Source organism: Bradyrhizobium sp. CCBAU 53421 (assembly GCF_015291625.1).
Taxonomy (GTDB): Bacteria; Pseudomonadota; Alphaproteobacteria; order Rhizobiales; family Xanthobacteraceae; genus Bradyrhizobium.
Window position 1 is genome coordinate 8,929,683 of record NZ_CP030047.1, and the last position, 228,170, is coordinate 9,157,852.

203 protein-coding genes and 1 tRNA gene (2 of these 204 cut by a window edge) are annotated in these 228,170 nt (G+C 65.0%); 94 read left to right on the plus strand and 110 right to left on the minus strand.

Going from position 1 to position 228,170, the window contains the following annotated elements:
* From XH92_RS41340 to XH92_RS41350, 3 genes are all read right to left on the minus strand, one after another.
* Positions 1–437 carry the 5' portion of an ABC transporter ATP-binding protein gene (locus tag XH92_RS41340; protein WP_194457153.1) on the minus strand. The gene continues 337 nt to the left of window position 1, outside the view, so 437 of the gene's 774 nt are visible here — the first part of the coding sequence; its start codon is at positions 435–437; its stop codon lies beyond the left edge, outside the window.
* A gap of 157 nt (positions 438–594) precedes the next feature.
* Positions 595–1,599, minus strand: a complete 1,005-nt coding sequence (locus XH92_RS41345; RefSeq protein ID WP_194457154.1) for an ABC transporter substrate-binding protein — start codon at positions 1,597–1,599, stop codon at positions 595–597.
* 115 nt (positions 1,600–1,714) lie between these two features.
* Positions 1,715–3,076, minus strand: a complete 1,362-nt coding sequence (locus tag XH92_RS41350) for an FAD-dependent oxidoreductase (protein WP_194457155.1) — start codon at positions 3,074–3,076, stop codon at positions 1,715–1,717.
* Positions 3,077–3,204: 128 nt separating this feature from the next.
* Between XH92_RS41350 and XH92_RS41355 the strand changes: the two genes are divergently transcribed.
* Together XH92_RS41355 and XH92_RS41360 are read left to right on the plus strand one after the other, a co-directional pair.
* Positions 3,205–4,089, plus strand: coding sequence for a LysR family transcriptional regulator (locus XH92_RS41355; RefSeq protein WP_194457156.1), 885 nt, complete (start codon positions 3,205–3,207; stop codon positions 4,087–4,089).
* Positions 4,090–4,151: 62 nt separating this feature from the next.
* The gene (locus XH92_RS41360) at positions 4,152–4,415 is read left to right on the plus strand and encodes a hypothetical protein (RefSeq protein ID WP_246788115.1); all 264 of its coding nucleotides are present in this window, start codon (positions 4,152–4,154) and stop codon (positions 4,413–4,415) included.
* A gap of 100 nt (positions 4,416–4,515) precedes the next feature.
* On the opposite strand, the gene XH92_RS41365 is transcribed toward XH92_RS41360, so the two are convergent.
* Positions 4,516–5,313, minus strand: a complete 798-nt coding sequence (locus XH92_RS41365) for an enoyl-CoA hydratase-related protein (RefSeq protein ID WP_194457157.1) — start codon at positions 5,311–5,313, stop codon at positions 4,516–4,518.
* Positions 5,314–5,480: 167 nt separating this feature from the next.
* Between XH92_RS41365 and XH92_RS41370 the strand changes: the two genes are divergently transcribed.
* Positions 5,481–6,455 (plus strand): ketopantoate reductase family protein, encoded by a 975-nt coding sequence (locus XH92_RS41370; protein ID WP_194457158.1) that lies wholly within the window; start codon positions 5,481–5,483, stop codon positions 6,453–6,455.
* A gap of 39 nt (positions 6,456–6,494) precedes the next feature.
* Positions 6,495–7,274 carry an SDR family oxidoreductase gene (locus tag XH92_RS41375; RefSeq protein ID WP_194457159.1) on the plus strand — a complete coding sequence of 260 codons (780 nt, stop codon included), beginning with the start codon at positions 6,495–6,497 and terminating at the stop codon, positions 7,272–7,274.
* A gap of 130 nt (positions 7,275–7,404) precedes the next feature.
* Here the strand turns inward: XH92_RS41375 and XH92_RS41380 are convergent, their stop codons facing one another.
* Entirely contained in the window at positions 7,405–8,139 is a 735-nt protein-coding gene (locus XH92_RS41380; RefSeq protein ID WP_194457160.1) for an aspartate/glutamate racemase family protein, read from the minus strand.
* Between the two features lie 146 nt (positions 8,140–8,285).
* Positions 8,286–8,966 carry an alpha/beta family hydrolase gene (locus tag XH92_RS41385; protein WP_194457161.1) on the minus strand — a complete coding sequence of 227 codons (681 nt, stop codon included), beginning with the start codon at positions 8,964–8,966 and terminating at the stop codon, positions 8,286–8,288.
* A 250-nt stretch (positions 8,967–9,216) separates the two neighbouring features.
* Here XH92_RS41385 and XH92_RS41390 point away from each other — a divergent pair, with 250 nt between their 5' ends.
* Positions 9,217–11,052 carry a di-heme-cytochrome C peroxidase gene (locus XH92_RS41390; RefSeq protein WP_194457162.1) on the plus strand — a complete coding sequence of 612 codons (1,836 nt, stop codon included), beginning with the start codon at positions 9,217–9,219 and terminating at the stop codon, positions 11,050–11,052.
* Between the two features lie 53 nt (positions 11,053–11,105).
* Here XH92_RS41390 and XH92_RS41395 read toward each other — a convergent pair whose 3' ends face one another.
* Entirely contained in the window at positions 11,106–12,650 is a 1,545-nt protein-coding gene (locus tag XH92_RS41395) for an aspartate ammonia-lyase (RefSeq protein ID WP_194457163.1), read from the minus strand.
* Positions 12,651–12,971: 321 nt separating this feature from the next.
* On the opposite strand from XH92_RS41395, the gene XH92_RS41400 reads away from it, so the two are divergent.
* Positions 12,972–13,685: a hypothetical protein gene (locus tag XH92_RS41400; protein WP_194457164.1), complete on the plus strand. Its 714-nt coding sequence runs from the start codon at positions 12,972–12,974 to the stop codon at positions 13,683–13,685.
* Positions 13,686–13,911: 226 nt separating this feature from the next.
* Here XH92_RS41400 and XH92_RS41405 read toward each other — a convergent pair whose 3' ends face one another.
* Together XH92_RS41405 and XH92_RS41410 are read right to left on the minus strand one after the other, a co-directional pair.
* Positions 13,912–14,919 (minus strand): IS5 family transposase, encoded by a 1,008-nt coding sequence (locus XH92_RS41405; protein WP_194455643.1) that lies wholly within the window; start codon positions 14,917–14,919, stop codon positions 13,912–13,914.
* Between the two features lie 201 nt (positions 14,920–15,120).
* Positions 15,121–15,879: a tetratricopeptide repeat protein gene (locus XH92_RS41410; RefSeq protein ID WP_246788116.1), complete on the minus strand. Its 759-nt coding sequence runs from the start codon at positions 15,877–15,879 to the stop codon at positions 15,121–15,123.
* 299 nt (positions 15,880–16,178) lie between these two features.
* Between XH92_RS41410 and XH92_RS41415 the strand changes: the two genes are divergently transcribed.
* On the plus strand, positions 16,179–17,432 hold the full coding sequence (locus tag XH92_RS41415; RefSeq protein WP_194457166.1) for a glycosyltransferase family 87 protein: 1,254 nt from the start codon (positions 16,179–16,181) through the stop codon (positions 17,430–17,432).
* Here XH92_RS41415 and XH92_RS41420 read toward each other — a convergent pair.
* From XH92_RS41420 to XH92_RS41440, 5 genes are all read right to left on the minus strand, one after another.
* Entirely contained in the window at positions 17,413–18,159 is a 747-nt protein-coding gene (locus XH92_RS41420; protein WP_194457167.1) for an SDR family oxidoreductase, read from the minus strand. The genes XH92_RS41415 and XH92_RS41420 overlap by 20 nt on opposite strands.
* Positions 18,159–19,544 carry an FAD-binding oxidoreductase gene (locus XH92_RS41425; protein WP_194457168.1) on the minus strand — a complete coding sequence of 462 codons (1,386 nt, stop codon included), beginning with the start codon at positions 19,542–19,544 and terminating at the stop codon, positions 18,159–18,161. Before XH92_RS41425 ends, XH92_RS41420 begins: the two co-directional genes overlap by 1 nt.
* A 2-nt stretch (positions 19,545–19,546) precedes the next feature.
* Positions 19,547–20,953, minus strand: coding sequence for a UbiA family prenyltransferase (locus XH92_RS41430; protein WP_194457169.1), 1,407 nt, complete (start codon positions 20,951–20,953; stop codon positions 19,547–19,549).
* Positions 20,954–21,120: 167 nt separating this feature from the next.
* Positions 21,121–21,197 (minus strand) — tRNA-Arg (locus XH92_RS41435).
* Positions 21,198–21,309: 112 nt separating this feature from the next.
* Positions 21,310–22,815, minus strand: coding sequence for an NAD(P)/FAD-dependent oxidoreductase (locus tag XH92_RS41440; protein WP_194457170.1), 1,506 nt, complete (start codon positions 22,813–22,815; stop codon positions 21,310–21,312).
* A gap of 85 nt (positions 22,816–22,900) precedes the next feature.
* On the opposite strand from XH92_RS41440, the gene XH92_RS41445 reads away from it, so the two are divergent.
* The 3 genes from XH92_RS41445 to XH92_RS41455 all read left to right on the plus strand — a co-directional run bounded on the left by XH92_RS41445 (position 22,901) and on the right by XH92_RS41455 (position 25,727).
* On the plus strand, positions 22,901–23,539 hold the full coding sequence (locus XH92_RS41445; protein WP_194457171.1) for a TetR/AcrR family transcriptional regulator: 639 nt from the start codon (positions 22,901–22,903) through the stop codon (positions 23,537–23,539).
* Between the two features lie 244 nt (positions 23,540–23,783).
* Positions 23,784–24,854, plus strand: a complete 1,071-nt coding sequence (locus XH92_RS41450) for a helix-turn-helix transcriptional regulator (protein WP_194457172.1) — start codon at positions 23,784–23,786, stop codon at positions 24,852–24,854.
* A 216-nt stretch (positions 24,855–25,070) separates the two neighbouring features.
* Entirely contained in the window at positions 25,071–25,727 is a 657-nt protein-coding gene (locus XH92_RS41455; protein WP_371818115.1) for a hypothetical protein, read from the plus strand.
* Positions 25,728–25,785: 58 nt separating this feature from the next.
* On the opposite strand, the gene XH92_RS41460 is transcribed toward XH92_RS41455, so the two are convergent.
* From XH92_RS41460 to XH92_RS41470, 3 genes are read right to left on the minus strand one after another with little or no spacing between them, the layout of a single operon-like run.
* On the minus strand, positions 25,786–26,208 hold the full coding sequence (locus XH92_RS41460) for a CAP domain-containing protein (RefSeq protein WP_194457174.1): 423 nt from the start codon (positions 26,206–26,208) through the stop codon (positions 25,786–25,788).
* A 22-nt stretch (positions 26,209–26,230) separates the two neighbouring features.
* Positions 26,231–26,437 (minus strand): hypothetical protein, encoded by a 207-nt coding sequence (locus tag XH92_RS41465; protein WP_194457175.1) that lies wholly within the window; start codon positions 26,435–26,437, stop codon positions 26,231–26,233.
* Positions 26,438–26,493: 56 nt separating this feature from the next.
* Entirely contained in the window at positions 26,494–27,501 is a 1,008-nt protein-coding gene (locus tag XH92_RS41470; protein ID WP_194457176.1) for a 2-dehydropantoate 2-reductase, read from the minus strand.
* 150 nt (positions 27,502–27,651) lie between these two features.
* On the opposite strand from XH92_RS41470, the gene XH92_RS41475 reads away from it, so the two are divergent.
* Both XH92_RS41475 and XH92_RS41480 read left to right on the plus strand, forming a co-directional pair.
* Entirely contained in the window at positions 27,652–28,251 is a 600-nt protein-coding gene (locus XH92_RS41475; protein WP_194457177.1) for a YidB family protein, read from the plus strand.
* 36 nt (positions 28,252–28,287) lie between these two features.
* Positions 28,288–28,566 (plus strand): GlsB/YeaQ/YmgE family stress response membrane protein, encoded by a 279-nt coding sequence (locus XH92_RS41480; RefSeq protein WP_021080200.1) that lies wholly within the window; start codon positions 28,288–28,290, stop codon positions 28,564–28,566.
* A gap of 93 nt (positions 28,567–28,659) precedes the next feature.
* Here XH92_RS41480 and XH92_RS41485 read toward each other — a convergent pair whose 3' ends face one another.
* Together XH92_RS41485 and XH92_RS41490 are read right to left on the minus strand one after the other, a co-directional pair.
* Positions 28,660–29,442, minus strand: a complete 783-nt coding sequence (locus XH92_RS41485) for an SDR family NAD(P)-dependent oxidoreductase (protein ID WP_194457178.1) — start codon at positions 29,440–29,442, stop codon at positions 28,660–28,662.
* A gap of 89 nt (positions 29,443–29,531) precedes the next feature.
* Positions 29,532–30,293, minus strand: a complete 762-nt coding sequence (locus XH92_RS41490) for an N-acyl homoserine lactonase family protein (RefSeq protein ID WP_194457179.1) — start codon at positions 30,291–30,293, stop codon at positions 29,532–29,534.
* A gap of 193 nt (positions 30,294–30,486) precedes the next feature.
* Between XH92_RS41490 and XH92_RS41495 the strand changes: the two genes are divergently transcribed.
* From XH92_RS41495 to XH92_RS41525, 7 genes are all read left to right on the plus strand, one after another.
* Positions 30,487–32,115 carry an AMP-binding protein gene (locus tag XH92_RS41495; RefSeq protein WP_246788117.1) on the plus strand — a complete coding sequence of 543 codons (1,629 nt, stop codon included), beginning with the start codon at positions 30,487–30,489 and terminating at the stop codon, positions 32,113–32,115.
* A 15-nt stretch (positions 32,116–32,130) separates the two neighbouring features.
* Positions 32,131–33,345 carry an ABC transporter substrate-binding protein gene (locus tag XH92_RS41500; protein WP_194457180.1) on the plus strand — a complete coding sequence of 405 codons (1,215 nt, stop codon included), beginning with the start codon at positions 32,131–32,133 and terminating at the stop codon, positions 33,343–33,345.
* Positions 33,346–33,389: 44 nt separating this feature from the next.
* A complete protein-coding gene (locus XH92_RS41505; RefSeq protein ID WP_194457181.1) occupies positions 33,390–34,523 on the plus strand; it encodes an NADH:flavin oxidoreductase/NADH oxidase in 1,134 nt (377 codons plus the stop codon).
* Between the two features lie 2 nt (positions 34,524–34,525).
* Complete coding sequence (locus XH92_RS41510) at positions 34,526–35,377, plus strand: IclR family transcriptional regulator (protein WP_194457182.1); 852 nt, start codon at positions 34,526–34,528, stop codon at positions 35,375–35,377.
* 230 nt (positions 35,378–35,607) lie between these two features.
* Complete coding sequence (locus tag XH92_RS41515) at positions 35,608–36,675, plus strand: acyl-CoA dehydrogenase family protein (protein ID WP_194457183.1); 1,068 nt, start codon at positions 35,608–35,610, stop codon at positions 36,673–36,675.
* A 30-nt stretch (positions 36,676–36,705) separates the two neighbouring features.
* Positions 36,706–37,866, plus strand: a complete 1,161-nt coding sequence (locus XH92_RS41520) for an acyl-CoA dehydrogenase family protein (RefSeq protein WP_018269158.1) — start codon at positions 36,706–36,708, stop codon at positions 37,864–37,866.
* A 41-nt stretch (positions 37,867–37,907) separates the two neighbouring features.
* A complete protein-coding gene (locus tag XH92_RS41525) occupies positions 37,908–38,708 on the plus strand; it encodes an enoyl-CoA hydratase/isomerase family protein (RefSeq protein ID WP_024582673.1) in 801 nt (266 codons plus the stop codon).
* 173 nt (positions 38,709–38,881) lie between these two features.
* On the opposite strand, the gene XH92_RS41530 is transcribed toward XH92_RS41525, so the two are convergent.
* The 5 genes from XH92_RS41530 to XH92_RS43790 form a co-directional block, all read right to left on the minus strand.
* On the minus strand, positions 38,882–40,996 hold the full coding sequence (locus XH92_RS41530; protein ID WP_194457184.1) for an acetate--CoA ligase family protein: 2,115 nt from the start codon (positions 40,994–40,996) through the stop codon (positions 38,882–38,884).
* Between the two features lie 276 nt (positions 40,997–41,272).
* Complete coding sequence (locus XH92_RS41535) at positions 41,273–42,028, minus strand: hypothetical protein (protein ID WP_194457185.1); 756 nt, start codon at positions 42,026–42,028, stop codon at positions 41,273–41,275.
* Between the two features lie 15 nt (positions 42,029–42,043).
* Positions 42,044–42,838: an enoyl-CoA hydratase gene (locus tag XH92_RS41540; RefSeq protein WP_194457186.1), complete on the minus strand. Its 795-nt coding sequence runs from the start codon at positions 42,836–42,838 to the stop codon at positions 42,044–42,046.
* A 122-nt stretch (positions 42,839–42,960) separates the two neighbouring features.
* Complete coding sequence (locus tag XH92_RS41545) at positions 42,961–44,166, minus strand: ABC transporter substrate-binding protein (protein ID WP_194457187.1); 1,206 nt, start codon at positions 44,164–44,166, stop codon at positions 42,961–42,963.
* 159 nt (positions 44,167–44,325) lie between these two features.
* Positions 44,326–51,840, minus strand: coding sequence for an Ig-like domain-containing protein (locus XH92_RS43790; protein ID WP_194457188.1), 7,515 nt, complete (start codon positions 51,838–51,840; stop codon positions 44,326–44,328).
* A gap of 434 nt (positions 51,841–52,274) precedes the next feature.
* Here XH92_RS43790 and XH92_RS41555 point away from each other — a divergent pair, with 434 nt between their 5' ends.
* Both XH92_RS41555 and XH92_RS41560 read left to right on the plus strand, forming a co-directional pair.
* Complete coding sequence (locus XH92_RS41555) at positions 52,275–53,069, plus strand: thermonuclease family protein (protein ID WP_246788118.1); 795 nt, start codon at positions 52,275–52,277, stop codon at positions 53,067–53,069.
* A gap of 137 nt (positions 53,070–53,206) precedes the next feature.
* Entirely contained in the window at positions 53,207–54,619 is a 1,413-nt protein-coding gene (locus XH92_RS41560) for a M48 family metalloprotease (RefSeq protein WP_246788637.1), read from the plus strand.
* A 169-nt stretch (positions 54,620–54,788) separates the two neighbouring features.
* Here the strand turns inward: XH92_RS41560 and XH92_RS41565 are convergent, their stop codons facing one another.
* Positions 54,789–55,190, minus strand: a complete 402-nt coding sequence (locus XH92_RS41565; RefSeq protein WP_194457190.1) for a cytochrome c family protein — start codon at positions 55,188–55,190, stop codon at positions 54,789–54,791.
* Positions 55,191–55,417: 227 nt separating this feature from the next.
* Between XH92_RS41565 and XH92_RS41570 the strand changes: the two genes are divergently transcribed.
* Positions 55,418–56,227 (plus strand): transporter, encoded by an 810-nt coding sequence (locus tag XH92_RS41570; RefSeq protein ID WP_194457191.1) that lies wholly within the window; start codon positions 55,418–55,420, stop codon positions 56,225–56,227.
* 143 nt (positions 56,228–56,370) lie between these two features.
* Here the strand turns inward: XH92_RS41570 and XH92_RS41575 are convergent, their stop codons facing one another.
* Positions 56,371–57,663 carry an MFS transporter gene (locus XH92_RS41575; RefSeq protein WP_194457192.1) on the minus strand — a complete coding sequence of 431 codons (1,293 nt, stop codon included), beginning with the start codon at positions 57,661–57,663 and terminating at the stop codon, positions 56,371–56,373.
* 246 nt (positions 57,664–57,909) lie between these two features.
* Here XH92_RS41575 and cyoA point away from each other — a divergent pair, with 246 nt between their 5' ends.
* The 7 genes from cyoA to XH92_RS41610 are packed head-to-tail and all read left to right on the plus strand — an operon-like array spanning position 57,910 to position 64,833.
* The gene (gene cyoA / locus XH92_RS41580; RefSeq protein WP_194457193.1) at positions 57,910–59,076 is read left to right on the plus strand and encodes a ubiquinol oxidase subunit II; all 1,167 of its coding nucleotides are present in this window, start codon (positions 57,910–57,912) and stop codon (positions 59,074–59,076) included.
* A gap of 10 nt (positions 59,077–59,086) precedes the next feature.
* Positions 59,087–61,090, plus strand: coding sequence for a cytochrome o ubiquinol oxidase subunit I (gene cyoB / locus XH92_RS41585; protein ID WP_194457194.1), 2,004 nt, complete (start codon positions 59,087–59,089; stop codon positions 61,088–61,090).
* Positions 61,087–61,722 carry a cytochrome o ubiquinol oxidase subunit III gene (gene cyoC, locus XH92_RS41590; RefSeq protein ID WP_194457195.1) on the plus strand — a complete coding sequence of 212 codons (636 nt, stop codon included), beginning with the start codon at positions 61,087–61,089 and terminating at the stop codon, positions 61,720–61,722. Before cyoB ends, cyoC begins: the two co-directional genes overlap by 4 nt.
* A complete protein-coding gene (cyoD, locus tag XH92_RS41595; protein ID WP_194457196.1) occupies positions 61,719–62,120 on the plus strand; it encodes a cytochrome o ubiquinol oxidase subunit IV in 402 nt (133 codons plus the stop codon). Before cyoC ends, cyoD begins: the two co-directional genes overlap by 4 nt.
* Positions 62,121–62,122: 2 nt before the next feature.
* A complete protein-coding gene (locus tag XH92_RS41600) occupies positions 62,123–62,953 on the plus strand; it encodes an SURF1 family protein (protein WP_246788119.1) in 831 nt (276 codons plus the stop codon).
* Positions 62,954–62,981: 28 nt separating this feature from the next.
* Positions 62,982–64,307: an ATP-binding protein gene (locus XH92_RS41605; protein WP_246788638.1), complete on the plus strand. Its 1,326-nt coding sequence runs from the start codon at positions 62,982–62,984 to the stop codon at positions 64,305–64,307.
* Complete coding sequence (locus tag XH92_RS41610; protein WP_194457198.1) at positions 64,297–64,833, plus strand: response regulator transcription factor; 537 nt, start codon at positions 64,297–64,299, stop codon at positions 64,831–64,833. Before XH92_RS41605 ends, XH92_RS41610 begins: the two co-directional genes overlap by 11 nt.
* 84 nt (positions 64,834–64,917) lie before the next feature.
* Here the strand turns inward: XH92_RS41610 and XH92_RS41615 are convergent, their stop codons facing one another.
* From XH92_RS41615 to XH92_RS41650, 8 genes are all read right to left on the minus strand, one after another.
* Positions 64,918–65,115, minus strand: coding sequence for a hypothetical protein (locus XH92_RS41615; RefSeq protein ID WP_194457199.1), 198 nt, complete (start codon positions 65,113–65,115; stop codon positions 64,918–64,920).
* Between the two features lie 87 nt (positions 65,116–65,202).
* On the minus strand, positions 65,203–65,766 hold the full coding sequence (locus XH92_RS41620; RefSeq protein WP_194457200.1) for a hypothetical protein: 564 nt from the start codon (positions 65,764–65,766) through the stop codon (positions 65,203–65,205).
* Between the two features lie 146 nt (positions 65,767–65,912).
* Positions 65,913–67,163, minus strand: coding sequence for an MFS transporter (locus tag XH92_RS41625; RefSeq protein ID WP_194457201.1), 1,251 nt, complete (start codon positions 67,161–67,163; stop codon positions 65,913–65,915).
* A 183-nt stretch (positions 67,164–67,346) separates the two neighbouring features.
* The gene (locus XH92_RS41630; RefSeq protein WP_194457202.1) at positions 67,347–68,138 is read right to left on the minus strand and encodes a CarD family transcriptional regulator; all 792 of its coding nucleotides are present in this window, start codon (positions 68,136–68,138) and stop codon (positions 67,347–67,349) included.
* Positions 68,139–68,558: 420 nt separating this feature from the next.
* Positions 68,559–68,897 carry a ferredoxin FdxA gene (gene fdxA / locus XH92_RS41635; RefSeq protein ID WP_016844914.1) on the minus strand — a complete coding sequence of 113 codons (339 nt, stop codon included), beginning with the start codon at positions 68,895–68,897 and terminating at the stop codon, positions 68,559–68,561.
* An 84-nt stretch (positions 68,898–68,981) separates the two neighbouring features.
* The gene (locus XH92_RS41640; protein WP_194457203.1) at positions 68,982–69,251 is read right to left on the minus strand and encodes an RNA-binding S4 domain-containing protein; all 270 of its coding nucleotides are present in this window, start codon (positions 69,249–69,251) and stop codon (positions 68,982–68,984) included.
* A gap of 71 nt (positions 69,252–69,322) precedes the next feature.
* Positions 69,323–72,838 carry a helicase-related protein gene (locus XH92_RS41645; RefSeq protein ID WP_194457204.1) on the minus strand — a complete coding sequence of 1,172 codons (3,516 nt, stop codon included), beginning with the start codon at positions 72,836–72,838 and terminating at the stop codon, positions 69,323–69,325.
* A 670-nt stretch (positions 72,839–73,508) separates the two neighbouring features.
* Positions 73,509–74,339, minus strand: a complete 831-nt coding sequence (locus XH92_RS41650) for a DUF3108 domain-containing protein (RefSeq protein WP_194461685.1) — start codon at positions 74,337–74,339, stop codon at positions 73,509–73,511.
* Positions 74,340–74,693: 354 nt separating this feature from the next.
* Here XH92_RS41650 and rpmB point away from each other — a divergent pair, with 354 nt between their 5' ends.
* The 6 genes from rpmB to XH92_RS41680 all read left to right on the plus strand — a co-directional run bounded on the left by rpmB (position 74,694) and on the right by XH92_RS41680 (position 81,683).
* Positions 74,694–75,002, plus strand: coding sequence for a 50S ribosomal protein L28 (gene rpmB / locus XH92_RS41655; protein WP_050423898.1), 309 nt, complete (start codon positions 74,694–74,696; stop codon positions 75,000–75,002).
* A gap of 181 nt (positions 75,003–75,183) precedes the next feature.
* On the plus strand, positions 75,184–77,007 hold the full coding sequence (locus XH92_RS41660; protein ID WP_194457205.1) for a Z1 domain-containing protein: 1,824 nt from the start codon (positions 75,184–75,186) through the stop codon (positions 77,005–77,007).
* Entirely contained in the window at positions 77,000–77,476 is a 477-nt protein-coding gene (locus tag XH92_RS41665; protein ID WP_194457206.1) for a hypothetical protein, read from the plus strand. The genes XH92_RS41660 and XH92_RS41665 overlap by 8 nt, the downstream gene beginning before the upstream one ends.
* A 63-nt stretch (positions 77,477–77,539) precedes the next feature.
* The gene (locus tag XH92_RS41670; RefSeq protein WP_194457207.1) at positions 77,540–78,778 is read left to right on the plus strand and encodes a hypothetical protein; all 1,239 of its coding nucleotides are present in this window, start codon (positions 77,540–77,542) and stop codon (positions 78,776–78,778) included.
* Between the two features lie 1,042 nt (positions 78,779–79,820).
* Positions 79,821–80,048, plus strand: a complete 228-nt coding sequence (locus XH92_RS41675; protein WP_194457208.1) for a hypothetical protein — start codon at positions 79,821–79,823, stop codon at positions 80,046–80,048.
* Between the two features lie 429 nt (positions 80,049–80,477).
* Positions 80,478–81,683, plus strand: a complete 1,206-nt coding sequence (locus XH92_RS41680) for an ABC transporter substrate-binding protein (RefSeq protein WP_194457209.1) — start codon at positions 80,478–80,480, stop codon at positions 81,681–81,683.
* Positions 81,684–82,088: 405 nt separating this feature from the next.
* On the opposite strand, the gene XH92_RS41685 is transcribed toward XH92_RS41680, so the two are convergent.
* From XH92_RS41685 to XH92_RS41695, 3 genes are all read right to left on the minus strand, one after another.
* Positions 82,089–83,051 carry an alpha/beta hydrolase gene (locus XH92_RS41685; protein WP_194457210.1) on the minus strand — a complete coding sequence of 321 codons (963 nt, stop codon included), beginning with the start codon at positions 83,049–83,051 and terminating at the stop codon, positions 82,089–82,091.
* Between the two features lie 75 nt (positions 83,052–83,126).
* A complete protein-coding gene (locus XH92_RS41690) occupies positions 83,127–86,594 on the minus strand; it encodes an acyl-[ACP]--phospholipid O-acyltransferase (RefSeq protein ID WP_194457211.1) in 3,468 nt (1,155 codons plus the stop codon).
* Positions 86,595–86,874: 280 nt separating this feature from the next.
* Entirely contained in the window at positions 86,875–87,135 is a 261-nt protein-coding gene (locus XH92_RS41695; protein WP_194457212.1) for a hypothetical protein, read from the minus strand.
* Positions 87,136–87,187: 52 nt separating this feature from the next.
* Here XH92_RS41695 and XH92_RS41700 point away from each other — a divergent pair, with 52 nt between their 5' ends.
* Positions 87,188–87,814, plus strand: coding sequence for a TetR/AcrR family transcriptional regulator (locus XH92_RS41700; RefSeq protein ID WP_194461686.1), 627 nt, complete (start codon positions 87,188–87,190; stop codon positions 87,812–87,814).
* Here the strand turns inward: XH92_RS41700 and XH92_RS41705 are convergent.
* Positions 87,805–88,800, minus strand: coding sequence for a winged helix-turn-helix domain-containing protein (locus XH92_RS41705; protein WP_194457213.1), 996 nt, complete (start codon positions 88,798–88,800; stop codon positions 87,805–87,807). The genes XH92_RS41700 and XH92_RS41705 overlap by 10 nt on opposite strands.
* 151 nt (positions 88,801–88,951) lie before the next feature.
* On the opposite strand from XH92_RS41705, the gene XH92_RS41710 reads away from it, so the two are divergent.
* Positions 88,952–90,130, plus strand: a complete 1,179-nt coding sequence (locus XH92_RS41710) for an ABC transporter substrate-binding protein (RefSeq protein ID WP_194457214.1) — start codon at positions 88,952–88,954, stop codon at positions 90,128–90,130.
* A gap of 45 nt (positions 90,131–90,175) precedes the next feature.
* Here the strand turns inward: XH92_RS41710 and XH92_RS41715 are convergent, their stop codons facing one another.
* Positions 90,176–90,595 (minus strand): hypothetical protein, encoded by a 420-nt coding sequence (locus XH92_RS41715; RefSeq protein WP_194457215.1) that lies wholly within the window; start codon positions 90,593–90,595, stop codon positions 90,176–90,178.
* A 221-nt stretch (positions 90,596–90,816) separates the two neighbouring features.
* On the opposite strand from XH92_RS41715, the gene XH92_RS41720 reads away from it, so the two are divergent.
* Both XH92_RS41720 and XH92_RS41725 read left to right on the plus strand, forming a co-directional pair.
* Entirely contained in the window at positions 90,817–93,084 is a 2,268-nt protein-coding gene (locus XH92_RS41720; protein WP_194457216.1) for a DUF2235 domain-containing protein, read from the plus strand.
* 211 nt (positions 93,085–93,295) lie between these two features.
* Positions 93,296–94,978 (plus strand): phospholipase D-like domain-containing protein, encoded by a 1,683-nt coding sequence (locus XH92_RS41725; RefSeq protein ID WP_194457217.1) that lies wholly within the window; start codon positions 93,296–93,298, stop codon positions 94,976–94,978.
* Positions 94,979–95,041: 63 nt separating this feature from the next.
* Here the strand turns inward: XH92_RS41725 and XH92_RS41730 are convergent, their stop codons facing one another.
* Together XH92_RS41730 and XH92_RS41735 are read right to left on the minus strand one after the other, a co-directional pair.
* A complete protein-coding gene (locus XH92_RS41730) occupies positions 95,042–96,142 on the minus strand; it encodes an LLM class flavin-dependent oxidoreductase (RefSeq protein ID WP_194457218.1) in 1,101 nt (366 codons plus the stop codon).
* Positions 96,143–96,248: 106 nt separating this feature from the next.
* The gene (locus XH92_RS41735; RefSeq protein ID WP_194457219.1) at positions 96,249–96,887 is read right to left on the minus strand and encodes a TetR/AcrR family transcriptional regulator; all 639 of its coding nucleotides are present in this window, start codon (positions 96,885–96,887) and stop codon (positions 96,249–96,251) included.
* A 53-nt stretch (positions 96,888–96,940) separates the two neighbouring features.
* On the opposite strand from XH92_RS41735, the gene XH92_RS41740 reads away from it, so the two are divergent.
* Positions 96,941–98,452 carry an FAD-dependent oxidoreductase gene (locus tag XH92_RS41740; protein ID WP_246788122.1) on the plus strand — a complete coding sequence of 504 codons (1,512 nt, stop codon included), beginning with the start codon at positions 96,941–96,943 and terminating at the stop codon, positions 98,450–98,452.
* Between the two features lie 21 nt (positions 98,453–98,473).
* Here the strand turns inward: XH92_RS41740 and XH92_RS41745 are convergent, their stop codons facing one another.
* The 5 genes from XH92_RS41745 to cobS form a co-directional block, all read right to left on the minus strand.
* Positions 98,474–99,586 carry an NADH:flavin oxidoreductase/NADH oxidase gene (locus XH92_RS41745; protein ID WP_194457220.1) on the minus strand — a complete coding sequence of 371 codons (1,113 nt, stop codon included), beginning with the start codon at positions 99,584–99,586 and terminating at the stop codon, positions 98,474–98,476.
* Between the two features lie 153 nt (positions 99,587–99,739).
* The gene (locus XH92_RS41750; RefSeq protein ID WP_194457221.1) at positions 99,740–100,960 is read right to left on the minus strand and encodes an esterase-like activity of phytase family protein; all 1,221 of its coding nucleotides are present in this window, start codon (positions 100,958–100,960) and stop codon (positions 99,740–99,742) included.
* A gap of 3 nt (positions 100,961–100,963) precedes the next feature.
* Entirely contained in the window at positions 100,964–102,862 is a 1,899-nt protein-coding gene (gene cobT, locus XH92_RS41755; RefSeq protein ID WP_074131404.1) for a cobaltochelatase subunit CobT, read from the minus strand.
* Positions 102,859–103,269 (minus strand): GNAT family N-acetyltransferase, encoded by a 411-nt coding sequence (locus tag XH92_RS41760; protein WP_194457222.1) that lies wholly within the window; start codon positions 103,267–103,269, stop codon positions 102,859–102,861. Before XH92_RS41760 ends, cobT begins: the two co-directional genes overlap by 4 nt.
* A 3-nt stretch (positions 103,270–103,272) precedes the next feature.
* The gene (gene cobS, locus XH92_RS41765) at positions 103,273–104,271 is read right to left on the minus strand and encodes a cobaltochelatase subunit CobS (RefSeq protein ID WP_194457223.1); all 999 of its coding nucleotides are present in this window, start codon (positions 104,269–104,271) and stop codon (positions 103,273–103,275) included.
* A gap of 292 nt (positions 104,272–104,563) precedes the next feature.
* Between cobS and XH92_RS41770 the strand changes: the two genes are divergently transcribed.
* Positions 104,564–105,226: a DedA family protein gene (locus tag XH92_RS41770; protein ID WP_194457224.1), complete on the plus strand. Its 663-nt coding sequence runs from the start codon at positions 104,564–104,566 to the stop codon at positions 105,224–105,226.
* Positions 105,227–105,229: 3 nt separating this feature from the next.
* Here XH92_RS41770 and XH92_RS41775 read toward each other — a convergent pair whose 3' ends face one another.
* Complete coding sequence (locus tag XH92_RS41775; RefSeq protein ID WP_194457225.1) at positions 105,230–106,453, minus strand: citrate synthase family protein; 1,224 nt, start codon at positions 106,451–106,453, stop codon at positions 105,230–105,232.
* A gap of 75 nt (positions 106,454–106,528) precedes the next feature.
* On the opposite strand from XH92_RS41775, the gene XH92_RS41780 reads away from it, so the two are divergent.
* Positions 106,529–107,623, plus strand: coding sequence for a citrate synthase/methylcitrate synthase (locus XH92_RS41780; protein WP_194457226.1), 1,095 nt, complete (start codon positions 106,529–106,531; stop codon positions 107,621–107,623).
* Positions 107,624–107,849: 226 nt separating this feature from the next.
* On the opposite strand, the gene XH92_RS41785 is transcribed toward XH92_RS41780, so the two are convergent.
* Positions 107,850–108,488, minus strand: coding sequence for a J domain-containing protein (locus XH92_RS41785; RefSeq protein ID WP_194457227.1), 639 nt, complete (start codon positions 108,486–108,488; stop codon positions 107,850–107,852).
* 109 nt (positions 108,489–108,597) lie between these two features.
* Between XH92_RS41785 and XH92_RS41790 the strand changes: the two genes are divergently transcribed.
* The 3 genes from XH92_RS41790 to XH92_RS41800 all read left to right on the plus strand — a co-directional run bounded on the left by XH92_RS41790 (position 108,598) and on the right by XH92_RS41800 (position 109,745).
* Entirely contained in the window at positions 108,598–108,873 is a 276-nt protein-coding gene (locus tag XH92_RS41790) for a BolA family transcriptional regulator (protein ID WP_028338206.1), read from the plus strand.
* 122 nt (positions 108,874–108,995) lie between these two features.
* Positions 108,996–109,445, plus strand: a complete 450-nt coding sequence (locus XH92_RS41795) for a hypothetical protein (RefSeq protein WP_194457228.1) — start codon at positions 108,996–108,998, stop codon at positions 109,443–109,445.
* A 12-nt stretch (positions 109,446–109,457) separates the two neighbouring features.
* Positions 109,458–109,745, plus strand: a complete 288-nt coding sequence (locus XH92_RS41800) for a hypothetical protein (protein ID WP_194457229.1) — start codon at positions 109,458–109,460, stop codon at positions 109,743–109,745.
* Positions 109,746–109,779: 34 nt separating this feature from the next.
* Here the strand turns inward: XH92_RS41800 and XH92_RS41805 are convergent, their stop codons facing one another.
* The 3 genes from XH92_RS41805 to XH92_RS41815 form a co-directional block, all read right to left on the minus strand.
* Positions 109,780–111,084 (minus strand): HlyC/CorC family transporter, encoded by a 1,305-nt coding sequence (locus XH92_RS41805; protein WP_194457230.1) that lies wholly within the window; start codon positions 111,082–111,084, stop codon positions 109,780–109,782.
* A gap of 117 nt (positions 111,085–111,201) precedes the next feature.
* Complete coding sequence (gene aroB, locus XH92_RS41810; RefSeq protein WP_194457231.1) at positions 111,202–112,344, minus strand: 3-dehydroquinate synthase; 1,143 nt, start codon at positions 112,342–112,344, stop codon at positions 111,202–111,204.
* Positions 112,341–112,973, minus strand: coding sequence for a shikimate kinase (locus XH92_RS41815; protein ID WP_194457232.1), 633 nt, complete (start codon positions 112,971–112,973; stop codon positions 112,341–112,343). The genes aroB and XH92_RS41815 overlap by 4 nt, the downstream gene beginning before the upstream one ends.
* Positions 112,974–113,118: 145 nt before the next feature.
* On the opposite strand from XH92_RS41815, the gene XH92_RS41820 reads away from it, so the two are divergent.
* The 5 genes from XH92_RS41820 to XH92_RS41840 all read left to right on the plus strand — a co-directional run bounded on the left by XH92_RS41820 (position 113,119) and on the right by XH92_RS41840 (position 117,959).
* The gene (locus XH92_RS41820; protein WP_194457233.1) at positions 113,119–113,265 is read left to right on the plus strand and encodes a histidine kinase; all 147 of its coding nucleotides are present in this window, start codon (positions 113,119–113,121) and stop codon (positions 113,263–113,265) included.
* A gap of 17 nt (positions 113,266–113,282) precedes the next feature.
* A complete protein-coding gene (gene xerD / locus XH92_RS41825; protein WP_194457234.1) occupies positions 113,283–114,254 on the plus strand; it encodes a site-specific tyrosine recombinase XerD in 972 nt (323 codons plus the stop codon).
* A 192-nt stretch (positions 114,255–114,446) separates the two neighbouring features.
* Entirely contained in the window at positions 114,447–115,409 is a 963-nt protein-coding gene (locus XH92_RS41830; RefSeq protein WP_194457235.1) for an acetyl-CoA carboxylase carboxyltransferase subunit alpha, read from the plus strand.
* Between the two features lie 229 nt (positions 115,410–115,638).
* Positions 115,639–117,132: a murein L,D-transpeptidase family protein gene (locus tag XH92_RS41835; protein ID WP_194457236.1), complete on the plus strand. Its 1,494-nt coding sequence runs from the start codon at positions 115,639–115,641 to the stop codon at positions 117,130–117,132.
* Positions 117,133–117,563: 431 nt separating this feature from the next.
* Complete coding sequence (locus tag XH92_RS41840; RefSeq protein WP_194457237.1) at positions 117,564–117,959, plus strand: nuclear transport factor 2 family protein; 396 nt, start codon at positions 117,564–117,566, stop codon at positions 117,957–117,959.
* A gap of 34 nt (positions 117,960–117,993) precedes the next feature.
* On the opposite strand, the gene XH92_RS41845 is transcribed toward XH92_RS41840, so the two are convergent.
* The gene (locus tag XH92_RS41845; protein WP_194457238.1) at positions 117,994–118,224 is read right to left on the minus strand and encodes a hypothetical protein; all 231 of its coding nucleotides are present in this window, start codon (positions 118,222–118,224) and stop codon (positions 117,994–117,996) included.
* 66 nt (positions 118,225–118,290) lie between these two features.
* The gene (locus XH92_RS41850) at positions 118,291–119,262 is read right to left on the minus strand and encodes a flavodoxin family protein (RefSeq protein WP_371817905.1); all 972 of its coding nucleotides are present in this window, start codon (positions 119,260–119,262) and stop codon (positions 118,291–118,293) included.
* Between XH92_RS41850 and XH92_RS44200 the strand changes: the two genes are divergently transcribed.
* The 3 genes from XH92_RS44200 to XH92_RS41865 are packed head-to-tail and all read left to right on the plus strand — an operon-like array spanning position 119,209 to position 120,991.
* A complete protein-coding gene (locus XH92_RS44200) occupies positions 119,209–120,174 on the plus strand; it encodes a phosphatase PAP2 family protein (protein WP_371817906.1) in 966 nt (321 codons plus the stop codon). The genes XH92_RS41850 and XH92_RS44200 overlap by 54 nt on opposite strands.
* Positions 120,171–120,518, plus strand: coding sequence for a DUF3147 family protein (locus XH92_RS41860; protein WP_194457241.1), 348 nt, complete (start codon positions 120,171–120,173; stop codon positions 120,516–120,518). The genes XH92_RS44200 and XH92_RS41860 overlap by 4 nt, the downstream gene beginning before the upstream one ends.
* Positions 120,515–120,991 (plus strand): DUF3147 family protein, encoded by a 477-nt coding sequence (locus tag XH92_RS41865; RefSeq protein WP_194457242.1) that lies wholly within the window; start codon positions 120,515–120,517, stop codon positions 120,989–120,991. Before XH92_RS41860 ends, XH92_RS41865 begins: the two co-directional genes overlap by 4 nt.
* Before the next feature lie 67 nt (positions 120,992–121,058).
* On the opposite strand, the gene XH92_RS41870 is transcribed toward XH92_RS41865, so the two are convergent.
* The gene (locus tag XH92_RS41870) at positions 121,059–121,337 is read right to left on the minus strand and encodes a metal/formaldehyde-sensitive transcriptional repressor (protein WP_194457243.1); all 279 of its coding nucleotides are present in this window, start codon (positions 121,335–121,337) and stop codon (positions 121,059–121,061) included.
* 60 nt (positions 121,338–121,397) lie between these two features.
* Between XH92_RS41870 and XH92_RS41875 the strand changes: the two genes are divergently transcribed.
* Positions 121,398–122,375, plus strand: coding sequence for a hypothetical protein (locus XH92_RS41875; RefSeq protein ID WP_194457244.1), 978 nt, complete (start codon positions 121,398–121,400; stop codon positions 122,373–122,375).
* A 14-nt stretch (positions 122,376–122,389) separates the two neighbouring features.
* Here XH92_RS41875 and XH92_RS41880 read toward each other — a convergent pair whose 3' ends face one another.
* The 8 genes from XH92_RS41880 to XH92_RS41915 form a co-directional block, all read right to left on the minus strand.
* The gene (locus XH92_RS41880) at positions 122,390–123,091 is read right to left on the minus strand and encodes an ABC transporter ATP-binding protein (protein WP_194457245.1); all 702 of its coding nucleotides are present in this window, start codon (positions 123,089–123,091) and stop codon (positions 122,390–122,392) included.
* Entirely contained in the window at positions 123,084–123,818 is a 735-nt protein-coding gene (locus XH92_RS41885) for an ABC transporter ATP-binding protein (protein WP_194457246.1), read from the minus strand. The genes XH92_RS41880 and XH92_RS41885 overlap by 8 nt, the downstream gene beginning before the upstream one ends.
* Positions 123,805–124,917, minus strand: coding sequence for a branched-chain amino acid ABC transporter permease (locus tag XH92_RS41890; protein ID WP_246788126.1), 1,113 nt, complete (start codon positions 124,915–124,917; stop codon positions 123,805–123,807). The genes XH92_RS41885 and XH92_RS41890 overlap by 14 nt, the downstream gene beginning before the upstream one ends.
* A gap of 7 nt (positions 124,918–124,924) precedes the next feature.
* Entirely contained in the window at positions 124,925–126,145 is a 1,221-nt protein-coding gene (locus tag XH92_RS41895) for a substrate-binding protein (RefSeq protein ID WP_194457248.1), read from the minus strand.
* A 5-nt stretch (positions 126,146–126,150) separates the two neighbouring features.
* On the minus strand, positions 126,151–127,008 hold the full coding sequence (locus tag XH92_RS41900; protein WP_194457249.1) for a branched-chain amino acid ABC transporter permease: 858 nt from the start codon (positions 127,006–127,008) through the stop codon (positions 126,151–126,153).
* 42 nt (positions 127,009–127,050) lie between these two features.
* On the minus strand, positions 127,051–128,565 hold the full coding sequence (locus tag XH92_RS41905; RefSeq protein WP_194457250.1) for an amidase: 1,515 nt from the start codon (positions 128,563–128,565) through the stop codon (positions 127,051–127,053).
* Between the two features lie 298 nt (positions 128,566–128,863).
* On the minus strand, positions 128,864–130,048 hold the full coding sequence (locus XH92_RS41910) for a substrate-binding domain-containing protein (protein ID WP_194457251.1): 1,185 nt from the start codon (positions 130,046–130,048) through the stop codon (positions 128,864–128,866).
* A 126-nt stretch (positions 130,049–130,174) separates the two neighbouring features.
* Positions 130,175–131,356, minus strand: a complete 1,182-nt coding sequence (locus XH92_RS41915) for a substrate-binding domain-containing protein (protein WP_194457252.1) — start codon at positions 131,354–131,356, stop codon at positions 130,175–130,177.
* A gap of 178 nt (positions 131,357–131,534) precedes the next feature.
* Between XH92_RS41915 and XH92_RS41920 the strand changes: the two genes are divergently transcribed.
* From XH92_RS41920 to XH92_RS41935, 4 genes are all read left to right on the plus strand, one after another.
* Positions 131,535–131,978 (plus strand): MarR family winged helix-turn-helix transcriptional regulator, encoded by a 444-nt coding sequence (locus tag XH92_RS41920; protein ID WP_038387042.1) that lies wholly within the window; start codon positions 131,535–131,537, stop codon positions 131,976–131,978.
* Positions 131,979–132,146: 168 nt separating this feature from the next.
* A complete protein-coding gene (locus XH92_RS41925) occupies positions 132,147–132,581 on the plus strand; it encodes a VOC family protein (protein WP_194457253.1) in 435 nt (144 codons plus the stop codon).
* 134 nt (positions 132,582–132,715) lie between these two features.
* Positions 132,716–133,015, plus strand: a complete 300-nt coding sequence (locus XH92_RS41930; RefSeq protein ID WP_246788128.1) for a cupin domain-containing protein — start codon at positions 132,716–132,718, stop codon at positions 133,013–133,015.
* Positions 133,016–133,372: 357 nt separating this feature from the next.
* Positions 133,373–133,840, plus strand: coding sequence for a hypothetical protein (locus XH92_RS41935; protein ID WP_194457254.1), 468 nt, complete (start codon positions 133,373–133,375; stop codon positions 133,838–133,840).
* A 147-nt stretch (positions 133,841–133,987) separates the two neighbouring features.
* Here the strand turns inward: XH92_RS41935 and secA are convergent, their stop codons facing one another.
* On the minus strand, positions 133,988–136,852 hold the full coding sequence (secA, locus tag XH92_RS41940) for a preprotein translocase subunit SecA (protein ID WP_194457255.1): 2,865 nt from the start codon (positions 136,850–136,852) through the stop codon (positions 133,988–133,990).
* Between the two features lie 406 nt (positions 136,853–137,258).
* Between secA and XH92_RS41945 the strand changes: the two genes are divergently transcribed.
* Together XH92_RS41945 and argJ are read left to right on the plus strand one after the other, a co-directional pair.
* A complete protein-coding gene (locus XH92_RS41945; protein ID WP_194457256.1) occupies positions 137,259–138,197 on the plus strand; it encodes a peptidylprolyl isomerase in 939 nt (312 codons plus the stop codon).
* Between the two features lie 210 nt (positions 138,198–138,407).
* Entirely contained in the window at positions 138,408–139,649 is a 1,242-nt protein-coding gene (gene argJ / locus XH92_RS41950) for a bifunctional glutamate N-acetyltransferase/amino-acid acetyltransferase ArgJ (protein WP_194457257.1), read from the plus strand.
* A 174-nt stretch (positions 139,650–139,823) separates the two neighbouring features.
* On the opposite strand, the gene XH92_RS41955 is transcribed toward argJ, so the two are convergent.
* Positions 139,824–141,152 carry a TadE/TadG family type IV pilus assembly protein gene (locus tag XH92_RS41955; RefSeq protein WP_194457258.1) on the minus strand — a complete coding sequence of 443 codons (1,329 nt, stop codon included), beginning with the start codon at positions 141,150–141,152 and terminating at the stop codon, positions 139,824–139,826.
* 230 nt (positions 141,153–141,382) lie between these two features.
* Here XH92_RS41955 and XH92_RS41960 point away from each other — a divergent pair, with 230 nt between their 5' ends.
* The gene (locus XH92_RS41960; RefSeq protein WP_194457259.1) at positions 141,383–141,793 is read left to right on the plus strand and encodes a (deoxy)nucleoside triphosphate pyrophosphohydrolase; all 411 of its coding nucleotides are present in this window, start codon (positions 141,383–141,385) and stop codon (positions 141,791–141,793) included.
* A 495-nt stretch (positions 141,794–142,288) separates the two neighbouring features.
* On the opposite strand, the gene XH92_RS41965 is transcribed toward XH92_RS41960, so the two are convergent.
* A complete protein-coding gene (locus XH92_RS41965) occupies positions 142,289–143,131 on the minus strand; it encodes a methyltransferase domain-containing protein (RefSeq protein ID WP_194457260.1) in 843 nt (280 codons plus the stop codon).
* Positions 143,132–143,257: 126 nt separating this feature from the next.
* Here XH92_RS41965 and XH92_RS41970 point away from each other — a divergent pair, with 126 nt between their 5' ends.
* The 7 genes from XH92_RS41970 to XH92_RS42000 are packed head-to-tail and all read left to right on the plus strand — an operon-like array spanning position 143,258 to position 147,180.
* The gene (locus tag XH92_RS41970; RefSeq protein WP_246788130.1) at positions 143,258–143,848 is read left to right on the plus strand and encodes a macro domain-containing protein; all 591 of its coding nucleotides are present in this window, start codon (positions 143,258–143,260) and stop codon (positions 143,846–143,848) included.
* A gap of 53 nt (positions 143,849–143,901) precedes the next feature.
* A complete protein-coding gene (locus XH92_RS41975; protein WP_194457262.1) occupies positions 143,902–144,711 on the plus strand; it encodes a ComF family protein in 810 nt (269 codons plus the stop codon).
* Positions 144,712–144,740: 29 nt separating this feature from the next.
* Positions 144,741–145,013 carry a glutaredoxin 3 gene (gene grxC, locus XH92_RS41980; protein WP_194457263.1) on the plus strand — a complete coding sequence of 91 codons (273 nt, stop codon included), beginning with the start codon at positions 144,741–144,743 and terminating at the stop codon, positions 145,011–145,013.
* Entirely contained in the window at positions 145,013–145,891 is an 879-nt protein-coding gene (locus XH92_RS41985) for a carbon-nitrogen hydrolase family protein (protein ID WP_194457264.1), read from the plus strand. Before grxC ends, XH92_RS41985 begins: the two co-directional genes overlap by 1 nt.
* Positions 145,888–146,358 carry a DUF1178 family protein gene (locus XH92_RS41990; protein ID WP_194457265.1) on the plus strand — a complete coding sequence of 157 codons (471 nt, stop codon included), beginning with the start codon at positions 145,888–145,890 and terminating at the stop codon, positions 146,356–146,358. Before XH92_RS41985 ends, XH92_RS41990 begins: the two co-directional genes overlap by 4 nt.
* 38 nt (positions 146,359–146,396) lie before the next feature.
* The gene (locus tag XH92_RS41995) at positions 146,397–146,750 is read left to right on the plus strand and encodes a hypothetical protein (protein ID WP_194457266.1); all 354 of its coding nucleotides are present in this window, start codon (positions 146,397–146,399) and stop codon (positions 146,748–146,750) included.
* Entirely contained in the window at positions 146,740–147,180 is a 441-nt protein-coding gene (locus tag XH92_RS42000) for an EamA family transporter (RefSeq protein WP_194457267.1), read from the plus strand. The genes XH92_RS41995 and XH92_RS42000 overlap by 11 nt, the downstream gene beginning before the upstream one ends.
* Positions 147,181–147,194: 14 nt before the next feature.
* Here XH92_RS42000 and XH92_RS42005 read toward each other — a convergent pair whose 3' ends face one another.
* From XH92_RS42005 to XH92_RS42015, 3 genes are all read right to left on the minus strand, one after another.
* Positions 147,195–148,094: a DMT family transporter gene (locus XH92_RS42005; protein ID WP_194461688.1), complete on the minus strand. Its 900-nt coding sequence runs from the start codon at positions 148,092–148,094 to the stop codon at positions 147,195–147,197.
* A 245-nt stretch (positions 148,095–148,339) separates the two neighbouring features.
* The gene (gene ubiG, locus XH92_RS42010) at positions 148,340–149,092 is read right to left on the minus strand and encodes a bifunctional 2-polyprenyl-6-hydroxyphenol methylase/3-demethylubiquinol 3-O-methyltransferase UbiG (RefSeq protein ID WP_194457268.1); all 753 of its coding nucleotides are present in this window, start codon (positions 149,090–149,092) and stop codon (positions 148,340–148,342) included.
* A 14-nt stretch (positions 149,093–149,106) separates the two neighbouring features.
* Complete coding sequence (locus tag XH92_RS42015; protein ID WP_194457269.1) at positions 149,107–149,574, minus strand: PH domain-containing protein; 468 nt, start codon at positions 149,572–149,574, stop codon at positions 149,107–149,109.
* A gap of 210 nt (positions 149,575–149,784) precedes the next feature.
* Here XH92_RS42015 and XH92_RS42020 point away from each other — a divergent pair, with 210 nt between their 5' ends.
* The 3 genes from XH92_RS42020 to prfA all read left to right on the plus strand — a co-directional run bounded on the left by XH92_RS42020 (position 149,785) and on the right by prfA (position 154,945).
* Positions 149,785–151,041, plus strand: a complete 1,257-nt coding sequence (locus XH92_RS42020) for an aspartate kinase (RefSeq protein WP_194457270.1) — start codon at positions 149,785–149,787, stop codon at positions 151,039–151,041.
* A gap of 499 nt (positions 151,042–151,540) precedes the next feature.
* Positions 151,541–153,808, plus strand: coding sequence for a phosphoenolpyruvate--protein phosphotransferase (gene ptsP / locus XH92_RS42025; protein WP_194457271.1), 2,268 nt, complete (start codon positions 151,541–151,543; stop codon positions 153,806–153,808).
* Between the two features lie 57 nt (positions 153,809–153,865).
* Positions 153,866–154,945 (plus strand): peptide chain release factor 1, encoded by a 1,080-nt coding sequence (gene prfA / locus XH92_RS42030; protein ID WP_194457272.1) that lies wholly within the window; start codon positions 153,866–153,868, stop codon positions 154,943–154,945.
* 3 nt (positions 154,946–154,948) lie between these two features.
* Here the strand turns inward: prfA and XH92_RS42035 are convergent, their stop codons facing one another.
* Complete coding sequence (locus tag XH92_RS42035; RefSeq protein WP_246788133.1) at positions 154,949–155,392, minus strand: MarR family winged helix-turn-helix transcriptional regulator; 444 nt, start codon at positions 155,390–155,392, stop codon at positions 154,949–154,951.
* A gap of 167 nt (positions 155,393–155,559) precedes the next feature.
* Here XH92_RS42035 and prmC point away from each other — a divergent pair, with 167 nt between their 5' ends.
* Both prmC and XH92_RS42045 read left to right on the plus strand, forming a co-directional pair.
* Positions 155,560–156,447 (plus strand): peptide chain release factor N(5)-glutamine methyltransferase, encoded by an 888-nt coding sequence (gene prmC, locus XH92_RS42040; protein WP_194457274.1) that lies wholly within the window; start codon positions 155,560–155,562, stop codon positions 156,445–156,447.
* A 514-nt stretch (positions 156,448–156,961) separates the two neighbouring features.
* The gene (locus XH92_RS42045; RefSeq protein WP_194457275.1) at positions 156,962–157,750 is read left to right on the plus strand and encodes a DUF4167 domain-containing protein; all 789 of its coding nucleotides are present in this window, start codon (positions 156,962–156,964) and stop codon (positions 157,748–157,750) included.
* 210 nt (positions 157,751–157,960) lie between these two features.
* Here XH92_RS42045 and XH92_RS42050 read toward each other — a convergent pair whose 3' ends face one another.
* On the minus strand, positions 157,961–158,713 hold the full coding sequence (locus XH92_RS42050; RefSeq protein ID WP_194457276.1) for a class I SAM-dependent methyltransferase: 753 nt from the start codon (positions 158,711–158,713) through the stop codon (positions 157,961–157,963).
* A gap of 183 nt (positions 158,714–158,896) precedes the next feature.
* On the opposite strand from XH92_RS42050, the gene gloB reads away from it, so the two are divergent.
* Entirely contained in the window at positions 158,897–159,664 is a 768-nt protein-coding gene (gloB, locus tag XH92_RS42055) for a hydroxyacylglutathione hydrolase (protein WP_194457277.1), read from the plus strand.
* Positions 159,664–160,098, plus strand: a complete 435-nt coding sequence (locus XH92_RS42060; protein WP_194457278.1) for a cupin domain-containing protein — start codon at positions 159,664–159,666, stop codon at positions 160,096–160,098. The genes gloB and XH92_RS42060 overlap by 1 nt, the downstream gene beginning before the upstream one ends.
* Positions 160,099–160,309: 211 nt before the next feature.
* On the opposite strand, the gene XH92_RS42065 is transcribed toward XH92_RS42060, so the two are convergent.
* On the minus strand, positions 160,310–161,182 hold the full coding sequence (locus tag XH92_RS42065) for a DMT family transporter (RefSeq protein WP_194457279.1): 873 nt from the start codon (positions 161,180–161,182) through the stop codon (positions 160,310–160,312).
* Between the two features lie 200 nt (positions 161,183–161,382).
* Here XH92_RS42065 and XH92_RS43745 point away from each other — a divergent pair, with 200 nt between their 5' ends.
* Complete coding sequence (locus XH92_RS43745) at positions 161,383–161,517, plus strand: hypothetical protein (RefSeq protein WP_256437533.1); 135 nt, start codon at positions 161,383–161,385, stop codon at positions 161,515–161,517.
* Here XH92_RS43745 and phbB read toward each other — a convergent pair.
* Entirely contained in the window at positions 161,514–162,239 is a 726-nt protein-coding gene (gene phbB / locus XH92_RS42070) for an acetoacetyl-CoA reductase (RefSeq protein WP_050425845.1), read from the minus strand. The genes XH92_RS43745 and phbB overlap by 4 nt on opposite strands.
* Before the next feature lie 296 nt (positions 162,240–162,535).
* Positions 162,536–163,714, minus strand: coding sequence for an acetyl-CoA C-acetyltransferase (locus tag XH92_RS42075; RefSeq protein ID WP_050425846.1), 1,179 nt, complete (start codon positions 163,712–163,714; stop codon positions 162,536–162,538).
* A 313-nt stretch (positions 163,715–164,027) separates the two neighbouring features.
* On the opposite strand from XH92_RS42075, the gene phaR reads away from it, so the two are divergent.
* Positions 164,028–164,618, plus strand: a complete 591-nt coding sequence (gene phaR / locus XH92_RS42080; protein WP_194457280.1) for a polyhydroxyalkanoate synthesis repressor PhaR — start codon at positions 164,028–164,030, stop codon at positions 164,616–164,618.
* A gap of 282 nt (positions 164,619–164,900) precedes the next feature.
* Here phaR and XH92_RS42085 read toward each other — a convergent pair whose 3' ends face one another.
* Positions 164,901–167,279, minus strand: a complete 2,379-nt coding sequence (locus tag XH92_RS42085; RefSeq protein WP_194457281.1) for an acetamidase/formamidase family protein — start codon at positions 167,277–167,279, stop codon at positions 164,901–164,903.
* Positions 167,280–167,668: 389 nt separating this feature from the next.
* Here XH92_RS42085 and XH92_RS42090 point away from each other — a divergent pair, with 389 nt between their 5' ends.
* Positions 167,669–169,123 (plus strand): acetamidase/formamidase family protein, encoded by a 1,455-nt coding sequence (locus tag XH92_RS42090; RefSeq protein WP_194457282.1) that lies wholly within the window; start codon positions 167,669–167,671, stop codon positions 169,121–169,123.
* 181 nt (positions 169,124–169,304) lie between these two features.
* On the opposite strand, the gene XH92_RS42095 is transcribed toward XH92_RS42090, so the two are convergent.
* Positions 169,305–170,996: a bifunctional diguanylate cyclase/phosphodiesterase gene (locus XH92_RS42095; RefSeq protein WP_194457283.1), complete on the minus strand. Its 1,692-nt coding sequence runs from the start codon at positions 170,994–170,996 to the stop codon at positions 169,305–169,307.
* Positions 170,997–171,215: 219 nt separating this feature from the next.
* Between XH92_RS42095 and XH92_RS42100 the strand changes: the two genes are divergently transcribed.
* Entirely contained in the window at positions 171,216–171,500 is a 285-nt protein-coding gene (locus tag XH92_RS42100; RefSeq protein WP_194457284.1) for a hypothetical protein, read from the plus strand.
* Positions 171,501–171,516: 16 nt separating this feature from the next.
* On the opposite strand, the gene XH92_RS42105 is transcribed toward XH92_RS42100, so the two are convergent.
* From XH92_RS42105 to mtgA, 4 genes are all read right to left on the minus strand, one after another.
* Entirely contained in the window at positions 171,517–171,987 is a 471-nt protein-coding gene (locus XH92_RS42105) for a nuclear transport factor 2 family protein (protein ID WP_194457285.1), read from the minus strand.
* Positions 171,988–172,006: 19 nt separating this feature from the next.
* Positions 172,007–172,627, minus strand: coding sequence for a hypothetical protein (locus tag XH92_RS42110; RefSeq protein WP_194457286.1), 621 nt, complete (start codon positions 172,625–172,627; stop codon positions 172,007–172,009).
* Between the two features lie 217 nt (positions 172,628–172,844).
* Complete coding sequence (gene rpmF, locus XH92_RS42115) at positions 172,845–173,030, minus strand: 50S ribosomal protein L32 (RefSeq protein WP_021077536.1); 186 nt, start codon at positions 173,028–173,030, stop codon at positions 172,845–172,847.
* 157 nt (positions 173,031–173,187) lie between these two features.
* Positions 173,188–173,859, minus strand: a complete 672-nt coding sequence (mtgA, locus tag XH92_RS42120; RefSeq protein ID WP_194457287.1) for a monofunctional biosynthetic peptidoglycan transglycosylase — start codon at positions 173,857–173,859, stop codon at positions 173,188–173,190.
* 199 nt (positions 173,860–174,058) lie between these two features.
* On the opposite strand from mtgA, the gene XH92_RS42125 reads away from it, so the two are divergent.
* Positions 174,059–174,979, plus strand: a complete 921-nt coding sequence (locus tag XH92_RS42125) for a polyprenyl synthetase family protein (protein WP_194457288.1) — start codon at positions 174,059–174,061, stop codon at positions 174,977–174,979.
* 109 nt (positions 174,980–175,088) lie between these two features.
* A complete protein-coding gene (locus XH92_RS42130; protein ID WP_194457289.1) occupies positions 175,089–175,769 on the plus strand; it encodes a DUF1345 domain-containing protein in 681 nt (226 codons plus the stop codon).
* A 54-nt stretch (positions 175,770–175,823) separates the two neighbouring features.
* Here XH92_RS42130 and XH92_RS42135 read toward each other — a convergent pair whose 3' ends face one another.
* Entirely contained in the window at positions 175,824–180,005 is a 4,182-nt protein-coding gene (locus XH92_RS42135) for an NACHT and WD repeat domain-containing protein (protein ID WP_194457290.1), read from the minus strand.
* Positions 179,998–181,548, minus strand: coding sequence for a toll/interleukin-1 receptor domain-containing protein (locus XH92_RS42140; RefSeq protein WP_194457291.1), 1,551 nt, complete (start codon positions 181,546–181,548; stop codon positions 179,998–180,000). The genes XH92_RS42135 and XH92_RS42140 overlap by 8 nt, the downstream gene beginning before the upstream one ends.
* Before the next feature lie 220 nt (positions 181,549–181,768).
* Between XH92_RS42140 and XH92_RS42145 the strand changes: the two genes are divergently transcribed.
* Positions 181,769–182,599 carry an N-acetylmuramoyl-L-alanine amidase gene (locus XH92_RS42145; protein ID WP_246788135.1) on the plus strand — a complete coding sequence of 277 codons (831 nt, stop codon included), beginning with the start codon at positions 181,769–181,771 and terminating at the stop codon, positions 182,597–182,599.
* 16 nt (positions 182,600–182,615) lie between these two features.
* On the opposite strand, the gene XH92_RS42150 is transcribed toward XH92_RS42145, so the two are convergent.
* The gene (locus XH92_RS42150; RefSeq protein WP_194457292.1) at positions 182,616–184,514 is read right to left on the minus strand and encodes a caspase family protein; all 1,899 of its coding nucleotides are present in this window, start codon (positions 184,512–184,514) and stop codon (positions 182,616–182,618) included.
* 302 nt (positions 184,515–184,816) lie between these two features.
* Between XH92_RS42150 and XH92_RS42155 the strand changes: the two genes are divergently transcribed.
* Positions 184,817–185,233, plus strand: a complete 417-nt coding sequence (locus XH92_RS42155; protein WP_246788137.1) for a hypothetical protein — start codon at positions 184,817–184,819, stop codon at positions 185,231–185,233.
* A 6-nt stretch (positions 185,234–185,239) separates the two neighbouring features.
* Here the strand turns inward: XH92_RS42155 and XH92_RS42160 are convergent, their stop codons facing one another.
* Positions 185,240–185,674 carry a GFA family protein gene (locus XH92_RS42160; RefSeq protein WP_194457293.1) on the minus strand — a complete coding sequence of 145 codons (435 nt, stop codon included), beginning with the start codon at positions 185,672–185,674 and terminating at the stop codon, positions 185,240–185,242.
* A gap of 201 nt (positions 185,675–185,875) precedes the next feature.
* On the opposite strand from XH92_RS42160, the gene XH92_RS42165 reads away from it, so the two are divergent.
* Together XH92_RS42165 and XH92_RS42170 are read left to right on the plus strand one after the other, a co-directional pair.
* A complete protein-coding gene (locus XH92_RS42165; RefSeq protein ID WP_173640076.1) occupies positions 185,876–186,250 on the plus strand; it encodes a nuclear transport factor 2 family protein in 375 nt (124 codons plus the stop codon).
* 109 nt (positions 186,251–186,359) lie between these two features.
* Positions 186,360–187,967 (plus strand): Na+/H+ antiporter, encoded by a 1,608-nt coding sequence (locus tag XH92_RS42170; RefSeq protein ID WP_194457294.1) that lies wholly within the window; start codon positions 186,360–186,362, stop codon positions 187,965–187,967.
* 53 nt (positions 187,968–188,020) lie between these two features.
* Here the strand turns inward: XH92_RS42170 and XH92_RS42175 are convergent, their stop codons facing one another.
* From XH92_RS42175 to ispG, 6 genes are all read right to left on the minus strand, one after another.
* On the minus strand, positions 188,021–189,361 hold the full coding sequence (locus XH92_RS42175) for a Rieske 2Fe-2S domain-containing protein (protein WP_194457295.1): 1,341 nt from the start codon (positions 189,359–189,361) through the stop codon (positions 188,021–188,023).
* A gap of 184 nt (positions 189,362–189,545) precedes the next feature.
* Positions 189,546–190,187, minus strand: coding sequence for a hypothetical protein (locus tag XH92_RS42180; RefSeq protein ID WP_371817907.1), 642 nt, complete (start codon positions 190,185–190,187; stop codon positions 189,546–189,548).
* Positions 190,184–190,807: a hypothetical protein gene (locus XH92_RS42185; RefSeq protein ID WP_194457296.1), complete on the minus strand. Its 624-nt coding sequence runs from the start codon at positions 190,805–190,807 to the stop codon at positions 190,184–190,186. Before XH92_RS42185 ends, XH92_RS42180 begins: the two co-directional genes overlap by 4 nt.
* The gene (locus tag XH92_RS42190; protein WP_194457297.1) at positions 190,804–191,850 is read right to left on the minus strand and encodes a TAXI family TRAP transporter solute-binding subunit; all 1,047 of its coding nucleotides are present in this window, start codon (positions 191,848–191,850) and stop codon (positions 190,804–190,806) included. Before XH92_RS42190 ends, XH92_RS42185 begins: the two co-directional genes overlap by 4 nt.
* Positions 191,851–192,338: 488 nt before the next feature.
* On the minus strand, positions 192,339–193,232 hold the full coding sequence (locus XH92_RS42195) for a TauD/TfdA family dioxygenase (RefSeq protein WP_194457298.1): 894 nt from the start codon (positions 193,230–193,232) through the stop codon (positions 192,339–192,341).
* Between the two features lie 321 nt (positions 193,233–193,553).
* Complete coding sequence (gene ispG / locus XH92_RS42200) at positions 193,554–194,843, minus strand: flavodoxin-dependent (E)-4-hydroxy-3-methylbut-2-enyl-diphosphate synthase (protein ID WP_194457299.1); 1,290 nt, start codon at positions 194,841–194,843, stop codon at positions 193,554–193,556.
* Positions 194,844–195,104: 261 nt separating this feature from the next.
* Here ispG and XH92_RS42205 point away from each other — a divergent pair, with 261 nt between their 5' ends.
* The gene (locus tag XH92_RS42205; RefSeq protein ID WP_194457300.1) at positions 195,105–195,980 is read left to right on the plus strand and encodes a sulfurtransferase; all 876 of its coding nucleotides are present in this window, start codon (positions 195,105–195,107) and stop codon (positions 195,978–195,980) included.
* Positions 195,981–196,189: 209 nt separating this feature from the next.
* On the opposite strand, the gene XH92_RS42210 is transcribed toward XH92_RS42205, so the two are convergent.
* The 3 genes from XH92_RS42210 to XH92_RS42220 form a co-directional block, all read right to left on the minus strand.
* Positions 196,190–196,378, minus strand: coding sequence for a hypothetical protein (locus XH92_RS42210; RefSeq protein ID WP_194457301.1), 189 nt, complete (start codon positions 196,376–196,378; stop codon positions 196,190–196,192).
* A gap of 138 nt (positions 196,379–196,516) precedes the next feature.
* Positions 196,517–197,473 carry a DMT family transporter gene (locus XH92_RS42215; protein WP_194457302.1) on the minus strand — a complete coding sequence of 319 codons (957 nt, stop codon included), beginning with the start codon at positions 197,471–197,473 and terminating at the stop codon, positions 196,517–196,519.
* Between the two features lie 234 nt (positions 197,474–197,707).
* Entirely contained in the window at positions 197,708–198,196 is a 489-nt protein-coding gene (locus tag XH92_RS42220) for a Fur family transcriptional regulator (RefSeq protein WP_026191999.1), read from the minus strand.
* Between the two features lie 177 nt (positions 198,197–198,373).
* Here XH92_RS42220 and XH92_RS42225 point away from each other — a divergent pair, with 177 nt between their 5' ends.
* From XH92_RS42225 to XH92_RS42240, 4 genes are all read left to right on the plus strand, one after another.
* Positions 198,374–198,853 (plus strand): MarR family winged helix-turn-helix transcriptional regulator, encoded by a 480-nt coding sequence (locus XH92_RS42225; protein ID WP_246788139.1) that lies wholly within the window; start codon positions 198,374–198,376, stop codon positions 198,851–198,853.
* The gene (locus tag XH92_RS42230) at positions 198,846–200,018 is read left to right on the plus strand and encodes an HlyD family secretion protein (protein WP_194457304.1); all 1,173 of its coding nucleotides are present in this window, start codon (positions 198,846–198,848) and stop codon (positions 200,016–200,018) included. The genes XH92_RS42225 and XH92_RS42230 overlap by 8 nt, the downstream gene beginning before the upstream one ends.
* A gap of 195 nt (positions 200,019–200,213) precedes the next feature.
* Positions 200,214–201,770, plus strand: coding sequence for an MDR family MFS transporter (locus tag XH92_RS42235; RefSeq protein ID WP_194457305.1), 1,557 nt, complete (start codon positions 200,214–200,216; stop codon positions 201,768–201,770).
* A 293-nt stretch (positions 201,771–202,063) separates the two neighbouring features.
* The gene (locus XH92_RS42240; protein WP_194457306.1) at positions 202,064–203,374 is read left to right on the plus strand and encodes an ABC transporter substrate-binding protein; all 1,311 of its coding nucleotides are present in this window, start codon (positions 202,064–202,066) and stop codon (positions 203,372–203,374) included.
* Positions 203,375–203,561: 187 nt separating this feature from the next.
* On the opposite strand, the gene XH92_RS42245 is transcribed toward XH92_RS42240, so the two are convergent.
* From XH92_RS42245 to XH92_RS42260, 4 genes are all read right to left on the minus strand, one after another.
* Positions 203,562–204,731 carry a Gfo/Idh/MocA family protein gene (locus XH92_RS42245; protein WP_194457307.1) on the minus strand — a complete coding sequence of 390 codons (1,170 nt, stop codon included), beginning with the start codon at positions 204,729–204,731 and terminating at the stop codon, positions 203,562–203,564.
* A gap of 101 nt (positions 204,732–204,832) precedes the next feature.
* The gene (locus XH92_RS42250; protein WP_194457308.1) at positions 204,833–205,366 is read right to left on the minus strand and encodes an ester cyclase; all 534 of its coding nucleotides are present in this window, start codon (positions 205,364–205,366) and stop codon (positions 204,833–204,835) included.
* Entirely contained in the window at positions 205,359–205,748 is a 390-nt protein-coding gene (locus XH92_RS42255; protein WP_194457309.1) for a VOC family protein, read from the minus strand. The genes XH92_RS42250 and XH92_RS42255 overlap by 8 nt, the downstream gene beginning before the upstream one ends.
* Positions 205,749–205,763: 15 nt before the next feature.
* Positions 205,764–206,801, minus strand: a complete 1,038-nt coding sequence (locus XH92_RS42260; protein ID WP_194457310.1) for a polysaccharide deacetylase family protein — start codon at positions 206,799–206,801, stop codon at positions 205,764–205,766.
* Positions 206,802–206,900: 99 nt separating this feature from the next.
* Between XH92_RS42260 and XH92_RS42265 the strand changes: the two genes are divergently transcribed.
* A complete protein-coding gene (locus tag XH92_RS42265; RefSeq protein WP_194457311.1) occupies positions 206,901–207,809 on the plus strand; it encodes a LysR family transcriptional regulator in 909 nt (302 codons plus the stop codon).
* Here XH92_RS42265 and XH92_RS42270 read toward each other — a convergent pair.
* The 6 genes from XH92_RS42270 to pcaF form a co-directional block, all read right to left on the minus strand.
* The gene (locus XH92_RS42270) at positions 207,788–208,642 is read right to left on the minus strand and encodes a shikimate dehydrogenase (protein ID WP_194457312.1); all 855 of its coding nucleotides are present in this window, start codon (positions 208,640–208,642) and stop codon (positions 207,788–207,790) included. The two genes, XH92_RS42265 and XH92_RS42270, sit on opposite strands and share 22 nt — an antisense overlap.
* Before the next feature lie 21 nt (positions 208,643–208,663).
* Entirely contained in the window at positions 208,664–209,128 is a 465-nt protein-coding gene (locus tag XH92_RS42275; RefSeq protein WP_194457313.1) for an SRPBCC domain-containing protein, read from the minus strand.
* Positions 209,129–209,138: 10 nt separating this feature from the next.
* Positions 209,139–209,462: a helix-turn-helix transcriptional regulator gene (locus XH92_RS42280; protein WP_194457314.1), complete on the minus strand. Its 324-nt coding sequence runs from the start codon at positions 209,460–209,462 to the stop codon at positions 209,139–209,141.
* A 157-nt stretch (positions 209,463–209,619) separates the two neighbouring features.
* Positions 209,620–210,219, minus strand: coding sequence for a protocatechuate 3,4-dioxygenase subunit alpha (gene pcaG / locus XH92_RS42285; RefSeq protein ID WP_194457315.1), 600 nt, complete (start codon positions 210,217–210,219; stop codon positions 209,620–209,622).
* Positions 210,220–210,921, minus strand: a complete 702-nt coding sequence (gene pcaH / locus XH92_RS42290; RefSeq protein ID WP_194457316.1) for a protocatechuate 3,4-dioxygenase subunit beta — start codon at positions 210,919–210,921, stop codon at positions 210,220–210,222.
* A gap of 106 nt (positions 210,922–211,027) precedes the next feature.
* Positions 211,028–212,236 carry a 3-oxoadipyl-CoA thiolase gene (gene pcaF, locus XH92_RS42295; protein WP_194457317.1) on the minus strand — a complete coding sequence of 403 codons (1,209 nt, stop codon included), beginning with the start codon at positions 212,234–212,236 and terminating at the stop codon, positions 211,028–211,030.
* 214 nt (positions 212,237–212,450) lie between these two features.
* On the opposite strand from pcaF, the gene mutS reads away from it, so the two are divergent.
* Positions 212,451–215,177, plus strand: coding sequence for a DNA mismatch repair protein MutS (gene mutS, locus XH92_RS42300; protein WP_194457318.1), 2,727 nt, complete (start codon positions 212,451–212,453; stop codon positions 215,175–215,177).
* Positions 215,178–215,441: 264 nt separating this feature from the next.
* Here mutS and XH92_RS42305 read toward each other — a convergent pair whose 3' ends face one another.
* The 5 genes from XH92_RS42305 to XH92_RS42325 form a co-directional block, all read right to left on the minus strand.
* On the minus strand, positions 215,442–216,245 hold the full coding sequence (locus XH92_RS42305) for a hypothetical protein (RefSeq protein ID WP_194457319.1): 804 nt from the start codon (positions 216,243–216,245) through the stop codon (positions 215,442–215,444).
* A gap of 142 nt (positions 216,246–216,387) precedes the next feature.
* Complete coding sequence (locus XH92_RS42310; RefSeq protein WP_194457320.1) at positions 216,388–216,897, minus strand: OsmC family protein; 510 nt, start codon at positions 216,895–216,897, stop codon at positions 216,388–216,390.
* A 58-nt stretch (positions 216,898–216,955) separates the two neighbouring features.
* Positions 216,956–217,741, minus strand: coding sequence for an ABC transporter ATP-binding protein (locus XH92_RS42315; RefSeq protein WP_194457321.1), 786 nt, complete (start codon positions 217,739–217,741; stop codon positions 216,956–216,958).
* The gene (locus XH92_RS42320; protein WP_194457322.1) at positions 217,741–218,577 is read right to left on the minus strand and encodes an ABC transporter permease; all 837 of its coding nucleotides are present in this window, start codon (positions 218,575–218,577) and stop codon (positions 217,741–217,743) included. Before XH92_RS42320 ends, XH92_RS42315 begins: the two co-directional genes overlap by 1 nt.
* A gap of 210 nt (positions 218,578–218,787) precedes the next feature.
* Entirely contained in the window at positions 218,788–219,762 is a 975-nt protein-coding gene (locus XH92_RS42325; RefSeq protein WP_194457323.1) for an aliphatic sulfonate ABC transporter substrate-binding protein, read from the minus strand.
* A 198-nt stretch (positions 219,763–219,960) separates the two neighbouring features.
* On the opposite strand from XH92_RS42325, the gene XH92_RS42330 reads away from it, so the two are divergent.
* Positions 219,961–222,753 carry a [protein-PII] uridylyltransferase gene (locus XH92_RS42330; protein ID WP_194457324.1) on the plus strand — a complete coding sequence of 931 codons (2,793 nt, stop codon included), beginning with the start codon at positions 219,961–219,963 and terminating at the stop codon, positions 222,751–222,753.
* A gap of 214 nt (positions 222,754–222,967) precedes the next feature.
* Here XH92_RS42330 and XH92_RS42335 read toward each other — a convergent pair whose 3' ends face one another.
* The 3 genes from XH92_RS42335 to XH92_RS42345 form a co-directional block, all read right to left on the minus strand.
* Positions 222,968–224,914, minus strand: coding sequence for a glycosyltransferase (locus tag XH92_RS42335; protein ID WP_194457325.1), 1,947 nt, complete (start codon positions 224,912–224,914; stop codon positions 222,968–222,970).
* A complete protein-coding gene (locus tag XH92_RS42340) occupies positions 224,911–226,281 on the minus strand; it encodes an HlyD family efflux transporter periplasmic adaptor subunit (RefSeq protein WP_246788140.1) in 1,371 nt (456 codons plus the stop codon). The genes XH92_RS42335 and XH92_RS42340 overlap by 4 nt, the downstream gene beginning before the upstream one ends.
* Positions 226,282–226,644: 363 nt before the next feature.
* Positions 226,645–226,908 (minus strand): hypothetical protein, encoded by a 264-nt coding sequence (locus XH92_RS42345; RefSeq protein WP_194457326.1) that lies wholly within the window; start codon positions 226,906–226,908, stop codon positions 226,645–226,647.
* Between the two features lie 355 nt (positions 226,909–227,263).
* Between XH92_RS42345 and XH92_RS42350 the strand changes: the two genes are divergently transcribed.
* Positions 227,264–228,170, plus strand: partial view of a PAS domain S-box protein gene (locus XH92_RS42350; RefSeq protein WP_246788142.1) — the 5' portion only. It continues 905 nt past the right edge of the window; the window shows 907 of its 1,812 coding nt (coding positions 1–907); the start codon lies at positions 227,264–227,266; its stop codon lies beyond the right edge, outside the window.

A 228,170-nucleotide genomic window follows, 5' to 3' on the forward strand; every position in this document is an offset into this window, starting at 1 on the left:
ACCGCGAGCGCACGCGCGATGCCGACCCGCTGGCGCATGCCGCCGGACAATTGCTTCGGATAGGCGGCGCGAAAATCCGACAGCCCCGTGCGGCGCAGCGCGTCGTCGATCACGGCGCGGCGCTCGCCTGTGCCGAGGGGCGTGTGCAGCAGCGGAAACGCGACATTCTCCTCGACCGTATTCCACGGCAGCAGGGCAAAATCCTGGAACACGAAGGTCAGCGGATTGAGGCTGCCGGCCGGCGGCGCGCCGCGCAATTCGGCGGCACCCTGGCTCGGCCGCAGCAGGCCGCCGAGGATCGACAGCAGCGTGCTCTTGCCGCAGCCGGACGGACCGACGATCGCGACGATCTCGCCGGCGCGGACCGTGAAGGAGACATCGTCGAGCACGTCGAGCGCGCCGAAACGATGGCTGATATGGTCGGCGATCAGGTCCATGGCGCTCCGCTGCCCACCGTGAGACCGTCATCCTGAGGAGCGCGAAGCGCGTCTCGAAGGATGCGCGGCCCGGATGTAGCGGGGCCGTCGATCCTTCGAGGCTCGCTGCGCTCGCACCTCAGGATGACGGGTCGAAAAATGTGCGCGCGGCTCATCATCAATCCGCCTTCACATAATCCTTGGCGATGATCCCGCTCGCGTCAAAGCCCTTGTCCACGAACCCCTGCCCCTGCAGCCATTTGATCTGGTTGTCGAGATTCTTCACGTCGAGCTTGCCGTCGGGATCGATATAGGCGCAGTTGCCGACCACCTGCTCGATCGGAAGATTGGTGTATTTGGCGATGATCTCGAGCAGCGGTTTTGTTGTCTCGTTGATCGGCGCCACCCCGTCCTTGATCGCGGTCAGGATCACGTCGTGATATTCGTGGTCCGCGCGAGTGAGCGCGGTGAGCAGCCTGGTCACCTTCTGTGCGTTGGCCAGCGTCTTCGGCGAAGCGAAGATGGCCCCGAGCTGCCACGGCGTCTCGTCGCCGACCCAGCCCAAAAGCTTCGCGCCGTTGGCATCGATCAAGGTTCGCGCGGTCGAGACCGGCAGCAGCGCCGCATCGACGGTTTCGCCCTTCAGCGCCGCAGCCGCATTCGACAGCGATTGCAGCGGCACGATCTTCACGTCGGAGAGCTTGAAGCCGTATTTGTCGGCGAGCAGACCGAGCGAATAATGGAAGCTGGAGCCGACCTGGGTCACCGCGACGCGCTTGCCGGCCAGATCCTTCGGCGTCTTGAGGCCGCTCGCATAGGCGTTGTTGCTGGCGAAATAGCCGATCAGGGGATAACCGGCCTTCTCGCGGCTCATGCCGCCGATCACCTTCAGCGTGCCCTTGCCGGCGAGATTGTAGAGGCCTGCGGTGACGGCGGTGACGCCGAAATCGACGTCGCCCGACGCGGTCGCGACCGCGATCGGCTGTGCCGCGTCGAAGAATTTCAGCTCAACGTCGAGGCCGGCGTCCCGAAAATAGCCCTTGTCCTGCGCGATGAACACCGGCGCCGAGGACGACAGCCGCAACACGCCGATCTTCGCTTTCAGGAGCTCATCGGCTCGCGCGATGCCGCTCGCGGCCCACACCAACAGACCCGCGAGTGCGAGCCGCGCCCAACCCTTCATTCCATCCTCCGCTTGAAGCCTTGTCCGTGCCGATCACACCGGAACGGTGACTCCAGATTCCTGTTTTGATGCGTCTTCGTTACGCGAACCGGGATCAACTTCGCTTGAAAACGCGCTAGAGTCCTTCAGGCACGGCCTGATCGCGGCCGATGAACGCGCCCTGCTTGCCAAGCTGTTGTTGCAACTTTTCGACGGAAATGTCGCGCGGAATCGTATTGCCCGACAGCGCCAGCGCCGCCGCGGTTCCCGCCGCCTCGCCCATCACGAAACAGGCACCGGAGACGCGCGCCGCCGATTGCCCTTCATGGGTCATCGAGGCGCAGCGGCCGGCGACCAGGAGATTGTCGACGCCTTCGGGCACCAGCATGCGGTACGGCAATTCGTTGTAGCCACGGCTCTCCGGGATCGGCGGAAATTCGAAGGTCACATCGCCCGGCACGTGCTTTTCCATCGGCCAGCCGTTGACACCGATCGAGTCGGCGAACGAGGCGCAGCCCAGCACGTCCTCGCCCGAGAGCATGTAGCCGCCGATCACGCGCCGCGTCTCGCGGATGCCAAGTTGCGGCGGCAGATCGACGATGTAGGAATTCTCGAAGCCCGGCACCGTGCGCAGGAACTTGAACGCCTCGACCGCCTGGCGGCGGCCCTCGATCTCGCCGCGCGTCATGTCATCGGGATCGATGCCGGAGATGGCGCCGCCATCGCTCCGCCTCACCTGGGTGAAATTCACCCGCCATTCGATCTGCGATTTCTGCGGCCGCACGATCGCGGACTTGCGCGGGAATTTATGCGTGCCGGCAGCCTCGGCCTGCGCCATCAGCGCCGGGATGGTGCGCCACGCATCGCCGGCTTTCGCCGGATCGATGCCGTTGAGGCGGAACATCATCGATGGGTAGAGCATGCCGCCGGCATTGTCGCCGACCTCATGGGGCGCACCAGCCCACACCGCGAGGTCGCCGTCGCCGGAGCAGTCGATGAAGATGCCTGCCCGCACCGCCTGACGCCCGGCCTTGGTCTCGACCATCAGCGCGCGGATGCGCGAACCGTCCATCACGACGCCGGCACCGAGCGCGTGGAACAGGATGTCGACCTTGTGATGCGCCAGGAGATCGTCGGCCGCGATCTTGTAGGCCGCGGTGTCGTAGGCCTGCGCGAGGATCTTGCCGAGGATCAGATGCGGCGCGTTCAGGCCGCCGAGCCGGTCGATCCGCGCCAGGAGATCGGAGGCGATGCCCTGCACCACGCGGTGCATCTCGCCGAAGATGTTGGCGTGCAGCCCGCAGAAATTGGTCACACCCGCCGCGGTGCCCATGCCGCCGAGAAAGCCGTAGCGCTCGATCAGCAAGGTCCGCCGCCCGGCGCGCGCCGCGCCAACGGCTGCCGCGATGCCGGCCGGTCCGCCGCCGAGCACCACCACGTCATATTCGCCATAGAGGGGGACCTGCCGCGCAGGTTCTTCGATCGTGCTCGCTCGCATCATTTCCGCCCTGAACAAAGTTGATTGGACCAACTATGAATTGATGCGGATTGCAGTACAATCCACCAAATTATGTAATCAGCTTTCGCGAATCGAGAAAGGCAAGGGGAAAGAAAAGGGAAGCGCGGATGGATACGCTGGCCAACCTCGAAGCCTTCCTCGCCACCGCCGATGCCGGCGGCTTCTCCGCCGCGGCGCGCAAGCTCAATGTCGCGACGTCGGTCGTCGCCAAGCGCGTCACCCAACTCGAGGAGCGGATCGGCACCGCGCTGTTCCACCGCTCGACCCGCCAATTGCGGCTGACCGAGGCCGGGCAGCAATACGTCCATCGCGCCCGCGGCGTGGTTGCCGATGTTGGCGATCTGCTGTCGCGGATGGGCGAGAAGCAGCGCGACCTCACCGATCATCTGCGCGTCAAGGCGCCGACCTCGCTGACGGTGGCGCGGCTCGCCGATGCCTTCACGGCCTTCCAGAAACAGAACAGGAGCGTGAAGCTCGAGATCGTGATGATCGACCGCCCGGTCGATCCGGTAACCGAAGGTTTCGACATCGCGATCGGCGCCTTCCCGCATTCCTTTGGCGGCGTCGTCGACGAGCCGCTGTGCCGGCTACCGCGGCTGCTATGCGTCTCGCCGGCCTATCTGAAGAAGCACGGCGCGCCAAAACATCCGCGCGACCTGGTCGATCATCGCTGCCTCAGCTTCCTGCCGACCGGACCGGAATGGCCGTTCGAGGGGCCGCGCGGCCGCATCAACGTCCAGGTACGCCCGATCCTCTCGTCGAACGAGGGCCGGGTGCTGACCCAGAGCGCGATCGCCGGCAACGGCATCGCGCTGCTGTCGCACTATCTGGTCGCAGACGCGCTGCGCGACGGCGCGTTGCAGCCGATCCTCGCCGAGTTTCCGATCCCGGAATTGTGGGTGAAGGCCGCCGTTCCGGAACGCCGCGTCAATGCCGCCGCGGTGCAGGCGCTGCTGAAGACATTGAAGAAGTCGCTGGCGCAATCGCTGTGATGCGAGATGGTCTTGCCCCTCCCGAGCGGACCTGAGACAAGGACGGATAAGGATCGCCCGCTTTGAAACTCCTGATCTCAGTGTCGCTTGGTCTCATCATCGCCGCCGGGCCCGCCGCAGCGATCGAGACCTGCCGCTTCATCGAAGCCAAACCGGAGCGCGAGGCGTGCTACCGTCGGCAAGAGCAGGAGCTGGCGGCCAAGCGCAAGCCCGAGCCGACGATCACCCAGTCGAGCGAATCGAAGACGTTCGATCAGCTGCAGCAGATGCGCCGCGACGACGAAGAAGTCTATCGCAGCATGCGCGGCATCTGCCGCGGTTGCTGAGCCGAGCGGCCGGTGAATTTGTAGGGCGGATTAGCGAAGCGTAATCCGCCGATCATCCACCGGGATAAGAGCGGCGGGTTACGCCTTCGGCTAACCCGCCCTACGGATTACCGTCCCACCGGCCCGCGCGCTTCTCGGCAAAGGACGCGAGCCCTTCGGCCGCCTCGGCGCTCTGCCGCTTGACCGAATGGAGATGGACAAGGCGCTTGTAAGCCGCATTGTCGACGGCCATGCCGCCGAATGAACTTTCCATTGCCAGCTTCTTGGTCTCCGCCATCGCATCCGGGGCATTGCCGAGCAGCTGCTCCACGACCTTGGCGCCGGCGCTTTCGAGATCGGCAAGCGGCACCAACTCATGGACGAGGCCGATGCGGCGGGCATCCTCGGCGCCGAAACGCTCGCCGGTCAGTGCGTAGCGCCGCACCTGGCGCACGCCGATCGCGTCGCAGAGCTGCGGGATGATGATCGCAGCCGTCAGGCCCCAGCGTACCTCGGTGATCGAGAACAGCGCATTGTCGGCCGCGATCACGATGTCGCAAGCCGAGATCACGCCGGTGCCACCGCCGAAGCAGCCGCCCTGCACCAGCGCCACGGTCGGGACCGGCAGCGTGTTGAGGCGCTGCACCGCCTCGAAGGTGGCGCGCGACGCCGCCTCGTTCTCCTCCGCTGATTTCGGCCGCACGCCGTTGATCCATTTCAGGTCGGCGCCGGCCTGGAAATGCTTACCGTTGCCGTTCAGCACGACGACGCGCACCAGCTTGGTGGAGAGATCGTCGATCGCGGCCAGCACGCCCGCGATCAGCGCGCCGTCATAGGCGTTGTTGACCTCGGGGCGGTTCAGCGTGACGGTCGCGACCCCGCGCGCATCGAGGCTCCACAGGACTGGGCTGGCCGACATGACGTTGCTCCCTCGCTCGGCATTGCTGTTGCCAGCACTATGGCGAGAGGCGATGGCTTGATCCATCATTTTCGAGCGTACGCGGCCGCGCCGCATGCATGGCGGGTTGCGCAATGCCCCCTGCCTGTGGAAACTGACGCGGCACATTGCAAGGACCAGTTCCACTGATGCGTATTTGCATTTTCGGCGCGGGCGCCGTCGGCAGCCACTTCGCCGTCCGGCTGGCACGCGCCGGCCACGATGTGTCCTGCGTGATGCGCGGGCCGCATCTCGACGCGGTCCGGTCCAACGGCTTGACGCTGAAGGTCGGCGACAGCAGCGTCACCGCTGACGTGAAGGCGTCGGCCGATCCTGCCGAGTTGGGGCCGCAGGACGTCGTCATCAGCACGCTCAAGGCGACCGGGATCGCCGCGCTCGCAAGCGGGCTGTTGCCGCTGCTTGAGCGCGACACGGCGATCGTGTTCGCGCAAAACGGCGTTCCCTGGTGGTACGATCTCGGCCTGCCGCCGCGGCATCCCGCGATTCCCGATCTCGGTTTCCTCGATCCCGGCGGCCGCCTGCGCGCCGCGATCCCGAAGGAACGGATCATCGGCGGCGTGATCTTCTCCTCCAATGAGGTGATCGCGCCTGGCGCCGTGGCGAACCTGTCGCCGGATCGCAACCGCCTCCTGATCGGCGAATGCGACGATCGCCGGAGCGAGCGCACCGCCACTTTGCGCGCAGCGCTGAATGACGCCGCGATCGAATCGCCCGAGGTCAAGGAGATCCGCGAGACGATCTGGTCGAAATTGCTCACCAACATGTCGATGTCGGTGCTCTGCCTGCTGACCGGGCTGACCGCGCGCGGCGTCCGCGACGATCCTGCGATGCAGGACGTGATCCCGCGCCTGCTCGACGAGGCCAATGCGGTGGCGACGCACTACATTCCCGAGGTCAAGCGCGTCACCCGCTCGGGGCCGGCGCCGGACCACAAGCCGTCGATCCTGCAGGACTACGAGCTCGGCCGCGCCATGGAGATCGACGTGCTGGTACGCGCGCCGGCGGCGTTTGCCCGCGCAGCCGGCCTTCCAACCCCGATGCTCGACCTGATGGCCGCGCTCGCGATCCAGAAGGCGCGTGACAAGGGGCTCTATCAGGGCTGACAATCCGAACACGACGACATCAAGCGGGAACATCGAAGCATGCAAGTCAAGGACAAGGTCTGCGTCGTCACCGGCGGCGCGAGCGGGATCGGCGAGGCGGTGGCGCGGGCCTATGCGGAGGCCGGCGCGCGCGGCGTCGTGATCGCCGATCTCAAGACCTCGCGCGACCGGCTCGCCAGCGTCGCCGGCGATATCGACGGGCTCGCGGTCACCGCCGATGTCGGGCTCGAGGAGGACGTCAAGGCGCTGATCGCCGCGGCCGAGGACAAATATGGCCCGGTCGACGTGTTCTTCTCCAATGCCGGGCTGTCGCGCAAGGGACAGGAAACCGCGTCCGATGCCGACTGGGATGTGAGCTGGCGCGTGCATGTGATGAGCCACGTGTTCGCGGCGCGCGCGCTGGTGCCCGGCATGCTCGCGCGCGGCTCCGGCTATCTCATCAACACCGCATCGGCCGCGGGGCTGCTCGCCTCGCTGAACTCGATGCCTTACGGCGTGACCAAGAACGCCGCGGTCGCGCTCGCCGAGCATCTCGCCATCCAGTATGGCGATCGCGGCATCCGCGTCTCCGTGCTCTGCCCGCAATCGGTGCAGACCGGGATGACCACGCCGGGCCCGAGCGCGGCGCGGGTCGACGGCGTGCTGCAGCCGGGCGAAGTGGCGCGGATGGTGATCGAGGCGATGGCCGAGGAGCGCTTCCTGATTCTCTCGCATCCGCAGGTGCAGGAATACATGCAGCGCAAGGCCACCAATCGCGAGCGCTGGCTGTCCGGCATGCGCCGCCTGCGTGACCGGATTTATGGCGGTGCGGCGTCGTAAAACCGTCTCCCCGTCATTGCGAGGAGCTCGTGACAAAATTGCAAGGCAATTTTGCACTGAAGCGACAAAGCAATCCATTTCTCCGTATGCGGCACTATGGATTGCTTCGCTTCGCTCGCAATGACGAGACTTACTCCTTTGAGGCCGGTGCGAATCCGTTGAGCAGTCCGGAATAGGCCTTGGCCGCAGGCGAAGCATAGGCGCCGCGGCGCGACGTCGTCAGCTTGAGGCCGGCGAGCGCTTCCGCCTGCTTCACCGCGGCCGCCACGCCGTCGACGACAGGCACGCCGAACTGCACCGACAGCTCATGTGCAAGGTCGGCCATGCCGGCGCAGCCGAGCACGATGGCCTCAGTGCCCTTCTCCAGCGCCCGCGCGATCTCCGCTTCCAGCTTGGCCTTGGCGCCCGAACCCGGCCTCTCCAAATCGAGCACCGCGACGTCGCAGGCGGTGACCATGGCGCGGTCGGCAAAGCCGTAGCGGCGGACCAGTTCCTCGAGCGGCACGATCGATCGCGGCAGCGTGGTGACGATGCCGATGCGCTTGGCGATCTGTCCGGCCGTGACCAGCGCCGCCTCGCAGATGCCGACCACCGGATAGCGCGCCGCCGACCGCGCGGCATCTAACCCGGTGTCGTCGAAGCAGGCGATGATACCGGCATCGGCGTCGGGCGTCTTCAGCAGCGCCTCGATCAGTCCGGGAACGGCGAACGCCTCGTCATAGAAGCCCTCGATCGAGGCGGGTCCCATCGCCGACGTGACAGCGACGACCTCGGTGCCATCGGCGGCAACCGCCCGGGCCGCGGCGGCGATGGTCGCGGTCATCGACGTGGTGGTGTTGGGATTGACGATCAGGATCTTTGTCATGGTCGGGATTAGTAGCCCGGATGGAGCGAAGCGCAATCCGGGACGGTGTCACAGGCGGAAAACTCTGCTCCGGATTTCGCGGAGCCTGTCATCGGGCGCGCGTTCGCGCGACCCGTTGGCTGCATCCGGACTACAAGACTACAAGGCTAAGAATGCTTCGCCACCCAGGCCGCGAATGCATCCAGCACCTCGGCCATCACCTCGCGGTCGTTGCGGCCGGAGCGCTTCAGGACATGGAAGGAATGGTCGGCCTCCTGCACCAGGTGCAGCGTCGCGCGCGCCCCCAGCCCCTTTGCCACCGGTTCAAGCAGGTCGAGCTCGGCTAGCGCATCGCGCGTGCCCTGCAGGAACAGCAAGGGGATCTTGACGTCGGCGAGGTGCTTGGCCCGATCGCTCGACGGCTTGCCGGCGGGATGCAGGGGAAAGCCGAGGAACACCAGCCCGCGCACGCCTTCGAGCGGCACTTTCGCCTGCGCCTGCGAGGTCATCCGTCCGCCGAAGGATTTGCCGCCGGCGAACAGCGGCAGTTCGCCGCAACGGCGCGCGGCCTCCGCGACCGCGGCACGCACCGTCGCCTGCGCGACGGCGGGCGGGTCGGGTCGCTTGCTGCCCTTCTCCATGTAGGGAAACTGATAGCGCAAGGTCGCGATGCCGCGCTCCGCCAATCCCTCTGATATCACGTCCATCGACGGATGCGTCATGCCGGCGCCGGCGCCATGGGCGAATACATAGGCCGCGCGCGCCTGCGCCGGTTGCAGCAGCAGCGCGGACACCGTGTTGTCGTCCGAGACCGTGATCGTGAGCGGTTGTGCAGCCGGCGCGTTCAAGATGACATCTCGAAGAATTGTTGCTCCGTCATTTCTAGCGGCAGGCCGCCATGCGCGCAAATGCCGCCGAGCAGCGCACGCCGCAAGTGAACTGGCTCACAGCCCTTTGCAACATTTCCGTTGTTAGACCGAGAGCCGCCACTGTAGGATGGCGGATACCGCACCACACGCTTAGCGCGAACTCGTTTTTCGGCGATTTTTAACATCTCAGCCATATGACGCGCGGGTACCGCGAATTGGGGAATGGGGCATGCCTCGCAAGACGATCCTTCTCATCGGCCTGCTGATTGTCGCCGGCATCCTCTACTTCAAGGACGATATCGAGACGGTGGCGAGCGGCTTCCGCGTCAAGGTCGTCGACTATCAGCCGCCGGCAAAGACGATATGGCTTGATCAGAATGTCAGCGCCGAACGGCTGCGCTGGTTCTATCACGCCGACCAAGGCACACGGACTTTCGGCATTCCCCTTGAATGGTTCATGGCGCTGGAGCAGCCGACGGTCTGGCCGCTGTTCACCGCGGCGCCGCGGCTCAGCGAGACCAATTACCTCGGCCGCTTCGGCTTTATTCCCGACACCGTGATTCCGGGTAGCCCCGATGCACTGCCGATCGGCTTTGCGCCGAGCGGCCCGATGGCGGACGCCAACGGCGCGCCGTGGCGCAACCCGCACAGCAAGGCCGACATGAAGGGGGTCGGGCTGACCTGCTCCGCCTGCCACACCGGAAGCTTCAGCTATCGCGGCACCGAAATCGTGATCGACGGCGGGCCGGCCAACACCAATCTGTTCGAGTTCCAGAAGAGCGTCGGCGTCTCGCTGCTGCTGACGCGGTTCTGGCCAGGCCGCTTCGCGCGCTTTGCTGACGAGATCCTCGGCAAGGAGGCCAGCCTCGACGAGCGCATGGCGCTGCGCGGCCAGCTCGACCTCGTGCTGAAGCAATACGCCAACATCAATTCATTGGAGACCAAGGTCGCCGCCAACAGCGTCGAGGAAGGCTATGCACGGCTCGACGCGCTCAACCGGATCGGCAACCAGGTGTTCTCGATCGACCTGAACAATCCGAACAACTACGCCTCGCATTCGGCGCCGGTGCATTTCCCGCGGATCTGGAACGCGCCGTGGTTCAGCTGGGTGCAGTATGACGGCTCGATCATGCAGCCGATGGTGCGCAATGCCGGCGAGGCGCTCGGCGTCAGCGCCGAGCTCAATCTGCTCGACGAGTCCAAGGGCCTGTTCAAATCGAGCGCGCGGGTCGACGTGCTGCACGAGATGGAGCGGATGATCGCCGGCGAGCCGCCCGGGGAGGACAAGGGCTTCGGCGGCCTGGCGTCGCCGAAATGGCCGGAGAACATCCTGGGGCAGATCAACATGGATCTCGCGAAGACGGGCGGCGGGCTCTACAAGAAGCATTGTGAGAGCTGCCACGGCCCGGCGATCGACAGCAAGGCGCTGCCTGCGAGCGAAGCCTTTGCGCTGTTCAAGGACAAGAAGCGCTGGATCAAGAACGATGCCGGCCAGCCGTTGCTCGACGTCGAGATGATTCCGATCAGCCATATCGGCACCGACAGCGCGCAGGCCGAGGGCCTTGCGAGCCGCACGGTCGAGACGCCGGCCAATCTGAATATCAAGGACGGCGGATTCGGGCCCGCGCTCGGCGAACTGGTCGAGAAGACCGTCGACTACTGGTACGATCAGAACAAGATCCCGCCGGAGGATCGCAAGCGCATCAACGGCTATCGGCCGAACGATATCCAGGCGCCGCCTGCCTACAAGGTCCGGCCGCTCAACGGCATCTGGGCGACCCCGCCCTATCTGCACAACGGATCGGTCCCGACCATCTACGCGCTGCTGTCGCCGGTGAAGGATCGTCCCCCGACCTTCTATCTCGGCAACCGCGAGTATGATCCCAAGGATCTCGGCTATGTCTGGAAGGACAAGATCAAGAACGCCTTCATGCTCGATACCAGCAAACGGGGCAACAGCAATTCCGGACACGAGTTCTCGAACGAGAAGCGCCTCGGCGTGATCGGGCCGGAGCTGAAGGAAGACGAGCGCCGCGCCCTGATCGAGTTCATCAAGACGCTGTAGCGCTCGCCAGTGCTCCATCATAACCGTTGAAGGACGGCGTCGCTTCCGCTCGCTCAACTCTCCTTCAACTTGGGCACGGGCTGGCGGCGCGCCGGGCGGGTCATGGCTTCGAGCTCGAGCAGCTGGTTGAGCTGCTCCTCGGTCAGGAGCTTTTCTTCCAGCACGATGTCGGCGACCGAGCGGTTCTCCTTCAGCGCGCGGCGCGCCACGCGCGATGAGGCCTCATAGCCGAGCGCCGGCGCCAGCGCCGTGATCAGGCCGATCGAGCCCTGCACCAGGCTGCGGCACCGCTCGCGGTCGGCCTCGATGCCGTCGACGCAGCGCTTGGTGAGCGTATCGATCGCAGCCGTCAGCATGCGCAGCGAGCTCAACACGCAATAGCCGATGGTCGGCTCGAAGGCATTGAGCTGGAGCTGGCCGCCTTCGGCGCACATCGTCACCGTGAGATCGTGGCCGATCACGAGGAAGGCGACCTGGTTGACCACCTCCGGAATCACCGGGTTGACCTTGCCGGGCATGATCGAGGAACCGGCCTGCACCGCAGGCAGCCGGATCTCGCCGATGCCGGTGCGCGGCCCCGACGACAGCAGGCGGAGGTCGTTGCAGATCTTCGACACCTTCACCGCGACACGCTTCAACACGCCGGAGAACAGCACGAAGGCGCCGAGATCGGAGGTCGCCTCGATCAGGTTCGAGGCCAGCACGATCGGCTGGCCCGACAACCGCGACAGCTCCTCGACCGCAAGCGCTGCATAGCGAGGATCGGCATTGATCCCGGTGCCGATCGCAGTGGCGCCGAGATTGACCTCGCGGAACAGGCTCGAAATCTCGTTCAGCCGGGCGACGTCCTCCTTCACGGTGGCGTGGAAGGCGTCGAACTCCTGACCGAGCGTCATCGGCACGGCATCCTGCAGCTGGGTGCGGCCCATCTTCAGGACATCGGCGAATTCCACCGCCTTGCCCTTGAAGGCATAGGCAAGGTCATCGAGCGCGCGCACCAGCGGCTGGGTGGCGAAGATCACCGCGAGCCGCAACGCGGTCGGATAGGCGTCGTTGGTCGACTGCGCCATGTTGACGTCGTCGTTGGGATGCAGCGTGTGATAGTCGCCGGGCTTCTTGCCCATCAGCTTGAGCGCGACGTTGGCGATCACCTCGTTGGCGTTCATGTTGGTCGAGGTGCCGGCGCCGCCCTGGATCGCGTCGACGACGAAGGACTCGGCATAGACCTTGTCGGTCGCGACCTGGATGCAGGCCTTATCGATCGCATCGGCCTTTTCCGACGAGAGATAGCCGAGGCGCTTGTTGGCGCGGGCGGCCGCTTGCTTCACCAGCGCCAGCGCGCGGACGAATTCCGGGAAATGGCCGACCGGCACGCCGGTGATCGGAAAGTTCACCACCGCGCGCTTGGTGTGGATGCCCCACAGCGCATTGGCCGGCACGTCGTCCTCGCCGAGCAGATCGTGCTCGGTGCGCGACTGCGCCTGCTCGATCGGCACGGTGCGAACGGTCGCGATCGCGAGCTCGCTCACGTTGCCGCTGTCGCCGGAGGGTGGTGCGGCGCCTGCAGTATTGACGGTCTCAACTTTCGATTCGGCCATCGGTCTCTCCGTTACCTCTCGCAAATCTTGTCGTCAGCGACACCGGCCATGATGCGCCCGACACGCATCGAAAGCCAATGCCTATCGGCAAAGTCTTGCACACCAGCGAGTGGAAAGACGCGTCAAAACGGGAGCGGCATGCGCGCCGCACCGGGAATCGACGGCCTGCCTTATCCGTCACGATAACAACAACTTATAGCTCCATTCTGGGCTTTGCCCTGCGACCGATGTGGCTGCTTCCTCCGCCGCGTCATCGCGTGCTAGATCAGCACCAACAGGCGCGAGCGCGCTGCCGACAGTGAACGAACCAAGGGCCAAACCGTGTCCAACAACAATGAAGCGATAGCCATCAAATTCCGCTGCCCGGCGGAGCTCGAAGGCAAGATTCCGCCGCCGGTGCCTGCGTCATTGGGCCTTCCCGGATGGCTCAAGGCGATGCCGACGCAGGCCTTCAATGCGATGAGCAATCGCGAGGAGGATACCGTCAAGCGCTGCCCGCCATTCGTCGATGCGATGACATCGGGTTTCCTGATGCCGCTGATCTGCGACCTCAAGATCGAGAACGGCGAGATGACATGGGACAACGACCTTCCGTCCGGGGGCGTGCTCGAATTCCCGCGCTCGCCGGTCGGATTCCACGACGAGAGCCAGGTGATCGGCTCGCCGCTGTTCGAGCAGGACCGCTTCCTCATCAAGTTCGTCAATCTGTGGACCATCGAGGCGCCGCCGGGCTACTCGCTGTTCTTCACGCATCCGGTCAACCGGTTCGACCTGCCGTTCACCACGCTGACCGGCATGGTCGATTGCGACCTGTTTCACGACAGCTGGATCCACTTCCCGGCACGCTGGCACGACACCAATTTCAGCGGCGTGTTGCCCAAGGGCACGCCGGTCGCGCAATGCTTCCCGGTGAAGCGCGAGAACTGGGTCGCGCAGACCGCTCCGATGACACCGGATGAAACATCGCGCGCGCAGGAACTGTCCAACCGGATGGCCCGCGAGCCCGGCCTCTATCGCCGGCAGTTTCGGACGTAGGGTGGGTGCGCGAGACGGCGGTGCGGCGCGCTTCCCTCCCTTCGTCGTCCCTGCGCAAGCAGGGACGACACCAAGTGTGTGGCGCGCTCCTGAGCAAGCTCGGTGTCATCACCCGCGAAAGCGAGGGCTTTGCGAAAGTCGAACAGCTCGACGGGGCCGGACGGCTGTTGTTTGGGCCGGTTAGCGGCTGGACGGGCCAGCCATGATGGCTGGGTGCCTCGTTTGGTTAGGCGATGTGGGGTGGCGTCCTGGCCCATCGCTGGAGATTGATCGCGGTCGCGGCGAGCTGGAAAGCTGCGGCATTGCGTATCAGGCCCCGATAGCGGGCACGCGCAAGGCCGTAGACGCGCTTGAGCAATGCGAACAACGGTTCGATCGGCGCGCGTCGATGCGAGATGACCGCGTTACGACGCACCGCCCAAGGCCCCAAGCGAAGCCAGCGGTTGTGTCTGCGCATAATGCCGTCGCGAATATCCATCTGCTTCAGCCGCCCACGTCGCGCGATGGTATCGTAGGCTTTGTCAGCGTAGACTGTTGCCTCGTCGCCGCAGATCAGCTCGTCGGCGGGCACGGTGTCGTTGACATTGGCTGGCGTAAAGGCAAGGCGCCGGATGATGCGACTGCCTTGGTCCATCGCCACGTGCATCTTGTAGCCGAAGGCATATTTGCCGTCCTTCCTGGTCCAGGCGGCGTCAGGATCGTGAGGGCTTTTGACCAGCTTGCTGGCGGGGCGCCCGTCCGCATCCGGGGGCAAATCGGGATCCGGTGGTTCGGGCGGATTAACCGCCGAGCGGATCAGCGAAGCGTCAATCAATGTGCCGCGCTTCAAGACGAAGCCGGACTTCTCGATCTGCGCCGTAATCAGGGCAAAAGCGCGCTCCGCCAGCCCGCTCCTGGCCAGCTGTTCGCGGAAACGCCACAGCGTGGAATGATCCGGTACCGGCTCACTCAGCGACAGGCCCAGGAAGCGCCGGAACGACAGGCGGTCCACCAGCGCCTCCTCAAGGCCCGGATCGGACAACCCATACCATTGCTGCAGCAACAGCGCCTTAAACAGCGCCAGCGACGGGTAAGCGGGCGCTCCCATCGACCCGCTACGCAAGCCGCTCAGCAGCGCTTCAATCGCGCTCCAGTCGACCAGTTCCGATACTCGCTGCAAAGGCGCGTTGGCTCGAGCCGCGTCATTCACCAGCCCGTCGGTAAAGCTCAATTGACCAATCTGCCGCTCCGCCATCCGTTCCTCCGGCGAATCCTTCACCAAAGAGAATCATCCCGGCAGACTTCTGCAAAGCCCTCGCGAAAGCGGGTGATCCAGTATTCCAGAGACGGCTGCGCTTGAACCGAGAAGCCGCGGCGTACTGGATCGCCCGGTCGAGCCGGGCGATGACAGATGAGGATGAGGTTACAGCCAGCGACACGACTTGCCCGAGCTTTGCTAGCTCAGAAACTTCGCAGCCGCGCTGGGACGGAAGAAGAAGCGGCCGTGCGATGACATGACCAGCGCGGACGTGGTGCGGCCGAGCATTTGCGGCCGGCCGCGCAACGCCAGACGCAGATTGGCTTCGCCGGCGGCGCGGTCACCCATCTCCAGAAGGCAGGCAGAGAAGCTGGTCCGCGTCAGGGGATCGTCGGGGCGCTGCGCCAGCACCTGACGGTAGAGATCCGCCGCAGCCGCGTACTCGCCATCGAGCAGCAACACGCGCGCCAGCGCGGCCAGGATGTCGGGGTGTCCCGGCGCCACCGTGCGCAGCTTCTCCAGAATCTCCCGCGCCCGGCCGCGCTCATTGCGATGCGGCAGGATCTGGGCGAGCAGCAGCTGCAATTCGAGGCTCGCGGGCGCGAGCGCAAGCGCACTATCGATCACGGCAACCGCCTCGTCGAAGCGGCCGGCCGCGGCCAATTGCCCGGCCAACTCCTGAAATGCGGGAAGGAACGGCGGCCGCCGCGCGGTAGTCCGCCGCAACACATCGATCGCCTCGCTGCGCCGGCCGGCGCCGGCGAGCGCCGCGCCGAGCAGGGTCTCGAGGCCGGCATCCTCGACGCGGCGCGTGGCGCGCTCCAGCGGCGCGATCGCCTCCTCGTTGCGCCTCTGGGCCATCAGCGCCCGTGCCAGGATCGCGGCCGCGCCGACATCGGTCCGGTTTGCCTTCAACACCTCCGCCGCCAGCCGCTCGGCTTCGACGACCTGCCCCATCTGCAACGCGACGACAGCGCGTTGCAAAGTCGGGGACGGGCTGGGCCCGCGATGGGAAGGAGGCGGAGGTTTCGGCATGCGGCCCGTCACGAGATGGTTTTCCCAGCCGTTATCACTGCCGCCGACGGAGCGTCCAGCGAAAGTCGCACCCCTGCACCGAGATACCGCCCGGTTCCAGCGGCGCCCGCACGGGCAGATGTGATGCAGGCGACAGGCGCAGAACCACGCTCTCCTGCCCGATTTTTCGACTGCTTAACCTATTCGACCTAGCCTGAACTGCCGAAACAGGGCCCGGCTTGATGTTCGCAACTACCCTCGAAGCAATTCGGTCGACCACGTCGAAACGGACCGCCTACATCCGCGGCATCCTCGCGCTGCTGGTCATCGCCATCGTCTTCAAGGCGGTGTGGCTTGCTCAGGTGGGGCTCGGGCATGGCCGCGAGCTCGTCGACTTCGCCGCCTTCTACATCACCGCAAAGCTGGTGTGGCTCGGCACCGTGGATCAGGCCTATCAGTTCGCGAAGCTCATCGTCATCCAACGGGAAGCCTCGGGCGGACACGACGGCTTCATGTCGTGGACCTATCCGCCGCAATTCAGCCTGCTGCTGGCGCCGTTCGCGCTGATTCCGGTCGGGATTGCCTATCTGTTGTTCGCCGCCTCCACGCTGGCGCTTTACCTTGCCGTGCTGCGCCGTCTCGCAGGCGATAACTTCGTGCTCGTGCTCATCGTGTTCTTTCCGACGATCGGGATCACGCTGGCATGCGGACAGAACGGCCTGCTGACGGCCGCGCTGATCGGAATGGCCTGCCTGTTCTTTGAAGAGCGGCCGATCCTCGCCGGGGCGGCCCTCGGCCTGATGATCATCAAGCCGCATCTCGCGATCGCGTTGGCGGTCTACGCCGTCCTGCGGCGTTCCTGGATCGTCGTGATCACGGCGGCGGCCGTCGTGCTGATCAGCTCGGCAATCTGCACCGCGGTGTTCGGCGTGGAGATCTGGAGCGCGTTCCTGCAGAGCGTGCGCGATTCGTCGGTGTTCCTGGAGCACGGAAATTACCCGATGCATCGCATGATCTCGATCTATGCCGCGCTGCGCACGGCAGGGCTGTCGGCGTCGGCAGCGTTTGTCGCCCAGGCCGCCGTCGCGGTCCTGGCACTCGCCGTCGTCCTCATCGCCGCCTATCGGACGATGCCGACGCGCGAGCGGCTCGGCCTCGTCGCGATCGTGTCGATCTGCATCAGCCCCTACGCTTACGATTACGACTTTCTGATCTTCAGCGTCGGCCTCGCGCTGTTGTTGCCGGCGCTGCTGGCGAGCGCACGGGAGTGGGAACGAGGCGTCATCTACGCCTTGCCGGTCCCGATCGGAGCGTTTGGCTACCTGCAAGCTATGCAGATGGCGTCCTCCCACAACGGCGAACAGGCGCTCAGCGTGCTCTCGATCGGCGGCTTTGCGATCATTCCGCTGATCGCGCTCATTGTCGGGATCGTGCTGCTGCGCAGTTCAGGGACGGAAGCAGTCGGCGGATCGACGGTCAGATGCGCATCCGCTTGAAGATCGCTTCCGGCAGCGCGCAGATGATGGTCATCACCAGCCAGAACCGCCTCGCCACATAGATGACGTCGCGCGGCCTCGTCACGTCGGCGCGGTAGATGTCCTCAGCAACCCGGTCCGGCTCGACGGTCAGGGGCGCCGGCAGCTTCATGTGCGCCGTCATCTTGGTGCGCACAAATCCGGGCTTCACGGTGACGACGCGGACCTTGCCCGCGAGCGCCAGGCGGTTGCGCAGGCCGGACAGGAATTGCGTGAAGCCGGCCTTGGCCGCGCCATAATAATAGTTCGACGCCCGCCCGCGATCGCCGGCGACCGAGCTGACCCCGACGATCGTGCCCGAGCCGCGCGCCGCAAAGGCTTGCGCGAACTGCTCGAGCAACAGGCTCGGTGCCTCAAAGTTGGTGCGGATGATGGTCGTCGCAAACTCGGGATCGGTCTCGGCCCGCTGCTGATCACCGAGCTCGCCGACAACGCACACGACGGTGTCGGGGAGCACGGGCAGGCCGGCGACGAAACCGGCGAGCTGTCCGGTCTGCAGCACGTCGATTGACTGAACCGTTATCTCGACGCCGCTTCGCGTCCCGATATCGTCGGCATTACGCTGCGCGGCTTCGAGATCGCGGGCGGCGAGCGTCACGCGCCAGCCTTCTTTCGCATAGCGCAGCGCGGTGGCGTGCCCAATATCCGAGCTGCCGCCGATCACCAGAATTGATTTCGTGCCGGTCATCAGATTCCAAGCCGTGCTGAAAGATGCGACGCAAGGCGCGTGGCCGCCCCGGTCTGCTGGCGGATGTCCCGCAAGGCCGCGAGGCCGGGATATCCGGATTCGAATGTCGCGCGGGATTGCCGCGCGTCCTTGGCAAGGTAGAGCCGGCCGCCGGCATCGACCACCAGCGCGTCGAGCTCATCAAGAAACGCGAACAGCGTATCGCTGATCGGAAAGTCCATCGTCAGAGTGTAGCCGCGCAGCGGAAACGACATCGGTCCGCCGCCGTCGCCGAGCTGCTTGAGCACCGCAAGAAACGACGCATCGCCGCGCCGGGATACCCGATCCAGAATGTCGGCAAGCACGCGACGTGCGTGCTTGAGCGGGATCACGCATTGATATTGCACGAAGCCGCGCCGGCCGTAGATCCTGTTCCAATCGGAGATCGCATCGAGCGGGAAGAAGTACGGATGCCAATGGACGAGCCGCTGCTTACCCTGATGCGCAGCACCGCGGCGGAAATACAGCTCGTTGAATGCCCGCATCGACGTGCGATTGAGCAACCATCCGGGAAACAGCTCCGGCACCGACAACCGCGACGCACGAAGGCTGGGAAAGGCCTCGAGGTCGGGCCGCAGCATCTCCATGTCGCGGCGCGTGGCATGCTCGGCCAGATAGACCAGCGAGCGTCCGAGCGCCGCGCCGCGCGCAAGGCAGTCGATCCAGGCCACCGAATAGGTGGAGGACGCGTTGCTTTCCAACTGATCGATCGCCGCGTCGAGATTGCCGGCGACGCGTGTGTCCTGCCGCAGCCAGGCGGTCTCGATCGGGAGCAGTTGCAATGTCGCGTCGAGGATCATGCCGGTCAGGCCCATGCCGCCCAGCGTCGCCGCGAACAGCGCGGCATTTTCCGACCTCGAGCAAGAGACGATCTCGCCGCCCGGCAGCGCGAGGCGGAATGAGCAGACGATCGTGCCGAAGCCGCCGTCGCGATGGTGGTTCTTGCCGTGCACGTCGGCCGCGATCGCGCCTCCGACCGTCACGAATTTGGTGCCGGGCACGACTTTCAGGAAGAAGCCGCGCGGCTCGAACGCGGCAAGAATGTCGGCGATGGTCACGCCGGCTTCGACCGTCAATTGGGCGGTCGCCGCATCGAAGCTTCGCATCCGGTTCAGGCCGCGCGAGGAAATCGTGGCTTGCGTGCCGATCGCCGCATCGCCATAGGCGCGGCCCGCCCCGCGCGCGATGACACCGGACCGCGCCAGCAGTTGACCCCGTGCGTCACCGGGTGTCTGCGGCGCCAGCAATTCGGTCGACAGCTTGGGATAGTTGCCCCAGCCGGAGAGGCGCGTCTCACCCGGATTGGAGGGCGCTGTCGCGCGTTTTGGTAAGGCGGCCGCCGGCATCGCTAGATGGCGGCGAGCATGATGACGCCGATCGCGCCAAGCGCGGCCCAGCTGGCGCGATCGCGGAGCGCGAACATCACGGGATCATCATCGATCAATCCGCGCTGCGCGAACAGCATGACGCGCCCAATCCAGTACATCAGGATCGGACAGCAGACCCAGAGCAGTTGCGGATGGCTGTAAAGCGCGCGAACCGTGTCGGACGAGATGTAGAGCGTGAAGATCACGACGGCGTTGAAGCCTGATGCGGCGGCGAGGATCGCGACCATCGACTTATCTTCGATCCGGTAGCCACGCGCTGCCAGCACGGCGCCGTCCGGTTGGCCGGCGAGCTCGATATGGCGCTTCACCAGCGCCAGCGACATGAAGATGAACAGCGAGAACGCCAGCAGCCATTCCGACATCGGCACGCTGATCGCGACCGCGCCGCCGATCACGCGGACGGTGTAAAGCGTCGCCAGCACGACGACGTCGACGATCGCGATGCGCTTGAGCCACAGCGAATAGGAGGTGGTCAACGCAAAATAGCCGAGCAGGACACCGCCGAACCCGACCGATATGGACAATGCGATCGCGAACGCTGTGACCAGCGCCAGGGCCATCGCGGCGGCAGCTTGCGACGCCGCGATAGCGCCGCTTGCGATCGGACGGCTGCGCTTGGCCGGATGGGCGCGGTCAGCCTCGACGTCGAGAATGTCGTTCAGGATGTAGGCGGCTGACGCACAGAGCGAGAATGCGACCACCGCGAGCAGCGACGTCGCCGCCGATCCCGGCGCAAATTTATGCGCGGTCAGCAGCGGCACCAGCACGAGCGCGTTCTTGGCATATTGATGCACCCGAAGCAGCTTCAGCCAGCTGCGTACACCGGCCGGCGCGGGTGCAGCCGGGGCGGATCGCGCGGGGCGCGCCACGCGTGACGCAAAGCCGGGCAGCGTCACCGCCTCACGGCCGATGTAATCGAAGCCCTGCAGGAGCACGGGCGGCAGGTCTTCGTTCTGTGCCGGCGATCGGGCGTCCGGTGCGGCAGCCCAGGCCGTGAAGACGCCAAGATGCTGGGCAACAGCGCCGACGAACGGCTCGGAACAGGTTTCCGAACAGAGATAGACCGGGCGGCCTTCGCCCAGCACCTGCAAGAGGAAAGTCACCGCCTCGTGGTCGAACCGCGCGCGGGACGGATCGAAGCCCGACGTATCGGCGGGACGCGCAGCCAGTCCGAGGGCAGCGGCAATCGTCGCAGTGACGGCGCGAAAGCGTGCAGTGAGCTCGGCGGCGATTTCCACCGGAAAGGAGTTTCCCGGAACCATCACCTCGTCGACATCGACAACGAGCGGACGGCCTTTCGCACGCAGCGGATCGCGAAGGGCGTCGCTGCCGCCCTCTTCAACCCGATCTGGAACGCTGGCTCGCATGCGCGCGGTCTTCCGGTGGCCCCCTCCCCATTGTCCCGGGCGTTCCCTAATTTCGGGTGAACTGAGGGGGCGCCCGGCAGACCGTGCCGAATCCCATTGCGCAAACGCCGTCGCGGCTTCGATGAGGGGGCGCCCATGGCGCGCATTGAGCGCAGCCGGGCGGAAAATGGCGATCCCGGGAAGACTCGAACTTCCGACCTACGGTTTAGGAAACCGTCGCTCTATCCGGCTGAGCTACGGGACCGCGAACCCGCCGCGAAGCATGCGGGCGTCGCCATCCCATAGCAGAGGAGCCGAGTGATCGCCAGCCCGCGTGCATCGCGCACGCGAAGTTGCGCCGGGTTCGACGCTGCGCGTTACGCCACCTGCCGGGCCGGATTGGCGGCGGCATTCGCAGCGCCGGTCCGGCGCGCCGGCAGAAACTCGATCGCCTCATCCTTCAGCGAGCCGAAGCGCAGCGTCATGATATCGAGCGCATAGTTCTGGTACAGCCGCCACGGCCGGCGCGAGCCCTGTTTGGGGAACCTGGCGGCGGCGCGCTGGATATAGCCCGAGGAGAAATCCACCCAGGGCAGTTCGGTCACGGTCGGATCGTTGCGCCGCGGCGTCACTTGCGCGTAGCCATTCGCCTTCATGTGGTTGAGCATGCGGCAGACGTATTGGCAGGTCAGGTCGCATTTCAGCGTCCAGGATGCGTTGGTATAACCGAAGGCAGCAGCAAGGTTCGGCACGCCCGAATACATCAGCCCCTTGTAGTTCATGGTCTTCGACAGATCGACCGGCGCGCCGTCGACCTTGATCTCGAGCCCGCCGAGCACCTGCAGATCGAGGCCGGTCGCGGTCACCACCACGTCGGCGTCGAGCGCATTGCCGCTCTTGAGCTTGATGCCCCCACGCGTGAAGGTCTCGATCTGGTCGGTGACCACGGACGATCCGCCGTCGCGCAACGATTGAAACAGATCGCCGTTCGGCACCAGGCAGAGCCGCTGATCCCACGGATTGTAGCTCGGCGTGAAATGGGTGGCGACGTCGTAATCGGGGCCGAGCGCATGGCGCACGCCGCCGAGGATCAGCTTCTTGACGCGCTCCGGATCGCGCTTGCAGAGCCGGTAGAAATACATGCCGAACAGCACGTTCTTCCAGCGCGTGAGGCCGTAGGCGAGTTTTGCCGGCAGCCGCGCCCGCAGCCAGTTGGCGACCTTGTCCTCGTCCGGCCGCGCCACGACATAGGTCGGCGAACGCTGCAGCATGGTGACGTGGGCGGCGGTCTTGGCCATTTCCGGCACCAGCGTCACCGCGGTCGCGCCGCTGCCGATCACCACCACCTTCTTGCCGGCGTAGTCGATGTCGTCGGTCCACTTCTGCGGATGGACGACGCGGCCGGCGAAATCGGCGATGCCCGGGAAGTCCGGCGTATAGCCGTGCTCATATTTGTAGTAGCCGCTGCACATGAACAGGAAGTTGCAGGTGAGGCGCTCGACCGTCTTCTCCGGCCCGCGCTCGACCTCGACCGTCCATTGCGAGTCGGCCGACGACCAGTCGGCGCGCACGACGCGGTGGTTGAAGCGGATCTTCTTGTCGATGCCGTACATGCGCGCGGTCTCGCGCACATAATTCAGGATCGACGGGCCGTCGGCGATCGCCTTCGGCTCGGTCCACGGCCGGAACGAATAGCCGAGCGTATACATGTCGGAGTCGGAGCGGATGCCGGGATAGCGGAACAGGTCCCAGGTCCCGCCGATGCAATCGCGGCCTTCGAGGATGGCGTAGCTGCGGTCCGGGCAATTGGTCTGCAGATGGTAACCGGCGCCAATGCCCGACAGCCCGGCACCCACGATCAACACGTCGAAATGAGCAGACATGCCCTGACCCTCCCGCGGCACAATTGACAATCTATGTTGTCAGATAACTTGACATCTGACAATGGCTCATGTCAATACACTTTTCATGGCAAGCAGCCGGAAAGCCCGCCTCTATGGCGGTATGGACGCCGAGGAACGCCGCACCGAGCGGCGGCTGAAGCTGATCGATGCGGCGATCGAGGTCTATGGCGAGGTCGGCTATCGCGGCGCGACGGTGAAGGCGATCTGCGAGGCGGCGGAGCTGACGGAGCGCTATTTCTACGAATCCTTCGTCAACAGCGAAGCGCTGCTGATCGCGGCCTACAACCATGTCGTCGGCCATCTGCACGAGGAGATGACGGCGGCCGCGGCGGCCGCCGGGGACGATGCCGAGATGAGGCTGCGCGCTGTGCTGACGCTGTATTTCACAAGGCTGAAGGAGCATCCGAAGCCCGCGCGGGTCTTCCTGCTCGAGATTTCCGGCATCAGCCCGGCAGTCGATGCCGTCAAGCTCGACGCCCTACGCGTCTTCAGCGACATCCTGGTGCCGCCGACATCAGATCCGAAACACAGTGACAAAGGCGGGACGGCGACGCTGCTGTCGAACGGCATGGTCGGCGCGGTCATCTCGATCGCGCTGCGCTGGGTATCCAGGCAATATCCGCAGCCCGTTGCAGACGTCGTCGCGATCGCCGCCAGCTTCTGCCGCGTGGCGCTGACCGAGGCCGATCACCGGCAGGATTGACGCTTTTTGCAGCAGCGGGGTCTTGGCCGGCCAGCCGGCCCCGCCGATTTTCGATCATGTTTGGCTGGGGTTTGCGGGCCCGCCGCCGGCTGCGCCGTCGATTTCACTTGCATGTCGGGCAGCGCGGGTTTTCTTATGCACGGTACCGGGCGAAAATAGGCGCGACCTGTTTCGCTCTACGAAACAACCGAACTCTGCATAGGGCGGAGCTGAACCTTTGGTCGACGTGCACAGGCTGGACGATGTGACCGCGCGCGTTGGCGACGTGGTTCTCGATCCCGCGACCTGGCCGTCCTTCATGGACGAGGTCTGCGCGGCCATCGGCGCGACCGGAGCTGCGATGCTTCAGAGCGATATCCGCACCGAAGACATTCCGCGCTCGGAATCGATCAGCGACTATTTCACCAAGACCTATTTCCCGCACAATCTTCATCTGACCGACATCCGCGCGGCACGCGGCGTGCCGCTGATGCAGGCCGGGGTCAATGTCATCACCGATGCGGACCTGTTCGAGTCCGAAGCCGAGATGCTGCGCGATCCGCTTTACGCGACGCTCGGCGCATTCGGGCTGAAATGGTTTGCCGCGATCGGCTTCCACGCCGGCCCGGCATTGTGGGCACTGAGCATCCAGCGCTCACCGAAGGAAGGCATGTTCGACGCCGATGAGGTCAAGGCGCTTTCGCGCGTGTCGGCGCGGCTGACCGAAGCCGCGACGCTGTCCACCGTCGTGGGCCGCTCCGCGATCGCGGGCATCACCAGTGCGCTCGACCTGATCCAGGTCGCGGCGATTGCCGTCGGCCGCTTCGGCGCGGTCATGGGTATGAACGCCCACGCGGAAGCCTGCCTCGGCCACGACCTTGCGATCCGCAACAACCGCCTCACCTTGCTCGACCGTCAGGCCAATGCCGATCTGACCAGGCTGATCGATCTGTTGGCCCACAGCTCGGACCTGCACCCGCTCCCGACAGCGCCAATCGTGGTGCGCAGGATCGACAAGCGGCCGATCGTGATCCAGATGCAGCCGGTGCCTCCTGCCGCGCGCTCACCGTTCCTGGGCGCGCGCGCGATCCTGCTGATCCGCGATCTCGAAGGCAACGCCGCCTTCGATCAGGCGCTGCTGGCGGCGACGTTCGAGTTGACGCCGGCGCAGGCGCGCCTTGCCACACGGCTTGCGCGCGGCGATTCGGTCGAGGCGGCAGCACAGGAAGCCGGCATCGCCCTTGCAACCGCGCGCAATCAGCTCAAGACGATCTTCCAGAAGACCGGCACGCACCGGCAGGCGGAACTCGTGGCATTGCTGCATCGGGTCAAGTGAGCGATTCGAGACGAATTGTTCCAATTTCCGGCGCGCCGCTACGACAAGAATTCTTGAAATGTTGCAATTGCATACGGCAGTTATTTGGGCAGGCCAAACGGCTGGTCTGCGACTTAAATGGTCAGGGAAATCGTCGGGTTCCAGGGTGACAAGCGTCACTAAAATGGCGACAATCTGGTTACTCTGTGTCGTTCGGATTTGGTTGCAATGTCCGTGATGCCCTCACGATCATCGACGTTGGCTGTTGCCGGCTTCGTCGCCGCGTTCGCGCTGGTGCCGATGACCGCGCATGCGCAATGGTGGCGCAGCGCGCCGAAGGACTTTGAGGATTGCGCCGACCTCGCCGAGAAGGCGAAGTCCAAGGAAGACAGGACCGCGCAACTCGCCGACTGCAATGCGAAGTTCGCGGGACGCCGCAAGCCCGGCGGCGGCTACACCTATTACGACTTCATGCAGGACCGCAGCTTCGACATCGCCGGCCCCAATCCGACGCCGGACGAGCAGAAGAAGATCGACCAGGAATATACCGGCTATCTCGAGAAGGAGCGCCGTTCGAGTATCGTCGCGGCGTTCAATGCCAAGCAGCTCGAGCGGCAGGAAACACAGCCGGCGCGACCGCCGCAGATCCAGCAGGCGGCGCTGCACAGCGAGCCGACGCGCAGCGAGACTGCGAAAGTCCCCGTGCCAGCCACACGCCCGGTCAAGCCGCGGGTTGCTGCTGCTCCTCTTCCCAGGGTGCGGCCGCAAGCGGCGAATTGCGTGAAGGGTACATTCTCATGCGAATGGCCGCGGCTTTCCGAAGGATTGGACGGCCTGAAGAAGCTGTTCACGCCGGCATCGCCATCGCCGACCAAGCTCGCGAAGCGAAACTGACGGCTCGCTTAATCATTCCGGGGCCCGCGCAGCGAGAACCCGGAATGACACCGCAGGCTCAATCGGTAATCACCATCGCCCAGAACCTGCGGTACGGCGACTTCGGATTGTCGACGTAAGCCACACCCACGCGCTTGGCGCCCGGCATCAAGAGGTTCTCGCGATGCCCCGCCGAGTTCTCCCACTGTTTCAGCATCTCGGCAAAGGCGATGAAGCCGGCGCCGATATTTTCCGCGGCACGCTGCTTCTTCAGCGGGGCGATGCGGGTGAAGAAGCTGCCGCCCGCGGAGTGGCTGACCGATCCGGTCACCGACATCGCCTGCGCCTGCTGCAGCGCCATCGCATTCAGCTTCGCGTCGAGCTTCACCGCAGGCATATGGTTGGCGCGCCGGTAGGCACTGATCGAACCGGCATAGTCGGCGGCGCTTGCGGTCACGGTGACGACGAGCACAAAGGCGAGCGCGAGGAACAGCAGCTTCATCCGAGGTCTTCTCTGCAATGGATCAGTGCGCGCGATCGCGCTTGTGGTGTCGGTGCCTGACCGGCTTGTGCGCTGGCCTCGCCGATTGGCTCGATGCCGCAGCCGCCGCGCGCTGCTCCTGCAAACGCGCGTCATAGCCCGGCGAAGGTGTCACGGTCGGCGGCGCGGCGCGAACCGGGCCGGAGCCAAGCGCAACAAGCGTGAGCAGCATGATGCAGGATCGTGTCATGACCTCACCTCCCTGGTTATCCGAACGACAGGACAAACGATCGTCGGCGCTCATGGTCAACGGCCATCGCGAATCTGTTCGGGCGTCAGCCCCGGCGAGCCCTTGCCGTCGGCCTCCGCCTTCCGGATCAGTTCGATGACCCGGCGCGACAGCGGAGCCGCGAGCCCGCGGCGATCCGCGATCGCGGTGATCACGCCCTGCAGATAGTCGATCTCGGTGCGCCGGCCACGCTGCAGATCTTCCCACATCGAGGAGCGCGCTTCGGGATCGATCTTCATGGTGCGGCCGAGCAGCATGTCGAACAGCGCGTCCGGCAGCCGCAACAATGGCGGCATCCAGCTCGAAGGCAGCGGCGTCGGCGACACCGACACGATCCCTTCGGCGCGAATCGCGGCCAGCCCCTCGACCATCTGGTCGGCGAACAATCGTCGCCAGCCGCGCTGTGCGAGCTGCTGCCGCAGCGGAATGTTGGACAGCGCATTGAGCGCATTGTTGAGGTTGACGATCAGCTTGCCCCACTGCACGCCATCGATATTGGCGGTGCTGCCGACCGCAAGACCCGGCACCGACAGAAGCGCCGCGGTGCCGGCATCATCCTGCGCGATCACGATGTCGCCCGAGGTCGAGCGATGGAAGCGGCCGTCGCCGAGCGCAACCACATTGAACGGCACCATGCCGCCGAGCACCTTGCGGCCCGGCAGGCGGTCGCGCAGCAGCGGCACATTGCCGACGCCATTCTGCAGGCTGATCACCGCGGCGTCGGCAGGTGTGTGGCGCGCGATCAGTTCGGCGATCTCACCAGTATCGGCGCTCTTCACCGTCACCAGCACCGTCTGCACATCGCGCAGGATCGACGGATCGTCGGACAGAATGAGCCGGTCCGCGGATACCATCCGCTCCGAGCCGTCGAAACTGCTGACCCGCAAGCCGTTGCTCGCGATCTCCTGGATCAGCCGCGGCCGCGCCAGCAGCGCGACGCGGCGGCCGGACGCAGCCAGCATGCCGCCGACGAAGCAACCGATGCTTCCGGCGCCCGCAATACCGATCGACCGATCCTTGTTCATCTCGCTAAACGCCCGTTCATCAAAAGCTCGATAGCAGACCTTGGGTTGCCTGCCTATTTCGATGCACCGTCGCGGGTGGCCCCGCCTTGTAACCGTCATGGGCCGAAGCTATGTTTCCCGCTCGGGGCACGGTTGCGGCAGGAGACGATCATGGGTTTACTCGACGTACTCAACGGCATGCAGAACGGCCCCCGCGGTCCGAGCGCGCCAAGCACACCATCCGACAGCTCGAGCAGCGGCGGAATGTCGCCGATGACGATGGCCATCCTGGCGTTGCTCGCCTGGAAAGCGGTCAAGCATTTCACCGGCGGTCAGCCGGGCGCGACTGCTCCCGAGCCCAAGCCCGCACAGGCGCCGCCGCTTCGCGGCAACGTCACCGCTGGTCTGCCCGGCGGAGCCGGCGGCGGACTCGGCGATCTGCTTAAGGGTGGTCTTGGCGGGCTTCTTGCGGGTGGTGCGGCCGGCACCGTGCTGAGCGGCGGCCTCAGCGATCTGCTCAAGCAGTTGCAGGACAAGGGCCACGGCGACGCGGCCAATTCCTGGGTCAGCAACGGACCCAACAAGCAGATCGCGCCCGGCGATCTCGCCAACGCGCTCGGCGCCGACCAGATCGACTCGCTGGCGTCGCAGAGCGGCATGTCGCGCGACCAATTGCTGCAGGGCCTGAGCCAGTATCTGCCCGACGCGATCAATCATCTGACGCCGGACGGCCGGCTGCCGAGCGGCGACGAGCTCCGCGGCAGGCTTTAGCGCCAACGTTGATTCCATCTGAGGAGGACGACAGTCATGGGCGGCATCATCTGGGTCATCATCGTCGGTTTCGTCGCGGGGATCATCGCGCGGTTCCTGTCACCGGGACCGAACAATCCGAGCGGCTTCATTCTCACCACCGTGCTCGGCATCGCCGGCGCGTTTCTCGCGACCTTCATCGGCCAGGCCATCGGCCACTACGGTCCTGAACAAGGCGCCGGCTTCATCACCGCCACGATCGGCGCGCTGGTGGTGCTGTTCATCTGGAACCGGCTGGTCGCCGCACGCGTGATCCCGGATATCGGCAACAAATAGGGCCGGCCGCGGTCCTGACTCAAAATCAAAATGCCCGGGCCTGGCCGGGCATTTTCGTTTTCAGCAACAGCTCGGAGAGCGTGAATGGCTAGCTCACTGAATGAGATGCATGCCGGCGTCCATGCGGACGAATTCTCCGGTCATGTTGCTCGACGCCGGGCTCGCCAGGAAGCAGACGAGATTGGCGATATCCTCGGCAGACGACGCGACTTTCAGCGGCACCCGCGCGATCACGGCATCGCGCACCTGCTTGGCACCATCCTCGCCGCGGCCCTTGGTGAACCAGGGCGTATCGATATAGCCCGGGCACACGGTGTTGACGCGGATCAACGGCGCCAGCGCGCGCGCCAGCGACTGCGTCATGGTGTTGAGCGCGCCCTTGCTGGCGGCATAGGCGACTGACGAACCGCCGCCGGAAATGCCGGCGATCGAGGAGACGTTGACCACCGCAGCGGGACGGCCGGACGCCTTCGCGCCGGCTTCGAGCAGCGCGCGCGCGGCACGGACCATCTGGAACGGGCCGATGGTGTTGACGGCATAGATGCGCTGGAAGTCTTCAGCGGTCAGGCCGTCGAGATCGTAATGCGGCACGTGCTTGGTGGTGCCGGCATTGTTGACGAGCACGTCGAGGCGGCCCCAGCCCTCGGCGGCGGCTGCGATCTTCCTGCAGTCCTCATCGCGCGAGACGTCGCCCTGCACCACCAGCACCTCGGCACCCCGCTTGCGGCAGGCGTCCGCGGTCGCTTCGGCTTCCACCTTGCTGTTGGAGTAGTTGATGATGAGGCGCGCGCCCTCGGTGGCGAGGATTTGCGCGGTGGCGGCGCCGAGGCCCGATGCCGATCCCGTCACGATCGCACACAAACCATCCTTGGACATCTGCATTTTCCTTGTTGTTGTGAGCCAGATGAACTCCGGCGGCGGCATACCATATCGCGCGGAGCAGTATCTGCAACCGCGCCAGGCTCCTAAGTGTATGCGTGTGGGCCCTTCTGCAAACCGGCCCATTGTGCCTCGTCATGACCGCAGATGATCTTGACGCCGGATGCCTCGATTCTCGCGATCTCGTCGAGCGAGTTCAGGAACTGGTCGACATCGAGACTGTTCCGCGGTGAGGTCCGCTGATCGAGATTGGCGCGCACGCTGAGCGAATCGGACGCCAGCAGGTATTCGCCGCTGTTGTCGAGCTTGACCAGCGCACCCGTCGTTCCCTTCGAATGTCCCGGCAGCGGGATCAGCGTCAGTTTGCCGTCGCCGAACACGTCCATCTGGCGGTCGAAGATCTCCATCTTCAGCGGATGATCCCAATCCGCCCTGATGTATCCGCGATCGAACGCGTTATCGGCATTCGCGGCCTCGATCTCGAGTGCATGGACGAAGATCGTCGCCTTCTTGAAGAAGGCGTTGCAGCCGCAATGATCGGTGTGCAGGTGAGAGCAGATCACCACGTCGATATCGTCGGGGCCAAGACCGACGGCCTTCAGGCTGGTCAGCACATGATCGTCCGCCGGCATGATCGGCTGCATGTATTTGGCAAGCGTGCCGAGCCGCCCTTCGGGATCGGTCGCGACATCGGGATGGCATCCGGTGTCGAACAGCACATTGCCCTGCGTGTGCCGCAACAGCACGCAGGCGACCGGCAGATCGATCGTCTCGCCGCGCGCGGCATCCGGCAGATAGGTCCGCCTCGACATCCGCAGACGTCCGCCAGACAGCATATGCATCTTCATCTCGTTACCTCCCGATTTGGTCTCAAACTACATACGAGTTTTTTAGAAACTCATAATCAATTTGACACCACATTACTCACCCTTATAGCTTCCGCGCAACGCCGCGATCGCGGCAACGCGCTCAACGAAGCAGCACGCGCAGACCGGCACCGTCGACGCCGATCTGCGGCCGTCAGGGGAAACATTCGCGACGATGTACACCGTGTTCAACGTGTTCGCTGCGACCGCAGATGCTGCGGCGTTCAAACCCTTCCTCTGCATTCCCGCGCGTCCCGACCGCGCATACTTTCCCGATGGCGTCGAACTGTCCTATGGCGACATTGCGCGGCAGGTCTGCGCATTGCGCGAACAATACCGCGCAGCCGGGTTTGGGCATGGACACCGCGCCTGCCTGTTGCTGGAGAACCGGCCCGATTTTATCGTGCACTGGCTGGCGCTCAACGGCCTTGGCGCTTCGGTCGTTCCGATCAACCCGGCCTATCGCGCAGCGGAGATCGCGTATCTCATTGCGCATGCCGAGCCCGACCTGATCGTCACGCTGCGCGACCAGAAGGAGTTGCAGAAGGCACTGACCGGCGCAGTACCGGTGCTTGAAGTCTCCGGCGACGATCTCGGCACCAGCGTGGACAAAATCCCGCAGGCCCGGCGGCCGCCGCCACGCGCCGGCGAGCCCGGAAGCGAGACCGAGGCCGCACTGTTGTACACGTCAGGCACGACGGCGCGTCCGAAGGGATGCATCCTGACCAATGAATACGTGGTCACGACCGGACGCTGGTACATCAGCCACGGCGGCGAGGCGACGTATCATGCCGGCACGGAGCGCCTCTACAGTCCGCTGCCGCTGTTCCACATGGCCGGCCTGACGCTGACCCCGATCGCGATGATGCTGACCGGCGGCTGCCTGATCCTGCCGGAGCGCTTCAACGCGAAGTCGGCCTGGCGCGACATCGTCGCGAGCCGGGCCAGCGTGCTGCACTATCTCGGCGTGATCGTCGCGGCCCTGCTAGCGCAGCCGGAGACGCCGGACGAGAAGGCCCATGCGCTGCGTTTCTCGATGGGCGTCGGCGCCAATCCCGAACAACGTGCGCGCGCCCGCGAGCGCTTCGGCATTCCCTTCGTCGAGGGTTGGGGCATGACGGAGACCGGACGCAGCCCGTTCAACACGGTCGAGCCGCGCCATCTCGAGACCAACACCATCGGCCGCAGCGTGCCCGGCCTCGAAATGACGATCCTCGATGCCGACGAAAATGCGCTGCCGCCGGGCACGGTCGGCGAACTCTGCGTGCGTCACTCGGAAGCGACCCCGCGGCGCGGCTTCTTCTCCGGCTACCTGAAGGACCCCGAGGCCACCGAGCAGGCCTGGCGCGGCGGCTGGTTTCATACCGGCGACAGCGCCTGGCAGCACGATGACGGCGCGTTCGTGTTCGTCGACCGGCTGAAGCATCTGGTGCGGCGCGCCGGCGAGAACATCTCGGCGGCCGAGATCGAGGCCGTGCTGACAACGGCGCCGCTGGTCAGACAGGCGGCGGTCGTCGCCGTGCGCGATCCGATCCGCGACGAGGAGGTTGCGGCCTTCATCGTGATCAACGACCGCGCGGATGCTTCACGCGAGGTCGCGCAGGACATCTTCCATTTCTGCCGCGAGCGCCTGGCGCCGTTCAAGCTGCCGGCGTGGATCGCCTTCGTCGCCGAGCTGCCGCTGACCTCGACCAACAAGATCCAGAAGCACACGCTGCTCGGCCCGGACAAGGACCCGCAGGCGCATCCCGGCATGATCGACCTGCGGCAAGAAAAGACCAACGCCATAAGGCAATCGAACTAGAGGAAACGAACGACAATGACATCGAGTTACGGATGGATCGCCGCCGGCGCTGCAATCCTCTCAGTCGCCTTCGCCGCGCCATCCCACGCACAGATCTCCGACGACATGGTGAAGATCGGCGTGCTGACCGATCAGGCCGGCCTCTATGCCGACGCGGCGGGCCCCGGTGCGGTCGAAGCGGTGCGGATGGCGATCGCGGATTTCGGCGGCAAGGTGATGGGCAAGCCGATCGCGATGGTCGATGCCGACCACCAGAACAAGGCCGACATCGGCGCCGGCATCGCACGGCGCTGGTATGAGCAGGAGAATGTCGACGTCATCGTCGATTTCGCCAATTCCGCGGTTGCCTTCGCCGTGCTCGAACTCACCAAGCAGAAGAACAAGGCGATGCTGGTGTCGTCGGCCGGCTCCTCCGATCTGACCGGAAAGGGCTGCTCGGCCAATTCGGTGCAGTGGACCTACAACACTTATGCGCTTGCCAACAGCACGGTGCGGGCGCTGGCCAAGGAAGGCGCCAAGAGCTGGTACTTCGTCACGGTCGACTACGCCTTCGGCCACGCGCTGCGCAACGACGCCGCCAAGACCGTGGAGAAGGTCGGCGGCAGCATCGTCGGTGACGTGCGGCATCCGCTCAACAGCATGGATTTCTCGTCCTATCTGCTGCAGGCCCAGGGCTCGAAGGCGGATGTGATCGCCTTCGCCAACACCGGCGGCGACCTCGCCAATTCGATCCGGCAGGCGCAGGAATTCGGGCTGGCGCAAAAGCAGAAGGTCGCGGCCTTCCTGATGCAGACCAGCGACATCCACGCGATCGGCTTGCAAGCCGCGCAGGGGCTGCAGCTCGCGACCGCCTTCTATTGGGATCTCGACGACAAGACCCGCGACTTCGCCGCCCGCTTCATGGCCAGGACCAACAAGCGGCCGACCATGGTCCAGGCCGGCCTCTACTCCGCGGTCATGAACTATCTCAAGGCGGTGGAGAAGTCCGGCACCGACGACGGCCCCAAGGTGATCGCGCAGATGAAGGACATGCCGATCGACGACTTCTTCGCCCGCAACGCGTTCCTGCGCGAGGACGGCCAGCTGATCCACGATATGTATCTGGTGCAGGTGAAATCGCCGGCGGAATCCAAGGGCGCCTGGGACTACGAGAAGCTGGTTCAGGTCATCCCGGGCAAGGAAGCCTTCGCAACGCCCGAGGAGAGCGCCTGCCCGCTGCTGAAGAAATGATTGCCCGCATGAATCCGCAAACCACGAGCAAGGTTGGACACCAAATGACCGAGCTGCCGCTGCTTTTCACCCCGCTGCAACTGCGCGACCTCGAACTGAAGAACCGGATCATGGTCTCGCCGATGGCGACCTATTCGGCGCGCGAGGGGCGCGCCACCGATTGGCATACCGCGCATATCGGCAAGCTCGCCGCCGGCGGCGCCGGTCTCGTGTTCGTCGAGCAGAGCTCGGTAAACACCCAGGGACGCATCACCCATGGCTGTCTCGGCATCTGGGATGATGCGCATATCGCGGACCATGCCGCGCTCGCCGCGCTGATCCACCGCTTCAACGCCAAAGCCGCGATCCAGATCGCACATGGCGGCCGGAAGGGCTCGTCGCAGCGGCCGTGGGAAGGCGGCAATCCGCTCGGCGAAGCCGACGTCGAGGCGCGCGGTGAAGGCCCATGGCAGATCGCGGCCTCCAGCGGCATTCCGTTCGACGACGGCTGGCCGGCGCCGCAGATGATGACGTCAGAGCAGATCGATGCCCTGGTGGACGACTACCGCCAGGCGTTTCGCCGTGCCCGGGCTGCCGGTTACGACGTCATCGAACTGCACTGCGCGCACGGCTATCTGATGCACTCGTTCCTGTCGCCGCTGGCGAACAACCGCAACGACGAGTATGGCGGGTCGCGCGAAAATCGCATGCGCCTGCCGCTGCGGATCGCTGCGATCATGCGCGAGGAATGGCCGGATCATCTGCCGGCCTTCGTCCGCATCTCGTCGGTCGACGGCGTCGACATCGGCTGGGGAATCGAGGACTCGATTGCATTTGCGACCGAGCTGAAGGCGATCGGGATCGACATGGTGGACTGCTCGTCGGGCGGCATGAAATTGCCGCGCGGCAATTCGCTGGTGTCGCGAACCCCGGGTTTCCAGGTGCCGTTCGCCGAGCGTATCCAAAAGGAAGCCGGCATGCCGACGGTCGCGGTCGGATTGATCCGCGAGCCGGACTACGCCGAAGCCATCTTGCGGGACGGCAAGGCGACGCTTATTGCACTTGGCCGCGAACTGCTATGGAATCCGAACTGGCCCGCGCAAACGGCGCTTGCGCTCGGATGCGACCCCGAGTGGACCAGTTGGCCGGAGCAATATGGCTGGTGGCTGAAGCGGCGGGTGGCACAGCAGGGACGATAGCGATGCCGGTGGCGAAGAAGGATGCAGCGAATGCCGGCGCGACCGCTGGTGCGCGGCCTTTCGACCGCCCCGATTTCCCCGGCGACACCTCGCGCGACCTGCCGAAGATGGACAATGCGGTCAAGTCGGCGCGGCGCGTGTTCGACGTGCTCGAATTCTTCGAGGAGCACCAGCGGGCCGCTTCCGCGATCGAGGTCGCGGCCGCCCTGAAATTCCCACAGTCCAGCACCTCGGCGCTGATGCGGACGATGACGGCGTTCGGGTATCTGCATTACGACACCAGCCGCCGCACCTATATCCCGACGCCGCGGATCTCGATGTTGGGGCACTGGCTGAGCCCCGCGCTGTTCACCCGGGGGCGCCTGGTCAATTTGATGAACGAACTCTCCGAGAGGACCGGCGAGACCATCATGCTCGCGGTGCGCAACGGGCTCAGCGCGCAATATGTCCACATCATTCAGGCCAGACTGCCGATGCGGCTGTATGTCAAGGCCGGAACGCTGCGGCCACTGGCGCGATCCGCATCGGGCTACGCGCTGCTGTCGGCCTATCCGGACAAGGAGGTCCGCCGCCTGGTGCGCCTGATCAACGCCAACGAGCCGCGCGCCGATCGGCAGGTCGACATCAAGGCGCTGCTGCTGGAGCTGAAGCAAGTCCGCGCCAAGGGGCATGCGTTCTCGCTCGGCCTGGTCACGCCGGGTGCGGGCGCCGTTGCCATGAACCTGCCGCCGATTGCGGAATCGAACGAGCCGCTGGTGCTGTGCGTCGCCGGACTGAACGATGCGCTGGTCACGCAGGAGACCGAGTTCGCCGACCTGATGCGGAAGGCGATCGAGTTTCATCTGGCGGACTGAATTGATGTCACCGGCCAATCTGCGCCCGCGCGTGGCATACAAACCGAGACAGCGCAAAGTTCACTCGGCGGAATTCATGCGCCATGTCCGGCTTCATGCCATCTGCGCAAGTGGCCCTGCGGGCAGCGCTTGTCACGGCTATGGCTTTTCCGCATCATTGAGCGCAAGACAACATCGCAAGCAGGGCATGGCCGAACGGCCAGCCAGAGCCAATCAACACGAGGAACGCTGTGGCGGAGAGTGAGAACATCGTCGCCGAGACCGCGGAAAAGATTTTCGCCGATCTCGCGGATGCGCAGACCATCAATCACGACAAGCAGGGCGCATGGAAGGCGCCGCTGTGGCAGGCGCTGACCGAAGCCGGCCTGCCGCTCTCCTGGGTGCCCGACGATCTCGGCGGTTCCGGCGCCAGCCTCGCGGAAGGTTTCAGCGTCCTCAACGTCGCCGGGCGGCACGCGATCGCTGTTCCGCTGGCCGAAACAATGCTGGCCGGCTGGCTGCTGACGCAAGGCAAGCTCGCCTCCCCGGAAGGCGAGATGACGGTTGTCCCTGCGAGCCCGAAGGACCGCGTCACGGCTGGCGCCGACGGCTCGCTCTCGGGCCGTGCGCGCGGCGTGCCGTTTGCCAAGGACGCGAAGCATTTCGCGGTGCTGGCGAGCGGCAAGGACGGCATCTCGATCGCGCTGGTCGACGCCGCGAAGTGCCGGATCGAATCCGGCATCGGGCTCGGCGGTGATCACAACGACACCGTCACGCTCGACAAGGTGCAGCCCATCACCACCAAGCCCGCGCCGAAGGGCTTTGACCAGACCACGCTGATGCTGATGGGCGGCGTGGTGCGCAGCCTGCAGATCGCCGGCGCGCTGGAAGCGATGCTCGATATCTCCGTGCGATACTCGAATGAGCGCGTCGCGTTCGAGAAGAAGATCTCGAAATTCCAGGCGGTGCAGCACAACCTCGCGCGTCTCGCCGGCGAAAATGCCGCGGCACTGGCCGCCGCGACCTCCGCGGCCGATACCATCGCGAGCGCCACCTCGCTCGACAATGACGCGGTGTTCCTCGAAGCAGCGGCGGCCAAGATCCGTTGCTCGGAAGCCGCCGAGAAGGGCAGCAGCATCGCCCACCAGGTGCACGGCGCGATCGGCTTCACCATCGAGCACATCCTGCACCGCTATTCGCTGCGCGCATTGGCGTGGCGCGACGATTTCGGCTCGGAGAGCTACTGGGCGGTCGAGCTCGGCAAGCTGGTCGCCGAGCGTGGCGCCGATGAATTGTGGCCGCTGGTGGCTTCGCGCTGAGATCAGGCAGAAAGATCAGGACTGGACATCATGACTGCAGCCCTTCGTTTCGATCCGATCCGCCTGCCGGAAAAGTGCGAGCAGCTCCGCAAGGAGGTGCGCGCCTTCCTCGCCGAGGAAATCGCCGCCGGCACTTTCGATCCCCACGCGCCGAACCGCGAGGACAATGACGCGCCGGAATTCTCCCGCCGCGTCGGCGCCAAGGGTTGGCTCGGCATGACCTGGCCGAAGAAATACGGCGGCCAGGAGCGCTCGTTCCTCGAACGCTATGTCGTGACCGAGGAGATGCGGGTCGCGAACGCGCCGACCCGGCGCTTCTTCGTCGCCGACCGCCAGAGCGGGCCGGTGCTTCTGAAATACGCGCCCGAGCACATCAAGATGGACATCCTGCCGCGCATCTGCCGCGGCGAGGTCTGCTTCGCGATCGGCATGAGCGAGCCGAACTCCGGCTCCGACCTGTTCGCGGCCAAGACCCGCGCGACCAAGACCGACGGCGGCTACCTGATCAACGGCACCAAGATCTGGACCTCGTCGGCGCACATCGCCGACTACATGATCGCGATCTTCCGCACCTCGCCGCCGACCAAGGAGAACCGTCGCCACGGCCTGACCCAGTTCCTGGTCAAGATGAAGCAGCCGGGCATCCAGGTGAATCCGATCGGCCAGATCACCGGCCAGTTCGAGTTCAACGAGGTCGTCTTCACCGACTACTTCGTGCCCGACGATCACGTGCTGGGCGAGGTCGACGGCGCCTGGAAGCAGGCGACATCCGAGCTCGCCTATGAGCGCTCGGGCCCCGAGCGTTTCCTCGAAACCTATTACGTGCTCACCGAGCTGGTGCGCGCCGTCGGCAAGAACCCGGACACCCGCAGCGCCGAGGGTATCGGCCGACTGGTGGCGCAGGTCCACACCATGCGCCGCATGTCGGTGTCGGTGGCGGGCATGCTGCAGGCCGGCAAGGAGCCGGTGGTGGAGGCTTCCATCGTCAAGGACATTGGCACGGTGTGGGAGCAGCAGCTGCCGCATCGCGTTCGCGATCTCGCGGCTTTCGTCGAGGAGACCGCGACCAATCGCGAGACGCTGGAGAAGCAGCTCGATTTCGCCATCAAGACCGCACCCAAGCTGACGATCCAGGGCGGCACCACCGAAGTGCTGCGCGGCATCATCGCCCGCGGCCTTGGTTTGCGCTAACCGCGCAGGCTGGCTTGCGCTAATTCAACGAGGACAGATCAATGACCAAATACACTGATATCGGCGTCGAGACCCACGGCCATGTCGGCCTGATCGAAATCCGAAAACCGCCGCTGAATTTCTTCGACGTCGCGCTGATCAACCAGATCGCCGACGCGCTGGAGGAGTTCGACAACAACATCGAGATCCGCGCCTCGGTGCTGGCAGCCCAAGGCAAGGCGTTCTGCGCCGGCGCCAATTTCGGCGACCCGGCCCGCCAGGAGCAGGAAGAGCGCGCCAAGAGCGATCCGGCCTCCAACCTGCCGATCAACCATCTCTATGTTCAGGCGGTGCGCATCTTCCGCAACAAGAAGCCGATCGTCGCGGCGATCCACGGCGCCGCGATCGGCGGCGGCCTTGGCCTTGCCGTCTCCGCCGACTTCCGCGTCGCCTGCCCTGAGGCGCGCTTCGCGGCGAACTTTACAAAACTCGGCTTCCACCCGGGCTTCGGCCTGACCACCACGCTGCCGGAACTGATCGGCAAGAACAACGCCGAGCTGATGTTCTACACCAGCCGCCGCGTCACCGGCGAAGAGGCCTATCGCTGGGGCCTCGCCAACGTGCTGGTGCCGCAGGACCAGGTGCGGGCGGAAGCGATGAAGCTCGCGCAGGAGATCGCCGAGTGCTCGCCGCTCGGCCTGGTCTCGACCCGCGCCACCATGCGCGCCGGCCTCGCCGACCGCGTGCTCGCCGCGACCAACCATGAGCTGGAAGAGCAGACCAAGCTGCGCGCGACCGAAGACTTCAAGGAAGGCGTCAAGGCCACCGCCGAGCGCCGCGTCGCGAACTTCAAGGGGCGGTGAGGCCTTCCTCTCTCAAAGGCCGTTCTCTCTCAACATGGTCGTCCCTGCGAAAGCAGGGACCCATACGCCGCGGCCAGCGGAAAGAGCACAAGCGGCGTTACCTTGCTCCGCCAACACCATTCGGTGGTTATGGGTCCCTGCTTTCGCAGGGACGACGGTGGGGAGATGGTACGCTAGCCCCTCGGCACCACCAGCGTATCGACGATCGTCACGCCCTGCCCGTCCGGGTGCACCAGCACGGGATTGACCTCGATCTCGGCGATCTCGCCTGCATGCTGCGTCGCCAGCACTGAAATCTGCGAGATCAGCCGCGCGAGTGCCGTAACATCGGCCCTCGGCGCACCGCGAAAACCGTGCAGCAGCGGCGCGGCCGTTAGGGTCTGCAGCATCGTGGTCGCCTCCGCTGGACTCACCGGCGCCGGACGGTAGACCACGTCCTTGAACAGCTCGGTGGTGATGCCGCCGAGCCCCACCATCACCATCGGCCCGAAGGTCGCGTCCAGCATGGTGCCGACGATGATCTCGACGCCTTTCTTCGCCATCGGCCCGACCAGCACGCCCTGGATCGCAGCGTCCGGCCGCTGCCTCTGCACGCTCTCCAGCATGTCGCGATAGGCGGTGAATGCCGCGCCCTTGGCCGCGATGTTGACGCGGACGCCGCCGACCTCGCTCTTGTGCGCGATCGAGGGCGACTGGATCTTCATGACAAGCGGAAAGCCGGCCCGCTCGATCGCGGCATCCAGCCCGTCGCGATCCGTCACCAGCACCTCGTCCGGCAACGCGATGCCGGCGGCGCGCAGCAGCGCCTTGCTGTCATGTTCGGAGAGCGTCTTCGCTGTGAGATGCGCGGAAAGATCGTGCGTCCGCGATGCCGATGCCGCGATCTCCGGCGCAGGCTTGAAGCTCGCATAGTCGGCCAGCCGCCGCATCGCGACGCCGACATGGGTTAGCCCCGAAAGCACCACCACGCCCGACTTCGCCAGCTCCTGCCGCGCGAACCGCGACGGCAGCGTGTAGGAATAGAACAACACCGGCTTGTTCTGCCTTGAGATCACCGGCTTCAGCTCGGCCTCCTTGAACGGCATCCGCGTCTCGCTGGACAGCGACAGCACGACCAGGGTCGCATCGACCTCGTCGGACGCGTCGAACAGCTCGATGCTCTTCTGCAGGCCACCGGAGGAGACGCCCTGCGCGGTGACGTCGACCGGATTGCCCGCCGCGCCATAGGACGGCATCCATTGCTTGATCTGGCGCTGGATATCGGCCGACAACTCCGGCACCCGCAGGCCCTGCATCGAGACGGTGTCGGCGCCCCAGATGCCGGCGCCGCCGGACACCGTCAGCACCGCGACGCGATCGCCCTTCGGCAGTGGATTGGTGGTCAACACGGCAGCAATCGTCACGGCCTCGTCGAGATCGTTGGAGACGATGAAACCGTATTTCGCGAACACCGCATCATAGGCCGCCGACCAGCCCGCCATGCTGGCGGTGTGCGAGGCCGCCGCGCGCTCGCCGGCGCCGGAACGGCCGACTTTGCTGACGATGACGGGCTTCCTGAGCTCGGCCGCGTGCTTCGCCGCCGCGAGGAACTTGTCGACGTCGCGGATGCCCTCGATGAACAGCAGGATCACATCGGTCGAGGGATCCTGCACCATGTAGTCGAGGAACTCTCCGGCGCCGAGATCGCTCTCATTGCCGGCGCTGACGACGTAGCTGAGGGCTATGCCGAGCGCCTTGGCGCGATGATAGATGGCAAAGCCGATGCCGCCGCTCTGCGCCACGATGCCGATCCGCCGCGGGCTCGCGACCAGATCAGGCACGTCCGGCTTGACGTCGACGGTCGGGCTGAAGGTCGCGGCGACCTTCTGCACCTGGCTGTAGAACCCTTCCGCGTTCGGGCCACTGATCCGCATCCCGGTCCGCTTCGCCAGCGCCACGATCGAATCCTGCATCTCAGCGCTGTCGCCGCCCTCCTCGGCGAAGCCCGAGGAGATGATGACGGCGTTCCTGACGCCGGCGGCCGCGCACTGCTCCAGCGCCGGCAGCACCGCACGCGCGGGAATCACGATGACGGCGAGATCGATCGGTGCGCCGATCTCGGCGATCGACTTGAAGCATTTCAAGCCGTCGATCTCGTCATAGTTCGGATTGATCGGATAGAGCGCGCCGGGATAGCCGTTCTTGCGCAGCATCGCCAGCAGCCGCCCGGGGATCTTCTCATGATCGCGCGAGGCGCCGATCAGCGCGATGCTCTCTGGTGCGAAGAAGGAATCGAGCGGATGCGGCATGGGGGCGTTCCGGTTGTTATTGTTGCGCTCGACGATATTGGATCGATGACGCGAGCTCAATCTCTCACCGTCATCCTGAGGAGGCCGCATCGCGGCCGTCTCGAAGGATGAATCGGCCCGGTCGGGGGCGTGCACCCTTCGAGGCTCGCTCCGCTCGCACCTCAGGATGACGGGATTGACACCGCGTAGCCCGGATGGAGCGCAGCCCAATCCGGGATAGTCCATCCGTGGAAAGTGCGGCCCCGGATTTCGCTTCGCTGCATCCGGGCTACGGAATCACGCCGTCAGCTTGAACGTCACGCCGCAGAGCAGGAACTCATCCCCCACTACCGCACAGCCCCTGGCTTTCGCGGCATCCAGCACCCTCGCCTTGTCGGCGACCTTGAACGTCAAGCCGCTCATGATCTCGCTGTCGCCCTTGACGAAGCGGAACGTCGCGTTCGGCAGCTTAACTACAGTGCCGTCGGCGGGAATGCCGACGATCTTCCCCCAATGCGCCGCCAACCCCTCAGGCTCGGGGCTCTGCATCTCGACCTCGGTCAGCGCCAAAGTCGTGTCCTTGCGGATCGACTCCTGCCAGTCCGGGCCGGCGGGTGGATACGGCCCCAGCACATCGTCGCTGCCGTCGGTGTGGTTGAACTCGATGAAGGCGGCGCGGCAGTCGCGCGGGTGCAGTTGCACGCCGTGATACGGCGCGTGCGTGATCACGTTGGCGGTCCGCACACCGATCGCATTGGCCTTTGCGCCGCGCGCGTCGGGATCCTCGCAAGCGAAGATCGCCATGTAGCCGCCGCGGCCGCCGGTCTTCTCGATGAAGCGGCCGGCCGCCGTGCCCGGCCCCGGCTGGAACGGCGCGACGACCTCGAGCAAGATGGTATCGACCGGCAGCAGCGCGTTCTCGAGGCCATATTTGGCGACGTTGCCGTCGCGGTAGCAGACGTCGAGGCCCATGATCGCGGAGATATCCGCGATCACGGGCGCGAGCTGCGGCGCCACCAGGCAGATCTGCCGCAGCCGCATGTACTCGGCCATGTGATAGCTCACGGCTTACTGACCCTGGAAGGTCGGCTTGCGCTTCTCGACGAAGGCCTTGGCCGCTTCCTTGTGGTCGGTGGTCTCGCCGGCACGGGTGTGGTGGATCGCCTCACCGTCGAAGCAGGCCTCCAGCGTCATGGTCTCGGCATTGTTGATGTTGCGCTTGATGTAGCCGAGCGCCACCGACGGGCCCTGCGCCAGCGAGCGCGCCAGCTCCAGCGTCTCGGCCTCGATATCGGCATCGGGCACCACCTTCGAGACCATGCCGAGGTGGTAGGCTTCCTGCGCCGACAGCACCGGCGACATCATGTAGAGCTCGCGCGCTTTGGCGCTGCCGAGCATCTTGGTCAAGAAGTAAGTCCCGCCGTAGTCGCCGGAGAAGCCGACCTTGGCAAAGGCGGTGGTGATCTTGCAGGAGGCGCTGGCGACGCGCAGATCGCAGGACAGCGCGATGGAAAGGCCTGCACCGGCCGCCGCACCGTCGAGCTGCGCTACCACCGGCTTCGGCATCGTGTGCAGGATGCGCGAGACCTCCATGCCGCGGCGCAAATTGGCCATCTTGGCCTCGAACGGCAGCGGCGCGCGGCCTTCCGCCATCGACTTGACGTCGCCACCGACGCAGAAGGTGCCGCCGGCGCCGCGGATCAGCACCGCTCGCACCTCGGTATCGTCCTGCGCGCGCCGCGCCGCCTCGACAAGGCCGCGCGTCATGTCCGGATTGAGCGCATTGCGCCGATCCGGACGGTTCATGGTGATGGTGAGCAGGCCCTGGTCGAGGGATTGGAGAACCATCTGATTGTCGCTCATGGCGTTTTGCCTTTCGTTGTTGTTTTGAATTCGTCATTCCGGGGCGATGCGCAGCATCGAACCCGGAATCTCGAGATCCCGGGTTCGCGCTTCGCGCGCCCCGGGATGACTGCGTGACTTCGTCACTTCTTCACCAGCGGGCAGCGCGATTCCGACAGCGGCTGGAACGCCTGGTCGCCCGGCACGGTCGCGAGCAGTTTGTAGTCGTCCCAGCGGCCTTTCGATTCCGAGGGCTTCTTGACCTCGAACAGGTACATGTCGTGCACCATGCGGCCGTCCTCGCGAATCCGGCCGTTCTTGGCGAACATGTCGTTGATCGGGGTCTCCTTCATCACCTTCATGACGGCGGTCGCGTCCGTGGTGCCGGCGGCCTTCACCGCCTGCAAATAATGCGTCACCGAGGAGTAGACACCGGCCTGGGCCGAGGTCGGCACCCGCTTGGTGCGCTCCATGTAGCGCTTGGTGAAGGCTCGGGTGTCGTCATTGAGATCCCAGTAGAACGCTTCCGCCAGCAGCAGCCCCTGCGCGGTTTCGAGTCCGACGCTGTCGATGTCGGTCACGAAAGCCAGCAGCGGCGAGATCTTCTGACCGCCCTTGGTGATGCCGAACTCGGCGCCCTGCTTGATCGCGTTGATGGTGTCGCCGCCGGCATTGGCGAGCCCGATCACCTTGGCCTTCGAGGCCTGCGCCTGCAGCAGGAAGGAGGAGAAGTCCGAGGTGTTGATCGGATGCCGCACGCTGCCGAGCACCTTGCCGCCCGATTTCACCACGACGTTGCTGGTGTCCTTTTCGAGATCCTGGCCGAACGCATAGTCCGCGGTCAGGAAGAACCAGGTGTCGAGGCCGGATTTCACCGCGGCAAGGCCGGTCACGTTGGCCTGCGCGAAGGTGTCGAACACGTAGTGCACAGTATAGGGGCCGCAGGCCTCGTTGGAGAGGCGGATCGAACCCGGACCGTTGAACATGATGATCTTGCCGCGCGCCTTGGCGATCTCGCCGGCGGCGAGCGCGGTCGCGGACGCCGCGACGTCGAAGATCATCTCGACGCCCTGGTTGTCGATCATGTCGCGGGCGATGTTGGCGGCAAGGTCGGCCTTGTTGAGATGGTCGCCGACCACAATCTCGATCTTGCGGCCCAGCACGGTGCCGCCGAAATCCTCCGCCGCCATCTTGGCCGCGGTTTCGCTGCCCGAGCCGGTGATGTCGGCATAGAGGCTCGACATGTCGAGGATGCCGCCGAGCTTCAGCGGAGGCTTGTCCTGCGCCAGCGACACATTCGCCGAGATCGCAAACACACAGGCCAACACGCCGGCCAAAACCCGTCTCATTCAAATCCTCCCTTGAGATGCGGACCTCGTTCAACAAGGTCCGTGTCGAGGGCCGGATCATGCCGCATGGCCCGCACTGCAGCAAGCCGCAGCGGCAGCAATCTGTTTTCCGCTAAGCGGAATGACACGCTGCGCCGACCATTTCTCCGCGCGATGCGATCAGAGGTGGAAGTCGGGCACGGTCTGATAGGGCGTTCCGGCCGGCAGGCCGAGGAACAAATACTGCATGCCGTATTGTCCGGCGAACGCCGACGCCACGGAGTCCATGATGACGTGCCCGCCCAGATCCAGATGCAGTTCCGGGCGGGTGATCGGCCCAAGCGTGTAGGCCGGCACTGTTGTCTCGTTGATGTGCAACGCATCGAAGGCGGCGGACACGGCCGACAGCGAGGCCGCATTGCCGGCGAGGTCGACGACGCTGGAGCCATTGGCGGCGAAGCCGGTCACCGAGAACGAGGCGGCACGATTGGTCGACGACACGATGTGATCGAACACCAGCTTCGAGGGATCGCCGAGCAGTGCGGTTGCCGCGGCATCGTAGATCGCGCTGCCGCCGTCGTTCAGCGTCAGGAGCGGCGTGCCGCTGATGACGTGCACCGCCTCGTTGAAGCCGACGGTGAGTTGCACCAGCGAGCCCGTCGCCGCGACGCCGCCGGACGGCGTTGCCGCAATCCCGGTGAAATAGGGCGCAGTGGTGTCGAGGGTAAAGGTCAGGCTCGACGACGCGCTGACATTGCCGGCGGCATCGAGCTCCTGCACCGTCACGGTGTGCACGCCGTCCGTGGTGAAGACCGGCGCCACCGTCGAGAAGCTCGCCGCGCCGTCGGCCTTGAAGCGCAGCGTGTCGGCCGGATCGGATTTGGTGTAGTCGATCAGCGGATTGCTGGTGATGTGGTCGGCGCCCGAGAAGCCGGTGTCCTGGTGCAGCGCCAGCCCCGGCGCCGCGGGCGGCTTGGTGTCGCCGGTGAAATTGATGGTGCCGCTTGCTGCGCCGGCATTGCCGGCGATGTCGGTGTAACTCGACGCGGTGACGGACAGATTGGCCGACAGATGATCGGTGACGTCGGCGGTGAAGACCGCAGTGTAGATATCATGGCCTGCGCTGTTGACGCCGACATGGACGAGACTGCCCAGCAGGCCGTCATGGACGGCGATGTCACTAAGTCCGAAGCCCGCGACCGCCTCGGAGAAGGTGAACGTCATCAGCGCCGTGTCGCCGGCGTGCAGCACGGTATGGTCGGCCGCCACCGAGACCGTCGGCGCATGCGTGTCGCCGCCGATCGTGGCGGTGTTGCTGGCCGCGCCGGCATTGCCGGCATCGTCGGTATAGCTTGAGGCCGTGATCCGGATCGATCCCGCCAGCGCATCATTGATATCGGGCGCGAAGGTCGCGGTGTAGACGTCCTGCCCTGACACGTTGAGCCCGACATGGACCAGGTTGCTCAGCACACCGCCGGCGACGACGGTATCGCCGAGCGTGAAGCCTGCGACATGCTCGGAGAATGTGAACGTAACGACCGAATTCTGGCCTGAAAGCAGCGTGCTCGGGCTCGCCGCGACCGACACCGTCGGAGCCTTGGTATCGCCGGTGAAACTGATGGTGTTGCTTGCCGCACCGGCGTTGCCGGCGACGTCGGTGTAGCTCCAGACCGAGACCTGCACCGAGCCGGCCTCGGCGTTGCTCTCGTCCGGCGTGAAGGTTGCGGTGTAGACATCCTGGCCCGATGCGTTGACGCCGACATGGACCAGATGGCCCAGAGCCCCGCCATGCACCGTGACGTCAGCGAGCGCGAAGCTTGCGATCTGTTCGGAGAAGGTGAACGTCACCAGCGCGGTCTGCCCCGCCAGCAGCGCGTTGCGGTCAGCCGCGATCGACACCGTCGGCGCCAGCGTGTCGCCGCCGATCGTGGCGGTGTTGCTCGCCGCACCGGCATTGCCGGCGAGATCGCTGTAGCCGGACGTATTGACCTTCACCGAGCCGGTCTCGGTGTCGCTGACATCGGGCGTGAAGGTCGCGGTGTAGACGTCGTGGCCGGAGCTGTTGAGCCCGACATGCACGAGATTGCTCAGCGCGCCGCCATGGACGGTGGTTGCGGCAAGGGTGAAGCCCGAGACGGCCTCCGAGAAGGTGAAGGTCGCAACCGAGAGGTCGCCGGCCAACACCGCGTCCGGGTTGAGCGTGACGGAGACCGTCGGCGCCAGCGTGTCGCCGGTGAAGGTGACCGTATTGCTGGCCCCGCCGGCATTGCCGGCCGTGTCGTTGTAACTGGACGCGTTGACCTGCACCGAGCCTGCTTCGGCGTTGGTGACATCAGGCGTGAAGGCTGCCGTGTAGATATCCTGGCCGGCGCCGTTGACCCCGACATGGACGAGGCTGCCCAGCGTGCCGCCGGCGACGCTGACATCGCCTAGCGCGAAGCCTGAGACGGCCTCGGAGAAGGTGAAGGTCACGACCGCGGTCTGACCGGCCAGCAGCGTGGCGTGGTCAGCCGAAACCGACACCGTCGGTGCCTTGGCATCGCCGGTAAAGCTGATCGTGTTGCTCGACGCGCCGGCATTGCCGGCGACGTCGGTATAGCTTGATGCGTTGACCTGGACCGAACCCACCTCGGTGTTGGTCACGTCGGGTGTGAAGGTCGCGGTATAGACGTCACGGCCGGAGCCATCGACGCCGACATGGGTGAGGTTGCCCAGCGACCCACCGCTGACGCCGACATCGCCCAGCCCGAAGCCGGCGACGGCTTCCGAGAACGTGAAAGTGACGAGCGCGCTATCGCCGGCGCTCAGCGCGGTATGATCGGCGGTGACCTGCACCGTCGGCGCCTTGGTATCGCCCGTGAAGGTGATCGCGCTGCTCGCCGCGCCGGCATTCCCCGCGGTGTCGGTATAGCTCGATGCGTTGACCTGGACCGAGCCTGCCTCGGTGTTGGTCACGTCGGGCGTGAAGGTCGCCGTGTAGACGTCCTGGTGCGCGGCGTTGAGGCCGACATGGACGAGGTTGCTCAGCGCACCGCCGCTCACGGTCGTATCCGACAGCGCAAAGCCCGCGACCGCCTCGGAGAAGGTGAAGGTGACGGTCGAGGTCTGCCCGGCCAGCAGCGAACTCGGGCTCGCCGCAACCGACACGGTCGGCGCGACCCCGTCGATCACCAGATGCAGATCGGTCGCCGCATGGCTGACGTCAGCATCCTGTCCGCCGGGATCCTTGATCGTGCCGCCGTTGAGCGAGAGGCTCTGCACCTGCAGATCCGGCGTGCTGTCGCCGGCCTGCACTGTGTAGCTGAACACCAGCGCGAGCGAGCCGCTGCCGCTGACATAGGTCGCGGCCTTGCCGTCGTTGAGCAGCAGCTCCGGCGCCCCCGTCACGCTCACCGTGTTGCTGAAATTGACCGTGATGGTGACGACCTTGCCGATGTTCAGCGCCGTGAGGTGACCGGTGGTGTCCGACGTGACCGAGGCGATGCTCGCCTGCGACCTGAGCTCGAGATGCGGCGAGGCCGAGCCGTCAGAGCCGAGGCTCAACGAGCTGGCTGTGGCGCCCGCGCCAAACGTCAGATGCAGCGAGGCGAGCGTCGTCCCGCCGCTGCCCTTTACCACCAGCACGCCGTTCGCATAGGACAACGCGGCCGTTGCGTCATAGGCGATGTTGCCGAAATCGATCGTGTCGCCGCCGGAAAAGCCGGTGACCGCCGTGCCGAACGATGTCCCGGAGAATGCCGCGGCATCGAGCACGAGCTTCTCGGTGCTGCCGTCGGTGAAGGCGATCGCGCCCGTTCCCGCCGCGCCGCTCGACGCGAGCTCGAGGATCGAGCCCTTGATGACGGTGCCGCCCGAATAGGTGTTCTGCGCAGACAGCACCAGCCGGCCACCGCCGGTCACCTCGACATCGCCCGGGCTCGCGCCATCGGAAATGACACCGCTCTGGGTGACGGTCTCGCCGGCCGCGACATTGAAGACCGGATCGCCCGCGACGGTGATGTTGCGGGCGTGCGTGAAGCCATCGGTGAAGCTGATGCCGGTGCCGTCGCCGAGCTTCAGGATGCTGGTGACCGCGCCGAGATTGACGTTGGCCGAGATCGATACCCTCGTGCCGGTGCCGCTGACCGTGGTGTTGCCCGTATAGGTGTTGTTGCCGCCGAGAATGACGGTGCCGCCGCCGCTGATGACGAGGCCGCCGACGCCGGCATTGGCACCGGTGCCGCCATTGCCGCTCTGGTCCGCGATGTCGTTGGCGACAGTCAGCGTCTGGCCGCTGCCAGGCGTGAAGCTGAGATTGTTGTTGCCCTGGATGAAGATGCCGGACCCGATGCCCGAGCCGCTGGCCTGCCCGATGCCATTGGTGCCGCCGCCGACGGCGTTGAAGCCCGAATCGTTTGAAAGCGAACCGCCCTTGATGGTCAGCGAACCGCCCTGCTGAACGAAGACCGTGCCGCCCGCGCCAAGTCCGCCGCCGCCACCCGGCGCGCCGTTGCCGTTGGTGCCGCCATTGCCGCCGCCGAAGCCGCCCATGGCCCCGATGCCGCCGCCGCCGCCGAAGCCACCATTGCCGCCGTAACCGCCGCCGCCGCCGAAGCCGCCATTGCCGCGATAGCCGCCGCCACCGCCGTAACCGCCATTGCCGCCCGCAGCCCCGTTGCCGCCGCCGACACCGCCGCCCGGCCCGTAGGGAGCGCGGGCGCTGTCGCTGATCCAACCCGCCGCGCCGCCGCCGCCGCCATTGGCGCCGCCTGCTCCGCCATACCAGTAAAGCTCGGTCCCACCACCGATCGAGATCAGGTAACCGTCGCTGCCTTTGCCGCCTCCGGCGGCGTTGGGGATGATGCCTGGTGAACCGCTTCTAAAGAGATCGGTGTCGGCGCCCTGCGCGCCAAGGCCGATCCCGCCGCCGCCGCTGCTTCCGCCGCGTCCGCCCATCCCGCCGCCACCGCCGAGGCCGTAGTTGTAGGCCATACTGCCAGTGCCGCCGGCACCGCCGCTGCCGCCGATCGCGGCGCTGTTGTGGAAGGTGACGTTATCGATCGTAGCGCTGCCGTTCGACGAGACGAACAGCGCGCCGCCGAGCCCGGCGCCGCCGCCACCGCCGCCGCGGATCACACTGCCGCCCGCCGCCACCGTGTTCTGGATGGTCAGGTTCTCGAGGTTGACGTTGCCCGCATAGACGAAGAAGCCACGCTGGGCGTTGAGACCGTCGATCGTGTGCGTGCCGCCGTGGCCGTCGCTGCCGTTGATGGTGACGCTGGATCCACCCAGAAGATTGAGTGCGTACAGTTCCGACGTCAGGCCGAAGTTGGCGGTGATGTTGATCGTGTAATTGGCATTCGACGCGGCGTTCTGCCCGCCGGAATCCATCTGCAGGATCGCCGCGTTGAGCTCGGCGACGTTGGAGACGTTGAACACGCGCGTCGAGACGATCTGGACGATCGTTCCGCCGTTGGCATCCTGAGAGAGCTGGAAGCGGGTGCCGCCGTCGAGCCCGGTCACGGTTAGCGTATCGGTCGTGGTGCCGTTCGAGATCGAGAGCGTATTGCCGGACAGGCTGACGGTGTTGAGCGACGGATTCTGGGTGTTGTACGCCAACCCGGTGAGATCGATCTTCTGGCCGGGATTGAAGTTCGAGATGCTGTTGGCGAACGCATTGCCGTTCAGCGCGGCGTTGTCGATCTTCAGCGTGCCGCCGAGGCCCGACGTGAATGAAATGTTGCCGGTACCGGCGGCGCCATAGGTCGTGAGCCAGGCGGTGCCCGAATAGATCGTGGTGCTGCCATAGGTGTTGGCATGGCTGAGCACGAGCGTGCCGCCGCCATCGATGCCGAGATTGCCGCCGCCGCTGATCAAGGCGGTGTCGGTGACGGTCGCGCCGGTCCCGACCACAACAACGGAATTGCCGCCGACCACAATGGCGTCGTCAAAAGTTCCGCCCGATGTGAGCGAGAGATGCCCGCCGCTCAGGTTGAGCGTTCCGGTCAGACCCGCGAGCTGGCCGAGCCCAAGCTGCAAGGTGCCTGCGCCGGACAGGATGAACGTGCCAAAGCCGCTGATCGAGCCAGTGTCGGCGATCGTGCCCGACGAAATATCGAAGGTGCCGCCATTGGCGGTGACCTGAATGTCGTGCGTGAAGGTGTAGCCGCCGGTCGTGGTCAGCATGCCGCCGTTGAGGATCAGCGCGCCGGCTGAGCCGCCGATATTGTTGTCGGCCGTGATCGAGAGCGTGTTGCCACTGTCGATCTGGGTGCCGCCGAGATAGCTGCTGGCACCGGTCAGCGTCAGCGTGCCGCCGCCGGAGACGACCAGCTTTCCGGTCGTGCCGCTGCCGCTGACGCCGCGTTCGTCGGCGATCGAATCGGCGATCGTCAGCGTGGTGACGGTTTGCAGGCCCTGGAAGACCGTGGAAACGGTGTGCGTCGGGGTGACGACCATCGTGCCCTGGATGAAGATATCGCCATAGGCGGAGCCGTTGCCTGCGCCGTTGGCGCCGGTGCCGCCGGTCTCGGTCGCGCCCGACAGCGTGCCGCCGATGACGGTGAGCTTGCCGCCCTGCTGCACGAAGATGTTGCCGCCGGCACCTAACCCGCCGCCACCGCCGCCGGCGAGCGAGCCGCTGCCGGCGCCGAATCCGCCGGTGCCGGGCGTGCCGTTCGAACCGCCGCCGCCACCGCCGAACCCGCCATTGCCGCCGCTGTGCGCGTATCCGGTGCCATTGCCGGAGCCGCCGCCACCGCCGGCGAAGCCACCGTTGCCGCCGCCATAAATGCCGCCGCCGCCACCGCCGCCCATGCCGCCGGCGCCGCCATAACCGATGATGTTGCCCGAGGGACCGCCACCGACCGAATTGGCGCCGCCGATGCCGCCGCCGCCACCACCGACACCGCCACCACCACCGCCACCGCTCGCGCCGCCGCCGGCGTGCGCGCCATAGCCGGTGCCGCCGTAATTGTCGGCGCCCTGGCCACCGCCTGCCGCGCCTTCGATCGTCGCCGGCGTGCCGCCGGCGTTGCTCGCGCCGGTCGAGGGATGCTGGGTGTCGGAGCCGGCCTCGCTGTAACCGTTGCCGCCATTGCCGTGATAGCCGTAGTAGTCCTGACCGCCGAAGCCGCCGCCACCACCGCCGCCGCCATTGCCGCTGCCGCCGTCGGCCCCGATGCCGCCGCCTCCACCGCCACCACCGGCCGGGTCGACCGCGCCGCCATTGCCGCCCTTGGCGGTGTTGTTGCCGAAGTTGACGTTGTTGAGCGTGACGTCCGCGTTCTGACCGACGAACAGACCGCCGCCGAGGCCCGCACCGCCGCCACCGCCGCCGACCCCGCCATTGCCGCCGCTTGCCACCGCATTGATGATGGTGAGGTTCTTGAACGTCACCTTGCCGGCGACGACGACAAAACCTTGATAGCCGCGCGCGTCGATGACGTCGCTGTAGTCCTGGCCGCCGAGCTGGTTGTTGTAGTCGGTGTTGCCGTCGAAGGTCAGCGTCGAGCCGTTCATCAGATTGATGGCCGGCAGATCGTCCAGCAATTGCAGCGTGCGCGCGCCGGACGAGAGCGAGAAGTTGATGACGTAATCGGTGTTGGCCGCGGCGAGTCCGCCGCCGACGCTGATCGCGTTGATTGCACCGTAGAGCTGGAGATAATCGTGGAGGGGATCGGTGGTCGTCAGCGTGAGAACAACTGGGTTCGACACAAGGACCTCGGCAATATGCGTGAGCGACCGCGATCGGTCGCTGTTTCCAAAAATTGCCGAATAGTTATCGTGCGCCGCAACTCATTGGCAACAATAACGAATTCTCACTCCGCGCACGGAGTTGAGATGCTCAAGAGGTAAGGTTGACGCGCGCGAGGGCGCGGATCGCGGGCTCGAACGGCAATCTTCGCGACGACAAGGGACGTGCGAGACGCATTCGTCCCCGCAGCGGCCATGCATCGATGTGAAACGGCGATCTCGCGTCTGCGCGCAATGAGAAGCGCGGCAAGGAAATGATCGGCGATGCGTCGCCGAATCACGGTCGGCGCCGCCGATGCGGCTTCGCTTCGCTGGTGGCTCGGAGGCGATCTTTCCGCCAGACTGTCCGCGGCGACTGCGCTCCGAACGGAGCGCGCCGGAGTGACGAGTGCAGCATGACGCATCCGCGCGATAGAACACGTCAACGCTACCTGCGAGCGGCACTGATGGCAGCATGCGCGCTTGCGATCGTCGCATGTGTCGGACGCGCCGAAGCGGGTGGATGCGATTTCGAGGTTCAGGGCGAGGGGCGCGTCGCAGCCGTGGTCGATGCGCGCAGCTTGCGGCTGGACGACGGCCGTGAGGTCAGGCTCGCCGGCATCGAGGTGGCGGACCGCGCGAAGGCCACGGCGATGTTGTCGGCGCTGCTGGTCGGCCGCGAGGTGACGCTGCGCGGACAGGACGACACGCCGGACCGCTATGGCCGGCAGCCGGCCTACGCATTCCTCGAAGGCGGCGAGAAGCCCGTGCAAAGCGAGCTGCTGCGTCAGGGCTTCGCGCTGGCGTCGTCCGAGACCGCCGACAAGGATTGCGCCGCCGCGCTGATGGCGGCGGAGGCCGAGGCGCGGGCGGCCCGATCGGGAACCTGGGCCGAGTCCGCGGTCATAAAAAACGCCGAAAGTCCGGACGATATTTTGGCCGGGATCGGGCGTTTTACGGTGGTCGAGGGCAGGGTTTTGTCCGTGCGTCAAGCGGGGGCGACGACCTACCTGAATTTCGGCCGAAACTGGACTAGGGACTTTGCTCTGACTATTTCAAGGCGCATAGTCCCTGCGTTCGAGGCGGCCGGGCTTGCGCCCAAGTCTCTGGAAAATCGTAGGATTCGTGTCCGAGGCTGGGTGGAAGCGCGACGTGGGCCGCGAATCGAATTGCTCCGGGTGGGGCAGATTGAACTGCTCGGCGGGAACTAGGGGGCCTTCAGGCCACGGCCCGGCCGATTCGCGGGACAAATTTGTGAGTTTTTGACGTGACTGAGCGCGCAGGACGGCGTGAAAATGGGACTGGCCGCCGCCTTTCGGCTGCGCCGGCGCTCGTCTGCGCGGCCCTGATGCTGTCGGCCTGCGGCAATGTCGGCCGGTTCGAGCAAGCGGCGCCGACCGCGGCGGCGGCGCCGGTGAAGCCGAACCGCGTGGTGCAGCAGACGCCATCGAGCGAGCGCGAGCATGAGCGCATCCTGTCGTCCTATGGCGGCGCCTATGACGACCCGAAGCTCGAGGCCCTGATCAGCAAGACCGTCGAGCGGCTGGTTGCCGCGTCCGAACGGCCCGACCAGGCCTACAAGGTGACGATCCTCAATTCCGGCGCGGTCAACGCCTTTGCGCTGCCGACCGGCCAGCTCTACGTCACGCGCGGTCTGATCGCGCTCGCCAGCGACACCTCCGAGCTCTCCTCGGTGCTGAGCCACGAGATGGCGCATGTGCTGGCCAAGCACGCCGCGATGCGCGAGGACCAGGCGCGCCAGGCGGCGGTGGTGACGCGCGTCGTCACCGACATGAGCACAGATCCCGATCTCACGGCGCTGGCGCTTGCCAAGACCAAGCTGACGATGGCGAGCTTCTCGCGTCAGCAGGAGTTCGAGGCCGACGGCATCGGCGTCGGCATTGCGGCGCGCGCGCATTTCGACCCCTACGGCGCGTCGCGCTTCCTGACCGCGATGGAGCGCAACGCCGCGCTCAAGATCGGCAAGACCGCGCTCGATCCGCGCGCGCAGGATTTCACCTCGTCGCATCCGGCAACGCCGGAGCGCATCAACAACGCACAGACCACCGCGCGGCAATATTCCTCGCCCGAGAACAACGACCGCGACCGCGAGACCTATCTCGCCGCGATCGACAACATCGTCTATGGCGAGGACCCCAGCGAAGGCTTCGTGCGCGGCCGCCGCTTCCTGCATCCCAAGCTCGGCTTCACCTTCACCGCGCCCGACAATTTCACGCTCGACAACACCGCGCAGGCGGTGATCGGCGTGCGCGAGGGCGGCAGCCAGGCGATGCGCTTCGACGTGGTGCGGGTGCCGGCCGAGCAGACTCTCGGCGACTATCTGAATTCCGGCTGGATGGAAGGCGTCGAGCGATCCTCGACCGAGGACCTCAATATCAACGGCTTTCCGGCGGCGTCCGCCACTGCACATGGCGACCAGTGGCAGTTCAAGGTCTACGCGCTGCGCTTCGGCAGCGACGTCTACCGCTTCATCTTCGCCGCCAAGCAGAAATCCACCGAGAGCGAGCGCAACGCGCGCGAGACCGTCAATTCATTCCGCCGCCTGACGCTCGACGAGATCCAGGCCGCGCGCCCGCTGCGCATCAAGGTCATCAACGTGCAGCCCGGCGACACCGTGGAATCGCTGTCGCATCGGATGGCCGGCGTCGATCATCCGGCCGAGCGCTTCCGCGTGCTCAACGGCCTCGACGCCCACGCTCAGGTGAAGCCGCGCGATCGCGTCAAGATCGTGGTGGATTGAGGCGGCGAAGCGCAACTCGCGCCTCACTACCGCTGTCGTCCCGGCGAAGGCCGGGACCCATACCCACAATCATCCATTGATGGAAAAGCTGGGGCCGCAGCGCGCCCCAACAACATAGTCCTGTGGTTGGGTCCCGGCCTTCGCCGGGACGACGTGGAGAGAGAGTGGTTTATTTCGCCTTCTCCTTGAGGAAGGCGATGATGTCGGCGCGGTCCTTCGGATCCTGAACCTCGTAGAACATCTTGGTGCCGGGAACCATCGCGTCCGGACCGGTGAGCCATTTGTCGAGATTAGCCTCGGTCCATACGATCTTCGAGTCCTTCAGCGCCGGCGAATAATTGTAGCCCGCGACCGTCCCGGCGAGGCGGCCTACAACCCCCTTGTGCATCGGACCGACGTCGTTCTTGTCGATCGAGTGGCAATCGCCGCAGCCCTGGTACAGTGTGGCGCCGCGCGCCGGATCACCCGCCGCACGGGCGCTGTTCACGGCGAGCAAGATCGCGATGGCCGCCATCGCGGCAATTTTGGCGTGCCGCGGCGCCAGCACGCCTGCGATCGAACGAATGGTCATTCCCGGGGCTCTCCTGTTTGCCATCACAACAGGAGCAGCCTCGCTGCCATTCTATTCCCGGATATTTCGCCCGCCCGTAATTGCGCTGGACGCCGGCCTCATCGATCGCCGAGAATGGAACTCGGTGTTGAAGTTTTTTGCCGCCCGTGAGGAATTTCCGCGTCGTCAGCCGATCTATGTCCAAGCTGCCACCTCCGCAGCGGCGCCGGGTTTTTGGAGCATCCCCAGTGTTTCACAATCGGTTCGGCGCCGTCGCTCGACTTGCCGAACTCGGGTGCGTGCTTGCTGCGCTCGCACTCGCAGCAGCCACCGCTGCGCGCGCGGACGGTTGTCCCAAGCCGAGCGACGAAATTGCGACCGACCGGCCCGACGTCACCAATTCGAGTATCGTCGTGCCGGTCGGGAGCCTGCAGAACGAAAACGGCGTCAACCTCACCGGCCGCAACAGTGGCCGCAGCATCGACGGCAGCAACAGCCGCTGGCGGCTCGGCATCGCGCCCTGCCTCGAGGTGCTGATCGACCTGCCGAGCTATACCGGCCCGATGAGATCGCCGGGCGTCTCGGGCTTTTCCGACGTCGCGCCCGGCATCAAATGGCAGATCAGCCCGGTGCCCGGGAAGATCGACCTGTCGATCACCGCCGGTGTCGCGCTGCCGACCGGCGCCGCCGCCATCGCCGGGCGCGGCGCGCAGCCCTACATCCAGCTGCCATGGTCATGGGAGCTGCATGACGGCTGGGGCCTCAGCGGCATGTTCACGGAATTCTTCCGTCCCGCCGAGCTGACCGGCCAGCACATGTCGGAAGCGACCTTCGTGATCGAGAAGAAATTGACCGAGCGGATCAGCGTGTTCACCGAATATGTCGGCGACTATCCCGACGGCGCACGGCCGATCCAGCTGATCAATTCCGGCGGCATGTACCATCTAACGCCAACCCAGCAGCTCGACCTTCACGTCGCGTTCGGGCTCAACCGCAACTCGCCGAACTATATCGTCGGCCTGGGGTATTCGTTTCGCGTCGACGGGCTGTTTCGCTAGTCCACCTCCCCTTGAAAAGGGGAGGTCGCTTTGCTCGCCAGAGCAAAGCGGGTGGGGATCTGGTCTCTCCGCATGCAGCGTCACCTGCGGTGGACCCCCATCCCGACCTTCCCCCTTGCAGGGGGAAGGGGAAGAGTGCGTGACTAATTGACTTCCGCTTCGCGCAGGCCGCTCAGCCACAGCGCCAGCAGCGTCCACACCGCGCCGGACAAGAGATACGCACCGGCCGAGATCAGGCCGAAATGGGTCGCCAGCAGCAGCGCGGCGAGCGGCGCGAAGCCGGCGCCGAACAGCCAGGCGAAATCCGAGGTCAGCGCCGAGGCCGTGTAGCGATAGGTTCGCGCGAAGTTCGAGGCGATCGCGCCCGACGACTGGCCGAACGACAGGCCGAGCAGCACGAATCCGAGCACCATGTAGATCGTTTCGCCGAACGCGCCGGCATCGAGCAGCTGCGGAGCAAAGCCGCTATAGACCGCGATCGCGACCGCCGAGCCCAGCAGCAGCGGCTTGCGCCCGACGCGGTCGGCGATCATGCCGGAGGCGATGATCGCGACAACGCCGACCATGGCGCCGATCATCTCGATGATCAGGAAGCGCACCGGGCTTTCCTTGGTGAACAGGAACACCCAGGATAGCGGAAACACCGTGACCATGTGGAACAGCGCAAAGCTCGCCAGCGGCGCGAACGCGCCGAGCAGGATATTGCGGCCCTCCTGCGCGACGGTCTCGCCGACCCGCGCCGGCTCGAGGTCGCGGCTTTCGAACAGCTCGGAATATTCGTCGGTCGCCACCATGCGCAGCCGCGCGAACAGCGCCACCACGTTGATGGCGAAGGCGACGAAGAACGGATAGCGCCAGCCCCAATCGAAGAAATCATCCGCCGAGAGGTTGCCGGCGAAGAAGGCGAACAGCGCGCTTGCCACGATCAGCCCGAGCGGCGCGCCGAGCTGCGGCACCATCGCATACCAGCCGCGGCGATTCGCCGGCGAATTCATCGCGAGCAGCGAGGCGAGGCCGTCCCACGCGCCGCCCCAGGCGATACCCTGAAGGACGCGCGCCGCGGCGAGCAGCCAGATCGCCGCGACGCCGATCGTGTCGTAGCCGGGCAGGAACGCGAGCGCGACCGTGGCGGTGCCGAGCAGGAACAGCGCGATGACGAGCTTGGCGCCCTTGCCGTGGCGGCGGTCGACCGCCATGAAGATGACGGTGCCGAGCGGCCGCGCGGCGAACGCCAGCGCGAAGATGCCGAATGAATAGAGCGTGCCGGTCAGTTCGTTGACGAACGGGAACACCAGCTTCGGGAACACGATCACCGAGGCGATCGCGTAGACGAAGAAGTCGAAGAATTCCGAGGTGCGCCCGATGATGACGCCGATGACGATTTCGCCGGGTTTCGCCTGCCCGTGACCTGACGCGGTCGGGGTGCCGTGTGCCATTGCTGGGGCCTGTGCCATCGCCGGAGAACCGTCCTTTGGAGCATGACCCGGAAAAGTGGAAACCCGTTTTCCGAACAGGTCATGCTCAAACCTGAGATGAGGCCACGGGCAGCCTTTGCCACGCAGTCCACCTCACCTTCTGAGCTTCTATCCCGCACTGCAACATTGGACAAATTGTCCAATGTCAACTTTGCTGCATCGCAGCTACCCCTTGGCGGAACTCATAAAATTCCAGTGGGGTGAGCCGTGCGCGCCTTGAAATTATTGGCCTTATTGCCGTTCGCGGCGCTCCTTGGCGGGTGCGATTTCGTCGTCCTGGCCCCTGCCGGCGACGTCGCCGTCCAGCAGCGCGACCTCGTCGTGATCTCCACCGTCCTGATGCTGATCATCGTGCTTCCGGTGATGGCGCTGACCATCTTCTTCGCCTGGCGCTACCGCCAGTCCAACACAGCGGCGCCCTATGAGCCGGAGTGGGATCACTCCACCCAGCTCGAGCTCGTCATCTGGTCGGCTCCGCTGCTGATCATTATCTGCTTGGGAGCGCTGACCTGGATGGGCACCCATCTGCTCGATCCCTACCGCTCGCTCGGCCGCATCGCCGCCGACAAGCCGATCGAGAGCAAGGACGCCCCGCTCAATGTCGAAGTGGTCGCGCTCGACTGGAAGTGGCTGTTCATCTACCCGGACTACGGCGTCGCCGCCGTCAACGAGCTTGCGGCTCCCGTCGACCGCCCGATCCGCTTCCGCATCACGGCCTCTTCCGTGATGAACTCGTTCTACATCCCCGCGCTGGCCGGCCAGATCTACGCCATGCCCGGCATGGAGACCAAGCTGCACGCGGTCTCCAACAAGGAAGGCACCTATCGCGGCTTCTCCGCCAACTACAGCGGCGCCGGCTTCTCCGGCATGCACTTCGAGTTCAAGAGCTTGTCGAACACCGATTTCGACAAGTGGATCGGCACCGCCAGGGCCGGCGGCAACATGCTCGGCCGCACCGACTATCTGCAGCTCGAGCGTCCGAGCCAGAACGATCCGGTCCGGCTCTATCGCTCGGTCGATCGTGATCTCTACAAGGCGATCCTCAACATGTGCGTCGAGCCCGGCAAGATGTGCATGAGCGAAATGATGGCGATCGACGCCAAGGGCGGCCTCGGCCGCGAAGGCCTCAACAACACCCTGCCGCTGACTTACGACAAATATGCCCGCCGCGGCGCGCCGCTCGGCAACGAGCCGACCTTCGTCGCCGGGATCTGCTCGATGGACGAGATCAAGGACGCGCCGTCGCGCGACGTTCTGGCGCCGCTCGACCTGACGCCGCTGCGCGGCGTCGGGCTGAAACGCCCGCCGTTCTCGCCGGCGCATCCGTCATCGACATCGCTGCTGCTCGGCCAACGTCCGAAATCAGAGTCCTGAGGAGGACCGCATGAATCCCGATCTCGTCAAGATGATCTTCGGCCGTCTCAATCTGGAAGCGCTGCCGTTCCATGAGCCGATCCTGGTCGGCACCTTCGCGGTGGTCGCCACCGGCGGCCTCGCGCTGTTCGCAATCGTCACCTATTTCCGACTTTGGGGCTATCTGTGGCGCGAGTGGTTCACCACCGTCGACCACAAGCGCATCGGCATCATGTACATGATCCTCGGTATCGTGATGCTGCTGCGCGGCTTCGCGGACGCGCTGATGATGCGCCTGCAGCAGGCGATCGCCTTTGGCGGCTCCGACGGCTACCTCCCGGCCCACCACTACGACCAGATCTTCACCGCGCACGGCGTGATTATGATCTTCTTCGTGGCGATGCCGCTGGTCACCGGCCTGATGAACTACGTGGTGCCGCTACAGATCGGTGCCCGCGACGTCTCCTTCCCCTTCCTCAACAATTTCAGCTTCTGGATGACGGTCGGCGGCGCCGTGCTGGTGATGATGTCGCTGTTCGTCGGCGAATTCGCCCGCACCGGCTGGCTCGCCTATCCCCCGCTGTCGAACATCGGCTACAGTCCTGACGTCGGCGTCGACTATTACATATGGGGACTACAGGTCGCCGGCGTCGGCACGACGCTATCGGGCATCAACCTGATCTGCACCATCGTCAAGCTGCGCGCGCCGGGCATGACGATGATGAAGATGCCGGTGTTCACCTGGACCTCGCTCTGCACCAACGTCCTGATCGTCGCCTCCTTCCCGGTGCTGACGGCAGTGCTGGCGCTGCTGTCGCTCGACCGCTACGTCGGCACCAACTTTTTCACGAACGACTTCGGCGGCAACCCGATGATGTACGTGAACCTGATCTGGATCTGGGGCCACCCCGAGGTCTACATCCTGGTGCTGCCCGCGTTCGGCATCTTCTCCGAGGTGACCGCGACGTTCTCCGGCAAGCGGCTGTTCGGCTATACCTCGATGGTCTACGCCACCGTCGTCATCACCATCCTGTCCTACCTGGTCTGGCTGCATCACTTCTTCACGATGGGCTCCGGCGCCAGCGTGAACTCGTTCTTCGGCATCACCACCATGATCATCTCGATCCCGACGGGCGCGAAGATGTTTAACTGGCTGTTCACGATGTATCGCGGCCGCATCCGCTTCGAGCTGCCGATGATGTGGACGGTGGCGTTCATGCTGACCTTCGTGATCGGCGGCATGACCGGCGTGCTGCTCGCGGTACCGCCGGCCGATTTCGTGCTGCATAACAGCCTGTTCCTGATCGCGCACTTCCACAACGTGATCATCGGCGGCGTGCTGTTCGGCCTGTTCGCCGGCATCAACTACTGGTTCCCGAAGGCGTTCGGCTTCAGGCTCGATCCGTTCTGGGGCAAGCTGTCGTTCTGGTTCTGGGTCTCGGGCTTCTACTTCGCCTTCATGCCGCTCTACGTGCTCGGCCTGATGGGCGTGACGAGGCGGCTCCGCGTATTCGACGATCCGACCCTGCAGATCTGGTTCGTCATCGCGGCCTTCGGCGCCTTCCTGATCCTGCTCGGCATCGGTGCGATGCTGGTGCAGTTCGCGGTCAGCATCCTGAGGCGCGAGCAGCTCAAGGACACCACCGGCGATCCCTGGAACGCGCGCACGCTGGAATGGGCGACCTCCTCGCCGCCGCCGGACTACAACTTCGCCTTCACGCCCGTCGTCTACGACAACGACGCCTGGTGGGACATGAAGCGCCGCGGCTACAGGCGCCCGCTGACCGGCTTCAAGCCGATCCACATGCCGTCCAACACCGGCACCGGCATCATCCTCGCGGCCTTCGCGACGGTGATGGGGTTCGGCCTGATCTGGTACATCTGGTGGCTTGCCGCCGTCAGCTTCATTGCGCTGCTCGCGGTCGCGATCGGCCACACCTTCAACTATCACCGCGACTTCCACATCCCGGCGGATGAGGTGGTGCGGACCGAAGACGCGCGGACGCGCGTTCTCGCCGCGGGAGCCCAGACATGAGCGTTGCAACCACCCAAATCTCCATCCAGGACTCCGAACCGGTCTTCCACGTCATCGACGAGCACGCGCATCCGGAAGGCGCCAGCACCATGCTGGGCTTCTGGATCTACCTGATGAGCGACTGTCTCATCTTCGCGATGCTGTTCGCGACCTATGGCGTGCTCGGCGGCAACTACGCCGCCGGTCCGGCGCCGAAGGACCTGTTCGACCTCAAGCTGGTCGCGCTCAACACCACGATGCTGCTGCTCTCCTCGATCACGTATGGCTTTGCCATGCTGACGATGGAGAAATCGAGGATCGGCGCCACGCAGGCCTGGCTCGCCATCACCGGGCTGTTCGGCCTCGCCTTCCTCGGCATCGAGCTCACCGAATTCGCCCACATGATCCATGAAGGCGCGACGCCGCAGCGCAGCGCCTTCCTGTCGTCGTTCTTCACGCTCGTCGGCACCCACGGCCTGCACGTCACCTTCGGCCTGGTCTGGCTGGTGACACTGATGGTGCAGACCGCGCGCTTCGGCCTCACCGAAGCCAATCGGCGCCGGCTGATGTGCCTCTCGATGTTCTGGCACTTCCTCGACGTGGTCTGGATCGGCGTCTTCACCTTCGTCTACCTCCTGGGAATGCTGCGATGACAACAAAAGCGCACGCCGAAGCTCATACTCTCGAAGCCAATGCCGGCCACGGCCATGACGATCACAGCGGCGCGGCACACGGCTCGCTGAAGAGCTATCTGATCGGCTTCGGCCTCTCGGTGATCCTCACCGCGGTGCCGTTCTGGCTGGTGATGACCAGCGCCATCGCCGACAAGGCGGTCACCGCACTGATCGTGCTGGTGTTCGCCGCGGTGCAGATCGTCGTGCACATGGTGTACTTCCTGCACATGAACACGCGGTCCGAGAACGGCTGGACCATGATGGCGATGATCTTCACCGTGATCATGGTGGTGATCGCGCTGACCGGCTCGCTGTGGGTCATGCATCATCTCAACATCAACATGATGCCGATGCACGACATGAGCCAGATGCCGTGACCATGCGCTCTGCCAGACCATCGCTTATGCTGCTCACGCTCGGCATGCTGGGCGTAGTGCTGCTGAGCGCGCTCGGCATCTGGCAGGTCGAACGCCGGACCTGGAAGCTGGCGCTGATCGATCGGGTGGAGCAGCGTATGCACGCGGCGCCGGTCGCGCCGCCGCCCCAATCGTCATGGCCGGCCGTCACGGCCGCGCGCGACGAATACCGCCGCGTCACCGTGCGCGGCACCTTCCTCAATGCCGATGAGACGCTGGTGCAGGCCGTCACGACAGACGGTCCCGGCTTCTGGGTGCTGACCCCGCTGCAAACGGCTGACGGAACCACGGTGCTGGTCAATCGCGGCTTCGTTCCGCCTGACAGACGCGATCCGGCGACACGGCGCGAAGGCGGGCCGCAGGGCGCGGTCAGCGTGACCGGGCTGCTGCGGATCTCGGAGCCCAAGGGCGGCTTCCTGCGCAGCAATGACCCCGCAGCGGGCCGCTGGTATTCCCGCGACGTCGCGGCGATCGCTGTCACGCACGGATTGTCGCAGGCAGCCCCGTTCTTCATCGACGCCGATGCGACACCCAATCCGGGCGGCTATCCGGTCGGCGGGCTCACGATCGTGCGGTTTCCGAACAACCACCTGATTTACGCGCTGACATGGTTCGCGCTGGCCTTTATGCTGGCCGGTGCGCTCCTGCGCGTCATCAGCGGCAGGGGCCGCGCCGGCGCCTCCGAACCAAGGTGGAGTTCAAGGCGCGCCGCCGTGCGCCGCCTGATCGGCGCAGCCCGCAATCTGTCTCGCGACACTGGCCCAGATGCTCGAGCGCACATCGGATCTGCATGACGACAACGCCGCGACCGGTCCGGCCGTAATGCCGTCCGCCGTCAGCGCGGCTGCCGGCATGCCGTTCGATCTCGCAGCGCCCGCCGACATCGCGACCAACCGCAAGAACATGGCCCTGCTGGTCCAGCTGCGCTGGATCGCCGTGATCGGCCAGATCGTCACTATCGGCTTCGTGCAATTCTGGATGGGCGTCGCGCTGCCGCTGTTGCCGATGGCGGCCGTGATCTCCGGGCTGGTCGCCCTCAACCTCGTCAGCCTGCTGTGGCTGCGCTACCGCGCCGACATCAACAACCGCGAGCTGCTGGTTGCGCTGGCGCTCGACGTCGCGGCGCTGACCGTCCTGCTCTATCTCGCCGGCGGCGCCACCAATCCCTTCACGTCGCTCTACCTGCTGCAGGTGACGCTCGGCGCGGTGCTGCTCGATGCGCCCTCGACCTGGTCGCTGGTGGCGCTGGTCTGCGTGAACTTCGCGTGGCTGACCAGCTACTACCGGCCGCTGGAGCTGCCGCAGGGCTTTGCCGAGGCATTCAATCTCTATATCGCCGGCACCTTCATCGGCCTCGTGCTCGACGCCGTGCTGCTCGTGGTGTTCATGACGCGGATCAACCGCAATCTGCGCGACCGCGACCTCCGCCTCGCGGCGCTGCGCCAGCACGCCACCGAGCAGGACCACATCGTCCGGATCGGCCTTTTGGCCTCCGGCGCCGCGCATGAGCTCGGCACGCCGCTCGCCTCGCTCTCGGTGATCCTGGGCGACTGGCGCCGGATGCCGGCGCTCGCCTCCGACCCTGAACTGTCGCAGGACCTCGGCGAGATGGAGATCTCGGTGCAGCGCTGCAAGTCGATCGTGACGGGCATTCTGCTGTCGGCCGGCGAAGCCCGCGGCGAAGGCTCCTCGCCGACCACGGTGGCGGCGTTCCTGACCGCGCTGGTGGAGGAATGGCGGATGACGCGGCCATCGGCCACGCTGTATTTCCGCAACGCATTCGGCACGGATCTGGCGATCGTCTCCGACGTCGCGCTCAAGCAGGCGATCTTCAACGTGCTCGACAATGCCGCCGAGGTCTCGCGCGACTGGATCGAGCTGATGGCCGAGCGCAATGCCGACAGGCTGGTGCTGTCGGTGACGGATCGCGGCCCGGGCTTCTCGCGCGAAATGCTGGCGCATGTCGGCAAGCCGTATCAATCGACCAAGGGCAGTCCCGGCAGCGGCCTCGGCCTGTTCCTGGTCGTCAACGTCGTGCGCAAGCTGGGCGGCGTGGTGACGGCGCGCAACCGGCCGGACATCGGCGCCGCGGTCAAGCTCGAGCTGCCGCTCTCGACGCTCGCGATCGGAGACCATCTTGACGGATGAACGCCAGCTGCTGATCGTCGAGGACGACGCAGGCTTCGCCCGTACGCTGAAGCGCTCGTTCGAGCGCCGCGGCTACGATGTCGCCGTATCGGCCTCGCTCGACGAGGTCCGCGAGCTGCTCGAGCAGCAATCGCCCGGCTATGCCGTCGTCGACCTGAAGCTCGCCGGCGGCGCGTCGGGCCTTGCCTGCGTCGAGGCGCTGCATGCGCATGATCCGGACATGCTGATCGTGGTGCTGACCGGGTTCGCCAGCATCGCGACCGCGGTGGAGGCGATCAAGCTCGGCGCCTGCCATTATCTGGCCAAGCCATCGAACACCGACGACATCGAGGCCGCTTTCCTCAAAGCGCAAGGCAATGCCGCCATCGAGGTCGGTGCGCGGCCGACCTCGATCAAGACGCTGGAATGGGAGCGCATCCACCAGACCTTGATCGAGACCGACTTCAATATCTCCGAAGCCGCCCGCCGCCTCGGCATGCACCGCCGGACATTGGCGCGGAAGCTGGAGAAGCAGCGGGTGAAGTAGTTTCGACTGGCCACTCTTGCAGCCTGGATGCAGCGAAGCGTAATCCGGGCTCGGCCAATCCGCGGATCGAGCGGCCTCCGACGGCTACCGGTGCGCCAGGAAGACCCCCAGCAAGAAGGCGATGGTGAGTGATTGGAGCGGCGCCGCCTTGGTCGCCTCACTCAAATGATGCAGCCACCGATCCTGTCGTGGCAAGGGTTCGAATACGGCGTGCTCAGCCATTTGACGGATCGCTTCCGAGGCCAGCTCTATACGTTGTTCAGGGCTGGCGGTGGAAGCCATGGAGTTTTCGTTAGCCATCAGACGAACGAGCCTTCTCTATCGACACCAACGCGGACTGTTCCTCGACTCCTTCACCGTGTGGTGCGCTCAGTCATTCCCGAAGAAGTTCACAAGCGGACGACGCGGGGCGTCGTCGTCTTCGGACGCCATGATCGGCACTTCGCGGCGTTCTGCCTGCTCCAGGAGCACCGGAGCTTCACGGCGTTGATCGCCTTGCTCGATCCGCCGCTGCTGACGTCTCGCCTGCTCGGACGCAATACGCTTCGCTTTGCGTTCAGCATACCGCTTGCGTCGCTCCCGTTCTTCCGGGGCAGGCTTCCTCGCCTCCACTGCATCCGCTTGCTTCTCGACGGGCCCTTGGACATCCTTGATTGGCTCTGGCCGCACCTGCGACGGCGGAGGCTGCGCCGCGGCTTCTGAAGCCGCGGGCTCCGGTTGGGTCGCAGGTTGCGGTGCCGGCGCGGCTTCTGCCGAGGATGGCAGGACAACGCGTGCTGGTTCCGCGGCTGCCGGCGAAGAGACCCGCGTCTGGGCGCCGGCGGAATCCTTGAGCGCCGAGTTTGCCATGAACAGTCCTCCACCGAACCCGGCACCGAGAATGATGAAGGTTGTTCCGACCCCCGCGAAGAAAATGACTGCCTTTGATGCCATGGTCCACTCTCCTCCAATGGCGAGCGAACGCGCGAAAGTTACCGGCGTTCCGTTTAAGGATAACTCGGCAGTGAGTGCCGTTCGTCCGATCGGCGAGCGGTGCGGATAGCCTGGAACTTCAGCCTGCCCGAGCGAGGGGTTTTGGTCTATCGGGGGATTTCAGTTCGCGGGGAGTTGGTCCCCTGCCACACCCTGAGCGCGCGGCGCGGCAGCAAGAGCGGCGTCGTCAGCAGCAGCAGTCCGCTCAGTGCCACCGCAGCGCGGACGCCGACAATGCCCGCCAGCACGCCCCAGAGCGCCGTCAGCACGGCAATGGTTGCGCTGCTGGTGATCGTCCAGGCCGAGAGCACGCGCGCGGTCCGCTCCATCTCGATCTGGGCGAGACGATAGGCCGCGAACACCGGATTGAAGATGCCGGCACAGGTGACCAGGCCGAACTGAAGCGCAAACACGACGGCGATGCCCGTGGCGCCGTGCGGCATGAGGGCGAGGCCGAGCGACCAGCACGCACGGAGCGTACCGGCCGCAAGCAGCACATTGTGCTGTCCGCAGCGCGCGGCAAGCGAAGGCGCGAGCCGCGCGCCGATCAGGCCGCCAATGCACGGCGCCCCGAATGCGAGCCCGTACTGCCAAGGCGCGAAGCCGAGATCGCGCAGCATCAGCACCGCGAGCAACGGCGCCGTCGCCATGATCAAGCCGTTGACCAGCACGGTGTTGACGAACAGCAGGCGAAGCACGGGATGTGCGAGGATGCTGCGCCATCCCTCGGTCAGCTCGGCGGCGCGAAATGCCTTCGCGTGGCGCCGGGCGGGCGCAGGCTCACCGCCGCCGATCCGGCGGATCGCCAGTGCCGACAGCAGGAAGCTGATCGCATTGGCGATCACGGTCGTGACCGGACCGAACATCCCGATCGCGACACCGCCGAGCGCAGGTCCGATCGCGGCCGCGGTCCACATCGTTCCCTCGAGCCGCCCGTTCGCGGTCACCAGATCGTCCGGCTTGACCAGCGTTTTGAGGCAAGCACCGCTCGCCGAACGAAACGCGATGTCGGCGGCAGCCATGATGATCGACACGATCAGGAGCTGGCCAAGGCTCAGCCAGCCGAGCGCGAAGGTGATGGGGATGCTGATCGTGGCGGCGAAGCGGATCAGATCCATCGCGATCATCACCGGCCGCTTGCGGCGGAATTCGATCCAGGGGCCGAGCGGCAGCGCGACCGCAGCCCCGGCCAGCAGGCCCACGGCCGCAAGCGCCGAGACCGCCTCCGGCCGTGCATGCAGCACCAGGATCGCCAGCAGCGGCAAGGCGTCGAACGCGATCCAGGTGCCGAACGTCGAGACCGCGAATGCGGTCCACAGCCAGTCGTAATCGCGTCCCAGCGACCGTCCTGCAAGCATGCCGCGCCCCCTGCTGGTTCCGCGATCCCGCCGCCAGCGTGGCGCAAGAGGTCATGAGTCGCGGCGATCCGCCAAGCGGCGATTGCGGCAGGGGCGATATGCAAGGTCGCGCGGCGACACTTCGCCCCAAACAAAAAGCCCGGTCTTGCGACCGGGCTTTTGTTTTCAATCCGTCGAACCCTTTCAGGCGGCTTCGTCCTCGACGGCGGTATCGTCGCCATCGCTATCGGCATCCTCACCGTCGGCATCGCCCTCGCCTTCACCCTCGGCTTCCGCCTTGGCGCCGCGGCGGGGGCTCTTGGCGAGCTGGCCTTCGATCTCCTTGATCGCCTCGGTCTCGGTCGAGTGCTGCACGACGGCGATCTCGCGCGACAGGCGGTCGAGCGCCGCTTCATAGAGCTGGCGTTCGGAGTAGGACTGCTCGGGCTGCGATTCCGAACGATAGAGGTCGCGGACCACCTCGGCGATCGCGACGATGTCACCCGAGTTGATCTTCGCTTCGTATTCCTGGGCGCGGCGCGACCACATGGTGCGCTTGACGCGGGCACGGCCCTTCAGCGTCTCCAGCGCCTTCTTGACCAGCGCCGGCTCCGACAGCTTGCGCATGCCGACATTGGCGACCTTCGCCGTCGGGACGCGCAGCGTCATCTTGTCCTTCATGAAATTGATCACGAACAGCTCGAGCTTGGCGCCCGCGATCTCCTGCTCCTCGATCGCCAGGATCTGGCCGACGCCGTGAGCGGGATAGACCACGAATTCGTTGGCCTTGAAGCCCTGGCGCTGGGTCACGACCTTCTTCGGCTCCTCGACGCGCGGCGCGGCTGCAGGCTTGGCGGCAACCTTCGGAGCAGCGGCGGGGACGGCAGCCTTCGGGGCAGCCGGCTTCGGCGCAGCAGCAGTCTTGGGGGCGACCTTCGCAGCAGCGGGCTTCGCAGCTGCCGCTTTCGCGGCAGTCTTGGCAGTCTTTTCTGGCATCACGCTTCTTTTGTTCTTTGAGGACTTTGCAGCCGCCGCCTTCTTGGCTCCCTTCACGGGTGCCTTGGCACGGCCCTTGGTTGCGCTGCGAGCAACGACAGCGGCTTTCTTCGTCGTCTTTGAAGCACTCTTTTTACGCGTTTTCTGTGACACAGCCTGCGCGCGGATACTGCCACGCCCCTGTTCGAGTTTGCGGGAACCTCGAAGCCACAAGGTACGCATGGCAAGGGGTTCTTGGCCTGTAATGTGTCAGATATAGCACATTTTCCGCAAAAATCAATGGTTTACGCCCGATTCCGGGCATAACAGGGCATCCTCAGGTCATATGTCCGTCATTAGGGTTAAATCGGCGGCCGAACGGAGGGCCGCGACGGGCCTGAGCCCGCCCTTATCGGGGTAGTCCCAGCTGATCCGGACGAATCAGTCGCCGCTGCCCGGATTCGGAGAAAAATATTTCTCGAACTTGCCTTCCTTGCCTTCCCACTCCTTGGCGTCCTCGGGCGAGTCCTTCTTCTGGGTGATGTTCGGCCAGCTCTTGGCGTAGTCGCGGTTGACCTCGAGCCACTTCTCCAGCCCCGGCTCGGTGTCCGGCTTGATGGCGTCCGCCGGACATTCCGGCTCGCACACGCCGCAATCGATGCATTCGTCAGGATGGATGACCAGCATATTCTCGCCCTCGTAGAAGCAATCGACGGGGCAGACCTCGACGCAGTCGGTATATTTGCACTTGATGCAGGCTTCAGTGACGACGTAGGTCATCCAAAACTCCGAAACGATCCAGTTTTTCTGGGGTTGGGTAGCGCAGGAATACCTGGCCCGCAAGGAATTGCTGGCCCTAAATAGCTATTCCTTGCCTCCTTGCAAATCCTCGTACAGCACGCGCGCCGAGGCAGCATCGCCGCGCCGCTCGGCAAAGCCGATCACCTTCAGCACGCGGACGCTGCTGTCGAGCGCGACGGTGACGACGTCGCCCGCCTTCACCGCATGGCCCGGCGATTTCTCGCGCGTGCCGTTGATGCGGACATGACCTGATGCGACGAGTTCGGCCGCACTGGTGCGGGCCTTCACCACCCGCGCGTGCCACAGCCATTTGTCGAGGCGCTGTCTGTCCAAAGGACTTCTATGTTTGACGCGTTTTCTTCACGCGAACCGGTGCCCACTTCGCTCGAAAACGCTATGTCCGATTATTCCTTCCGACCGGCGAGCTGCTCTTTCAGGGCCGCAAGCTTGGCGAAAGGCGAATTCGGATCGATCGGACGGTCGCGCTCGCGCGGCGCGCTCGAGGCGTAGGGCCGATGCGACGGGCCGCTCTCGCGCTTGTCGCGGCCGCCCTTGCCGAAATCGCGGCCGCCACGGTCACGATCGCCGCGCTCGCCCTTGCGATCGCCGCCGAACTTGTTGTCGCGGCGACGCTCATTGTCGCGATCGCGACCCTTGCCCTCGAACCGCTCGCGGCGCTGGCCCTTGTCGTCCCTATTGTCGCGGGCCTGCGCGCCATCGGCAGGCGCAGCCGCCGCCTCGGCGGGCGCGCCGGGGCGCGGCGTGCGGAAATCCTGGTGGCGGCGCGTCCGGCGATGATGCTCGCGCTTCTCGCCTTCGCCACCGCCCTCGGCGGCCTGCGCGCCCTCGGCGGGCTTGTTCTGATGCCGGCCGCGGTTGCGGTCGTGGCCGCGATGATGCGGACGGCGCTCGTCGGAGCGGCCGCCGGGACGCCAGACTTCGACCAGTTGCGGCTCGGCCGGCGTCTCCGCGGCGGCGGGAGCGGCCTCGGCGGGTGCAGCATCAGCGCTCGCCGTCTCCGCAGGCGCTTCGGCGCCGGGCTCTGACGGTGTCTCCGCAGTGGCTTCCACGGCCGGCGCGGGCTCGGCGAGTGCTTCAGCAGCAGGGGCTTCAGCGGCGGACGCTTCGGCAACAACGGGCGCGTCGACCGGCGTGGCGCGCTCGGCCACTGCATCCTGATGGGTCTCGATCACCACCGGCGTCGCTTCGCTGGAGACCACCTCGGCAAAGCCGACGTCGGGCAGCAGCGCGGCCGACGGTGCAGGATCGCCCGACACCGGCTGATCTGTCGCAGCCTCCGGCGCATCGGCCGTGGCCTCGGCGGCGGCATCGACCGGCGCGTCGATGGCGGCATCAGACGTCGCCTCGGTCGGCGGCGTCTCGGCGGCAACGGTCTCGGTGCTCTCGACCACGGCCTCCGTGGCCTCAACCGGCGCAGCCTCGACAGCCTTCGGCGGCAGCGGCGGACGGCGGTCCATGCGGTAGCCGAGCGCGCGCAGGATCGAGGCAAAATCCTCGCCGGCCGAGCCGGTCAGCGAGGTCATCGCCTGGGTGACGACAAAGCCGCGGCCGTCGAACGCACCCGCGGGCTTCTCGCCCGGCGAGGTCTCGCGCCAGGCCAGCGCCGGGCGGATCAGGTCGGCGAGCCGCTCGAGAATGTCGACGCGCACCGCGCGCTCGCCGCACTGGCGATAGCCGAGCACGCGATAGGCGTCGCGCGCGAGCTGCTTGTCGACCGGGAACGAGGTGCGGCCGCTGCTCGCCAGATGCTGCACGTTCGACAGCGCAGCCATGTCGACATTGCTCTGCTTCTCGGCCCACAGCAGCGAGGCCAGCGAGCGCGCCGCGGGCTTCAGGAGCTGCGGGAAGTAGATGTGATAGGCGCCGAAGCGCACGCCGTATTTGCGCAGCGCCGCGCGCGAAGGCTGGTCGAGATCCTTCATCTCGGCGGCGATCTTGCTGCGCTCGAGCACGCCGAGCGCCTCGACGAGCTGGAAGGCGATGCCGCGGGCGATGCCCTGGATATCCTCGGCCTTGGACAGCTCGAACAGCGGCCCGAGCAGCTTCTCGATATGCGTCTTGAGCCAGAGATCGAGCCGGGTCTGCACGGCTTCGCGCGAGGCGCCGGTCAGCCGCTCGTCGGAAATGATGCGCAGCCGCGGATGCAGCGCGTCGTCGGCGGCCACGAGCTTGGCCACCGCATCGCCGGTCCAGCGGATGGTGCCGTCGGAGGTCAGCACGAACTGCTCGTCGGGAGCGGCGCCCAGTTTCTCGGCACGCGCATCGATCTCGCGCGCCAGCACCTGCTGGGCGGCGGCTTGCAGCGCCTTGGCGTCGCTGCCGGCCTCGGCCGCATCAGGTGCGAAGGTGAAACCATCGAGCCGGCCGATCACGTGGCCTTCCACGATCACTTCACCGGTCTTGCCAATTTCCGTATTCAAAACTGAGTTCTCCCGCAGGCGGCGCATCAATACACTGGTCCGCCTGTCAACGAAACGCTCCGTGAGCCGTTCATGCAGCGCATCGGATAATTTATTTTCGAGATCGCGCGTGATCCCCTGCCAGTGGTCCGGGTCGTAGAGCCAGTCGGGCCGGTTGGCAACGAAGGTCCAGGTCCGGATCTGCGCGATCCGGCCCGATAGCGTGTCGATATCGCCGTCGGTCCGGTTGGCCTGGTCGACCTGGGCGGCAAACCATGCGTCAGGGATACGCCCCTTTTGCATCAGGAAGCCATACAGCGTGGTCACGAGTTCGGCATGGGCGGCCGGCGACAGCTTCCGGTAGTCCGGAACCTGGCAGGCCTCCCACAGCCGCTCCACCGCCTTAGCCCCATGCGCCCATTCACGCACCTCGGCGTCGCGTGCGACATGTTCGAGCACCCGAAGGTCCTCCGCCACCGGGGCCCGCGTCAGTGCCTCATGATTGGGCGTCAGCGCCAGCGACACCTGCAACGCGCCGAGCGAGGAGAAATCCAGCCTGGCGTTGCGCCATTGCAGCATCTTGACGCTGTCGAAGGTGTGGTTCTGCAGCGCGTTGACGAGCTCCGGCTCGAACGGCGCGCAGCGGCCGGTGGTGCCGAAGGTGCCGTTGCGCGTCGCGCGCCCGGCGCGGCCGGCGATCTGGGCGAATTCGGCCGGCGTCAGCCGGCGGAATTGATAGCCGTCATATTTGCGGTCGGAGGCGAAGGCGACGTGATCGACGTCGAGATTGAGCCCCATGCCGACCGCATCGGTCGCGACGAGGTAATCGACGTCGCCGTTCTGGAACATCGCGACCTGCGCATTGCGCGTGCGGGGCGAGAGCGAGCCCAGCACCACGGCAGCGCCGCCATGCTGGCGGCGGATCAGTTCGGCGATCGCGTAGACCTCATCGGCGGAGAACGCGACGATCGCCGTTCTGCGCGGCTGCCGCGTGATCTTGCGGTCGCCGGCGAATTCGAGCTGCGACAGCCTGGGCCGCGTGACGATCGAGGCGCCCGGCAGCAGCCGCTCGATCATCGGCCGCATCGTCGCAGCGCCCAGCAGCAGCGTCTCGTCGCGGCCGCGGCGATTGAGGATGCGATCGGTGAAGACGTGCCCGCGCTCGAGATCGGCCGCGATCTGGATCTCGTCGACCGCGAGGAACGAGACGTCGAGATCGCGCGGCATCGCCTCCACGGTCGAGACCCAGAAGCGCGGCGCCTTCGGCTTGATCTTCTCTTCGCCGGTGATCAGCGCGACGTTGTCGACGCCGGCGCGGTCGGCGATCTTGTTGTAGACCTCGCGCGCCAGCAGCCGCAGCGGCAGCCCGATCAGGCCCGACGAATGCGCCAGCATGCGCTCGATGGCGAGATGCGTCTTGCCGGTGTTGGTCGGCCCCAGCACCGCAGTGACGCCCGCACCGGGCACGCGGTCATTTCCGAACGAAGTTGAGAAAACCATATTTTGCAGGTGTTTCTTTTATTGAAGGCAAGATCCCTGACCCGTCATCCTGAGGAGCGCGTCAGCGCGTCTCGAAGGATGCACGGCCGAGATATTTCCACGCGCGACGATCTGCCAGTTGGGACAGCAGGGCCGTCGCCCTTCGAGACGGCCGCTCCGCGGCCTCCTCAGGGTGACGGTGAAAGACTGACGCCTCGGGGTTCACTCCTTCACGCATCCTTTCGCAAAATCTGTCTCACAATGCGACGCTTTCCGCGCCACCCTTAAGCTTCGGAACGAGTCTAGAACGAATCGCGGCCGAATCGCTGACTCCATTCCAGACCCGAAACGTTCACCGCAACATCTCGGCGAGTCTTGATGCGGCGGCACTAGATCAAGTTTGAGAGGGCTCCACAAGCATAGGATATGCGGACTGAATTCCTTAAATTCCAGGGGCCGACGAGTCGAATCAGAAGCGGGCAAGAGTCAAATGGATTCTGGTGACGTTTGTTGCATTCCCGAGCGTCCCGCGCAGCGCCTCCGAAGTACCCTCTCCCCCTGTGGGAGAGGGTGGATTCGATGCGGTAGCATCGAAGCCGGGTGAGGGGTCTGTCTCCGCGGATAGAGACCCCTCATCCGGCGTGGACTGCGTCCACGCCACCTTCTCCCACAAGGGGAGAAGGTGGAGAGGCTACTGCGTCTTCGCCACGCGCGGCGGCGCGGCTGTGGTGACGAAGGACGTCGCTTCCAGCATGGCCTGGCCGAGCGGGGTCGGGATCGTCATGCGGAACGGCACCAGCAGGCGGGTGCCCGCGATCGGCACGAACGCGATCTCGATGTTGCGCTGGGCGGCGAGGTATTTGATGACGGGTCGATCCGGGATGTAGCCGGAGATCGGCACGAAATAGAGCGCGCAGACCAGCGCCGGGCCGTGATAGCCGCGCTCGGCCTTGACGATCTCGACCCGCTTGAAGTCGAGCTTGAGGTCGTAACGCATGCGGCCGTCGAACACGCCGGCGCCGGTGCGGCAGACATCCGGGCTCATCAATTCGGCATTGCCGGGCGCGCGCAGGAACGAGCCGGTCATCGGATCGAACACGTTCTTCTTCTGCGCATCGGTCACCGGCAGGCGGTCGGCATCGACCGGCGGCTCCGGCTCGATCGCGGATTCCTTGATGCCGCCATTGGCCAGCACCATCCGGATCGTCTCCGACTTCTTCGAGGTGGTGGTGGTTGCGGTATAGGCGGAGGCGACCAGCGAGCCGTTGACGACACGGCCCTGCGATGCGCCCGAGCCGGTGCCGCCGGAGAACGCCTTCAACAGGCCTGCGGTGCCGCCCTGGGCCGCGGCCGAGAAGGTGTCGTCGCCGATTTCGATGGTCCAGGAGCCCTTGCCGACCGGGATACCGGCGAGCGTCGCCTCATACTGGGCGTCGAGCCGACCCTGGGCGCTGGCGCGCTCGGCGCAGAACAGCAGCAATGCGCCCGCGCACAGGCCGAGGAGCCGGCCGAGCGGGGGCAAAATGGCAATGGCGGTGGTCACTTAACCTACCTGACGGTCCTGCTATCGGCGCTCTGTTCGTCGTCCATTTTGGTCCTTCAATTCGGCCGGACAACACGCGCATCTCTTATGGAACCAAGACTTGCAGCCGAATACGCCCTTTATATGGTTGCCATATCCGCGGTTAAGTGGCTGGAACGGCTTATGAACCGCCATTTCCCGGGACGTCCATGCGGCGATATAATCTTGACGCTCTCCTATTCTGCCCCTATACACCCGCGGTTCCTGGAAAATGGACGCGAATTCAAAACCCCCGCGCGGGCCGTGCGAATGCACGCCTGAGACGAGGCGGGGATGCAATAAGGATTTTGTAAGATGTCCCGGCGCTGCGAACTGACGGCCAAGGGCCCCCAGACGGGCCACAAGGTGAGCCACTCGAACATCAAGACCAAGCGGCGCTTCCTGCCGAACCTGGCCAACGTGACCTTTATCTCGGATGCGCTCGGCCGCAACGTGCGCCTGCGCGTCTCGACCAATGCGCTGAAGAGCGTCGACCACAATGGCGGCCTCGACGCCTACCTGCTCAAGGCCAAGGCCGACGTGCTCTCGCCCCGCGCTCTCGAACTGAAGCGCGCGATCGAGAAGAAGGTCGGCAAGCCGGCGCCGGTGAAGAAGGCGAGCTGAGCGAGACGCGCGAGCGGAATTCGCGTTGAGAGTTTTGAACGGCCGGGTCGGATGACCCGGCCGTTTTTGTTTTGCGACAATTCGACCATCGGAGAAGTAAGCGAACCCTATGCCGCTGACAAACCACCCGCTATGATCGCAGGAACGAGAACACTCAACTGCGATAGAGAAGGGGCGACTGTTGGCGGTCAATGTCGAAGAGCTGAGGGGGATCGCGGCCCAGCGCGAACGTTACCTGGGTCAACTCAATCGCCTAAAGAAACTCAACAAACAGACATCTTGCGTGGAGGCTGCGGTTTCCAGCGCTTGCGAGACTTTGCGTGCGGGCACGAGTTCGTTCGTGATCTACGGCGAGCCACAAAGCGGCAAGACGGAAATGATGATCTGCCTTACCGCAAAATTACTCGACGATGGAAACCGAGTTATCATTCACTTATTGAACGATAGCGTTCAGCTGCTCCAGCAGAATCTCGATAGGTTTCAGCGGTCAAATCTGTCACCAGCCGCTCGTAACTTCTCTGACGTCATTGATCCCGAGTACTCTTTCGCGACGGGTTTCCATGTCATCTTCTGCAAGAAGAATGCTAGCGATCTCGCAAAGCTGAATCAAAAACTAGAACGCGTGCGCGAGAAGGTCGTAATCGACGACGAAGCCGACTTCGCGACACCGAACGCGCTCATCAACAAGGGCGACGTAACGCGGATCAACGCGCTCATCAAGCAGCTGATCAGTCATGACGGAGTTTATATCGGCGTAACAGCCACACCCGCTAGACTTGACTTGAACAACACCTTCGACAACGACAACGAAAGGTGGGTCAACTTCCCCCCGCACGAAGCATACACTGGTCAAGACGTATTCTTCCCGTTGGACACTCCGGTTGGCTTCTCTCTGCAAACACTTCCGGACACCGACGACAGTCCGAAGTACCTTCGAGAAGCTATTTTTCGATTTCTCGTCCGCGTAGCAGCACTGAACTTGTCGACTGGCGTCGATGAGAATTTCTCGATGCTGATTCACACGAGCGGAAAGAAGCTCGATCACCGCTCTGATAAGAAGCCCATTGATGACGTCATGAACGCCTTATCTGACGTCCATTCAAAGAAATTCGAGTCTTACACACGCGAGCTAGACAAGATCGCAGCAAAGCTATACGGCGCCGAACAAGCGAGCAGAATACTCGGCTACATCGTCAAGAACTGCGACCAAACCACCACTATCATCATGAACAGCGAAAGGGACAAGAACGTCGACTTCAAGTCGGCAACTTCGCCGGCCGCCATGTTCACTTTTGTAATCGGCGGAAACATCGTTTCGCGCGGCGTGACTTTTGACAATCTTTTATCAATGTTTTTCACGCGTGATTCGAAGCACAAGATTCAGCAGGATACATACATCCAGCGCGCTCGAATGTTTGGCTCTCGCAAGAAGCATTTGCCGCACTTTGAATTGACCATTCCCGAGCAACTGTACCTCGACTGGCAACGTTGCTTTGTTTTCCACAAACTCGCACTAGAAGCCATTAAGACGAAGAAAGGGTCGCCCGTTTGGCTCGCGGATCAAAGGATCGCAGCCGTGGCGCCCAGCAGCATAGACAAGGCAAATGTCCTTCTCGATAAGGGCGAGATGTCGTTTCCGATCTTTGACTATTCGGCTGGGATAGAGCGAATCATTAAAGAAACAAATGATCCCCTTACTTGCCTAAGACGGCTGCAAGCTGAAATTGGAGACTCACTGCCAGATTATCTTGTTCAGTATGTCCAACGCATCCTTCCGAATGGACCGAGCTCGATAGCAATTCATCAATCGAGCACCATCGAGAATATGAAGGACGCTGACAAAGTAAAGATCGAGCGAACGAAAGGCCTATTCGGACAGGTGCGCCGCGAATTTCCCGATGCGGTACATCACTTCAAGATCTTTTTTAACGACAAGAAGAAGGCTCGAGTCATCTATAAATTCAACGGCAACATCAGCTTTTTGAAGAATGTGAAACATGCTTGACGATTATGAATTTTACCAGGGCGTAGTCCTGAGACAACTTGCGATCGAGAGTGACTATTCGATCTCCTTTCGTCCGTTTATCCGCGAGGGGCGCATCAATGCATTCGTCGTGAATGGAAGAGTTGGCGTCTATGTGAAACATTCGTCGAAGCGGATGTCACCGTGGCGCTTCACCTTTACGATCGATCAAGCGGCCGATCTTCTCGACCTTGAGCACAGGTTTCCCGACTCCTTTGTTGTCTTTGTTTGCGGAACCGATGGACTCGTGACGCTGACATTCGCTGATTTGCACACAATCGTCAGCTTTCAGGAGAGCGAAAATGCTTGGGTGAGCGTAACAAGGCCACCGCGAGCGCAGTACGATTTGGCGGGAAATCGGGGCGAATTGCAGTACAAGGTGTCGCGCGGGATAGGTTTGATTCCCGAGACACTCAAATCTCGTGTGCGCGAGCGCTACGCGGCGATCTAATCCAAACGTCGCGTCTTTCTCTCGTCACTTGGCAACGGCCGCAGGCTCATTTGTGGGGCAGAGGTGAGCAAGACTTTTAAGAAGACCATATACGAAACACTCGGGCGTGAACCTGTTCATCCCTTTCCAGCGAGGATGGCTCCTGGGATTGCTCTCGATATTATCGCAGCCGAGACGAAGCCCATCCGCATTCTTGACCCGATGATGGGCTCCGGTACGGTTCTAGCCGTTGCCCGCGCTAAGGGGCATACCGCAGTGGGTGTAGATATTGACCCCTTGGCCGTCTTGCTTACTCGCGTTTGGACTAGCGAGATCGACGTGGACAAAGTCGAGCGCAAGGCCTCTGAGGTTCTCGTGCGCGCTCGGAACGACTTCAGCAACCGACGTACAGCCGACGCGTATCCGCGTCACGCTGACGACGAGACGCGAAAGTTCATTCGATACTGGTTCGATCCGTATGCGCGTCGTCAGCTGGCGGCTCTAGCGGAAGCTATTCTTAGGGTCCAGGACGACCGTACGAGAGATGTACTTTGGTGCGCCTTCTCGCGTCTTATCATCACGAAACAAGCCGGCGCCTCTCTTGCGATGGATCTTTCGCACAGCCGCCCACACAAGGCTTTCGAAACCGCCCCGGTGAAGCCGTTTGGGAAGTTTCTTAAGGCAACAGTTCACGTCCTAAAGAATTGCATTCGACAAGATCAAGCTCACAACAGTCCCGCGACACAGGCTGCACTTGGCGATGCACGATCATTAGCGATCGCCAGCGGAGCTATCGATCTTGTTCTGACCTCCCCACCCTACCTGAACGCAATCGACTACATGCGCTGCAGCAAGTTTTCGCTAGTTTGGATGGGTTACAATATTGGGGAGCTCACGGACATCCGAGCAGAGAGTGTGGGGAATGAGACGAGCGACAAAGAGGCTCACGAGGATGACGTCATCAAAAATATTATGTCGGGTCTCAAATTGAGCCCCCGCCTATCCCCGAGACATGAGGCTGTACTTGCTCACTACATCGAGGACATGCGCCGAGCCGTTGCAGAGGCGGCCCGTGTTCTAAAGCCGGGTGGCAGAGCCATCTACGTAGTCGGAGAAAATACGGTTCGCGGGACGTTCATTCCAAACGCAAAGATCGTCTCTGCGGTGGCAGAAAGAGCGGGCCTAAAGAATGAAACAAGACGCGTTAGGCTCCTGCCAGCCAACCGTCGCTACCTCCCCCCTCCATCCGTTAGGAAGGGGCAGGAGTCGCTCGATGGGCGCATGCGGCGAGAGGTGATCTTGTCATTTTCTAAACCTGGCTAGGAAAAATTTGCGCTGGTGTAGCCCAAGCGCCTACCCCGACGCGTGCGCCAAAGCTCGAAACTCCCTAACATTTTCAAAGCGACACACCCTATCCAGCCTCCGCAAAGAAAGCATTGCAAGCAGCGCGTCCCGCCTCCTCGGAGAGGGGCGTATCGCCATCGTCACGGACGTTGGGTGCGGGATGCGGTGGACGCGAGAAGCGCGCGACACGAGCGCCCTCATCGCGGACGGTGAGAGCGTGTGGTCCTGACGCCCCAGTGGCTGGTATCCTCTCGCAAGGCGCGAAAGCGCTTTTGCGGAAGCGATGGCAAACAAGCCCGGTCTCGCCGGAGAGAGCACGTATAAACCGTAACCCGACAATGCGCCTCCTCACCCTCTCCTGCTGTCTACCAGGTGGACCGATCCGACCGACGCGCGCGGCGCGATGCCGAGGTGGATTCTTCTTTGCGCCATTGCGCGTGAAGTAAAATCGTCCATCCTGCCGCATGAGTAGAGATGATTTTACGCCCTCGCTAAAGCTTCTGCCTTCGCCATGGCTTCCGCCTTCGCCGAGAGGCTTCGGCGGACAAGTCGGCGCGACGAGCCCTCGCAATGACGGCGCCCACGAACGCTAGCAGCGAGTCCGCTGACAACTGCTGCCAATGATAGCGGTGTCATCGCTCGCCACGGCGCGAATCCGTTGCTGATGCGCTGTTCGTGCGTGAAGAAACGCTTAACGCCCGCGCCTTAACCAACCAAGAAAGCCTATAAATAAAGGCAAAAGTGGCTTGTCGCCTGCCCGTTAATCACAACATCACTGCGCATCATCACGAGCGCATGAGGCGCATGCAAAACGCCACGATCTCTTCCAGATATTAGTGTGCAAACAAGCCGTCCGACACGATTGCGATTCGATGTGGCCAAGCCTGCATCGTCTCGAACACCGTGAGGGACATCACGGCCGGTACAACTGATTGTGAGGCATGTGCGCCGCACTCTTGGGAAGAAGCCCGGCCGTTCTTATGTCACGTCCAAAGAGCGACCCCGATAAAGGAATTGATCAATGCAAGTTCGCGCACTCGATACGCGCGGAAGACTGGTGCCTGCGATTGCAACCGCCGCCGTGGCAGTGCTCGCGACAGCCGCCCTCGTCGTCCTCGAATTCAACCCGCCCCGCAATGTGCAGGCCGCGGCCGAGCCCGGCATGATCACCTCCGCCGCCGCCAACCGCGCCGGCGCCACGGTGCTGCCGACCGATCCGGTCACCACCGGCAGCGTGCGCTACCGTTGAGATCAAGAGTTCTCCCTCGCCCCGCTCTCTTGTCCGCCGAAGCCCGCCTTCGGGCGAAGGCGGATGCGGGGCCGAGACGAGCGAAGCTCGCTCTTAGAGGGTGGGGGTGAGGGGCTGCTTCCACGAGCAGTGAATGGGGTGAGACCTGTACCCCCTCACCCGGATCGCATCTCGCGATGCGATCCGACCTCTCCCCGCAAGCGGGGCGAGGTAAGAAGCGCCCCGCACGCGGGGAGAGATTTTGATAATCATTCCACATCGCGGCAGACCGCCGCACACTCGCTGATTTTGCCAATCTGATATTACCCCCGCCATCGGCCCCGCCGCATTTTCGCATCCCTGCCCCGGCGTCTCGCCACAAGCCTGCCTCCGCCGACCTCACGTAAGCTCGCCCCCGCGAACAACAAAAAACGCACAGGGAGGCTCACGATGATCTGGAAGGCCATTGCGGCAACAGTCGCGCTTGCGCTCGCGACACAGGCGCACGCCGCCGAGAAGAAATATGGCGCGGGTGCCAGCGACACCGAGATCAAGCTCGGACAGACCTCGCCATTCTCCGGCGCGGCGTCGGCCTACAGCGTGATCGCGAAGACGCAGGCTGCCTACTTCCGGATGATCAACGACCAGGGCGGCGTGAACGGGCGCAAGATCAACCTGATCACGCTCGACGACGGCTACTCGCCGCCGAAGACGGTGGAGCAGACCCGCAAGCTGGTCGAGCAGGAGGAGGTTGCCGCGATCCTCAATCCGCTGGGCACGCCGACCGGCCTTGCCGTGCGTAAATATCTCAACGACAAGAAAGTGCCGCAGCTGTTCGTCGGCGCCGGCGCCACGCTATGGGGCGACTATCAGCATTATCCGTGGTCGATCGGCTTCCAGCCGTCGTACCAGGCCGAGACCGCGGTCTACGCGAAATATGTGCTGACCCAGAAGCCGGATGCGAAGATCGCGCTGTTCTACCAGAACGACGACGCCGGCAAGGATTACGGCAACGGCTTCAAGAAGGGCCTGGGGCCGGAGAACACCGCCAAAATGGTGGTGGCGGAGACGACCTATGAATCGACCGATCCGACGGTCGACAGCCAGATCGTGAAGCTGAAGGCCTCCGGCGCCAACGTGCTGTTCATGCACGCGATCCCCAAGCAGGCGGCGCAGGCAATCAAGAAGATCGGCGAGATCGGCTGGAAGCCCGACCTGTTCTTCCTCGCGGCGACTTCGACATCGGTGTCCTCGGTGCTGAAGCCGGCCGGCTTCGAATATTCCAGGGACATCATCTCGTCCTACTCGCTGAAGGATCCGAACGATCCGCAGTGGAAGGCGGACCCGGACGTGATCGCCTGGCAGGACTTCATGAAGAAGTATTTTCCTGACGGCAATCTGCAGGACCAACTGATCGTCTACGGCTATGTGGTGGCGGAGGCGACGGTGCAGGTGCTGAAGCAATGCGGCGACGACCTCACCCACGAGAACATCATGAAGCAGGCCGCCAATCTCGACATCGCGCTGCCGATGTTCCTGCCCGGCATCAAGGTGAAGACCTCGCCGACCGACTACTTCCCGGTGGAGGCGATGCGGCTGCAGAAGTTCAACGGCGAAACCTGGCAGCTGTTCGGCGACACGATCGGGAATGATTGAGGGGCTTCCACCCTCCCCTGGAGGGGGAGGGTCGTTGCGCATGCAGCGAAGCGAAATGCGCAGCGGGGTGGGGTGACGGTATCTCCGCGTCCAACAGTGCTCGAGTGGAGAGATCACCCCACCCCGTCTCACATTCCGCTGCGCTTCATGTGAGCCGACCCTCCCCCTCCAGGGGAGGGTAGGGCAGCAGTTCGTAGGGTGGGCAAGCGCAAGCGTGCCCACCATCGGGGCGATGCGCGTACCCGATTTCGGAATATCGGAAATCTAACCCTGAGTTGCCCGACGCGTCAAGCCGCCTGGTCGAGCGCCGGCCACCACCGCCGGCTACTGTGCATGGGGTTGTTTTCGATATTTTGGCAACGCACCTCCCCCGCAGGGACCCTCCACGGGAGGACAAGGGAGGAGTTACACCCCTTTGTCCAACAACACCTTGAAATCCGCCCGTGCGCGCTGCGCCTCGGCGCGAGCGGCGTCCGAGGCATCGCCGAGGCCGAAGTAGCCGTGAATGAGGCCCTCGCCGGAATGATACGCGACCGGCACGCCGGAGGCCTGCAACGCCCTGGCATAGGCATGGCCCTCGTCGCGCAGCGGGTCGAACCAGGCGGTCGTGACCACCGCCGGCGCGACACCGGCTAGGATCTTCGCGCGCAGCGGCGAGACGCGCCAGTCGGCACCCTCGGCCTTGTCCGCGAGATAATGCCCCGCGAACCACTGCATCGTCGCGCGCGTCAGGAAGTAGCCCTCGGCATTCTCATCGCGCGATGGGAATTTGGCGTTCTCGCCTGTATCGGCATAATTGCCGACCACGTCGGTGACGGGATAGACCAAGAGCTGCCCGGCGAGCTTGATTCCGGCGTCGCGGCAGGCCAGCGCCGTGGTGGCGGCGAGATTGCCGCCGGCGGAATCGCCGGCGACGCCGACGCGGGAGAGGTCGCCGCCGAACTCACTGAGCCGCGCGATCACGTCGCGGATCGCGGCGAACGCATCCTCGAAGGCGCCGGGAAAGCGCGTCTCCGGCGGACGGCGGTAATCGACCGAAATCACCACCGCGCCGGTCTCGATCACGAGGTTGCGGGCCTGGCGGTCATGGGTCTCGAGATCACCGGCGACCCAGCCGCCGCCATGGAAGAAGATCACCGTCGGCGCGCTGCCGCTGCCGCTCCGATAGAGCCGCGCGCCGATCTTGCCCGCCGCGCCCTGCACTTCGATATCGCTGACAACATCGACCGGCGGCGGCGGCACCGCCTTGCGCGCCTCGGCCAGCGCGCGCAGCGAATCGCGGCAGCTCTGCGGCGTCATGGTCGAAGGATCGCGCAGCGGCAGCAGCGGGATGATTTTTTCGATGACGGGGTCGAGGGGAAGAACCATGGCTGTGCTTTCTCGGGAGCAGTTGCCGTCTATCTGACAACATGCTCCCGAAAAGCACAACCATCATGCCGAGACTCATGCAACGTGTTGCTGACGCGTCTCCGGCTCGGCCTCGGTCGCGTCGGTATTCTCATCCGTCTGCGGCGCAGGGGCCGGCGCCGCGGCGGCGAGTTCCTTGGCCAAGGCGGTAGCGCCGACATAGTCGGTCTTGCCGGTGCCGAGCAGCGGCACCTTGTCGACGATTCGGATGTCGGCAGGCACCGCGAGTTCGGAAGCGCCGATGCTCTTGGCCTGGCGCTGCATCGCGGCGCGGTCGGCGTCCTTCTGCGTGGTCAGCAGCACGATGCGTTCGCCCTTGCGCTGATCGGGCAGCGTGACCGCAACCGACGTCGCCTGCGGCCAGATCGCGGCCGCGATCGCCTCCACCGCCGACAACGAGACCATCTCGCCGGCGATCTTGGCGAAGCGCTTGGCGCGGCCCTTGATCGCGATGAAACCCTGCGCGTCGATCGAGACGATGTCGCCGGTGTCGTGCCAGCCCTCGGGCAGCGGCTCCAGCACGCCAGGATTCTCGGCGCGGAGGTAGCCGATCATCACGTTCGGACCCTTCACCGACAGCCGGCCGCCCTCCTCGATGCCGGGGACCGGATCGAGGCGATACTGCATCAGCGGCGAGATGCGGCCGACGGTGCCCTGGCGGTTCGCCATCGGCGTGTTCATCGCCAGCACCGGCGCGGTCTCGGTGACGCCGTAGCCCTCGAGGATGCGGATGCCGTAGCGCTCCATGTAGATCTGACGGGTGCGCTCCTTCACCGCTTCCGCGCCGGCAATCACCAGCCGCAGCGTGCGGAAGTCATAGGCGTGCGCCGAGCGGGCGTAGCCGGTGAGGAAGGTGTCGGTGCCGAACAGGATGGTGGCGCCGGTCTGGTAGATCAGCTCGGGCACGATCCGGTAGTGCAGCGGCGACGGATACATGAAGATCGGGATGCCGCCGAGGAGCGGCATCATCATGCCGCCGGTCAGACCGAACGAGTGGAACACCGGCAGGACGTTGAACACCTTGTCGTTGGCATTGGCATCGACCCGCGCCAGCGCCTGCGCCGCGTTGGCGAGGATGTTGCGATGGGACAGCACGACACCCTTCGGTGTGCCTTCCGAGCCCGAGGTGAACAGCACGACCGCGGGATCGTTGGCCTGGCGCACGACGCGCGGCGCAATGCCGGCGCGGAAGCCCGCGATCTTGTCGGCGAGGCTGATGCCGGCCCTGATATCCTCGAGATAGACGACGCGCGCCTGGCCCGCCATCGCCGCGATCAGCTTGTCGAGCTTGCCCTTCTCGATGAAGGCCTGCGAGGTCAGCACAGTCTTGACCTGCGCTGCCTTCATCGCGGCCAGCACGTTGACTGGACCTGCCGAGAAGTTGAGCATCGCCGGCACGCGGCCGATGGTCTGCAGCGCCATGAACACGACGGCGACGCCGGCCGAGTTCGGCAGCAGCACGCCGACATTCTCGCCCACCGAAGTCCCCTGCTCGAGCTTGTGGCTCAACACCTGCGCGCCGAGGATCAGCTTGCGATAGGTCAGCTTGGTGCCGAGCGCGTCCTCGATGATCGGCTTGCCGGTGTCGCGGTCGCGATAGGCGTGGCCGAGGCCCTCGAACAGCGTCTGGTCGAGCATCGCGTTCTGCACCATGGCGTCGATCATGACGTCCTGCAGCGCGGCGCCGGCGGCGTTGCGGCGCGCCTTGCCCCGCAACGACTGGTCGACCGGCAGCTTCACCGGCGGCAGGATCGAGATCGTCACCTTGGGGAACCAGGAGCGCTTGATCTCGCCGTTCTTGAGATAGCTGAGATGCGAGCGCTGCGCGCCCTCGATGCGGACCGGCACGACGACCGCGTCGGCCTTGTCGGCGATCATCGCGGTACCGTCATAGACCTTCATCAGCGAACCGGAGACCGTGATGCGGCCTTCCGGGAAGATCACGACCGGCTCGCCGGCGGCAACCAGCTTGATCAGGTCGCGCGCGGCCAGCGGCTTGGACGGATCCATCGTGTAGTGCTTGATCATCTTCAGGAACGGCTTGGCCCACCACGCCTTGGCGATGCCGGTATCCACCGCGAAGCTCGCGTCGATCGGCAGCATGGCGTGCAGCAGCGGGCCGTCGACCAGGCTGACATGGTTGGGCGCGATCAGCATCCGGGTGCCTTCAGGCGGCAGGTTCTCCATGCCGCGCACCTCGAGCCGGAACAGCGCGCGGAACAGCAGCGCGCCGAAATCGCGCACGCCCTCCTTGCCCCATTTGGTCAGCACGAACCAGACGGTGCCGAAGCTCGCGATCGCGAGACCGAAGAAGATCCAGGCGATCGGCAGGCCGGCAGCCTGCAGCGCGCCGACGAACACCGCGCCGGCCACCATGAAGCCGGCCTGCAGGATGTTGCCGGCGGCGATGATGCGGGCGCGCTCGGACGGCGCGGTCCAGGCCTGCACGGCGGCAAACGACGGCACCACGAACAGGCCGCCGCCGAACGCGAACAGGAAGAAATCGGCCAGCATGCGGAAGCCGCCGAACGAGGTCGCGAACGCGGCCGCGGTGACGTCCTTGCCGAGCGAGGTGGTGGCGATCGCAAGTGCGAGGTCGAGGCCGATCACGCCCATCACGATGGCGCCGATCGGCACCAGTGCGAGATTCGGGCGGACGTGGCTGAGCTGCGCGGCGAACAGCGAGCCGGCGGCGATGCCGATCGCGAACACGGCGAGGCACAGCGTGACCACGCCCTCGGTGCCGCCGACGCCTTCCTTGATCAGCGCGGGCAGCAGCGACAGCACGATCGCGCCGACCATCCAGAACCAGGACACGATCACCATGCCGTCCCACAGCCTCGGCTCGGCATAGAGCGACTTCAACAGGCGTACCGTCGAGGTCCAGGGATTCCTGGTGATCGGCAGATCTGGCGCGGAGGGCTGCGTCACCGGAATCCGCGACGCAAATCCCCAGGACAGCACCGACAGGCCGACCACGGCCGCACAGATCCAGCCCATGTGGCTGGCGCCCGCAACGAACATGCCACCCGCGATGGTGCCGATCAGGATCGCCATGAAGGTCGCGCCCTCGACCAGCGCGTTGCCGGTCGCGAGCTCGGAGACCGACAGCTGGTCCGGCAGCACGGCATATTTCACCGGACCGAACAGCGCGGCGACGATGCCGAACAGCGCCAGCGCGATGAACAGCAGCGGGATCGAATGGGTGAAGAAGCCGGCTGCGGCAAAGGCTGCGGCGAAGATCTCGAAGAACTTCAGCCGGCGCGCCACGACGGATTTGACATAGCGGTCGGCGAGCTCGCCGCCGAGCGCCGACAGCACGAAGAACGGGAAGATGAACACCGCACCCGCGAGCTGGACCAGCGCCGGCCCCTGCTCGTTGGCGACGCCATACAGCAGCATGATGACCAGCGCGTTCTTCAAGACGTTGTCGTTCAGCGCCGAGCAGAACTGCGACCAGAACAGCGGCGCGAAGCGGCGGGACGTCATCAATTCCTTGATCATGACCGGTTCCTTGGGTTAGCGCGCACGGCGCTGGCAGGTCTGCGAGTGCGAGAGAATGGGGGCGTGGTGAAAATGACGGGTATGCCGCAGCCTTTAGTCTTTTCCGCAACGTATCGGTTCGAACCGGCGTGGATCGGCCGCACCGGAAGGCCGCGACAATGCCCGGCAGAGATGTACGAGACCTTATCCAGGGTTGTGGTCGATCGACATCGAAACGGGCTCGCGAGGGACATGGTGAGTGCTTCGTTGAGGTTTCGGTGACAATTGCGGCCTGGCCGCTTCAGGTCAGTTCACTCAAGCCGCCGAACGGCGACCATCGGCAGTTGCGCGACTTGCACTGGCCGCCGCCGCTTGCAGCCGCCGGGCGCGGCGCGCGCCGGTCGGCGCGCCGCTGCTCCAGGACGCCCGCGACGTCGCAGGCACGAGCGATCCGCTCGATCGGCGCCATCGCCGGTGAGAGAATGGCGCGGCCAAAGCCCTTCACGAGCTCGATCGCGTCATCGACAAAGGTGGTGGTCAATTGAAGTGCTAGGGTCTGCATCTGAGTGGCCTCCTATGCCAACTTGAGCAACGCTCAAATTAGTAGCTCGAAAATGAACATTGTTCAAGAAGAATCGCGACGGGATCGAAAAAAGCTTCAGCGGCGCGTGCTGCTGATCGAGATCGCGCGCCGGTACATTGCAACTAAAGGATTGAGATCATTGAAGGTTCGTGATGTCGCCGAGGCCGCCGGCTGCTCCATCGGCAGCGTCTATAATGAGTTCGGCGACTTCGACGGCCTGATCCTGACCGTGAACCGGGAGACCGTTCAGGCCCTGAGCGTACGGCTCAAGGCGGTTCCGGCCGACGATCCCCTGCGCCAGCTGCACGGGCTTGCGGACGCCTATCTCGGCTTCGCCACCGAGCACGCCAACCTGCTGCGCTCGCTGTTCGAGCACCGGATGGAGGACGACCGGCCGTTTCCGGAAGATATCCTGGTGATGGTGATGGATGCCTTCGCGCTGATGCATGCGCCGCTGGTGCGGTTGTTGCCGGGTCGCGATCGCGACGACGTCGCGCTGCTGTCGCGGATGATGTTCTCTGCGGTTCACGGCATCATCTCGCTCGGCCTCGAGGAGCGCATGGTCGCGGTGCCGCCGGAGAGGCTGCGCGAACGCCTCGCGCAGTTCGTCGACACGCATCTTGCCGGGCTCGGCGTATCGCGTGGCGATCAGGTTTGATTGTGCGCGACGCGTCCGGGATGGGCGAGTGTCCAGAGCGGTTCAAGGAACACCACCCCGGTGCCGCCTTCGCGGAAGATCAGCTTGAACTCGATCCGTCCGTCCGCGGTGATGGAAGCGGAATGCAGTCCCGCATTGCCGTCATATCGCAGGATGCCGTCCAGAACGTACCCGGTGAAACCGCCGGAGAAGCCAGGGCCAGGCGTGCGGCTGTGCGGCATGGCCGGTCCGTTCACGAGATAGCCGGTAACGACGCCGTCCCGGTCGACACCTGTGACGATCATCATGAATTGGCGATGCGAATTGATCCATCCCTCGTGGCTCACCCACACGCCGAGAAAGCGGCGGACATCGTCCGGCACGTCGCTTGCCGGCGCGCGAACACGAAAGGCAGGAAGCGGCAACTGCTTCTCCGCAGCCAGCGCGGCGATCCGTTCGACATCCCGATCCGGCACGATGCCGCGATCCTGCGGCGCAAGCCAGTTCACCAACTCCGCCAGAGGATGCCGCATCCCATCGGCAATTGGTAATGCGACGAGAGCCGCCAAGGCGATCATCGACAGGCTCGAAACAAGCAGCCATCGGGGAAGCGCGGCCAGACGTACCGCCACGCCGCGGGAAGTTGACGTCGCGCGCGGGACGTTGCTCTGTTCATGGTGGTACGACGGCAGAACAGGCTCGGCATCGAGCCGGTAACCCCGGCGAGATACCGTCTTAATGATGCGGTGGTCGTCATCCCGCAATTTCAGCCGCAGCTCGCGGACACATTGGACGAGCGAGTCGTCTGAAACGGCGACGTCGCCCCAGACTGCCGCGTGCAGATCCTGCTTGGAGATGAGCCGCCCGGCGTTGCTGGCGAGATGGCGGAGCACCGCGAAGGACTTCGGCCTGAGATCAAGGTCGACGCCATTCACGCGCACAACGCCGCGGGCAAGGTCCAATACAAATGAATCAAATACCAAAACGGAATCAGTCGCCGGGTCCATAGAGGTCACTCCATGCCCACAGACGGCACCAATCCGGGAAATTTAGCAGGAAATTCGTCGTTCTGTCACTTCTTGATCAGGACTTCCCTGCGGCGAAGCCGATAGTCGAGAGCCGGCCCGGCGTCATTTCCGGGCCCGCAGGAGGTTGGCCATGTCGAGGACGCGGTTTGCGGTGTTGACCGGGGTTGTTCTGACGCTCGCGGCGGTGCAATCGGGACATGTCCGGGCGCAGGACACCGTGAAGGTCGGGCTGGTGATGCCGCTGACCGGCGTTCTGGGGCCGGTCGGCAAGCAGGCTGTGGCGGGGGCGCGGCTCTACATGGCGCAGCACGGCGACATGGTCGCCGGTCGCAAGATCGAATTGATCGTCCGGGATGACGCCAGCGTCCCCGACAATGCCAAGCGCATCGCGCAGGAGCTGATCGTCAACGACAAGGCCGCGATCCTCGGCGGCGGGCTGACGCCGAGCGTGCTCGCGCTCGCACCACTGGTCACCGAGAGCAAGACGGCAACCGTCGTCATGGTATCGGGCACATCGATCGTGACCGAGCGGTCGCCCTACTTCGTGCGCACCAGCTGGACGCACGCCCAGCAGGCCAGCGTGCTGGCGGATTGGGCGGCCAGGAACGGATCGAAGCGGGCTACCATCATTGCGTCCGACTGGGCACCCGGGCGTGAAGCCGCCGGCGTATTTTCGGAGAGCTTCACCGCGGCAGGCGGAGCGATCGTCGAAGCGCTGAAAGTGCCGCTGGCCAATCCCGACTTCGCGCCGTTCCTGCAGCGTGCACGGGACGGCAATCCCGATACCCTGTTCATTTTCGTTCCGACAAGCCAGGCCGGCATCCTGGCCAAGCAATTTGTCGAGCGTGGTCTGGACAAGAGCGGGATCAAGCTGATCGGCCCCGGCGACATCGCCGATGATGAGGACCTGCCTGGGATGAGCGATGCCATGATCGGCACGATCACGGCGGGGTTCTACTCCGCCGCCCATCCATCCGACCTGAACCGCGACTATGTCGCAGCGTTCCGCAAGGCCAATGCCAACGTCCGACCGAACTTCATCAGCGTCAGCGCCTATGACGGCATGCATCTGATCTACGAGGCGCTGAAGGCGACCGGTGGCAAGACCAGCGGCGACGCGTTGATCGAAGCCATGAAGGGCACGGCCTGGGAAAGCCCGCGCGGCCCGATGTCGATCGACCCGAAGACGCGCGACGTCGTCCACGACATCTACATTCGCAGGGTCGAGAGGGTCGGCGGCGAGCTCTACAGCGTCGAGCACGAGACCTTCAAGGCCGTCAAGGACCCCGCCAAGATCGCGAACAAGTAAGCCGGGCGTCGCGCAGCGGGCCGTGCCTGGCGTCGTGCCGACGCTTCAGACGCGGGTGCGGGCGATGGTGCCGGCGACGATCTGCATGGCGACGCCGAGCACCCAGCCCGCCATGATCGCCGCGGTCCAGGCGACGTCCGGCTCGGTCCGCAACACGATCACGCCGACCGAGAAGAACGCAACCATGGTCGCGAGGAAGGTGCCGATCGCGCTCAGCAGCTCCGCCGCGTCGATCTTGCGCGTCGAGGCGGCCTCCTTCGGATGGAAGAGCTTTGGCGGCGTATCGATGCCGAGATAGAAGCCGATCGCGCCGCCCAGCATCATGATCAGCAGGAATGCCTGCGAGGTCAGCGCCGAGACGCTCGAGCCGACATGGATGGCGACGAACAGGCCGCTTGCAGCACCCGCCAAGGCAAGACCGAAGCGCTCCAGGACATGGGCAAATTTTCTGACGCGGCTACGCATTGCTGTGCCTCATCAATGAACTGCGCCGCTATCAGGCTAGGCCTTTTCGCAGCAACGCGAAAGCCGTCACCTCTCAAATGGCCGCGACCTCGTGACGCTTTTGTGCGCCAGTTCACACCGGCCGTGGCACAGAATGACTAAATACCGATCCAAGGTAGCAATCGAATCCGCTACTACTACGCTGCGCCCTTCGCTTCATTCATTTCAGCGAGCGTCTTGCAATGCCGAGTCCCAAGATCATCATCCTGTCCGATGGCACCGGCAATGCCGCTTCCAGCGTCTGGCGCACCAATGTCTGGCGGATATTCCAGTCGCTCGATTTGCAGGGCAATACGCAGGCCGCCAAGTATGATGACGGTGTCGGCACCTCGAAATTCGTTCCGCTGGCGCTGCTCGGCGGCGCCTTCGGCTACGGCCTCAAGCGCAACATCCTCGACGCCTACAAGTTCATCTGCCGCAACTACGACCACCACAACGATTCGCAGATCTACCTGTTCGGGTTCAGCCGCGGCGCCTTCACCGTGCGCACGCTCGCCGCACTCGCCCTCGATCAGGGCCTGATCGTCGCCGACACCGAAGCCGAGCTGCACGACGGCGCGGTGAAGGCCGATCGCGCCTACCGGGCCGCTGGCTATCACTCGATCTGGCGCATCGAGGTGCTGTTCCGCGCGCTGCGCGACTACATCCTCGTGCCGGTGCTGGACCGCGTCAAAGGCAACAAGCCCTATGCCGCGATCACCAGGAAGCCGGTGCCATCGATCGAGTTCATCGGCATCTGGGACACCGTCGCAGCCTATGGCCTGCCGATCGACGAGATGACGCGCGGCATCTCGAACTGGGTGTGGCCGCTGGAGCTGCCGAACCGGATTCTCAGCCCGAAGGTCAAGTGCGCGCGGCACGCGCTGGCGCTCGACGATGAGCGCACGACCTTCCATCCGGTGCTCTGGACCGAGCAGCAGCCGGGACGGCCCGCGCCGGCCGTGCCGACAACCATCGATGGCGAGCGCCTCGTCCAGGTGTGGTTCGTCGGCATGCATGCCAATGTCGGCGGCGGCTATCCGGACGACGCCGTCGCGTTCGTGCCGCTGGCCTGGCTGGTCGATGAAGCCGTCAAGCGCGGCCTCGTGTTCAAGAGCGCGCCGATCGCCGATCCCGATGCGATCAAGGCGATCAAGTCCTCGGAGGACAAGGACGGCCGCCTCTACGATTCGCGGGCCGGCCTCGGCTCCTACTATCGGTACGGTCCTCGCAAGGTCGCCGACCTCTGCAACGATCCCTATGCCGGCGTCAGCGTGCCGATGCCGAAGATCCACGAAAGCGTGTTCGAACGGATCGACAGTGGCGCCAATGCCTACGCCCCGATCGGGCTGCCGCCGAACTATGTGGTGGTCTCCCGCAGCGGCCAGGTCACCCCGCTGGGCTCCACGATGTTCGAGACGCCCACCGGCGCGCCGGCACGCTATGCCGCGCAGGAGAAGCTGTGGAATTTCGTCTGGATGCGGCGGATCGCCTACTTCGCTACGCTGGCGGCGTCGCTGCATCTGGCCGCGTTCTGGCTGTTCCACAACCAGCACAGGGAGCACGAGTTCAGCTCCTGGGTCAGGATGATCTCGGAGCTGGTGCGCTTCGTCGAATCCTTCCTGCCTGCTTCGTTTCATTGGTGGACCGATTGGTACGCCGGCAACCCGGAATGGTTCGCCGGCGGCATCATCGCCGTTTTCGTGCTGATGGCGGTGGGCAATTGGCTCAGCGCAACGATCAGCGACCGGATGCGGATCATCTGGCGTGACCGCGCGAACCCGACGGCGCTGTCCGGGTTCATGCACGATGCGATCTATCGCTTCCGCACCAGCACGATCTATCAATGGATCCTCAATGTCGGGAAGCGGCATGTCGTTCCGTTTGCACTGACCGCCTTGCTGGTTTGGTTCGGCGCGACGCTGCTGAGCCATGTCCTGTTCAATGCCGCGGACTCGATGGGCGCGTTCTGCAAGGGGACCGCGCCCGACAAGCTCGTCGCCGTCGACAAGGGCATCGCGCAGGATGCGGCTGAGTTCGACACCGGCGCGATCTGCGCGCCGACCGGCCTCAAGGTCCGCACCGGGTTCAGTTACGAGATCGCAATCACGATGTCGGAGCCGTGGGAGGACGCCGGCCGCGCGGTGACGCCGATCGGTTACCGGACCTCGACCATCGAGGGCGCGAAACGCTGGCGTGGATACGCCACGATCTTCCTGCGGCGCATCCTGTTCCGGCCGTGGTTCAGGCTGATCGCGCGGGTCGGCGAAACCGGCGTCGACGAATATTTCCTCGATCCCTTTGCGGCGCCGAACACCGATCCGCAGGTCTACAAGGCAACGTTCACCGCCGATCGCAGCGGCGAGGTCTTCCTCTACGTCAACCAGGCCGTCATCGGCCTCCCCTGGATCTGCAAATGGTTCTACGGCGATCACAAGGGCAAGGCGAAGGTCACGGTGAAATTGCTCTAGGCAGCCGCGTTCGCGGCGGAGCGGTCCGCTCGGCCTGATCCATCTGTGATCCAGCCGATAGTTTCGGTTGCATTCCTTGTTCCATACTCCTCCTGCTAGACGGGCCGCCGGGCGTCCGGAGCGATCCGACGTGGCATCCCGGATTCCCCGAGCCCTGACGCGCCAGATTCATATCGACCGGATATCTCATCAGCGATTTGGAGGCATCACCATGATTTCCGCAATTCAGGCGTTTCCAACCACTGACGGCATCTTCGTGGTGTGGGAGGTCGCGGCCATGATCCCGGACTGCCTCGGCTTTGCGCTCTATCGTCAGCAGCAGGGCAAGAGCGCGACCGTGGTCGATACCTGGGTCGGGTTCGAGGACCAGGCGCAGGGTCACAAGCCGGGCGAACATCGGCCGAGCACCGAATGGCCGGTGCAGAAGACGAACTGGACCGATTTCCTGGCGCCGGTCGACGCGCCGGTCCGCTATGGCGTGGTCCCGGTTCTCAAGGACGGCGCCACCAAGGTGAAGCCCGCATACGGTGCGCCAGCGACATGGACTGAATACGTCTCGGCCATGCCGTCGGGCCCGCTCAAGCCATGGTTCAACCGCGGCACGATCTCGGCGCAATGGCTGTCGCGCGCGATCGGCAAGGACAAGAAGCCGGCGCAGTCTCTGGAGAAGGCGATCTCGACCAAGGGCAACAAGATTCGCGACTTCCTCAAGGGGCAGCTCGGCGCCCGCCTGCTGGCGCTGCTGGCCGACACCAAGAAAAACAAGCGCGACGTCTATCTCGCGCTCTACGAGCTCAACGACCCTGAATTGATCGCCGCGCTGACCGCACTGAAGGGCAAGGCCCACGTCGTGCTCGGCAACAGCACCGGCAAATCCGACGCCACGGCAAAGGACACCGAGAAGAACGCCGGCGTGCTGAAGAAGGCAGGCGTCGACATCGTCCGCCGCAAGATCGCGCCGAGCCGCTACGCCCACAACAAGTTCGCGGTGTTCTGCGACGGCGCCAAGACACCGAAAGTGGTCTGGACCGGCAGCACCAACTGGACCCGCACCGGACTGTGCACCCAGAACAACAACGGGCTCGAGATCACCGACGACAAGCTCGCTGCGGCCTATCACGAGCACTGGAAGGCGATCTACGCCGACGGCAGCAAGTCGCCGAAGGCGCTGGCGGTGGCCGGCGATCACGAATGGCCGTTCACGATCGGCAAGTCGAATGTCAGCGTCTGGTTCACGCCGACCACCAGGAGCGGCGACCTCAAGGAAGCCACCAAGATGATCGAGGACGCCGAGCACGGCGCGGCATGCCTGATGCTCAATCCCGGCAACAAGGGCCTGCTCGGCCCGATCCTGGAGAAGGCCCAGGACAAGAAGCTCTATGTGCGCGGGGTGCTGAACAATTTTCCGGCGCAGGGCAAGGACAGTCCGAAGGATCAGTTGCGGCTGCTGGCCGGGAGCGGCCAGCAGCAGGTCTTCAAGGGCAAGCAGATTGCCGATGTGATCCGGCCCGCCGGCATCGACAAGACCGCCGACTGGTGGGAGCACGAGATCAAGAACACCGGAAAATTCATGATCGCGGTGCACAGCAAGGTGATCGTGCTGGATCCGGCCGGCAAGAACCCGGTGGTCATGACCGGCTCGCACAATTTCTCCGACCGCGCCAGCACCAAGAACGACGACAACCTCGTCATCATCAGAGGCGATTCGCAGCTGGCGCTGACCTACGCCGCGCGCATCGTCAGCATCTACGGGCAATACCGCTGGCAGGCCTGGCGCAATACGCCAGAGGGCCAGAAGGACAAAGGCCTAAAGCGCAGCGATGCCTGGTTGAGCAACCGCATCGGCAAGGGCTGGGCGGAGATCGAGACGCGGTTCTGGCTCGGCACCGCCTGACGCGGGCGACCGTCATGACATGAAAAGGGGCAGCGTTGCCGCTGCCCCGCGCTCTCTCTCAAGTTACGCCGCGCGTCCGACCGAGGCGTCGAGATGCTTCAGCTTCGGCAAGACCTCCTGCTTCAGCAGCCGCAGCGAATTGTGCCAGGCTTCGGGCTTGTGCTTGTAGTCGAAGCCGAACACCAGGAGCACGCCGAAGCCGCCGACCTCCTGATAGATCTTCTCGATCTTCTCGGTGACGGTCGCGGGCGAGCCGACGATCCAGTTGTTGCGGGCGCAATACTCCACCGTGACGTCGCTGTCGGGCACGTCGGGCGAGGCCTTCAGATAATCCTTGAAACCAAAGTGGCCGAGCAGCGGCAGGAAATACTCGCCCATCATCCGGCCCATCATGTCGCCGGTCGAGAGCCTCCATGCCTCCGCATCGGTGTCGGCGACGAAGACCTCGCGCACCATCCGCCAGTCCTTGCGGCTCGGCTTGCGGCCGGTCTTGGCGGCGCCGGCTTCCACCGAGTCCCAATGGCTGCCGACATAGGCCGGGTTGAGGTTGAGGCTCATCGGGATGAAGCCGCGCTCCCCGGCGAGCTTGAGCGTGTCGGAATTCTTCGACAGGCCGGCGACGCCGATCGGCGGATGCGGCGCTTGCTGCGGCTTGATGTGGGGTTTCAGGAAATCGAACATCGTGTCCGGCTTGGTCACGGTCCAGAACTTGCCCTTGTGGGTCCACGGAGCCGGCTCGGTCCACATCTTCAGGATGATCTCGAGCGCCTCGCGGGTCATGTCGCGGTTCTGGCCCGACATGCCATCGACATTGAACATCGCCCAGTCGCTCGGCAGGCCGGAGGCGGCGACGCCGAAGTTCAAGCGCCCGTTCGAGAGGTGATCGAGCATCGCGACGCGGTTCGCGAGTTCAGCCGGATGATGATACGGCAGCAGGAAGCCGCCGGGGCCGATGCGGATGTTCTTGGTCTGCAGCAGCGCCTGCGCGATCAACAGATCCGGCGACGGATGCGGCTCCCAGGGCGCGGTGTGGTGCTCGCCGATCCAGGCTTCCTGGTAGCCGAGCTCGTCAAGCCAGCGCAGCACCTGCAGGTCCCAGTCGTGGCCCTCCTTCAATCCGCACTCCGGCGGATGCGACGGCATCGCGAAGTATCCGAGTTCCATGGGTTTCCTCTCTTTGTTCGATGCGTGTCTTCCGCACGCGCGCGCAAGAGTAGCTGCGCCGGCCACGGCAGAACAATGGCCTTGTCGCATACGGCCCGGCCGGGATTTACGCGTAAGGCGTCCCCTTCAGCATGATCGCGATACCCGAAAAGCTGCGCTCCATGACCTGCACGAAGGCCTCGCGGGTCGAGGCCGCCGATCGGCGGGCCTTGTGCTCGCGAAGCCCTTCTGCGTAGGCGACGGTCACGGCCGTGACCACCATCGACGCGGCGAGCCGGGCGTCGGCATCGGCGAGCGGCCGCCTGATGGCTCCCGCCAGCACGGTTGCGAGATCTTCGATCAACTCGTCCCGCATCTCACGCGCCCGCGCCGAGAGCGCCGGGCTGTCGGCGACGGTGCGCCAGAATTTTGCCGTTGCATCGGTGAATTTCGCGAACGGATGCGCGCGATCCACGAGGCTCTGCACCAGCCTGCGCAGCGTCATCAGCGGCGCTTCGCCCGCCGGTCGCTCGGCGAAGGCGGCCCGCAGCATCTGGCGGCTTTCCTCCTCGCGGTCGAAGAACAGATCTTCCTTGCGCGGGAAGTAATTGAACACCGTCATCCGGGAGACCTCGGCGGCCTCGGCAATCTCGGCCACCGAAACATTGTCGAAGCCGCGCGCCAGGAACAACTCGGTGGCGACATCCGAGATCGCCTGGCGTGTCGCCTCCTTCTTCCGCTCCCGTAGTCCGCCCTGATTTGACATGTAGAAATTTGTACCATATTAAATATTATACCGAGTACAAATTTGGTGAGAGCGTGACGCGTATCCGAACGGATGTGGTGGTGGTCGGTGCCGGACCGACCGGACTGCTGCTGGCGATCGAACTGACCCTGGGGGGCGCCGACGTGATCGTGATCGAGCGGCTGGCGGAGCCGGACCAGACCATCAAGGCCGGCGCGATCGGCGCCCTCGCGGGCGAAGCGCTGGAGCGCCGCGGCCTTGCCGACGCCATGGATGCGGTCGAACGCACCATGGCGGAGGGCATGTCCAGGCTCATGAAGACCGCGGACGCCTCGGCCGAACTGCCGTTCAAGAAATTCGGCGGTCACTTCTCCGGCATCTTCGGGATCGACCAGACGCGTCAGCGCGAGCCGCATCGGCGGCTGCGCGGCGTGAACCAGCAAGCGCTGGAGAAAATGCTCGGCGAGCGCGCCGAGGCACTCGGCATCGAGATCAGGCGCGGCTGCGAACTGATCGATTTCGAGGATACCGGAGACGGCGTCCTGGCGAGAGCTGGGGGCGCGTCCGGCGATGTCGAACTGCACGCCGCATATCTTGTCGGATGCGACGGCGGACGCAGCGCCGTGCGCAAGCGCGCAGGCTTCGACTTCCCGGGCACCGAACCGACGCTCACCGGACACCAAGCCATCGTCGACCTCGATCATCCGGATCGTCTTCTCCCGGTCGGCTGGCGGCGGACGCCGGTCGGCATGATGGCCTATGGACCGATTCCCGGCCGGGTGTTCATGGCCGAGTTCGACGGACCGCCGGCCGATCGCAGCGCCCCGGTGACGCGCGAGGAGATCGAGACCACGCTGCGCCGGATCAGCGGCGCCGACATTCGCGTCACCGCCGTCAAGACCGCGACGCGCTTCACCGACAATGCGCGGCAGGCCGACAGCTATCGCAGAGGCCGGGTACTGCTGGCAGGCGACGCCGCGCATGTGCATTCGCCGTTTGGCGGACAGGGCCTCAATCTCGGCCTGCTCGATGCGGTCAATCTCGGCTGGAAGCTTGCGGCGGTGGTCTGCGACCGCATGCCGGAGAGCCTGCTCGACAGCTACACAGAGGAACGACATCCGATCGCGGCAAAAGTGCTCGCCAACACCCGCGCCCAGGTCGCGCTGATGCGGCCCGATGTCATGACGGACGCCCTGCGCGACATCGTCGCCGACCTGATGAGCGGTGACGAAGGCACCCGCTACTTCGGCGAAATGATCAGCGGCATCAAGATCCGTTACGACCTCGGCAACGATCATCCATCGGTCGGCCGGCTCTCCGGCAATTTCGTGCTCGGCGACGGCGACGCGAAGACCACGCTGTACGATCAGATGGAGGACGGCAGGGCCGTGCTGGTCGACGCAACTGATGGAGCTGCGTCAGCGATCGCAGCGCGCTGGGACATGTTCGTGCGCTGCGTGCCAAGGCGCGACGGCCCGTCGCTGCTGATCCGCCCCGATGCCTGTATCGCCTGGGCGGCGGACGGCGAGGATTTGGCGGGCCTCGACGCCGCGCTCGCGCGGTGGTTCGGACCCGCCATGCAGTGACCTCGCAGGCGAGACGCTGCGTCAGCGCGTCCCGAACGTGGTCTTGCCGAACAGCATCTTCTGCGTCGAGGGCTGCGAACGCCAATACTGCGGCGGCGCGCTCACCTCGCCGCCAAGCTCGGCGGCGGCGTGCCAGCCCCAGCGCGGGTCGTAGAGCATGCCGCGGGCGAGCGCGATCATGTCGGCCTTGCCCGACGTGACGATCTCCTCCGCCTGCTTCGCTTCGGTGATCAGGCCGACCGCCATCGTGGTGACGCCGGTCGCCTCCTTCACCGCCTGTGCCGCCGGCACCTGGTAGCCCGGACCGAGCGGAATCTTCTGCAACGGCGACACGCCGCCTGAGGAGACGTCCATCCAGTCGACGCCACGCTTCTTCAGCTCCTTGGCGAATTCGATGGTCTGCGCGAGATCCCAGGCTCCCTCGACCCAGTCGGTCGCCGACACCCGCATGCCGATCGGCTTGTGATCCGGGAATACGGCGCGCACAGCGTCGAACACTTCCAGCGGAAAGCGCATGCGGTTTTCGAGCGAGCCGCCATAGCGGTCGGTCCGCTTGTTGGCGATCGGCGACAGGAACTGGTGCAGCAGGTAACCGTGCGCGCCGTGCAGCTCGAGCGCGTCGATGCCGAGCCGGTCGGCGCGCCTGGCGGCCGCGACAAAGGCCTCGCGGATCCGCTTCAGGCCGGCATCATCGAGCGCCAGCGGCGGCGCCTCACCGTCCTTGTGCGGGACAGCCGACGGTCCGACCGTCTGCCAGCCGCCTTCGGCAATCGGGATCAATTGCCCGCCCTCCCAGGGACGCTGGCTTGAAGCCTTGCGGCCGGCATGGGCAAGCTGCATCGCGACCGCGGCCTTGGAATGCTTGCGCACCGAGGCCAGGATCGGCTTCAGCGCCGCCTCGTTGGCATCGCCGTAGAGGCCGAGGCAGCCCGGCGTGATCCGCCCGATATCCTCGACATGGGTGGCCTCAATGCAGAACATCGCGGCGCCCGACAGCGCCAGCATGTTGATGTGCGTGAAGTGCCAATCATTGGCGGAGCCGTCGTCGGCCGAGTATTGGCACATCGGCGAGACCATGATCCGGTTGGAGAGCTTGAGGCTGCGCAGTTCGATCGGGGAAAACAGGGTGCTCATGCGGGGACATCCAGGATCGGGGAAATGGCCACGATAAGATAGAGGCCGCCGCCGCGATCACCAACAGGCAGGAGCAGCGGAGAGGCCTGGACGCAGAGCAGCAATGCAGACACGGCCTCCGCTCACCCTCCCCTGGAGAGGTGAAGAGAAGCCTTAATCAACCAGCGTGAACTGCAGCAGCAGATTGCGCTGGATCAGCGAGAAATTGTCGTCGGAGATCAGGGTCAGCACGGTTTCGCCGTCTGCGGTGACATGGGCGTCGATGCCTTCCATGTTGTCGATCTCGTTGCCGAGATCGGCATTGAAGATCGCCGGACCATCGACGACGGCGCCGGGGATAATGTCCGACAAAGCGAGGCGGCGGATGCGGATGCCGACGCCGCCGAGCCAGGAGAATTTCCGCTCCAGGATCAGCAGGTCGCCGGACGGCAGCAGGACCGCGTCGCTGATGTCGAAATTCTCGGTACGACGTACGCTGAACTGGCCCGGCGTCTTGCCACCGACCAGGAAGGCGATCAGGTTGCCGCCGGCATCGAACCCGCGTTCGGAGAACGCGATCAGCGTACCGGCCAGCGGCTGGCTCGGCGGTGTGGCCGCGGATGTGGCTTTGGGCATCGCCTTCGGCACGAAGACCAGCCCCTCGAGCCCCTTGTTGATCGGCAGCTTGCGCGCCGCCGGCGGCAGCGGCACCACCTCGCCGCGCGAGCGGGTGAAGCCCTTGGCGAAATCGTAGCGCAGCACCTGGTTGACCCGCTCGAGCCCGACATAGGCGATCGAGCCGTCGAGCGCGAGCGATTCCGAATCATACCAGCCGCGGGTCGCGGTGATCGGTTTACCTTCGGCATCGAGCAGCGGCGCTGCCTCGACATCGTCGAGCCCGGCCATCTCCCGGCCGCGATAGACGATGCGGCCGGTGAACCAGGTGCCCTGGTCGCTGACCGCGATGAAGCGTTCGCCTTTGGCATCGAGCCGTAGCGCGGACAGGCCGCCGAAGCCGGAGAACGACGAGGTCAGGATCAGGCCGCTGCGATATTCCAGCGCGCCGAACCGCACCCGCGCGCGATCGCGGATGTCGAACGACGGCAGCGGCCGTGCGTTGACCTCGACCGCAACGGGCTCGTCGACGCGGTGACGGCCCGGCCTGCCGGGCGGTCCCGGCGTCAGCGCCGGTTGGCTCGCACCCTGTGCCTGCGCGAGGCGCGGCAATGCGGCGGCCGACAGCCCCGCCGCCGCATCTCTCAAGAAACGGCGACGGCTAGAGCCTTTTCCGTTCCGATTGAATCGGAACGGAGCTCTAGATTCTTGTTTCGACGCGTTTTCTTTACGCGAACCGGTATCCACTTCGCTCGAAAACGCTCCAGGCGGTGAGCGCATGTCTCACGAGTGGAGGCGGCGCCGGGTGCCCGGTGCGGGTGCCGAGCCGTGGGTCTCGCTGAACAGCTCGGCGAGCTTTTCGGTGATGGCGCCGCCGAGCTCTTCGGCATCCACGATGGTGACGGCGCGGCGATAGTAGCGCGTCACGTCATGACCGATGCCGATCGCGATCAGCTCGACCGGCGAGCGGGTCTCGATCTCCTCGATGATGTGGCGCAGGTGTCGCTCGAGATAGTTGCCGGGATTGACCGACAGCGTGGAGTCGTCGACCGGCGCGCCGTCGGAGATCATCATCAGGATGCGGCGTTGCTCGGGACGCGCGAGCAGGCGCTTGTGCGCCCAGTCGAGCGCCTCGCCGTCGATGTTCTCCTTGAGCAGGCCCTCGCGCATCATCAGGCCGAGATTCTTCCGCGCACGACGCCACGGCGCGTCGGCCGATTTGTAGATGATGTGCCTGAGGTCGTTGAGGCGGCCGGGATTGGCCGGCTTGCCGGCCGCAAGCCACGCCTCGCGCGACTGCCCGCCCTTCCAGGCGCGGGTGGTGAAGCCCAGGATCTCGACCTTGACGCCGCAACGCTCCAGCGTGCGCGCCAGGATATCGGCGCAGGTGGCGGCAACCGTGATCGGACGGCCGCGCATCGAGCCGGAATTATCCAGCAGCAGCGTCACCACGGTGTCACGGAAGGTCGCCTCCTTCTCGTGCATGAAGGACAGCGGATGATAGGGATCGGTGACGACGCGCGACAGCCGCGCCGGATCGAGGATGCCTTCCTCCAGGTCGAAATCCCAGGCGCGGTTCTGTTGCGCCATCAGGCGGCGCTGCAGGCGGTTGGCGAGCCGCGCCACGATGCCCTGCAGATGCGCGAGCTGCTTGTCGAGGTACGAGCGCAGCCGCTCGAGCTCGTCATGGTCGCAGAGGTCTTCGGCCGCGATCACCTCGTCGAACTTCGGCGCAAACGCATGATATTCCGGGCCGCGCGGTTCGTTCTGGCCGCGCGAATTCGGCCGCGTCGCCTCGCCCGGCGTCTCGTCGTCGCCGAGCTCGCCGTCGTCGAACGTGTCTGATGTCGAGGCCTGCGCGCTCTCCATCGCGCTTTCGCTCATCTCGTCCGCGGTGGTCTGGGCCTGGTCGGCGCTCATTTCCTGCGCGGCGTCGGAATCGGGCGAGCCCTCGGCGCCGGACTGATCGCTCTCGCCGTCCTGGTTCTCGTCCTGGTCCTCGTCGTCGTCGGAATCCATGTTGCGGTCGTCGCCGAGATCGAGCGCCGACAGCAGATCGTGGACGAGATCGCCGAACCTCGCCTGGTCCTCGGTGAAACGGCTGAGCTGGTCGAGCCGCGAGCCGATCTTGTCCTCCAGCGTAGGACGCCAGAGATCGACCATCTTCTTGGCGGCCGCGGGCGGCGCCATGCCGGTGAGGCGTTCGCGCACCAGCATCGCCAGCGCATCCGACAGCGGCGCATCGGCCCGGTCGGTGATCTCGTCATACTTGCCGCGGTGGAAATGATCGTCGAGCATCGCGGTGAGGTTCTTCGCGACGCCGGCCATCCGCCGCGAGCCGATCGCCTCGACGCGCGCCTGCTCGACCGCCTCGAACACGCCGCGCGCCTGCGGATTGCCCGGCATCAGCTTGCGATGCACCTTGGGATCGTGACAGGCGATCTTGAGCGCGATCGAATCGGCGTGGCCGCGCACGATCGCCGCATCGCGCTTGGTCATCTTGCGCGCCGGCTCCGGCAGCCGCGCCTTGCCGGGCGCAAGCCCCGGCCGCTCGGCGGCGAAAGAGACCTCGAGCTCCGGCTTCTTGGCGATCGCCTTCAGGCACGCCGACACCGAGCGCTTGAACGGCTCGGTCGGCGCTTCCTTCGACCCGGGACGGAATTTGATATTGGAGGTTGTCATAGCGATTTCGTAAACCAGTGGCGCGTGACGCCGCCGGGATACCCCTCAATCGAACCGAACTCTTTATATCCGTTGGCGCGGTAGAAGCCCGGCGCCTGGAAGCTCATCGTATCCAGATAGGATCGCGTGGCTCCGAAGCGCCGCGCCTCGTCTTCGATCGCCTTGATCAGCTTCGCGCCAAAGCCCCTGTTGCGAAACTTCTGCTCCATCCAGAACAGCTGGATGAACAACACCGCGGTCCAGACCTCGCCGACGATGCCGCCGACGATCTCGTCGCCTTGCCGCAGCGAGATGGCGAAGCGCTTGTACTTCTGCTTCCCCATCTTCTCGTTGTTGTAGCGGAGCAATCCGCCGAGCACCGCCTTCTTCGTCTGTGTGACTGTGCGCTCGACGGAGATTTTCGGCATGGACTAGCTGAGCGCCACGTTGACCGAGGATTCCGGCAGCTCGACGTTGAAGCAGCGCTGGTAGAACTCGGCGACCAGCGGCCGCTCCAGCTCGTCACACTTGTTGAGGAAGGTGACGCGGAACGCGAAGCCGATGTCGTTGAAGATGTCGGCGTTCTCGGCCCAGGTGATCACCGTGCGCGGGCTCATCACCGTCGACAGGTCGCCATTGGCGAACGCGTTGCGGGTGAGATCCGCCAGCCGCACCATCTTGTTGACGATGTCGCGGCCTTCCTGGGTGCGGTAGTGCTTCGCCTTGGCCAGCACGATCTCCACTTCCTCGTCATGGGCGAGGTAGTTCAGCGTGGTGACGATCGACCAGCGGTCCATCTGGCCCTGGTTGATCTGCTGGGTGCCGTGATAGAGGCCCGACGTGTCGCCGAGACCGACTGTGTTGGCGGTCGAGAACAGGCGGAACGCCGGATGCGGCTTGATCACCTTGTTCTGGTCGAGCAGCGTCAGGCGGCCGGACACTTCCAGCACGCGCTGGATCACGAACATCACGTCCGGACGGCCGGCATCATATTCGTCGAACACCAGCGCGATGTTGTGCTGCAGCGCCCAGGGCAGGATGCCGTCGCGGAATTCGGTGACCTGCTTGCCTTCCTTGACCACGATGGCATCCTTGCCGACGAGATCGATACGGCTGATGTGGCTGTCGAGGTTGACGCGCACGCAGGGCCAGTTGAGGCGGGCCGCGACCTGCTCGATGTGCGTAGACTTGCCGGTGCCGTGATAGCCGGTCACCATCACGCGGCGGTTCTTGGCAAAGCCGGCAAGGATCGCGAGCGTGGTGGCGCGGTCGAAGCGATAGTCGCTGTCGACTTCCGGCACATGCGGATCGACTTCGGAATAGGCGGGAACTTCCAGATCGCTATCGATCCCGAAGACCTGCCGAACCGAAACCTTCATGTCGGGCAAACCGACGGGTTCTTGCTCTTTGGTCTGGACGGCGGTCGTCATTCATCCTCCGAGGTCCCGGGCATTCCCGAAACCAGATTTAGGTCATTGGCTGCGGATGGGGTGCTACGCACAAGCCTAGCAGAGAGCATCGGCCGGCAGAAGCCCACGGGCAAATCAAAGTTCCGTCGTTGTATCATAAAGATAGGCGCGAAACTCGGTTTTTGGAAGGCTGCTCTGCAAATCCCGCCGTACTTTCGCCGCAGCGCCACGGCGGCCTGTCCGGCCAGGCACTTTTCAGCCCGGCGCGGAGTTGTTAGCTCTCGGACCTGTTTCATTGCCACCCAGGGATTCTGTGACTTCATTCCTTGACCCATTGATCGCGTTCGTTTCGGCCCATGCCTGGCTCGCCTATCTGACGCTGTTTCTGGCCGCCCTGCTGGAAGCCGTCCCGGTGGTCGGCTCGCTGGTGCCGGGCTCGACCATCATCCTGGCGCTGAGCGCACTGGTCCCGGGCGGCGAATTGAAGCTCGTGCCGGTGCTCGCCGCGGCTGCCGCCGGCGCCATGCTCGGCGACGGCACGGCCTATATGATCGGCCACCGCAGCCAGCGCGAGATCCTGTCGGCGTGGCCGCTCTCCAACTACCCGCGCGTGGTCGCGCAGAGCGAGGCCTTCTTCAACCGCTGGGGCGTGCTCGCGGTGTTCTTCGCCCGCTTCGTGCCGCCGATCCGCGCCTTCGTGCCGATCACCGCCGGCGCGCTCGACATGCCGCCGGTGCGCTTCTACGCGGTCAACATCCCCGCGATCCTGCTCTGGGCGCCGGCCCATGTGTTGCCCGGCGTGCTCGCCGTCACCGCGCTGCACGACTATGCCGGCCTGCCGCATCATCAACATGTCGGCAAGCATCTATGGATGTTCGCGGTGGCGGGCGGCGCGGTCATCCTGGCGCTCGCGATCTGGACCATCCGCCGGCGGCATGGCGGCGGCCTGATCGAACCGTCCAAGCCGGCACAATAGGAGCTAAATGCTATTGGTCGTGCCGGCGCGTCCGGGTGCCGGACCGACATAACGCGCGCGGGGCCTGATCAGCTTGCCGAGCTGCAGTTGTTCGCTGGCATGTGCGATCCAGCCGACGCTGCGGGCCATCGCAAACAGTGCGAGCTCACTCCCTGCAGGCATCCGCAGCGCATGCACCAGCACCGCCAGCGCGTAATCGATGTTGACGAACTCGCCCGTCGCCTCGGCGATTCTATCCGGCACTTCCCTGGTGAATTTGCGCGGCGCGCCGGCCTGCGTCAGCGCCTCGAGCAGCGAGATCGCGCGCGGGTCGCCCTTCTTGTAGACGCCGTGCCCGAAGCCGGCGAAGCGCTCGCCGAGCGCGACCCGCTCGCGGACGACAGGTGCAACGTCGTTGTCGATCATCGTCTTGACCAGGCGCGAGGCGAGCACGCCGGCGCCGCCATGCATCGGACCCTTCAGCGCGACGAGCCCCGCGATCACGGCGTCGTACAGGTTGAGGCCGGTCGACGCCGCGCAACGCGCGGTGAAGGTGGAAGCGTTCAACTCGTGATCGGCGAGCAGCACCAGTGCGCGGCGGATCAGGTCGGGCGCGTGCTTGTTGTCGGGCGCCCAGACCCGCGCCACCTGTTCATGCAGCGGCTCGGCCGACGGCTCAGCGTTCAGCATGGTCGCGACCAGCAGCCGCAGGATGCGCCCACCGACCATCCCACGGCCATCGGGCGCGCGGGTGAAGGCGCCGGGATCGGCACTCGCCGCCAGCGCCAGCACCGCGACCGTCCGGTCGATCGGCTGGGCGCGGCGCGCGGCTTCGGCGATCGCGCGCATCTCGTCCGAGACATGCGGGCAATTGTCCGCTGCGAACGGATCGACGCCGGTGACGTCCCATAGCAGGGTCGCGGTGTGCTCCAGCGTGTCGCGCTGGGCGAGATCGACACAGTTCACGCCGCGATAGATCGGGCCCTGCTCGGTGATGGTTGCGATCGCCGAATCCATCACCGGCAGATCGGCATCGAAATTGCGAAACCCGCGCGGCTCCGGCGACGGCACGCGACGCTCCTTCAACCCCCTGATGTCCTCGGCGCGGTAGCGGTGGCTGCGCGAATCCGGCGACGGCTCGGAGCGGATCAGGCCGCGGCTGACATAGGCGTAGAGGGTCGCCGGCGAGATCGCGAGCTCGGCGGCGGCTTCGCGGGCGGAGAGGTAAAGCTCGGCGGATTTTTTCATATTGATTTATATAATCAAGATTGATCAACTCGTCGAGAGGTCCGACCTTCAAGGCGTGAAGCAAGGAGATCGGCCATGAATATGATTCTCACCAAGAGCCAGATCGGTCTGGACGGCGTTCCCGCCGCCGAGACCGTGTTGAGCCATGTCGACGGCGAGCGCGGCGAGTTGATCATCGCCGGCGAGCACGTCGCGAGCCTCGCGGACAAGTCGAGCTTCGAGGGCGTCACGGCGCGGCTATGGAACGGCGCCACCGGCAAGTCGCTGAGCGAGGCCAATGTCCGCGCCAGCCTCGGCGCCACACGCGAACGCGCCTTCGCCCGCCTGCCGGACCTGCTGCCGGCGACGCGCGGCATGTCCATCGTCGACGGCTTCCGTGCCGCGATCGCGGGTCTCCGCGGCGAGAACGGGCTGGAGCACGAGGCGACCATCGTCGGCGCCTTCCCGGTGATCGCGGGCGCCCTGGTCCAGCACGCCAAGGGACACGCCCCGATCGCGCCGGATCCCAATGCCAGCCACGCCGCCGATACGCTGCGGATGCTGCTCGGCCGCAAGGCTGCGCCGCGTGAGGTCGCCGCACTCGACGCCTATCTCGTCACGGTCTGCGATCACGGCATGAATGCGTCGACTTTCACGACGCGGGTGATCGCCTCGACCCAGGCCGACCTGTTCGCGGCAGTCACCGGCGGCTACTGCGCGCTGACCGGTCCGCTGCATGGCGGCGCCCCGGAGCCGGTGCTCGAGATGCTGGATGCGATCGGCACGCGCGAGCGCATCCAGCCCTGGGTCGATGGCGCGCTGGCACACGGCGAACGGCTGATGGGCTTCGGCCACCGGGTCTATCGCGTGCGCGACCCGCGCGCCGATGTGCTGAAGGTCGCGATCGAGCGCCTGGAGGCCAGTGGTGCCGACCTGCCGTTTGCCGGCGAGGTCGAGGCCTATATCCGCGCAGCGCTGCGCAAGAAGAATCCGGAACGGCCGCTGGAGACCAATGTCGAGTTCTTCACCGCGATCCTGCTCGACGCGCTGGAGATCCCGCGCCAGGCCTTCACGCCGATCTTCGCGGTGGCCCGCGCCGCCGGCTGGACCGCGCATGCGCTGGAGCAGCGCCGCACCGGCCGGCTGATCCGGCCGAGTTCGTCCTATGTCGGCGCAGTGCCGAAGGGCTGAGAGCTGACCCGCGAGCCGTAGCCCGGATGGAGCGCAGCGAAATCCGGGAACGACCGCGGATAGATGTGCCCCGGATTGCGCTTCGCTTCATCCGGGCTACAAAACCGCACCGTTGGACGACGGCGAAGCCACAAACTCCGCTGTCGTCCCTGCCTAGTGCGCAATTGCGAACGGGAGCAGGGACCCACACGCCGTGGCCCATCAATGGGGCGACGGAGGCACGAGCTTACGCCTCGCGTACCACGGTCTTCAGATAGTTATACGCCTTGATGATCTCGATCAGGCGATCCTCGGTGGAGCGGTCGCCGCCATTGGCGTCGGGGTGGTGCTGCTTCACCAGCGCCTTGTATTTCGACTTGACGTCCTCGAGCGTCGCGCCGGCGCCGAGCCCCATCACCAGCAGCGCCTTGCGCTCGGCGTTCATGACCTTGCGGGTCTCGGGCTTCGGCTCCGCGCCACCCGGTCCGGGCCGCCAGCGGCCGCGACCGTTGAGCTCGGAGAACATGTGGAACGGATCGGAGGCGGCATCGAGACCGCTCTCGCCCTTCTTGCCGTTGTTGGCGCCCATCTTCCAGGTCGGACGATGACCGGTCAGCGCATCCTTCTGGTAGCGCGCGACGTCGTCGGGATTCATGCCCTGGAAGAAATTGTAGGACTGGTTGTACTCGCGGACGTGATCGAGACAGAAGTGCCAATACTCGCGCGAATTCTCGCGGCCCTTCGGGGCGCGGTGCGCGCCCTTGTTCTGGCAACCCACCCACTCGCAGGTCACGGCCTGCTCGCCGGCCTGCGCCTGGCGCTTCGCACTCACCTTGGTCGGCTTGATGCGAATGGAGTCGAAGAATTTTGATGAATCGATCGGCATGTTCTCTTTGACTACGCAATGCACAAATCTTCAAGTCTTGACATTGCGCAGACCTCGTTTCCCGCTTGCACCATTGACGAAAAGCTGTCGCGGACCTAACTCCGCCGCCATGAGCACCAAAGACGCTATCATAAACAAGTTGCGTGAAGCTTTCTTGCCCGAAAGCCTCGACGTGGTCGATGAGTCACATCTGCATGAGGGCCACGCCGGCCACAGGCCAGGCGGCGAGACACATTTCAGGGTATATATTGTGTCTCCGGCCTTCGAAGGGAAGAGCCGGATCGAACGCCATCGCATGATAAATGCGACGCTGGCGCAGGAACTCGCCGGCTCGGTGCATGCGCTGGCGATCCATGCCCACGGCCCCGGGGAAAAGCCCCGCTAGCTCGCGCTTGGCTCAAGACGAAGCAGCGGTTTTCCGTTATGAGAATAGGGCCATCCGGCGCTGGACCTGCTCCATACCTGAGAACTGTGGATGGCATCGCCGCGCTTGATATGGGCCCATTGATGATCCCTTGCTGGCCACGTTTCCGGTCGATCGTCGCCGCCGCCGGCCTGCTCCTGATCTGCGCGATGCGCCCGGCCGCGGCGCTGGATATGCCGAGCCCGTTCGTCCAGGAGGTGCTGATCAAGAGCATCCTGGTCTCGCTCAACGACGCGGTGGCCGCGAACAATTTCACCGTGTTCCACACCAAGATATCAAAGCCGTTCCGCGACCAGTTTTCGCCGGACAAGCTGAAGACGATCTTCAAGGACCTGGTCGACAAGCACGCGGTGTTCGACGCGGTCGTCGCCAAGCCGATCGTGCTCGATGAGGACGCCAAGATCGACGACAAGGGCGTGCTCCGGCTGAAGGGCCATTTCGACACCACGCCCAAGCAGGTGAAGTATCAGCTCGGTTTCATCCCCTCCGACGGCGCGTGGAAGCTGTCGGGTATCTCGATCGATATCGAGTGAGGAAGGCAGCCCATGGCGGAGGTGAAATGCACCATCCATGGACTTCAGCAGAGAACCTTCGTCTGCCAACACATCGCCGAAGGACTGGTGGATCGCAAGCGCGTCGGATTTTTCTGGACGCGTGACGACCCCGAGAACCCGCGCCCCGATGCTTGGTGCTCGGCTTGCCAAAGCAGGGTCGAAGCGACCGGCGGCGAATGGGTGGACGCTGCGCTGAAGCATCTTGAGCCGAAGATCCTGTGCGGCACTTGCTACGATTTCGCCAAGACCTTCCATATGGGTGAAGACCCGCGCTCCTAGCTCGTTGACCGCGTCACGCCGACGGCGGTCTGCCTCAGAACGCCGTCCCCGCCCGCTTCGGCTTCTCGGGCTCGGCGGCCTCGCGCGGGACGGCGACGATGCGCAGCGCCGTGATGCGGTTGCGCTCGCGGCGGAGCACGCGGAAGCGGAAGCCGTGGAAGGTGAAGCTCTGGCCGCGTTCGGGTATTGAGCGCGCCTCGTGGATCACGAGGCCGGCGACCGTGGTCGCCTCCTCGTCCGGCAGCCGCCAGTCCATCGCGCGGTTGAGGTCGCGGATCGGCACCGAGCCGTCGACCACGACCGAGCCGTCCGGCTGCGCGCGCACGCCGGCGACGACGACATCGTGCTCGTCGGAGATGTCGCCGACGATCTCCTCCAGGATGTCCTCCAGCGTCACCATGCCTTCGACCTCGCCATACTCGTCGACCACCAGGGCGAAATGGGTCTTGCGGCGGCGGAACGCCTTCAGCTGTTCGGAGACCGGACGCATCTCCGGCACGAACCAGGGCGGCAGCGCGATCGCGGAGGCATCGATCGCAGACATGTCGCCTTCATTGGCGCGCATCGCACGCAGCAGATCCTTGGCGTGGAGCACACCGACGATGTTCTCCGGCTTCTCGCGCCACAGCGGGATCCGGGTATATTCGCTGGCCAGCACCTCGCGCACCAGTTCCTCGGGCGGCAGGTCGGCGTTGACCATGGTCATCTCGGTGCGATGGACCATCACGTCGGAGACCTGCAGCTCGCTGAGGTCCAGCAACCCGCCGAGCATGTCGCGGTCCTGCTTCTCGACCTTGCCTTCGTGATGCAACAGATCGACCGCGCCGCGCAGCCGTTCGGTCGGCGACAGCACCGCCTGATGGGCGCCAACCTTGATGCCGAGCAGCTTCATCAGCGCCAGCACGATGGTCTCGATGATAGTGAGCAGCGGCCCCAGCACGAAGATGGTCAGCCGCATCGGCCGCGCGACCAGGAGCGAGATGCGGTCGGGCGCGTTGATCGCAATGGTCTTGGGCAGCACCTCGGCGAACACCACGACCATCACGGTCATGACCGCAGTGGCGTACAGCACGCCGACATCGCCGAACCAGGCGGTAAACACGCCGGTCGCCAGCGCCGAGGCGCCGATATTGGCGATGTTGTTGCCGAGCAGCAGCGCGCCGATCATGCGTTCGCGCATGTTGAACAGCTTCGAGACCACCCCGGCCTCGCTGTTACCCTGCTTCGACAGCCGCAGCATGCTGGCGCGCGAGGCGCCGGTCAGCGCCGTCTCACTCGCCGCGAAGAATGCGGAGATCAGGAGACAGAGCAGCACGATCGAGAAGGTCAACCATCCCACTGGCTTGATCCGTGGCTAGAGCATGATCCGGAAAAGTGTGTAGCGGCTTTCCGAAAAGATCATGCTCAAATCAAAGAGATAGAGAGGGATGACGATCCGAAGGAGAGTCATCCCGCTCTAGACCTTCAGCTTGGCTTGCAGGAAGTCGCGCACCGGCTGCGGCTCGACATTGTTGGCAATCACGGCGCGGCCGACCGCCTCCAGCAGGATGAAGGTGAGCTTGCCGCGTTTGACCTTCTTGTCCTGCGCCATCAGCGCCAGCAGTGCGTCGGCATCGGCAAGCCCTTCCTGGGTAAAGCCTGCGATATCCTGCAGGCGCGTCGGCAGTCCTACCGCAGAAAGATGACGCGCGATGCGCCCGGCATCGTCAGAGGAAATCATGCCGAGCTGCGCGGAGAATTCCGCTGCGAGCACCATGCCAACCGAGACGCCCTCGCCGTGGAACAGGCGATCGGAGAAGCCGGTCGCGGCTTCCAGCGCGTGGCCGAAGGTGTGGCCGAGATTGAGCAGCGCGCGCTCGCCGGTCTCGCGCTCGTCGCGGGAGACGATTTCGGCCTTGGCGCGGCAGGAGGTCGCGATCGCGTGCTCGCGCCCCGCGCCGCCTGTGAAGATGTCGGCGTGGTTCTTCTCGAGCCAGGCAAAGAACGCCTCGTCACCGAGGATGCCGTATTTCGCGACCTCGGCGTAGCCGGCGCGGAACTGGCGCGGCGACAGCGTGTCGAGCACCGAGGTGTCGGCAATGACAAGCACCGGCTGGTGGAAGGCCCCGATCAGGTTCTTGCCCTGCGGCGAGTTGATGCCGGTCTTGCCGCCGACGGAGGAATCGACCTGCGCGAGCAGCGAGGTCGGCACCTGCACGAAGTCGACGCCGCGGCGCAGGATCGAGGCCGCGAAGCCGGCGAGGTCGCCGACCACGCCGCCGCCGAGCGCGATCACCAGATCGTTGCGCTCGATCTTGGCCGTGATCAGCGCCTCGCTGACCTTTGTCAGCGTGGCGTAGCTCTTCGAGCCTTCGCCCTCCTCGACCACGATCCGCGACGTCGGCACGCCTGCGGCGGCGAGCGACGCTTCAGTCGGCTCCAGCCAGTGTTTTGCGACGGTGCGGTCGGTGACGATGGCGGTCCGCACGCCGGGCCGCAGCGCCGCGACGCGTTCGCCGAGCGAGGCCAGCACATCGCGGCCGATGACGATGTCATAAGCGCGGTCGCCGAGCGCGACGTCGACGGTAACGGAGGCGGAGTGTTTCAGGGGCGCAGTCATGAGGTCGCGTTCAATCCATCAGATGGTGGCTCGCCGGCCGGACGCACGCCGCACAGATGGGCGTGCAGGGCCTCGAGGCATTCGTCGACGATGCGGTCGTGCGGCACGTCGCGGGAAGCGATCGTCAGATCGGCGGTGCCGTAGACCGGCTCTCGCTCGCCGAGCAGCCGGTTCACCGTCGCCTCGGGATCGGCGGTCTGCAGCAGCGGGCGATCGGCGCGGCGGCGGACCCGGCGCATGATGATATCGCTGTCGGCCTTGAGCCAGATCGAAACCGCGCGGTCACGGATACGGTTGCGGGTTTCCTCGCGCATGAAGGCGCCGCCGCCGGTCGCCAGCACGATTGGGCCGCTGTCGAGGATACGGGCGATCACCCGCGCCTCGCCATCGCGGAAATAGGCCTCGCCGTGGGTCTCGAAGATCTCCGGGATCGTCATGTCGGCTGCCGTCTCGATCTCGGTGTCGGCATCGGTGAACGGCAGCTTGAGCCGCGCCGCCATCCGCCGGCCGATGGTCGACTTGCCCGCCCCCATCATGCCGACCAGCACGATCGACCGCGGCCCCAGCGCGGCCGTGATATCGGCCTCCAGGGTCGGGTGGGTGGGCGCCGGGACGGCTGCGTCGGACATCAAAAAGCTCGGATATTGGGACGAATTGTTCAGAATTCGAGCCACCTATACTACCCCCGGCGACACCGTTACCAGCGACTCTTGCAACGGCGCGGGGAACATGTTGGATGATTTCATTGGTTAATTCGCCGCCCGAGTCGCCTCCATGCCCAGCCTGTTCCGCTTCCTGACGGTCGTCGCCGTGATTTTCGGGATCGGCTACGGCATCGTCTTCGCGCTGGCGAATTTCGTGCATCCGAAGCCACGGGAAATGAGCGTGACCATCACGCCGGATAAGTTCCTCAAGAAATAGGCGCTATGAGTCTTGGCATGACCGCTGCTGCCAAGAAGACCCCCGCAAAGTCCTCCGACGCCAAACTGACCGCGTTGTTCCTCGACATGCTCGCCGCGGAACAGGGCGCAGGCCGCAACACGCTCGACGCCTACCGGCGCGACCTCACCGATTTCTCCGATTACCTCGCCCATGCCGGCGCCGATTTCACCAGCGCCGACACCGAGGCGCTGCGCGGCTACCTCGCCGACCTCGACACCCGCGGCTTCAAGTCGACCAGCGTGGCGCGGCGGCTGTCGGCGATGCGGCATCTCTACCGCTTCCTGCTCAACGAGCGGGTCCGCGGCGACGATCCGGCCGCGATCCTGTCCGGCCCGAAGCGCGGCCGCGGCCTGCCCAAGGTGCTGTCGATCGCCGATGTCGACCGCATGCTGACCCGCGCCAGGGAGCTGACCCAGACCGACGTCTCGCCGGCGCAGCGGCTGCGCGCGCTGCGGCTATATTGCCTGCTCGAGGTGCTCTACGCCACCGGCCTGCGCGTCTCCGAGCTGGTGTCGCTGCCGGTGTCCGCGGCGCGGCGCGATGCGCGGATGATCGTGGTGCGCGGCAAGGGCAACAAGGAGCGGCTGGTGCCGCTGAACGACGCCTCGCGCCAGGCGATGGCGGACTATCTCGCCGCGCTGGAGGTGATGCAGCCGAAGGCGAAGAGAACAGCGCCGTCGAAATGGCTGTTTCCATCCTCCGGCGAGAGTGGCCATCTGACCCGGCAGCATTTCGCCCGCGACCTCAAGGAGCTCGCGGCAGCCTCCGGCCTCGCGCCGCGGCTGGTGTCCCCTCACGTGCTGCGCCACGCCTTCGCCAGCCATTTGCTGCACAATGGCGCGGACCTGCGCATCGTGCAGACCCTGCTCGGCCATACCGATATTTCGACCACCCAGATCTACACCCATGTGGTCGAGGAGCGGCTGAAGAGCCTGGTCCGTGACCTGCATCCGCTGGCGGAGAAGTAAGTCCGGCGCCCGATACCTTCACCTGATCCGCCTTGACTTCCGCGTCGTCTCCGCAGAAAGAGCGTGGCCTGCCTGCGATCCCGAAGCGTGCATTCCGCCCGAATGCGCGTTAACCGATTGAAGTTACAAAACTTCTTTACCACTCGCCAAAACCGCTTCGCCCCTCGCACCGTTCCTCCCTATATTGAGTTGATGCCCGACCCGATGCGCAGCTATCTCGACTTCGAAAAACCCGTCGCCGAGCTTGAATCCAAGATCGACGAGTTGCGTGCGCTTGCCGCGAGCGGCAGCGACATCGGCGACGAGGTCGCGCGGATCGAGGACAAGGCGGCGCAAGCGCTCACCGACCTCTATGCCAGCCTGACGCCGTGGCAGAAGACGCTGGTGGCGCGGCATCCGCAGCGGCCGCACTTCACCGATTTCATCGGCGGCCTGATCACCGAATTCACCCCGATGGCCGGCGACCGCAAATTCGCCGACGACGAGGCCCTGATCGGCGGTTTCGGCCGCTTCCGCGGCGAGAGCATCTGCGTGGTCGGCCAGGAGAAGGGCGCCACCACCGACAGCCGCATCAAGCACAATTTCGGCATGGCGCGCCCCGAGGGCTACCGCAAGGCGGTGCGCCTGATGGAGATGGCCGACCGGTTCGGCATCCCGGTGCTGTCGATCGTCGATTCCGCCGGCGCCTATCCCGGCATCGGCGCCGAGGAGCGCGGCCAGGCCGAGGCGATCGCGCGCTCGACCGACGCCTGCCTGTCTCTCGGCGTACCCAATGTCGCGATCGTCACCGGCGAAGGCATGTCGGGCGGCGCCATCGCCATCACCACCGCCAACCGCGTGCTGATGATGGAGCACGCGATCTACAGCGTGATTTCGCCGGAGGCGGCGTCCTCGATCCTGTGGCGCGACGGCACCAAGGCGCAGGAAGCCGCCAACAGCATGAAGATCACCGCGCAGGACATGCTGCGCTTCGGCGTGATCGACCAGATCCTGAAGGAGCCCTCCGGCGGGGCTCATCGCGATCCCGCCGCGATGATCGCGACCACGGGCGACGCGATCGCCCAGGCGCTCAACGACCTACGAAATCTTGATCCGGACGCGATTCGCAAACAGCGGCGCCAGAAGTTCCTGGATATCGGCCGCAAGCTGGGCTGACCCGCCCAAATCGCCGGATTTTTCGCCCAAATCGACCGATTTTGCCGTAATTGAGCCCCGAGCCGGGTCTTTAACGTTGCTTGAACCATGCCTGCTACCGTGAGGGCTGTCAGCCCCGGTTCAGGTTGCGAGCAGGGGTGGTCGAAGGCTAATATTTTACACAATGGCTTCAGGGCATATTCGCCGTGTTGGGGTCGCGAAAATCGCCCGGTGGGTGTGGAGCTCGGACTTGACTCATCGCACGCTCGTACGCGCGCTTCTGACTTCGGCGGTCCTCGCCGCGGGTGTCATGCTCGCCGGCTGTGACAGCGACCAGATCTCGCTCGCGCAGAATGCCAAGGCCAACCAGCCGGTCCCGCCAAAGCTCGTCGCTGCCATGACCGAGAAGGACATGGATCTGCAGTCGCCGATCCTGGTCCGGCTGTTCAAGCAGGAGGCCGAGCTCGAGGTCTGGAAGCAGACCCGCTCCGGCCAGTTTGCGCTGCTCAAGACCTATCCGATCTGCCGCTGGTCGGGCGATCTCGGCCCGAAGGTTCGCGAAGGCGATCGCCAGGCGCCGGAAGGGTTCTATTCGATCAACCCCAGCCAGATGAATCCGCAGTCGGCCTATTACCTGTCGTTCAACACCGGCTATCCCAACGCCTTCGACAAGGCGCTCGGCCGCACCGGTTCGGAGCTGATGGTGCATGGCGACTGCTCGTCGCGCGGCTGCTACGCGATGACCGACGAGCAGATCGCCGAAATCTATTCGCTCGGCCGCGAGTCCTTCTTCGGTGGCCAGAAGGCGTTCCAGTTCCAGGCCTATCCGTTCCGGATGACGCCGGCGAACATGGCCAAGCACCGCAACAATCCGAACATGCCTTTCTGGAAGATGATCAAGGAAGGCAACGATCATTTCGAAGTGACGAAGCAGGAGCCGAAGGTCGACTTCTGCGAGAAGAAATACGTCTTCGACGCGGTGAAGCCGCCGGACGCGACGCGCGATCCGGTGTTCAATGCGTCGGCGAAGTGCCCGGCCTATGTGATCCCCGAGGAGGTCGCGAGCGCCGTGCGCGAGAAGGAGCAGCGCGACGACGCGGAGATGGCCAAATTGGCTGCGAAGGGCACGCCCGTGGCGCGTCTCAACACCGGCATCGATGGCGGCATGAACGCGATCTTCGCCTCCAAGATTCCGGAAGGAAACACCGGTCTGTCCGAAGGCGGCGACAGCCAGGCGCTGGCATCGATGTCGCTGGCCCGCGCCCCCGGCACGATCCCCGGAACGGTCAATCCGCCGCGGCCCAATCTCGCGGTCCAGCGGGAAGAGCCCGTGGTGGCGACGACGTCGTCGACCTCGGTCGCGACACCGTCGTCGGCCTCGGCGCCGGCCACCCGTGTTGCGTCGGCGAACGCGTCCGACAAATCCGAAGGATTCTTCTCGAGCTTTGCCCGCAAGGTCGGCATCGGTGACGCCACCGCCGACGCCAGCAAGCAGGCCGCGTCGCAGCCAGCTCCGGCCGCCGCCGCACCGGCCAAGCCGAAGGTTGCCGATGCCAAGCCGCAATCGGTGGTTCGGGTCGCCCCGAAGGCGGAGCCGAAGCAGGCCGCCAAGCCCGCTCCGAAGCCGCAGGTGACCAGCACCGCCGCCGCAGCGCCGGCCGCGACAGCGTCGACCCAGCTCGCCGGCTCCGCGCCGGTCGTACAGACCAACTCGTTCGACACCCGCTTCTCCGCGGTGAAGTAAGCGCGGCACTTCCCCGTCGTCCCGGCGAAGGCCGGCACGACGCGAGCGTCGCTTTCACGACGCAGTTGCACGATCCCTCCCCGCGTCGTCCTGGCGAAAGCCAGGACCCATAACCACCGCATGCAGTGATGGACGGGATCGTGGCCGCAGCGCCGCGCAGCAACTGAGATTTGGGGTAATGGGTCCTGGCTTTCGCCAGGACGACGATGGGGATGGGTCTCAATTCAAGTTGCTACACCACGCGGTGTCATCACCCACGAAAGCGGGCGATGGCAGTTGTCGTCATTCAGGGGCTCGCGCAGCGAGAGCCCGGAATGACGAGGAGACAGTGCTCAACCTGGCTGAACGGCATCCTTCACCATCACATTCCGCTTGCCAATCACGCACTGACGATCGTCAGATGATGCGCGGGGCACAGCCGGGAGATTGCGATGGACGATCACACTGTGCGGATCGCGCTGCAGCGCCATTGGGAGGCGTCAGACGCCAGCGATTTCGAGCGCGAGCACGAAATCTACCGTGACGATGCGGTGCTCGATTATCCGCAATCCGGCGAGCGGATCCGCGGCCGGCGCAACATTCAGGAGAGCCGGACGGTGCAGCCGAACAAGAAGCGCTTCACGATCCGGCGCATGATCGGCGGCGGTGACCTGTGGATCACCGAATACATCCTCACCTATGACGAGAAGCCGTCCTGCGTGGTGAGCATCATGGAATTCCGCGACGGACTGGTCGCGCACGAGACGCAGTATTTCGCCGACCGGTTTGAGCCATCGGCCTCGCGCGCGCACATTGTCGAGCACGTCGACGGAGCGTCGACGCGTTGATCAGCAACACGAGTTGCGCCGCACCGGCTGGCCGCTACATTCCGTGGCTTTCGAAAACCTTCTTGCAGCCTCGGCTCAGGCTGGCGCGGTTCGTCTGAAGGCAATTCTGCACGGCGCCGTCATTGCCGAGATCCTTGCGGCAGAAGCGCTGTGCGTCGCGCGAGCACGCGCTCTGTTCTGCCTGGGTACCTGAATGCTGCGCCAGCGCGGCACCGCTGCTCATCGTCGCGACAGCACAAAGGACGACAATCGAAAGATAGCGCATGTTGAACTCCTCCCGCTGCCTAACGGCAGCCTGCGCTCTTCGTTCCTGCGGAACCCGGATTCCGCGCTATTTCGGCTGCGGGTCCTCAAGCCCTTTGCCGGGATCCTCCAGATGCCCGGTGCGCGCCAGGTCAACGGCAGCGCCAAGCGCCAGCGCGACGTTGCGCACCTGGTCCTGGAACGCCTTGTCTTCATCGAAATCGCGATGCGATGTCGCATAAGGCTTCATGTAGCCAATGTAGCCATCGGTTTCGGAGCGGCCGCCCGCCGAGATCAGCTCCATGTCGGTAAGCCAATCCGCAAGAAAGCGGCGGCAGGTCTCGGCACCGACGCTGTCGCCATGGACCACGAGACCGAAATGCCGGCCGCGCAAATGCTTGGGGTAATGCCAGCCCTTGAGTTCGAGCGCCTTGGCCTCGCTCGCGGTCTTGCCGTGGGTCGAGGTCGGATCGGGATTGCCGCCATCGGCGCAGACCAGGCGATCGATCATCGCCTTGAGTCCGGTCGGCGTTTGATACCAATTGACCGGCGAGATGATCATGACGCCGTGCGCGCGGAGCCAGAGCGGATAGATCTCGTTCATCCAGTCATCGGTTTGCCCGAGCGAGTAGTTTGGGTAGCAACTGCACGGCCAGTGGCAGAGCGCCATCGAAGTCGACACGCAGGATTTGCAAGGATGAATCTGCTTGCCGAACTCGGATGTCAGCCGCGACAGATCGAGGATATCGACCGTGAAGCCCATCTCGCGAAAGCAGGCCTCGGCGATTTCGACCATGCGCCAGCTCTTGGACATCTCTCCGGGACAGCTGTGTTCGCTGCGCGAGGAGCCGTTGATCAGCAGGATATGCGGCGTCGCGTTCGGGTCGTCGTGCCTGCGTTGTGCTTCATCGATGGCATCGCGCGCGAACAGCCAGTCGACCGCGAGATCATAATCCGGATCGGCAAAGCCGGGGCCGGCCTTGCGCGTGACCGGCGCCTTGCGTGAATGATGGTAGGCATCCCAGGCACCGGCGATGATCGTCGCCAGTTCCTGCTGCATCGATCGGAAGACCGGATCGGCGAATCGCTTCCGGTAGCGCCGCTCGAACTCATCGCGCGAAAGCTTGACGGGCGGCATCCCCTTGCGAACGTCCGGCTCCGTCATCGACATCCCTCCCTGAACAACGATCATCGCGCGCCGCGCGTCGCGATGGATGCGCGACGTCGACGGGTGCGCGACGGCATCGAAGCGAGTCGAGGCGGGCCAACGTTAGAAGGGCTGGAACTGGCTTTGGTTCCTGTGGCGTCTCCTGAACGGGCCATTAGGACCCATGCCGAAGCTGGCGCGTTGCATGGAATCCCGGCTTTGAGGACCATGCGTACTGCAGCTCACCTTCGAGGCACGCCAACCTTCCCGATGACGGTCCGCCCGACCGCGGCGGACGCCGTGATCGCACGTTCGATCGCCCGCAACACCGCGCCTGCTCCAGAGGAAATTGCCCGCGGGCTGACATGGGGCGCCGATGAAAAGGTGCTGCTTGTGCTCGCCGCCGCGGGCTGGCTCGCCTCCCGCGGACGCGGCGCCGCTCTGGAGCGCGCCGGCAATCATGCACTGCTGGTCACGGTCGCCGCGTCGCTGCTGCCGCATGGCCTGAAGCTTCTGTTCAACCAGACCCGCCCGGACCGTCTGACCGTGGTCGGACACGTCCACGGCATCTCGATCTCGGGCAAGCGCAAAGACGCCTTTCCGTCCGGCCACGCGCTGCACATGGGCGCGCTGGCATCGGCGGCAGCAACATTGCCCGCCCGCGCACGCCGCACCATCCAGGCCGTCGCGATCGGTCTTTCGCTGACGCGCGTGGCGGTTCTCGCACACTGGACCAGCGACGTGATCGCGGGATTCGCGCTGGGAGCGGGTCTTGAGCGGCTGCTGCGCTTGTGGACCGGTTATCCGGGCAAGGATCCGCGATGACCGAATACGTCGTCCGCTTTGTGCTGGGCGGAGCCGTCGTCTCATTGTTCGCGATGCTGGGTGACGTGCTGCGCCCGAAGAGTTTTGCCGGCCTGTTCGGAGCGGCGCCGTCCGTTGCGCTGGCGACGCTCGGTATCGCCGTATGCCGGCACGGCGCCGACTACGCCGGCCTGCAGGGCCGCGCCATGATTGCCGGCGCGGTCGCGCTCGCCGTCTACAGCTTCGTGGTCTGCCAGCTGCTGATTCGCGCCAGACTGCGGGCAGCCCCTGCGACATTGCTGTCGCTCGTCGCCTGGCTCGTGATCGTATTCGGCCTGCTCGCCCTCAGCGGAGGACAGGCATGACACCTGTACGCGTGTCGCTGTCTGCCCTCAGGGAGGGCCGCTGGTATGAATATCTGATCCGCTTCGTGCTCGGCGGCGGCGCCACGGTGTTCACCGGCCTGGTCAGCAGCATCTGCGGCGCCGATGTCGGCGGTGCCTTTCTCGCGCTTCCCGCCATCTTCTGCGCCAGCGCGACCCTGATCGAGAAGCACGAAATCCGCCGCAAGCGCGAGGCGGGCCTCGACGGCACGCGGCGCGGACAGCAGGCCGCTGCGCTCGATGCCGCGGGGGCGGCGCTGGGCGCCATCGGCATGCTGGCGTTTGCGATTGTCTTCTCGTTGACGGTGGCGCGCAGCGTCGCTGCAGCCTTCATCGCGGCATCAATCAGCTGGCTGATTTGCTCGGTCGCGGCCTGGTACGTCCGGCGGAAAATGCGCGTGGTTCGGGGGCCACGGACGGGGCTTTCTCGCGGGCACCATCCGTGGTCGGCCTAGATCGCGCTTCGGCGCTCACGGCGAACAATCGCGCATCGGCCGAGCCCTTTTGCGCAACCCCAAAGAGTCACTTGAGGTAGGTGCGGACGACGTCGATCAGGTCCGCGGCGCCCTGTGCCTTCTCGGGGTTTTTCTCATGCGCGGGATCGACGACGTGATGACGGATATGCTCTTCGAGCAGCTCGGCGGTCAGCCCGTTCATCGCACCGCGCACCGAGGCAACCAGCATCAATACGTCGGCGCAACCGAGCTCGGATTCGAGCGCGCGCTCGACCGCTTCGATCTGCCCCTTGATGCGCCTGACCCGGCCCATGAGCTTGGACTTGTGCTTGATGGTGTGCGACATGGATCGTGGTATAGGGGGGTCCCCTATATCGATCAAGCGACAGTTACTCCAGGCAGGGCGATGTCAGGCAGGCCGATCACTCTCCGCGGAGCCGCTCTGCTGATCGCGCTGCTGCTGTGGACGCAGGCGGCGCACGCGCATGGCATCGCCGGCAACCGCTATTTCGCCGGCACGATGACATTCGACGACCCCGCCGTCGCCGACGAGCTCATCCTGCCCAATTTCAGCTACCTCGATCATCCCGCACAGGGCAGCACGGTCGCCGAGAGCCGCATCAACGGGGCCTTTGCCCGCTTGTTGACGCCGACGCTCGCCTTCACCGTCGACAGTTCATGGCTGCACCAGAACTGGCCGATAGGCCGCACGTCGGGCTTCGACAAGACCAGCATCGGTCTCAAATATGAGGCTTACCGCGACAACCGCCACGAAGCGCTGGTGTCGGTTGGCCTCGCCTGGGGCATCGGCCACTCCGGTGCGGTCGCGGTCGGCGCCGACGCGCCCGATACGATCCAGCCGGGCATCTTCGTCGGCAAGGGATTTGGCAACCTCCCGGATTCGGTGTCATGGCTGCGCCCGTTTGCCGTCACCGGCGCGGTCGTCGACGAGATTCCCCTCGGCACGGCAGGCCGGGCGCTGGCCCCCAATCCGGTGACAGGCCGATTTGACTCCCTCCTCTCGCCGGCAGTCGAGACGCTGCACTGGGGCTTCTCGATCCAGTACAGCACGCTCTATCTGACGAAGCGGTTCGACGGCGGACCGCCGAAGGACGAGCCGCTGAACCAATTGGTGCCGCTGATCGAGTTCCAGTTCGACAGCCCGCGCGGCCAGGCGACCGCAGCAACCGCCAATCCCGGCTTTGCGTATGTGGCGGTGACCTGGCAGGTGGCCGCCGAAGCCATCATCCCGCTGAGCCGCGCCGGCGGTACCGGGCCGGGCTTCCGGGCGCAATTGCTGCTCTTCCTCGATGACCTTGCGCCGTCGCTGTTCGGGAAGCCGCTGTTGAGCGACCGGCCCGCGCGCAGCCAGATTGCCTGGTAGACGAAGCTTTCACGCTACGGCGCCAGATAACGCAGCAGTTCCGGATCGCTGCGCACGTCGCCTGCTGCGCCCTGCAGCGCGACCCGGCCGCGGTCCAGTACGTAGGCATAGTTGGCGACGCGCAGCGCGAGGTCGAGATGCTGCTCGACGATCACGACCGAGATGCTCTTGGCCAGCTCGATCAGCCGCTCGGTGATCTCCTCGATCACGCCGATCCAGACGCCTTCGGTCGGCTCGTCCAAGAGCAGCAGCTTCGGATTGCCGAGCATGGCGCGGCCGATCGCCAGCATCTTGCGCTCGCCGCCGGACAGCGTGCCGGCCGGCTGGTCGAGGCGCTGGCCGAGCTTGGGGAAGATCGCCAGCACGCGATCGACCGCGCTGGCATCGGAATTGAACAGCGAGCCGACGGCGAGGTTGTCGCGCACCGACAGGCGGGCGAACACCGAATGCTCCTGCGGCACATAGCCGATGCCGGAGCGCACCCGCTCCTCGGTGCGGCGCCGGGTGATGTCGCGGCCGTCGAAGAACAACTCTCCCGTTGAGCTCGCGAGCTCGCCGACGATGGTCTTCATCAGCGTGGTCTTGCCGGCGCCGTTGCGGCCGAGCACGGCGACGCCGCCGCGCCAGGGAATGCCGATGTTGACATCGAACAGGACCTGGCTGCGGCCATAACCGGCATCGATATGCCGGATATCGAGGAAGGACTGATCAGGCACGGCGAAGATAAATCTCCTGGACACTTTTGTTGGCCTGGATTTCCGCGACCGTCCCCGACGCCAGCACCTTGCCCTGGTCGAGCACCGTGAGACGGTCGCAGATGTCGCGGATGAAATCGAGGTCGTGTTCGACGATGACGAGCGAGCAATGCTGCTTGATCGGCTGCAACAACTCGCCGGTGACGCGGCGCTCCTCGAGGCTCATGCCGCCGGTCGGCTCGTCCAGCAGCAACAGCCGCGGTTTGCCGGCGAGCGCCATCGCGATCTCGAGCCATTGCTGCTGGCCGTGCGACAGCGCCGCCGCGGCATCATACGCGCGATCGGCGAGACGGAACTGGGTCAGCATCGTCATCACCTGATCGTGCAGCCGGTTGCGCGTGCGCGACAGCACGAGGTCGAACAGCGACGAATGCGCCTGCAGCGCCAGCAGGATGTTGTCGTACAGCGTCAGCGTCGGCAGCACCGAGGTGATCTGGAATTTCAGGCTCATGCCGGCGCGGGCGCGCTCGGTCGGCGTGAACGCCGTGATGTCGGTGTTGACGAAGGAGACCTTGCCCGTGGTCGGCACCTCGGCGCCGGCGACGCATTTCATCAGCGTGCTCTTGCCCGAGCCGTTGGGGCCGATCAGGCCATGAAACTCGTTCTCGCCGACGGTCAGCGCCGCGCCATCAAGCGCAGTGAGCTTGCCGAACACCTTGCTGATGCCCGACGCCTCAAGGAGCGGCATGGCCGGCCTCCTTTGGCTTTGGCGCCGTGTTCGGTCGCTTGCCGAAGCTGCCGACCCGCTCGCGCTCGCCGAGCACGAAGGAGACCAGCCCGAGCGGGCGGAACATGATCACGAGCAGCAGCAGCACGCCGAGGATGATCGGCCAGACGTCGCGGTAATTGTCCGACAGCCAGAAGCTGACGCCCTCGATGATCACGGTGCCGATCACGGCGCCGATCAGCGTGCCGGAGCCGCCGAACAGAACGTAGAGCACGACCTGGGTCGAGAACACGACGCCCAGCATGTTGGGCCAGACGAAGCCTTCGTGGAAGGCATAGAGGCTGCCGGCAAGACCGGCGATGGTGCCACCGACCGCGAAGATGATCGCCTTCAGGTGCTGCGCCTTGTAGCCAAAGAAGGCGATGCGCTGCTCGTTCTCGCGCAGGCCTGCAAGCGCCAACCCGAATTGCGAGCGGACCAGGAAGCGGCAGAGCAGATAGACCACCACGAGGATGCCGAGCACCATGTAGTAGTAGACCGGCCCCTCCTCGAACTCGTAGCTGCCGAGCGTGAGCGGCGGGATCGACGGGATGCCGTTCTGGCCGCCGAGATAGTACCAGCCGCGCGCCAGCCGGTCCGCTGCATAGGAGCCGGTCAGGGTGCCGAGCGAGACGAAGATCACGCTCGAGGGATAGCGCCCGAGCAGCAGGAAGCCGCCGAGCAGCAGCGAGGCGGTGAGGCCGATCAAGGTGCCCGCCGGCAGGATCAGGAGGATCGAGGTGACGTTGAGGTCGCGCGCCAGGAGCGCCACGCCGTAACCGGCGGCACCGAAGAACAGCGCCTGGCCGAAGCTCATGATGCCGGCATAGCCCCACACCAGGTCGAACGACAGCGCGAACAGCGCGAGGATCACCACGCGGGTGGCGAACACCGTGAGATAATCCTGCAGCACCCATGGCAGGACCAGCGCGATCAAGAGCACCAGCCCTTCCACGATCGGCAGGACCTTCCATCCTGCCGACGCCTGTCCCGCCGGCGCGCTCGTGGCCGGTGCATTCTCACGCGTCACGACATCCGGTCCCTCACCGATGCGTGCGACGGCCTCTCTTGCTCCAGCCATTGACTGCTCAGCATTCCTTGGGATCGACGAGACCGGCGCTGCGTGCCACGATCTCATAGTTCCCGCCTTTGGCAACAGCGGTGTACATCTTCATCTTGCAGTGACGCTTGCCCGGAACCATCTCGGCGGGGCCGCCGGGCCCTTCGGCGATCTTGGCGTGGTCGAGCGCGGCCGCAACCGAGTCGCGGTCCACCTTGCCGGCTTCCTTGACCGCGGCTTCCCACAGCTTGAGGCCGCGATAGGTTCCGGTGGCTGCGCTGCCGGCCGCGAACAGGAAGTTGCCCGGGAAGTCCTTCTCATAGGCCGCCTGGATCTTGGCGTTGAACGGATCCTCCTTGGTCAGCACCTTGAAGTAATCGAGGCAGCTCGCCAGTCCCTCGATCTCGCTCGCCTGATTGATGTTGAGCGTGTTCTCGTCATAGTAGACGCAGGCGAGCCGCCCGCCGTTCTTGAGGAAGCCGGCTTCATAGAGCTGCTTGAAGAACGGGCCGACGCCCGGCGGGATCACGGTGTTGAAGACGACATCGACCTTGTTGGAGATGATGCGGTTGACGGTGGCCGAGAAGTCGACCTGGTCGAGCGGGTAGTACTCCTCGAACACGACCTCGCCGCCGTTATCCTCGATCACCTTGCGGGCGTAGACGTTGAGCGTGTGCGGCCAGACATAGTTGGCGCTCGGCAGCGCGAACTTCTTGCCGCCGTTCTTGATCAGCCAGGGAATGAACTCGTCGCATTGCTGCGCCGGCGTCGGCCCGGTGCAGAACAGATAGGGCGTGCACTCCTTGCCTTCGTAGAGCTGCGGATAGATGTAGAGCGTCTTGCCGCGCGCCACGATCGGGTCCTTGATCGCGTTGCGCATCGACGAGGTGATGCCGCCCAGCACCATGTCGACCTTGTCGCGCTGGATCAGCTTGCGGACGTTGCCGACCGCGACCGATTCGTTCGAGGCGGTGTCCTCGATGTAGAGCTCGAGCGGCCGGCCGAGCAGGCCGCCGCCGGCGTTGATCTCCTTGATCACCATCTTGGCGACATTGGCGTCGGCATTGCCGGCATAGGCGATCGGGCCGGTCAGGTCGGTGGCGATGCCGACCTTGATCGGACCCTCGGCGGCGTTGGCCCAATCGGGCCGCACTACCCAGCTTCCGACTCCGGTCGCGAGCGCGCCGGTCGCAAAGGCGAAATTGCTCATGAAGCGGCGGCGCGTGAGGTTCATGCGTTCAATCGACATGGTGATTAGACCCCTTTCCCAGCAATGAGGCCTTGCGGCCGGAATTTGATGAAGGCGATGGCGAGCACGAAGACGAGGACGTCGGCGACGACCGGAGACATCACCCATGGCAGCGCCGCGCTGAGCGTGCCGATCACGCCGGCGCCGGCGACCGGACCGATGAAGGAGCCGACCCCTCCGACCATCACGGCGACGAAACCCTGGATCAGGAAGCGAATGCCAAGGTCGGCAAACAGACTGAACACCGGCACGATCAGCGCGCCGGCAAGCCCGGCGAGCGCCGCGCCGAACGCAAAGGTCGCGCCGTAGATCAGCGGCGTCGAGATGCCCGACGCGCGCGCCAGCGCCGGGTTCTCCAGCGTGGCGCGGACCCGAAGTCCGAAAGAGGTGCGCGCCAGCAGCAGATAGCAGCCGCCCATCACCAGCAGCGTGATCACGATGATGGTGAAGCGCCAGGCCGAGATGTGGACGGAGCCGAGGTCGATCGAACCGCCGATCGGCTCCGGCACCGTGAGATAGAAGCCGCCGATCAGCCCGCGCACGCTTTCGCGGATGATCAGCCCGAGCGCATAGGTGCCGAGCATCGCGACGATCGGCGCTGCATAGAAGCGCCGGATGATCAGCGCCTCCAGCACGAAGCCGATCGCGCCGACCACGAAGGGTGCGGCGACCATGCCGGCCCAGACCGGCGCGCCGTGAGCGTAGGCCAGATAGGTCACATAGGCCCCGAGCAGGACGAATTCGCCCTGCGCGAAGTTGAAGATGCCCATCATGCTGGCGATGATGCCGAGCCCGAGCACGACCAGCACGATGATCGCGCCGAAGCTCACGATTTCGAACACCGCGGCAAAGGTGCTAGCCATGGCGTTCGATCCATCGACCTTGCGTCTGCGACAAGCGGCGCCTCACATCTTCTTCCAGTCGCCGGCCTGCTCGAAGGCGTGCGCGGCGCGGTAGATGGTGGATTCCTCGAACATCCGGCCGACCAGCATCAACCCGACCGGCAGGCCGTCGACCATACCGCAGGGCAGCGACATCGCCGGGTGATGGGTGATGTCGAACGGCGCGGTGTTGGAGATCATCTCGAGTGCACGGGCAACGTATTCCTCGCGGCTGGCATTGGCCTCGGGCAATTTCGTCGCCTTCATCGGCGTCGTCGGCATCAGCAGCAGGTCGTAGTCCTTGAACGCCTTGTCGTAGGCTGCGGCGAGCCGCCGCGAGATGTTGAGCGCCTTGCCGTAGAAGCGCGGACCGAAATTGTTGTTGATGTAGGTGCCGAGCATCATGAACAGCTTGGTGGTCTCGGACAGCGAATCCGCCTGGCGGCGCCAGCCGCGATGGAAATCCATCAGCGAGGTCGAATAGAGGTCGCCGCGGCTGAGGCCGTAGCCATCGCCGAACATCATTGTCTGGGTCAGGCCCTCGGTGCCGATCGGCGTCCAGATCGCGCCGCCGAGCATGTGCATCGGGATCGACACCGTTTCGATGCTGGCGCCGAGATCCTTGAAGCGCTTGGTCGCCTCGCGCACGCTCTCGTTCACCGCGGCCTCCGCGGTCGGCTGCTCAAAACCTTCCTTGACGATGCCGATCTTCATGCCCTTGACGCCCTTGCCCAGCGCCTTGGTGTAATCCTCGACCTTCGGCGCCTTGATGCGGGGATCGTAGCCGTCGTCGCCGGCCAGCACTTCCAGCAGCAGTGCGTTGTCTTCCACGGTCGCGGTCATCGGGCCGGTGTGATCGACGTAGATCTCGATCGGCATGATGCCGGTGTAGGGCACGAGGCCCCAGGTCGGCTTCATGCCGTAGGTGCCGCAGAACGAGGACGGCATGCGGATCGAGCCGCCCTGGTCGCCGCCGATCGCCATGTCGACCTCGCCGAGCGCGACCACGACGCCTGAACCCGACGACGAGCCGCCGGCCGAGTAGCCCATCTTGTGCGGATTGTGCACCGGCCCGTAGGAGCCGGTGTGGCTGCCGCCGGACAGGCAGAAGTGCTCGCAATGGGTCTTGCCGGCGATCTCGGCACCGGCGTCGAGCATGCGGGTGACGATGGTGGCGTCGAAATCGGGGATATAGCCTTCCAGCGTCGACGAGCCGTTGGTCATCGGCACGCCGGCCAGCATGATGTTGTCCTTCAGCGCCACCGTCTTGCCCTTGAGCTTGCCGGAGGCCGCGCCCTTCACCGTCGATTTGCGGTACCAGGCGTTGTGCTTGTTGTCTTCCGGCGCCGGGCGAGAGCCGGGCGTGCGCGGATATTTCACTTCGGGCAGTTCGTCCGGCATCTGGGCGACGAGGTTATAGGCCTCGATCGAGCCCTGCATCAGGCCGCGGAACGAGGCCACGTCCTCATCGGTCAGGGACAGGCCGCACTGTTCGGCGACGGCACGAAGTTGCGTTGGCGTGGGAAGGACGACGGTCACGGCGCTCTCCTGAAGCTTTTGATCCTTGGATTGATCCCTCGACGCAGGTCAGCGAGCTGCGCGTTGACCCGCGCGAACCGCTCACCCCGTTGTTGTATTCAAAACGGAAATATTTTCCTTTTCAAGCATTATTTCGTAGAGCCCCCTCTCCCGCTTGCGGGGGAGGGATTGGGGTGGGGTGCTACCGCGAGTCGTATCGTGGAGAGAACCCCCACCCGCATTGCATCTTCGATGCAATGCGACCTAAGAGCCAGCTCCGCTGGTCTCGACCCCGCAAGCGGAGGAGGTGAAGAAAGACTCAGATCGGCTTGATCACCCTGAAGTCGAGGCCGTCGGCTTCGGCAAGATACATCGGCATCCTGGCGTGGCCGCTGCGCACCGTGACCGGACCGCGCGGGCCGCGATAGACGAGGTTGTCGGCTGCCGCGAGCAGCGGCCGCAGGTCGAGCGAGCCGGCGCAGTTGGCGGCAGCCTCCAGCAGGCAGAAGCCTTCATAGGCGGACTCGCCGCACGATCCGACCGGCGGCGCAAAGGCCCCGAACATCGCGCGATAGCGGTCCCTGAATTCGTCGCCGGCCTGCGAGCCGACCGAGGGGAAATAGCCGGAGGCGCAGAACAGGTTCTCGGTCTTGTCGGCGCCGATGCCGAGCAGCGCGGTTTCGTCGAAACAGCCGGCAAGGCGCAGCGTGGTGGCGGCGAGCCCGGCGTCGGCAAAGGCGCGGTTGAAGGTCACGCTGTCGGTGCCGATCAGCGAGATCAGCACGACATCGGGCTTCGCCGCGCGGATCCGTTCCAGATGCGCCTCGTGATCGTCCTCGCCGACCGGCACGAACTCCTCGCCGACCACAAGGCCGCCGGTTTCCTTGATGTAGCGCTTCACCGCGCGGTGCGACTGCCAGGGCCAGACATAGTCGCTGCCGATCAGGTACCAGCGCCTGGCGCGCTTCGCCTCGGCCAGCCAGTGGATCGATGGCCGGTTCTGCCAGCGCGGCGTCTCGCCGATCGCGATCACGCCCGGCGTCCGCTCGCCGCCCTCATAGACCGGCGTGTAGATGTAGGGGATCTTGCTGCGGGTGATGAGGCCACGCAGCGCGACACGCACCCTGCTGGTGTGCATGCCCATGATGAGATCGACCTCGTCGGACGCGATCGCCTGCTCGGCGCGGTCGATCACGTCCTCGATCGGTCCGCCGGCGTCATAGACCTGGAACTCGATCTCGCGGCCGAGGATGCCACCGCGCCGGTTGATGTCCGCAACGGCAAGCTGCGCGGTCGAGGTCGCGGCGGGGCCCCACATCCCGGGCGAACCGGAGCAACAGACGAAGCCTGCGATCCGCAGCCGGTTGCGCGCGCCGCGCGGACCGAACCCGCCCCGATCCATCGGCGCGAGCATGCGATCCGACGCCGCGGACGCCAGGTTCCTGAACAGCAGGGACGGCGGGAACGGGAGGTTTCTTGCCGTGACGTTGGGCGTCGAATGCACACCTGCTCCTGTCTGGCACCGGCACGCCGCCTCACGGCATCGCCCTGATGGGCGACGGTGCCACTAGCTCCTGCCTTGGCGCGTTCTCTTCACGCGAACCGGTACCCACTTCGCTCGAGAACGCTTCTAGATCGTCTTGATCACATTGAAGTCGAGACCGTCGGCCTCGGCAAGATAGATCGGCATTTCGGCGCGGCCGTCGCGAATGGTGACGGCGCCGCGCGCGCCGCTGTAGACGAGGTTGCGCGCCGCAGCAGACAAGGGCCCTGTCGACAGCGAGCGGGCCCGGTTGGCCGCCGCTTCGAGGAAGCGCATCCCCTCGTAATTGGACTGCCCGACCGAGCCGATCGGCGGCGCGTGCGCCCCGAACATCGCACGGTAGCTGGTCCGGAACTCGTCATTGGCGCGCGAATCGACGCAGCCGAAATAGCCGGAGGCGCAGAACAGGTTCTCGGTCGCATCAGGCCCGATGCCGAGCAGCACGGTCTCGTCCATTGCCCCCGCATAGCGCAGCGTGGTGGCGGCGAGCCCTGCGTCGGCGAAGGCCCGGTTGAAGGTGATGCTGTCGGTGCCGATCAGGGTGATCAGCACGACGTCGGGCTTGGCGGCGCGGATCCGCGCCAGATGCGGCTCGTGATCGTCCTCGCCGAGCGGGACGAACTCCTCACCGACCACCTGGCCGCCGGCCTCCTTGATGTAGCGCTTCACCGCGCGATGCGATTGCCAGGGCCAGACATAATCGCTGCCGATCAGATACCAGCGCCGCGCCTTCTTGACCTCGGTGAGCCAGTGGATCGCGGGCCGGCTTTCGGCGCGCGGCGTCTCGCCGATCGCCATCACCCCTGGCGTCCGCTCGCCGCCCTCATAGACCGGCGTGTAGACATAGGGGATGCGGCCGGCCGTGACCTTGCGCAGCGCGAGGCGCACCGCACTGATATGCGAGCCCATGATGACGTCGATCTCGTCGAACGCGATCGCCCGCTCGGCGCGGCGCACCACCTCCTCGATCGGCCCGCCGGCGTCGTACATCGACAATTCGACCTCGCGGCCGCGGATGCCGCCGCGCCGGTTGATCTCGTCGACCGCCAGCATGACGCTGTTGGCCGAGATCGGCCCCCAGATTCCGGGCGCGCCGGAGAAAGTGATGAAATTGCCGATCCTGAGCTTGCTGTCGGTGCCGCCACGGCGCGAGGAGCCCGGCTTGACGGTCAAAGCGAGATCGGCCGCACAGGACGACGGGCTTCGAAACAGGTGCGGCGGCGCGACGGGCAAGCCGCCATGCGCCTGGAAAGAGACCGTCGAGAGCACGCCAACTCCTGTCTGGGAAGCAATACGCAACGCAGCCAGCGGGCGGTTGCGGCATCCGCCCTTTGGTTGGGGGAATATCCTAGGGGAAAATATTGAATATTCAACAATTGAAGTGCATATAGAAACGGCATGCGTTGCCGGACATTCATTCACCGGGTCAGGAACCAGGTCTCACGCCGTGGCTAAACCGCCGAAAGAAAATTCCCCGATCACCGAACACCTCACCTACCTGCTCGCGCAAGCCAACCGGGAGATCAACCGGCAGTTGGAGACGCGGCTGGCCAAGGAAGGCGTGCCGGTCGAGCAGTGGCGCATCCTCAAGGTGCTGTCCGACGGCAACGGCCACTCGATGGGCGAGCTTGCGGATGCGGTGCTGCTCAACCATCCGACGCTGACCAAGATGATCGACCGCATGGTGTCGGATGCGCTGGTCTATCGCGTGCAGGATCCCAAGGATCGCCGCAAGGTGCTGATGTTCGTCTCCGACCGCGGCAAGGCGCTGTGCCGGCGGCTGAACTCGCTGGCGGTGAGCCAGGAGGAGCACATCGTCGAGAGCTATGGCGACAAGTCGACCACCGAGCTCAAGCGCCTGCTGGAAAGCCTGATCGGCAGCGCCAACTAGGGCCGCGCCGGCCGGGCGACGCCGCTATCGAAATCATCGAAAAAAGAGCCGGCAGGGAATGTCGGGAGGCGACGATCCGGAGCGTCCTTTGGGCGCGCCTGCGGCGCAGCCTTCGCGTGTCGTCGCGCAGGTTCCCCCGATCCGACAACTAGCGAGGACACCCCTGTCATGACTTCGATCACGCCGTTCCTCTGGCTCGACAACAACGTCCGCGATGCCGTTGCCTTCTACAAATCGGTGTTCCCGAACGCCGAGATCGAGACCGTCAGCGACTTCATGGCGAGTTTCGAACTCGAGGGGCAGCGGTTCTATGCGCTCAATGGCGGACCGCAGCACAAGTTCAACGAAGCGGTATCGTTCTTCCTCAGCGTCGAGACCCAGGAACAGGTGGATTACTTCTGGGAGAAGCTCACCGACGGCGGCCAGGAATCGCGCTGCGGCTGGCTCAAGGACCGCTTCGGCCTGTCCTGGCAGGTGATCCCGACGGCGCTGAGCCGCTACTTGAGCGACCCCGATCGCACAAAAGCCGACCGCGTCATGCAGGCGATGTTGAAGATGCAGAAGATCGTGATCGCCGATCTCGATCGTGCCTACGCCGGCTGACGGCATGCGCCTGCGACGGGCGGGCCGATTTGCGGTGCGGAACGTGCCTCGCCAGGCACCCTTGCCGGCTTCCGAAATTTTCAGGAAGCTGGGTGGCGATACTTGGCGCCCTTCTTAAGGGAGGCGCGATTTCCGTGAAGGTGACAATCGGAATTGCTTTGGCTGCGATGCCGGTCACGTCGGCGGGTGCGCAGGACTCGCCGTTTCGAAAGGAACTGAAGCGCAGCGACCTCACCGGGATGAACATGGAGGTCATCACCAGCATCAGCGAGTTAAAGCCCGGGGACACTTCAACGCTTCACATCCATCCCGGCGATGAGTCGTACTACTTCCTCGAAGGCGGCACCATCGAACTACCTGACGGAAAGCAGGTACCCGTTCGGACCGGCGCCGTTGGCCTGAATGCACGGGATACACCGCATGGCGCCTACTAAAGTCGTCGGCGGCAAGGCGATCAAGCTGTTGACCATCCATATCGTCGACAAGGGTAGGCCGCTCTACGACAAGCCGAAATAGCAAGCGGCGATCGTCCAACACGGCCGCCGTGATCGGGGCACGATAGACCGTCAAGGGCGATCGCGGCAGCGACGCCGCTTGAAATGCCTCGATCAGAAGAGGCATCCACCCGTTGGATGTTCACGACCGCTTCGGTTTTGACGCCGATGGCGCATCGCAACAATCGACATCCCTCATCGAGCACTGGTTGTTGTGCTACGCTTCGATGTCCCGCCTTCACGGGGACATTTATTTTCAATTGTTTTTTGGAGGGGAATGCCATGCGAAGGTACATATTGGCCGTATCGATTATCGCCTCTGCCCCGTCCGTGTTTGCAGCCGAGCTGCCAAAGGAGGGCACCTACGACTACACCGCGTGCTGGTCCGGCGCCAACAACGTGATCGCCTTCTCAAAGACGCACACGGCTGCGAGTTACGAAATGACGGGGGCTATCCGAAGCACGACACCGGGCGGAATGTTTGACAAGCACACCTTCCGCTGCGTGGGAATGAACGCCTCGCTCGACGGCAAGAACACCGGGTCGACGGTGTGCGAGGCCATCGATGCAGACGGCGACAAACGCCTGTCGTATTTTTCTGTCGGGAGCGACGGCAAGGTCACCCGCGAGAATATCGTGGGCACTGGAAAATACGAAGGTATGGTTGCAAGCGGAACTGTCCAGCCACTAGGTCCCTTTCCGGTCATCAAACCGGGAACGTTCCAGGACTGCAATCACCAGACCGGCACCTACAAGCTGAAGTAGGGCATCAGGCCGGAATGCCGCCGTTCGAGCGGCGGCATTCTGTCTCGCGAGGCATGGAGCAAGTCCCGCTCACGGAAGCGGATGCCGCAGCACATCAACGGAGCGCGGACCAAATACCGACAGCGCACCGATGAGTTGGAATTGCTGTCAAGCGTACCTTCCGTGGCAGTGCTTGTACTTCTTGCCTGAGCCGCAGGGGCAGTCCTCGTTGCGGCCGACCTTGCCCCAGCTTGCCGGGTCATTCGGATTGCGGTCGGCGGCGGGCATCCCCGGCGCCAGCGAGGCCTGGGCGTAGGTGGCTTCGGTCAGGCGGGCCTGGGCGAACTCGTCCTCGCCAGTGTTGGGATCGAGCTTGTGCGCTTCCATCAGCGGCAGCGGCTGCGGCGGCTCGTCCGGCGGCACGATCTCGACCCGCATCAGCTGCGCGGTGACCGCCTCGCGCAGATGCGCGCTCATCTCCTGGAAGAGATTGAAGGCTTCGGTCTTGTACTCCTGCAACGGATCGCGCTGGCCATAGCCGCGCAGGCCGATCACCTGGCGCAGATGATCCAGCATGATCAGGTGCTCGCGCCAGAGATGGTCGAGCGTCTGCAGCAGGATGGTCTTCTCGACGTAGCGCATCACGTCGGGGCCCCACTGCGCGACCTTGGCGGCCATCCGCTCGTCGACATGATTCTCGATGCGGTTGAGCAGCTCCTCGTCGGCGATGCCCTCTTCCTTGGCCCATTCGTCGACCGGCAGGTCGACATCGAGCACGCGCTTCAGCTCTTCCTTGAGGCCCGCGGTGTCCCACTGCTCGGCATAGGCGTGCTCGGGGATGTGCTTGGCGACCACGTCCTCGACGAAGGCATGGCGCATGTCGGTCACGGTCTCGACGACGCTGTCGTCCTTCATCAGGTCGACGCGCTGGTCGAAGATCACCTTGCGCTGGTCGTTCTGAACGTTGTCGAACTTGAGCAGATTCTTGCGGATGTCGAAGTTGCGCGCTTCGACCTTCTGCTGGGCCTTCTCGAGCGCCTTGTTGATCCAGGGATGGATGATGGCCTCGCCTTCCTGCAGGCCGAGCCGTTGCAGCATGCTGTCGAGCCGGTCGGAGCCGAAGATGCGCATCAGATCGTCTTCCAGCGACAGGAAGAATTTCGAGCGGCCGGGGTCGCCCTGACGGCCGGAGCGGCCGCGCAGCTGATTGTCGATGCGGCGGGATTCGTGACGTTCGGAGCCGATGATGTAGAGGCCGCCCGGCTTCTTCACGGTCTTCGCGGGCTTGCTGCCCTTGGCGGGCTCGACCTCGAAATCCTCTTCCGCCTTCAGCACGAGCTCGCGGAAGCGCTCGATGTCGGCCTTGATCTGCTCGATCTTCCTGGCCTTCTCGGCCTCGTCGGTGATGGTGGCGGTCTCCTGCTGGATTCGCATTTCGAGCGAGCCGCCGAGCTTGATGTCGGTGCCGCGGCCGGCCATGTTGGTCGCGATCGTGATCGCGCCGGGCACGCCGGCTTCCGCGACGATATAGGCTTCCTGCTCGTGGAAGCGCGCGTTCAGCACCGCGAACAGCTTCGCCGGCTTGCCGGCGCGGGCCGCGGCATAGAGCTTCTCCATGCCGGATTCGGAGGTGAAGTCGATCTGCTTGTAGCCGTGCTTCTTGAGGTAGTCGGCCAGCACTTCCGACTTCTCGATCGACGCCGTGCCGACCAGCACCGGCTGCAGCCGCTTGTTGGCGCGCTCGATCTCGGCAAGGATCGCGGCGTATTTCTCGTTCTGGGTGCGGTAGACCTCGTCGTCCTCGTCGAGGCGCGCCACCGGCAGGTTGGTCGGGATCTCGACGACCTCGAGCTTGTAGATGTCGAACAGTTCGTCGGCTTCGGTCAGCGCCGTGCCGGTCATGCCGGACAGCTTCTGGTACATCCGGAAATAGTTCTGGAAGGTGATCGAGGCCAGCGTCTGGTTCTCGGGCTGGACCGTGACGTGCTCCTTGGCTTCCAGCGCCTGGTGCAGGCCTTCCGAATAGCGCCGGCCCTGCATCATGCGGCCGGTGAACTCGTCGATGATGACCACCTCGTCGTCGCGGACGATGTAATCCTTGTCGCGCGTGAACAGCGTGTGCGCGCGCAGCGCCTGGTTGACGTGATGCACGACGGAGACGTTCTCGACGTCGTACAGTGAATCGCCCTTGAGCTGGCCGGCGTCGCGCAGCAGGTTCTCGAGCTTCTCCATGCCGCCTTCGGTCAGCGTCACCGTGCGCTGCTTCTCGTCGACCTCGTAGTCGTCCTTCTTGGCGAGCTTCGGCATGAAGGTGTCGATGGTGTTGTAGAAATCCGACCGGTCGTCGAGCGGACCGGAGATGATCAGCGGCGTGCGCGCTTCGTCGATCAGGATCGAGTCGACTTCGTCGACGATCGCATAGAAGTGCTCGCGCTGGACCATGTCCTCCAGGCGGTACTTCATGTTGTCGCGCAGATAGTCGAAGCCGTATTCGTTGTTGGTGCCGTAGGTGATGTCGCAGGCATAGGCGGCCTTGCGCTCGGCGTCGTCGAGGCCGTGCACGATCACGCCGGTGGTCAGCCCCAGGAAGGCATAGATCTGGCCCATCCAGCCGGAGTCGCGGCGGGCGAGATAGTCGTTGACGGTGACGACATGGACGCCCTTGCCGGCGAGCGCGTTGAGGTAGACCGCGAGCGTTGCAACCAGCGTCTTGCCTTCGCCGGTCTTCATCTCGGCGATGTCGCCCTCGTGCAGCACCATGCCGCCGATCAGCTGGACGTCGAAATGGCGCTGGCCGAGCGTCCGCTTGGCCGCCTCGCGCACCGTGGCGAAGGCCGGGACCAGGATGTCGTCGAGCGTCTTGCCGCTGGCGAGCTGCTGCTTGAATTCGGCGGTGCGGGCCTTGAGCTGATCGTCCGTCAGCTTGACGAGTTCGGGCTCCAGGGCGTTGATGGCGCTGACGCGGGACTGATAGCCCTTGACCCGACGGTCGTTGGCGGAGCCGAAAAACTTGCGGGCGAGCGCGCCGATCATGCGAAATTCCTGTTCTTCGGTCTCGAGTTCGGTCTTGGTTGAGTCTTGGAATTCAAGTCTTGGATTTCAGTGTTGGATTTCAGTCTTGGAATACAGCCTGAGATGGTCCGCCGGATCGCCTATCAACTCACCGTGACGCGCTACGGTTCGAGCCCCGGCCCGGGGCTCCTCCGCCAATTGAGTGGGAAACGGGCCATCCTGGGTTCAACGGCGAAAAACGCAGCAAAATAAGCGCTCTCACCGCTGACACGGTCGGCCAGAGATATGGCCCGGTCGGGGGGTTGTCAACGCCGCCAAGATGTCAAGGAATTCATCATTTTGACAAGACTTTCGCGTTGCCAATGTAACACGATTGGGCGAGTGTCCGCCCCGCTCGAGCTTCCCCCCTTTAGACCAAGGATTTTGCATGACCACCTCGCCTCCGGAAACCAAAACCGGCCTGCGCCTCGGCCTCGCCACCCTGGCCGCCACGGGCTGTCTTGTCGCAGTGCTGGCTGCCGGCCTCCCGGTCCGCGCCGCAGAATCCGACCCGGTGCTGGCGAAGGTGAACGGTTCCGAGATCCACGCTAGCGACGTGGCGCTCGCCGAGGAGGAACTCGGCCCGAGCCTGCAGCAGATGGACCCCTCGACCCGCAAGGACAACGTGCTGTCCTTCCTGATCGACATGAAGATCGTGTCCAAGGCCGCCGAGGACAAGAAGATCGAGAACAACGACGACTTCAAGAAGCGGCTCGCCTTCACCCGCAACCGCCTGTTGATGGACAGCCTGCTTGCCAGCGAGGGCAAGGCCGCGACCACCGACGACGCCATGAAGAAGGTCTATGAGGAGGCCGCCAAGCAGATCACCGGCGAGCAGGAAGTGCGCGCCCGCCACATCCTGGTCGAGACCGAGGACGAGGCCAAGGCGATCAAGGCCGAGCTCGACAAGGGCGCCGATTTCGCCGAGCTCGCCAAGAAGAAGTCAAAGGATCCCGGCGCCTCCGACGGCGGCGACCTCGGCTTCTTCACCAAGGAGCAGATGGTGCCGGAGTTCTCCGCGGTCGCCTTCACGCTCGAACCGGGCAAGATCTCCGATCCGGTCAAGTCGCAGTTCGGCTGGCACATCATCAAGGTCGAGGAAAAGCGCAACCGCAAGGCGCCCGACTTCGAGCAGGTGAAGGCCCAGATCGAGACCTATGTGACCCGCAAGGCCCAGGCCGACTACGTCGCCAAGCTGCGCGAGGCCGCCAAGGTCGAGCGCATGGACAAGCCGGCCGAAACGGCCAAGGACGCGACCGCGCCGGCCGATGCCGCCAAGGACGCGCCGAAGCCCGCCGACAACAAGATGGCGCCGGCGAAGAAGTAAGCCGCGAAAACGAAAGCAGTCGCGATGGCCGGGCATGTCCCGGCCATTTGCTTTTGCGAGGTCTTCGTAGCTCGGATGAAGCGAAGCGAAATCCGGGCTACGGCTTCTTTGAACGATTGATGACAACCGGCGTTCGCGCCACAGCCCTCTCCCGCTTCAGCCGGCGAGATGTTATGCAGCGCTTCCCTCCCCGTAGCCGGAAGCCTCCCGATGTCCACTGCCGTCTCTCCCCTCGCCCCGCCCGACGTTCCCGAGATGCCCGTGATCGCGGGTGTGCGGCTTGCGACCGCTGCCGCCGGCATCCGCTACAAGGGGCGCACCGACGTGCTGCTCGCGCTGCTGGACAAGGGCACCACGGTGGCCGGCGTCTTCACCAAGTCGAAGTGCCCGTCGGCGCCGGTCGAATGGTGCCGCGCCAAGCTGAAGGGCGGGGCTGCGCGTGCCCTAGTGGTCAATTCCGGCAACGCCAACGCCTTCACCGGCAAGACCGGCAAGGCATCCACCGCGCTGACCGCGCAGATTGCATCGAAAGCGGTCGGCTGCTCGACGTCGGACGTCTTCCTGGCCTCCACAGGCGTGATCGGCGAGCCGCTCGACGCCAGCAAGTTCGATGGCGTGCTGGCGCAACTCGCACAGACCGCGACGCCCGACCTCTGGATGGACGCCGCCAGGGCGATCATGACCACCGATACCTTCCCGAAGGTCGCCACCGCGACCGTCAAGCTCGGCAAGGCCAAGGTGACGATCAACGGCATGGCCAAGGGGGCCGGCATGATCATGCCCGACATGGCGACCATGCTGTCCTTCATCTTCACCGACGCGCCGCTGTCGGCTGGCGTGCTGCAATCGCTGCTCAAGGCCGGCGTCGAGGACACCTTCAATGCGCTGACCATCGACGGCGACACCTCGACCTCGGACACGCTGCTGGCATTTGCGACCGGCGCTGCGGCCGCCAACGGCGCGCCGAAGATCTCGCGCGCCAGCGACCCGCGCCTGAAGGCCTTCACCAAGGCGTTCCAGCAGATCCTCGCCGATCTCTCCGAGCAGGTGGCGCGCGACGGCGAAGGCGCCCGCAAGCTGGTCGAGGTCGTGGTCGAAGGCGCGACGACAAAACCGTCGGCCCGCAAGATCGCGATGTCGATCGCCAATTCACCGCTGGTGAAGACCGCGATCGCCGGCGAGGACGCCAATTGGGGCCGCGTCGTGATGGCGGTCGGCAAGGCCGGCGAGCCCGCCAACCGCGACAAGCTCTCGATCTCCTTCAACGGCATCCGCGTCGCCAAGAGCGGCGCGCGCGATCCGTCCTACAACGAGAAAGAGGTCTCGGAAGCGATGAAGGCGCCGAAGATCCAGATCAAGGTCGCGCTCGGCCTCGGCAAGGCGAAAGACCGCGTGCTGACCTGCGACCTCACCAAGGAATACGTCGCGATCAACGGCGATTACCGGTCGTAGAAGTCACTGTCATTGCAACGGGCGAAGTCCCCGACCCGTCATCCTGAGGAGCGCGTAGCGCGTCTCGAAGGATGCACGGCCCCGACGGAGCGTGGAAAGAGCGGGGCCGTCGACCCTTCGAGACGGCCGCTTCGCGGCCTCCTCAGAGTGACGGGAGAGATGCGGGTCGCTGCGTCAGCTCGAGATCCGCGCGTCGGCGACTGCCTTCTTGAACAGCGCATTCATCGCATCCGCGATGCCCTGGGTCGGGCTGACCTCGAAATAGAAGCCCGGCGAGGCGCAGGCCTGCATGTTCTGCGCGATCTGGCTGTTCGGCGACGGACCGAACGGGCCCTGGTTGAACGGATCGATCCAGGTCATGTACCAGTTGTTGGTCGGCAGCTGCAGATAGGTGGTGTAGAGCACCGCGATCTTGATGCCGCGGTTCTTGATTGCCGTGCAGAGCGCCGGATTGATCGGTGACTGGCAGCGATTGCTGCCGGTGATCGGCTTCAGGCAGCTTGAATTGGGTTCGTCGGCGACCCCGTCGGACACGAAGAACAGATATTTCATCGGCGCGGCCGAGGTGCCGGGACCCGGCGCGCTGATCGCATTGCTGATGGCCGGAAGCACCGTCGAGAACTGGCTGTCCTTGTCGGCGGTGTACGAGTCGTTGTTGCCGTAGACGCCCATCAGGTCGATGTTGCCGGCCGCGGTCTTGGCGCTCGACAGGCTGGTCGACAGCGTGAACAGCGCGCGCGGGCCGATCGTCGCCGACGAGGCGCCGAAATCGTAGATCGCCATCCGGTACTGGCTGGAATAGGTCGCGGTGTTCGCGGCCGTGTCCATCAGCTGTTGGGTCGCGCTGCGCAGCACGTCGATCCGCGTCGTGACGCCGAGCGTCTTGGCGAGATTGTAGTAGTTGTTGGCATCGTTGTAGTCGTGGCAGGCGAATGCGCACTGATCCGGCGTGTTGTTGACCATCTTGGTCACATCGGCAGGCGTCGCTGCGACTCCCATCGACGGCGAATTGTCGAGCAGCAGGTAGAAATCGATGTAGAGCGGCATGTTGGCGGTCGAGGTCGAGGTGCCCGACACCGTCATCGTGCTCCGTCCCATCACGCCGAGGAACATGGTCGGGACGTTGGCGGTGAACTGGACCGTCGAGGTGATGGTGCCGCCGCTCTTGGTCATGGTCGGCGTCACGCTGGTCAGCGTGAAGCCGTTCTGATTGAAGATATTGCCGTTGAAGATCTTCCGCGCATCGGCTTCTCCCGCCGAGATCTCGCCGTCCGAGGTCATGGCACCGGCGGCAACGAAGCCGGGCGATGCCTTGGCGATCGACCCGACGCTCGCCGCGTCGGCGGCGGAGATCAGCTTGCTGCGGATCTGGTTGGCGCGGGAATAGTCCACCGCGCATCCGACCGCGATGAGCAGCGGCAGCAGGGCCAGGCCGAAGATCATTGCGATGTTGCCGGAGCGATCGCGGCGGAAACGGCTGACGGTCCGAAGCAAGGTGCGCATGGCTGATATCGGCAAAGAAAATGATGGGCAGATAACAACCTTCATCCTGCCCGTTGCGCATTAAGGCCGGCTTATCGCGGATGCAGAAAACGCCCAGGGGCACAAATCGTTTGGCTGACGGCGCGTTGCTGGTTAATGAAAGCTTGCAAGACTCATTCTTTGAGCATGAGCTTTTCGGAAAACCGCTTCGCACCTTTCCGGATCATGCTTGGTAAGGACATTCGTGCCGCATGGCTGACATCAAGCTGATCCTCGTCGTCGCCTGCGCGCTGGTCGATGCCGACAAGCGCGTGCTGCTGGCGCAACGCCCCGAGGGCAAGGCGCTGGCCGGCCTGTGGGAATTCCCCGGCGGCAAGATCGAGCCCGGCGAGCGGCCGGAGCAGACCCTGATCCGCGAGCTGCACGAGGAGATCGGCATCACCGTGAGCGAGCCGTGCCTCGCGCCGCTGACCTTCGCCAGCCATGCCTACGAGACCTTCCATCTCCTGATGCCGCTCTACATCTGCCGCCGGTGGGAGGGCATGGCGGTGGCGCGCGAGGGCCAGAACCTCGCCTGGGTGCGCGCGAACAAGCTGCGTGACTACCCGATGCCGCCGGCGGACATCCCGCTGCTGCCGCATCTGATGGATTTGCTGCTGTGATCTGCTTCGCCTCTCCCGCTTGCGAGGGAGGCGCGCCGCCAAAATATCGAAAACAACCCCATGCACAGTAGCCGCGGCGGTCGGCGTTCGACCAAGCCGCTTGACACGTCGGGCAACTCACCGGCACAATTCCATTATTCCGAAATCGCGCAAGCAACCGTCGCCCACCTTGTGAGAGAGGTTGGATCGCATCGACAACTGCGATCCGAGGGAAAGGTAAGCGACGGCGGCATCCCCGCTGCTGCCGCGTCTGCTGTGATTTCGCTGGCGCGCGATCAGCGAACGACCGTGAGGGACGCACGATGGACGGGCTCCCTCCCCCCTTGCGGGGGAGGGCTGGGGAGAGGGGTGCCACACGGCGCGCTCCCTCAGCCTGCATCTCGAAGACGGGCGCAGAATTGCGAAAGCGATGATCACACGAATATCTCGCCCGGGGCTACCCCTCTCCCCAACCCTCTCACGCAAGGGGAGAGGGAGCCCCGGCACCGTGCGTGCCTAACGCTTCACCTGCTTCACCGCCGCCTCCAAACTCGCTTTCGCCGAACCGGGCTTCAGCGGCTTCGGCTGGCTTTCATGCGGCGCCCAGCCGGACAGCCAGACGATGTCGAAGGTGGCGCGGATGCGGCCATCGGGATCGGCGAAGCGTTCGGCGTAGATCTGCGCCATCCGCAGCATGGTGGCGCGGCGGGTCAGGGTGTGACGGCGCTCGCGCAGTACATTGGTCGCGCCCATGCGCCTGAGGTCGGCCATCAGCGCGAAGGCGCTGGAATAGCGCACCACGACGCGGTCGACATCGGTCACCGGCAGCGCGAAGCCGGCCCGCTGCAACAGTGCGCCGATGTCGCGCAGGTCGGCGAACGGCGCGACCCGCGGCGACACGCCGCCCTCGCATTCCGCCTCCGCCGCGGCGAAGCTCTGGCGCAACTCGGTCAGCGTGTCGCCGCCGAGCATCGAAGCGAGTAGCAGCCCGTCGCCCTTCAGCGCCCGGCGGAGCTGCGCCAGCACGCCCGGCAGATCATTGACGAACTGGAAAGCGAGCGCGGAGACCGCAAGATCGAGCGACTCCGGTGCCAGGCCGAGCGCTTCCGCCTCGCTGAAGCCGATCGGCTCGACCGAGGCGACACGCCCGCGCAAGGCCTCAGCAAGCCCCTCACCCGGCGTCCAGACGTCGGCCGCCGCCGAAAAGCTGCGCGATACCGCCTGCAAGCGGTCCGCCATGTCTTCGGTCGCGCGCTCGAGCAGGAACGTCGCCGCCCCCTCGCGCCGCGCGCGCGCCAGCCGCGCGCCGAGCAATGCGCGATCGAACAGGATCGGGGCGGTGGCCGGGGTCGTTGCCATCCGCGCTGGTTACGCCGGACCGCCGTCGCAGGCAATGCGTTGCTTGAGACGAATCCGGCGACCCGCTAGCCTGATACGGGCTTCATGCGGCCATCGTCCACTCACCAAGATTGTATGGATTTTCCCATGCTTGCGGTTCACCTTCGGGATATCAACGCTGGGGTGGTCAGGGCCTGGGAGCTTGCCTTTGCCGACATGCCCGAGGTGCGCGTATCGCGCGGCAACATCTTCGAACAGAAGGCGGACGCCATCGTCAGTCCGGCGAACAGCTTCGGCTTCATGGATGGCGGAATCGACCTTCTGTACTCGAAATTCTTCGGCTGGACGCTTCAGACCGACCTGCAGGCAGCGATTGCAAAGCATCACCATGGCGAATTGCCTGTTGGGCAAGCCGCGATCGTTGCCACAGGCCACGACTTCATTTCCTTTCTGGTCAGCGCACCAACCATGCGGATCCCCTCAGACATCAGCGCGACCGTCAATGTGTACCTTGCGTTCCGGGCCGCGCTGATTGCCGTCCTGGCCCACAATATCCGCTCAAAAGCGCCCATTCGGACCCTGCTGGTGCCGGGACTAGGTACCGGAATTGGCGCCGTTGCGCCTGACGCGGCCGCACGCCAGATGCGGCTTGCCTACGACGCGATCATCGGCGGCCGAGGCGCCGAGAAGCGCGGCGCGCGGGCAATCCTGCGCGAACACCACGAGATGCTGTCGTGACAGGCGACGTCATGCGCCTTGAGCCCGTACGGCTCAAACGCTAGCCTCATGCCATGGACGCCGAGGCATCACCGACACGCTCCATTACCGGTCACGTCCAGCGCGCGCTTGGCGCGATCGGGGGCGCGTGGCTGCATACCGCGCGTTTGGCGCTCGACGTCGCGCTGCCGACGCTGTGTGTGTCCTGCCGCGAGCCGGTTCATGGCGAGGGCGTCTGCGCGGCGTGCTGGGCCAAATTGTCGTTCATCGCGCCGCCGTTCTGCCCGCGGCTCGGCATTCCCTTCGTCTACGATCCGGGTCCCGAGCTGCTGTCGATGGAGGCGATCGCCAATCCGCCGGCCTACCAACGCGCCCGCGCCGCGGTACGCTATGACGACGTCGCGCGCACCCTGGTGCACGCATTGAAATACCAGGATCGCACTGATCTCGCGCCAACAATGGGCCGCTGGATGGCGCGCGCGGGGAAGGAATTGCTACGGGATGCCGACATGCTGGTGCCGGTTCCCCTGCATTGGCGGCGCGGCTGGAGCCGGCGCTACAACCAGTCCGGCGCGCTGGCCAAGGTGATCGCGCGCCAGAGCGGCGTCAAAATGGTCTCCGAGGCGCTGCGGCGCACCCGCGCCACCGAGCAGCAGATCGGACTGTCGCGCAAGGACCGCGCCAGCAATGTGCAGGGCGCATTCGGGGTCGCCGGTGAACGCAAGGCTGACATCCAGGGCCGCCGTGTGGTCCTGGTCGACGACGTCCTGACCTCGGGTGCCACAGTGGATGCCTGCGCGCGGGCGCTGCTCCGCGCCAAAGCTGCGCAGGTCGACGTGCTCGTGTTTGCCCGGGTTGTCGATACCCACCGCGCTCCCATATAATCTGTCATTCAGGTTCAACCGAGCGCACCATGACCGCTGCCATTGAAATCTACACCCGCCCGGGCTGCGGTTATTGCACCGCGGCCAAATCGCTTTTGACGCGCAAGAACGCTGCGTTCACCGAACTCAGCGTCGCCAGCAACCCGGCCTTCCGCGACGAGATGTATGATCGCGCCGGCGCCGGCTCGACCTTCCCGCAGATCTTCATCGGCAAGACCCATGTCGGCGGCTGCGACGAGCTCTACGCGCTCGACCGCGAGGGCAAGCTCGACGGCCTGCTCAGCAACGGAGGCGGCGCCTGATGGCAACGGACAACATTTTCACCGCCGCCATGGTGCAGATGCGCACCGGATTGCTGCCCGAGCCGAGCCTCGAGCAGGGCATGCGGCTGATCCGCGAGGCGGCGGCGCAGGGCGCCAACTACGTGCTGACCCCCGAGGTCAGCAACATGATGCAGCTGAACCGCAAGGCGCTGTTCGAGCATTTGGCGAGCGAAGAGGATGACAAGTCGCTGCAGGCCTATCGCGCGCTTGCCGCCGAGCTGAAGATACATCTGCATATCGGCTCGCTGGCGCTGCGCTACTCGCCGGAGAAGGCGGTCAACCGCTCGTTTCTGATCGGGCCCGAGGGCAATGTGCTCGCGAGCTACGACAAGATCCACATGTTCGACATCGATCTGCCCGGCGGCGAGAGCTACCGCGAATCGGCCAATTACCAGCCGGGCGAGACCGCCGTGATCTCCGACCTGCCCTGGGGCCGGATCGGACTGACGATCTGCTACGACGTGCGCTTCCCGGCGCTCTATCGCGCGCTTGCGGAAGCCGGCGCGTCCTTCCTCACGGTGCCGTCCGCCTTCACCCGCAAGACCGGCGAAGCGCATTGGCACACGCTGCTGCGCGCCCGCGCCATCGAGACCGGCTGCTTCGTGTTCGCAGCGGCGCAAGCCGGCCTGCATGAGAACAAGCGCGAGACCTTCGGCCATTCGCTGATCATCGACCCCTGGGGCGAGATCCTCGCCGAGGGCGGCGTCGAGCCGGGCGTGTTCCTGGCCGAGATCGATCCCGCCAAGGTCGAGACCGCGCGCAAGACCATTCCCTCGCTACAGCATGGCAGGCGCTTCGGCATCGCCGACCCCAAGGCCGGCCCGGAGCATCTGCACCTCGTCCGGGGTTCGGCATGATCCGCTACACGCTGCGCTGCGAGCGCGGCCATCAGTTCGAGAGCTGGTTCCAGAGCTCCGCGGCCTATGAATCGCAGGAGCGACGTCACCTGATCGATTGCCCGTCCTGCGGCTCCGACAAGATCGAGCGCGCCATCATGGCGCCCCAGGTCGTCAGCAAGAAGGGCCGCGAACCGGCCCGCCCGGCGCCGGCCACGCCCGTCGAGGCGGCGCCGAACGAATCGACGTCGCTGATGATGGCGCAGGAGCGCGAGCTGCGCAGCAAGCTGAAGGAACTGCGCGACCACATCGTGAAGAACGCCGACAATGTCGGCGACCGCTTCCCGAACGAGGCGCGCAAGATGCATTACGGCGATATCGAGCACCGGCCTATCTATGGCGAGGCCTCGCCCGAAGAGGCGCGCGCGCTGATCGACGAAGGCGTCGAGGTCTCGCCGCTGCCGACGCTGCCGGAAGACCGGAACTAGGGTATTGGATCGGTGGACGAGGTGCTCTCCAATCCGCCATGAACCGACACGCCGCTCTTCAATCACTCATTCGTTTTGATGCACCCATCCCCGATTTGGAGGCGCGCCTCCGATCGTTCGGGTGGGATTCTGATGAAGTTGTGACGTTGACGCGCCGACACATCGCCGACGTACTGGAACGGTATGGGAGCGGCAGAATCAACGCTACGGCCGTAGAGGCGTGGGCGAACTTGATCGAATGCCGCGAAGACATCCGGATCGAACCTCATCACGACAAAATTGTCCGCGCGGCGATCCACGATCTCGCCAACCCTGAGCTTCAGGGTAAGTTGCAAGACATTGCACCGAGGATTCTCTCCAGCCTGTCTCAAGGTCCGCCTCATGCCATCTGACACCTTCACCTCCTGGCAGGTCTGGGCCTTTCTCTCCGCCGTCTTCGCCGCGCTGACTGCGATCTTCGCCAAGGTCGGCGTCGAGGGCATCAACTCCGATCTCGCCACCCTGATCCGCACCGTGGTCGTGCTGATCACGCTGTCGGCGATCCTGTTCGCGACCGGGCAATTCACCCATGCCGGGCCGATCTCGGGCAAGAGCTGGCTGTTCCTGCTGCTGTCCGGGCTCGGCACCGGCGCGTCGTGGATCTGCTATTTCCGCGCGCTCAAGCTCGGCCCCGCCACACTGGTCGCACCGATCGACAAGCTCAGCGTGGTGCTGGTGGCGCTGTTCGGCGCCGTGTTCCTCGGCGAGCGCCCGTCACCCTATGGCTGGATCGGGATCGCGCTGATCTCGGCGGGGGCCGTGCTGATCGCGGTGAAGGGTTAGAGCATTTTCGCGCACTACGCGGCAATCAGCAGCGCGACGCCGATCACGATCAGGACGATGCCGATCACCTCACGCAGCGAGAACGGCTGCCTGAGCGAGAAATACGCCACGCCCTGCGCGAACAGCACCTCAATCAGCGCCAGCGTGCGCACGTTGGCGGCGGCGGTCAGCGCGAACGCCAGGAACCAGAATTGCGACGAGAACGCGCCCATGAAGCCCGCGAACATCGAGGGCCGCCACAGGCCGAGAATTTTCCGCAGCACGTCTGGCGCGCGGAGCAAGAGATAGACCGACAGGATCAGCGTCTGGACGAGGAGGCTCCACATCAGCGTGTAGGACGCCGCCGTCACGAACGAGACGCCGGGCACGGCAATGATGGCGCCGCGAAAGCTCACCGCCGAGATCGCGAACACCGCGGCGGCGCCGAGGCCGAGCACCGTCGGGCGCAGATCGGCAAAGCGCCGCGAGCCGCCCGGCCGCAGCGCCGTGACGACAACGCCGACGGTCGCGATCACGATCGCGATCACCTTGGGCATCGTCAGATGGTCGCCAAGGAAGATGAAGCCGAAGATCGCGGTCTGGATCGCCTCGGTCTTCATGTAGGCCGTGGTCACCACGAAGGAGCGGTCGTTCATCGCCAGCAGCATGAAGCCGGTGCCGACGATCTGGCTGAGCGCGCCGGACACCAGCCACGGCCAGAACGAATCCGCCGGCCACGGCACGCGATCGCCGGTCAGCAGCACCGCCAGCGCGAAGAACACCACCGCGAACGGCAGTCCGAACAGGAAGCGGATGTTGGTCGCGCCCCAGGTCCCGAGCGGCTTGGTGAGATGCCGCTGCATCGCATTGCGCGCCACCTGCCCGAACGCAGCGACGATGGTGAAGGGGATCCAGAGCGAGGCGATCGTGAACATGTGGAATGGGAAAGCGTGGCGGCGGGAGTACACGCACAGCGTGCCGATTGCAGTCGAGGCGGTCAACCGAGTGGGTGCATGACTGGATTGCGTCTCTACTCCCTCGCCCCGCTCTTGCGGGGAGAGGGTTGGGGTGAGGGGCTGCTTCCGCAAGTTCGACGATCGACGCGCGCGGAGAGTCCCCCCTCACCCGGATTGCTTCGCAATCCGACCTCTCCCCGCAAGCGGGGCGAGGTAACAGGAACTCACACCTCCTCCGCCACCACCATGTAGTTCACGTCCATGTCGGACGAGATGCTCCATTTGTCGGCGAGCGGGTTGTAGACCACGCCGGCCTGTTCGGTGACGGTGAGGTTGACGTCGCCGAGATAGCGCTCGAGCTCGGCGGGGGTGACGAACTTGCTCCAGTCGTGGGTGCCGCGCGGCAGCCAGCGCAGCACGTATTCGGCGCCGACGATCGCCAGCGCAAAGCTCTTCCAGTTGCGGTTCAGGGTCGAGACCACCATCAGCCCGCCCGGCTTGAGCATGGCGGCGCAGCGCTTGATGAAGGCGCCGACGTCGACGACGTGCTCGACCACCTCCATCGCCAGCACGATGTCGAAGCGCTCGCGCGCGTCCATCTCCTCGACCGTGGTGCAGCGGTAGTCGATCGACAAATGCCCCTTGTCGGCGTGCAGCTTCGCGGCCGCGATGTTGGTGGCTGACGGGTCGATGCCGATCACCTGGGCCCCGAGCCGGGTGAACGGCTCGCACAACAGCCCGGCGCCGCAGCCGATGTCGAGCAGGCGCAGGCCGGACAGGCAGCTCAGGCTCTTGGCGTTGCGCTCGAACTTGCGGCAGGCGGCGTCGCGGATGTAGGTCAGGCGCAGCGGATTGATCTTGTGCAGCGGCGCCATCTTGCCGTGCGGATCCCACCATTCATCCGACAGTTTCGAGAATTTTGCGATCTCGGCCGGATCGACCGAGGGCGCCGTGGAATTGGAAAGCGTTGTAGCCATGATTGCGCGCGCCCCTATCGCGCGGTGATCGAATTGCGGAACGACAGCGGCGAGGCGATGGTCTTGATGGTCTCGATGCCCTCGCCGACGCCGCGGATGGTGACGTCGCCATAATTGAGCAGGCGCCCGAGGATGCTCTGGTTGACATCGACGCTCTCGACCTTGTCGAGGCTCATCTCGAAGGTGCGCCGCTTGATGAAGCCGGTCTTGTGCACCACGCGGAAATTGGTGACGTCGGTTTCCGTGGTCCAGCGGTGGAACCAGGCCGCGCCTGTCCAGTACAGCGCCGCGACCGCGACCACGGCGGCGGCGGCCAGGCAGGCCAGCACCAGGGCGTCGACCGTCGTCATCCGGGACAGGATCAGCAGCACCAGCACCACGATCCAGGCCCCGATCGCCGGCAGATAGAACATCCAGTGCGCGTTGGTGGAATACAGCACCTTCTCGCCGGGCTGCAGGATTTCGTCGATATAACGTCCCATCCAATCCCGCCTTCGAGTTTCCCGCGAGTCACCCTTGCGCCACAGCCCGCCTGCAACCGGCAGGACACCCCCAAAAGACCGTCAGGGGACCCCTACCAACCGGCTTGCCCCCGGGCGCGGCGCTATGTATACGCGCCTTTCGGTGCCCGCGCTTGCGGTTTTCGGCGTGGGTTAACCTACTTATCCTCTTAAAGGAATAGACGCGTCGTCATGGGCCGCCTCGTGATGAAATTCGGCGGTACGTCCGTCGCCAATATCGATCGTATCCGCAACGTCGCCCAGCACGTGAAGCGCGAGGTCGACGCCGGCCACGAGGTCGCCGTCGTCGTCTCCGCGATGTCCGGCAAGACCAACGAGCTGGTGGCCTGGTGCACCGATGCCTCGCCGATGCACGACGCGCGCGAATATGACGCGGTGGTCGCCTCCGGCGAACAGGTCACCTCGGGCCTGCTCGCGATCGTGCTGCAGGGCATCGGCATCCAGGCGCGCTCCTGGCAGGGCTGGCAGATCCCGATCAAGACCTCGGACGCGCATGCCTCGGCGCGCATCGTCGATATCGACGGCACCGAGATCGTCACTCGCTTCAAGGAGCGCAAGGAAGTCGCCGTGATCGCCGGCTTCCAGGGCATCAATCCCGATACCGGCCGCATCACCACGCTCGGCCGCGGCGGCTCGGACACCTCGGCGGTGGCGATCGCGGCCGCGCTGAAGGCCGATCGCTGCGACATCTACACCGACGTCGACGGCGTCTACACCACCGATCCGCGCGTGGTGCCGAAGGCGCGCCGGCTCGACAAGATCGCGTTCGAGGACATGCTGGAGCTGGCCTCGCAGGGTGCCAAGGTGCTGCAGGTCCGCTCCGTGGAACTCGGCATGGTGCACAACATGCCGATCTTCGTGCGCTCCAGCTTCGACAAGCCTGAGGATATCGACCCGCACGCCAACCAGCCGCCGGGCACGCTGATCTGCAGCGAGGAGGAAATCATGGAAATGCACGTCGTCACCGGCATCGCCTTCACCAAGGACGAAGCCCAGATTTCCGTGCGCCAGATCGAGGACAAGCCGGGCGTCGCCGCGGCGATCTTCGGGCCGCTCGCGGATGCCAACATCAACGTCGACATGATCGTGCAGAACGTGTCGGAGGACGGCAAGACCACCGACCTCACCTTCACCGTGCCGGCCACCGACTACAACCGCGCCAAGGACACCATCACCTCGGCCAAGGCCAAGATCGGCTACGCCAGGCTCGACACCGCGACCGACGTCGCCAAGGTCTCGGTGATCGGCAGCGGCATGCGCAGCCACGCCGGCGTCGCGGCCAAGGCGTTCAAGGCGCTGTCCGAGCGCAACATCAACATCCGCGCCATCACCACCTCCGAGATCAAGTTCTCGGTCCTGATCGACGCCGCCTATACCGAGCTCGCGGTCCGCACGCTGCATACGCTGTACGGGCTGGATCAGGCGTAGGGCATTGAGGAACCCTCTCCCCTTGTGGGAGAGGGTGGTTTCGATGCGTTTAGCATCGAAACCGGGTGAGGGGTCTGCCTCCGCGGATAGAGACCCCTCATCCCGTCGCGGACTATGCGTAGCCGATGCGTAGCATCGGCGTTTCCAAGAACGGCGGCCGCAGGCCGCCTGTGGCCACCTTCTCCCACAAGGGGAGAAGGAAGAGGGTCTCCGGTACCCACATCCCGGAGTTAGAATTTCTCTTAGCGGGCGCAGCATAGGGCTGACGCAGACGTTATTTGCTACTGGCAGGCGTTTTGCTTGGCAAAGCCAGCCTCGATTGGCTATACGGCCAGTCAGGTAGGCTGTCGCAAACTGTGGCACAGTTTTAGTGATCGCGAATCGGCGGGAACTGGCGCGAGCGGCGATGCCGGATGACTAAAATTGTTGTTTTTGACGAGTTTTGCGCCAGCGGCCGGCCGGCCCGGTGCGCTGGCCTCGTGGGGAGGGACTGAAGCACATGCGGAGCGCGTCGGGAGGCCCCCGCGTCCTGTTGAGACGGCTCCGCGAAACCATGGCGGAGCAAGTCTCCGCCCAGGAACGCCTCGACAAGATCGTGGTGCTGATCGCGGCCAACATGGTGGCCGAGGTCTGCTCCTGCTACGTGCTGCGCATCGACAACACCCTCGAGCTCTATGCCACCGAAGGTCTGAACCGCGACGCCGTGCACCGCACCGTGCTGAGCGCGCATGAAGGCCTGGTCGGCCTCGTCGCCAGCGAGGCGACCCCGCTCAACCTCTCCGACGCGCAAAGCCATCCGGCCTTCGCCTACCGCCCCGAGACCGGCGAAGAGATCTACCACTCGTTCCTCGGCGTGCCGATCCTGCGCGCCGGCAACACGCTCGGCGTGCTCGTGGTGCAGAACCGCGCCAAGCGCACCTATGTCGAGGAAGAGGTCGAGGCGCTGCAGACCACCGCCATGGTGCTGGCGGAGATGATCGCCTCCGGCGAGCTTGCCGCGCTGGCGCAGCCCGGCGCCGAGCCCGCCGCGCGGCACTCGCTGCACAAGACCGGCGCGGTGCTCTCCGACGGCATCGCGCTCGGCCATGTCGTGCTGCACGAGCCGCGCGTCGTCATCACCAACTACATCGCCGAGGACCTGCCAAAGGAGCTCAAGCGGCTCGATACGGCGCTGGCCAATCTGCGCGCGGATCTCGACCGCATGCTGGAGCGCGGCGACGTCGCCGAAGGCGGCGAGCATCGCGAGGTGCTGGAAGCCTACCGCATGTTCGCCAACGACCAGGGCTGGTCGCACAAGCTGCATGAGGCGGTCGCCACCGGCCTCACCGCCGAAGCCGCGGTCGAACGCGTGCAGTCCGACACCCGCGCGCGCATGCTGCGCTCGACCGATCCATACTTGCGCGACCGCCTGCACGACCTCGAAGATCTCGGCCATCGCCTGATGCGGCAACTGGTCGGCCAGGACCATGCGCCGTCGCGCGAGCAGCTGCCCGACAACGCCATCCTGATCGCCCGCGCGATGGGCCCCGCGGCGCTGCTCGACTACGATCGCAAGCGGCTGCGCGGACTGGTGCTGGAGGAAGGCACCGCGAATTCCCACGTCTCGATCGTGGCGCGTGCGCTCGGCATTCCCGCGGTCGGCGAGGTGCCGAACGCACCCGGCATCGCCGATCCCGGCGATGCCATCATCGTCGACGGCATTTCCGGCGAGATCTATGTCCGCCCCTCGGCCGAGATCGAATCCGCCTATGCCGAGCGCGTCCGGTTCCGGGCGCGTCGGCAGGCGCAATATTCGGCGCTGCGCGACAAGCCTTGCGTGACCAAGGACGGCCAGCCGATCGAGCTTCTGATCAACGCCGGCCTGACCATCGACCTGCCGCATATCGAGGACACCGGCAGCGCCGGCATCGGCCTGTTCCGCACCGAATTGCAGTTCATGGTGAGCCCGAATTTGCCGCGCTCGAGCGACCAGCTCGCGCTCTATCGCACGGTACTCGATGCCGCGGGCGCAAAACCCGTCACCTTCCGCACGCTCGACATCGGCGGCGACAAGGCGCTGCCCTATATGGAGACCGTGGTCGAGGAAAATCCCGCGCTCGGCTGGCGCGCGATCCGGCTCGGCCTCGACCGCCCCGGCCTCTTGCGCGGCCAGATCCGCGCGCTGCTGCGCGCCGGCGGCGGCCGCGCGCTCAAGATCATGTTCCCGATGATCTCCGACATCGCCGAGTTCGACCAGGCCAAGGCGATCGTCGAACGCGAGCTGACCTATCTGCGCCAGCACGGCCATTCGCTGCCCGAGCGGATCGATATCGGCACCATGGTCGAGGTGCCGGCCCTGCTCTATCAGCTCGACGAGCTGCTGAAGAAGGTCGACTTCGTCTCGGTCGGGTCCAACGACCTGTTCCAGTTCCTGTTCGCGGTCGACCGCGGCAATGCCAAGGTCTCCGAACGCTTCGACATCCTGTCGGCGCCGATCCTCCGCGCGCTGCGCGACATCGTGCGCAAGGCCAGGGCGGCGAAGAAGGTCGCCTCGCTGTGCGGCGAGATGGCGTCGAAGCCGATCGGCGCGCTGGCGCTGATCGCGCTCGGCTACCGTTCGCTGTCGCTGTCGGCAACTGCGCACGGCCCGGTCAAGGCGCTGATCCTCGACCTCGACGCCAAGAAGGCCGAGGCGATGATCAATCCGCTGCTCGACGCGCCGGTCGGCAGCGTCTCGATCCGCGAGGCGCTGACCAAGTTTGCGGAAACCGAGGGGCTGGCCTTGTAGCGACGCCGCCGTCGCCTCCGCCACCCTTCGCGCTTTCAGCAAATTCGAGACACCGCCATGCTACCCGAAGCCAAGCTCGACGTCCTGCTCGCCCATCACGCCTCGCTCGAAGCCGAGCTGCTCGGCGAGGTCAAATCCGACCGTTATGTCGCGATTACCCGCGAGCTCGCCGAGCTCAATCCGCTGATCGATGCGGTGAAGCTCTATCGCGCCGCCCGATCGGAGCTCGCCGACACCGAGGCGATGCTGGCGGATGCGGGGACCGATCCCGAGATGCGCAGCATGGCGGAAGCCGAGCTTCAGACGCTGCAGGCGCGCATCGGCGAGCTCGAGCAGCAGATCCGCATCGCGCTGCTGCCGAAGGATGCGATGGACGACCGCAACGTGGTGCTGGAAATCCGCGCCGGCACCGGCGGCGACGAGGCCTCGCTGTTCGCCGGCGACCTGTTCCGGATGTATGAGCGCTTCGCTAGCTTGCAGGGCTGGAAGGTCGAGGTGATCTCGGCGAGCGAAGGCACCGTCGGCGGCTACAAGGAAATCATCGCCGAGGTGCAGGGCCGCGGCGCGTTCGCCAAGCTGAAATTCGAGTCCGGCGTGCACCGCGTGCAGCGCGTGCCCGACACCGAGACGCAGGGCCGCATCCACACCTCGGCCGCGACCGTCGCCGTGCTGCCCGAAGTCGAGGACGTCGACGTCGACATCAAGGACACCGATTTGCGGATCGAGACCATGCGCGCCGGCGGCGCCGGCGGCCAGCACGTCAACAAGACCGAGTCCGCGATCCGCATCACCCATCTGCCGACCGGCATCGTGGTGATGATGCAGGACAGCCGCTCGCAGCATAAGAACCGCGCGTCGGCGATGAACATCTTGCGCTCGCGCATCTACGACGCCGAGCGCCAGCGGGTTGAGGCCGCGCGCTCCGCCGACCGCAAGGAGAAGGTCGGCTCCGGCGACCGCTCGGAGCGCATCCGCACTTATAATTTCCCGCAAGGGAGAGTGACCGACCACCGCATCAACCTGACGCTCTACAAGCTGCCGCAGGTGATCGCGGGCGAAAGCTTAAGCGAACTGATCGATGCGCTGACCACCGAGCACCAGGCCGCGCAGCTCGCGGCGCAGGGCGCGGCGGCCTGAGGATCAGCGTTTTTGCGACTGCCTGAAGTGGCGCAGGATCTTGCCGAGCGCCGGACCGGCCGTGGTCAGCTCCTCGAGATGAATCTTCGACAGCGCCTGCAGCTTGCGCTCGCCCTGCGCAGTCAACGTCACCAGAACGCGCCGGCCGTCGGCGGCATCGACGGAGCGCGTCAGCAGGCCGAGCTTCGTCATCCGGTTGACCAGCTCGACCGCAGTGTGGTGGCGGATCAGCAGATAGCGGGCGAGATCGCCGACCGTGGTCGGCTCGGTGCCGGAGAATCCCTTGATGGCGAGCAGCGCCTGATGCTGCTGCGGGGTCAACCCGGCCAGCTGCGCCGCCTTCTCGCTGAATGCCAGAAAGCTGCGCAGCTGGTAGCGGAAGCGAGCCAGCGCGGCGTAATCGACCGTGGCGGTCGCCGCCGTGCGTTTCGCGGCTCCGGCCGGCATTCGTCGTTGCTTGGCTTGAGGCATTCCGTCGACCCGCTGCTGCCTTGCTCCACCGGACGGCAGGAGCCGCGCGACGCTATCAAGCCCGAGCCGTGCGGGCTATCCTGCCAACCGCCCAGCGGGCAAGCGATATCGACGCCGCATCGACCATCGGCTAACAACGCGCGATGAGCGCATCAGCTGAAAACGACCAGACCGTCGAGAGCGCACGGCGCAGCCTCGCCGCGCGCCTCAAGGCGGCCGGCCGCGACGCCGCCGAGCTCGACGCGCGGCTGCTGGTCGGCGCGGCGCTGGGGCTCGACCTGACCGGCATGGTGACCGGCGCCAGACGCATCCTGACCAAGGACGAAGCAGATCGCCTCGAGGGCCTCGCGCGGCGTCGCCTCGCCGGCGAGCCGGTCGCGCGCATTCTCGGCATCAAGGAGTTTTGGGGACTGCCGCTGCATCTTTCCGCCGCGACGCTGGTGCCGCGCTCCGACACCGAGACCGTGGTCGAGCGCGCGCTCGAATTGCTGCGCGCCGACGGCGCGATCGAGCGCGCGTTGCGGATCGCCGATCTCGGCACCGGTTCCGGCGCGATCCTGCTGGCGCTGCTCTCGGAACTGCCGCACGCGCATGGCTTCGCCACCGACATCTCGGCGGACGCGCTGCAGACCGCGAGCCGGAACGCCGCCGAGCTCGGACTTGGCGCGCGCGCGACATGGATCGAATGCGACTATGGCAGCGGCCTGACCGGCGCGTTCGACCTGATCGTGTCCAATCCGCCCTACATCCCCTCGGCCGACATCGCCGGTCTCGACATCGAGGTGCGCGCGCACGACCCGCGCGCGGCGCTCGACGGCGGCGCCGACGGGCTTGACGCCTACCGCGCGCTGATTTCGCAATCTGCGGGTCTTTTGATGCCGAGTGGATTTCTGGTTGTGGAAGTCGGACAGGGCCAGAGCGGCGATGTTGAAGCGCTGATGACGGCCTCAGGGTTATCCCCAACGGGCCCGCCCAAGGCCGATCTCGGGGGCGTTCCGAGGGCCGTTTCGGCCCGCCGGCTGCCCCGATAAAGTCCTATTGGAACGCAAAAAAACCTCTTGGATTATCCCCCGGGAACGACTACGTTCCGGGCACAACATCGGTGCTGGCCCCGTAATCCGTTACGGGTGATGACCAGGGTTCAGCAGAGCCCGCCGATCGAAAGGTTCCAGGAACGCAGGTCTCATTGAGCGCAATAGCCGAAGCTGTGCTGCTCTCGACCGCCAAGCGAACGAAAGCCTGTTATTGCGCTTGAAGACTTACGCACGAGAACTGGGCCTGTCTCAACGGGCGGAATGATTTGGTCGCTGGCGGGCTTTGCCGGCGGTTGGGGAACGCGTCTTTGCTGCACGCGACTTTGCTGAACGAGATGGTCGGCGACATCGAAACCACTTCGAACGGTATTGCGATTCCGTGCGCCTAGGCGCGCGCCGAATCGGGCTTTGGGAAAATCGGACTCTGGGAATTCGACTTCTGAGAAATCGGACTGCTGAGAAATCGGACTGTGGACTGCAATAACTTCAGGGCTGGAATAAAAGGCGACAGATGAGAAACGGTCAGAACAACAAGCGGATGCGCAACCGGAATAACAACAACAATAACAACAACAATAACCGGCGCGGCCAGAATCCCCTGACACGGGTGTACGAATCGAACGGACCCGACATCAAGATCCGCGGCACGGCCTCCCACGTGGCCGAGAAATACGTCCAGCTTGCGCGCGATGCACGCTCCTCCGGCGATCCGGTGGCAGCCGAGAACTATTACCAGCACGCAGAGCACTACTACCGGATCATCGCGGCCGCGCAGGAGCAGTTCCGGCAGAATCAGCAGCAGCCGCGCCCCGACGCCGAGCCGGTTGCGACCGAGGACGGCGACGACGACAGCGACGGCTATTCGAGCTTCGGCCAGGAGCCGGGCTTCGTGCCGCAGCAGCAGCCTTTCATGCGCGACAACGGCCAACAGCCGTACCAGCGCGAGCAGCAGCAGCAACCGCGCGAGCACCGCGAGCGTGACCACCAGCCGCGTGAGCAGCAGCCGCGTGAGCACCGCGAACGCGAGCATCGTCCGCAGCCGCAGTATCAGCCGCAACCGCAGAACCAGCCGCAGCCGGCGATGGCCGATGCCGGCGGCGTCGATCGCCTGCCCTCGTTCATCACCGGCGGCGCGCAGCCGCAGGTCAATGGCGGCGCTTATGAAGGCAACAACGGCGGCGCAGAGCGCGGCGAACGCAGCGAGCGCTTCCCGCGTCGACGCCGCCGTCCGCACGGCCCCCGTCCCGACATGGCAACACAGCCGGCGCCGAGCGACGACTTCAATCCGGGCAACGAGTAACGCACGCATGCGGCCACCCTCCCCTGGAGGGGGAGGGTCGGCTCGCATGAGCGTAGCGAATGTGAGACGGGGTGGGGTGATCTCTCAACACGGGCGGCGCCCGAATGGAGAGATCACCCCACCCCGCTGTGCATTCCGCTTCGCTACATGATTAGCGACCCTCCCCCTCCAGGGGAGGGTCGCTAATCCGTGTCACGACTCAGCGTCGTTCTACGTTTCCGCGTGACTGGATTTGCGCGTCGCCGTCGAGGACGGCACCAGCACCGGACGCAACGACGGAATCAGCTGCGTGCGCTCGCGGCGCGCGGGGATCGCGCGATAGACCTGCTTGCTCGCTTCCACGATATGCACGCCGGCAAACGGCATCGACAGCGCGGCACCGACCCGCTCCCACGCCATTGCCGAGCGCAGGAACCAGCTGCCCTGCACCGGCGGCATGAACAGCGCCTCGCCCCATGACGCCGGCGTGAACCAGGTCTGCCGCAACAGCTGGGTGATCTGCGCCCGCGAATAGGGCCGGCCGTGGCCGAACGGCGTCGCATCGGTGCGCGTCCAGACGCCGCGCCTGTTCGGGATGATCGCGATCAGCCGCCCCGACGGCGACAGCACCCGCCACACCTCGCGCAGCAGCCGCTCGGGATCGTCGGACATCTCCAGCGCATGCACCAGGAGCACGCGGTCGACCGCGGCATCCGGCAGCGGCATCGAGAATTCGTCGATCAGGGTCGCCAGCGCCGGCCGGCCGGTCGGCCATTTCAGCACGCCCTGTGCCGCCGGCATGAAGGCAATGCAGCGCTCGCAGGTATCACGGAACAGGCCGAGATAAGGGGTCGGATAGCCGAGGCCGAGCACGCGCTGGCCCTCCGCGTTCGGCCACCGCGCGCGGATGCCGCGGTTGATCAGCTGCCGCGCCACGATACCGAGGCGCTGCGAATAGAAGTCGCGGAGGTCGATGACGTCCATGATGCCAGCCTAACATGCCGCTCGCTGCCGGGGTGCGCGGAAATTTGCGTTGCCGCCGGAGCGTTAACGCCATATTTCACACCTATATTGGGCGCGTTAAGAGCATGATCCGAAAAGGTCCGCACCGGTTTTTCGCAAAGATCATGCTCTGAAATGTCAGTCCCGTTTGTTCGTGGAGATATCATGACCGCCGAAATTCGTACCTTCAGCTGCCTCACCGACAATTTCGGGTACCTGATCCACGATCCCGCGACCAAGGCGACGGCGTCGATCGACGCGCCGGAGGCTGGCCCGATCATCAAGGCGCTGGAGCGCGAAGGCTGGACGCTGACCGACATCCTGATCACCCATCACCATGGCGACCATGTCGGCGGCGTCGCCGAGCTGAAGCAGAAATATGGCTGCCGCGTCGTCGGGCCGCATGACAAGTCGGCGAAGATCGCAAATGTCGATTTGCGCGCCGCCAATGCCGACGTCATCAAGGTCGGCAGCCTGCTCGCACGCGTGGTCGAGACCCCCGGCCATACGCTCGACCATATCTCCTACGTATTCGACGGCGAGAAGGCGGTATTCGCCGCCGACACGCTTTTCTCGATCGGATGCGGCCGGGTGTTCGAAGGCACCTATCCGATGATGTGGGATTCACTGCTGAAGCTGCGCTCGCTGCCGGATGATTTTCGTCTCTATTGCGGCCATGAATACACCGCCTCCAATGTGAAGTTTGCGCTCACCATCGAGGCCGACAATCCGCATTTGCAGGCGCGCGCCGAGGAAGTCACAAAACTGCGTGCCGAGAACAAGCCGACGATTCCGGTGCTGCTCGGCGACGAGAAGAAGGCCAACGTGTTCCTGCGCGCCGACGAGCCTGCGGTCGCCGCCAAGCTGCACATGAAGGGCGCCGACCCGGCGCTGGTGTTCGGCGAGCTCCGCGAGCGCAAGAACAAGTCCTGATGTCAGAGCTGTCCGCTGCCGACATCATCGCGCGGCTTGACCTAAGGCCGCATCCCGAAGGCGGGCATTATCGCGAGACGTTTCGCGACGAGCGCTGCGACGCCAGTGGGCGCGCGCATTCGACCGCGATCTACTTCCTGCTCGCGCGCGGCGAGCGCTCACACTGGCACCGCATCGACGCGGTGGAGATGTGGCACTATCACGCGGGCGCGCCGCTGACGCTGCGGATCGCGGAGCACGGTGGACCTCAGCATGCGATCACGCTCGGGCCGGATGTCGCGCACGGCGAACAACCGCAGGCGATCGTGCCGGCCGGCGCCTGGCAGGCCGCGGAAAGCAGCGGCGACTGGACACTGGTCGGCTGCACCGTCGCGCCGGGATTCGAGTTTTCGAAGTTTGAGTTGGCGCCGAAGAACTGGCAGCCGGCTTCGTAGGATCTTTCCCCGTCATCCTGAGGAGCGGCCTCTTGGCCGCGTCTCGAAGGATGCACGGCCACCAGCGGGGCCGTCGACCCTTCGAGACGGCCGCTTTGCGGCCTCCTCAGGGTGACGGTGAAACAGTCTCGCAGGATGGGTGGAGCGCAGCGATACCCATCAACGCCTATTCACGCGGCGAGATGATGGGTTTCGCTTCGCTCTACCCATCCTACGCTTTCTTCCTCAGCACCATGTCTTTCGCCGCGATCAGGCCGCCGCCGGCGATCAGCACCGCGGCGATGGCGATGTTGGCGCTGGGCTTGGCAAAACCTGCCGCAATCAGGAACGCGGTCGAGAGCAGCGGCGTGGCATAGGACGCGGCGCCGAGCACGCGGATGTCGCCGCGCTTCATGCCGATGTCCCAGGCGAAGAACGCAGCCCCCACCGGACCGATGCCGAGTGCTGCGACGGCCAGCCATTGCAGCGGCGTCGCGGGCCACACCGTGGTTTCCACCATCATGTGGACCAGCGCGGCAAGCACCGCCGTCGCAAGGCAGAAGCCGGCCACCGCATCGGTCGGCACCGCCTTGAGCCGGCGCGACATCACCGAATAGGCAGCCCAGACGAACGCCGCGACGAAGGCCGCCGCGAAGCCTGGAATCTGCGCAGCTGTGAAGCTGCCGGTGTTGCCGGCGAACAGCAGCACGGTGCCGGCAAGGCCGAGTAGCGCGCCGACGATGTGATGGATCGCAAGCCGCTCGCCCGGCAGCAGCGACGAGAACAGCACGATCAGCAGCGGCCAGAGATAGTTGAGCAGGCCGGCCTCGGCCGGCGGCGCGAAGCGCAGCGCGAGGAAATACAGCGCGTGATAGCCGAACAGGCCGCCGACCCCGACGACCCAGGCGACAAGCGGCTGCTTCAACGCGCCGAACGCTGATGGCCGCAGCAGGAAGCTCGCGAACGCGACCGCAGCCCCGATCGCAAACGTCATGGCGGCGAGCTGGAACGCCGGGATCGCCCCGGTCGCAACCGTCATGACCGACAGCAGCGACCACATCAGGATGGCGGTCAGTCCGACAAGGGTGGCAGTTCGGGTCGTCATTATCTTATCATTGCGTCAACAGGCCAGCGCCAGCACATCGCTTTAGCACCGTCATCCTGAGGTGCGAGCAGAGCGAGCCTCGAAGGATGGACGGCCCCGCGGCCAGCGCGAGAAAAGACTCTGTGTGCGGAAACACCAGGGCCGTCGATCCTTCGAGACGCGCGTTCCGCGCTCCTCAGGATGACGGATTACAGTTCGGAGTGGCCGCCGACAACAGCCTGCTGAATGAAAAAGCGCTGCGAAGCAATCCATGTGGCGTCATACCGGGCGTGGATTGCTTCGTCGCTAGCGCAAACGCCTGCATTTTGTCGCAGGCGATGAAGGAAGGCGATTAGGCGTGATACTGGCCGCCGTTCACGGTCAGCGTCGAGCCGGTGATGAAGCCGGCATCGTCGGCAGCGAGGAACACCACGGCACGCGCGATCTCCTCGGGTTCGCCGAGCCTGTTGACCGGAATCTGCGGGATCACGTTCTTCTCGAGCACGTCCTTCGGCACCGCCTGCACCATCTCGGTGTTGATGTAGCCCGGGCAGATCACGTTGACGGTGATGCCGCCCTTGGCATTCTCAAGCGCCAAGGCTTTGGTGAAGCCGATGTCGCCGGCCTTTGCCGCCGAGTAGTTGACCTGGCCGAACTGGCCCTTCTGGCCGTTGATCGAGGAGATCGAGATGACGCGGCCGAACTTGCGGGCGCGCATGCCCTCGATCACCTGGCGCGTCATGTTGAACAGCGAGCCGAGGTTGGTGTTGATCACGGCATTCCACTGCTCGAGCGTCATCTTGTGGAAAGCGGTATCCTTGGTGATACCGGCATTGTTGACGAGCACGTCGACCGGGCCGAGATCGGCCTCGACCTGCTTCACGCCAGCCGCGCAGGCGTCGAACGATGAGACGTCCCACTTGTAGACGGGAATCCCGCTCTCCGCCTTGAACTTCTCCGCCGCGGCGTCATTGCCGGCGTAGCTCGCCGCCACCTTGTAGCCCGCCGCTTTCAGCGCCTTGCTGATCGCAGCTCCAATACCGCGCGTTCCGCCCGTCACCAATGCAACACGTGCCATGTCCGTTTCCTCCTTGGCCGTCTTTTATAACCGGATAACTCCGGCCTACGCACTCACTCAACAAAGCGCGATGGGATTAGGCTCAATCGTCATCGCGCTTTAGCTCCTCTTTTTTGAGCATGATCTCCGCGCAAACGCGTTCCGCGTTTGTCGCGAGGGAAAACCGCTTCACAGTTTTCCGGACCATGCTCTCGAAACAAAAATGCCCGGCGCAAAGCCGGGCATCTTTTCTATCAGCTCGCGCCGCGGTTGACAGATGATCTTTTCATCACCTAACCGACCTCGCTGCCTTTTGTTCAGTCGCGTGCAACGCACATAGCGATGCCCATGCCGCCGCCGATGCACAGCGTCGCGAGGCCCTTCTTGGCATCGCGCTTCTGCATCTCGTGCAGCAGCGTCACCAGCACGCGGGCACCCGACGCGCCGACCGGATGGCCGATCGCGATCGCACCGCCGTTGACGTTGACCTTGGCCGGATCCCAGCCGAGGTCCTTATTGACGGCGCAGGCCTGCGCGGCGAACGCCTCGTTGGCCTCGATCAGGTCGAGGTCGGCGATGTTCCAGCCGGCCTTCTTCAGCGCCGCGCGGGAGGCGGGGATCGGACCGGTGCCCATGATCTTGGGGTCGACGCCGGCCTGGCCCCACGAGACGATGCGGGCGAGCACCTTCTTGCCCTGCTTGGCAGCTTCCTTGGCGGTCATCAGCACGACGGCGGCGGCGCCGTCATTGATGCCCGAGGCGTTGCCGGCGGTCACGGTACCGTCCTTCTCGAACGCCGCGCGGAGCTTGGCCATCGCGTCGAGCGTGGCGCCATGACGCGGATACTCGTCGGCGTCGACCACGATGTCGCCCTTGCGGGACTTGATCGTGACCGGGACGATCTCGTCCTTGAACCTGCCGGCCTTCTGGGCCGCCTCGGCCTTGTTCTGCGAGCCGACCGCGAACTCGTCCTGCTGCGAGCGGGTGATCTGGTACTGCTTGGCGACGTTCTCGGCGGTGTTGCCCATGTGGTAGCCGTTGAAGGCGTCCCACAGGCCGTCCTTGATCATGGTGTCGATCAGCTCGAGGCCGCCCATCTTGACGCCGCCGCGCAGATACTGCGCGTGCGGGGCCATGCTCATGGATTCCTGGCCGCCGGCCACGACGATCGAGGAATCGCCGTTGAGCAGCGCCTGATAGCCGAGGGCCACCGTGCGCAGGCCCGAGCCGCAGAGCTGGTTGACGCCCCAGGCCGGGCTCTCCACCGGGATGCCGGCCGCGATCGAGGCCTGGCGGGCCGGGTTCTGGCCCTGCGCGGCGGTCAGGATCTGGCCCATGATGACTTCGGAGACCTGACCACCCTCGACGCCGGCACGCTCCAGCGCCGCCTTGATGGCGATCGCGCCGAGGTCGTGGGCCGGAGTGGTGGCGAACGCGCCGTTGAAGCTACCGACGGGGGTGCGGGCGGCGCTGACGATGACGACATCGTCTGACATGGACATCTCCTATGGGTTGTAGCTGGGTTTCTCGACGGCGGGCGGCCGGTTTGGCGGGCCTGTCTCTTGGTGACTATCCTGTAAACCTCGTTGAGACATGTCAATCGCGCTGACGCGCAAATCGCGCCGCGGCGCACTCAAAATGGCGCTCTTGGCACATTCCTGAGCAAATCCTATGCTTTGGAATTAACCGCATAGCACAAAACTGTAGCCGAACCGCTTTGAAAATGCTTACCTTTGCTGCGATGCGTTGCATTTAGCCCTGCGGCGATGCCGTCGGGTTCAAGGTTCTTCGGTGTTGAAGTGAGAGCCCATGGCAAAATCTGAACAACCGACCACGATCAAGAAATACGCGAACCGGCGGCTCTATAATACCGGTACGAGCACCTATGTGACGCTCGAGGATCTCGCGGCGATGGTGAAGGAAGGCGAGGATTTCCTCGTCTATGACGCCAAGACCGGCGACGACATTACCCGCTCGGTGCTCGCGCAGATCATCTTCGAGCAGGAAAACAAGGCCGGGCAGAACCTGCTGCCGACCACCTTCCTGCGGCAGCTGATCCGCTTCTATGGCGACAGCATGCAGATGGTCGTGCCGAAATATCTCGAACAGTCGATCGAGACGCTGACCAAGGAACAGGAGAAATTCCGCAAGCAGATCGCGGGCGCCTTGAGCGGCACGCCGTTTGCTCCGCTGGAAGAGCAGGTCCGCCGCAACATGGAGCTGTTCCAGCAGACCTTCTCGATGTTCAAGCCGTTCGTGCCGCAGCGCGGTGGTGCCGAGACCGAGAAGGTGCCGGAGCCCACCCCCGATGACGGCAACATCGACGATCTCCGCCGCCAGATGAAGGACATGCAGGAACGCCTCGAGCGCATGTCGCAGCCGACGAAGAAGGACGAGTAGGCCTTCGCGCTTCGTGCCGTGCGTTCTGTGATCCGTCACCCCCGCGCAAAGGCTTCGCCTTTGTCGCTGGAGGAGCGCGCAAAGCGCGCGTCTCGAAGGGTCGACGGCCACGAGCCGGGCCGTGCATCCTTCGAGGCTCGCTCCGCTCGCACCTCAGGATGACGGGTCTTGGAGCGGCCAGGCAGAACTAGCCGGCGGCTGACACGGCCTTCTCCGGCGGCGCGTTCAACGGCCGGACCACGATCACTTCGCGAATGCTGACGGCGGCACCTTTGGCCGGCGTCAGGCGCTGCTTGCCCCGGGAAGCATGCTTTTTCGCACGATTGCGTGCACGCCCCAATTGCCGTCGGCAACCTGCGTGACGCCGAAATCGACGCCGAGCGAAATCAGCGCCAGCGCCTCGTCCTCGCTGAGACGGTAGCACTCCATCAGGAATTTGCGCGTCGCGCGGAACGCATTGCGCAGCGCGAGATCGACTGACGAGCGCTGGTAGATCTCCGACTGCGCGTTGCGCCCGAGCTCGCGCAGATAATTGCCGTAGCTGAAGCCGTGCAGGATCCACTCCTCCGGCGTCTCCAGCAGCGGATGCGCAAGTCCCTCGACATGCGGCTTGGTCGACTTGCCGCTCTTGTGCACGATGAAGCGAAACTGGCCGGTGAGCGATAGCTCGAGCGCGGTGCCGTTGACCTCGCCGTCGCCTTGCGCGAAATGCGGATCGCCGATCGAGAACAGCGCGCCTGATACGGCGACCGGCAGATAGAGCGTGGTGCCCTTGGTGGCGCGCCAATTGTCGACATTGCCGCCGAAATAGCCGGGCGGAATCGAATCGATGATGTCGGACTCACGCGGCGCCACCGCCATGAAACCGAAATGCAATCGCGCCGGAATCCGCACGCCGGCGAGCACGCCGCGCTGCTTCTCGATGGTCGTGTGATCGACCGGCACGCCCGGATAATCCATCGTCTCGTGACGCACGCCGAACGGATCGGTCTGCGGCGTCCAGCGATAGGAATAGACCGCGCGCGCCCATTCGGCCTGCGCATCCGTCTCGAAGATCGTGATGGTCTCGCGCTTGGCCGGCGGGTCGATCAGGTCGTTGTACTGAAAGCCCCACCAGGCCGCGGCGTTGCTGCCGAACGACTTGCCGGCGAAGGCTGGATTGGCTGATGGCCGCGGCCAGATATCGAGGATCTGCACCTCGAGCACGTCACCCGGCTCCGCGCCGCAGACATGGATCGGGCCGGTGCAGATGTGCACGCCAAAACCTTCGCCGGCGCCGCGGCCGAAGATCGAGCCGTCCATAGGGCCCGCGCCGCGCCGTTCGACCGACTTGCCCTCGGCGGTCCAGTGAAACACGCTCTCGGCGCCGGGGTCGCCCTTGATCATGCGCTCGTAGTCATCGAAGGCGTGCTGGGTCAGCGTCTCGATCGTCACCAGCGCGCCCGACTGCACGCTCATGACCGGCGGGATGGCGCGGCTGAGATAGCCCCAATGGGCGGTCTCCCTGGACACCTTGAGATGATGATGTGACGCGCCTCGCCCTTCGGGCGCCGCCGCGGGTAGCTCGACCGGCAGCACCGGCTCTCGCTGCGCAATCGTCTCGCGCACCACCGGGCCTGACGCGAGACTTGGCGCAAGCCGCAACACCGTTGCGGTGCCGCGCGCAAGCCGTGGCCTGCCGCGCGTACGCTCGGCCTCGGCTTCACGCGGGACGGCCTTGCGGAAATCGCGCGGCGAGGTGCCGTAGGTCGCGCTGAACATGCGGCTGAAATGCGCCTGATCGGTGAAGCCCCAGCGGTAGCTGATTTCAGCGATGCGCTGGTCGGCATAATTCGGATCGATCAGGTCGTTGCAGCAGCGTTCCAGCCGCCGCTCACGCACATAGGCCGAGAACGTCGTGTTCTGCCGCTCGAACAGCCGTTGCAGATAGCGTTGCGACAGCCCCTCCTGCCGCGCGATGTCGGCGATGGTCAGGCTGGCATTGCCGAGCTGGGCCTCGATCGCGGCATCGACCCGCCGCAAATGGCCGGCCTGCACCTGCGTCATCGCTTCGGGGTCAAGCCGCGTCTCGCCGAGCAATGCACCGGCAACGAGTTCGGTGACTGCAACTTCGGCGGTGGCGAGATCGGCCTTGTCCAGGATCGCGAAATTGCCGCCCAGCGTCCGCATCACCGGACGCACGGCCGCGGCCGCGATCGTCGCACCGAGCACGGCCGGCAGACGCAGGCGATTGTGTCCGAGCCGTCCGAGCAGCCGCTCACGCGGCAGTTCGAGCAGCAGGATCTCGAAATCCTCGCGCAAGGTCATGCGCCAGGGCGATTGCAGGTCGCACACCGAGACGTCGTTGTCGGCGAACTCGCAACTGCGTTGGCCGGACGAAATGCTGCCGCGGCCGTAGGCATGGAAGATGATGGCGACCCGCGACGGCATTCCCGGCGATGCTGCATGGCCATTGCAGACGATCTGCTGCTCCGTGGAACGCAGCAGCGCAAGCTGCGCGCCGCTGGTCGAGCGCTTTGCGGTCAGCTCGCCGAACTGGAATTGGCCGGCCTCCGGCAATTCGCAATCGAGCTGCAATCCTGCCAGCGCTTGGCGCCAGACCTCCCGCCGGTTTTGCCGCGGGATCGCATCGACCGAAATCCGATAGGTCGTCGCGACCATCACCCCTCCTGGCCGGAGCACCGCGACCTTCAAGTCACGGAGCCGTGAAGACAGCGTGCACCGATTGCGGGGAGGCGGCAAGCGTGTTGCGGCGGCACGGATTGCCCAGCCTTCGTGCAATGAACGTTCGTGGTCGCCCTCGCGCGGCACGCGACCTCCCGCGAACGCGGTGCAACTTGATCGAATGCGTCCAAATTCTTGACCATGGCGGCCATGCCGCGATGCGAAGGCGGCCGCCGCGGATGCTCTGACGCCTTTGCACATGCTTTCGCGCTGCGAGGAGCACAAGTGCGCCTACAAATTATTGGGCGCGCCCGGTCATGTCGGGATGGCACGGCGCAATGCACTCTCATGCGCACTTCGACCCAAGGAGCTTGAGGAGAGCAGAGATGTGCGCAGGTGACGACAAGAACTGCCCGGACTTCGCATTGCATCATCGTCAGTTCAAGGAGACGCTCGACCGGGAACGCCGCTCGTTCCTGCGCTCGAGCTTCGCAGCGGCCGGTGGCGCCGCGGCGATGACCGCCGGCGGCATCTCGCTGGTGACGCCGAAGATGGCGGCCGCCGCCGAGAAGCATCAGCCGGCGCAGCGCGCCTATCACCATCTGCCGGCCAATGCCGACACCGTGCATTGGGGCTATTTCAGCAAGTCGCTGAAGCCGCGCGTCGAGATCAATTCCGGCGACTTCATCACCATCGAGGCGCTGACGCACCACGCCAATGACGATGCCGAGCGCATGGTGAAGGGCGATCCCGGCGTCGAGAGCGTCTATCTCTGGACCAAGGAGAAGAAAGGCGTGAACCGGCGCGGCGCCGGCCCGATGGATGCCTCGCTGTTCGGACGCGGCGCCGGCGAAGGCCTCGGCGTGCACATCTGCACCGGGCCGGTGTTCGTGCGCGGGGCCGAGGAAGGCGACGTGCTCGAGCTGCGTATCATCGACGTGGCGCCGCGGCCCTGCGCCAATCCGAAATATTCCGGCAAGGCGTTCGGCAGCAACGCCGCGGCGTCGTGGGGCTTCCACTACAAGGATCTGCTCACCGAGCCGAAGCCGCGCGAGGTCGTCACCATCTACGAGGTCGACGCAACGGGCGAGCGCAACTGGGCGCGCGCCGTCTACAACTTCACCTGGACGCCGCAGACCGATCCGTCCGGCGTGGTCCACAAGACCATCGATTATCCGGGCGTGCCGGTCGATCACTCGACGGTCAAGGAGAACCACGGCATCCTGAAGAACGTGCGCATCCCGGTGCGCCCGCATTTCGGCGTGATCGGGCTCGCGCCCAAGGAAGCCGAGTTCGTCGATTCGATCCCGCCGAGCTACACCGGCGGCAACATCGACAATTGGCGGATCGGCAAGGGCGCCACGATGTATTACCCGGTGGCGGTGGAGGGCGGGCTGCTCTCGGTCGGCGATTCCCATGCCTCGCAGGGCGATTCCGAACTGTGCGGCACGGCGATCGAATGCTCGCTCAACGGCACCTTCCAGATCATCCTGCACAAGAAGGCGGACCTCGCCGGCACCGCGCTGGAAGCGCTCGACTATCCGATGCTGGAGACCCAGGACGAGTGGCTGGTGCACGGCTTCAGCTTCGCCAACTATCTCAGCGAGCTCGGCTCCGGCGCGCAGACCGAGATCTACAAGAAGTCGTCGGTCGACCTCGCGCTGCGCGATGCCTTCCGCAAGATGCGCAAATTCCTGATGACGACGAAGAAGCTGACCGAGGACGAAGCGATCTCGCTGATCTCGCTCGGCGTCGACTTCGGCGTGACCCAGGTGGTCGACGGCAATTGGGGCGTCCACGCCGTGATCCGCAAGGACATTTTTGCGGGCGGCGATAGCTGATGAAAGACGAGTAGGTTTCTCGTCTCAGTCGCCGGGCTGTCCAGCTCTGAATCCCCGTCACCCTGAGGAGCGCGCATTGCGCGCGTCTCGAAGGGTCGACGGCCACCAGCCGGGCCGTGCATCCTTCGAGACGCCGCTACGCGGCTCCTCAGGATGACGGTCTTTCTAACGGCGATCCAAATCACCCCGCCGCGGGAACGGCGTTCTCCGGCGGCACATTCCACGGCCGGTCCGGCGAGGCGAGACCGATCAGGCGGCCCTGGATGAAGTCGCAACCCCATTCGCGCAGCATCACCGCGGCTTCCTCGTCCTGCACCCATTCGGCGACGGTCTTGATCTCGAGCCGCCGCGCGAGATCGATCAGCGTCTGCACGAAAGCGCGATCGTCCGCCGAACGCACGATGTTCTGCACGAAGGCGCCGTCGATTTTGACAATATCGACGCCGAGCTTGCGCAGATTGCGGAACGAGGTGTAGCCGGCGCCGAAATCGTCGATCGCGATCCGGCTGCCGAAATTCTTCAGCCGCGTCACGAAGCCGCGGACGTCGTCGATATCCTGGATCGCGACCGTCTCGGTGATTTCGACGATCAGCCGCTCGCCGACACCGGGATGCGCCCGCATCAAGGATTCGATGGTGGCCCACCAGTCCGGATCCATCGTGGTGTCGGGCGAGATGTTGAGGCTGAGCTGCACGCCGGGGGCCGAAGCGAGCTCGGCGATCGCAAGCTCCAGCACGCGGTGATCGACCAGCCGGATCAGGCCGAGCCGCTCGGCGACCGGCACGATGTCCGGCGCGAGCAGCGCACGGCCGTCGTCCTGCTCCATGCGGACCAGGCACTCGTAGAACGAAGGCTGCCGCGAGCGCGCATCGACCACCGGCTCGAAGCCGATCACGATACGCCGCTCGTTCAGCGCGGTGACGATCTCGTCGGTGACGCGGATATTGACGCGGCGCTGGGCGTCGCGCTCGACATTCGGCTTCCACAGCGCGAACGATCCGGCGCGGCGGCTCTTGGCGGTCTCCAGCGTCTCCTGGGCGCGATTGACCGCCTCCTCCGCCGACTTGGCATGGCGCGGGATGGTGACGGCGCCGATCGATGCCGTCACCGACACCGGGCCGGACTTGGTCGGCACCACCTCGTCGCGCACCGCAGCGAGGAAGCGCTCCGCCGCCACGTTGGTGTCGTCGACGGTGCAGTTGCGCAGGATCAGGCCGAACTTGTTGCCGGAGAAGCGGCCGAGCATGTCGCCGCTGCGCAGCCGGGCCCTGATTCGTTTCGCCACCTCGGCGATGACGGCATCAGCGACATCGAAGCCGAAGGCATCGTTGACCCGCGCCAGATGATCGATGCCGATCAGCATGAAGGCGCAGGAGGTGCGGAAGCGCGCGCACTCCTCGATGCTCTCGGCGAGCGAGGCGACCAGATGGGTGCGGTTGAGCTCGTTGGTCAATGGATCGTGCCGCGACAGCTTCAAGAGCTGCTCGTCGCGGGCGTGCCGTTCATTGTTGACGCGGACGACGCCCTGCACGCGCGCCGGCCTGCCGTCGGCGCCGGCAAACCAGCAGCCGGTCTCCTCGATCCAGATCACCGGCGCCGAGGTGACGGCCCGCACGCCATATTCGATCCGGTAGGGAATGCCCTCGCCGCCCTGCACCGGCGCGGACTGGCCAAGCGCATCCATGCGGACCGAGCGCGATGGCTCGATCAGTTTTGCGAGCTCGGTGCCGCTGGCGAGCGCAGCGGCGGGGATATCCGGGAAGACCGCCGCCACATTGTCGCTCCAGGCAATCGCATCACTCGCCAGGTCCCAGGCGAATGTCGCTTGGCCGAGCGAGGCGAGGATGCTGGTAGCTGGCGGGACAGGGAGCATCGAACATGTCTCGATTTGGGACGGCACCCGGTGATTCTGTACGCTCTCAAGATAGTGGTTCCGGCGAATCCAACGCTAGGAGAACTTGATAAATAATCTGGAAACCACGTTTTCGACTGCCGCGGAACGAACTGGGGATGGCGGGCATGACCCTTGCCATGAGGGTGTTGCAGAGGGACGCGACGTCCCAAACTATGACGCTCCAACGGGTCGCAGGCGATGCTCGATATCGATCAATCAGAGGTGCTGGACGGCGAGTTCACAGATGCGGCCGGGGCGACCGGCACGGCGCTGGTGCCGCTGGCCACGACCACCCATTGGGCGCCCAAGATCCCGCTGCCCCACGGCGACCCTTCGTTTCTGGCGCACCTGATCGCAACCGCCGCGCACGAGCCGCAGACGCGCGGGCTGCGGCGTGGGTCATTGGCCGACGCGCAGACCGCTTACGGCCCGCATGTCGACGAACGCCGCAGCGTCGCGCGGCGCACAAGGCAAATCATCTAGCAGATGGTCTCGAAGGTCAGTGGGCCTTGACGGGCCGGTTGCCGTGGCTGTCCTGCGGCACGCCGCGACGCAGCGACATGTGCGAATGGATACCGAGCCAGCCCCCGTCGGCCTGACGCGCCAGAATGATCGTCGCCCGCCCCGGCCGGTCGAAGCGGCTGCCGTCCGGATGAAAGCCGGTGCTGGTCCACGGCGTGATCACCGTCGCCATGCCGCCGTCGGCGCTGATCAGCACCTGCGTATGCTTAAGATCGAAGGCGAAATCCGCGGTGCGGGGCCAGACATTGTCCCACTGCATCTCGGTCCAGCGCGTGCGGCCGTGGATGAGTTCCTGGTAGGTGCCGAACGAGATGATGTCCGAATGCCAGAACGGACGGGCGGCAGCATAATCGACCGCCCTGACGCAGGCGGCGAACCGTTCGAGCCAGTCGAAGATCGATTGCGTTGTCGTCGAATCGGCGATCGGAAGGGGCGCTTGTTCGCTCATGGCTCCCTCCGAAAACGCGCTAGCGTTGCGGCGTGTCCGACGATGGCTGGCCGCCCGGCTGCAAATCCGGGGAGGCGACGGTGGGCTTGGGCGCGGATTGATCGGCCAGCACCGATTCCGCGACCGATGTCGCCGGTGGAACCGGCGCGGCCGGCGCTGGTGCCGCAGGCGCCGGTGCGGCGACGGGCGCGGGCTCAGCACGCGGCGCGGGTGCGGGTTGCGGCGCCTCGGGTTGAGCCTTGCTGACGCTCGGCGCCGGAGCGGCGGCCATCGTGCGGCGGCGGGTGCGCAGCGCAATTCCGGAAATGAAATCCACCAGCGCCAGCAGCGTGAGCAGGCAATAGGTCGAGTTGCCGAATTTCGGCCAGAGCACGAATTCGGCGGCGGCCGCGCCGAACACGATCAGCGACAGCAGATGGTCGGTGAGATATTTCGCGCCGGGGCGCGCGCCCTTGACGACCTCGAGCAGCAACAGCAGCACGCCGGCGGCAAGCAGCATGTCACTGAGCGTGATCTGCCACACTTCGCCCGACAGCAATGTCAGCCTGATCAGCGGGTCCGTGAAGGACACGCCGGGCATCAGGAAGGCGATGATGTTGTAGACCGCGAGCGGAACGAGCAGCAGCGGAAAACCGACCATCGGGGCTTGCGCCTTATTTCAGGGAGAACCAGCAATGCGGCGATGGCATTGGCCTCGCCGCGGACGCGCCCGTCTTGACCGCACTCGTTGGCCGAATTCGGGCGCAGCGCCGTTCTGACTAGAGCGTGATCTCCGCGCAAACGCCTTTGGCGTTTGTCGCGAGGGAAAACCTTTCCGGATCATGCTCCCGCCAGCGGCGCGGCAGCCGAAGGTCCGATCAGGATTCTTTCTTGGCCTTCAGGACCTGGCGGCCCTTATACATGCCGGTCTTCAGGTCGAGGTGGTGCGGACGGCGCAGTTCGCCGGAGTCCTTGTCCTCGACATAGGTCGGGGTCTTGATCGCATCGGCCGAACGGCGCATGCCACGGCGCGACGGCGAGGTTTTTCTTCTGGGAACGGCCATGACGGTGTCCTCTAGGGTGTTGCGGAGGCATCGTCCGAAATGCGGACGGGCTCAGCGCTTCGAAGCGCAAGCTGCGATGCCGGTAAGGCCGCGCTTATAGAGGAAGGGCCCGCGTAAATCTAGGCCCGGAGACAGCAAAATCCGCCCGAAATCGCGCTCAAGAGCCGCGACTTTCGCGCCAGCAGCGCGTCACGGAGTTGGCCCGGGCCATGTACGTGCCGGACAGCCTGCGAACCCCCGGCCCCGGGTTCCGGGCACTCCTTTTGACCGGATTCGGCAGAATCGCCGCCAAAAGCGCCGCCTCCCGCGGTGACAGCTCAGCTGCGGACCGGCCGAAGGCATATTGGGCACCGGCTTCGGCGCCGAATTGCCCGGATGGGCCCATTTCCGCGATGTTGAGGTAGATTTCCAGGATCCGCTGCTTCGGCAGCACGAAATCGATCCAGAGCGCCAGCGGCAGTTCCAGCCCCTTGCGGATCACGCTGCGACCGGGCCACAGGAACAGGTTCTTGGCCACCTGCTGGGTGATGGTCGAGCCGCCGCGGGCCGCCTCGCCATCCTCTGCGTCGTCGAGCGCCTCGCGCAGCGCGCCCCAATCGACGCCGCGGTGCTTGCAGAAATGAGCGTCCTCCGAGCCGACCACGGACCGCGGCACATAGGGCGACATGGCGCCGAAATCGATCCAGTGCCGCGTGACCGGGGCCCCGCGCAGGGTGCGCCACGCCATCAGGGCCGAAACTGGCTGACCGCTGCGATAGAACGGCGTCACCAGATAGGGCAGCAACAGCAGCGCCAGCAAAAGCAGCAATAAAATCCGGACAATGCGCAAAGCGAGGGTTCCGGGGAGGACCTTTCCAGGGAGGATTTGGGACCCGCCCGCCAGAATACGGCCGGCGCCATCAGACGTCTGGGGGATAATTCACGGTTTTTCCAGCACTTTTAAGGCGCAATCCGTCGCAGGGCGGGAATTGACGAAGCCGATCCCATCAACGATTGTCCGGCCGAAAATCGATCTGGAGCAATTCTTAATGACGACCGGTACTGCAGAGTTTTCCAAGCGGCTGGACCAGACCGCGGAGGATACCGAAGCCCTGCTCGCGAAACTGTTGTCCGATGCGCCCGAGAGCGACGAGATCGTGCGCCCGAAGCGGCTGATCGAGGCCATGCGCTATTCGAGCCTCGGCGGCGGCAAGCGGCTGCGGCCGTTCCTCGCGGTCGAGAGCGCTGCGGTATTCGGCATCCCGCGCGACTCCGCGCTGCTGGTGGGCGCAGCGCTTGAATGCATCCACTGCTACTCGCTGATCCACGACGATCTGCCGGCGATGGACAATTCCGATCTGCGCCGCGGCCGCCCGACCCTGCACAAGGCCTATGACGACGCCACCGCGATCCTCGCCGGCGACGCGCTGCTGACGATCGCCTTCGACATCATCACCCGCGATGCGATCCACAAGGACGCCCAGGTGCGCCTGCTCTTGACCCGCGCGCTGGCGCGCGCCTCGGGCATCGGCGGCATGGCCGGCGGCCAGATCCTCGACCTCGCCGGCGAAGGCCGCTTCGGCGACCGCGAGCCGGTCGACGTCGCGCGCGTGCAGCAGATGAAGACCGGCGCGCTGCTCCGCTTCGGCTGCATCGCCGGCGCGATCCTCGGCCAGGCCTCGCAGAAGGAATACCAGGCGCTCGACGATTACGGCAAAGCGCTCGGCGAAGCCTTCCAGATCGCCGACGATCTGCTCGACGTCGAGGGCGACGCCGCCGCACTCGGCAAGCCGGCAGGCGCCGATGCCGTGCTCGGCAAGACCACATTCGTCACCCAGCTCGGCATCGACGGCGCCAAGCAGCGCGTGCGCGACCTGCTGGCGCGCGCCGACGCCGCGCTGTCGGTGTTCGGCGACAGGGGCGACGTGCTGCGCGCGGCCGCCCGTTTCGTCGCCGAGCGCAAGAACTAGATCATGATGCGAATCGCATCATGATCTAATCTCCTTGTCTGAGCATGATCTTTTCGGAAGACCGGGCTCCACTTTTCCGGATCATGCTCTAACCGAAAGTACGCGCGAAATGAGCAAGGAGATCGACGACCGCCTTGTTCGTTTCCGCAAGCTGCCGATGCCGGCCCGTGTCGTCGTGGGCCGGCCGCGCACCTTCGCTTCGATCGTGGTCGGCGTCGTCGTTGCCATGCTGGCGCCGGACTCGATGCGCCTCGTCACGCGCATGCTCGCCGGCTGGGACGCCTTCGCTGCGCTCTATCTCGCGCTCGCCTATGTGATGATGCTGCGCTGTGGCGTCGCCCATATCAAGCGCAGCGCCATCCTGCAGGACGATGGCCGTTTCCTGATCCTGCTGTTGACCGCGTTCGGCGCGCTGGCGAGCCTCTTGGCCATCGTGTTCGAGCTCGGCGCCTCCAAGGGCAGCCACGCGGGACTTGCGGTGGCAATCGTCACCATCACGCTGTCATGGGCCGTGGTCCACACCGCCTTCGCGTTGCACTACGCCCACGAGTTCTACCGCGGCAAGACGCCCGGCGGATTGCAGTTCCCGAGCGGCGATGAGCATGTCGACGCCGACTACTGGGATTTCGTCTATTTCTCGTTCGTGATCGGCATGACCGCGCAGGTCTCCGACGTCGGCATCACCGACAAGATCATCCGCCGCACCGCCACCGTGCACGGCGTCATCTCGTTCGTGTTCAACACCGCGCTGCTGGCGCTGATGGTGAATATTGCGGCCAGCGCAATCTAGCCTGGACCGAGAACCGTAAGGCAGACAAGACGAGGGCCACGGCCAGATCGCAATCTAGTTTGTTCCAGCCCCGAACGGCGTCCAAGCCCACGCCCTTCGGAGAAAGTCCTCAACGCGAGCGAGAATGGAGCGCGGGTAAAGCGCCTGAGCATCCGGGCATTGCTGGTTTCTCCACCACGGCGTTTCCCGATCAACCTCGTTCGAGCCCACCTTGCGAAGCAAGGCACAGGCCTTACGCTGAAGTGAGGCCGGGTCGAGATCCCAGAAATCGATCTGGTCGGCGGCCGATATGAGCCGCGTGCCGTTCGCCGCAAAGGCCAGGAACCCCGGCGTTCCCGTGTCGTCTCCCTGTGGTGTAAGCTCGAATGGCGGCCAGCGCGCTCCGCCCCACAGACGGACAACCCCCTGTGAAGAGGCGATGGCGAACAGCGATTCATTTCGGCTGAACGAAATGAACGAGGCCCCATGCGTGTCAACTCGGACCTCGCCTGCGGTCTCGGGGCCGAGATCCCACCGGGTGATCGTCCCGAATTGCCCGCCGATGAGCAATATCTGATGGCTCTTCTTGTCATGCGCAAAGGCGATGTCCTGTACACGTCGAGAGAAGGGCGTAAGCGGCAACGCCCACTTCTTTGGCGTGAACCCAGATCTGTCCACGGACCATAGCCGGATCTGATCGACGCCTCCTTCGGAATCGCCGGTCGCGCCTCCCGCCGCGAACGTCCTGCCGTCCTCACTGAACGCAATCTCCCTGACACGTTGCAGATCGGAGCTGATCCACTTTCCTCTGGCGGGATTGTCGAGCCTCAGAAGGAATATGGGCTGAAACGAACCTTGATGCGTTTCAGACGGCCCCGAACCGTTCTGGAACGAAATCGCAAGCCACTGTCCGTCCGGGCTCAACACAGCCCGCTGAGGTGCCTTGCCCCTAAAGTCGGGAGTGATGAAGTCGGAACTGCCGAGTGACACAATACGCTCGGGCGGCGCACTCATGAGATTCCGGAATTGCCAGATCGTGACCTCATAGGGATCATCCTGCAAACAGTCCTTGGGGGGCTGTGATCGTGTGCAGCCGATCGTGGCAAGGCGCCGAGTGTGCATACTGGCCGAGAACCGCTGAACCTCTCCTTTCCCGGCGGCGAACTCAACGATTTTCTTTCCGTGCCCCTCTCCGAGCTCAAAAATTGCAACACCGGATTGTTCGGCGTCAGTTGGCGCGCTCTTCAGCGCGATCCAGGCGGTCCCGCCCTCCTCGGCAAGAAGTGCACCACGTATCGGCCTGCGGGTGGCCGAGGGTATGCGGACACGCAGAGAGTCCTGTTTGCCTGCAGGATCCAGAACCGCGACATAGCCACCGAGCGTCGCCGCAGCCAGCAGACCGCTGCGGCTGTCGACCGCAAGACCGTAGGTCTGGTCGCCAATATGGGCCCATCTGGCCTTTGCGCAGAATTCGGGCGGCTCGGATTCGTTCGAGCTGGCAGCGACGGGGCTGTATTCCAAGCCGCTACTCGAACCAATCGCGAGTTGCCAAGTCCCGCAGCCTTCAAAGAAGGCCAGGCTGTACACCGCGGAAGGGCTCTGATGGTGGATCGTCCTGCGGCTGGGGGGAGAGGATTTCGTGTCCAATACATCGACGACGCCGCGCCAATAGTGACCGATAGCGATCTGCTTGCCGTCCGGCGAATGGGTCAATGTCAAGATCGCGTCGTTTTCCGTGCGCGTATAGCCTGTCAGGGGAGTGCAATCCCAGGACTGCCCGGGAGCCGTTGTGCAGCTCAGCACGTTGCCGTCGCCATCACCGGCAAGGAGCGTGTCATCGACGGGTGAGAATGCCACGCTTTGGACAGTTGCGGAAGCTTTAGCTCCCCCGCTCCACTTGACGGGCTGGGTGGACGGGTCGCCCCGTTCATCGAGCTGAACTAACGCGACACGCTCTTTTCCTCCGCTAGCTGCGACGAGACGACCGTCTCTCCGGATGCTGATGCTCCTGATCAAGCCAGGCGACGCCGTGGTGCTGCCGATCCGATGCCAATCATCAGCCGACCACACCGACAGCTCGCCGCTGCGGCATCCGATCACAAGGAAGCGTCCGTGAGGTTCGAACGCCAGGGCCGAGACTCCCTGATCGTCGGTGCAGGGCTTGAGCGATTGCGGGGACGATCCTGCGCCATCTGCCGAACCTGCCAAATAGAGCCGGCCGTCGCTCCCCCCGAAGGCAAGCAGCTGATCGGACCGCGTGGGATGGAAAGCGACCGCATTGAAGACCGCGCCATCCTCGACGAACAGCCGTTTCAGATTGGCCGCGTTCAGAAGCGTCGACAGCAAGACCTCGCGCAACTGCGGGCGCAGTTCGCCCCCGATATTGTCCGGCAAGGCTGCCACCTTGATCCCGGCCTGCAGCGACACGATGAGTGCACGGTTGATCTGGCCGCCATATGACGCTTCGGTAGCGCGCGCAAAATCCGCCAACACCTCGGAGCGATCGCGATCCGCGCGCGCCGACATGACCCAGAGAGCGCTGCCCAGGAGTACGACCACTGCGACGGCCGCACATGTCATAAGGAAGTAATTGAACTGTTTTTCCCGGTCACGGGCGAGCTGGTCGGCATCGACGTGGTCCCTGCTGGCTTGCACATAATCCCGCTCGAGTTGGTCCAGGCCGGTCAGCCGCAACGCATCGTGCAACTGCCAGGGACTCAACAAGTCTGTAGAGGGGCTACGGCCGTGCGCATCCCAGCGTCGTGCGGCCTCGGTCAGCGCCAACCGCTGCCGCACGGCCTCCCGCTTGTTGCCGATCCATCCGACATAGCGGGACCAGTTGCGCAACAGAGCCTCGTGCTTGACTTCAACCGTCGCATCACCGTCGGCCGTTGGGGTGATACGCAGGAAGTCCTCGCGCGCGAGCAGCTCGAGCATTCCGGGAGTACGCGGATTTCCGGTTTCAAGCAAAGCGCTCCGCATCCGCGGCTCGCGATAGGCTTCCATCATCCGGTCGATGCGCACGAGCTCGAGCAGGATCCGCTCCGCCTCCTCCCGGTTTTCCGGTGACAATCCATTGTAGAAGTCCTCGGCGTAACGCCCGAGCGCAACCAACGGGCTGCCGACCCGCTCATAGGCCTCGCGCGTGATGCGATTGTGGTCCCGCCGCTTCCACAGCGACATCAGGGCAAACTGCAAAAGCGGGAGTGCGGTATCCTGACCGAGAACGCTCTTGATCATGTCGTCGACAATGCCCGGCGCCAGATGCAGGTTGACGAGGGCAGCCGGTCGCTCGACGGCCGCCCTGAGCCCTTCATACACCATCGGCCATTCCTTCATCGAAAAGCGCGCGTGCCGGGCGACGTACGGGCGCAGCAATTCGAGCTTGTCGATTTCGTTGGCGAATTCCTCGCGCAACGTGAGGATGACACGGTTGGCCGGGTTCGATTGCAGTAGTGCATCAATGGCGGCCGCCATTGCGGCGCAATCGCGATCGTCGCACAGCGTGAATGCCTCTTCGAACTGGTCGACGACCAGCAGGACCGGCGCTGCGGCCGCCGCGCCCAGCATCTCGGGCAAGCGCGCCGGATTGTCGTGCAGCGCCTTGGCTTCGGCACTACGATCGAACCCGGCATCGGGAATCGCCGCATTAAGCGCATCCACCAGATTTTCGAGCATCGCATTGCCGGGCACGAATGGTCCAACCACTCGAAATTTCGGCGCGCCGTCGACAGTCCGAAGCATCGGCAACGCGCCGCCCATCACGAGCGACGACTTACCGCTTCCCGACGCGCCCTCGACCACGACCAGCGGCACCTCGTCCAAGCGCTGCAGCAAATTGGCGACGGCTGTTTCGCGGCCAAAGAAGAAAGCGCTGCTGCGGAACGATTCCAGCCCTACGTAGGGGCACTTGTCGTCACCGAGATCAGGCAGGCGCTCGGCATCGAATGAGGCAAGGCGCGGCCGAGGGGCACGAATCCCAGCATGCGACAACGTGGAAGACCAGTAGTCGAGCAAGACCTGGCAGGCCGTCCGCTCCTTGATGTCCTCGACAAGGGCTCCGGTCATCGCACCACGGTCGAGGAAGCAGCGGATGTTCGATTCAAGCGCCCCCAAGGCAGCAATCTCGCTTTCCGGACTGCTGTCGTTGCCCAGCCGCCGGTCCATGTCCTGCAGCAGGTCTGAATTCACGCGGCGCATCTCGGCGGCGGCGTCGAATGGCGCCGGCTGCACTGTGGCAACCGGAGAGTCAGACATTTTGGGGCTCCGGCTCAATTTGCTGAAGAATCGCCTTCAACGGCAGCGTCGTCTCACGCAACTCGGCACAAAATCTCTTGAGGTCACCGTCCACCTCTCGAAAGAGCTCGCCGACCTCATTGGCATAGTCGTTGAGCAGCCCCAACACGATGCCGGCTTTGTCGCCCGCTGCGATTGCGGTTCCAATGCCGGTCTCGAGCTCCTCCAGATCCTGCCGACGGTTCTCGAAAACGGGTGAGAATGGCGCCGTGAAGCGTTCGCGCATCCTCTGGATGGATTTCCAGTTTGCAGTCAGACCGGCACGATTCGCATTGTCCCATGTGCCGATCCTGTATTGGCCGCCGAACATGCTGCGCAGCTTGTTGTCGAGGCCCTGCAATAGACCGTGGTCCCGTACACGCGATGCCAAGCTCCCGCGCAAGTCGTTCAGCGCGTCGATACCGGCGAACATGGGTTTGAGTTCGCGGTTCGCGGCGGCGGCTGGATCCAGCAGGCGCACCACGGCAGTCATCAGATTCCGCAACTCATGCAGTTCCAGTTGCCGCATTGCCCGTTCGATCTCGTCGTTCAACCGCGCCGGTATCGCGCCTCCCAACCCTTCCAGCTCGCCAACGAGATGGTCGAAGTCCGCCGTGGCTTGCGTGCTGGTCACGTTATCGAATGCGAGGGCTGCTGCCTGCAGACGCTCGGGCAGTTCGATGCCCAGCAGCCCGCTCAGGCTCGGAATGATTTCGGCCAACTGGCGCTGCGACGCCTGTATATCGCGTTCCTGCTGCCTGAATTTCCGTTGGGCGCTGGCAAGCGCCCGGACTGAGACCGTTTCCGCCGAATCAAGGCCCGACACCAGCACCTGCAACTCGCTGCGAATGGGAATGAGAGATTTCGACTCGATCTCATGCAACGCGTCATGGACGTTCTTGAGCAATCTGATCTCGTCGACCCCCCGATCGGCGGTCTCGATCACGACCCGCGAGCGGCTGACCGCGTCGGCGACTTGCGCGTTCCGGCGGATCAATTTCTCGAGCTGCCGAATACCTATCTCGCCGGTCGCGAGATCATTGGATTGCTTGAGCTTGGGATTTCGCTTCAAGGCCTCCACCAGCCGCTCTGTATCGGCCTCCCAGTGGATTTCCGAGATCTGGTAGGCTTGGATATTATGAAAACCCAGCTCCCTGAGCTCAGCAGGCAGCTCGTTCTGCAGCGGCGGCTTATCCCTTCCGATCAGCACTGGGAAAATCTTCTTCGACCGTCTCTGTGCCGTGGCGATTTCGCTGCGAACCCAATCATCGGGAGCATCGAGCGATCGTAGGCCGGGCGATCGTTCGCAGGTGGACCATCGCGGTCCGATCAGCGCCACCAGGGCTTCGCAATTCTCCAGCCCGTCGCTTAGCGCCTTATCCCAATCTTCTCCCCAAGGGATGCTGTCCCCCCTCAAGTCCATGAACACGGCGTCCTTACCGAACATTCGGGTAAGATCCCCGTACAAATGGCCGCCGGCATCCATGGTATCGATGCGTCGATAATTTATGAAAATCTCACGCATTGCTGGCCTCAATCGACACGAATTATTTTTGCGCCGAACCCGCTCGGGCGGACTAGCAGACCTGAAAATCCTCTAGTTGTAGTTGAAATATGGGGTAATATCAAATGCTCGCATCGGTCGATGGAGGGAAGATCAGCTGATCTGGATCAACAGCGGCTCTGCGCCCAATTGTCGGAGTGTGGGGGCCTTTGAGAGGTGGCACCTGACGTCACGCCTTCACGTGGCCTGCGTCAGCTACGTGCCGTGCGCGAACGCATCGAAGGCGCTTTGCTGTTTGTTTCTCGGGCCGATTTCGGTCCTGGCGTTCGTGCTCATGATGGCTCTTCCCGTCGGCGCGTCATCGATGGGAGCTCGCGGCGCCGCGCAGTGCGATCGCTCCCGTTTTCGCGTCGTCGTGGACGTCGGACATACGGTCCAGGCGCCGGGCGCGCTGAGTGCTCGCAACGTCACCGAGTACAGCTTCAACCTTCGACTGGGTCAGGAGATTCAAAGACGACTGGCATCCGATGGCTTTACCGGCAGCGTGTTGCTCGTGACCGAAGGTGAGGCAAGGCCAAGCCTGTTCAAGCGGGCGGCCGAGGCAAACGAGCTCCCAGCAGATCTGTTCCTTTCGATCCACCACGATTCCGTGCCAGACCAGCTGCTTGAAGATTGGGAGTTCGAAGGAACGCCAAGTCATTTCAGCGATCGATTCAGCGGCTACTCGCTGTTCGTTTCCCGTGATAATCCGCATTACGATGCGAGCGTGCTGTTCGCGACGCTCCTCGGGAAACGGCTGAAGGTCCGCGGTTTGCAGTATGCTCGCCAGTACACGGAACTGATCATGGGCAAGTACCAGCACGAATTGGTGGACGCCGAGCTCGGGATCTACCGATATGATCAGCTCATTGTGCTCAAGGAAACCAAGATGCCTTCCGTCTTGTTCGAAGCGGGCTCGATCATCAACCGCGACGAGGAGCTGCAAATGAACTCACCGGAGCGGCGTGATTTGATCACCGCTTCGGTGAACGACGCGGTGGAAGCGTTCTGCGAGGCCCGGGCCGGCGGCTGAGGCAGCAGCTGCCTCGCTAGTTACAGACCTCGACATTGCCGGTGTTACCGCCGGGGCCGCCGCCGCCGCGGTACTCGAGATGGCAGCCGCGCCTGACCGGACGGCACAGATAGGCATCGCACATGATCTGACCGCTGCCGCCGCCCTCCGCCCTGGCACGGCCCTGCGGGCGCGGAACTTCCGCGGACGGAACCTGTGGCTCGCGCTGCGGGTGGAAGGCGCGTTCGCGGTCACGGCGCGAGGGGCGCTCGTCGCTGTCGCGCTTGGCAACCGGCTTCCGCTCGCGCCGCTTCTCGCATTCATTGTCGTCGTTGAGGAACGAGCCCTCGGCGCACACGATCCGCGTGCAGCGATCGCCGTCGGCCTTGTAGCCATGCTCGCAGGCCAGCGGACAGACACGGGACTGCTTCAGCCTGACGGCATCGAGGGCGTCGACGTTCGCGGTCTTGATGTCGAGCTTGGTGCCGGCATAGCGGTTGAACAAGGTCAGCGAGCGCTGCGAGGCGGCGTTCCAGTCGCCATCGACGGCGCCGGTCAGGCAGCCGACGCGGCGCAGTTCGGTCTGCACCGATTTGACCACGTCCACCTCGGGCGGCCCGGTAGCCAATGCGGCCACGGTCGTGGTCTTCTCGGGAGCCGCCGGCGGAGCTGGCGGCGCAGACGCAGCCTGCGTTGCCGCTTGATCGGTCGCCGGCTTGTTGGTCGCGGCGCGATCGGCAAGCGCGGCATCCGCCTGGCGCTTCTGCTCGGCGGCCGCGGCCTGCTCCTGCGCGACCTGCTTGGCCCGCTCCGCGGCAAGACGCGCCGCTTCGGCAGCCTTCGCGTCGGCCTCGGCCTTGGCCTGCTGCGCCTTCTGCGCGCCCTCGGCGGCGAGCCGAGCGCGCTCCTGCTCGGCGAGACGCGCCTTCTCGGTGGCCGCCACCCGCGCGTCCTCGGCGGTGAACTTCTCCAGCTGCAACCTCGCAAGGTTGGCGTAATAGCCGCTCGGATATTGGGCGAGGAAGGCGTTCATCGCGCTCTTGTTGCCGATCTGCAGCGCCAGCTCGTAATCGCGACGGGCCTCCGACTGCGGCGTCGGTGCCGGGGCTGCGGGCGCGGCAGCAGCGGCGGCCGGCGCCGGCCTGGCCGGTGCCGGCACCAGCGGCACGTCCTCGCCGCCGAGCGAGCCATAGACGAACGGCTCCTGGCGATTGTTGGTGGTCTTCAGCACCTCGTCGCGGACGTAGCCGAAGGCGCGGCGCACATCGAGACCGGGGGTCGGCAGGAACTTGGACAGCGCGATCGTGAACGGGCTGTTCTTGCCGTCGCCGTCGGCCGCAGTCGAGCCGGCCTTCGCGGAATAGGCGATCAGCACGTTCGGACTGGTCGGCTCGACCTTGGCGAGCCCCTGCCCGATCGCCCGGGTCGCCAGCGTCCGCTTCATGGTCTTGGCAAACGGATTGTCGCGGCAGGCATCGAGGATCACCAGCCGCAGCTTTCGGGCCGGCTCGATCGCGACCAGGATGCGGTCGAGCGAGAACGCCTCGTCATAGACGTCGGTGTCGCGCTCCAGCCTGGCATCGACCGGGATCAGGTAATTGGCGCCGTCGACCTCGATGCCGTGGCCGGCGTAGTAGACCAGCGCGATATCGGCATCGCGGGCGAGGTCGGCGAATTCGCGCAGCGCGCGGCGGGTTTCGACGGCCGGGAGGTCCTTGCGGAAGTCGACCACGTCGAAGCCGGCATTCTTCAGCGTCGCGGCCATCACCGAGGCATCGTTGACCGGGTTGGCCAGCGCCGCGGTGTTGCGATAGGCCGAATTGCCAAGCACCAGCGCCACGCGCTTCTCGGCGAAGGCGGGCTGGCAGACGATCAGCAGCAAGGCCGCGACGGCGAGCAGCAATCGATTCAATTTCGAGAACCCGGACCCGTTCATTTGCGACACTCTGGCCGTTTCCTGGAGCGCCGATCCGATTGAATCGGAACGAGGCTCTAGTTTCTTGTTTGACGCGTTTCCTTCACGCGAACCGGCACCCACTTCGCTCGAAAACGCTCTAGCATGCAGGTCCGTTTAGCAGAAGCAAGCGGGATGCCTTGTGAGGCGCCTCACGGTCCGCGGCGGCATGGACCATGCCATCCTGACCATTAGTCGGCGAAACCGACCGCCGGTTCGGATTTGGCTGGTCGCGCGATTTCGTGCACGATCGAGCCAACAAGAACAGAACCACGGAGGACATGATGCAGGGCACAAGCGCGGCGGTTCCATCCGCCAGGGCCGGCAAGGTCCGCAGCATGGCCAGAACCCTCCTCGCCGTCGCGCTGCTGGCCGGCTGCGCCGCGGGCTGCGGCCTGGTCGACGCCGTGTTCGATGGCTTCAAGCACGCCAAGGCCGTGGAGAACGATCTGGTTGCGATGGTCGGGGTCAAACCAGCAGTCGGATTCAACTGGCACAATGGCCGGCTCACGTCGGTAACCGTCACCTTCCCCAGCCTGCTGCAGGACAAGCCATTGCATGAACTCGCCGACGCCGCGCGCGCTGCGGTCGGCAAGGAGTTCAAGCAGCGCGCCGACGACGTCGTGCTCGCCTTCTCGCTGGGACCGTCCGAGACCGTGGCGGCGCAATCGGACCCAACTCAGGGCAAGAACTTGCCTTGAGCGGATTTATTCCCCGCCTTGCGTGACGTGCTCCTGATATTGCGGCAGGTCGTCCAGTATCTCGTACCAGGGCGCCTTGGAGCCGACGAAGATATGCGCGGTAGGCCGGATCGTCGGCGCATCGCGCAGCGTGCCCATCGTGACATGGACGTAGGCGCCGTTACGGACCTGCGAATAGAGCAGCGACCCGCAGCGGCCGCAATGCGCGTCGTGGGTGAGCTCATCGCCGTAGATCAAGAGACCATCGGCGCCGCTGGTGACGTTGAATTTTTCGCGCACGATTCCCGCGAACGGCTTGAACGCCGATCCGGTGGTGCGCCGGCAGTTCGAGCAGTGACAATTCAGCGCATAGGTGAACGCGTCGGCCACCTCGTAGCGCACGTCGCGGCAGAAGCATTCGCCGGTCAGGATCGTTTCGTCCGAATTTCCAGATACGGTCACAGCTCACCCCTCACGCGGAATTTTGTCGCCGGCCATGGCGCAATCCGGCGGTTCATGGCTAAATCCTAGAGCCCTTTCCGTTCCGATTGAATCGAACGGCGGCTCTAGATTCTCGTTTTGACGCGTTTTCTTCACGCGAACCGGTACACACTTCGCTCGAAAACGCTCTAGTAGTTCAAATCCTGCCGGGAGGACTAACCAATGAGTCAGGAACGATCCAGCGTCGAAAGCGTCGTGCAGACCTATTTCGACGGCCTCTACGAGAGCAATGCCGACAAGCTCGCGACCGCCTTTCATCCCAGTGCCGACCTGCGCTGGGTGGACAAGGGCGAACTGAAGGTCCTCAGCGTGCCGGACTGGCTCGCTTTGGTGCGCAAGCGGCCGTCGGCGAAGGCCGAGGGCAAGCCGCGGGAGGACTTCATCGTCACTATCGACCGCTCCGACGACAACACCGCCTTCATCAAGGTGCGCTGCCAGCTGCCGCCGCGCTATTTCACCGACTATCTGGTGGCGATGAAGCTCGCCGACGGCTGGCAGATCGTCTCGAAGTCGTACCGCTACGACGTGCGGGACTGACCGGGCAGCCCGCCGCATCCCTGCGACGGCTTTGTGACAACGCCCCGGCGGTCCGGCTCCGGCCGGACCGCATTGACTGGCGGGGGTTTCCGGGCGAATTGAGCCCATTATGGAAGCCAAATTTCAGATCTTTCTTACTTTGCTCGGCGTGCTGGCGGGAACCGCCCTGGTTGCGCGGCGGACCGATATTGCGCCGGCGATCCTGCTGCTGCTGGTCGGCATCGTGCTCGCCTTCGTGCCGGGTATGCCGTCGCTGGAACTACCGCCCGAGCTCGTGCTGCTGGTGGTGCTGCCGCCGCTGATCTATTCGGCGAGCGTCGCGATGAGCTGGCGCGAGTTCAAGGCCAATCTGCGGCCGATCATCCTGCTCTCGGTCGGCTGCGTGATCTTCACCGCCTTCATGGTCGCGGCCGCGACCCACTACCTGATCGGGCTGCCCTGGAGCATCGGCTTCCTGCTCGGGGCGATCGTCGCGCCGCCGGACGTGGTCGCGCCGCTGGCGATCGCGCGCAAGCTCGGCATGCCCCGCCGCATTCTGGTGGTGCTCGAAGGTGAAGGGCTCGCCAATGACGCGACCGCGCTGATCCTCTACCGCTTCGCGCTCGCCGCCATCACCACCGGGCTGTTCTCGCTGCCGAAGGCGACCGGCACGTTCTTCGTCATCGTGGCCGGCGAGATCGCGTTCGGCACCGCGGTCGGCTGGCTCAGCCTGCGCGCCCGCCGCCGCGCCAGGGATCCGCAGGTCGAGATCACCCTGTCGCTGATCACGCCCTATCTCGCCTACTGGATCCCCGAGCATTTCGGCGGCAGCGGCGTGATCTCGACCGTCGCCTGCGGCCTCTATATGAGCTGGAACGGGCCGCTGCTGATCTCGGCCGCAACGCGCCTGCAGGGCATCTTCTTCTGGGATTTGGTCATCTATCTGATCGAGGGCCTGCTGTTCCTCCTGACCGGCTTCCAGATGCGCTCGTTGTACGAGAAGTCGAAGTCGTTCCCGCTGCACGACATCCTGACCGCCACCGTGCTGGTCGCCGTCATCGTGATCGTCGCGCGTTTCCTCTGGGTGTTTCCCGGCACCTATCTGCCGCGCTTGATCAGCGCCCGCGTGCGCGAGCGCGATCCGCTGCCGTCATGGCGGGCAGTGTTCGTGGTCGCTTTCACCGGCGTGCGCGGCGCGGTCTCGCTCGCCGCGGCGCTGGCGCTGCCGCTGACGCTCCCGAGCGGCGACGCCTTCCCGTACCGCGACCTGATCCTGTTCGTCGCCTTCGGTGTGATCTTCGTGACGCTGGTCGGGCTCGGTCTCGGGCTGCCGCCGGTCGTGCGCTGGCTCGGCCTCGCCCGGGACGGACGCAGCGAGCACATCGCCGAGCACGAGCAGGAAATCGAGGCGCGGCGCGAGGCGCTGAACGCGGCGCTGAAATCGCTCGATGCCATCACCGACGACCGCGAGCTCTCCGACGAGGTCATCAAGCTGCTGCGCTCGCGTCACGAGATCCGCATCAACCAGCTGCCCGACACGCTCGATCCCGACAGGCACGACGTCTCCGCCACCGGCACTGCGCTGACGCGGGAGCTGATCTCCTCCGAACGCAAGTTCATCCACATGCTGCTGCGCGACGGCAAGATCACCGACGAGACGAGGCGGCGCATCGAGCGCGACCTGGATCTGGAGGAGGCGAGCCTCTCCAACCGCGAGTATCGGAGGATTCCGTTGTAGCGCGGGATATCTCCACACGTCGTCCCGGCGAAGGCCGGGACGACGGCGGGTAATCACTCCGCCGCGGCGTTCTGGCCGGGACCGCCGACGAAGCCCGTGGGATCGCCGAACCGCTCGATCATCACGGCGGTGAGATCCTTGGTCTTGCTGGTGACGCAGGCGCCGGAGCGCACGGTGTAGCGATCCTGGTGCCTGGCGTGCGGCGGCGCCTCGCCGCTTTGCAGCGCGCGGGCCGCCTCCATCACCAGCTTGCGGAAATGCATGATGCCGAGATCGGTCGGGCCGAGATGCTCGCGGGTGCGGTCGGCGATCGGGCCCTGGCTGTCCTGCACCGCGGCGTCCTGCTCGGAGACGCCCTTGATCCCGGTGTAGCTCTTGGTCCGCTGTAGCTTGCGGTCGATCAGATAGTCGTTGGCCTTGTTGCGCAGCGGCACGTAGTTCTCGTCGACCACCGCCATCACGCCGTTGCCGTTGGCGTAGCCCTCCCGCTCGGCATCGGTCAGCGGCCGATGCGGATTCCAGGCATAGGTGTAGATCCAGCAATTGGTGTCGGTCACCGGCACGAAGGTCTGGCCGAACATGTTCTCGCCCGGCATCGAGCTCGGCGCGTAGCTGTGGAACGGCATCAGGAACTGTGCGATGCGCCAGTAGATGTTGTCGCTGCCGGTGAGCCGCCCGCCCGCGACGGTGAGCCCCGCCTCATGCGGATTGATCTTGATGACGGGGCGCGGATCCTCGGCGATCCAGCGCATGTGATCGGTCGCGACCCGGGTCAGCGGGTTGACGAAATGCTTCTTGATGTCGAGGATCTCGTTCTCCTCCTTCTCGAAGGAGAGATGCGCGAAGGTGAAATGCGCGGTGTCGATCGAGCCCTCCACCGCCTGCACCCAATTGCAGTCCTGCCACTTCTTGGTGACGAAGCGATGCGAGGCCGGCAGCAGCGCCATCTCCAGCGCCGGCAATTCCGGCATCACCTCGGCGGGGCCCATATAGGCCCAGATCATCTCGCCCCATTCGCGCACCGGGTAGGACTTGATGCGGATCAGGTCTTTTGCATTCAGGTCCGGATACGACGTCGGCATGTCGACGCAGCGGCCGTCGGTGTCGAACTTCCAGCCATGATAGACGCAGCGGATGCCGCATTCCTCGTTGCGGCCGAGCCAGAGATTGGCGCCGCGGTGCGGGCAGTATTGATCGATGACACCAACCACGCCCCTCGAGTCGCGGAAAGCTAGCAGCTCCTCGCCCATGACCACGATCTTCTTCGGGTCGCTGTCGGGTTCCGGCAGCTCTTCCGACAGCAGCACCGGAATCCAGAACCGGCGCAGCAATTCGCCCATTCCCGTTCCGGCACCCGATTCGGTGAGGAATTTGTTGTCTTCGGCGCGGAGCATGGCGTTTCCCCGGGAGTTGTTTTTGATTTTCCCGGAGCTTGGCGTAGCGGATACGCGACGTCAATGCGATTGGCTGCGCGCGGCCGACAGCCCTGTCCCGCGAGCGGATGGATGCGCGCTCATTTCCGCGCCCGCCGGTCCACACCCGCGCAAGGGATTGATGGCAGGCTGGCCGCCCTCCAGCCTACGGCTTCACGTAGGCCCATCCCTTCTCCTGCAGTTCCATCACGCGTACGACGCCGGACTTCACGACTTCCGCCTGCTTGATGATCGGGATCGACTTGTTCTCGGCCTTCTGCATCTTCTCCTGGGTGTTGCCGCAGGCCTTGAACGATACCTCGGGCGAACTGAGGGCCATTTCCTCGATGCGGGCCTTCACCGGCGAGGTATCCTCGCGGAGCATGTGCAGGCCCGGGCCGAACGTGACCACCTCGATCTTCACCTTCTCGCCAACGCCCTTGTAATACTCGGCCACGTTCGTTGCGTTGTTGAGCGTGAGATTCATGGCGGCAGGATCATTGCTGTTCACCTGGAGGATCAGACGATGCTCCTTCCCTTTCGGCGCCGCCGGATCGTGCATGCGCGCATATGCGGAACGCTTGCGCGTTTCGGCCATGGCTCGCGGCTTTTCCGATTTCTGTACGTCGCTGGCCCGGTGAGTTGCGGACTGCTCGCCCGGTACCCAGTATTTTCCACCTTGCTCGGCCACCGCCAACGGCGTGGAAGCCAGCATAGCGATGGCAGCCATCGCAACAAATTTCGCAACAGACTCAAGATTGCACATTAGGGATCTCCATCTCGAAAAATCGGCGAACACACTTTTCAATTGCCGGGCCTTGCGACAGCGAGCGGCCATTTGCAGACCGCGGCCATCCTCGCGCGCATCCTGTCCAACCCCGCGAGCGAGAAGGTTGCGTCCTGGGCAGCCCCGGCACCGCGCGAGAGGTGGACAGCGAGGACCGCGTTATCGGGAAGCGCTTGCAGCAAGCGAACCGCATCGCCAGCGACGGCGACGCCGGAACCAGCCGCCGGCACGGTTGCCGCAACCTGCACCGGCTGGCCGTCGTTGATCCGATAGGAGATCGCATAGCCGTCGCCGCGGCCCGAGATAGCGGGCCCGGTGAAGGACAATTCGGTCCGCCCGCCGCGACACCGGATCGACAGCTTCATGGACGAATCGACCGAATCGGACGTCGTCGCGGTGGCGATCGGTGAATAGTCGACGGGAGAGGTCGTCTCGCTGATCGTCCAGTTATTCGCCTTCGACACTTCGCGGCGGGTCGGTGCGGCGGCGTGCGACAGCCTGTCGAGGCACTCCAGACGCGCTTCACGTTGCAGCTCCGAGCAGGCGCGCAGCTGCGCCATGGGATCTTCCACCCCCTGCGCCAGGGCAACGCCGTTGACGACGGCGATTGCCGCAAGAAGCGGGGCGGCGATCCTGGTCATCGCGATGCCCGTGCCGTCGCCGACTGACGGTCGAGCCACGCCTGCGCCGCAGGAAAGCGCGCGAGTCCCGGCACGGTCGCGCCGAGGTTGATCGATTTCCACTTCGGGTCGAAGCCGGGTCCCTGCAGCTTGTCGATACGCGAGAACAGATGATCGACGAAACGCGCAACACGCTCAAACCGGTTGGTGTTGGCCGGCCAGTTGAAGGCGACGAGAGCGGTCGGCACGGCGATCGTGGCGACGCGATCACCCTGCTTGATCAGATTTGGGTAATCGGCTGCATCGAGAGCTGCCGGCAGATAATAGTCCTCGAACTTGCTGTCATACGGGACCGGCAGGAACTTGAAGCCCGCCTCGAACTTGCCTTTCACAAAGGCATCGACCGGCTTCGATGTAATGAAGACGACGGCCGCCATCTCGCCTTTCCGCATCTGCTCGAGCGCGACCTGGTGCGGAATGAACGTCTTCTCGATCTCGATGCCGAGGCGGCTGAAGATCAGCGGACCCGAATAGGCCGCGGCGGTACCCTGGCTGTTGAAATTCACCTTCCTGCCGGCGAGGTCGGCCAGACTCTGAATCTCCGGCCGGACGAAGATATGCAGCTCGGACGGAAACAGGTTCAGGACGTAGGTGATCCGTCGCTGGATGTCCGGCACCTGGCTCTTGTATTCCTCCAGCGCGTCGGAATTGATGATCGCCGCGTCGATGCCGCGCAGATACAGCAGCGAGTTCAGATTCTCCACGGGCCCCCGCGTCACGACAGGCAGAACGTGCAGATTGTCGCCGTCATCGACCACGCGGGCCATCTCCGCGGCCAGGCGGATCGGCGCGCCTTCGAGAAGACCGCCGGCGAGGCCCACGGTCCAGGCATTCATGGCCAGAGCCTCAGGCCTGGGTTGGGGCGGTGCAGGGCGGATCAGATGAGCCTTGCGAGGCGGACCATGTTGCGGCTGTGCATCCGCCGGGAACGAATGCAACGCCGGGAGCAACGACACCAGGGCCGCAAGCAGGAACAGCGGGCGCAATCCAATGGACCTTTTCATCGGCCAGCTCCTTTGCACGACATCACATCAGCGCGTTCGTCCCTGCTGCAACGACCGCACATCCGCACTTTGCGGCTGTTCCTTGGCTGGAGCGGACTCGCCCCCAGGGCTCGTCTTGGCTTGTGCGGGTCGCTGGGAATTGCCGGCGATGCCATTGGACTGCGCGTACGCTCTGCCGTCGGAACCCGGCAAACCCGCGAGACACATCACCACAAATGTTGCCGCAAACCGTAGGCGAGCCGCGGAATGCATCGTCCACGCAGGGAGCCGCACCTGATCCGATTTGACGCGTGAGCCGGCAATTCGCGCGTCCAGTATCACCTGCCGCATGGTGATATCGCCCATTCCTGATGCGGCATCATAGGGCTCACCGGCTCGCGGATACTATGACCCGCAAGGATTACCCCTGCCGACGCGCAGCTTTGTGGGCGAGGCTGGAACGTCGCGCTCGGCCGTGGCCGGCCGGCGACGTCAGGCCAGCGCTGTCCTCACACCGGCCGCTCGCCCTTGACGGTCACGCGGGTGCCGGAGCGGGTGTGGGGCCAATAGTCCCACATCGCGCGATGCTGGGCGCAGCGGTTGTCCCAGAACGCGATCGCGTTCTCGGTCCAGCGGAAGCGGCACTGGAACAGCGGGTTCTCCGCATGCTGGTAGAGGTAGGCCAGCATGGCGTCGCTCTCGTCGCGCGGGATGCCGACGATGAAGCGGGTGAAGCCGCGATTGACGTAGAGCGACTTTTTCCCGGTCACCGGATGGGTGCGGACCACCGGATGCTCAGCGCGGGGATATTCCCGTTTGTCGGCGACGCCATAATTGGCGTACAGGCCGCGATAAGTCTGCTCGCCGTCATGCAGCGCGGTCAGCCCGTCGAGATAGGCCTTCATGCGGTCCGACAGCGCCTCATAGGCGGCATACATGTTGGCGAACAGCGTGTCGCCGCCGCGTGGCGGGCACTGCTTGATATAGAGGATCGAGCCCATCGGCGGCTCGAGATCGCAGGACACGTCGGTGTGCCAGCCCTCGCCATTGGCGCGTGGGCTGTCCTTGTCGGCATAGATCTTCATCAGCGCCGGATCGCCCTCATTGGGCGCGGCCGGATGCACGTGCAGCTCGCCGAACTTGCGGCCAAAGGCGAGGTGCTGGTCGGGGCTGATGTGCTGGTCGCGGAAGAAGATGACGAGATTCTCGGCCAGCGCGCGATGGATCTCGTCCATCTGGCGGTTGGAACGCGCATTGTCGCCAACCAGCTTGCCGATATCGACGCCGGAGATTTCCGCGCCGATGATCGGCGTCAGCTTCTCGACGCCGATGGTCTCATAGGGCTCGGATTGGTCGGCGAGGTGGCGGTAGCGCGGACCCTGCTTGCCGGACAGCGAGCTCATGGGCGTTCTCCCGATGGTTCTTGATTGGGAGCATGGTAGCCCGGATGGAGCGAAGCGCAATCCGCGCTGCAAGCATAACCGTCGTCCCGGACAAGCCAACGGGTCGGCGCGGAGCGCCGCCCGATGACAGGCTCCGCGAAGCGGAGCGCAGATCCGGGACTCATAACCACAGGATCGGGTTTTGCGAAGGTTGGTAACCCGCATCTCGCGCCATAACCACGGCCTGTGGTTATGGGTCCCTCCTCCCGTGCGCAATTGCGCACTAGGCAGGGACGACATTTTAGTGCGGGTCACGCGCGTGTGGGTACGCGCGAAGTGAAACTACTCCGCGGCGCCCGCCGGCTCCGGCACCTTGGCGCCAGCGCCGTACTTCTGGTCGATATAGTCGATCACCAGCGCCTTGAAGTCGGCGGCGATGCCGGGACCGCGCAGGGTGCGGAACTTCTTGCCGTCGACGAACACAGGCGCGGCCGGCGCCTCGCCGGTGCCGGGCAGCGAGATGCCGATATTGGCGTGCTTGGATTCGCCGGGGCCGTTGACGATGCAGCCCATCACGGCGACGTTGAGCTGCTCGACGCCCGGATATTTCGTCTTCCAGGCCGGCATCTCGTCGCGGATGAAATCCTGGATCGAGCGTGCCAGCTCCTGGAACGTGGTCGAGGTGGTGCGGCCGCAACCCGGGCAGGCCGCAACCAGCGGCACGAAGGTGCGGAAGCCCATGGTCTGCAACAATTCCTGCGCGACCTGTACTTCCAGCGTGCGATCGCCGCCGGGCTCCGGCGTCAGCGAGATGCGGATGGTGTCGCCGATGCCCTGCTGCAGCAGGATGCCGAGCGCGGCCGAGGACGCGACGATGCCCTTCGAGCCCATGCCCGCCTCGGTGAGGCCGAGATGGATCGCGTAATCCGAGCGGCGCACGACTTCCTGATAGACCGCGATGAGGTCCTGCACGGCCGAAACCTTCGCCGACAGGATGATTCTGTTCTTCGGCATGCCGAGCTCTTGGGCGCGGGCCGCCGACAGCAGCGCCGACTGCACCATCGCCTCGCGCGTCACCGCACGGGCATCGCGCGGATTGTCCGACGCCGTGTTCTCGTCCATCAGCTTGGTGAGCAGCTCCTGGTCGAGCGAACCCCAATTGGCGCCGATGCGCACCGGCTTGTCGTTCTTGTTGGCGATCTCGATGATATCGGCGAACTGGGTGTCGCGCTTGTTCTTGAAGCCGACATTGCCGGGATTGATGCGGTACTTGTCGAGCGCCTCGGCGCAGGCCGGATACTCGGCGAGCAGCTTGTGGCCGATGTAATGGAAGTCACCGATCAGGGGCGTGGTGATGCCGCGCTTGCGCAGGCCGTCACGGATGTGCGGCACGGCGGCAGCGGCCTCCTCGCGGTCGACGGTGATGCGCACCATCTCGGAGCCGGCGCGGGAGAGCGCGGCGACCTGGGCGATGGTGCCATCGACATCTGCGGTGTCGGTGTTGGTCATCGACTGCACGACGATCGGCGCGCCGCCGCCGACGGCGACGTTACCGACCATGACCTGCGTGGTTTGGTGCCGCGGCGCGGGACCGGCGACGTCGTCTTGCGGCAAAATCTCGGGCTTGTTCATGGCGTCTCGAATATCAGGTTTTGGTGACATTCACCAAGGGGGGCGATGAGCCTCGCGCGCGGCGGGCCAAACGGTGATGTTTCCGAGTGAATTCAACAGCTTATGGCGCCGATTGAGGCCAAAGGCAAGCCATGCAGCGGCGTCCTGCATGGACAGCTATATTGGGCCGAATTGGGGTGAATCAAAGGGCAAAGTGACGGCTTTTCATGTGATCTGGCGCATCTTAGCATCCTGTTAAAGCAGTACCGGGAGGACGTGAACATGGCCGGCCATAGCGAGCTGATCACCACGGCGGAACTTGCCGAGATCCTGACCCGCCCCGACCTGCGCCTGTTCGACTGCACGACCTATCTGGAGCCGGCCCCTGCGGGCAGTAACATTCCCTATGTCGTCGTCTCCGGCCGCCAGACCTTCGAGGCCGGCCACATTCCGGGCGCCAATTTCCTCGATTTGCAGGCCGAGTTCTCCGACGCCCATACCGATCTCCGCTTCATGATGCCGCCGACAGCCCAGCTCGAGGCCGCCTTCGGCCGCCACGGCATCTCGGCGAATAGCCGCGTGGTGCTCTATTCGATCGGCACCGCGATGTGGGCGACGCGGTTCTGGTGGATGCTGCATTCGCTCGGCTTCGAGGGCGCCGCGGTGCTCGACGGCGGCATCGACAAGTGGATCGCCGAGGGACGTGACATCGAGACCGGGCTGGCCGGCGGCTATCCGCCCGCGACGTTCTCGGCGCGGCCGAAGGACGGCCTGTTTGTCGACAAGCATGACGTGCTCGCCGCCACCACGGAGCGCGACACCGTCATCGTCAATGCGCTCGGCCCGCAATTCTACAAGGGGCTCGAGCCGAGCCGTTACGGCAGGCCCGGCCGCATCCCCGGCAGCGTCAGCGTGCCGGCGGCAACCCTGATCGATCCCAAGGCCAAGACCTTCCTGCCGCTGGCCGAGGCCGAGGCAACCTTCGCCGCGCAAGGCATCACCAAAGACAAGCGCGTCGTCGCCTATTGCGGCGGCGGCATTTCCGCAACCATCGACCTGTTCCAGCTGTATCGGCTCGGCTACAACAATCTCACGCTCTATGACGGCTCGATGGGCGAATGGGCGAAGGATGCGTCGCTGCCGATCGAGAAGGGGTAGTGGACGGGGAGCAATCCCTCCACCTCAGTCGTCCTGGCGAAAGCCAGGACCCATAACCACCGAATTTGCTTGTGAGCGGGAACGCGGCCCCAGCGTCGCGCGACAACCGATATTGGGAGCAATGGGTCCTGGCTTTCGCCAGGACGACGCTGAGGACGGGTTCTCGCACGATACGATGCACCGCTATTGCGGCGCCAAGCAGCACGCGATCAGGCCGGCTTCTTGACGATCTCAAAGCCTCGGGCCGCCAATTCCTTCAAGATGCTCTTTGCCAAATGGGAGCACTCATCCGGCTTGATCCAGCACGCACTGCGCCAGTCCGGATCATCCTCTTTGGAGTATGCGGTGAACGCGGACCGAATTCCGGCTTCAATTGCATCGGTGGCATCGATTGGCATCAGTGTGCCTCCACGGCATCCCTCGCATGGGAGGGTTCACGGAATGTGGGCAACAGTTTTGACGTAGATCAATACGGGAGCAAGGGGCCACAGCTTGCGCCAGCCGACACGGACGATGTGTGTCGCGTTGCAGCGCCGTCACGCCGGCACGTTCGGATCCGGCGTGACCTTCGGGTCGGGCTTGTTGACCAGATAAAGTCCCGCGATCACCAGCAGCGCGGCGACGCCGAACACCGGCGTCAGGGTGTCGTGCATGATGAAATAGGCCGCAACCACGCCGAACAGCGGCGTGACGAAGGTAAAGGCCGACAGCTTGCTCGCCGAATAGGTCTTCACCATCGCAAACCAGATCACGAAGGTACAACCCACCACCCAGACCGCCTGATAGGCGAGCAGCGAGATCGACAGCGCGCTCGGCACATGCTCGATGCGCTCGCCCGCGATCCAGGCGGCAAGCCCCAGGATCGGGATCGAGATCGCGACCTGGTAGCCGAGCGCCTTTTCCGGCGCGGCCTTGCGCAGGCTGGTGCCCTTGGCGATCAGCGTGGTGGCCGCCCACAGCGCGCCGCCGCCGACCACCATGAGATCGCCGAGCAACACCTTGGCATCGACATTCGGCTGCGGCACGCCGATCGCGAGCGCGACGCCGGCAAAGCTCAGCGCCAGCCCGCTCCACTGCACGGTCGAGAGCCGCTCGCCGAGGAACTGGTGCGAGCCGAGCGCGACGAAGAACGGCGCGGTGTAGAGAAACACCGAGGCACGCGACGCCGAGGTGAAGACGAGGCCGGTGAAGATCAGCACGAACTCGCAGCCGAACATCAGCCCGGCGATCACGCCGGGGACGAGCGTGCCGTCGCGCTCGAAGAACTTGACGCCGCGCAGGCGTCCGACGATCAGCATTACCGGCAGCGCGCCGGAGGAGCGGATCAGCGCCTGAAGCATCGGCGGCACGTCGGGCAGCGCGAGCTTCACCGCGAGCTGGTTGAAGCCCCAGCTCACGCACAGCATCAGCATCAATGCGATGGCGCCGGGCGGCAGCCCGTGGCCGACGCTGACGGGCCTCGTGACACTGGCGGAGATCGCTTGGGTCGACATGTTTCCTCGCGGGCCGGCTTGGTGCCGTGTTGTTGTTAATTGCCGGTTGGGCTCCCTCGCCCCGCTCTTGCGGGGAGAGGGTTGGGGTGAGGGGCTGTCTCCGCAAATTCGGTAGAGGCGAGCATGCGGAGAGCCCCCCTCACCCGAAATTCGCTCCCGCGAATTTCGACCTCTCCCCGCAAGCGGGGCGAGGTGACTCGAAAGCTACGCCGATTAGCTAAAGCCATCCGCGCATCACGTCTTCTGGCAATGCGCGCAGGTGCCGGCGATCTCGACCACGGACAGCTTCGGGATGAAGCCGGAGGCCCGCGCCGCCGCAGTCAGGCTTTGCGCGACGGGGGCGGCGGGGATCTCGCCGACCGAGCCGCAATGGTCGCAGATCAAAAACGCCACCATCGAAGTCTCGTCATGATCGTGCGCGCAGGCGAGGAAGGCATTGCGGCTCTCGATGCGATGGACGAGGCCGTTCTCCATCAGGAAGTCGAGCGCGCGATAGACGGTAATCGGTGCCGGCCGCGGCATCGTCTTGGCCAGTTCGTCGATCACCTCATAGGCGCCGAGCGGACGATGGCTCGACAGCAGCGCCTGCAGCACCTGACGCCGGATCGGGGTGAACTTCTGGCCGCGGCGCGCACAGACCTGCTCGGCATGCGCCATCGCGTCCGCGGCGCAGCGGCCGTGATCGTGGTCGGGGGCGGGAAATGTCGGCTTGGCGAGGCTCATCAGTCGGATATGTAGCATTTTTGCGCCCGTTCCCATAGCCCGGCCCGGCCCAAACCGAAGCCCATCCCCTCGTCGCCTTGCAGCCATGTCTGCAATGCGGGGCAGCTTCCCGTTAACCCCTTAATGCAAAATTCATAAGCAAGCTTATTATATCCCAAGCTTATGGAGGCAGGATCGATGCGCGGTTCCGTGGACGCGAACTTCATGTTTACGCTGGGCGAATTGTTCCGGCTGATCCGCGTCTACGCCGACAAGGAGGCCGCGCGCTACGGCATCACCCGCGCGCAATGGGCCGTGCTGTCGAAGGTGGAACGCCAGGAAGGCCTGAAGCAGACCGAGCTCGCCGAACTGCTCGAGGTGCAGCCGATCACGCTGACGCGGCTGATCGACAAGCTCTGCGACAATGGCTGGATCGAGCGCCGCAGCGACGAGAACGACCGCCGCGTCAACCGTCTCTATCTGAAGAAGGCCGCGCGCCCGCTGCTCGGGAAGCTGGCCGGCCTGCGCTCCGAACTCACCGCGACCGCGCTCGAGGGCATCAGCCCCGCGGACGCGCATCGCCTGCTCACTCAATTGGAATCGATCAAGGAAAACGTTCGCAATGCCATCCAAAGCCCAGCCGGCGAGCCCTCCCGAAAGGAACAGCGCTATGGCTGAACCGGTCCTCAAGCTGGCCCCCGAGCAGAAGAGCAATCCGGGCGTATCAGCGCCGTCGGGCAAGGCCAGCCGCGCGCCGCGCCGTCGCCTGATGGCGGGCCTGCGGCGCTATCGCCGGGTGCTGCTGCTGGTCGTGCTGCCGATCGTGGCTGTCATCGTCGGCGGCGTGTTCTATCTCAATGGCGGCCGCTATGTCGGCACCGACGACGCCTATGTCGGCGCGCAGAAGGTGCTGATCACGCCGGAGATCTCCGGCAAGATCGACAAGATCGTCGTGAAGGAAGGCCAGCACGTCAAGAAGGGCGACGAGCTGTTCGAGATCGACCCGGTGCCGTTCCGCCTCGCGGTCGCGCAGGCCAAGGCCGCGCTCGACCAGACCAGGACCACCTATGACACGTTGGTCGACAACATCAAGATCAACACCAGGATGCTGGACTTCGCCCAGCAGAGCATCGAATTGAAGAAGCGCGACGTCGAGCGCAAATCGACCCTTGCCAAGCAGAACTTCGGCTCGCAGCTCGACCTCGACAATGCGGCCAACGCGCAGGTGACCGCCGAGAGCCTGGCGCAATACATCAAGCAGCAGATATCGAAGGACAAGACGCAGCTGCTCGGCGATGTCGATCTGCCGATCGAGCAATTCCCGGCCTACGCCCAGGCCAAGGCCAAGCTCGACGACGCCCAGCGCAATCTCGATCACACCGTGCTGCGCGCCCCGATGGACGGCGTGGCGACCCAGGTCGACCAGATCCAGCTCGGCCGCTTCGTCACCGCGGGCGCGCCGGTGTTCTCGGTGATCGATGTCGACCATCCCTGGGTCGACGCCAATCCGAAGGAAAGCGATTTCACCTATGTCGCGGTCGGCCAGCCGGTCGAGCTCGACGTCGACGCGTTCCCGAACCATCAGTTCAAGGGCAAGATCGGCTCGCTGTCGCCGGGCACCGGCGCGCAGTTCGCGATCCTGCCGCCGCAGAACGCCACTGGCAACTTCGTCAAGGTGGTGCAGCGCGTGCCGGTGCGGATCTACTTCGACGAGAACGATCCGTTCGTGAAGAAGCTGAAGGCCGGCATGAGCGTCTACGCGACGATCGACACCAACCACCGCCGCACGCTGGCCGGCCTGCTCGGGCTGCGCTCAGCCGCGGCGCACCCGGATCACGAGTGAGATGAGGCGAGATCGCAGCTCCGCGCGTCACCTCTCCCCTTGTGGGAGAGGTCGGATTGCATCGCCAGATGCAATCCGGGTGAGGGGTTACGCTCTCTCGTGGGACCTGGTCCCCCTCACCCGCGCCTTCGGCGCGACCTCTCCCCGATGGGGAGAGGTGATTCCCGCTGCATCGACGAACCGGACTGACACTCGATGAACGCACCGTCACCATCCGCCGTCCCCGGCATGCGCCGGAACATGGTGACGATCTGCGCGATGACCGCGACGATCATGCAGGCGCTCGACACCACGATCGCCAACGTCGCGCTGCCCTATATGCAGGGCTCGCTGTCGGCCTCGCAGGACCAGATCAACTGGGTGCTGACCTCCTACATCGTCGCCGCCGCGATCATGACGGCGCCGGTGGGCTGGATCGCCAACCGCTACGGCCGCAAGCGCATCTTCATCATTTGCTCGGCCGGCTTCACCATCGCCTCGGTGCTGTGCGGCCTCGCGCAGGACATCAACCAGATGGTGCTGTTCCGCCTGCTGCAGGGCGTGTTCGGCGCGGCGCTGGTGCCGCTGTCGCAGGCGGTGATGCTCGACTCCTACGCGCTGCATGAGCGCGCCAAGGCGATGTCGATCTGGGGCATGGGCGTGATGATGGGCCCGATCATGGGCCCGTCATTGGGAGCGTGGCTGACCGAGACCTATTCCTGGCACTGGGTGTTCTTCGTCAACCTGCCGTTCGGCGCCATCACCGTGCTCGGCCTTGCGGTGTTCATGGACGAGACCAAGCAGGACCTCAACCTCCGCTTCGACTGGTTCGGCTTCGGCGCGCTCGCCGTCGCGATCGGTTCGCTGCAGCTCGCGCTCGACCGCGGCGAGCAGCTCGGCTGGCTGGAATCCAACGAGATCATGATCGAATTCATCGTCGCGGCGGTCGGCACCTATTTCTTCTTCGCCCATTCGCTGACCACCGACAAGCCGTTCATCCAGTTCGCGATCTTCAAGGACCGGAATTTCCTCGGCGGTGTCGTGTTCATGACGGTGATGGGCCTCGTGCTGTATTCGACCATGGCACTGTCATCGCCCTATCTGCAGAACGTGGTCGGCTATCCGATCATCACCGCCGGCCTGTTGCTGGCGACCCGCGGCGCCGGCACCTTCGTCGCGATGATGCTGGTCGGCCGCATGATGCGCTACATCGAAGCGCGCACGCTGATCGTCTCGGGCCTAGCGCTGACTGCGGCATCGCTGTTCCGGATGACCGGCTGGACCGACATGACGCAGGCGACCGAGATCATCGTCGTCAGCGTGATCCAGGGCTTCGGCTTCGGCCTCGTGTTCGTGCCGCTGTCGACGGTGGCGTTCCTGACGCTGCCGGGCCAGCTGCGTACCGACGGCACCTCGATGCTGACGCTGTTCCGCAACGTCGCAAGCTCGGTCGGCATCTCGATCGTGATCGCGCAGCTCACCGAAGGCGGGCGGCGGATCTACGCAAAGCTGTCGGAGCAGATCAATCCGTTCAACCACGCGCTGCAGATGCCCGACGTGTCGGGCATGATCAACCTCAATACCGATGCCGGCCGCGCGATGGCCGACAAGATGGTGGCGGCGCAGTCGCAGATCATCGCGTTCTCGCACGACTACCAGCTGGTAATGCTGTTCATCGTGGTCTCGATCCCGCTCGCACTGATGATCGGCTCGACCAAGGCCGCGCTGCGCGCGCAGTCGGCGCCGTCGGACCATGCCGCGGTGATGGAGTAGGTTTTCGCGTCCCTGCGCCTCGATCGCACTCGCTAACCGCGCCATTGATGTCGTCGCCCGGCTTGACCGGGCGATCCAGTACGCCGCGGCTTATCGGCTCAAGCACTGCAGCCTCTCTGGAATACTGGATCGCCCGGTCAAGCCGGGCGACGACAGTCTTTGATGCGGCCACCCCTCCGAAAGCGCAAGACGCCGCAGCCGCAATCGCGTTGACTTTCCGGGACCTCCTCCCAATACTCCGCGAAAAGCAAGAAATACCCGTCGCACAACTGACGGTTTCAGGGGAGGACGCGATGCCGACTTCACGCAGGACGCTGCTGAAGACCTCAGCGGCTGCCGCCGCTGCTTTCAGCTTCGATTGGACACGCGCGCAGGCGCAAGCCGAAACGGTCCGGATCGGCGTGATCTACGACCTGACCGGACCGTTTGCCGCCGGCGGCTCGGTCGCCTCCTCGATCGGCACGCAGATCGCGATCGATCTCGTCAACGAGAAGGGCGGCGTCGGTGGCAAGTACAAGATCGCGCCGGTCAACGTCGATTCCCAGAGCAAGCCCGATGTCGCGATCAACGAGGCCAATCGCCTGATCGACCAGGAGAAGGTCGACATCCTCAACGGCGTGTTCGCGAGCTCGCACGCGGTGCCGCTCGCCGCCAAGGTCGAGCAGCAGAAGCGGATCCTCTGGATCACCACCGCGGTCTCGACCGCCGTGTTCAAGGACAAGAACCTGCAATACGTGTTCCGCGCGCAGATTCATTCCGATCAGTACGGCCAGGCCTTCGGCGGCTTCCTCGCCGAGCACGCCAAGACGAGGCTCGGCATGGAGCCGAAGGACGTCAAGGTCGCGCTGATCCATGAGGACGGTCCCTATGGCGTCGGCGTTGCCGCCGCCGATGAGACCTTCGCCAAGGAGGCCGGGCTGCAGGTCGTGCTCAAGGAGGGCTATTCGGCCTCGGCGCCCGATCTCTCGGTGCTGGTGACCAAGCTGAAGCGCGCCAAGGCCGACATCATCTCGCATGCCGGCTACAATCCCGACATCACCCTGTTCCTGCGCCAGGCGCGCGAGAGCGGGCTGAAATTCAAGATGCTGTTCGGCGCCGGCGCCGGCTACAGCCAGCTCGACAAGCTGCGCACGACGTTCGGTGCCGACATCGACAATTTCTGCAACATCGACCCGGTGCCGGCGCAGCTGCTCGATCCCGCCAAGCTGGCGCCTGGCGTCGGCGACCTCACCAAGACAATGGTCGCGCGCTACCGCGAGAAGACCAGCGCCACCGAAGTGCCGCCGCACTGCTCGATGGGCTTCAACCAGACCTGGGTCCTGCTCAACAATGTGCTGCCGGTCGCCAAGGAGAAATATGGCGGCTTCGATCCCGAGGCGATCCGCAAGGCTGCGCTCGACGTCGACATCCCGCCGGGCGGTACCATCCAGGGCTATGGCGTGAAGTTCTATCCACCGGGAACGCCGATGTCCGGCCAGAACGAGCGTTCGACCCCGGTCGTGATGCAGAACGCCGGCGAGCGCGTCACCGTGGTGTGGCCGACCAACATCCGAACGCAGGACCCGGTCTTCCCGCTGCCGAAGGGCTCGGTGTACGGGGCGTAGATTTCCGCCCCTTGCAGCATGCTGGGAGCTCAGTCCCGTCGTCCTGAGGAGCGGCCTCTTGGCCGCGTCTCGAAGGATGCACGGCCCCGCTGGTGGCCGTCGACCCTTCGAGACGCCGCTTTGCGGCTCCTCAGGGTGACGGGTCTGGCATGGGTGAGTAAAACGAAGGGAATTCCGTTGCTGCGCTTTACAACACCACCCGCCGCCCCTCGTCCGCGGCCCAATAGCCGGCGTAATTCACCTTCGTCGTCTCGTAAGCCAGTGCGAGGCCGGCGAGCGGCGCGCGGCCGGTTGCGACGCACTCCATGAAATCCTGGATCTCCTGCAGGTAGCCGCGGGTCCATTCCTCCTCGAGGCAGACATATTGCCAGCCGGTTTTGCGATCGACCTTCTCGGTGATGTAGACGGAGGCGAGCTTCTCCTCTGATGTCTGGTAACTCACGAGATGCGTGTTCGGCGTGATGTTGGCGAACAGCGAGCCGCCGCTCGTGTAGGTCTCGATCAGATTGCGGACGCCGCCCATGATCATGTCGCCGGAGAACACCGTGGCCTTGGTGCCGTCGGAGAAGGTCGCGGTCAGCGTGCCCCAATCCTCGACATCGACCGGATTGGCCTTGATGTAGAGGCGCTCCTCGGGCTTGAGATCGGCCGTGACGTTGCCGACGTCGCAGGTAACGCTCGCGACCGTGACGGTCTCGCCGCGGGTCTTGGCCTCGACCTGCTTGAGATAGAGTACGGCCGATAGCGGGTGACATCCCATCCGGATCAGTGAGCCGCCGCCGGTCATCGCCCACTCCGCGGCGTGCGCGGCATGCGAGCCGGAATGGCTCTCCTCGCCCTTCATGAACAGGATCTTGTCGCCGGTGGCGCGGATGATCTCCGCGGTCTTGGTCACCGCGGGCGCGTAGATCCAGTCCTCGGCATACATAAAGAGTTTGCCGCTGCGCTCGATCGCGGCGCGGGTCGCTTCCATCTCCTGCATCACGCGCTGGTACATCACCGCCTTCGGGACATGCCGGCCGATCGGCGCCTTGTCGCCGGGCTGCCCGAAATAGCCGCTGAACGGCTTCTCGCAGATCACGTGCTTGCCGGCCTGCATCGCCTCCACGATCATCGTGGCATGCAGGTTGGGCGGCGTGCAGATGTCGATAACGTCGATATCAGCGTCGGCGACCAGCTCGGCGAAGCTGCGATAGGCGTTCGGGATTCCGTGCTTGCGGGCGAAGTCATTGACATGATCGCCGCGCGCGGCGACCGCCCTCACCTCGACATCGACACCATAGACCCGGCGATAGGCGACCATATGCAGCTCCGACACGAAGCCGCAACCGGCCAGACCGATCCTGATTCTCGTCATGAAGGATGCCTCTGAAGTCGCGGGGACAGGCACCCATCATAGCGGAGCGGTACGGCCGGTCGATGCATCCGGCGGCAGAAAATCGCCTGCTGCCGCGTCCATCACTGCGCAAGCTTGGCGACGCCCATCTTGGAGAGCAGGGTCAAATTATCCTCGATATGCCAGTTGTCGGTGACGCGGCCGCCGGTGACCTTGAGCAGATCGGTGGCGATGAAATCGATCGCCTGGCCGCTTCCTTTGGTCGCGCCGAAGCTGCCGGTGAAATGGCCGCGGAACTGCATGTGCACGGTGACGTAGTCGCCGGCCACGATCATCTTGACCACTTCGACCGAGAGGTCCGGCACAGCGGCACGGAAATTCTTCGAGGCGAAGGCCGGGCCTTGCGATCCCTGCGGACGGCCGGCCGGCAAGGTGTGGTCGACGAAATTATCCGCGATCGCGGCCTTGAGCACAGCCTCGTCGCCGCTGTTCCAGAACTGGTAGAACGCCTTTGCCGCGGCGACGGTGGCATCGCGCTCGGCTGCCGGGACAGTGGTCGCGACGACGAGATCGTCGATCTTCACCGCATCGGCGCGTGCGGGCGCCGCGAGCAGCACGCCGATGGCCAAGGCCGTGGCGGCCAGAACATTACGCATGGTCTTTGCTCCTCGTTGCGGCCGCGCGCTCGCGAAACACCAGTTCGAGCAGGATGCCTGTTGGCGTGCGGACAAACAACCGGCGCTCGCCGAGCTCCGGCAGGTCCATCGTCGAATAGGGAATGGCGAGCGTCTCGATCTTGTCGCGATAGGCGTCATAGCCTTCGAGCCGGAAGCCGACATGATCGATGGTTTCGCCGCGCGGATCGTTGCGCATGCCCTCACCGGGGATCAGATGCACCACGGGTTCGCCGTCGGCATAGAGCCAGTAGCCAGGGAAGGCGAAGCCGGGGCGATAGCCCGGCTTCACGCCGAGGAGATTCTCGAGGAAGGCACGGGTGCCTTCCAGATCGCTGGTGCGCAGGGTGACATGGTCGAGCATCGATGCCCCCCGCGATCAGGCCGTCGGTCCGGGCAGGCCGGTCGCGCTGGGCGAAGCGCGCTGGATCACCGGCGTATTGGCGCGGTTGGCAAGCGCATAGCGGGCGATCTCGTCCTTGCGCGCGAACCAGACATCGCCCTTGCTCTTCGCGTAAGACAGGAAGCGATCGAGCACCCGCGCCCGGCCGGCATGGCCGGAGATGCGGTCGTGCAGGCTGATCACCATCATGCGCCGCCGCTTCGCGCCTTCTTCATAGAGCTGGTCGAACTCGTCCTTCAGCGCCTGCTCATAAGCGGCCGGATTCCAGCCCTGGAACGGGAAGGAGACGATGTCGTTCATGTGCATCGTGTAGGGCACGGTGACGAAATCCTTGCCGCGCACCGGCACGATGAAGGGCTCGTCATGGCTCGGCTCGTCGATGTGATAGAGGAAGCCGAGATCCTGCAGCGTCTCCAGGATGTGGACCGAGTTGCGCATCCAGTACGCGTTCCAGCCGATCGGCGTTTGTCCCGTGATCTTCTGGATCGTCTCGACGCCGTCGGCGATGAAACGCTTCTCCTGATCCTTCGGCAGCTGATACGAGTTGCTCCAGATCCGGCCATGCGCAGCCGCCTCATGGCCGCGGCGCACGATCTCCCGGGCGATGTCGGGCGAGGTCTCGACCGCCTTGCCGATCATGAAGGACGACAGCTTGATGCCGTGCTTGTCCATCAGATCGAGCAGGCGCGGGATACCCTCGTAGTGGCCGTACGCGAAGAACGCGTTGGTCGGCAGATCGGGCACGCCCTTCTCGATCGGATCGGGAATGACGCCACCGGCGCCGGAGATCGGCTGGCCACCGCCCTCGAACATCAAGGACAGGCTGACCGCAAGGCGCGCGCCGTTCGGCCAGAAGCCGCCGCCATTCGACGCGGTCTGGGCATCGGATGCGGCCTTATCGGATGCAGCTTTGGCCGGCGGCGGCGCGGCGATGAGCCCGGCGGCGGCAAGAGCGCCGGCCGCGGTGACGGCCTGGAGGGTTTCGCGGCGGCTGAGGTGGGAAGCGAGGGTCATGGCTGATCTCCTTGTTGATGAAAATCAGCGTATTCTCTTTCCTATTGGAGTATTATCATCCGTGAATTGGATATATTCTCTACTTTTCGGAAACAATCCATGCTGGACGATATCACCGAGCTCCGGACCTTCGCCAAGATCGTCACCACGGGCAGCCTGTCCGCCGCCGGGCGCGAGATGGGCATTGCGCTCAGCGTCGTCAGCAAGCGGCTCGCGACCCTGGAAAGGCGGACCGACACCAGCCTGATCGTGCGCAGCACGCGCCACCTCGCGCTCACCGAGGAGGGACAAAGGCTGTTCGACCGGGCGCAGCGCATCCTCGCCGAGGTCGATGAAGCGGAAGCCGCGCTGGCGCATGGCCGCGTCGAGCCGCAGGGCGTGCTGCGGGTCAGCGCGACGGTCGCGCTCGGCCGCGCCCATGTCAGTCCGGTCTGCCGCGATCTCGCGCTGACCTACCCGAAGATGTCGGTCGAGCTGATGCTCACGGACCGCCTCGTCGAACTGATCGACGAGCGCATCGACGTCGTGATCCGCATCGGCATGCCGCGCGACTCCGACCTGATCATGCGCAAGCTGATCGACAATCACCGCATCATCGCGGCGTCACCGGGCTATCTCGCGCGACACGGCGCGCCGGCGTCGCCCGAGGATCTCACGCAGCGTGATTGCCTGCTCTACAACAGAGGCGCGCAGGCACGGTGGCGGCTGGTGCATAGCGACGGCCGCGCCGCCGAGATCGAGGTGTCGTCGCGGCTGCGCTGCGACAATGGCGAGGTCGCACATGACTGGGCGCTCGACGGCGCCGGCCTGATCATGAAGAGCTGGGTCGATGTCGCGCCCGACCTCGCATCCGGACGCCTGGTGCAGGTGCTGCCGGAATGGCGCAGCGATCCCGCGCCGGTCTGCGCATTGTACGCGCAGGGACGCCAGATGCCGACGCGCGTGCGGCTATTCCTCGACGCCATCTCGAAGCGGATGGCCGCGTTTCAGGTGACCGGCGGCGCGTAGCGTTGCGCCATCACGGCGTCGAAGGCGACGGCCATCGCGGCATCGGGCGGCGTCAATCCTGTGAACAGCTTGAATGCATCGGCGGAGGCGTTGATCGCGAGCTCGCGTCCGGTCAGGACGGTTGCGCCCTTGGTCTTCGCCGCAGTCAGCAGCGGCGTCCAGAGCGGCGTGTAGACGGCGTCGGCGACCCACATCGACGAATGCAGCAGCGCATCCGGCACTGGGGTGTCGCGGCTTGGCAGCATGCCGACTGGCGTGGCATTGACGAGGCCGACGGCACCGTGCACCGCCGCTTCGACGCTGGTGGCGTGGACCGCATGGCGATCAGCCAACTGGGCCGCAAGCTGCGCGGCCTTGGCGGCATCGGCGTCGAATATCCTGATCCCGGCGACACCGAGGCCGGCGAGCGCGAAGGCGATCGCCTTGCCGACGCCGCCGGCACCGATCAGCGCGATCGGGCCGCGCGGCGCTGAGGCAAGCAGCGGTTCGATCGCACGCGCAAACCCGGTCGCATCGGTATTGTGTCCGATCAGCCGAGCGTCCCTGGCGACGATGGTGTTGACCGCGCCGATCGCGCGCGCATCCGGCGCGAGGTCATCGAGCAGCTGGACGACCGCCTCCTTGTAGGGAAAGGTGACGTTGACGCCGGCAAAGCCGAGCCGCCTGATGCCCTCTAACATCGCGCGCAACTCGTCGCGCCCGGCACCATCAACCTCGATCAGCTGGTAGTGACAGCGGACGCCGAGGGCTGCGGCGGCCTGCTCGTGCATCGCAGGCGCCGCCGAATGCGCGATCGGGTACCCAATCAGACCGGTCAGGAAACGGTCGCGCATTGTCCCCCACGCCAGTGGTGCTCAGCTCATGCGATCGAGCCGAGCATAGCTGTCTTCCATGCCGTGCTCCATGCCGGTCGCGAGCATCGCCGCGCGAGTGGCCGCATCCGACAATGTCATCCGCATTGTCATCACGGTACCGCTGCCGTCGGGCGCGAACCGCGTCTCGACATGATTGTCCGGCGTCGGATCCGGCAGATGCATGCGCTCGACGTGCACGATGCGGCTGTACGGTTCGAGTTCGAGATATTCGCCGGTCAGATGAAAGCCGCCGCCCTTGCCGTCGGTCCATTCGTAACGAATCTTGCCGCCGGGCCTGAGCTCGCTGACGCAGACCGGCATGGTCCAGCCTTCCGGACCGAGCAGCCACTTCTGCAGCAGCTCCGGCTCGGTATGCGCGCGATACACCGCCTCGGGCGGCGCGACGAAGCGCCAGGTGACAACGATATAGCGGTCGCCTTCGGTCTTCAGCGTCAACTTGCTCATGGGATACCCTTCACTTCTCAGGCTTCATGGCGGCCAGCACTCCGTCCAGCCGGTCGTAATTGGTTTCCAGCGCCCGCCGCAGCATGCCGAGCCATTGATCGATCTCGGCGACAGCTGTCGGCGCCAGCCGGCACGGCCGCTTGGTGCCTTCGATCCGCCGCACGATCAGGCCGGCGCCCTCGAGCACCTTGAGATGGCGTGAGATCGCGGGCTGGGACAGCTCGAAGGGCTCGACCAGCTCCATGACAGTCGCTTCGCCCAGAGCGAGCCGCGCCAGGATGGCCCGGCGGGTCGGGTCGGCGAGCGCGGAAAAGGCGGCATCGAGGTTGGCCATGCTTCATCTCGTATCAGTTATATAATCGATATATTATATAACTGATGACGCATATTCAACCGAAATCCGCTGCGGCGAAGGCGCGCAGCGGATTCGGTAATCTCTTCAATGCTGAATTTGCACCGCCGAGGTCGTGCGGCGGCAGGTGCCGAAACGGCTAGACGTCGAAGAACACGGTCTCGTTGTCGCCCTGCAGATGGACGTCGAAGGTGTAGGCGTTGCCCGCACTCGCCTTCTTCGCAATCAGCGTGGCGCGGCGATCGGCCGGCACCAGTGCAAGCGTTGAATCGCCCGCGTTGGCCGCTTCGTCGTCAAAGTAGATCCGGGTGTAGAGATGCAGCAGCATGCCGCGCGCGAACACCGCGAGCACGATGTGCGGCGCCTGCGGCTTGCCGTCGGCATCGGGCACCGAGCCCGGCTTGATGGTGTCGAACGAATAGCCACCGCTCTTGTCGGTGCCGCAGCGGCCAAAACCCTTGAAGCTCGAATTCGGCAGCGCGCGCGCATCCTGCGGATCGGAGAAGCGGCCTTGCGCGTCGGCCTGCCAGATCTCCAGCATGCAGTCGGGGATCACGGCGCCGTCGCCGTCATAGATCTTACCCTCGACGCGGATGCGCTCGCCCGAAACGTCAGGTGTGAGCAGGTTGTTGGAGAAGGCATCGTTCCACTCATATTCGCCGTTCGGCGTCAGGCCGTATTTGAAATAGGGGCCGACGGTCTGCGAGGGCGTGATTCCATCAGGACGCGGGTTCGACACTTACCTGGTCTCCATCGGCGTGGCATTGCGCCCGCGCAGCACGATATCGAAGCGATAGCACAGCGCCCATTCCGGCTGGGTGTTCTCGAGATCGAATGACGAGATCATCCGCGCCCGCGCCTTCTCATCCGTCACCGAGTTGAAGATCGGATCGAACGGGAACAGCGGATCGCCGGGGAAATACATCTGCGTGACGAGACGCGAGACGAAGGAGTGGCCGAACACCGAGAAGTGGATATGCGCTGGCCGCCACGCATTGTGGTGATTGCCCCAGGGATAGGCACCGGGCTTGATGGTGATGAACTTGTAGTAGCCGGATGCATCCGACTGCGTGCGGCCTGCGCCGGTGAAGTTCGGATCGAGCGGCGCCGGATGCTGGTCGACGACATGGATGTAGCGGCCGCAGGCATTGGCCTGCCACAGCTCGACCAGCGTGTTGGGCACGCCGCGGCCGTCCTCGTCGCGCACATGACCATGCACGATGATGCGCTCGCCGAGCGGCTCGCCCTTGGCCTGGATGGTGAGATCGTTGTCGTGCGCGCGCACGGTCTCATGACCATAGACCGGACCGGTCAATTCCGAGAGCGTGTGCCGGATCGGGATCAACGGCTTCTGCGGCGAGCGCTTCACGGTGGAGCGATAGTCCGGCGACAGCCGCGCCGGATGAGCCGCAAGCGATTGCAGCGGGTACAACAAGGTCATGGCGAATTCCTCCGCGGCCCACGCGCCCGGCGGGCTCACCATCAGATCATTATAGTGCATAACCAAATTGGGGAAGGGCTGTTTTCAGCCCTTCCAAGCCATTGGATCAGTTCAGCTTTTCGATCGCGACCGCGACGCCCTGGCCGACCCCGACGCACATAGTTGCCAAGGCAAGCTTCCCGCCCCGCTTCTCCATGCCGTGCACGGCGGTCAAAACCAGCCGCGCGCCGCTCATGCCGAGCGGATGGCCGAGCGCGATCGCGCCGCCATGCGGATTGACGAAATCGGCGTCTTCCTTGACGCCGAGCTGGCGCAGGCAGGCGATGCCCTGCGAGGCGAAGGCCTCGTTGAGCTCGATCAGATCGAAGTCCGACACCTTGATGCCGAGCCGCTCGACCAGCTTCTTGGTCGCCGGCACCGGGCCGATACCCATGATGCGCGGCGGCACCGCAGCCGACGCAAGGCCGAGGATTTTTGCGCGCGGCGTCAGGCCGTGCTTCTTCACCGCGGCTTCGGAGGCGAGGATCATCGCGGCGGCGCCGTCATTGACGCCGGACGCGTTGCCTGCGGTCACCGTGCCGGGATTGCGCACGATCGGCTTCAACTTGGCGAGAGCTTCGAGCGTGGTCTCGGGCCGCGGATGCTCGTCCTTGTCGACGGTGATTGGGCCGGCCTTGCCGCCGGGCACCTGGATCGGGATGATCTCCTCGGCGAAATAGCCCGACGCGATCGCAGCACCGGCGCGCTGCTGCGAGCGGATCGCCATCGCGTCCTGGTCGGCTCGCGACACCTGGAATTCCTCGGCGACGTTTTCGCCGGTCTCCGGCATCGCATCGACGCCGTACTGCGCCTTCATCAACGGATTGATGAAGCGCCAGCCGATCGTAGTGTCGAAGATGTCGGCCGAGCGCGAGAAGGCTTCCGCGGCCTTGCCCATCACGAACGGCGCGCGGGTCATCGATTCGACGCCGCCCGCGATCGCGAAATCGATCTCGCCGGCGCGGATGGCGCGGCCAGCGGCACCGACCGCGTCGAGGCCGGAGGCGCAGAGCCGGTTCAGGGTCTGGCCGGGAACCGACTCCGGCATGCCGGCAAGCAACAGCGCCATGCGCGCGACGTTGCGATTGTCTTCGCCGGCCTGGTTGGCGCAGCCGAAATAGACCTCGTCGACCTCGTTCCAATTGAGCGTCGGGTGCTTGGCCATCAGCGCCTTGATCGGGGCTGCCGCGAGATCGTCGGCGCGCACCTTGGCGAGCGAGCCGCCGAAACGGCCGATCGGAGTCCGGACGGCATCGCAAATATAGACATCACGCATTGAATCTCTCCCTGAATGCCGCGACTTAGGCGCTGGATCGGCTGGAACTTAAGATCGGTTTTAGGAGCGTGCCCGCGGCAGGTCAATTGATGTGGCTGCGTAGCCTCAGCGCATTACCGTGATGCCTCGTCATATTTCGAACCGTGGAGAGGGTGGAAAACCCCGTCGTCGCGGATAGGACCGCGCGGCGAAATTTTGTAGTTTCCGCCCCCTCATGACCATTCAGCAGCCCATCCCCGTTCCGCCCGAAGCCACTCCCGCCGAGGCGCCGTCGCGCGTCACGCCGATGATGGAACAGTATCTGGAGATCAAGGCCGCCCACCCCGGCCTGCTGCTGTTCTACCGGATGGGCGACTTCTACGAGCTGTTCTTCGAGGATGCCGAGATCGCCTCCAAAACGCTCGGCATCGTGCTGACCAAGCGCGGCAAGCATCAGGGCATGGACATCCCGATGTGCGGCGTGCCGGTCGAACGCTCCGAGGATTACCTGCATCGCCTGATCGGCGCCGGACATCGTGTCGCGGTGTGCGAGCAGACCGAAAATCCCGCGGAGGCAAAAGCCCGCGGCAACAAGAGCGTGGTCCGCCGTGGCGTGGTGCGGCTGGTGACGCCGGGCACGCTGACCGAAGACACGCTGCTCGACGCCCGCACCAACAATTACCTGATCGCGATCGCGCGCGCCCGCGGCTCGGCCGGCGCCGACCGGCTCGGGCTTGCGTGGATCGACATCTCGACCTCGGAATTCATGGTGACGGAGTGTTCGACCGCCGAGCTCGCGGCGACGCTGGCGCGCATCAACCCGAACGAGGCGATCGTCACCGACGCGCTGTACAGCGACAACGAGCTGGCGCCGACCTTGCGCGAGCTGCCATCGGTGACGCCGCTGACCCGCGACGTGTTCGACAGCGCCACCGCCGAGCGGCGGCTGTGCGACTATTTTGCGGTCGCGACCATGGACGGCCTGTCCGCGATGTCGCGGCTGGAGGCAACCGCCGCGGCCGCCGCCGTCACCTATATCGACCGCACCCAAGTCGGCAAACGCCCGCCGCTGTCGCCGCCGGCGCGCGAGGCCGCCGGCACCACGATGGCGATCGATCCGGCGACCCGCGCCAATCTCGAACTGACGCGCACGCTTGGCGGCGAGCGCCGCGGCTCGCTGCTCGATGCGATCGACTGCACCGTCACCGCGGCGGGCTCACGCCTGTTGGCGCAGCGGCTTGCCGCGCCGCTCACCGATGTCGCCGTGATTGCGCGACGGCTCGATGCCGTCTCAGCCTTCGTTGCTGACACCGCGGCACGCGAGGACGTCAGGACCGTGCTGCGCGCGGCGCCCGACATGTCGCGCGCGCTGGCGCGGCTCTCGGTCGGCCGCGGCGGCCCGCGCGATCTCGCCAGCCTGCGCGACGGCATCCTGGCCGCCGACCAGGCGCTGGAGCTGCTGGCGCAGCTTGCCAATCCGCCGGCCGAGGTTTCGACCGTGATGGCGGCGTTGCAGCGCCCCTCGCGCGATCTGGCGAAGGAATTCACGCGGGCGCTCTCCGAACAGCTGCCGCTGATCAAGCGCGACGGCGGCTTCGTCCGCGAGGGCTATGAGGCCGCGCTCGACGAAAGCCGCAATTTGCGCGACGCCTCGCGCCTCGTGGTCGCCGCGATGCAGGCGCGCTATGCCGAGGACACCGGCATCAAGACGCTGAAGATCCGGCACAACAATGTGCTCGGCTATTTCGTCGAGGTCACCGCGCAGCACGGCGACAAGCTGTTCGCGCCGCCGCTGAATGCGACCTTCATCCATCGCCAGACGCTGGCCGGACAGGTTCGTTTCACCACCGCCGAGCTCGGCGAGACCGAGGCCAAGATCGCCAATGCCGGCGAGCGCGCGCTCAACCTCGAGCTCGAGATCTTCGAGCGGCTGAGCGCGATGGCGCTCGCCGCCAGCGACGACCTGCGCAACGCCGCGCATGCCTTTGCGATGCTCGATGTCGCGACCTCGCTGGCGAAGCTTGCGATCGACGACAATTACGTGCGGCCCGACGTCGACTCTTCGCTCGGCTTTGCGATCGAGGGCGGCCGCCATCCGGTGGTCGAGCAGGCGCTGAAGCGCGACGGCCAGCCGTTCATCGCCAATGCCTGCGATCTCTCCCCCGCACCCGGACAAAAATCCGGCCAGCTCTGGCTGATCACCGGTCCGAACATGGCCGGCAAATCGACCTTCCTGCGCCAGAACGCGCTGATCGCGCTGCTGGCGCAGATCGGCTCCTACGTGCCGGCGTCGCGCGCGCGGCTCGGCATCGTCGACCGGCTGTTCTCGCGCGTCGGCGCCGCCGACGATCTGGCGCGCGGCCGCTCGACCTTCATGGTCGAGATGGTCGAGACCGCCGTGATCCTGAACCAGGCGAGCGAACGGTCGCTGGTGATCCTCGACGAGATCGGCCGCGGCACCGCGACCTTCGACGGCCTGTCGATCGCCTGGGCCGCGATCGAGCACCTGCATGAGAGCAACCGCTGCCGCACGCTGTTTGCCACCCACTATCACGAGCTGACCGCGCTTTCGGCCAAACTGCCGCGAATGTTCAACGCCACGGTGCGCGTGAAGGAGTGGCAGGGCGACGTCGTGTTCCTGCACGAGGTGCTGCCCGGCTCGGCCGACCGCTCCTACGGCATCCAGGTCGCAAAACTCGCCGGCCTGCCGCCTGCGGTGATCACGCGCGCCAAATCGGTGCTGGCCAAACTCGAAGCCCAGGACCGCGGCCAGACCGCGCGCGCTCTGGTCGACGATCTGCCGCTGTTCGCCGTCCCCTCCCGCGCTGCCACCGAGGACAAGCCGCCGAGCGAGGCCGATCTGCTGGTCGAGGCGGTGAAGGCGCTGCACCCCGACGAGATGTCGCCGCGCGAGGCGCTGGATGCGCTCTATGCGCTGCGAGCGAAGCTGCCGAAGGGGTAGCCGCGTAGCCCGGATGCAGCGAAGCGAAATCCGGGAACGCCTTTTCCAATTGCACCACTGCCCCGGATTGCGCGGAGCCCGTCATCGGGCGCGCGTTCGCGCGACCCGTTGGCTTCATCCGGGCTACGGCTCTCCCTTCTCCTTCCCCCTGAAAGGGGGAAGGTCGGGATGGGGGTCAGCCGCAAGCGACACCGTTTGCGGAACGAGCAGATCCCCACCCGCTTTGCTCTGCGAGCAAAGCGACCTCCCCTTTTCAAGGGGAGGTTAAGACGCCTTCACGGCGTTCCTTCGCCCGATCTGCCACAGTGCCAGATTCCAGATGATGCAGGTGGCGAGCGCGCAGCAGAGGCCGATTGGCGAGCCGAATTGCGCGACCGCGACATGCAGCACGGCGATGCCGAGGCCGAAGCCGAGCAGGCCCCAGGCGCTGTTGGCGAGCACGGCGGCGGTGGCGGGGCCGCCGATCCGCGGATGCAGGATCAGCATCATCGAGGAGAACACGATCGGAAACAGCGCGATCACGCCGGTGACGCGTGGACCGACCCAGGTCGACGCGGTGACCACCGTGCCGACCAGGCTCGCGACCAGCGCGGCGCGCAGTGGAATGTCGTACCAGCGCCGCGCGATCAGTGGCATTTTCGCGACGTGCCGATAAGGCTTGAGCAGCGGGATGCAGATCGCAAACGCAATGGCATTGAGGATCAGCCCGCCGGCGAGCGTCCACGCGAACTGGCGGATGATGGTGCCGAGCACGAGCCACAGCGCGATCGCGCTTCCCGCGCTGATCCACATGCTGAAGCGCTGCGCCAGCACCGCATAGGTGAGGCCCATGAAGATCGTCGCGGCGTTGACCGGCAGGCTCGACAGCGCGCCCTCGGCGATGAAGGCGGCGTCATGGTCGAGCGCAAGGAAGGTGTAGGACGGCCCGGCCGAGATCGGCAGGGTTGCGATCAGCGCGCCGATCACCGGCCCCGACCGTTCCGTGATGATGGACGCGCTGACCACGAAGGCGGCCGCAACCGCCATGCGCAGCACCAGGAGCAGGACGAAGTGGAGTTCGGGGGACATCGAGCGTCGTCCCGGCGCAGGCCGGGACCCATAACCACGAATGGGCGTGAGGAGCGAAAGCCGTCGGACAGCGCGGCTTGAACCGAGAGAACACAGCGTATGGGTCCCGGCTTTCGACGGGACGACACCGGTGAAGGGGCAGCTACACCCGCTGCATCGTCACCGACACCTTCGGGCCGTTCTTGATGGTCTGATAGACCACGCAATATCGCTCGGTGAGTTTCAGCAAGAGATCGAGCTTGTCTTGCGGCGCGTCGGTGCCGATGTCGAAGCGCAGGCGGATCTCGCGGAAGCCGACCGGCGTCTCCTTGTCGACGCCGAGCGTGCCGCGGAAATCGAGATCGCCTTCGGCGAACACATTGCCGACCTTCAGCGGCACCTCGACGGCGGTGGCGACCGACTTCAGCGTGACGCCGGCGCAGGCGACCAGCGCCTCCAGCAGCATATCGCCGGAGCAGAGCTCGAGCCCGGAGCCGCCGGTGGCCGGATGCAGGCCGGCGACCGCGAGCGCGCGGCCGGTCTCGACCTTGCAGGAGATGCTCTCATTGTCGATCGAGCCCTTGGCCTTCAGCGTGATCACGGCGGCCTGGGGATCGGTCTTGTAGCGCTCCTTGATCGGAGCCTGCATTGCGCGGAGTTCGGCGGAGTCCATGGGTCTGCTCCCGGCTGTTCTTCTTAGCCTTCGGATGTAAGGCCTTGGAGCGCCGATGTCACCACCACATCGCCTCGCCGGCGCTGGATTTGTCGGTGACGTCGCGCACCGAACGGTCCAGCGAGCGGTCGAGCGCGGTCAGCACGCGGCGCTTGAAGGTGTCGAACAGCTCCGATTTGCGGTCGCGCGGCCGCGCCAGATTAATGGTGATCTGCTCGAACAACCGGCCCGGCCGCGGCCGCATCACCAGCACGCGGTCGGCCAGCACCACCGCCTCGTCGACGTCATGGGTGACCAGGATCAGGGTCGGCCGCGTGTCGGCCCAGAGATCGAGCAGGTGATCCTGCAGATCGCGCCGGGTGAAGGCATCGAGGGCCGAGAACGGCTCGTCGAGCAGCAGCACTTCGGGCTGCGGCACCAGTGCGCGGGCGATCGCGACCCGCTGCGCCTGCCCGCCGGACAGCTCACGCGGCCAGGCCGCCGCCTTGTCGGCGAGACCGACGCGGGCCAGCGCTGCCGCGATCCGCTCGCGCCTGACGTCGGCGGGAAGGTCGGCGAGACCGAAGCCGATATTGTCGGCGACGCTGAGCCAGGGCAGCAGACGCGGCTCCTGGAAGATGATGCCGATCTTGGCATGCGGCGAAGATATCACCGCATTGTCGAGCGTCACGCTGCCGGTGCTGGCGCGATCGAGGCCGGCGATGGCGCGCAGCAAAGTCGACTTGCCGCAACCGGAGCCGCCGATGATGGCGATGATCTCGCCGGGCGAAATCTCGGCCGAGAAGCGCTCCAGCGCGTGCACGCCGTTCGGATAGGTCTTGCCGACTTCTTTGAGCGCCAGCATCACTGCCCTCCCCGCGCGCCGAACGCGTCCTGCCAGCGCAGCAGCGGCGCGGCCGCAACTTCGATCAGCCAGTCGGTGAGCTTGCCGAGGATCGCGAAGATGACGATCGCGGCGAGGATCTGCGCCGGCTTGCCGAGTTGCTGGCCGTCGAGCAGGAGATAACCGAGGCCTTCGGACGCGCCGATCAATTCGGCCGCGACCACGAACATCCACCCCAAGCCAAGCCCGACCCTGAGCGCCACCACATAGGCCGGCAGCACCGCCGGCAACAGGATGCGGCGGATCATGGCGGGTCCGGACAGGCGGAACACGCGGCCGACCTCGACGATCTTGCGATCGACCGACAGGATCGCGCCCATCACGCCGAGATAGATCGGAAAGAACACGCCGACCGCGATCAGCGCGACCTTCGAGGTCTCGAAGATGCCGAGCCAGAGCACGAACAGCGGCACCCAGGCGAGCGACGGGATCGCGCGCAGCGCCTGTACGGTCGGATCAAGAAGGCGCTTGGCGAAATCCCAGTAGCCGGAGATCGCGCCCATGATGGTGCCGGCGATGACGCCGAGCGCAAAGCCGGCGCCGACCCGCCACAAGGTCGCGAGGATGTGCCGCGACAGCTCACCGCTCCTGGCGAGCTCCACGATGGTCTCGAACACCTTTGACGGTGGCGGCACTAGCCGTCCGTTGGAGTAGCCGAGAGCGACCACGAGTTCCCAGCCCAGCGCGAGCACGACCGGTACCACGAGTCCGAGCGCCGGCCGCGCAAGCCGCGACCACCGCGCCGGCGCCGCAGGCGGCGCGGCCGTCTGTTCCAGCGCGGGCAGGTCAACGGTCATGGCTATAGCAAGAACTATTCTTCCGGCGGGATTGCAAGGTGGGTCGAAACGCGAGCTGCGGCGCCTCCTTTCCTTCTCCCCTTGTGGGAGAAGGTGGCGCGGACGCAGTCCGCGGCGGATGAGGGGTCTCTATCCGCGGAGACAGACCCCTCACCCCGCTTCGCTGCGCGAAGCGACCCTCTCCCACAAGGGGAGAGGGTGCAGCGGCGGCTAGTTGGTCGGCAGCGGGACCTGGTCGTCGATCAGCGCATCCACCGCGGCCTTCACGTCGGTCTTGGCATCGATCACACCCGCCTGTTGCAACGCGAGGCCGGCGGCGAGGATCGATTCCCGCTGCGGAGCACCGATGCGGCTGTGGGTCAGCTCGGTGCGCTCCTTGAGCTGCTTGTCGACCACGGCGTCCGGCAGTTTCGTCACCGCGATGAAGGTCTTCTTCAGCTCGTCATAGTTGGCCAGCGAGTATTTCCGCGCTTCCTCATAACTGGCGAGTACCCGGCGAACGATATCCGGATGCGATTTCAAAAACTCCTCACGGACATTGAGGATGCCCCAGGTGTTGGCGTCGGCCTTGCGGTAGAACAGTTTGGCGCCCTCCTCGACCTCGGCCTGCGCCATCATCGGGTCGAGGCCGGCCCAGGCATCGACATCGCCGCGGATCAGCGCGGTCTTGCCGTCGGCGTGCTGCAACAGCACCGTCGTGATGTCCTTTTCGGTCAAACCGGCACCGAGCAGCGCGCGGACCAGGAAAATGTGCGGGTCGGTGCCGCGGGTCACCGCGACGCGCTTGCCCTTGAGGTCGGCAACGGAGGTGATCCTGGAGTCCTTGGTGGTGACCAGCGCGGTCCATTCGGGACGCGAATAGACGTAGACCGACTTGATCGGATTGCCGTTGATCTTCGCGACCAAAGCGGCCGAGCCTGCGGTCGAGCCGAGATCGATCGAACCGGCATTGAGGAATTCGAGCGCCTTGTTGGAGCCGGCCGACTGCACCCAGACGATGCTGATGCCGTCCTTGGCGAACTCCTTCTCCAGCAGGCCCTTCTGCTTGAGGACCATCGACACCGGATTGTAGGTCGCCCAGTCGATCCGGATCTCCTTCAGCGCGTCGGCGGCAAACGCCGCGCCGGGCAAAAATGTCGAGACCGCGAGCAGCGCGGCGAAGCTGCGCCGGGAAAACTTTTGCATTCGTCGACCCCCTCGATCTGATTAAGAAACAATCTTTTAATTCAATGAGTTAGCCTTGCGGTCAACGAGAAAATCTCTACCCTTTACGAGACGGCGCGAGAACGATCTTGCTCGCGGCGTCGCCAGGAGAGCATGGAGCTGCTGTCATTATACTTTGGTCCGTGACAGCAACAGCTCCGTCCGATATCGGATGAACGTATGGACAGCGTCGTAGCCGAAGTCCGCCCTGAAGCGGATGATCGTTTCGAGACCGAGCGGATCACCGCGGCGGTCAATGCACTCGCCGAACAGCATGCCGGCCGTGAGGACCAGTTCCGCGCCGCGATGGCGCAACTGCTCAAGGCCGAGCTGATCGCGGCGCGCGCCACCGCGCAGGCGCTGCTGTTGAAGGACCGCCACGGCCGGCGCTGTGCCGAGCGGCTCTGCTTCGTTCAGGACGAGATCATCCGCATCCTCTATGCCGCGGCGACCCGGCATCTCTATCACTCGCCGATCCCCTCGGGCGCCGAGCGCATGGCCGTGGTCGCGACCGGCGGCTATGGCCGCGGGCTGATGGCGCCGGAATCCGACATCGATCTGCTGTTCATCCTGCCGTACAAGCAGACCGCCTGGGGCGAGCAGGTCGCCGAAGCCATCCTCTATTGTCTCTGGGATATGGGACTGAAGGTCGGCCACGCCACGCGCTCGGTCGATGAATCGATCCGCCAAGCGCGCGGCGACATGACGATCCGCACCGCGATCCTGGAAACCAGGTTCCTGACCGGCGACCAGCCGCTCTATGACGAGCTGGTCGAGCGCTTCGACAAGGAAGTGGTGCAGGGCACCGCGGCGGAATTCGTCACCGCAAAGCTCGCCGAGCGCGAGGAGCGGCACCGCCGCGCCGGCCAGTCGCGCTATCTGGTCGAACCCAACGTCAAGGACGGCAAGGGCGGCCTGCGCGACCTGCACACGCTGTTCTGGATCGCCAAATACGTCTACCGCGTGCGCGAGACCGACGAGCTGCTGGAACGCGGCGTGTTCGACGCCCAGGAATACCGCACCTTCCGCCGCTGCGCCGATTTCCTGTGGTCGGTGCGCTGCAATCTGCACTTCTTCGCCGGACGCGCCGAGGAGCGGCTGTCGTTCGACATGCAGCGCGAGATCGCGGTGCGCCTCGGTTACACCTCGCATCCCGGCATGCAGGACGTCGAGCGCTTCATGAAGCACTACTTCCTGATCGCGAAAGACGTCGGCGACCTCACCGCGATCCTGTGCGCCAAGCTCGAGGAGGAGCACAACAAGCCGGCGCCGGTGCTGAGCCGGATGGTGGCGCGGCTGCGGCCCGGCACCAAGCGGCGGCGGGTTAACGGCAGCGACGACTTCATCGTCGACAACAACCGCATCAACCTCGCCGCGCCCGACGTCTTCAAGCATGATCCGGTCAATCTGATCCGGATCTTCCGCCTCGCGCAGCAGAACAACCTCGCCTTCCATCCCGATGCGATGCGCACGGTGACGCGCTCGTTGAAGCTGATCAACACCCAGCTCCGCGACAACGAGGAAGCCAACCGCCTGTTCATGGAGATCCTGACCTCCGATAATGCCGAGACCGTGCTGCGGCGGATGAACGAAACCGGCGTGCTCGGCCATTTCATCCGCGCCTTCGGCAAGATCGTCTCGATGATGCAGTTCAACATGTATCACCACTACACGGTGGACGAGCATCTGATCCGCTGCATCGGCTTCCTGCAGGACATCGAGCGCGGCGGCAACGAGGAGTTCACGGTCGCCAGCGACCTGTTCCGCAAGATCCGTCCCGAGCACCGCCCGGTGATCTATATCGCGACCCTGCTGCACGACATCGCCAAGGGCAGGCCGGAAGATCACTCGATCGCCGGCGCCAAGGTGGCGCGGCGGCTGTGCCCGCGGCTCGGCTTCTCCGCGGCCGACACCGAACTGGTGGCCTGGCTGATCGAGGAGCACCTGACGATGTCCACGGTGGCGCAATCGCGCGATCTGTCGGACCGCAAGACCATCGAGAATTTCGCCGCCGTGGTGCAGTCGGTCGAGCAGATGAAGCTGCTGACGATCCTGACCACCGCCGACATCCGCGGCGTCGGTCCCGGCGTCTGGAACGGCTGGAAGGCGCAGCTGTTGCGCACGCTGTATTACGAGACCGAGCCGGTGCTGACCGGCGGCTTCTCGGAGGTCAACCGTGCCCAGCGCATCGCGGTGGCGCAGGCCGAGTTCCGCCGCGCCTTCACCGAATGGCCGGAGACCGAGCTCAACGCCTATATCGGCCGGCACTACCCGGCCTACTGGCTCAAGGTCGAGCTGCAGCGCAAGATCCGCCAGGCGCGCTTCATCCGCGCCAGCGAGCAGGCCGGCCACAAGCTCGCGATCAATGTCGGCTTCGACGAGATCCGCGCCGTCACCGAGCTCACGATTCTCGCGACCGACCATCCCTGGCTGCTGTCGATCATCGCGGGCGCCTGCGCCTCCGCCGGCGCCAACATCGTCGACGCGCAGATCTACACCACGACCGACGGCCGCGCGCTCGACACCATCTCGATCTCGCGCGAATACGACCGCGACGATGACGAGGGCCGCCGCGCGACACGGATCGGCGAGATGATCGAGCAGGTGCTGGAAGGCAAGCTGCGGCTGCCCGAAGCGGTGGCGAAGCGCGCGGTGCGCAGCAAGGCGCGGCCGTTCATCGTCGAGCCCGAAGTGACCATCAACAACCAGTGGTCCGACCGCTACACCGTGATCGAGGTCTCCGGCCTCGATCGCCCCGGCCTGCTCTACCAGCTGACCACCGCGATCTCGAAGCTCAACCTCAACATCGCCTCGGCGCATGTCGCGACCTTCGGCGAGCGCGCCCGCGACGTGTTCTATGTCACCGACCTGCTCGGCGCCCAGATCACCGCGCCGACCCGTCAGGCCGCGATCAAGAGCGCGCTGCTGCATCTGTTGTCGAGCGAGGACCAGGCGGCGAAGCCGGCGGCCTGACGTTCGCCGGCTTGCCAGCATCAGTCCCGTCATCCTGAGGAGCCTGCGAAGCAGGCGTCTCGAAGGATCGACGGCCACCAGTCGGGCCGATTCATCCTTCGAGGCTCGCTCCGCTCGCACCTCAGGATGACGGCGTTGGAGTTGGCGGCGGACTCACCTCACGGTTCGACTCGCACCTGCTGGTGAGCCCCGAATGACACTGGGCTGCGCCAGACTACCCGAACAGCCGCATCAGCAGGGCCTTGCCGACCGGCGCGGCGCGCACGCTGCTGAAGGCGCGGACATATTCGCCGGCGTAGAAGGCGCGCACGACGTTGATCCGCGTCGCGACCGCGTCCTCGAAACGGACGCCGAAGCCGTCGCGGGTTCGGCGGACCACGGTCGCGCTCACGGTCTGGCCGTAGACATTGCACTTGATCGAGGCACCGATTGCGGGCGGGGCGGGATCGATGAAGCGCGCACCCGAGATCGAGATGTCGGCCATCCGCACCAGCCGCGGCGCGGTGCCTTCATGCATCAGGACCGGCTCGTCGCGCTCGAAACGCTCGGCCTTGCGGCGCCGCGGCTGCTCGATGCAGATGAAGCACACGATCGCAAGCACGACGCAATTGTACAGGCTCCAGGCCAGCGCCAGTCCGCCATAGGCGATGTTTTCGCCGCGCAGATGCAGGATGAAGGCGTAGGCGATCGCGACCAGCGTGATCAGCAAGGCGCTGCCGTAGAGCCGCAGCAGCGGCCACTCGATGAAGCGGCGGTTGCGGTCGCCGCCCTTGGCCGTCACCTTGAACTTGTGGCCTTGCGGCTTGGCGAGGCCGGTCACGACCGCCTTCAGGACCGCGGGCGCGGCGATGTATTGCGAGACATCGGTCATGATCGCGAGCGAGCGGCCGCGCGAAATCCAGCCCATCGTGAAGGCGTGCCAGACATAGAACGGCATGAAATATTTCAGCAGCTCGGACAGATCGGCGTGAACCGCCTTGATCCCGAACAACAGAAAGAGCCACGGCACGATGAGGCCGAACACCTTGGTGCCATAGACCGCCGCCCAGCTCATGAAGGCGTCGACCAGCGACAGCCGGTCCATGAATGCGAGCTTCGACTGCCGCGAGAACGGCCCGCTGCGGCCCCGGAAGATCTGCATGAAGCCAAGACACCAGCGCCCGCGCTGGGTGATATATTCCTTCAGTCCCTCCGGCGCGAGACCGATGGTCAGGCGCTCGTTCAGATAGACCGTGCGCAGGCCCTTCTCCTTCAGCCGCAGCGTGACGAGGTAATCCTCCGTCACCGAATCGGTCGGGAAGCCGCCGATCTGCATCAGGCCGGAGTAGCGGATCAGCGACGAGGTACCGCAGCAGAACGCGGTGTCCCAGGCATCCTTGGCGGGCATCAGGATGTCGAAGAAGAAGCGCTGCTCGTCGGGCCATACGTCGGTCGCGGCGAGATTGGTCTGGATCGGATCCGGGTTGATGAAGTGCTGCGGCGTCTGCACGACGCCGATGGTGCCGTCCTGCATCAGGCTCATCGCGCGGGTCAGGAAGTCCGGCATCGGGACAAAGTCCGCATCGAGGATCGAGATGAACTCCGGCCGGTCCGGCAGGGCGGATACGTGCTGGAGCGCATGATTGATGTTGCCGGCCTTGGCATGGCGGTTGTCCGGACGGGTCAGGTAATTGCAGCCGAGCTCCTGCGCGAGCCGGCGCAGCCAGAGCCGCCGTCCATCGTCGAGCACCCAGACGCGATAATTGGGATAGTTCAGTCCGGTCGCGCCGATGATGGTGCGCTCGAGGATCGCCTTCTCCTCATTATACGTGCAGATGAAGACGTCGACGCGCGGCGCATCCGCCGACGCCCTGGATCGGCGCAGGATGGCGTTGACCTCGGGCGAACGATCGACCGTGCGGCTGAGGAACAGCAGCGACAGGCACACCGCGATCATCGAGGCCGCCTCGGCCACCACGAAGGGATAGCCGACCAGGGCATCGGCCGTGAGTCCCAGCGGCGGCAAGGTCTGGGTCACCCGCCAGACGAAGTAGTGTAGCAGCAGCAGGAACGACATGGTGGTCATCATGACGCGAGCCAGCGTGTGCTCGCGCCGGAGCAAAGGCAGGATCGCAAGGCAGGCACCGAAGGCGACCAGCCCGGGCGCGAATGCCGCCATCATGGCTTTGCTGCGTCCGTGTTGAACACCACCCGCCCGGTGCGGCCAACCGCGCAATCCCTGCCTGCGGTGTCGATCCCCGGCATCGAGACCGTCACCCGATACGGTTCCTTGTTGAGCGCATCCGGATTGATCGCAAGGTTGGCGGGCGCGCCCGACGCGCCGGTGAGGTTGACGATCTCCCCTTTGATGGCGGCGCTGCCATCGTTCGGCTCGAAACTCGCCTGCTCACCAAGCCTGAGGCGGTTGTAAACGCCCTCGGTGACGTTCGCGGTGACGACCTCGCCGGTACAATCGAGCAGCTTGAGCAGGGGCTGCCCGGCCCTGACATCTTCGCCGGGCGACGTCATCATCTCCCAGATACGCCCGGCGACCGGCGCCTTGATGTCGGCTTCGGCCCGGTTGATGTAGTGCAGCTGCTCCGCGGCAATCTCGTGGGTCAGCCAATCGATCTCGGCATCGGAATGCGCCAGGTCGGCGCGCAGATCGCTGACGCGCTGGCGCATCTCCTCCTCGCGCTGCACCGAGCTCGGCCGGTCATTGTAGCTGTCGCCGAGATAGGTGCCGTTCCTTGCCGCCGTGAGCTCGACCTTGGCGGCATCGAGCCGGCGCTGGGCGCCGATCTCGGTCTGCTGGGCGATCGACTGCTCGCGCGTCAGCCGGGCCATCTCGACCGTCGAAACGCTGCCCGACTTGATCAGCGACGAGGCGCGCTCGACCGCCGCAGTGGCTTCCTCCCGCCGCGCGGCGGCGGCCTCGATCGCGGTCTGGATTTCGGCGATGCGCGCCTGGAGCTGCAGGATGCGGCCGTCGCGGAACTGGCCCGCCTGGCGGGCGAGGTCCTGCTGCGCCGTCTCGGCGGCGGCCAGCTTGGCGGCGAGACTCGGGCGCTCATTCTCCATCCGCGACATTTGCCGCCGCAGATCGTCGAGCCGGACGCGGTCGCCGCGCGCGTTGACGACATGCAGGATCGCATCGCCTTCATGGACCACGCTGAGCTGCGTCGAGCCTTGCTGCGGCTTCGCGCCCACGGTGCCGTCGATCGGCGAGCGCAGGGTCACGATCCGGGCATTGACCACGGCTTCGACGCTCGAGGTCTGCAGCACGGCCTTCAGCGGCAGCCATCCGAACACCGCAACGATCGCAAGGCCGATGCCGACCTTGAGCAGGCGTCGAACCCACCGGCCCGAGCCTGCAGGCGCTTCGGGATGGGAAGCGCTGTCGCCGGCGGGTTCGCCGAGCGGCTCGTCATGCGCCGGCTGTAGCCGGTCCTGTAAGTCGCGCTGCAATCCGCGGGCGCCCGCGTCCTCATCCCTGGTGACGGAACCATCGCCTTCAGGAAAAGGCTTCTGCTGCTGTGCCTGATTCATGATGACCGGCCCCTGATCTGTCAGTGCGCGAACCAACGCACAGCTCCGCGGAGCGATGCGCTGCCGCACCGATCCAATAATCAGGTGCTTCAAAAGCGGCTAAAGCGAACCGGGCATCTTTCGGAAAAATGTCCGCAATTTGCAAAGGTCGGAAGATCGATGGCAGCGACGGTGCCGGCCTTGTTCCGCCGTCATTGGGGAGGCGACCGAAGAGGTTGAGCCCGGAATCCATCAGGGCCGGGGCTAGTGGGGAGTGGATTCCGGGCTCTCACGGAGGCTGTTATCGGACCCGATGCGCGACCCAGGCGTGAGCAGCCAGCGCTTCGGTCCCGGCAGCCTGCCGGAACTAAAATCCGCAGCCGGCTACGATGCTGGATCTGGCAGGTCCAGTTGCAGCCGCAGCACGGCGAGGCTCGCCCCCAGCAAGGCCAGGTAGCTGGCCTGAGAGAGCACCACGCCCAAATCGATGACGTCGAGCAGATCGATCCACGGGTTGTCGCCCAGCACGCTTGCTGCTTGCTTGCCACCATCGATCACGGAAGGCTGGAAGCTGCGATCGCGTCTCCGCCTTGCCGCGCGTTCGCCGTTATCGGAGCAAAGGACCAAATGCGAGTGCGCGTTGGGCATTTCAATCTCCCGTCCCTGATTGGCGATTGCTGAACCCCGGAAACAGCTACCGTCATCGAGTTACCCAATAAGCGTAGTCACCGCGACAGAGCGGACCATTGAACGGAGGTTGATCCGGCCGTTACATTCGGATGGGGACGACATACTTAGGTTTATCCGCAACCTGGGCCTGAGCGCGTGCGGCGAATTCGCTTTCTGCGCGACCCCATGCCACGCGCGTGGATTGCCAAAAGGGCCCGCATGATCCGGCCCGGGCGCCGAGAAAGCTGCTAATATGCAGCCGGTTAGGAGGGCGACGTTGTCGCCGCTGATGGTAGCTGTCACCTAGCGACGCAGCGCGGCCCATGATGGCCGAGTGCTGGACGGCCATGTGCTTGAAGGCCAAGTGCTGGACAGCCAAGTGCTGGTGCTGCCGATGATGCGCATCCCGACCACGAAGCTCTGGTCGGCCGAGCAATGGCTGCTCGGCGGCATGGTGCTGGCCTTGGCGGCAACCTGTATTGGGCTGCTGCTTGGTCCGCAGCCGGCAGCTTCCGCCCATCTGGTTGCCCTGGTGCTGCTCATCGCATCGCTTGCCGCCGCATTGCTGGTGATGCGTGTGGCGGGCCGCAGCAACAGACAGCTGGAAGCCATGTTGCGCGGCCGCGCCAGCGGCGAGGAGCGCGCGACGGAGGCCCTGCGCAACAGCGAAGCGCAATGGAAGGAGGTGTTCGAGCACAATCCGGTCATGTACTTCATGGTCGACGCAACGGGCCTCGTGCTGTCGGTCAACACGTTCGGCGCCGCACAACTCGGCTACACCGTCGACGAGCTGCTCGGACAATCGGTGCTTCGGGTCTTTGCCGAGGAAGACCACCCCATGGTCCAGCGCAACGTCGCAGCGTGCCTCGACAACATCGGCCAAACCCACAATTGGGAGATCCGGAAGGTCCGCAAGGACGGTTCAAGACTTTGGGTTCGTGAAAATGCCAAGGCCGTGCGGCGGCTGGACGATCAATTGATCGTCCTGATCGCGTGCGAGGATATCACCGAGCGCAAACAGGCCGAAAATGCACTGCAGCAGAGTGAAATGTACCTGAGCGAAGCCCAGCGATTGAGCCACACCGGCAGCTTCGGCTGGCACGTCGCCAGCGGCGAGATCATCTGGTCGGAGGAGACGTTCAGGATCTTCGCGTTCGACCCGGTTCCTTCCATCACGCATGGCACGGTCCTGCAACGCGTCCATCCGGATGATCGCACCCGCGTGCAACGGACCATCGACC

What these genes read in the sequence shown, in the direction of transcription:
- XH92_RS41455 (WP_371818115.1), top strand. Translation starts at nt 25,071, where the DNA reads ATGCCCTCACGATCATCGACGTTGGCTGTTGCCGGCTTCGTCGCCGCG.
- XH92_RS42220 (WP_026191999.1), bottom strand. Translation starts at nt 198,196, where the DNA reads ATGAGCCTCGCCAAGCCGACATTTCCCGCCCCCGACCACGATCACGGC.
- XH92_RS41975 (WP_194457262.1), top strand. Translation starts at nt 143,902, where the DNA reads ATGGACGCCGAGGCATCACCGACACGCTCCATTACCGGTCACGTCCAG.
- cyoD (WP_194457196.1), top strand. Translation starts at nt 61,719, where the DNA reads ATGACAACAAAAGCGCACGCCGAAGCTCATACTCTCGAAGCCAATGCC.
- XH92_RS41960 (WP_194457259.1), top strand. Translation starts at nt 141,383, where the DNA reads ATGGCTGACATCAAGCTGATCCTCGTCGTCGCCTGCGCGCTGGTCGAT.
- secA (WP_194457255.1), bottom strand. Translation starts at nt 136,852, where the DNA reads ATGATCGGCGCGCTCGCCCGCAAGTTTTTCGGCTCCGCCAACGACCGT.
- XH92_RS41780 (WP_194457226.1), top strand. Translation starts at nt 106,529, where the DNA reads ATGAATATGATTCTCACCAAGAGCCAGATCGGTCTGGACGGCGTTCCC.
- XH92_RS41965 (WP_194457260.1), bottom strand. Translation starts at nt 143,131, where the DNA reads ATGGCAACGACCCCGGCCACCGCCCCGATCCTGTTCGATCGCGCATTG.
- XH92_RS41625 (WP_194457201.1), bottom strand. Translation starts at nt 67,163, where the DNA reads ATGCTTGCAGGACGGTCGCTGGGACGCGATTACGACTGGCTGTGGACC.
- phaR (WP_194457280.1), top strand. Translation starts at nt 164,028, where the DNA reads ATGGCAAAATCTGAACAACCGACCACGATCAAGAAATACGCGAACCGG.
- argJ (WP_194457257.1), top strand. Translation starts at nt 138,408, where the DNA reads ATGTCCACTGCCGTCTCTCCCCTCGCCCCGCCCGACGTTCCCGAGATG.
- XH92_RS41800 (WP_194457229.1), top strand. Translation starts at nt 109,458, where the DNA reads ATGGCGGAGGTGAAATGCACCATCCATGGACTTCAGCAGAGAACCTTC.
- XH92_RS42205 (WP_194457300.1), top strand. Translation starts at nt 195,105, where the DNA reads ATGGCCGGCCATAGCGAGCTGATCACCACGGCGGAACTTGCCGAGATC.
- XH92_RS41745 (WP_194457220.1), bottom strand. Translation starts at nt 99,586, where the DNA reads ATGAGCACCCTGTTTTCCCCGATCGAACTGCGCAGCCTCAAGCTCTCC.
- XH92_RS42340 (WP_246788140.1), bottom strand. Translation starts at nt 226,281, where the DNA reads ATGAATCAGGCACAGCAGCAGAAGCCTTTTCCTGAAGGCGATGGTTCC.
- XH92_RS41375 (WP_194457159.1), top strand. Translation starts at nt 6,495, where the DNA reads ATGCAAGTCAAGGACAAGGTCTGCGTCGTCACCGGCGGCGCGAGCGGG.
- XH92_RS42140 (WP_194457291.1), bottom strand. Translation starts at nt 181,548, where the DNA reads ATGCGTGAGATTTTCATAAATTATCGACGCATCGATACCATGGATGCC.
- XH92_RS41675 (WP_194457208.1), top strand. Translation starts at nt 79,821, where the DNA reads ATGCAAGTTCGCGCACTCGATACGCGCGGAAGACTGGTGCCTGCGATT.
- XH92_RS42105 (WP_194457285.1), bottom strand. Translation starts at nt 171,987, where the DNA reads ATGAGCGAACAAGCGCCCCTTCCGATCGCCGATTCGACGACAACGCAA.
- prfA (WP_194457272.1), top strand. Translation starts at nt 153,866, where the DNA reads ATGCTACCCGAAGCCAAGCTCGACGTCCTGCTCGCCCATCACGCCTCG.
- XH92_RS41480 (WP_021080200.1), top strand. Translation starts at nt 28,288, where the DNA reads ATGGGCGGCATCATCTGGGTCATCATCGTCGGTTTCGTCGCGGGGATC.
- XH92_RS41725 (WP_194457217.1), top strand. Translation starts at nt 93,296, where the DNA reads ATGATTTCCGCAATTCAGGCGTTTCCAACCACTGACGGCATCTTCGTG.
- XH92_RS42185 (WP_194457296.1), bottom strand. Translation starts at nt 190,807, where the DNA reads ATGACCAGGATCGCCGCCCCGCTTCTTGCGGCAATCGCCGTCGTCAAC.
- XH92_RS41685 (WP_194457210.1), bottom strand. Translation starts at nt 83,051, where the DNA reads ATGGTTCTTCCCCTCGACCCCGTCATCGAAAAAATCATCCCGCTGCTG.
- XH92_RS41860 (WP_194457241.1), top strand. Translation starts at nt 120,171, where the DNA reads ATGACCGAATACGTCGTCCGCTTTGTGCTGGGCGGAGCCGTCGTCTCA.
- ubiG (WP_194457268.1), bottom strand. Translation starts at nt 149,092, where the DNA reads ATGGCTACAACGCTTTCCAATTCCACGGCGCCCTCGGTCGATCCGGCC.
- ptsP (WP_194457271.1), top strand. Translation starts at nt 151,541, where the DNA reads ATGCGGAGCGCGTCGGGAGGCCCCCGCGTCCTGTTGAGACGGCTCCGC.
- XH92_RS41955 (WP_194457258.1), bottom strand. Translation starts at nt 141,152, where the DNA reads ATGCGCACCTTGCTTCGGACCGTCAGCCGTTTCCGCCGCGATCGCTCC.
- XH92_RS42325 (WP_194457323.1), bottom strand. Translation starts at nt 219,762, where the DNA reads ATGCAAAAGTTTTCCCGGCGCAGCTTCGCCGCGCTGCTCGCGGTCTCG.
- XH92_RS41985 (WP_194457264.1), top strand. Translation starts at nt 145,013, where the DNA reads ATGGCAACGGACAACATTTTCACCGCCGCCATGGTGCAGATGCGCACC.
- XH92_RS41615 (WP_194457199.1), bottom strand. Translation starts at nt 65,115, where the DNA reads ATGGCTTCCACCGCCAGCCCTGAACAACGTATAGAGCTGGCCTCGGAA.
- XH92_RS41895 (WP_194457248.1), bottom strand. Translation starts at nt 126,145, where the DNA reads ATGTCGATTGAACGCATGAACCTCACGCGCCGCCGCTTCATGAGCAAT.
- XH92_RS41380 (WP_194457160.1), bottom strand. Translation starts at nt 8,139, where the DNA reads ATGACAAAGATCCTGATCGTCAATCCCAACACCACCACGTCGATGACC.
- XH92_RS41460 (WP_194457174.1), bottom strand. Translation starts at nt 26,208, where the DNA reads ATGAAGCTGCTGTTCCTCGCGCTCGCCTTTGTGCTCGTCGTCACCGTG.
- XH92_RS42020 (WP_194457270.1), top strand. Translation starts at nt 149,785, where the DNA reads ATGGGCCGCCTCGTGATGAAATTCGGCGGTACGTCCGTCGCCAATATC.
- XH92_RS42175 (WP_194457295.1), bottom strand. Translation starts at nt 189,361, where the DNA reads ATGCTCCGCGCCGAAGACAACAAATTCCTCACCGAATCGGGTGCCGGA.
- XH92_RS41405 (WP_194455643.1), bottom strand. Translation starts at nt 14,919, where the DNA reads ATGGCGGAGCGGCAGATTGGTCAATTGAGCTTTACCGACGGGCTGGTG.
- XH92_RS42090 (WP_194457282.1), top strand. Translation starts at nt 167,669, where the DNA reads ATGTGCGCAGGTGACGACAAGAACTGCCCGGACTTCGCATTGCATCAT.
- XH92_RS41475 (WP_194457177.1), top strand. Translation starts at nt 27,652, where the DNA reads ATGGGTTTACTCGACGTACTCAACGGCATGCAGAACGGCCCCCGCGGT.
- XH92_RS41840 (WP_194457237.1), top strand. Translation starts at nt 117,564, where the DNA reads ATGGACGATCACACTGTGCGGATCGCGCTGCAGCGCCATTGGGAGGCG.
- XH92_RS42150 (WP_194457292.1), bottom strand. Translation starts at nt 184,514, where the DNA reads ATGAACGGGTCCGGGTTCTCGAAATTGAATCGATTGCTGCTCGCCGTC.
- XH92_RS41530 (WP_194457184.1), bottom strand. Translation starts at nt 40,996, where the DNA reads ATGCCGCATCCGCTCGATTCCTTCTTCGCACCAGAGAGCATCGCGCTG.
- XH92_RS42005 (WP_194461688.1), bottom strand. Translation starts at nt 148,094, where the DNA reads ATGTTCACGATCGCCTCGCTCTGGATCCCCTTCACCATCGTCGCTGCG.
- XH92_RS42255 (WP_194457309.1), bottom strand. Translation starts at nt 205,748, where the DNA reads ATGCTCGACCATGTCACCCTGCGCACCAGCGATCTGGAAGGCACCCGT.
- XH92_RS41865 (WP_194457242.1), top strand. Translation starts at nt 120,515, where the DNA reads ATGACACCTGTACGCGTGTCGCTGTCTGCCCTCAGGGAGGGCCGCTGG.
- cyoB (WP_194457194.1), top strand. Translation starts at nt 59,087, where the DNA reads ATGAATCCCGATCTCGTCAAGATGATCTTCGGCCGTCTCAATCTGGAA.
- XH92_RS41345 (WP_194457154.1), bottom strand. Translation starts at nt 1,599, where the DNA reads ATGAAGGGTTGGGCGCGGCTCGCACTCGCGGGTCTGTTGGTGTGGGCC.
- XH92_RS41715 (WP_194457215.1), bottom strand. Translation starts at nt 90,595, where the DNA reads ATGCGTAGCCGCGTCAGAAAATTTGCCCATGTCCTGGAGCGCTTCGGT.
- XH92_RS42155 (WP_246788137.1), top strand. Translation starts at nt 184,817, where the DNA reads ATGCAGGGCACAAGCGCGGCGGTTCCATCCGCCAGGGCCGGCAAGGTC.
- XH92_RS42075 (WP_050425846.1), bottom strand. Translation starts at nt 163,714, where the DNA reads ATGTCAGACGATGTCGTCATCGTCAGCGCCGCCCGCACCCCCGTCGGT.
- XH92_RS42265 (WP_194457311.1), top strand. Translation starts at nt 206,901, where the DNA reads ATGCTGGACGATATCACCGAGCTCCGGACCTTCGCCAAGATCGTCACC.
- XH92_RS41425 (WP_194457168.1), bottom strand. Translation starts at nt 19,544, where the DNA reads ATGCCGGCGGCCGCCTTACCAAAACGCGCGACAGCGCCCTCCAATCCG.
- XH92_RS42190 (WP_194457297.1), bottom strand. Translation starts at nt 191,850, where the DNA reads ATGAAAAGGTCCATTGGATTGCGCCCGCTGTTCCTGCTTGCGGCCCTG.
- XH92_RS42125 (WP_194457288.1), top strand. Translation starts at nt 174,059, where the DNA reads ATGACGACCGGTACTGCAGAGTTTTCCAAGCGGCTGGACCAGACCGCG.
- XH92_RS41705 (WP_194457213.1), bottom strand. Translation starts at nt 88,800, where the DNA reads ATGGACCCGGCGACTGATTCCGTTTTGGTATTTGATTCATTTGTATTG.
- XH92_RS42305 (WP_194457319.1), bottom strand. Translation starts at nt 216,245, where the DNA reads ATGTCCCCCGAACTCCACTTCGTCCTGCTCCTGGTGCTGCGCATGGCG.
- XH92_RS41850 (WP_371817905.1), bottom strand. Translation starts at nt 119,262, where the DNA reads ATGCAGCAGGAACTGGCGACGATCATCGCCGGTGCCTGGGATGCCTAC.
- XH92_RS41735 (WP_194457219.1), bottom strand. Translation starts at nt 96,887, where the DNA reads ATGTCAAATCAGGGCGGACTACGGGAGCGGAAGAAGGAGGCGACACGC.
- XH92_RS41555 (WP_246788118.1), top strand. Translation starts at nt 52,275, where the DNA reads ATGACGCATCCGCGCGATAGAACACGTCAACGCTACCTGCGAGCGGCA.
- XH92_RS41575 (WP_194457192.1), bottom strand. Translation starts at nt 57,663, where the DNA reads ATGGCACACGGCACCCCGACCGCGTCAGGTCACGGGCAGGCGAAACCC.
- XH92_RS42335 (WP_194457325.1), bottom strand. Translation starts at nt 224,914, where the DNA reads ATGATGGCGGCATTCGCGCCCGGGCTGGTCGCCTTCGGTGCCTGCCTT.
- XH92_RS42000 (WP_194457267.1), top strand. Translation starts at nt 146,740, where the DNA reads ATGCCATCTGACACCTTCACCTCCTGGCAGGTCTGGGCCTTTCTCTCC.
- XH92_RS44200 (WP_371817906.1), top strand. Translation starts at nt 119,209, where the DNA reads ATGATGGTAGGCATCCCAGGCACCGGCGATGATCGTCGCCAGTTCCTG.
- gloB (WP_194457277.1), top strand. Translation starts at nt 158,897, where the DNA reads ATGACCGCCGAAATTCGTACCTTCAGCTGCCTCACCGACAATTTCGGG.
- XH92_RS41540 (WP_194457186.1), bottom strand. Translation starts at nt 42,838, where the DNA reads ATGAGCGACAATCAGATGGTTCTCCAATCCCTCGACCAGGGCCTGCTC.
- XH92_RS41500 (WP_194457180.1), top strand. Translation starts at nt 32,131, where the DNA reads ATGACATCGAGTTACGGATGGATCGCCGCCGGCGCTGCAATCCTCTCA.
- cyoC (WP_194457195.1), top strand. Translation starts at nt 61,087, where the DNA reads ATGAGCGTTGCAACCACCCAAATCTCCATCCAGGACTCCGAACCGGTC.
- XH92_RS42065 (WP_194457279.1), bottom strand. Translation starts at nt 161,182, where the DNA reads ATGACGACCCGAACTGCCACCCTTGTCGGACTGACCGCCATCCTGATG.
- XH92_RS41815 (WP_194457232.1), bottom strand. Translation starts at nt 112,973, where the DNA reads ATGTCCGACGCAGCCGTCCCGGCGCCCACCCACCCGACCCTGGAGGCC.
- XH92_RS42345 (WP_194457326.1), bottom strand. Translation starts at nt 226,908, where the DNA reads ATGCCCAACGCGCACTCGCATTTGGTCCTTTGCTCCGATAACGGCGAA.
- XH92_RS42280 (WP_194457314.1), bottom strand. Translation starts at nt 209,462, where the DNA reads ATGGCCAACCTCGATGCCGCCTTTTCCGCGCTCGCCGACCCGACCCGC.
- XH92_RS41830 (WP_194457235.1), top strand. Translation starts at nt 114,447, where the DNA reads ATGCCCGACCCGATGCGCAGCTATCTCGACTTCGAAAAACCCGTCGCC.
- XH92_RS41995 (WP_194457266.1), top strand. Translation starts at nt 146,397, where the DNA reads ATGAACCGACACGCCGCTCTTCAATCACTCATTCGTTTTGATGCACCC.
- XH92_RS42230 (WP_194457304.1), top strand. Translation starts at nt 198,846, where the DNA reads ATGGCTGAACCGGTCCTCAAGCTGGCCCCCGAGCAGAAGAGCAATCCG.
- prmC (WP_194457274.1), top strand. Translation starts at nt 155,560, where the DNA reads ATGAGCGCATCAGCTGAAAACGACCAGACCGTCGAGAGCGCACGGCGC.
- XH92_RS41645 (WP_194457204.1), bottom strand. Translation starts at nt 72,838, where the DNA reads ATGGTTTTCTCAACTTCGTTCGGAAATGACCGCGTGCCCGGTGCGGGC.
- XH92_RS42130 (WP_194457289.1), top strand. Translation starts at nt 175,089, where the DNA reads ATGAGCAAGGAGATCGACGACCGCCTTGTTCGTTTCCGCAAGCTGCCG.
- XH92_RS42045 (WP_194457275.1), top strand. Translation starts at nt 156,962, where the DNA reads ATGAGAAACGGTCAGAACAACAAGCGGATGCGCAACCGGAATAACAAC.
- XH92_RS41485 (WP_194457178.1), bottom strand. Translation starts at nt 29,442, where the DNA reads ATGTCCAAGGATGGTTTGTGTGCGATCGTGACGGGATCGGCATCGGGC.
- XH92_RS41470 (WP_194457176.1), bottom strand. Translation starts at nt 27,501, where the DNA reads ATGAACAAGGATCGGTCGATCGGTATTGCGGGCGCCGGAAGCATCGGT.
- XH92_RS41820 (WP_194457233.1), top strand. Translation starts at nt 113,119, where the DNA reads ATGCCCAGCCTGTTCCGCTTCCTGACGGTCGTCGCCGTGATTTTCGGG.
- XH92_RS41730 (WP_194457218.1), bottom strand. Translation starts at nt 96,142, where the DNA reads ATGGAACTCGGATACTTCGCGATGCCGTCGCATCCGCCGGAGTGCGGA.
- XH92_RS42095 (WP_194457283.1), bottom strand. Translation starts at nt 170,996, where the DNA reads ATGCTCCCTGTCCCGCCAGCTACCAGCATCCTCGCCTCGCTCGGCCAA.
- XH92_RS41885 (WP_194457246.1), bottom strand. Translation starts at nt 123,818, where the DNA reads ATGCCGCTCCTTGAGGCGTCGGGCATCAGCAAGGTGTTCGGCAAGCTC.
- XH92_RS41695 (WP_194457212.1), bottom strand. Translation starts at nt 87,135, where the DNA reads ATGCAGACCCTAGCACTTCAATTGACCACCACCTTTGTCGATGACGCG.
- aroB (WP_194457231.1), bottom strand. Translation starts at nt 112,344, where the DNA reads ATGACTGCGCCCCTGAAACACTCCGCCTCCGTTACCGTCGACGTCGCG.
- XH92_RS41395 (WP_194457163.1), bottom strand. Translation starts at nt 12,650, where the DNA reads ATGGCCGAATCGAAAGTTGAGACCGTCAATACTGCAGGCGCCGCACCA.
- XH92_RS41870 (WP_194457243.1), bottom strand. Translation starts at nt 121,337, where the DNA reads ATGTCGCACACCATCAAGCACAAGTCCAAGCTCATGGGCCGGGTCAGG.
- XH92_RS41680 (WP_194457209.1), top strand. Translation starts at nt 80,478, where the DNA reads ATGATCTGGAAGGCCATTGCGGCAACAGTCGCGCTTGCGCTCGCGACA.
- XH92_RS41750 (WP_194457221.1), bottom strand. Translation starts at nt 100,960, where the DNA reads ATGCGCTCACCGCCTGGAGCGTTTTCGAGCGAAGTGGATACCGGTTCG.
- XH92_RS42015 (WP_194457269.1), bottom strand. Translation starts at nt 149,574, where the DNA reads ATGGGACGTTATATCGACGAAATCCTGCAGCCCGGCGAGAAGGTGCTG.
- XH92_RS42060 (WP_194457278.1), top strand. Translation starts at nt 159,664, where the DNA reads ATGTCAGAGCTGTCCGCTGCCGACATCATCGCGCGGCTTGACCTAAGG.
- XH92_RS42100 (WP_194457284.1), top strand. Translation starts at nt 171,216, where the DNA reads ATGCTCGATATCGATCAATCAGAGGTGCTGGACGGCGAGTTCACAGAT.
- XH92_RS42215 (WP_194457302.1), bottom strand. Translation starts at nt 197,473, where the DNA reads ATGTCGACCCAAGCGATCTCCGCCAGTGTCACGAGGCCCGTCAGCGTC.
- XH92_RS42245 (WP_194457307.1), bottom strand. Translation starts at nt 204,731, where the DNA reads ATGACGAGAATCAGGATCGGTCTGGCCGGTTGCGGCTTCGTGTCGGAG.
- XH92_RS41545 (WP_194457187.1), bottom strand. Translation starts at nt 44,166, where the DNA reads ATGAGACGGGTTTTGGCCGGCGTGTTGGCCTGTGTGTTTGCGATCTCG.
- XH92_RS42240 (WP_194457306.1), top strand. Translation starts at nt 202,064, where the DNA reads ATGCCGACTTCACGCAGGACGCTGCTGAAGACCTCAGCGGCTGCCGCC.
- XH92_RS41415 (WP_194457166.1), top strand. Translation starts at nt 16,179, where the DNA reads ATGTTCGCAACTACCCTCGAAGCAATTCGGTCGACCACGTCGAAACGG.
- XH92_RS41560 (WP_246788637.1), top strand. Translation starts at nt 53,207, where the DNA reads ATGCTGTCGGCCTGCGGCAATGTCGGCCGGTTCGAGCAAGCGGCGCCG.
- XH92_RS41535 (WP_194457185.1), bottom strand. Translation starts at nt 42,028, where the DNA reads ATGGCCGAGTACATGCGGCTGCGGCAGATCTGCCTGGTGGCGCCGCAG.
- XH92_RS41495 (WP_246788117.1), top strand. Translation starts at nt 30,487, where the DNA reads ATGTACACCGTGTTCAACGTGTTCGCTGCGACCGCAGATGCTGCGGCG.
- XH92_RS41700 (WP_194461686.1), top strand. Translation starts at nt 87,188, where the DNA reads ATGAACATTGTTCAAGAAGAATCGCGACGGGATCGAAAAAAGCTTCAG.
- XH92_RS41760 (WP_194457222.1), bottom strand. Translation starts at nt 103,269, where the DNA reads ATGCCGAAAATCTCCGTCGAGCGCACAGTCACACAGACGAAGAAGGCG.
- XH92_RS41785 (WP_194457227.1), bottom strand. Translation starts at nt 108,488, where the DNA reads ATGCCGATCGATTCATCAAAATTCTTCGACTCCATTCGCATCAAGCCG.
- XH92_RS41605 (WP_246788638.1), top strand. Translation starts at nt 62,982, where the DNA reads ATGCCGTCCGCCGTCAGCGCGGCTGCCGGCATGCCGTTCGATCTCGCA.
- XH92_RS41520 (WP_018269158.1), top strand. Translation starts at nt 36,706, where the DNA reads ATGACTGCAGCCCTTCGTTTCGATCCGATCCGCCTGCCGGAAAAGTGC.
- pcaH (WP_194457316.1), bottom strand. Translation starts at nt 210,921, where the DNA reads ATGACCTTGTTGTACCCGCTGCAATCGCTTGCGGCTCATCCGGCGCGG.
- XH92_RS42315 (WP_194457321.1), bottom strand. Translation starts at nt 217,741, where the DNA reads ATGCTGGCGCTCAAAGAAGTCGGCAAGACCTATCCGAACGGCGTGCAC.
- XH92_RS42275 (WP_194457313.1), bottom strand. Translation starts at nt 209,128, where the DNA reads ATGAGCAAGTTGACGCTGAAGACCGAAGGCGACCGCTATATCGTTGTC.
- XH92_RS41925 (WP_194457253.1), top strand. Translation starts at nt 132,147, where the DNA reads ATGACTTCGATCACGCCGTTCCTCTGGCTCGACAACAACGTCCGCGAT.
- XH92_RS41445 (WP_194457171.1), top strand. Translation starts at nt 22,901, where the DNA reads ATGGCAAGCAGCCGGAAAGCCCGCCTCTATGGCGGTATGGACGCCGAG.
- XH92_RS41875 (WP_194457244.1), top strand. Translation starts at nt 121,398, where the DNA reads ATGTCAGGCAGGCCGATCACTCTCCGCGGAGCCGCTCTGCTGATCGCG.
- XH92_RS41630 (WP_194457202.1), bottom strand. Translation starts at nt 68,138, where the DNA reads ATGCCAGAAAAGACTGCCAAGACTGCCGCGAAAGCGGCAGCTGCGAAG.
- cobS (WP_194457223.1), bottom strand. Translation starts at nt 104,271, where the DNA reads ATGACGACCGCCGTCCAGACCAAAGAGCAAGAACCCGTCGGTTTGCCC.
- XH92_RS41990 (WP_194457265.1), top strand. Translation starts at nt 145,888, where the DNA reads ATGATCCGCTACACGCTGCGCTGCGAGCGCGGCCATCAGTTCGAGAGC.
- XH92_RS42085 (WP_194457281.1), bottom strand. Translation starts at nt 167,279, where the DNA reads ATGGTCGCGACGACCTATCGGATTTCGGTCGATGCGATCCCGCGGCAA.
- rpmF (WP_021077536.1), bottom strand. Translation starts at nt 173,030, where the DNA reads ATGGCCGTTCCCAGAAGAAAAACCTCGCCGTCGCGCCGTGGCATGCGC.
- XH92_RS41710 (WP_194457214.1), top strand. Translation starts at nt 88,952, where the DNA reads ATGTCGAGGACGCGGTTTGCGGTGTTGACCGGGGTTGTTCTGACGCTC.
- XH92_RS41845 (WP_194457238.1), bottom strand. Translation starts at nt 118,224, where the DNA reads ATGCGCTATCTTTCGATTGTCGTCCTTTGTGCTGTCGCGACGATGAGC.
- XH92_RS41505 (WP_194457181.1), top strand. Translation starts at nt 33,390, where the DNA reads ATGACCGAGCTGCCGCTGCTTTTCACCCCGCTGCAACTGCGCGACCTC.
- XH92_RS41465 (WP_194457175.1), bottom strand. Translation starts at nt 26,437, where the DNA reads ATGACACGATCCTGCATCATGCTGCTCACGCTTGTTGCGCTTGGCTCC.
- XH92_RS41390 (WP_194457162.1), top strand. Translation starts at nt 9,217, where the DNA reads ATGCCTCGCAAGACGATCCTTCTCATCGGCCTGCTGATTGTCGCCGGC.
- XH92_RS41525 (WP_024582673.1), top strand. Translation starts at nt 37,908, where the DNA reads ATGACCAAATACACTGATATCGGCGTCGAGACCCACGGCCATGTCGGC.
- xerD (WP_194457234.1), top strand. Translation starts at nt 113,283, where the DNA reads ATGACCGCTGCTGCCAAGAAGACCCCCGCAAAGTCCTCCGACGCCAAA.
- XH92_RS41365 (WP_194457157.1), bottom strand. Translation starts at nt 5,313, where the DNA reads ATGTCGGCCAGCCCAGTCCTGTGGAGCCTCGATGCGCGCGGGGTCGCG.
- XH92_RS41410 (WP_246788116.1), bottom strand. Translation starts at nt 15,879, where the DNA reads ATGGGGCAGGTCGTCGAAGCCGAGCGGCTGGCGGCGGAGGTGTTGAAG.
- XH92_RS42210 (WP_194457301.1), bottom strand. Translation starts at nt 196,378, where the DNA reads ATGCCAATCGATGCCACCGATGCAATTGAAGCCGGAATTCGGTCCGCG.
- XH92_RS41970 (WP_246788130.1), top strand. Translation starts at nt 143,258, where the DNA reads ATGCTTGCGGTTCACCTTCGGGATATCAACGCTGGGGTGGTCAGGGCC.
- XH92_RS41565 (WP_194457190.1), bottom strand. Translation starts at nt 55,190, where the DNA reads ATGACCATTCGTTCGATCGCAGGCGTGCTGGCGCCGCGGCACGCCAAA.
- XH92_RS42225 (WP_246788139.1), top strand. Translation starts at nt 198,374, where the DNA reads ATGCGCGGTTCCGTGGACGCGAACTTCATGTTTACGCTGGGCGAATTG.
- fdxA (WP_016844914.1), bottom strand. Translation starts at nt 68,897, where the DNA reads ATGACCTACGTCGTCACTGAAGCCTGCATCAAGTGCAAATATACCGAC.
- XH92_RS41900 (WP_194457249.1), bottom strand. Translation starts at nt 127,008, where the DNA reads ATGGCTAGCACCTTTGCCGCGGTGTTCGAAATCGTGAGCTTCGGCGCG.
- XH92_RS41790 (WP_028338206.1), top strand. Translation starts at nt 108,598, where the DNA reads ATGAGCACCAAAGACGCTATCATAAACAAGTTGCGTGAAGCTTTCTTG.
- XH92_RS41510 (WP_194457182.1), top strand. Translation starts at nt 34,526, where the DNA reads ATGCCGGTGGCGAAGAAGGATGCAGCGAATGCCGGCGCGACCGCTGGT.
- XH92_RS42110 (WP_194457286.1), bottom strand. Translation starts at nt 172,627, where the DNA reads ATGGTCGGTTTTCCGCTGCTGCTCGTTCCGCTCGCGGTCTACAACATC.
- XH92_RS42310 (WP_194457320.1), bottom strand. Translation starts at nt 216,897, where the DNA reads ATGGACTCCGCCGAACTCCGCGCAATGCAGGCTCCGATCAAGGAGCGC.
- XH92_RS41665 (WP_194457206.1), top strand. Translation starts at nt 77,000, where the DNA reads ATGCTTGACGATTATGAATTTTACCAGGGCGTAGTCCTGAGACAACTT.
- XH92_RS41600 (WP_246788119.1), top strand. Translation starts at nt 62,123, where the DNA reads ATGCGCTCTGCCAGACCATCGCTTATGCTGCTCACGCTCGGCATGCTG.
- cobT (WP_074131404.1), bottom strand. Translation starts at nt 102,862, where the DNA reads ATGACAACCTCCAATATCAAATTCCGTCCCGGGTCGAAGGAAGCGCCG.
- XH92_RS42320 (WP_194457322.1), bottom strand. Translation starts at nt 218,577, where the DNA reads ATGACCGTTGACCTGCCCGCGCTGGAACAGACGGCCGCGCCGCCTGCG.
- XH92_RS42195 (WP_194457298.1), bottom strand. Translation starts at nt 193,232, where the DNA reads ATGAGCTCGCTGTCCGGCAAGCAGGGTCCGCGCTACCGCCACCTCGCC.
- XH92_RS42235 (WP_194457305.1), top strand. Translation starts at nt 200,214, where the DNA reads ATGAACGCACCGTCACCATCCGCCGTCCCCGGCATGCGCCGGAACATG.
- phbB (WP_050425845.1), bottom strand. Translation starts at nt 162,239, where the DNA reads ATGGCACGTGTTGCATTGGTGACGGGCGGAACGCGCGGTATTGGAGCT.
- rpmB (WP_050423898.1), top strand. Translation starts at nt 74,694, where the DNA reads ATGTCCCGGCGCTGCGAACTGACGGCCAAGGGCCCCCAGACGGGCCAC.
- XH92_RS41945 (WP_194457256.1), top strand. Translation starts at nt 137,259, where the DNA reads ATGACCACCTCGCCTCCGGAAACCAAAACCGGCCTGCGCCTCGGCCTC.
- XH92_RS42330 (WP_194457324.1), top strand. Translation starts at nt 219,961, where the DNA reads ATGGACAGCGTCGTAGCCGAAGTCCGCCCTGAAGCGGATGATCGTTTC.
- XH92_RS41890 (WP_246788126.1), bottom strand. Translation starts at nt 124,917, where the DNA reads ATGGCTGGAGCAAGAGAGGCCGTCGCACGCATCGGTGAGGGACCGGAT.
- XH92_RS41795 (WP_194457228.1), top strand. Translation starts at nt 108,996, where the DNA reads ATGATCCCTTGCTGGCCACGTTTCCGGTCGATCGTCGCCGCCGCCGGC.
- XH92_RS42165 (WP_173640076.1), top strand. Translation starts at nt 185,876, where the DNA reads ATGAGTCAGGAACGATCCAGCGTCGAAAGCGTCGTGCAGACCTATTTC.
- XH92_RS41490 (WP_194457179.1), bottom strand. Translation starts at nt 30,293, where the DNA reads ATGAAGATGCATATGCTGTCTGGCGGACGTCTGCGGATGTCGAGGCGG.
- XH92_RS42135 (WP_194457290.1), bottom strand. Translation starts at nt 180,005, where the DNA reads ATGTCTGACTCTCCGGTTGCCACAGTGCAGCCGGCGCCATTCGACGCC.
- XH92_RS42250 (WP_194457308.1), bottom strand. Translation starts at nt 205,366, where the DNA reads ATGCGTAATGTTCTGGCCGCCACGGCCTTGGCCATCGGCGTGCTGCTC.
- XH92_RS42170 (WP_194457294.1), top strand. Translation starts at nt 186,360, where the DNA reads ATGGAAGCCAAATTTCAGATCTTTCTTACTTTGCTCGGCGTGCTGGCG.
- XH92_RS41370 (WP_194457158.1), top strand. Translation starts at nt 5,481, where the DNA reads ATGCGTATTTGCATTTTCGGCGCGGGCGCCGTCGGCAGCCACTTCGCC.
- XH92_RS41720 (WP_194457216.1), top strand. Translation starts at nt 90,817, where the DNA reads ATGCCGAGTCCCAAGATCATCATCCTGTCCGATGGCACCGGCAATGCC.
- XH92_RS41430 (WP_194457169.1), bottom strand. Translation starts at nt 20,953, where the DNA reads ATGCGAGCCAGCGTTCCAGATCGGGTTGAAGAGGGCGGCAGCGACGCC.
- mutS (WP_194457318.1), top strand. Translation starts at nt 212,451, where the DNA reads ATGACCATTCAGCAGCCCATCCCCGTTCCGCCCGAAGCCACTCCCGCC.
- XH92_RS41440 (WP_194457170.1), bottom strand. Translation starts at nt 22,815, where the DNA reads ATGTCTGCTCATTTCGACGTGTTGATCGTGGGTGCCGGGCTGTCGGGC.
- XH92_RS42270 (WP_194457312.1), bottom strand. Translation starts at nt 208,642, where the DNA reads ATGCGCGACCGTTTCCTGACCGGTCTGATTGGGTACCCGATCGCGCAT.
- XH92_RS42260 (WP_194457310.1), bottom strand. Translation starts at nt 206,801, where the DNA reads ATGACCCTCGCTTCCCACCTCAGCCGCCGCGAAACCCTCCAGGCCGTC.
- ispG (WP_194457299.1), bottom strand. Translation starts at nt 194,843, where the DNA reads ATGAACAAGCCCGAGATTTTGCCGCAAGACGACGTCGCCGGTCCCGCG.
- XH92_RS41355 (WP_194457156.1), top strand. Translation starts at nt 3,205, where the DNA reads ATGGATACGCTGGCCAACCTCGAAGCCTTCCTCGCCACCGCCGATGCC.
- XH92_RS42035 (WP_246788133.1), bottom strand. Translation starts at nt 155,392, where the DNA reads ATGCCGGCCGGAGCCGCGAAACGCACGGCGGCGACCGCCACGGTCGAT.
- XH92_RS41775 (WP_194457225.1), bottom strand. Translation starts at nt 106,453, where the DNA reads ATGAAAAAATCCGCCGAGCTTTACCTCTCCGCCCGCGAAGCCGCCGCC.
- XH92_RS41350 (WP_194457155.1), bottom strand. Translation starts at nt 3,076, where the DNA reads ATGCGAGCGAGCACGATCGAAGAACCTGCGCGGCAGGTCCCCCTCTAT.
- grxC (WP_194457263.1), top strand. Translation starts at nt 144,741, where the DNA reads ATGACCGCTGCCATTGAAATCTACACCCGCCCGGGCTGCGGTTATTGC.
- XH92_RS41420 (WP_194457167.1), bottom strand. Translation starts at nt 18,159, where the DNA reads ATGACCGGCACGAAATCAATTCTGGTGATCGGCGGCAGCTCGGATATT.
- XH92_RS41620 (WP_194457200.1), bottom strand. Translation starts at nt 65,766, where the DNA reads ATGGCATCAAAGGCAGTCATTTTCTTCGCGGGGGTCGGAACAACCTTC.
- pcaF (WP_194457317.1), bottom strand. Translation starts at nt 212,236, where the DNA reads ATGCGTGATGTCTATATTTGCGATGCCGTCCGGACTCCGATCGGCCGT.
- XH92_RS41690 (WP_194457211.1), bottom strand. Translation starts at nt 86,594, where the DNA reads ATGATCAAGGAATTGATGACGTCCCGCCGCTTCGCGCCGCTGTTCTGG.
- XH92_RS42050 (WP_194457276.1), bottom strand. Translation starts at nt 158,713, where the DNA reads ATGGACGTCATCGACCTCCGCGACTTCTATTCGCAGCGCCTCGGTATC.